Raw genomic sequence first — 224,743 nt, forward strand, 5'->3', positions numbered from 1 at the left:
GGCAGTGGGGGCGCCGGGGGCGCCACAACGTACGGAGCCTGTGGCCCCGTCTCGAACCGCTGCGCGGTTCGATCCACCCTCTCCACCCTCTCCCACCTCGCGAAGCTGCGCTTCGCGGGGGGAGAGGGGAAGACAGATCAATCCCAATCCGGCGCGAAGCCTGGATTTACCAGCCGCTGGGTCTTCGGCAGCGCCGCGATCGCCTTGCGGTCGTCGTCGTCCAGCGTCACCTTCAGCGCGTTGAGATTGGCCTGCTGGCTCTCCTTGCGCGACGCCTTGGGGATCGCCGCCACACCGTCCTGATCAAGCAACCACTTCAGCGCCACCTGCGCCGCTGACACGCCGTGCTTAGCGGCGATCTTTTCCATCACATCGTTGTCCGCAAGCCGGCCCTGACCGAGCGGGCAATAGGCCACCAGCGGGATCGACTTCGACCGCAGGTAAGTCAGCAGCTTCGTCTGGTCGAGCAGCGCATGATATTCGACCTGATTGCAGGCGACCGGGGCGCCGATCTCCTCCACCGCCTGCTTCATCAGCTTCACCGGAAAATTCGCGACGCCGAGCGCGCGGATGCGGCCCTCGTCCTTAAACCCCATCAGCGTCTTGAAGATCGCCGGCAGGTCCATGCCCTTCGACGGCCAGTGCACCAGATAGAGATCGATGACGTCCAGACCGAGCTTCTTCATGCTGGCGTCGAAAGCGCGCTTGATGGCATCCGGCGCGAGATTCTCATGCCAGACCTTGGTGGTGACATGGAGATCCCCACGCGCGATGCCGGAGGCCTTGATGCCGGCACCGACTTCGGCCTCGTTGCCATACATCTCGGCGGTATCGATGTGGCGATAGCCGAGCCCGATGGCGCTTTCCACGCCGGCGACGCAGCCGTCGCCCGTGAGCTTGAACGTGCCGAGGCCGAGCTTCGGCACTGAAATGCCCTGCGTGTTCAGATTGTCCATGTCACTTCCTCAAGCATGTCAATTCTTCAATATGGCGAAACCGTCCGAGACGACGGCGCCTGAAGTGTTTGATACGGTGCCAGCCTGCAACGATAAACTCAAATCACCGGGAGAGTTTCAGCACCATGGAAAAGGCATTGCGCGGATGGCTCGACTCCCACGGCCTGCTGGCCATCACTGCGGCCGTGCTCGGGGTCATCAGCCTGCTGGCCATGATCCTGGTGGTGGGCGGCTTCTGGCTGGCGCGCTAAGCGGCATAATCTCACGATGTCGCTGATGGGCTTCTGAATGTCGCGCATGGACTGGTGCCGATCCCCGAAATACGCGACACTCCGGGCCTGATCGCCACCGGATTCTCCATGCGCTATTCGCTGACGTCGCTGCTCAGGCAAACCCTTACCGGCCATAAAGGCTGGACGCCGCAATGGCGTGATGCTGCGCCGAAGCCCGAATACGACATTGTCATTGTTGGCGGCGGCGGCCATGGGCTGGCGACGGCCTATTATCTCACCAAGGAATACGGCCTCAAGAATATCGCCGTGCTGGAAAAGAGCTGGATCGGGTCAGGCAATATCGGCCGCAACACCACCATCATCCGTTCCAACTATCTGCTCTCCGAGAATATATCGCTCTATGAGCTGTCGCTGAAACTGTGGGAAGGCCTCGAGCAGGATTTCAACTACAACGCCATGGTCAGCCAGCGCGGCGTGCTGAACCTGTATCATTCCGACGGCCAGCGCGACGCCTATGCCCGCCGCGGCAACATGATGCGGCTGAACGGCGCCGACTCCGAATTGCTGGATCGCGAGGGTGTCCGCAAACTCTATCCGTTCCTGAATTTCGATGCGGCGCGCTTTCCGATCCAGGGCGGGCTACTGCAGAAACGCGGTGGCACCGTGCGCCATGATGCCGTCGCCTGGGGCTATGCCCGCGGCGCCAGCGACCGCGGCGTCGACGTGATCCAGAATTGCGAAGTGACGGGGATCGATATCGTCGATGGTCGCGCGGTGGGCGTGCAGACCTCACGCGGCGCGATCAAGGCAAAAAAGATCGGCCTCGCGGTCGCCGGCTCGTCGTCGCGCGTGGCCGCGATGGCCGGGATGCGGCTACCGATCGAGAGCCACGTGCTGCAGGCCTTCGTCTCCGAGGGACTGAAGCCCGTCATCCCCGGGGTCATCACCTTCGGTGCCGGACATTTCTATATCAGCCAGTCCGACAAGGGCGGCCTCGTGTTCGGCGGCGATATCGACGGTTACAACTCCTATGCCCAGCGCGGCAACCTGCCCGTGGTCGAGGACGTCTGCGAAGGCGGCATGGCGCTGATGCCGGCGATCGGCCGCGCGCGCGTGCTGCGCAACTGGGGCGGCCTCGTCGACATGTCGATGGACGGCTCGCCGATCATCGACCGCACCCATATCAATGGGCTCTATCTCAATGCCGGCTGGTGCTATGGCGGCTTCAAGGCGACGCCGGGCTCCGGCTTCGTCTTCGCGCATCTGTTGGCGAAGGACGAGCCGCATCCCGCTGCCAATCGCCTGCTGCTCGGTCGTTTTCGCAGCGGTCACGTCGTCGACGAAAAGGGCCAGGGCGCCCAACCGAACCTGCACTGAGGCCCCATGCGCATCCCCTGCCCCTATTGCGGATCCCGTGACGCCTCGGAGTTCTCCTATTCCGGCGACGCCACGCTGACACGGCCCGCGCCCGATAATGCCGATGCAATGTTCGACTATGTCTATCTGCGCGACAATCCCGCCGGCGTGCACAGGGAATATTGGTATCACGCCGCCGGCTGCCACGCCTGGCTCAAGGTCACGCGCAACGTCTCGACGCATGAGGTGATCGACGCCGTGCTCGCTCATGACGAGGCGACGTCATGAGCATCTCGCGTCGCCTCGCCTCCGGCGGATTGATCGACCAATCGAAGCCGATCAATTTCACCTTCGACGGCAAGACCTATGGCGGCTATGCGGGCGACACACTGGCCTCGGCGCTGCTCGCCAATGACACGATGCTGGTCGGCCGGTCGTTCAAATATCACCGGCCGCGCGGCATCTTCTCGGCCGGGCCGGAAGAGCCGAATGCGCTGGTGACGCTGCGCTCGGGCGCGCGCGCCGAACCGAACACCAAGGCCACCACGGTTGAGCTCTTCGACGGGCTGGAGGCATCGAGTCAGAACTGCTGGCCGTCGCCGAATTTCGATCTGCGCGCCGTGCATCAGCTCGCCGGCCCGCTGCTCAATGCCGGCTTCTACTACAAGACCTTCATGTGGCCAGCAGCGTTCTGGGAGACATTCTACGAGCCGGCGATCCGTGCCTCGGCGGGCCTCGGCGCACTCAGCGGTCTCGACGATCCCGACACTTATGAGAAGTCTCACGCTTTCTGCGATCTGCTGGTGATTGGCGCCGGCCCGGCGGGCCTTGCCGCAGCGCTCGCCGCGGGACGCGCCGGCGCGCGCGTGATCGTGGCAGAGGAAGACTTTGTGCTCGGCGGTCGGCTGCTCAGCGACACCGCGCTGATCGATGGTGTCTCGGCAGCCTCATGGGCGGCAATGGCCGAAGCCGAACTCAATACGCTCCCGAATGTCCGCATCCTCAAGCGCACCGCCGTGTTCGGTGCCTATGACGGCGAATATGGCGCCATCGAGCGTGTCAGCGATCACCTGCCGGTGCCACTTCCTCACATGCCGCGTCAGCGGCTGTGGAAGATCGTCGCCAAACAGTGTGTGCTCGCCGCTGGCGCACAGGAACGACCGCTGGTGTTTCCCGGCAACGACCGGCCCGGCATCATGCTGGCCTCGGCTTTGCGCACTTATGCCAATCGCTTTGGCGTGGTGTCGGGCCAGCGCATCGCCATCTTCACGACATCGGATGATGGCTGGCGCAGTGCGTTCGAACTGCAGAAGGCCGGCGCCGAGATCGCCGTGATGGTCGACGCTCGTGCGGAGGTTTCGCCTGAGGTGCGCGGACTCGCGGGCAATACACCTCAATTCCTCGGCGCGCATGTCTCGGACACATCGGGCTATCGCCGGCTGACCAGCATCACAATCACCGACAGCGCTGGCCAGACGCGCTCTGTGGCCGTCGATACGCTTGGCGTGTCCGGCGGCTGGTCACCGAGCATCGGCATCGCCACGCATCTGGGCGGCAGGGGCAACTGGTCGGAGGAGAAATCGGCATTTCTGTGCAGCGACACGCCACCGGGCATGCAGATCGCGGGCGCCGCAGCGGCGCAATGGACGCTGACGCAAGCATTGGAGAACGGCGCGCAGGCCGGCGCAAAAGCTGCTTCGCATGTCGGTCTCGGCCTGCAGACACAGAAGCCCATCACCGCCAGCGACGAGGCTTCCGGCAACAATCCGGTCTGGCTGTTCGCGGGATCGCGCCGCAAGGCCTTTGTCGATCTTCAGAACGATGTCACCGCGACAGACGTTGCCCTTGCCGCGCAGGAAGGCTTTCGCTCGGTCGAACAGCTCAAACGCTACACGACTTTGGGCATGGCGACCGATCAGGGCAAGACGTCCAACGTCAACGGCCTCGCGATCCTCGCCGGCGAAATCAAAAAGACCATCGCCGAGACCGGCGCGACGCGGGCACGCCCGCCGCATGTGCCGGTTGCCATCGGCGCCTTTGCGGGCCTGCACAGCGGCAAGCATTTCAAGCCGACGCGGCTGACGGCGAGCCACGCGGCCTCCGCTGCGGCGGGCGCCACCTTCGTTGAAGCCGGCCAATGGATGCGCGCGCAATGGTTCAACGCGCCCGGTGAGAGCGACTGGTTGCAGAGCGTCACCCGCGAGGTGAAGGCGGTGCGCTCCAGCGTCGGCATCTGCGATGTCTCGACGCTCGGCAAGATCGCGCTGTGCGGATCGGATGTCGGCACGTTCCTCGACCGCGTCTATATCAACACCTTCTCGACGCTGCCCATCGGCAAGGTGCGCTACGGCGTGATGCTGCGCGAGGACGGCTTCGTGATGGACGACGGCACCACCGCGCGGCTCTCCGCCGATCATTATGTAATGACGACCACCACCGTGAATGCCGGCAAGGTGATGCAGCATCTGGAATACTGCCATCAGGTGCTGTGGCCCGAATTCGACGTGCAGATGGTCTCGGTCACCGAGCAATGGGCGCAGTATGCCGTCGCCGGGCCTAAGTCGCGCGAGCTGCTGCAGGCCCTGCTTGGCGATGCCTTTGACATCTCCAACGAAGTCTTCCCCTATCTGGCTTGCGCCGAGTTTCGTGTCGGCAACATTCCGCTGCGGCTGTTCCGCGTCTCGTTTTCCGGCGAACTCGCCTATGAGATTGCCGTGCCAGCGGGCTATGGCGAAGCGCTGTTCAACGCGCTGATGCAGGCCGGCAAGCCGCTCGGCGTTACGCCCTATGGCACCGAAGCGCTCAGCGTGATGCGGATCGAAAAGGGCCATGTCGCCGGCTCCGAACTCAACGGCCAGACCGTGGCGCGTGATCTCGGACTTGAGCGTATGATGTCGGTGAAGAAGGACTATATCGGCCGCACCATGGCGGTGCGCGAGGCGCTGATCGATCCCGACCGCCCGACATTGGTGGGCCTGCAGCCGATCGATCGCAGCCAGCGTTTGCGTAATGGCACATTGCTGTTCGCGCGCGGCGTGACGCCTGCACCGGACAACAATGCCGGCTTCATCACCTCGACAGCCTTCAGCCCGGGCAATAATCACTGGATCGGGCTCGGCCTGCTGGCCCGCGGACCCGAGCGGCATGGCGAGATCATCCGCGCCTGGGACCCGGTACGCTCCGGCGACTATGAGCTCGAAGTCGTCGATCCCGTCTTCGTCGATGCAGAAGGAGCGCGGCTGCGTGCTTGATCTGGCTCACATCTCTGCCTTCGCTGAGTTGCGCTCCACGGGCGATGGCCGCGGCGTCATCGCACGCGAACGCCGCGGCATCGCCGTTGCCACCGTCATGGCGCGCGAAGGCCAGGGTGCCGCGCTCGCCGCTGCGGTGAGAGAACAGTTCGATATCAACCTGCCACTGGGACCGCATGGCTCCGGCAGCGATGCCACGTCATTTCTCGGCACCGGTCCCGGCCGCTGGCTGGTGACCCATGATGCGGGCACACCGCGTTTCGTCGATAGCCTTGCGCAGCAGCTCGACGGCCTCGCCTCCGTGGTCGATCAGTCCGACAGCGTTGGCCTGCTCCGGCTGTCAGGTCCGGCCCTGCTCGATGTGCTGGCCAAGGGCGTCGCCCTCGATCTCAGCGCCGCGGCGTTTCCAGCCGGCAGCGTTGCGGTGACGCCGATCGCACATATGGGCGTGACGCTGTGGAAGGTCGACGAGGCGCCGACTTTCCACATCGCGGTCGCGCGCAGCATGGCTGGCAGCTTCCTGCACTGGCTGGAGGCGTCGAGCGCGGTGACGGGGCTGGCGGTGGAGTAAGGGGCCTAACGCCATTCTCTCGGTCGTCATGCCCGGCCTTGTGCCGGGCATCCACGCCTTTCTTGACTCGTCCAAAGACGTGGATGGCCGGGACAAGCCCGGCCATGACGGAGTGTTAGTAACCTCTCCCGCGATCCACCGAATCCTTCGGCTGCACACCGGCCTGTACGGCTTCCGCCGTGGCGAGGATGGTGTCACCAATGGCGGTCATGGTGACCTCGCAGGCGTCATGCGGCGTCAGCACGATCTGCGGATGCGACCAGAACGGATGGTCCTTGGGCAGCGGTTCGGTGTGGAAGACATCGAGTGTCGCGCCGGAGAGCTGCCCACTGGCGAGCGCATCGAGGATATCCTGCTCAACCGAATGCTCGCCGCGGCCGACCTGGATGAGATAGCTACCACGCGGCAGCTTGGCGAACAGGCTTGCATTGAGAATGCCGCGGGTTTCCTCGGTCAGCGGTAGCAGGTTCACCAGCACCTCGGAGCCCGCGAGCATCGCGTCGAGTCCGTCGCTGCCGTGGAAGCCGGTCACACCCGGCGTCGTCGGCTTGGCCGAGCGGCTCCACACCCGGACGGGAAAGCCGAGCATCGCCAGATCGGACGCGACACGCGCACCGATGGCGCCGTAGCCGAGAATGCCGATCGCAACCTCGGACGGCCGGCGTCCGCCGCCGAGGCGCTTCCACACGCGATCACGCTGGTTCTGCAGATAGGTCCCGAACTGGCGCTGGTGATAGATCACGTTCCAGATCACGAAGCCGGACATCATCTGCGCCTGTGCCGGTTCGACCACGCGCACCACGTCGATGCCGTCGCGCAGGCTCGGACAGTTCAGGATGCTGTCGGCGCCGGCGCCGATGGAACACGCCGCCTTGAGGTTCGGATAGTGATCGAACGCATCCGCATGCGGATGCCAGCTCACCGCCATGTCAATTTTAGCGGGATCGGTGCCGTCGAGATGATCGACAAAACTCACCTTGCCGTCGAGCCGGGCGATTTCGTTGGTCAGGTATTTGCGCAGGTTGATGGTCCTGCTCAGGAAAACGCAAGTCACGGGAGACGTCGGCATAAGGTCAGGCGGCCTGGGATGGCGAACTCTGGCCGGGGACGGCGCCGAGCAATTCGCGGGTGTAGGGATGTTCCGGCGCCGCAAACAGTTGCGCCGTCGGCTTCAGCTCGACGATCACACCGCGCTGCATCACCGCGATGCGATCGCAGATCTGTGCGGCGACACGAAGGTCGTGGGTGATGAACAGCATCGAGAGACCAAGGCGGGCCTTGAGGTCTTCCAGCAGCTTCAGCACCTGCGCCTGCACGGAGACGTCGAGCGCGGAGACGGCTTCGTCGGCGACGATGATCTCGGGATCCATCGCAAGCGCGCGGGCGATGCCGAGACGCTGGCGCTGGCCGCCGGAGAACTCATGCGGATAACGATCGAGCGAGCCGGCATCGAGTCCGACCATCCCGAGCAGATCACGCGCACGCTGCATCGCGACTTTGGGATCGGTGCCGCGAGCGATCGGGCCATCGGTGATGATCTGGCCAACCCGGCGACGCGGATTGAGCGAGGCGAACGGGTCCTGAAAGATCATCTGGATGCGGTGGCGCTGCGCGCGCAGCGCCTTGCCTTCGAGGGCCGTGAGATCGATATCCCCGATGCGCACGGTGCCGCGGTCGGCCTCGATCAGACGCATCACCAGACGCGCCACTGACGATTTGCCCGAACCGGACTCGCCGACCAGGCCGACGGTCTCGCCCTGCATGATGGAGAACGTGACTTCGTTCGCCGCCTGCACGCGGCGATCCGGCTTGAACCAGCCGCCCGAGGTCACATAGGTCTTGTCGAGGCCGATGACCTCGACAGCCTTCGCATTTTCATCCAGCGACGCGCGCACCGGCGGATGCATCGACGGCACGGCAGCGAGAAGCGCCTTGGTGTAATCGTGCTGCGGATTCCTGAAGACGGCGTCGATGGAGCCTTCTTCCACGATCTTGCCATGGCGCAACACCACGACACGATCGGCGATATCGGCAACGACGCCGAAATCGTGGGTGATGAACATCACCGCCATGTTGCGGCTGCGCTGCAGATTGCGGATCAGCTTGAGGATCTGAGCCTGGGTAGTGACGTCGAGTGCCGTGGTCGGCTCGTCGGCGACGAGCACCGATGGTTCGAGCGCAAGTGCCATGGCGATCATCGCACGCTGGCGCTGACCACCGGAGAGCTGGTGCGGATAGGCGCGGATGATGCGCTCTGGATCGGGCAGACCGACTTCCTTGGCGAGGCTGAGGGCCTTGGCGCGGCGCTCCTTCGGCGTCAAAAGATTATGCGCCTCGAACATTTCCATCATCTGCTCGCCAATCCGCATCAGCGGATTGAGCGCGGTCATCGGCTCCTGGAACACCATGGCGATGCCGCGGCCGCGCACTTCGCGCCAGCCGCTTTCGTCCAGCTTCAAGAGATTCTGCCCCTCGAACAGAACTTCGCCGGTCTCGGTCTTCACCGTATCCGGCAACAGGCCCATCAGCGCGTGCGCGCACATGGATTTGCCGGAACCGGATTCGCCGACGACGCAGACGATCTCACCGGGAATGAGATCGATGGAGACGCCATCGACCGCATAAGGGCGTTCGGCGCTCTTCGGCAAAGCAATCTTCAGGTTCTTGATGGAAACGGCGGGGGTAGCGGTCATCAGCGGCTATCCTTCGCCAGGCGCGGATTGAGCGCATCGTTGAGGCCTTCGCCGATCAGGTTCATGCCGAGCACTGAAATCAGGATGGCGACGCCGGGGAAGACCGTGATCCACCAGGCTTGACGGATCACCGTCCGGCCCGCGCCGACCATGTAGCCCCAGGACATCAGGTTGGGATCGCCGAGGCCGAGGAACGACAGCGAGGATTCCAGCAGGATCGCATTGGCCACCATCAGCGACGCCAGCACGATCACCGGCGACAGCGCATTCGGCAAAATCTCGCGCGAGATGATCCAGGTATTGCTCTGGCCGGTCACGATGGCCGCCTGGACATATTCGCGCGTGCGCAGCGACAGCACCTCGCCGCGTACCAGACGCGCCACCGGCGGCCACGAGACGATGGCGATGGAACCAACGATGGAATAGATCGACGGCTGCAGGATCGCCACGAGCACAATGGCCAGCGGGAAGCTCGGAATGGTCTGGAAGAACTCGGTGAAGCGCATCAGGGCGTCGTCGACCTTGCCGCCGAAATAACCGGCGATGGCGCCGAGCGGCACGCCGATGGTCAGCGCCACCGTGGTCGAGACGAGACCGACGAGCAACGACACGCGTGCGCCGTAGATCAGGCCGGCGAACACGTCGCGGCCCAGCGCATCGGTGCCGAGGGTCACCATGGGATTGGTGAAGGGCGGCAGGAACGGCCGCTGCACCATGCGCCAGGGCGAGGTCGGGAAGATCATCTGCCCGAACAGCGCGACGAAAATCGCAAGCGTGATGATGACCAGACCGATAACGCCGCCGGGATTGCGCAGCATCAATTTCCAGAACTTCTTCATGATGCAAACTCGATGCGTGGATCGACCAGTCGATAAACGAGGTCGGTGACGAGGTTGAAGATCAGGACCATCGCCGAGCAGACCACGAAGACGCCGAGCAGAAGGTTATAATCGCGTTGCAAGAGCGCCTCATAGAGCAACCGGCCGATGCCGGGCCAAGCGAACACCGTCTCGGTGAGCACGGCGCCGCCGACGAGTGTGCCGGAGTGAACGCCGGCCAGCGTCACCACCGGCAGCAGCGCGTTGCGCAGCACGTGGCGGCGCTGAATGATGTTGTCGCGCAGGCCCTTGGCGCGCGCGGTCTTGACGAAATCCAGCCGCTTGACCTCGAGCATCGAGGCGCGCGTCATGCGCGTATAGGTCGCCATGAAGAACAGGCCGATGGTCATGGCCGGCATCACCAGATGCAGGGCCACGTCCTTGACATGCGCAAGCCCGGTGTAGTTCGCGCCGATAGTCTCGTAGCCGAAGCTCGGCAGCCAGCCGAGATAGACCGAGAACAGCAGGATCGACATCAGCGCGACCCAGAAGATCGGCGTGGCATAGAACAGCAGCGCCGAGACAGTGATGGCGGTGTCCGCCCATGTCCCCGCAAATCTTGCGGCCAGCGTACCGAATGTGACGCCCAGCAACAGCGAGATGCCGAACGCCGTCAGCGTCAGCAGCAGCGTCGCCGGCAGACGCTCGGCGATCAGCTTTGCGACCGGCATCTGCTGGCGGAACGAGAAGCCGAGGTCGAGGGTGACGACACCCTTCACGTAAATGAACAGCTGCTCCGGCAGTGGCTTGTCCAGTGAGAACTTTTCACGCAGCTGCTGGACGAATTGCGCATCGCTGGCGCCGGCCTCGCCGGCCATCACCGCTGCGGGATCGCCGGGCGCAAGACGGATCAGGAAGAAGTTCATCACGATGATCGCAATCAGGACGAACACGCCCTTCACGATCCTCTGGGCAACGAATGACAGCATCAGAGGTCCATCGCATTCAGGTCAGGGTACACAAAGAAAACCCGTGACGATCCCAGGGATCGTCACGGGCATCAGGCTGAAAGCTTACTTGTCGATCCAGGCGTCGCGGAAGCCGTCATTGACGCCGATACCGGTCGTGATCAGGTTCTTGATCTTGCAGTTCGTGATGGTCGGGAACTGCAGTTCAAGCTGCCAGGCAACAGGAACGTCCTCAACGAGGATCTTCTGGACCTTCTCGTAGATTTCCTTGCGCTTCGAATCCGGCGTGGCGACGGCGCCCTCTTCGAACAGCTTGTCGACCTCAGGATTGGAGTATCCCTCGAGGTTGTTGAAGAGCTGGCCCTTGGCGATTGCACTCGTCACATAGTTGCGGCCGACGCCGAGTGCCGGATCACCATACTGATACAGATAGGTGAACGAGATGTCGTAATCCCATTCGCTGTTCTTCTGGTTGGAGCCGGGAACGTCGGTGGCGATGGTCTCGATATTCATGCCGACGTCGACGAGGTTCTGCTTCACAGCTTCACCCCAACGCGACCAGGTTTCGCCATAGGGTAGCGGCATCAGGCGGACCTTCTCGCCCTTGTAACCGGCTTCCTTCAGCAGCGCCTTGGCCTTGGCCGGATCGTACGGGTACTTCTGCACGTTGTCGGTGTAGAACTTGATCGCCGACGAGGACGGGCCGGTAGCGACTTTTCCGAGACCGTTCCAGATCACGTCGCGCGCGAATTCGCGGTCCACCGCATACATGATCGCCTGACGCACCTTCTTGTTGGCGAGCACGGGGGTGCGGTTGTTGAGCCACATCCAGGCCATTGGCGAGAAGAACTCCCAGCCGTCGCCGGTGACGCAGGTATTCGGCAGCTTGCTGACGCGCGGCACGTCGAAATTCTCGATCGAACCGCCGGGCAGCACATCGACCTTGCCGGTCTCGTAGGCCACCGAACGCGCAGCGGCGTCCGGAATGATCTGCCAGTAAATGCCGTCGATATAGGGCTTGCCCTTGACGTGGTAGTTCGGGTTCTTCACCAGCTGGATGAACGAGCCCTTCTTCCATTCCTTGAACATGAACGGGCCGGTACCGATCGGCGTATTGTTCGCCGGATTGGTCTTGACGTCCGTGCCTTCATAGATGTGCTTCGGGATGATCGGCATCGAGCCGACTTCGAAGATGCCGATGAAGGGGCCAAAGGGCTGCTTCAACGTGAAGACGACGGTGTAATCATCCGGCGCTTCGACCTTGTCGAGCTGCACAAGGTTGTTGCGGGCGCGGGCATGGGTGACCTTCAGCGTCTCGATGGAGAACAGCACGTCGGCCGCGGTGAACGGCTTGCCGTCGTGCCAGGTCACGCCCTGCTTGAGCTTGAACGTGTAGGTCTTGGCATCCGGGCTGATGGTCCAGCTCTCGGCGAGACCCGGCTGCGGCTCCAGCGTCTTGCTGTAGCGCAGCAGGCCTTCATAGATGTTGCCCGAGACCATCTGCGTCGGGCCGTTCTGAACCAGTGCGAGCATCAGGCCCGGCGGTTCAGGCTGGATCACCGCATTGATGGTGCCGCCCATCTTCTGCTCCTGCGCGAGCGCCATTGTACTCACGGTGCTCAGTGCCAAAGCCAATACAAATTTCTTCAACATATCTTTCCCCTTAGTGCCGGCAGGCACGTAACCCAGATCAGTTGACGATGTGTAGCGGAAGTCGGATCAATTCTTGTAATCGGCGTCCGTGCGATCGAGCATGCGCTTGAACGCTTCCCACTCGCTGTCCGGCTTGCCGCCTTCGGTGCCATGCACCTTGTCGTAACCGCGGTCATACTGGCCGGCGGTGTGCGCGGCAATGGCATGGGACGGGCGAATGACTTCTGCGCCGGTTGAAAGAATCGCGAGCTGCGCGCGGCAGGAGCGCTCCATGTTGAACATCAGCTTGAAGGCCTCACCGACCGAGCGGCCGCAGGTGAGCAGGCCGTGATTGCGCAGGATGAGAACCATCTTGTCGCCGAGATCGGCGACAAGACGCTCGCGCTCGGACAGGTCTAGCGCGATGCCTTCGAAGTCATGATAGGCGATGCGGTCGGTGAACTGCATCGACCACTGGTTCAGCGGCTGCAGACCGTCCTTCAGGCACGACACAGCGACACCGGCAACGGTATGCGTGTGCAGCACGCACTGCGCGTCGTGGCGGGCGGCGTGAACGGCGCTGTGAATGGTGAAGCCGGCCGGATTGATACCGAGGCCGAGCGGATCGTCGACAACTTTACCGTCGACGTCGACGGTGACGAGGTTGCCGGCCGTCACTTCCTCGAAGCGCATGCCATAGGGATTGATCAGGAAGCGGTCCTGGGTGCCGGGGACGCGCACCGAAATATGCGTGTAAATGCTGTCATCGAGGCCGAGGCGATGGATCAGACGATAGGCCGCAGCAAGATCGATACGAACCTGCTTGGCGGCATCGAGGGTCGGCGTAAGGTTTGCATGCATATTCACAGGCGCGGTTCCCGGCTTTTTTTAAGGTGCGGGCAGGAAACACAATCGCATGGCAGCTCGCAAGATTAAACTGTCGACAATCGACGATTAATTCTTGTACAGGGGAAGAAACGGGTCCCCCGCATGCGTTTGATGTCTCCTCCAGTTGGTCTGACCGCCCTCGCCGACACCGATCTTGTCGGGCAGGTCGCACGCATCCTGACCCAGGCCATCATCAAGGGGCAGCTGCTGCCTGGCGCCAAAGTCGTCGAAGCCGGCATCGCCCGCGAACTCGGCGTCAGCCGCGCTCCTGTCCGTGAAGCTGCACGGCTGCTCGAGCAACAGGGCCTGCTGGTCTCGCATCCACGCCGTGGCTTCTTCGTCCGCAAGCTTGAAGCAACGGATATCGACGAGGTCTACGACCTGCGCATCTGCGTCGAATGTCATGCCGGCGTGCTCGCCTCCAAGAACATGACGCCTGCCAATCGCGACATGCTGCGCCGGCAGATCGACGTCATGCATGAAACGGCAGCGATCGACGATCACGCCCGGCAGATCGAGGAAGACTACAAATTTCACCGCATGATCTGCGAAATCGCCGGCAGCAAGCGCCTGCTGCGATTGTTCGACGATCTTGCTTCGGAACTGCGGATGACGATCGGCCTGATCGGCCGGCTCTATGACGATCCGCACCGTATTGCGCAGACCCATGAGGCACTGCTCGAAGTCCTCGAACAGGGGCATCCCGATATCATCACCGCGCGGATCGACTATCACATCGGCGCTGCCTGGCGCGAAGTCGGCAAGCTGGTCCGCGAACTTCCCTCCTCAACGAATGGAGCCGCCACGTGAAGGCAGTGTATTCCGACAAGCACAAGAGCCACGATCCGCAGTTCTTTCTGGTGCGCGGTCAGGTCCGTAAAACCACCGAGCAGCCGGAGCGCGCCGAGCGCCTGCTGAAGGGTCTCGCCGACGGAAAGCATACGATCGTCGCGCCGACCGAATTCGGCCAGGGCCCACGCGCCCGCGTGCACTCGCCGGAATATCTGCGCTTCCTCGAAGGCGCCTGGGAGGAATGGATCAAGCTGCCGGATTACGGCCCGGAGATGATCGCCAATATCCATCCGAACCGCGTGGCGGGCAGCTATCCGACCCACATCACTGGCAAGCTCGGCTGGCACACCGCGGATACCGCAGCGCCGATCGGCCCCGGCACTTGGCTTGGTGCCTGCGCCTCCACCGACGTCGCCGTCACCGCGGCGCAGATGGTGATGGACGGCGAAGATGCCGTCTACGCGCTGTGTCGCCCACCCGGCCACCACGCCTATCGCGACATGGCCGGCGGCTTCTGCTTCATGAACAATTCGGCCATCGCCGCCGAGCATCTGCGCACCAAGCACGAGCGCGTCGCGATCCTCGATGTCGACGTGCATCACGGCAACGGTACGCAGGGCATCTTCTATGCGCGTCCGGACGTGCTGACGGTGTCGATCCATGCCGATCCCATCGGCTATTACCCCTTCGTCTGGGGCTATGCCCATGAGAAGGGCGAAGGCAACGGCCTCGGCACTAATCTCAACATCCCGCTCGCGCTCGGCACCGGCGATGACGGTTTCATCGACGCGCTTGCTGTCGCCGAGAAGACCATCAAGTCGTTTGCGCCGACGGCTCTGGTTCTCGCTCTCGGCCTCGATGCATCCGAGCACGATCCGCTGGCGGCCCTGAAAGTCACCACCCCGGGCTTCAAGCGCATCGGCGAAGCCGTTGCGCGCATGGGCCTGCCCACGGTCCTCGTTCAGGAAGGCGGATATCTCTCCGACATCCTCGGCGCCAACCTGACCTCCACGCTCGCCGGTTTCGAAGCCGCGCGGTGATTGGACTTATCGAGTGAACACCAGCACGCCGCGCTTTCTTAACCTCTCCCCGCACTGCGCGGGGAGAGGTCGCCGCGTCTTCGCGGCGGGTGAGGGGCTTGGCACGGCGCTCATCGCACGCAATGCACTTGGGGATCGCAAGAGCCCCTCACCCCACCCCTCTCCCCGCAAGAGCGGGGCGAGGGAGCCTACAGCGCCCGGCGCAGCAGCCTGCTCCATCCACTGATCCACACCCAACAACATCCAAGAAAACTCGAAGGACAAACTCGCATGCCAACCAACGCAGAAATCTTCGCGCGCCGCGAAGCCGCTGTTCCCCGCGGCATCGGCCATTCCACTCCGATCTCGGCGCAGCGCGCGCTGAATGCGGAAGTCTGGGACGTCGAGGGCAAGCGCTATGTCGACTTCGCCGGCGGCATCGCCGTGCTCAACACCGGCCACTGCCATCCGACCATCATGGCCGCCGTGCGTGCGCAGATGGAGAACTTCACCCACACCTGCTTCCAGGTGCTGCTGTATGAATCCTACGTGACCCTCGCCGAGCGCCTGAACAAGCTGGCGCCGATCGACGGCGCCACCAAGACCGCATTCTTCACCACCGGCGCCGAAGCGACCGAGAACGCCATCAAGATGGCCCGCGCCGCCACCGGCCGCGCCGGCGTGATCGCCTTCACCGGCGGTTTCCATGGCCGCACCCACATGACCATGACCATGACCGGCAAGGTGTTCCCGTACAAGAAGGGCTTTGGCGGAGCCATGCCGGAAGTCTGGCACGTGCCGTTCCCGGCCGCGCCGCTCGACGTCACGGTTGAGGAATCGCTGAAGTATCTCAGCTTCCTGTTCAAGGCCGACATCGATCCGGCCCGCGTCGCGGCCATCATCATCGAACCCGTGCAGGGCGAAGGCGGCTTCCATCAGGCGCCGCCGGAACTGATGCGCGCACTGCGCAAGATCTGCGACGAGAATGGAATCGTCTTCATCGCCGACGAAGTGCAGACCGGTTACGGCCGCACCGGCAAGATGTTCGCGATGGAACATTACGACGTGAAGCCCGACCTCATCACCGTGGCGAAGAGCCTCGCCGGCGGCTTCCCGCTGTCGGGCGTGATCGGCAAGGCCAAGATCATGGACGCAGCCGATCCGGGCGGCCTCGGCGGCACCTACGCCGGCAACCCGCTGGCGATTGCCGCAGCGATGGCCGTGCTCGACGTATTCGAGAAGGAGAAACTGATCGACCGCGCCAACCATATCGGCGAGCGCATCACCACGCGCCTGAAGAAGATGCAGCAGCGAAACGACCTCGTGCCGATCGCCAGCATCCGCAATGTCGGCGCCATGATCGCCTTCGACATCGTCAAGGAGCGCGGCTCTGACACGCCGGACGCCGAAGTGACCAAGAAGGTGACGCAGAAGGCCACCGAGGAAGGCCTGATCCTGCTGTCCTGCGGCGTCAACTTCAACACCATCCGCGTGCTCGTTCCGCTGACCGCCCAGGACGAAATCCTCGACGAAGGTATGGACAAGCTCGAGCGCGCGCTGACCGCCTGAGCCCTCTCACAAGAAAAGGAAAAACAACATGGCTCTCGATCCCGCCCTCCGCGACAAGATCATCGCTGCCGTCGACAAGGGCTTCGATGCCCAGGTGAAGTTCACCCAGGACATGGTGCGCCACGTCTCCACGCGCGGCAACGAACACACGATGCAGGACTTCATGTTCCGCGCCATGAAAACGCGCGGCTACAAGATGGAGCGCTTCGAGATGGATCGCGCCGCGCTCGGCCATCATCCCGGCGCCGGCGCCTGGGACGACCTGCATTCGACCGCGCCAATCGTGGTCGGCACGCATTATCCGCGCGAGGAAAAAGGCCGCTCGCTGATCATGCAGGGCCATGTGGACGTGGTGCCGGAAGGCCCGCACGACATGTGGACCACACCGCCTTACGACCCGGTGATCCAGGGCGACTGGATGCAGGGCCGCGGCGCCGGCGACATGAAGGCCGGCTGCGCCTCCAATATCTTCGCGCTCGATGCACTCAAGAGCCTCGGCCTGCAGCCGGCGGCGACGGTCTATCTGCAGTCTGTGGTGGAAGAAGAATCCACCGGCGACGGCGCGCTGATGACACATCTGCGCGGCTACAAGGCCGACGCCGTTGTCGTGTCGGAGCCGTCGCATGAGACGATCACGCGCGCCAATATCGGCGTGGTCTGGTTCCAGGTCGAAGTCCGCGGCGTGCCGGTGCATGTGCAGCGCATGGGCACCGGTGCCAACGCCATCGACGGCGCCTATCGCATCATCGGCGAATTGCGCAAGCTGGAAGCCAAGTGGAATGCGACCAAGGACCAGCACGAGCACTTCAAGAACATCGAGAAGCCGGTCAACCTGAACATCGGCAAGATCGCCGGCGGCGACTGGGCGTCATCGGTCCCGGCCTGGTGCAAGGTGGACTTCCGCATCTCGTTGCTGCCCGGCAAGACAGCCGAAGCTGCGAAGAAGGAGATCACCGACTGCGTCGCCGCTTTCGCACATCAGGATCCGTTCCTGTCGAACATCCCGCCGACCGTGACTTTCAACGGCTTCCAGGCCGAGGGCTACGAACTCAAGCCGGGCTCGGATGCTGAAGCCACGCTAGCCGCGGCGCATGAAGCGGTGTTCGGCCAGAAGCCGAAGCCGGAAATCTCGCTCGCCTATCTCGACAGCCGCGTCTACGCGTTGTTCGACAATGTGCCGACGCTGAACTACGGCTGCATCTCGCGCGGCGTCCACGGCTTCGACGAAGGCGTCAACCTGCCCTCGCTGAAGAAGACGACGACGGCACTGGCGCTGTTCATCGCCGAATGGTGCGGCGTGGAAGAGATCAAGGCTTGATCATTCAGGCCTCAGCCTGAAGACCGAATGGGCGGCGGAGCAATCCGCCGCCTTTTCATTTCTGCCAGCTGCAGATGCCACCTGTGCGGCACGGCCAGACCTGCACCCGCGTGTCCGCCGCATTGGCGTTCAGCGGATTGCTGCGACGGGCAACCTTCTTCTGCGCAGCGGCGCGCTGTGCCACCGGCTTCGCAGACTGCGCGCGCACAAGACGCGGTGCTGCCTTCGCCGGATCAGCTTTCACATTCGCCTTCGCACCGGCCTTGGCCTGGATCTGCACCTGCTCGAATGACGCGGGCGGGCCCAGCAGTTTCGGCGACAGCACGGCCTTCTGCAGGTCGAGCAGCAAGAATTCGCCGGGCTTGTATGTGTCCGCTTGCGCGGCACCGACGCACGCCAGCAGACTGACGCCGGCCGCAATCATACTCAAACGCTTGCAACTCATTTACGCCTCCTGAGGCCGGTTCCCGGCTTCTGGACTAACAATGTCTCTAAGTTAAGCATGGATAACGTTGAATCCAGCCTCGAGTTTCCCCGGAAAGTGCCTGCGGCGCAGGCATTTCTGGCGGTAAGACTAACCGTCCATGGCGCACCCACCGATTGATCCAGCGCAATGCGACTCCGCGCTGCTGCGCAGACCCTTCGCTCAATCACTCTCAGCAGCGGAGACCGCCATGACATCCGTCCAGCCCTATCCCGTCGTCAGCAATCTCATCGAACGCATTGGCGACTGGTTGATCCAGCGTCGCCAGCTCAACGAACTCGGTGCGCTCGACAGCGGCGAGTTCAAACGCATGGCCCATGAGCTTGGCCTTGCGCCAAGCGATCTCGATACGATCGTTCGCAGAGGCGTGAACGGTGCGGAGGAATTGCCGCAGATGCTCCGTGCGCTCGGTTTTGACGAAGCCGCCATTGCCAAGATCCGGCCGCCTGACATGATGGAGATGCGCCACGCCTGCGCCAGTTGCGCACACAAACGGGCCTGCGGCGCCGACCTCGCAGCCAAGACGGCGGCGGCGAACTACGAGAACTATTGCGCCAATGCCAACGACATCACTCTGCTGGCCCGGGCTGCGGAGTAGATTATTCTCCACCTTTACTAAAAATGCTCGAAAAGCCGGCCAGGTAAGCCTAATCGGTTAGGTTAAGATTTGGTTTAAGTTGCGACAAACCCCGGCTGGGATAGCGTCGATCGCGTCGCGCAGTGGGGTGCGGAAGTCGCTTTCCAACCCCGAATTTCAATGCACGGCACGGGACCGCCGTTATTACCTGCGTCGGCGGTCCCACCCCTTGGCAGCCCGGCTGTACCCAACGCCACCCCCAACTCGGCCACTTGAGAATGCGCATGTTGCACCTGCTCGCAACTTGCAATGTGCCACCCGCGCCGCAGCATCGTTACATGTCATGCAAGCAGTGATCGCGTCGCAACAAGAAGCGCTTTGTGAATGCTCGCAATTTAATCCGCGACACAGTGTTGCTGTGCGCAATCTTCCTTGACTTGCTCTCGCCGCACTTGGCAGTCTGTGATCACACAAAAAAGCATCGGGCAACGACCCAGATGCCTCTAGGGAGAGACACCATGGACTCATTTCTGAGGCAGCTTGCGGCTGCGAGTATGATTGTTGCTGGCGCCCTTGCTTCCACTGCTCCAGCATCTGCCCAGCAAGCGCCGATCAAGATCGGCATTCCGACTTCGGTCCAGCTGCAGGTCGGCCGCGACACCCAGAACGCCGCCAAGCTGGCCATCGAAGAGATCAACGCCAAGGGCGGATTGCTCGGCCGCAAGCTCGAAATGGTTGTCGCCGACGAGACCGAGAATCCCGAACAGGGCATCGCTGCAATCAAGAAGCTTACCGCCGATGACAAGGTCAACGTGCTGATCGGCGGCTATACGTCAGGCGTCACACTGGCCCAGCTGCCGCATATTTCCAATGCCAAGACGATCTATATCGGCGTTGGCGCGGCCTCCCCGGCCATCACCGCAAAGGTGAAAACAGACTACGAGAATTACAAATATATTTTCCGCGCCTTCCCCATCAACGCGGCGCATCAGGCCCGCGCGCTGGTCGACTTCATCAACGGCAAGCTGAAAGGCGAGATGGGCCTGAAGAAGATCGCCATCGTCGGCGAGAACGCGAAATGGGTGCAGGATCTCGTTCCGATCCTGAAAAAGGGCGCGACCGACGGCGGCACCGACGTGACGTTGGCCGAATTCTTCGACACTTCGACCTCGGATTTCTCGCCGCTGTTCGCCAAGGTGAAGAATTCCGGCGCGCAGTATCTGATCGTCGTGCTCTCGCATGCCTCATCGGACATCTTCGTCAAGCAGTGGCATGACGCGCAGGTGCCGATCCCGATCGGCGGCATCGACGTCAAGAGCCAGGACGCCGACTTCTTCACCCGCGTCAGCGGCAAGGCAAATGCCGAAACCGTCGGCATGTTCGCCATTCGCGCGCCGCTTACGCCAAAGACCATTCCGTTCTGGGATGAATTCGTGAAGCGCTTCGGCACCGCGCCTGTCTATACCGGAATCGGTGCTTACGACTCGGTGTACGTCTATGCAGACGCCGTCAAGCGCGCCAACTCCATCGAGCCCGATGCGGTCATCAAGGAGTTGGAGAAAACCGACCATGTCGGCATCGCCGGCAAGCTGGTGTTCGACGAAGTACACGACGTGAAGACCGGCCCGGGCCTGCAGAACCTGCTGTTCGTGCAGTGGCAGAAGGACGGCGCTCGCGTCGTGGTCTGGCCGAAGGAAGCCGCAACCGGCCCGATGATCGCGCCGCCCTGGATGAGCAACTAAAGCGTCGGACCAAGCCGTGCCCTAACGGCCGTCATTGCGAGCCAGGGGAGGCCGTCCTTCGCGGCCTCCCCTGAGCGAAGCAATCCAGCAGCCACAAGCGAGAACTGGATTGCTTCGTCGCCAAGTGGCTCCTCGCAATGACGAGGAGCCTGTTGTCCGGTCTTCAACAGCGGGTTCTCATGCTTCAGATTCTGATCTACGGCGCGGTCTCCAGCGCCATCTATGCGATGCTGGCCGTTGGTTTCACCCTGATCTTCGGCGTCGCCCGCATCCTCAATCTCGCCCATGGCTCGTTCTACGCACTCGGCGCCTATGCGGCCTATGTCCTCACCTCGCTGCTCGGCGTTCCGCTCTTCATCGCAGCTCCGCTGGCGGTATTGATCGTCGCAGGCTTCGGCGTGGTGATGGAGCGTTTTCTGGTGCGTCCGTTGCGCTCGTCTCAGCTCGCCGTGCTGATGATCACCCTCGCCGTCTCGCTCGCGGTCGAACAGGCGCTGTTCATCACTTTCGGCTCCGAATATCGCAACGTGCCTTCCTTCGTGGCTGACAAGCTCTCGATCGGCGGCGTCGATATCTCCGGCCAGCGCCTGCTCGCCCTTGTCGCCGGTGTCCTCGTGCTGCTCGGCCTCTGGCTGTTCATTCAGCGCACGCGCCTCGGCGCGGCCATCCTCGCGGTATCGCAGGATCCGGAAGCAGCGCAATATATGGGCATCCCGACCAACCGCATTTTCTCCATCGTGATGGCGATCTCCGCCGGCACCGCGGCGCTCGCTGGGGTACTGGTGTCGCCCTTCCTCACGGTGCAGCCGACCATGGGTCTGCTGCCCATGGTGAAGGCCTTCGCCATCGTCATCGTCGGCGGGCTAGGCTCGATCCCAGGCAGCATCATCGCGTCGCTGATCCTCGGCTATTCCGAGACCATCGTTGCCTATCTGATTTCGACATCATGGACGGAGCTGGTGTCGCTGGTCGCGGTCGTCGTCACGCTGATGATACGCCCGTCAGGACTCCTCGGGCGACGGGCGGCATTCTGACATGAAACGCATTGCCCCCATCGACATCGCAGGCGGCATCCTCGTCGTCGCCTTTCTCGCGCTGCTCCCCATGTTCGCCGCCAGCAACTACCTAACCGGCGTGCTCACGGTCTGCGTGATCTACGGCATCTGGGCCTCGAGCTGGGACTTCATGTCCGGCCTCACCGGGCGCGAGAACTTCGGCCATTCGCTGTTCATCGGCGCCGGCGCCTATACCGCCGGCTTCCTGTCTTCGATCTGGTCGACAAATCCGTGGGTCAGTCTGCCGCTCGGCGTCGTGATCGCCATCGCCTTCAGCCTGCTGGTCGGCTTCCCGACATTGCGGTTGCGTGGGCCATATTTCGCGCTGGCGATGCTGTCCGCTTCGGCGATCCTGCAGCGGCTGTGTCTGATCTTCTGGGAATATACCGGCGGCGAGGAAGGCATCTACGGCCTCGATCCCCTCATGAAGAACCCGCTGCATTACTACTGGTTCGTGCTGGCGATTCTCGTAGCCGCAGTGATCACACTAACGTTGCTGGCGCGGTCGCATTGGGGACTCCTGCTGCGCGCGATCCGCGGCGACGAGGCGACCTGTCAGGCTGCCGGCATCAATGTCACGTTCTACAAGATCGTGTCGCTGATGATCTCGGCCGGCTTCGCCGGGCTCGGCGGCGCGCTCTATGCGCATTACCAGCTGCAGGTGTCGCCGCCACTGTTTTCGGTCGTGGTCTCGATCACGGTGATCATCATGGTCTATGTCGGCGGCATCGGCTCGATCTATGGTGCCGCCGTCGCCGCGATCCTCCTGACGTTGCTCACCGAGATGCTGCGCGGCTTCGGCGAATACCGGCTGTGGATCTATACGCTGACCCTAATGCTGATCCTGTTCTTCCTGCCCAATGGACTGATCGCGCCGCTCTGGCGCCGGCTGACGGAGCGCCTGCGATGACCGACCTGCTCGAAGTCAACGGCGTGACCAAGCGCTTCGGCGGCCTCACCGCCGTGAAGAACGCGAGTTTCACGCTGAAGAAAGGCGAGTTCACCGGCATTCTCGGCCCCAACGGCGCCGGCAAGACCACACTGTTCAACATCCTCACCGGCTTCATGCAGCCGACCACCGGCACCATTCACTTCAACGGCGAACTGGTGCGCGAACTCGCACCCTACAAGGTGGTCAATCGCGGCATGGCGCGCACCTTCCAGCTCACCCGGCCATTCGTCGGCATGAACCTGCTGGAGAATGTGCTGGTCGCCTGCATGTCGCCGCGCGCCAGCGAGGACAAGGACAAGGAGGCACGCGCGAGCTATCTGCTGGGACAGGTCGGCCTCGGCGGTCGCGACAAGGAGCCGGTGGAGACGCTGCCTTACGGCGACCTGCGGCGATTGGAGATCGCCCGCGCGCTGGCGACCCGGCCGGACCTGTTGCTGCTCGACGAGCCCTTCGCAGGGCTTGGCAGCAGCGAGATCGAACAACTGGCGCAACTGATCAGGCGTCTGCATCGCGAGGAGAACCTCACTATTTTGCTGATCGAACACAAGCTGCGCGAGTTCATGGCACTCGTATCGCGCGTGATCGCGATGAATTTCGGCGAGATCATCGCCGTCGGCCCACCGGAAGAAATCGTGAAGAACGAGAAGGTAATCGAGGCCTATATCGGCAAGACGGAGGAAGCCCATGCCTCTGCTTGAAGTCGCCGATCTCAAGGTCAGTTATGGCAAAGCACTGGCGATCGAATCCGTCTCGATCAAGGTCGAGAAGGGTGAACTCATTGGCGTGCTCGGCCCCAACGGCGCCGGCAAGACCACACTGCTGAAGGCCATCTCGCGCAGCATTGCCTCGCAGGGCACGTTGAATTTCAAGGATGCGTCGCTGCATCCGATCGAGCCATACAATGTCGTTGCCAAGGGCATCTGCCATTGCCCGGAAGGGCGCAAGCTGTTCTCGGAACTCTCTGTGCTGAAGAACCTGCAGCTTGGTGCTTACCTCCGCAAGAACAATGCCGATGTCGAGAAAGACCTGGAACGCGTCTTCACGCTATTCCCGGTGCTGCGCGAACGGCAATGGCAGCAGTCCAGCACATTGTCCGGCGGTGAACAGCAGATGGTGGCCATCGGCCGCGCGCTGATGGGCCGGCCCGAGCTATTGCTTTTAGATGAGCCGTCCGTCGGCATCGCGCCGCGGCTGAAGGGGCTGATCTTCGACTCGATCCAGCAGATCAGAAGAGACGGCACCGCGATCCTGATCGTCGAACAGGACGCGACATCGACGCTGCGGATTGCGGATCGGGTCTATGTGCTGGAACATGGGCGGACGATCCGCGAGGGGACGTCGGCGGAGATCGCCGGAGACAAGTATATCCAGCAGATTTATCTGGGGGTGTGACGTTCACGTGCTCGCTTCTTACCTCTCCCCGCTTGCGGGGAGAGGTCGGAGCCGAGCGCCAGCGAGGCTTCGGGTGAGGGGGAGCCAGCGAGTAAAACACCGCCCCCTCACCCGACTTCCACGCGCTACGCGCGTTACAGTCGACCTCTCCCCGCAAGCGGGGAGAGGTTAAGACAGCAACGCCTTACGCCTTGCGCGTATACAGATGAAACCCGCCATAGATGCCCGAACGATCCGCAGCCAGACCTTCGGCACTGCGCGCCTCTTCGCGCTGCCACGTCTCACGCAGCGATGCATGTTCCGGATCGTCCAGCGGTGACTCGGCACCGGCGGTGCGGAAGATCACTCGGATGCCGTCCTTGCCGGCGCGGTCGATCGCGTCCCACAGCGCACGGATTTCATCCGGCGCCATCCAGTCCTGCGAATCCAGCAGCACGACCGCGTCGATCTGGCGGGCTGGAAGGCTCTCCAGGAACACGCGCAGATTGGCATGCACCGGCGTGACCAGAGCGGCGCGGCTGGCGGTGTCCGCGTAACGGCTCTGCTGCAGATAGAGCGGCAAGCACTTGTCGCCGGGGCCGACATAGCTGCGGCTCAGTGCCTGCCAGGCAAAATAGTTGTTGGCGTTCGGATGCACGTCGATCAGGGCGAGCAGACGCTGATGCAGCACTTCGTTGAGCGGCTGGTTGCCGCCCAGCAGCGTGCGCTGCTGCGGCGGGATGCCGAGGCTGAACAACAGCGCCGGCGTCTTCGTCATCATACGAGCGAGCCGCGAATGAAACAGCCAGTGCAGCCGTTCCAGCGCGCGCTTGCGCGCCGGGGACTGCTTGTCCTCGTGCAACAACGCCTTGAGATCGATGCGGGCAAGTTTCGCCAGCGTATGCGCGAAGCCGATGAAGCGGCCCAGCGCGCCGTGGCGATAGAAGCCGTCACTGAAGTAACCGTAGCGCGGGCGTCCTTGGATATCGCGTTCGTCCCAATAGCCGCGCGCTTCGGCATCGAGCAGCGGGCGCAGCCGCTCGCGATACAGGCCGACATTGATATCCGAGGCGCCTTCGCCGAAGAATTTCCAGAAGTCCTGATAGTTCGGCAGTGCGCGCAGGCCGGCGAGCTTGAGCTTGAGTAGCGACAGATGCGCTTCATTCAGATCGACCGCATAGACATGTTCTGGCTTCGCCGACAGATAGGACAGCGCATTGCAGCCGCCGCTGGAGATGGTGACAATCGTCGAACCGGGCGCCAGTTTCAGCGCCGCCATGTCGGCTTCGGGATCTTCCCAGATCTGGGTATAGACCAGCCGGCGGAACCAGAAGGCAAACAGCCTGTCCCAGATCGTCGTTTCCTCGCGACCACGGCTATTGCGAACGGCGTCGGCGATCAGATGCGTATTCATCGGCTTCTTGGACCCTTCGAATCGACAATCTGAAATTTTTATCAAGCGCAGACTGCGGTTTTGCGACAGTCATTCTAAATTTCGGCCGATTCCCGCGACGAAACTACTGTCACACCGCTGTCGTGTTGCGGTGAAATGGATCGCTCATCCGGATGCGACGAGGTGCGCCATGACGATTGTCTCCGAATACGAAGACGGCGGTCAGCCCGCATGGTCGAACGAAGCCACCCATCGCATGAACCGGATGTATCGCTGGCAGCGCTTCATCTATGACGCGACGCGCCGGTACTATCTTCTCGGGCGCGATCAGCTCATCGCAGAACTCGCGCCTGCGCCGGGCGCGACGGTGCTGGAGATCGGCTGCGGTACCGGCCGCAATCTCGTTCAGGCTGCTCGGAAATATCCACAAACGGTATTCTACGGCATCGATATTTCGACCGAGATGCTGACCACGGCCATCGCATCCATTGCGCGCAACGAGCTCACGGATACCGTCCGTGTCGCCCATGGCGATGCGACGAATTTCGATCCGGCGCGCATCTTTGCTGTTCCGTCATTCGATCACGTCATGATTTCCTACAGCCTCTCGATGATCCCGGGCTGGCAGGATGTGCTCGATCACACCGTATCGCAGCTCAAGCCCGGCGGGAAACTACACATCGTCGATTTCGGCCATCAGGAGCGGTTGCCAAAGATCGCGAGCAAGCTGCTGCTGCACTGGCTGACGCTGTTCGACGTAACGCCGCGCCGCGAACTCCTCGATGTGCTGAAGGCGCTCGCGGAGCGTCACCACGCCAATCTCGATTTCAACCGACCGTTCCGCGGCTATGCGCAATCGGCGGTTCTGACGTTGCCTACGTAATTCAGGCGAGCTTGCGTCTGTTCACATTCCGATAGGCTTCGACGGCACCGAACAGCGCCAGCGACAGCACGAACGGGATCAGGTGATAGAACAGCCGGAACAGCAGCAGCACAGCCAGCAGCTGTTCGGTATGTTCGCCGCCAAGCCCGACAAGGATCGTGGCATCGAACACACCGATGCCCGCGGGTGCGTGGCTGGCGAATCCCAACAGCGTGGCGGCGATGAAGACGACGATCACCTGCGCGACGCCAACATCCATCGTCTCGGGGATCAGCACATACATCGCCAGCGCCGCCGCGCCGAGATCGACCAGACCGATGCCGATCTGGAAGAACACGTTGCGCCCGCTCGGCACCGGCACCGACCAGTTGCGGCCACCGAGCGTCCGAATGCCGTTCCATGTCCAGCCGACATAAGCGATGATACCCACGAGAATTGCCACTGCGATGAAGCGGTTGATCTCAGGTGAGAGCTGATCGATCCGGCTGATGGCACCCGGCTCATGCAAGGTGCTGAGCGCCAGCGCGGTGAGATTGCCGAGCCAGAAGGTGAGCCCGGTCAGGAAGCAGATGCGGGCGACGCCGGCTGGGCCGATGCCATGCGATGCATAAATCCGATAGCGTACCGCCGATGACACCAGCAGCACGGCGCCGGTTCCGTGCGAAATCGGATAGCTGGTGAAATTCGCCAGCGCTGCAATCCTGAAGGGAATGTCCCCCCGCCCGATCATCTGCAGGGCCAGCCAGTCATACAGTGTCAGGCTGCCATAGGAGATCGCCACCAGCACCAGCGAGAGCGCGAGGCTGCCTGGAGGTACCATGTGCATGACAGACAGCACGTGGGCGAAATCCACGCCCTTAAGCGCCTTGGACAGCGCCATAAACGCAATCGTAGCAATTGCTATGCTAAGGAGCGCGCCAAGCCACCTCCAGCTGAGGCGCGTACGCATCAGCTGCATGATATTTTTCAATGCGGGTGGCACATTGTTCTACTTTTCATTAGGTCTGAGCACGCCGTGATTCGCGCATGTGTTCGCGCGTTCTGTTGCACGTCCATGTGACAGCTGCGCAAAAGCAGCGTTTTGGCGCCGCCCAACAATCCGGTGATTTCCAGATTTCGCCCCCGCCATGTCGCATCAAGGTCATGCGGGTTCCGTAAGCCATGCACACTGAATGCACTGATTCATCCAAGCAGGACACCATGTCGACCGAGACCGAATATCAGCTCACCGAAAACCAGTGGGACACATTGCGGATGCTTCGCCCCGCGATCCTGCCACCGGCCAAGCTGAACCGTTACGTTCTCGATCAGCTGGTTGCGATGGGACTGGTTGCGCTATCGGACACTGATCCGGCGCTGACACCCACGGGCCGCGCCGTGGTTCTGCGCGGCTGTCCGCGACTATGGGATCTGGCGGCCTGAACCGAGGCTTGCGCCGTTAGGGCGCATCCGCCCGCTGAAGCAGAAATGCGAGCGCGTCCTCGCAGCGATCTTCGACTTTGAAGCTGAGAAACTCGTCGGCGCGCGTGCGGCCGAGATTGACCGCGGCAATCGGAATCCCCGCGCGCACCGCCGCTTGCACGAAGCGAAAGCCGGAATAGACCATCAAAGACGAACCGGCGATCAGCATGGCATCGGCGTTCTGCAGGTGGCCGAGCGCGGCATCGACGAATGCGCGCGGCACGCTCTCGCCGAAGAACACCACATCCGGCTTGAGGATGCCGCCGCAGATCTCGCAAGCCGGCACGACAAAGGATGCGAAGTCGACGCCCTCCAGATCGGCATCGCCATCGGGCGCAACGGCCGCATCGAGCTCCAGCCAGCCAGGGTTCCGGTGACCCATCTCGTGCTGGAATTCATCCCGCTGGATCCGGCGTTCACATCCCATGCAGCGCACGAGATCGAGCCGGCCGTGAAGGTCGATGACCTTCTTGCTGCCAGCGGCCTGATGTAACCGGTCGACATTCTGCGTGAGCAGAACCTCGCATTTGCCGATCTGTTCGAGCCGCGCCAGCGCATGATGCGCATCGTTCGGCCGCGCCCGGCCGAACCGACGCCAGCCAATGAGACTGCGTGCCCAGTAGCGCTGCCGCGTCAGTTCCTCGCCCATGAAGGCCTGAAAGGTCACAGGCTGCGTCCGCTTCCAGTTGCCGTCGGTGTCGCGATAATCGGGAATGCCCGAATTGGTGCTGCAGCCCGCACCGGTCAGGACAAACAGACGTTGATGGCGATCGACGAAGTCGCGGAGGACATTGGGTGGGGTCATAGGGGAACGTTTATCTCTCGGCAGCAAATCATGCCAAGCCACCACGGATGCGGCACCTGGCACTGCATATGTGGGGACGGAATTCGGCGAGTCCACCACGCGAGATCACGCCGCGGCGTCGAATATCGCTGGCGAGCGGATGAACCGGTTTGTTCATGAGTGGAGACAAGGTGCTTGCGACAGTCGGAATGACTCATTTTATCTGGCAGAAAACATTTCCCGAAGCGCCGCTGCGCTTAGGTAAATGAACCGCAACAGAAACGATCGAGATTTCTGGGTCGGCAGCTCGAGGCTACGCGCCTAGACCCGATAGTCCCGGGCGGCTGACACACGCGGCTCCTTGCCGAAACGAAATCAATGGATGCTCCGCTTGGCCCAACCATAGGCGACCATTGCATCGTGAAACGCATTCCTAGCGTCAACAGTGCTGGCCGAATCTTCGCTCGCCGCAGTTAGCCTGCTGACGACGTCAACCCATTGAGGGGACGCGCGGGTTTCAGCTTCGACATAGCGCCGAATCCATCTCAGCGCCGAAACGACCGACAGCAGCTTCCGATCACCAGTCGGAGTCTGGCCAGGCGCATCAGCTGTCAAAGTGATCGGCGCGAAGATGACCTGCACCGTTACCCCGTCGGTTAGCGGATGAAGTCCAAGCTAGTATGGCGCAAAATACAAGGTACCCGCAAAGTCACGAAATTCAATTTGGAAACAGGCGCCCGTAGGACCGCGCTGATGCCCATGAACCAATATGCTAACGAGAACCCAACCGGCTGTTCGTCATCGGACTGTTCAATGTTCCACCCATCCGCGCCTCGAACGGCAGGTTCAAGATCGCGACAAAAGTCAATGCCGGTTACTAGGTCCGACTCCATGCTTCGGCATGGTGGTTCCTGTCGGCCTTGCGCCATGAGCCAACCCTAGCGATGACCAAGCACGCGCGGCCTCAAACATGAATTTACTTGTCGAGCTTGAACACCATCTGTGTCGGGCGCACGAACCGCAATGCGATCAGAAGCAGCGTCATGACCATCACCATGTAGATCACGGCCATGGCATCGATGGAATAGACGGGGCGAACACCACCGGCAAACATATTGTAGAATAACGCGACGACGAGCGTCTGCGATCCACCGCCGCCGAGGAGAAATGCGAGCTCGAAATTCGATATCGTATTGACCAGCACAAGGACGCCGGCGGTCAGTATTCCCGGTACCATCAGGGGCAACAGAATCCGCCTGAAAATCTGAACCCGGCTTGCGCCAAGCATTGACCCGCTCCATTCCAGATTGACGCTGATCTGCTCGAAAAATGGCATCAACACGAAGACCGCCAACGGGACCATCGGCACCAGGACCGCCAGAATCACGCCGACGACGGATCCGCCGACCCCGTATCGGTAGAGAGTGGTTGCCAGCGGAATCCCGTAAGTCATTTGTGGGATTACCAGCGGCAGAAAATACAGCAGCAGAATGACCGATTTGAATCGGAAGTTTCGTCGCGCAAGAATGTAAGCGGCCGGAAATCCAATGGCCAATGCAAGGAAGACGACAACGACTACGATTAGCAGCGTGACACCTAACACCTGCCCCAGATCGAAATTCTTCCACGCATAAGCGAACCAGTCCGTCGTATAGGCCGGCGGCAGCAGGCCGCCGAACCACCGCTTGGCAAACGAGCTCACGACAACGTGCGACACGATCCCAAGCATGTTGAGGATGAAACCCACAATGAACAGATAGAGCGAGAGCTTCCACATTCTGCTTCGCATTGTGCGGCCCTATCTCTTTCCGACGCCCATGGTCGCTGCCGGCGACAACCGCCGACGGAACAGTATGATGACCAGCAGCGCTGCCAGCTGACACAGGCCCATAACCACCGCGATCGCGGAAGCAGCCGACATGTCATATTGTTCGAAGGCCTTCTGATAGGCCGCAATAGAGATCGTGCGCGTGGTACCCGCCGGCTGCCCGAGCATGATGGCGGACGGAAAGACCGCGAAGCTCATGACGAACACCAGTGCGAATGCGATGGCAAGACCGGGCGCGATGAGCGGCAGCATCACGCGTCGGAAGACAATCGAAGGTGTCGCACCAAGCATCCGCGCCGAGCGTTCAAGGCTGGGATCGATGCCGGATATGTATCCCAGCAGCATCAGGAAGCAGAACGGAAACTGCTGCATGAACAACGCCAGCATAACGCCAGCGTAGTTATGGGTCAGAATGAACGGTTCTTTGATAAGCCCTAATCCGAGAAGGACCTGATTGAACCAACCCTGCGAACCATAGAAACCCAAGATACCTTCCGACAGCAGGATCACGCCAAGCGAAATAGGCATGATCAAGATCGTCGTCACGGTCCGTTCCATGAAAATGCCCCGGCGCATGCCGTAAGCCAGCCAAAGAGCGAGCAGAAGGACAACGATCGTAGTGGGAATCGCCAGACTGAAGGTGATCCAGATCGTACCATACTGATAGGGATCGCTGAAGAAGGTGAGATAGTTCGCGAGGCTGAAGCCGTTGAGATTTTGCGGCTGAAGGCTGAGATAAACACCGTACAGAAACGGATAAACGAACATGCAAAGAACGTAGAGCAAGGACGGCAGCAAACAGAAGAATGCCAGCGCGTCGAATTCGCTCTTCTCATCGTTGGCTACGGCGCGCATTATTTTCTCGCCTATTCCGCAGGAAGCAAGACGACCTTGTCGATCGGAAACTGAAGGCCAATCGTGTCGGTGGTTCGTATCGCCTCGGCGGTGCGTAACCAGACTCGCGTGTTGTCATTGATGCGTATGGCGGCTTCCTGTTCCCGGCCGAGATACTCGACCACTTCGACACGACCACTAACATCTTCGGCACCGGAAACCACCTCGCCGCCCGCCCGGATATCGTCCGGGCGTATCGCCATGACCATATCGGTATCCACGCGCACGTCGTCCCCTGCCCGTGCCCGAATGCGGATTCCATCGCCGACGCCCTCGGCGATCCCGTCCGACACCGACGCGATCCTGACCTTGAAGAAATTCCGGAAACCCATGAAATCCGCCACGAAGACATTCTTGGGCCGGTCGTGGATTTCCTGCGGCGTGCCCGACTGCATCAGGACGCCATTGCGCAACACCACAATCCTGTCCGACAGCGACAGTGCTTCGGCCTGGTCGTGAGTCACGTAGATCGACGTCAGCCCCAGCGCGGCGTGAATCTGCTTGATCTCCGCCCGCATCTCGACCCTCAGCTTGGCGTCGAGGTTGGAAAGCGGCTCGTCGAACAGCATCAGGCGCGGATGCAGCACGAGGGCCCGCGCAATCGCAACGCGCTGCTGCTGACCGCCGGAGAGCTGGCCCGGATAGCGCTCCTCATAGCCGGTCAATTGCACCAGCTTGAGCATCGCATCGGTGCGCTTCTTGATCTCCTCCTTGGACAATGGCTTCAAGGTGAGCCCGAACGAGACGTTGTCGAAGACCGTCATGTGAGGAAACAGCGCGTAATTCTGGAACACCATTCCGAATGCGCGCTTCTCGGGCGGCAGATGATCGACCCGCGCTCCATTGAGCCTGATCTCGCCCTCGGTGGCCGCAATCAGGCCAGCGACAATCGACAAGGCCGTCGACTTTCCGCATCCACTCGGTCCGAGGAAGGTGACGAACTCGCCCTTTCGGATATCGAGTTCAAGGTTGTCCAGCACGGTCTTGTTGCCATAGCGCTTGGTGATTCCAAGCTTCAGCGAGTCCAACGTATCTCCCGGCCCGTTCATGTCGTCCCGTTTCTGAGTAAGAAGCAACAAAGCCACCGGCGGATCCGTACATGCGGACCCGCACGCTCATCGAATTGATTACTTCTTGACCTGGTTTGCGCCCACTTCCCGGTCCCAACGGTCCATCGCGTAGCTCAATTCCTTCACGCCGAGCGGCGGGGATACTTTCCACTTGGTGCCGACTTCGTCGTATTCGGGCCGCCAGAACTCCTTCACCAGTTCCTGGATCTCCTTGGGGGCCTTTTCCATCGTAGCTGCCGTGATAGTCGGCCCAATGAAGCCCGGCCAGGAAAGCACCTGCTGCTCCGGCCGACGCATGAACTTCATGAGATCGAGGATGACGTCGACCTGCTCTTTCGGCACGCCTGTGGGGATGCACCAGTAATGTCCGTCGACCACGAAGGTCGTGTTCTGAAGGATGGTGATTTTGGAGTCCGGCGGGATGACGCTCTGGGCACGGGGCTTCATGTCCCATTCCATGATGCCGGCAATTATCCAGCGTTGCCCCTGGGCGAATTCCTTCAATGTGATCGCGGTGCCCGTCGGATAGTACTCGACGTATTGCCCAAGCTCCTTCAAATAGGCCCAGGTCTTGTCCCACCCCTTGTCGGGATCAAGCGGCTTTGAGTCATTCAGGATGTGGGCCATGCCCAGTACGATCGACCGTCCCGGTCCGCTATTCGCCGGACGCGCATACATCAGCCGGCCCGGATTTGCCTTTGCCCAGGCCAGCAATTCTTCGGCGGTCTTCGGCGGATTGGGGACCTTGCTGGGATTGTAGACGAACACCGGTCCGCCGGCGTTGCCCACCGACGGCACCATGTAATCGCGGCCTTCGTCGTAGAGCGCCTTACCGGCAGGGGTCATCTCATCGCGCGGAAACTGCTTCTCAAAATCGGGAATCTTGATCAACTGGTTGTTGGCCGCGAGAAACGCACCACCGTCCTGTCCGGTCAGCACAAGGTTGATGTCCAGCCGTCCGGCATCCTGCTGAGCCTTGATCTTGGCCGGCAATTCCGGCGCCGGCGCGCGCTGAATCCTGATCTCCTTGATCTTGTCGGGATTGGCCTTCTTGTAGTTCTCGATGATGACCTGGGTAGATGCGAGATCGCCACCGGTATCGATGATCGAGAGAACGATCGGCTCGGCGGCCCTCAGGGGCTCGCCTGCGACAGCCGTCACGGCGAGGACGGCGCCGGCAAACGGGCGCAATAATGCATTCGGACAGATCCGCATTTCCGATTCCTCCCTGGCATATGCACCCGCGTCGCGCGCGGTTGTCATTTATTTGTAAACACAGCATCGACGAGTTGGGCGACATCTGTCAAGCATTGGGAGATCGCAATCGGCCGATCATGAGCGGGACTTGCTGATGTCGCGATGTCGCACCTTGCCCGTCTTGCTCGTTCGCATATCAGTCTGTGACGTCATATCCGACCCTAAGAGCCGACAAGTCGGCGCCTTGAGAAGGTCGGCCATCGGGAGAAACGCATGCCAATTGGAGTCGGCCTGATTGGGCTCGGAATGGCGGTGAAGCCGCATATTCTTTCGTTGCTTGAATTGCAGGCGCAGGGACGGATTACGATCGTCGGCGGATTTGCGCCGTCAGCGGACCGGCGGTCAGCGTTTTCACAGCAGTGGGGCGCTCCGATTTTCGATAGCCAAGAGGATTTGCTGTCGCGCTCCGATCTCGATCTTGTCCTGATACTGACGCCCCCCGGAACGCATCTGGCGACCGTGCAGGCTGCAGCCGCAGCAGGAAAGCACATTCTGGTGGAGAAGCCCGTCGAGATATCGGTTGCCAGGGGTGAGGAGCTCGCGGCCGTCACGGAGGCTGCTGACGTGCGGTGCGGCGTGTGCCTGCAACATCGCTTTCGTCCCGCAGCACTACGCCTGAAGGCGGTGCTGGATCAGGGAGATCTGGGCGATATCCTGTCGGCGAGCGCATCGATCCGCTGGTGGCGTGATGACGCCTATTTCCGTCAACCGGGCCGTGGCATGAAGGCGCGCGATGGCGGCGGCGTATTGCTCACACAGGCCATCCATACGCTCGATCTGCTTCTGCATTTCGTGGGGCCGCATAAGGACGTCGCCGGTTTTGCATCGACCTCTCCGCTCCGAACGATCGATACTGAAGACGTGACAGCGGCGGCCGTGCGCTTCCGGAGTGGCGCCATCGGCGTGCTCGATGCCACCAGCGTTGCGCGGCCCGGCTATCCAGAGCGTATCGAAATCGCCGGCACGCGCGGCTCGGCCTATCTCGAGACGTTCCAGTTGGCCATCCATCGCCACGAAGGCCCGCCAGAGACGGTCGGGACTGCGCAATCGGGCGGAGGTGGTGCCGATCCGATGGCATTCGATCACGAGCCGCATCGGAACGTGATCACCGAGATGCTGGATGCCATCGAACAACGACGCGAGCCATCCAATGGCGTGCGCTCCGCCCTTCACGTGCAGCGGCTGATCGAAGCCTGGCTATCAGACGCCGCCGCCCGCGCCTAAGCAGTTTGGCCAGCGCTGCAATCCCGGATTGTCAGCGGCAGCACGCCGACTTGTCAAAAAGATGTAATGTTGCCAAAGACTGGAGCATGTTCGGAGCAAGGACGGGGTGAACATGGGCTCAACGGTCAAACGGGACGACATTCCGGAGCGCCCGGCTGTGACGGGAAAGCTTAGCGACCGCGTCTACGACCATGTCCTCAGCCAGATCACGGTCGGAATCTATCCGGTCAATTCGCGGCTCCCTCCCGAGACACGCCTGGCAGATCAGCTTGGCGTTTCGCGCCCGGTTGTCCGTGAAGCACTGATGCGGCTGCGCGATGACGGCGTCGTCGCATCGCGGCAGGGCGCCGGTTCGTTCGTGATGCGACGTCCCGCGGCAGACGTTTACAACTACGCTCCCGTGGGAAGCATTGCCGATATCCAGCGCTGTTTCGTATTTCGGATCGGCATCGAAGGAGAAGCCGCTGCGCTTGCCGCGCGCGATCACGACCCGGAAGGTCTGCGCCGGATCCGCGACGCTATCGTGGCACTTGATCAAGTGATCGCAGATGCCGCGCTGGGCGTGGAGGAAGACATTGCGTTCCACCGTTCGGTCGCAGAGGCCACCGGCAATCGCTTCTTCGCCGCGACTCTCGCCGCGATCCAGTCTCAGGTGAGCGTGGGTATCACGCTCAATCGAAACCTCTCCTTGATCCAGCCTCGCGACCGACTTCTGCGTGGGCAAGAGGAGCACCGGGCCGTGTTCGATGCGATCGCCTCCAGAGACGAAGCCGGAGCTCGCGAAGCCATGCGGTCGCATATCGAGAATGCCCGCAAGCGCGTTTTTGAAGGCGGATAGCTGCGCGCAGCATGGCTCGCGCGCCCGGGGGTGGTTGTTCTCAGATGAAAATCGGGAGATTCTTGATCTGCGGCGGCGCCGCAAAATGACACTAAGTCATTGAAATCATGGTCGGAGTGGCAGGATTCGAACCTGCGACCCCTGCGTCCCGAACGCAGTGCATTAATCTCAAGGCATTGATCTTATTGACTTACCTTTCCAGTTCGGCACGTTTTGTTCACGGCCAAAACAGCCATTTCGTTGCCAATTCGTTGCCCGCTTTCAGACTGAGGGATCTCGATGATTGCATGGTTGATCCGGCAAGAAGGTCGATGGGGTAGCCCTACAGCCGCGGCGGCGATCATCTGCGCGGTGCTGGTCGGCCTGAGCCTAAGCGTTCTTCTACTGGGCCCCGCCGCGACCGTCGTTCTCGCTGCCGTCCTAGAAGGATGTGGCTGGTTGTGGTTGGATCCTCGCGAGCCCACCCCATTGAACCGCAGCGCGCAGCAACAGCTGGCGGAAAATCTTCAGCAAAACGCACCCAGGTCCAGCCCTACGATGAGTCCTCGAATAGCCATCGCTTGTCTGATCTTGATTGTACTGATGGCCGGCTTCTTCGTGGCTGATGAGTACACGTCATGCAGGCAAGAACATGGACCCAACTATAAGTGCTTTCCTGGCGGGCGACGGCTGGTCCGGTAGCTTCGGACTCATCCGCCCAGCGATACATCGACCATGTCGTTATGCATGATCGTCTGAGGCCCGCGGTTGTCCCACTTGATGACGACACCGCTCCATGTGTTCTCTGTCACGGTGCCGGCATCGCCTACGTCGTTCTTCCAATGGACCCGGTCGCCGATTTTCAGTTTTCTCGATTGGTCGCCGGTCATGGACACGGCCTTTCAATGAACGTCATTCCCGTTTCTTCTTAAACGGCACTACATGCCCTGGCCCCGGACGCTGGGGCAGCATGGCTGTTTAGGCTTCGGCGGATCGTCAGGAAAGAACCGCTTCCATCTGCAGGTCGAATAGCCGTGCAGATAGTCCCACCACCGCTCGGTGACGGTCGCCTCGCTCCAGAGCATCGGATCCGGCTCTGAGCCATCTTCCTCGCCGGTACGCGGGATCGGTATTGGGATCGCCGGACTGGTCCACATGGATGCCGCCTGCGGCGCTCAGGCGCGCATACTCGCAGTCGTCCGGCTCGGTGCACTCGTCGACGATGATGATCAGTTGAAGGATATTGTCAGCAGAGAAGATCCCGACGATATCGTGGGTCTCTATTATTCGAACGAGATAGGTTGGCATGCCATCTTACCTGCCCCGGCAAGGTCTCCCGAGTGCTATCAATAGCATACGAGACCGCGTGGGTCACCTCAGCGTAGATGGAATAGGATGGAATGATGGATGAGCTGAAGAAGGCAGACTACGCGCTTGCACTGAGCACTCTCACTCAAGCGATCGTTGACGAAAGACTGAAGCGCAAGAACGATCCGGCGCGGTGGAAAGCTGTCACGGCGGCCCAGATTTTCGAAGAAGAAATTAGGAGCCACGAAGAGCATTTAACCGATATCATCCTGCATCACGCCGTGGAAGGCGCCTGTCTGTTTGCAATTCGCCATCTCGGGAACATCCTAAATGATGCAGGTGGCACAGATCTCATGCGGGAGGTACTCGCTGCCGCGACACTTGCTGACAAAAACAGCCAGCGCGTCTCGATCATAAATGAGCACTGGAGCGACGTCGGCTCTTGGGCGTCGTAAAGGTGTTCTGCGCTCTAGAATAAGGAAAGAATGACATGAGGCTTATAGAAATCGCCAGCGCCATGGCCGCCGTGATCGCGGCCGGTCTCTGGCTATACTCGGCGAAGGTTGAGGTCTACGCGGAGAACCAATCATCGCCACGAGCTGACAACTTGGTGATCATGAAGGACGATCGCAAATACGATGTCACCGGCACGGCTCAAGAGCAGTCTCGATGGAGTGCCTATGCCGCGATCGCCGCCGCTGCGGCTGCTCTCTTGCAAGCTGCCGCGATCATACTCCCGCGTTCCTGAGAGCGAATGTTCCCGCATAGCGCCAATGATCGCCGGAGTTGAAGCAATGGAGCCGAATGATAAGGTTTGGCGATACCTGCCGTTTTCGCGATTTATATGGCTGGTCCAAAATCAAAAACTTTGGCTGTCGCGCACCGATCTTCTCGAGGACCCGTGGGAGCTCGCGGTGACAGGCCAGGAAATCTCGTACCTCGCTGTGCGACGACCGATTAGCGAACTGGGGGTTCAGGGCGAGACATTTCTTGAACGAACTAAGCGTGTCCTTGAAACATGGCGAACCACGACGTTTATCAATTGCTGGTGTGCTCGGCAGGAAGAGTCGCACGCTCTTTGGCGCGTGTTCTGCGGCAAAAATGAAGGCGTAGCAATACAGTCAACTTGGCAAAAGCTGCAAGATACTGCGCAGAACCTTCGCGTCGTGCCAGTCGATTATACAGGTTATGATCAAAAGATTAGACCCCCTCAACAAGAGCAGATCGCGATCCGAAAGCGCCGCATGTTCGATTATGAGCACGAAGTGCGGATCATCGCCCGATCCGAATCTCCAAACCCTACACTAGTGAAGGGCGAATTCGGGCTACAGCTACCATTTGATGCTGCGACCTTTATCGAAAGCATTGTCGTGCATCCAGAATCAGACGCCTCATTCTTCGAGGTCGTGGTGGGCATCGTAGATGCCCACATTCCTGCACTGAAAGACAGGATCGCGCGTTCTGCAATGGCCGAACTGCCGCCAGCGATTCAGGTGCCACAGCAGTGATGACGCCGCCCCGCCATCCGCTAAAATAACGGGATGCAAGCAGACGGTCGGCTAGCAGTCATTTGTCTCGTGTGTTTCGCTATTTTGATAGCGGGCATCATAGTGGAGAAATACTGGGATTGCTTTTAGTCGGTATTAAACGAATAGGCCGCTTGCAGGAAGCCGCCATAGCGCTCTGTGCGGGCCGGCAGGGTCTGACACGGACATGGCGTGCCGAAGAAATTGGTCTTGGCATCATCCGTGGCCCACATCGCCCAATAGCGCGCGCCTGCACCGACGGATAATGACGGCGTCACATAATATGAGAGGATCGTTTCCAGCTGCACGCCCCTGCCTTCGCCGCTCTCCGGCGAGCGGGTGTCATATGCGTTGCGCAACACATGGTCGTCGACGCCCGAGAAGCGGACATAGGGCAGATAGGCCGCATCGCCGGTGAGTTTCAGCCGATCGTTTAACATGACAACTCCGTTAAGGCCGACTCGCAACGAATGCCACGTATCGTCCTCCGTAATCGCCAACGTCGATCCCGGGATCGCTGGCACACATGGTGCCGCGACGGTCGCATTGGCGATCTGCGTGCAGCCATAAGCCGATTTGTTCTCGCGGTAATAATTATAGCCGATGAACGGCCCCACGTTGACTCCCGGGCCGCGGATAAATGCATAGCCGACATCGACTGTGGCATACGCGATGCTGCCCTGCACGGGGTCCGACACCGTGTTCGAATAGGGAACACCGTAGCCGGGCATCCAGTCCTCGTCGTTCATCTTGCCGCTCAGCAACTTACCGCCGCCGATGAAGCCTTTGAGGAAGAAATCTGCCAGGCCATCGACACGACCGAACACTTCGCCGGAGACTGCCGGACTCTCATATGTCAGTCGCGAGTTCAGGATGTTCTGCTGTGCAGGATCGGTGCCTGCGCCGAGATCTTTCTGAAAACGACCCGACGAATACCAGACGCGGCCGCCGATCTCGATGTCACCTCGCATGCTCGGATCTTCAACGCTTTGCGAGCCACGCAAATACATGTTCTGAGAATCGTCCCACCGCGCATCGGTATCGCCGCCGAGCTTCATGTTCAACCCGACTTTGACAGTCTGGATGTTCTGCGAGACGCTGCTGCTCCCTGGTGGCGTCGTCCCATAGAGCGCAACAGGCGGAAAGGGCTGGAAATAGCTGCCGGGCGTCGACATGCCGAAGCTGTTGAAACCGGCATAGTCGTATTCCATCTTCACCGACCAAGCTGGCGCCACCGCTCGTTCGATGCCGACGCCCGCGGTCCAGCCCCATTGGCTGTTCTTTGTGCCGGTCGAGAGGTCGATCGGGTTGGTATTGATATCAATCTGCTGATTGAGCCAGGCGACGCCACCCTTGGCATAGAGCAAGGTGCGTCCGGCCTCGCCAGTCGCCAAGCCAACGCGCCCTGTAACGGTGCCCAGCGCGTTCTGCCGCACCCGGCAATTGGCCGACAGGAAATAGCCAGATGACGCAAGGCACGTATTGGTGCCATTGGAACCGACTGCGCTAATATCGGCCTCGACGCCCAGCACCAGATTCCGGCTCGGCTGAAAATTAAAGCCTACCTGCGCGCCTCCCAAAGCCGTCGGCGTTCTGACATCGCCGCCATAAACGGCCGGGCCGTTGCTATCCGTGAATCTGGATTGTCCCAATCCGCCCCCGACATGGACGCCGAGATAAGGTCCGGCCCATGTCCAAACCGCGAGGGGATAAGGCTGACTGTATTCGGGCAGATCCGCAGCGACCGCCTGGCTTGCGCCAAGCAGCAGAGAAGCAACGATAACAGATACTCTGGTCATGTAACCACACTCGAACGCCGCACCAAGATTGGGCGCAGCTTCGGCGAGATTCGTTAAAATTTCCCCTTTACGTTTCGCTAACTGTGTTTTTTAGCAAGGCGTCAACCATGACGGAGCGACCACGCGCTTTTAAGCCCGCGCAGGACCAGACGGGGCCGGGCTGGCGCACTCACGAATAACAGTGGAGTATCTATGGTGCGTCAGGATCCTGCTTCTCGTTTCGAGTGCGGTCCAACCAGAGGAACAGGCTCGCTAGCGATCCGAAAGGCAGCACAATCCATCCGCCGCCCTTCTTAGGCAAACAGGAAGTCCCCCGCTGTCAGCGCGCCCGTAAAGTTCAGGAGCGCGACTTCATCGGCTCCTGCCGTGATAATAGTTGTCGTGTCATATTGTGCGATGACAAGGTCATCGAACGATTGAACGCCCGATACGTTGACGAATGAAATAATATCGTTCTGCTGTTGGCTGAAATCGTGAATGACATTGTAGGTACCGACGGTGGATTCGCCGTCGTCCCTGAATACGAACGTATCGGTCCCGCCCTGAGCGTTGCCGCGCAGTTCGCCGTCGCCCCACATATCATTGCGCACCTCAAAACCGGGCGCAGCGGTTCCTGCCCAGAGGACATCGTTTCCGCCCACGGCGCGACCGGACATTAGCTCAGCATCACCCCATAGAAAATTATCGACGCGACCGAACTGGCTGGCGTGGCCACCGACGAGAATATCGTCGCCTCCCTGTGCGGCGCCGGCCATAACCTGTGCGTCGCCATAAAGGCGGCTAACGCCATCGGTCCGGGCCGTTGTACCGCCGGTAAGACTGTCGTCACCGCCTTGCGCATTGGCGAGCATGATAAGCGCATCACCAACCGCGAAATTTTCACTCCCGAGCAAAAGCGCTGTGTCATCGCCGCCTTGTGCATGCCCGGATAGTACCGCGCCCGCGTCGCCGTAAAAGGAGACCTGGTGGCCTCCTTCAGTTGTGAAAGTATCGTCGCCGCCCTTGGCAAAGCCCGCGACGTCTCCACCGGCGTCGCCGTAGAAGATGTTATCTCTCACAGCTAAACCCGAACCAGTGAAACTGTCATTGCCCCCTTCGGAATAACCGTACATGCTGCCGCCGGCATCACCAAAGACAGTGTGTGTAGCGTCTCTGGCCCCAACGAGAACGTCATCGCCACCTCTAGCGTGCCCGGACATGTCACCCGCGGCGTCGCCGTAGAATAAGTTATTCGAGTCGCCTCTTGCGGTGAATGTGTCGTTTCCGCCCTGGGCGTAGTGCAGCATGTTACTTCCGGTATCGCCAAAAAAAATGTTGTTGGCCTGCCTAGAGCCTTGAAATGTGTCGTTGCCGCCGCTGCTGCGGTTGGACATGTCTCCGCCCGCATCACCATAGAAAGTGTGCATTGCTCCTTGAGCGGTCGTGGATAGAAAAATGTCGTTGCCACCTTGAGCCTGTCCAGACATCGTACCACCGGCATCGCCGAAGAACGTGTTGGTCTCTTGTCGGCCGCCAATCGCTTCGAAAGTATCGTTGCCGCCCTTACTGTGGTTTGACATATCCGCCCCAGCGTCACCGTATGCGGTGACCTCGGACATTGAGAGACCCTTGAAAGTGTCGTCGCCACCTTGAGCGGAGTTAAATAGGCTGCCGACGGCATCTCCATAAAACGTGTATGTAGACGCTCCGAGTGCGTGAAAAGAATCATTTCCGCCCCTGGAGAAGTTGAAGAAGCTGCCGCCGGCGTCGCCTATGAGGACTGTTGCCGTCGGGTCGCCCGCAAGGTCGTCGTCAGAACCAAATTGGCGGCCAACTAAGTCACCTGGAGTGATTTCAGTAGGTTTCTTAGGCATCAGGTTTCTCCGTCTCTGTGCTCCACTACAAGCCTAAGATGCAATTTGTAGTGACACACCTACTAATCCTAGGTAGTCCTTTCGTAGGATAGGCAATAGGCTGTGCTCCGCGCGCGCATCGGAAAGGCAGAGAAGGCTACGCAAGACGGGTCGGCACCATCGCTCAGCAAGACTGGGATCCGAACCCGGAGAGGTCGGGTATCTGGAAATGGTCTTGCGGCTTCTATCCGCTCCATCGCGATCAATGTTTCAGAGGCGTCGCACGGGACTTCGAAACGGCGCGCGCCGCCTTTGATGCTGCGTGGAACGTGTTCCTGCCGACGCGCACCGAAGCCGAGTTCGAGGCCTCGCGCCGCGACAAACAGTGGACTGCCAACAAATACGCGCTATGGGATGCCGGCTATACCGAGCAAATCCGGCGTGGCGAGATCCACTGCGCATGCGGCAAGACATTTAACCCGCGACTGCACGAACAGACCATGGCCCATATCAGCCACATCACTGGGCGAGCACCGGGCACGTAACGGACAGGAATACTGCATGTGCAATCTGTATTCGATGACGAAGAACCAGGACGCCATGCGACGCATCCGAACCCTACCCTGTCCAGTTTGCGGAGCCGCCTCTTATTGGATCAGATGCTCCCTCCCCGACAACGGCCTCGTTACACACTCCTACGAGTGTCCAAAGTGCAGCTTCATCCATGCCGCTGTCGAGCCGGATCCAGCAATCCAAGCGGGGGGCTGGTTGAAGGTCGAACTGCGACCGCCGGAGAATTAGCCATGATCAGGCGCCTCCTCGCGAAACCATGGGACACGGAAGACATCGCCAAGCTGAAAGAGCTAGTCGACAGCGGAGCATCTGCTCTACGTGCCGCGGCAGCGCTCGGCCGGCCCCTTACATCAGTGAAAAGGAAGGCGAACGATCTAGGTATTTCGCTGCCAAGCGTCCGCAAGGTAAGGGCGGACCTGCGAGCCAAGGGCGCTATCGAGGACCTTCGACATCGTAGTCTGCGGCAGACGCCGAGGCGCTTGACCGGAACTAATCCGTTACAGGACGTTTGAATCCACTGTTCAGGTGCGGAGTTGCGTTGTGTCCTGGTCAACCCGGTTTCCAGATCCTATTGCCCTCCCCGACGGCGGTAAACTTGCGACCCTGCAGGATGCTGGCGAATATATCATCCGCCTGCCAAAGCAAACGCACGATGCACGACCGTGGCAAAACGCGATGCACGTCTTGATCCAAGCCGCCGAGTACGACGGGCCGATCGAGTTCGCGCGGCTCGGTATGCTGCAAGCACTCTTCCCAAAAGGAACGCCTGTCTATCATTCGGTCGACAAGGATACACAATGGCGCAACCGTACCAAGCTCGCGAGGGATCGGTGATGCGCGACATCGACATCATCAACAAGGCGATGGAAGACGCTCGGGCGGTGCTGCACACTTACATCAGACCGGGTCCGCGGGGCCCGCTATTCGTTCTTCAGCGCATGCTTGAGATACTGGACCACGAAGACGTGGTCGCCGCGCAGGAGCGCTTGCAGAAGGGCTATGGGGAATTGCGGTTGGTGAAATAAAGATCGCCGGCTGTCACTCAAGAAGTCCGGCGATCGTGAACTAAAGTCTAAGTGAACGTTCCTGCGGCTGCTTATACCAATTTCGCGGAAGTCCTGCATTTGCAGGCCTACGCATTGAAATACCAAGTAGGTGGGCTTTGCACACCGTTGCCGCGAGCGTCCGTCCCAACTCTCGGGAAATGTCGTCCGGCGATTTGCTCCCGGCGAGAGCTTTTAACTTTTCAACATCATCATCTGTCCACGCCCGATATCCGTGCGGCATTTCCATCCTCCACGCCAACGCGACTTTCCCGGCAAGAAAATATTATGCACCGCAACACAGCGGTTCAATCATATTCTTCGTTTTGAGGTGGAGAGCGTATCGAACTGCGCAAAAAACCACTTTCGGGATAGTGGATCGGTTAGTCGCGCTGTGCCGAGTGCGTCGATGACTCTAACGAAGCCCCAACGAGAAGCGATCGCAACGGCTGCTCGACTGAGAGCGATATCTCGAAGGTGCAAAGAGTATGCGAGGTTCGTCGGGTATCGATCAGTGTCCGATCAGCTAAATGCACTGGCGCTAAAATACCAGGAAAAAGCTCGGAGGGTCGAGGAACGCGCCGGACTGAAAAATCGGGCAATTCCCAAAGTCCGAAATTGGTGATTATCTATACCCACCCGAGCAGGGCATTATTTTCAGCAAGTTGATAGTTGGGAAAGTCGGTAAGGCGGCGTTGCTTCGCGACTGACTAATCCTCCTGGCATTCCATAGCGAAGGATTTTCCATGAAAAACGTGCTTACTGTTTGCGCCTTTTTATCCGCCGTCTTTGTGCTTTCCGTAAACGCTCAGGCCGCGCCGAAACAGCAGCGGACATACGAGGCCTGCACTCAAATGGCGGACCAACGGGGCTTTATGGCTGCCGAAAAATACGGCGGCCGCAAGCGCTTTGTGAATCGTTGTATGCGGGGCGCGCAGCAATAATCTAAAACCAGAAAACCGCCGGCATCCGATTGGACACCAGCGGCTATAGATCGCTGATGCGCAATCGGCAAAGGGTCATCAGGCTGGTGAAATAGAAAAGCCCGGCCACCATCGCGGGCGCCGGGCAAGTTTCTAGAGAAAACAGGCCGATCACCCGGTCACTCTCTCGGGCTTCGCGACGGGCCGCAGCACGAACTATTAAACAGTGACGCGCGCCACCCGCCCATCCAAATGCGGTTTCCGCCAATGAACGACGACGCGTGTTTCCTTTGACGAAACGCACGCTCTGGTAGATTATCGCCAGAACGCTGGAAAGTGTGGGCTATCAGTTTGGGGGCGGCAATTTCTTCTCAGGTTAAGGCGCCGCTAGGCGCAATCGTAGTCGCTGCATGCGTCGCGCTAGCATCGACGGCAATGCTCTGGAATGAATTTCACGCGGTCAGCAGCGATGCGGGCGTACACTATGGACTTGTTCGAGATATAATGGACCGCGCGGAAGGGCAAACCGACTTGCCGGCCTTGCCGTTCATGTCCACCTATCCGCCATTTGCGCATTGGATTGCCGCTCACATCGGACGCGTCGCCGGCTCGGGACTTCTCGGCATGACCGCAGTGGCGTCGGCATCTGTCGCGTTGTTCTACTTAACCATGTTCGCCATGACGTCTCGCATCTCCTGGCGCGCTGCAATACTCGCGCTTGCGATCACCGCCGCATACGCAGTCCTACGCGGACCGGTTTTCGGACGCATGGTTGTGAATAACTACTTTATTGCGCAAGTTATGGGTTCAGCGCTGATACCCATCGCTCTTGCAGGCGCCGCATTCCTGCATTGCCGACAACGCTGGCTTGGCGCCGATATTCTGGTGATGGCATTTGTACAAATTGTGGTGTGCACCCACCTGTTGCCAGCCCTGCAGCTCTCGGCGATCTATTGCTGCATTCTACTGTTTGACTTCTGGAGCGGGCGTAACCGGCGCGCGTTCTCGCGGCTGCTCGCTTTCTCTTCGATAACCCTTGCTCTCACCCTCCGAAATCCCTTTATCGGGACCATGTATGAGGCGTCGCAATACGAGGCCGGCGCTCACATCAACTTATTCGGAAACCGATTCGCTCAGATCGTGCTCGTTTCGGCGGGAATTTTCCTTTCCATCAAGATGCTCTCCACGTCGCGAGAAAATCGATACTTCCTTACGATTGCGTGTGTAGGCTTGGGCACCAGTCTAGTTACCATCCTGCATATCGCTCTTCACACTGCCGGCTTGACCACCAACTACTCGATTGCAAAAACTATCTTCATGACAGTCAGCGCTGTCATCTTCCTTAGCGCCGCGTTGCTGTCGAAGAAGGGCACGCTTTCGCAGGAGCCCCGCCCCGCTCCTCACTTGAGTGGAGCCGCCCTCATTGCTTGCGGAGCAATGTCTCTTTTTGCAACCCGAGTAGATCTGTACCCGTCGATCGTCAGTCTGCGCCCAGTCGTGGCGTTCCAAAAAGATATCAGGGAGGTGCTTAAGAACTCGCCCGATCGACAGAAAACAACAGTGATAACCACCCTTTGGCCAAAGAACATTGCCTTTGCGATTGTCTACGGTGACCTACGTGTTCCACTCGGCCCGGCGACGAACGCCTTAACCGGCCAGAGCTTCCCTCCGGGTCAAATCAATACGGCTTTTGCGCCAGCGTCCGATCCAACAATCCAGACTCGTTGTGTCGATCACGCGCTGTCTCGCGGCCAAGCGATCGCGATGCACTACGATTGCCTGCTGAACACGAAGCCTCGCGACGGCGACCCTCAGGTCACTGAGCGAGCTGTGGAATGATCGCAGTCGTCCTAAGCTGGCCCGGCGATGGTTCCCGATCAAATAAGCGCGCAGACCGATGAGCACGACTTCCGAGAACAATCGAAATATTCAGCTTGATGGCCTCCGGGGTATCGCAGCCCTCAATGTCGCTATCTTCCATACGATACTAGGCATTGATGACTCGCTGACCACGCGGGTCGTCTATGGCAGGCTCTCCGACCTGAACGGCGCATCCGACTGGTTTGCAAAAGCTGTCCTCAAGGTGTTCAGCGGCGAGACTGCTGTCTTCATATTCTTCGTTTTAAGCGGCACGGTTCTTTTCCAAAGTCTGATGCGCGATCGGTCGCCACTACTCGGCACGACAGGAAAGTTCATCACCAGGCGCGCATTCCGGATCTACCCAGCACTGATTGTGTGCCTACTTTTTAATATCGGCGTTTACTCTTTCGTCGGTCGGCCTGTCAGCTTTTACAGCTTCCTGATCAACGCATCGCTATACGATTTCCCAATCAATGGCGTGACGTGGACCCTGAATGTCGAGATCGTAGGCGTCGCGTTTGTGTTGTTGGCTTTTTTCGGATGGCGGCAGTTGGGACTATGGGGGATGTTCGCAGCGGCGACCTTGATCTGGCTGTTCTTTCGATATTCTGGGGCCCCAATCGCCACCACGTTCAAGTACTTTTGGATCTACTTTGTGCTCGGCATGCTAATTCCGACGAAGATTGGCGAGACGGTCGCTCGGTATGCGCCTGTCTGGACGACCATACCAATCCTGCTGCTCGCCATTTTCTTTAAATCCACCGTTCAACAGATTGCTATTGGCCTTCTTGTCCTGATGATTTTCTACAACAAGGCTGGCCTGCTAGGCGCATGGCTGTCTGCTCCAGTAGCTCAGTTTCTCGGGCGGATAAGTTACAGCTTCTATCTCTATAATTTTGTGATCTTCGTCTACCTCTGCGACTACGCGAAACGTTTCAATTGGGTCGCTGAAAATCCGATTTTGGGCGGTCTTTTCGTTTCGATCTTCACTGTCGCAGCAACGATTCCCCTCGCCTATCTGTCGATGAAGTTCATCGAGATTCCGGGCGTTGCAGTGGGGCGTATCTTAACATCGAGCAAAAGATTGACCGCGATGAGAGCGACTTAATCCGATCTTAGCCTACGGGCCTCGCGCTACCCATTATCGAACAAGCTGATCATGCCGCACGGTGACCGCCTCGGGATACAGCCGGGCAAGTTTACAGAGAAAATAGGACCGGTCACCCGGTCGCCCTCTCGGGCCTCGTGGGCTCCTGGACGGTGACGCGCGGGATACCGCCCATGCCGATTGCGTTGGCTGCTGCTCGAGACAGATCGATGCAGCGCCCCTTGACGAACGGCCCGCGATCCGTAATCCGCACCCTCACCGATCGACCGTTTGCCTTATTCGTCACAGTGACGTGGCTGCCGAAGCGCCTCGTGCGGTGCGCAGCTGTCAGGGCGTATGTGTTGAACCGTTCGCCGGAAGCCGTCCTGCGGCCGTGATAGCCGTCCCCCACACCGTACTGACTGGCGATGCAGGCTTCCTCCTTGGTCATGGTGACGTTGATCGAGCGGACCCCTGCGAAAATATCCTGAGCAGCTGCAGGCATTGTGGATAGCGCGCACAGCAAGGCTGCCGCAAAGAGGCGGATCATTGAGTTTCCTTTGGTTGTGATGCTAGAGGTCGATGGCCGGCGTGACCCCAGAAGCCACGCCAGGGCTTGGCCCGGCGCTCATGGATTCGGTTGAGCGTCGGGCCGTTTCATTTGCCAGGCTTGCTGGAACGAGAATCGTTATTGTCTCTTTTCCCGCCGGTCAGCATCTTTTGCAGAGGCTGTTGGCCTGGCTCGGCGGTCTCCCTGTCCCCAACTCAACGCCGCCGAGCCTCCCCGTTATACGTCGGGTCGTCGCACTAGGTTGCCGGGTCATCCGTCATTTCGGGTACCGAACCGTGCGGCACGGGGCCGCTTGATGTCAGATGTACACACCGGCGGCCCCATTATTCGCCGCCATGCGGATGCTGGCTGGAACGTCGTCGACCAGATTAGATTATTTGAAGAGCCGGATAGCCCGATCCTCCAAGGTCCAAGAACATCCGGTCAGGCCCGACGGCATTTCCCCCGATGACGTCGGGCCGAGTTATTGCGAGCTACCCCGCTGCTCGATTGATATCAAGTGCAGGTTCAGGACAGGGCGTCGCCCAGTTTCTCTCTACCCCGTCCGGATCTAAGCGCCTCAGAGATAAATGCATCTCGTGCGCCTTGATCATGACCGCTGCTCGCGTCCGCCCGATTGCTTTAGCGATGTCTTCGGGCGGCAGCGTTCCAGCCAACACGCCGAGCGTGGCTGTTTCATCGTCGGTCCAGCGGCGGTGGATCATCGCCATCTTTACCTCTTGGTGTTGGCCCCAACCGCTCTAGTCATGCAAGTGCCAGACCAATGACACGACGTCGGATGTACGGACGCGCAATGGTACTCGCTTCCTCGTAGCGGCCGATGTCATCCCCGCCTCTTTCCGACTGCTGGCGAAGGAAAAACCGCTCTGGAGGGAATGATCGTGATGTTTGGCGACTATAGAGTGAATGAGACTGACAATTCAGTATCCTTGCACATTATCGGTGGCAGCTTCCCCGCGTGGGACAATACGAATAAGAAGCGTTTCATCGCGATCAGTAACGATGACCTCACATATAAGAATCCTACGCCGGCAACCGGTGGCGGTACTGCTGTGGTGACTCTGAAACGTGCGCCAAGCGCAACTGAATGATCTCTTCTGACCCTCGCAATACCCTCTTGATGAATGGATGCACATCCATTTCGTTACGGCATGCGCGTGCTTTCAACGACGATGGCGGCCATGACAGCTGTGGCACTCATTGCGACCGCCGTTTCTTGCTGTCAGTGGCCTGGCTCTAGGCCTCACAAGAGCATTAAGGGCAAGCCCAGCACCAGCAGGAAAATGACGAGGACGCCAAGTCCTAAATTATCGTCGCCCTTTACTTCTCTTGAGGCCGTCGGTTCGACCGTCGACATTTCTCAGCCTGAAAATAAGCCAGCCACTTATCGACGAGCCATCCAATGCCCGTCTGCTGGCGCCTGAGATATATTTGATTTCCACCCATCACCATCGGCCCCTCTACGAGGCCGCTTGAAGCGCGCGCGCTTCGAGAGCTTCCATGTATTGAGCAATGGCTCTGTTTGAGAGCAGCAGGCGGCTCCTTATCCCCTGCCTGATCATGGTTTCAACCGAGCGGAGCAGAATGTGCGAGCAGAACTCTGCGTCCTCGATCTCGCCTGCCCGTTCCAGATAATCCCAGGCAATTTGAATCGCCTCTTCCATGAGGACAGCGAGGTGAACCAGTTGGCCAGGATTGTTTCTCATGCCTATTCAAACGGCACGAATTGGATTCGTTCCGCGCAAACGGGGAACACACGATTAAACCGGAGGTTACGAACATATAGATGAAAGGACAGACTATGAGCGTCGAGAAAACAAACCCGGCAAGCGAAGACGACCGCGATAAGCAGGACTGGGGTAACCAATCACAGAGCAACGAGCCCTGGAAGCAGAACGCTCAGAACACCACCGACCCGAGCCTGCCGGATACACCAAAGCCGGACTTAGAGAAGTGGAAAGACACCAACACCCACTGACCAACAAATAGCCCGCCGCACCGGAGGACTCCAATGCGACGGGCTTTTTCGAAGCCGCGTTGGGGCGCGGCCTCACTGATTGAATGTGAAGTTACCTGAAACGTTCCGGGGTCCGACCAGCGACCTTCCATACCGCTAGTGCCGTTCGGAGAGCCGATCGTAGTTTTCTTTCACGATTGTTCTGAGGTCAGCGCAGACGGCTGATTGGGATGACCCGGCCGCAAGATCAAGGAACGCCCGACCGAAGGCTTTCGTCTTTTCACGGACCATTAGATCAGCTTCATCCCATGCGGCCGTCCCCCCAAGCATAAAAACTTGCATACGTAGTGCGACGACCCGGCTCGCTTCGAAGCCGAGAAGGGAAGCTTCGGTCATTGCGACGAGAGTAGATGCAAACATGATGGCTCCAATGGCGATAGCTCCGCTCTAAACGGACGGGACCGCATTGGAACACCGGCTATCGAGCATCGTTCCCCGGCAGGTGCGTAAGCTGCCCCGCGGCTGCAACGTCGCGCGCCGCATTCAGCGCTGTAACGGCGATTTCTCGAAGCCGATCCCGCGGAAAGTTCAGCCGAAGCATGGCTTGGAAGCCGAGTTCGTAGTTTCCGAGAATTTCCTGCTCGAGCACAAGCGCGACGGCTTCTATCTGCGCCTGGGAGGGTGGCGGATCTGGAACGATATCGGCTGACAACTTTCTGATGGAGCCGCCCGCCGCGAGGACGGCCTCGGACATCAAGACACCTATTTGGACGTTCAGCGCGCCTAGTTTCAGCAAGCCGTCGACAATTTCGCGAGCGGGATCGTAACTCATCTGCCTACCAACGGCGCCGCCGTGCAATCGCTGCCCCGAAAAGGAAAGCAACCAAGAGGGCGCCCAATGGCGCGTCCCGTGTGACCTTTGCCAGAATGTCCAACGGTCTGCCGGGCTTGCGGCCCTCGTCGATCGCTGAGCTGACCCGGTCGGCGGCGTCTTTGACGCCATCGATGACGACATCTTTCAAATCCTCGGCCGGCTCGGCAGCCGGTAGTGGCGTTTCGTGTGTCATTTTGTGATCTCCTCGCTGCAGCAGCACAAGCTCGCGATCGGGCATATCGTTCCAACCAAGTCGGCACGACACTCGGTTAGTGGGACAAGGTGTGAAGCCCTGGGAGTGACGCCGGCCAAATGGCGGCATGGGAACGTTATGATCTGCAAGCCGTTCGTTCATCCATGGCGGCAAGGTGCGGCCACAAGGATGTGTCATGCCAGCCGATCGAGAAACAGCCGTCGCCCCTCACGAAACTCCACAGACCGATCACACGCCTGTCCCAGCCAAAATGCTGACAATCGGTCTAGTCGTTTGGCTGCTCGGGGGTGGGCTAGCGGTGCTAGGCGCCTACGCCTTTCTACTTCGAGGTTGATCAAGCCTTCCCTGGACCGAGAGCTGGAGCCGTGCCCGTGTGATTCCTCGTTGTCCTGCTGCCCCCGTGACGCCCTCCTCGCCATCGGCCAAAATGTCCGGCATGAAAGCTGACAGTCGGCCAGCAGTATTTTGTCTCGTGTGTTTCGCTATTTTGATAGCGGGCGTCATGGTCGAGAAGTTCTGGGATTGTCGTCTCACGAAAGGCCTGACGGAATCGGAGTGCTTGTTCACGCCTGCTCCGTATACCGTGCCCTAGAGACCGCTCGCTGAGGCGGCCTTACTTTCCGCGCTCGATGTCACGGGCCTGTTGTTCCAGTTCGTCAGTAAGTTCAAGAATACGTCTGGCCGTTTCGGGATCAGTGGTCATACGCGCCATAGCTCGATACTTATCGACCTTGTCACGAAGCTCCCTGACTGTGCGCCTTGTATGCATCTCATCCTCCGCGCCCATAGCGTGACGCGCGAAGAAGAAATTGGTTCTTTAGAACACCTCCAAATCCGCCTCTGCCGAAGTGGGCCAATGGGGATCGACACAGACCCGTACCCGCCGTTTAGGGGGCGCGAGATTCAACCTCCACGGACTCGACTTTTGTTCTTGATATGTTCTAATTGCAGACATGAGTGACAGACCCGCAAGCTGGCGCATGCCGACGCCCAAACAGATGGAAAAGTTGGCTTCCAAGCTAGACCGGCAACCCGAACCTGCCAGCCCCATGCCCGGCCCTGCGGACGACCTGCCGGAAGCATATTGGGACTCGATCGTCCGGGATCCTCGCGATCAGATCTGCACCGGCGTTCCCATCCAGCAACGGCGCCTATCGGAAATTCCGCGCCATGTTCTGCGTGTCGCCTGCCGACGGTGCGACCGCATCGTGGAAATTCAGACCGTGGATGCTGTGCGTCTCTACGGAGCCCATGCCATCTGGAAAGACGTCGGCAAGAAGTTGCTCGACAACGGCTGCCAAGAACGCACAGGACGCCTTGAGGAAGACGGGTGCTGGCCGTCATTTGAGACGACATAGTATTTTTGATTCTTCTTTTTGACCGTCGCGCCTGGATGCTTTTTGACCGTCGCGCCTGGATGCCCATATGGCTCCGAAATATCATCCCACGCCCCTCTCCGGCGGCGACCGGAAAGCTCTGAGCAAAGAGCTCCGGAAAGCGCGCGGGATGACTGCCATCCTTGCCACGCAGTCCGACGAGATGAGGTCGAAGGGCGACGCCCTGATCAGGCAGGCTGATCGGCTTCTCTGCGAAAGCTGGAACGAGCGCATGTGGGCGGACGGTGAGCCGATAGATCCTTCCCCAACGATTGATCAGGCCATCAACGGCGGCTTCCCCTGGCTGGAGATTGAATGCTCGCGGTGCAAGACGCCAAACAACATCGACCTCGCTGCGCTACGCTGTCCGCCAACCACCTTCGTGCATGATCTCGCCAGCAAGCTAAGATGCGAGAAATGCAGAAAGGCCGGGAAGCGGCCGTCCGCGACGCTGCAACAGTTAGGCGAGCGACCGCGGCAATTGCGAACGGACACTTGATAATGTGCAATCTCTATTCGATGACGAAGAACCAGGACGCCATCCGCCGGCTATTCAATTTCGACGTCGACAGCACCGGCAACCTCCAGTCGATGCCAGGTATTTTCCCAGATTATCCGGCTCCGATCGTGCGTAACGGCCCCCAGGCCACGGAACTGACGCTAGCCCGTTGGGGGATGCCGTCCTCACAGTTCGCTCAGATGCAGGCGACGAAGAAGCGGGCAGCGAAGCTTGAAGAAAAGGGCAAGCAGTTTGACTTCAAGGAGCTCCTGAGGATGGAGCCCGACAGCGGCACGACCAACATTCGCAACCTCGACAGCAAGCATTGGAAGCGCTGGTTAGGCGTCGAGTCGCGTTGCTTGGTGCCGTTCACGTCCTTCAGCGAGTTCAACAAAACTGAGGGCGGTGACATCTGGTTTGCGTTCGACGAGATTAGACCTCTGGCATTCTTTGCGGGAATCTGGACGAACTGGACATCGGTTCGGAAGGTCAAGGAAGGTGAGACAACCAACGATATCTTCGCCTTCCTGACCACCGAACCTAACGCCGAAGTCGGCGCAATCCACCCGAAAGCCATGCCGGTTATCCTGACGACGCCCGAAGACCTGCACACCTGGATGACGGCGCCAGCCGACGAAGCGATGAAGCTTCAGCGCCCCTTCCCGGACGGCGCGCTCAAGATCGTCGCCCGCGGCACCAAGAAAGACGAAGCTACTACTCCATGACGAAGTACGTTGACGACAAACGCCCCTACGCCGAGCCTGAGGCCGCAGCAGCCAAACTGCTTGAGATCGCGAAGACCCTCCGTATCGACGAAGGCCGGATGTCGATCGGCGAATGGAACGGCACCTTTCTACGCGGCGGAGGAAACGTCGTCGAATATACCGCTGGCCGCGACAAGCTGGTCGCCGACGGGATCATCCAGATCCACGAATGCGGCGGGTTCATTATGTGGAAGAGCACCGACCATAGGACACTCTCTGAAGCATGAAAAAGCCTCTGAGCCCTCGCAGTGCGAAGAAAGTCGACGTCGTCATTGGCCGACGCATCCGCGAAGCTCGCATCGCAAAGAAGATGAGCCAAGCTGACCTCGGCCAAGCAGTGGGCGTGTCCTTTCAGCAGATCCAAAAATACGAGAAGGCCGCGAACCGGATCAGCGCCAGCACACTCTTTGCGATCTGTCAGTTCCTCGATTATCCGATCGAGAAGATTTTTGAACCAGCGAAAGCCAAACAGCCCCGCGAGCCCTAGATGCGTCCTTTAACAAAGTCTCTGCAGCGCTTTTCAGGAACAAGCACGGCTTCTAGAGGTTGGCCGGGCATGCCCAGATATTTTTTCCATCTCGCCGGACAAATCCCCGCTAACGATCTTCTGGGCCACGAATGCGCCAGTGACGACGAGGCTAAGGATCACGGCAGCTTCATCGCCCATAGGATCGGGACAGAGAAGCCCACTATGATACGCAAAGAGAACTTTATCCGGGTGGTGAACAAGGAAGGCGATGAGATCGCCAAGGTCCCCCTCGCCTCAACAATGGTCTGAAACATAAATCCGATTAAGGCCTTTGGCTTACTCTGGCAGTGGCTTCGGATCTTCGTCGCCAGGAGCATCGCTTTCGAGCTCGCTTTTGGCTTGGTGCCAAAAACCATCGGCCTTCCCTTCCGGGCGGCCCTCTCTTTCCCAAAGTTTATGAGCGTACTCTCGGATCTGTTCTTCTGAATATTTGGGCATTGCAACCTCACCTTTACCTAGGTCTTGAAAAACACGAAATATACGACGGCAAAGGCGACCACCACCAAGCCGAGGCTCCAAACTAAAACGTTGCGAACGGACGGCCCCGGCTCGGCGCCGCGGGCTTTGCGCGCCGACTTCACTTCGGCGCCACTTTCATCTTTTCCCAAATCATATCCTTTCACGAAGTTTAGTTTGTCGCGCCACCTAGCGCCGTCTTGTTTCCAGCTTCGTTGCTTGGCGCGCTGACATGGACTTCGTGTCCCTGTCGGATGGCAAGGGATGCTGCGGCAACGGCAGCCTCAAATGCAGATTCCTTGGTCAGGAATTTTCCTTCAACATTCCCATCGTGAAGGACGCCCCAACTATCGCCAGACTCGATAATGGCATAAGTTGCAAGTCCCATCGTGATCTCCCTATTGTTTATTGGTGGCGAGCTACGCCAAGTGCTCGGGCGCTTTGGAAGAAGCCGCAGCGAGGCGGCCCTTACGTTGAGGCGCCAGAGCAAGCAAACGCCTCTAGGACGGCACATTTAGAAAGCCTCGCTGCGATTGTTGTTCCGCCTTTGAGCGATCTTCCAAGGGAACAAGAAACGGTCAATCGACTTCAGCTTGCTCGGGGCATGAAACGAGCGAGGAAAACGTGAAGAAGATATTGATAGCAGCTACAGCGGCAACACTAATGATTGCTCCAGCCGCCTTTGCACAGAGCGGTGCAAATCCGAGCGCGCCTCAGGTCAATTCCGCAGGCAACGGCGTTACACAGCCCGGCACTACCAGCACAGGCACGGCGGTCGATCGCCCGACATCGAGCACTCCACACGCGGCGCCACACGCTGGAGGATCGCAGACGGGCAACAATGCGAGCTCCCTGAGTGGATCGAACGCCGCGACGGGCACGACAGGGTCTAATAGCTCTGCCGAAGGTCGAACCTCCGGTGGTGGTGGCGGCGCGGGCGGTGGTGCCGGCGGCGGCGCGGGCGGTGGAAACTAACGCCAACATGGCCCCGGGAAACCGGGGCCTTTTGTTACTCCAGAGGCCGATCGTCCTCGGTCGAGTGATCCGAGCATCTCGCTGGCGCGTAATATCTTCAGCATCGACTCGGAAGGAAAATTAACTTGAAAACATACGGCATCGCCTATGTCGCGACGGGTCTAGTATTTCTCGCAATCGACGCGATCTGGCTAACGTTTGCGGCGCAGCGTCTCTATCGGCCGCTGATGGGCCAGATGCTGCTTGATAGCTTCCGGCCGGTACCGGCAGTGCTCTTCTATCTGATTTACGTTGCCGGCATCGTGGTGTTCGCCGTTGCCCCGGCGATTGCTAGCCAGCGTTTGACAACTGCCACGTTCTTCGGTGCTTTCCTCGGATTTGTTGCGTATGCGACCTACGATCTGACCAACCAGGCGACGTTGCGGAACTGGCCGGTCGCGGTAACGATCGCAGATCTATGCTGGGGAACGTTTCTGACGGCGTCTGCCGCAACCATCGGCTTTCTGATCACGCGCGCGTTCACAGCTTCATCCTGACGAGCTCAAGGACGTGGCTAACATTTCCGATGCGACAAGTCCGACGAAGCAGGCCGAGGAAATCACGCTCATCAAAGGTCTTCTTTGTTGCCGGCGGCGCCAGCGCCGCTCTGCGGGCCGGGCCAGAATGCGTTGACGCGGTGCTGGTATTCTCGGAAGGCCTTGCCGCGCGASCGCARCATGTGCCCTTCGAGAGGYGGAATGCCRGAGGCGTGGACGAGGAGCCAATACATCAGCAATGGCCCGGCGAAAGCCAGCCACCCCTGCGGATAGGCGCCTGTGAGATCGACCGCGATCACGGCATAAGCCAGCCATCCCAACCATTCAAAAAAATAGTTTGGGTGGCGTGACCTACCCCAAAGCCCGACGTCGCAAACTTTTCCCTGGTTTCCGGGGTCTAGGCGAAAGGTGGAMAGCTGGCGATCYGCGATCGTTTCYCCGACAACGGCCGYAATCAGGATGRCAATTCCGAGCCAGTCTAGGACCCTCAGGCCAGRAGTYGGATTTTGCGCCGCGATCATKATAGAGAGGACGAGTACCAGCGCAGCCAATGCCTGGATTTGCAGGAACCAGAACAGGTGCGATCTGAAGGCRCTTCCCCACTGCTCGCGCAAGTGCCGGTAGCGAGGATCATCRCCGCCCCGCGCGGTGCGCGCCACGATGTGGATGCCGAGACGCAGTGCCCACAAGACCGCCAGCACTGCCACGAGTATCTGACGCGATGAAATTTCCCCCCCGGCGAAAGGRAGAAGAGCGGCSGCAGCGCCGAACACGCCRGTGGCAAACGACCATATCGCGTCGATCCATCCKGACTGGCCRGTTCGAAGCGCSACCAACCATGCTCCCGCCATGGTCAGTGAAAGGAAAATCGCAAGCGCAACGACTGCGATRACCARTGTCATGCGATCCTGTCCCGTKCCGTCCAAWCTGGCACAATTTTCGCGACGGCTTTCTCGCAAGGCCAATTACACGACYTCATGAAACATCTTCATAGGCCGACCGAGGCTAGCCAAAGGAATCTGATGGCTGTGCCGCCGCCATCGTTCAAAATCCCACGATCGGACGTAGGAGACGCCCCAGAAATCCATGARGGCGCGTATCTCCTTCCAAAGCAGCGAGACAGACGCAATCCGACTTCTCGCCGACAAGGGGCCGGTGATTRACTTCATCATCGGCTTCGTCGAGATCGCCGGGAAAATATTGACTGCGCTCGTCCGACAGAGATCCAGATAGAATCTGCATAAACTCCATGCCGGTGTGTCCATGGGCAGGCAGATGAAGCCCCGCTTTACCCTTAATCATCATGACTTTGGCATCTGGACTTCCGGCAATTTGSACCTTGCTCCATCTGAAGCCGGGGCCAAGCCATCGCCAGGGACCAATTTCGCAGTGGCGCATCGCATGAGGGAGCTCGATGCCCAGGTCCGGCTGCTTCCTCGGCCCGGGTTCTTTCACCAACGTGGATGGAATGCCTTCCAGCCGCTCCATGGTCCGTCCGAACAAATCCGTAGCAAGCGGAGCCAAGCGCATCTCGTCGAGGATCGTGCCGCCCACAGCCTCGAACCGGGTTAAGCGCTCGCGGCAAACGGCACATCCTTCGAGGTGAACGCGGATGACTAGTGCCGGGCCGGCGCCCAACGCTCCGGCCGCAAGACGCAGAAGCGTTTCGTCGCTGGGGTGATGGTTGATCGTCATATATCGCGGTCCAATAGSGTTCGCAGCCGGTTCAATGCGAGCCGGACGCGGGATTTTACGGTGCCGAGCGGGATGCCCAGCTCACGAGCGATCTCCGCATGCGGCGCTTCGGAGAAGAAAGAGAGTTTCACGATGGTTGCCTGTTCATTTGATARGGTCGCCAGCGCTTTCCGGACCTCTTCTTCCCGCTCTGCCATGATCACGATATCTTCGCCCGACGGTGGCGTGTCCGGTTCGTCACTCAGATCCRAGAGATGATCGGCCGTSCGGGAGCGCGAGCGGCGCAGCCTGTCGATCCTCTGGTTACGAGCAATCGTAAACACCCATGTCGACGCGCCCGCCCGGCTGGGATCGAAATAGGACGCCTTTCTCCATACCGCGATCATGACTTCCTGTGTCACCTCCTCGGCAACCGACTCCGCGAGACCGGYCCGAATAAGGAAGCCTTTCACACGCGGCGCGAAATAGGCGAAGAGCTGCGCGAACGCCTTGCGATCCCGCGCCCGTGCAACGGCATCTATCAGGCGGATCAACTCTACAGGAGAGGGCAGCACCTCTTTTTTAATGCCCTCGCTCAAAACAATGAGCCTCGCCGCCGGACCGACGTCCCGCGTGCGCCTGATGTCGAGATGTAATCTTGCAGCATCCATTTGCCCTTCATACGCGCCCTCCCCCCAATTGGATCACGCCTCAAGTGATCCAATGCGCGCTGGGTTCCGTAAATATTGGCAGCTTGGCCCGTGGAGGAAAGTCTTTTGACGAGAAAGATTGCTGGGAGTGATAGAATGAACAGCYTTAACRCCGCGGCACATAGCGGAAGCCTCGACATAGCCGTTGTTGGGAGTGGTATTTCCGGCCTGTCCGCAGCGTGGTTGCTTTCAAAACGACATCGGGTTGTTCTATACGAAGCCGATACCCGCCTGGGTGGGCAYAGCCACACGGTCGATGTSGCGGGTGCCGCGATCGATACCGGCTTTATTGTCTTCAACGAATCCACCTATCCAAACCTGACATCACTCTTTGAGCATATCGGCGTCGCSACGAAGCGATCCGACATGTCATTTGCCGTCTCGCTCGACGATGGCAGGCTCGAATACTCCGGAACCGGCCTTCTGGGCCTGTTCGCGCAGGGTCGAAACGCCATCAGCCCACGATTCTGGCGGATGCTGCGCGACCTCGTGCGCTTCTATCGYGAGGCGCCACGCAATGTGGCGGCCTTGGGCCTGATTACGCTTGATGAGTATCTCGACGCCGCCGGYTACGGAGARGGATTYCGCAACGATCATCTCTACCCGATGGCGGCCGCCATTTGGTCCACGCCTGCTGCAAAGATCGGCGCCTATCCAGCGGCATCATTTATTAAGTTTTGCGACACCCACGGCCTCCTGAAACTGTCTAGCCGCCCCATCTGGCGCACCGTTTGCGACGGCAGCCGCTCATATGTGCGAGTGCTTACTGACGCCATAGCCGAAGTGGTGTCTGACTATCCGATCAGTACGATCGTTCGCACCACGAACGGTTCCGAGGTCGTCGGATATGACGGTGATCGTCGCCGTTTCGATCAGGTGGTGATTGCCACTCACGCGGATCAAGCGCTCCAAGTGCTTGCTGATCCGAGCAGCGAGGAGCGGCGATTGCTCGGCGCGTTCAACTATATCAACAACGATGCAGTCCTTCATTCGGACCCTCGCTTGATGCCGCGCCGCCGCCGGGTCTGGTCGAGCTGGAACTACATGGCGAGGGACGACGATGACGGTCGCAAGCTCGCCGTGACGTATTGGATGAACCGTCTTCAGGAAATCAAAAGCGAGCGACCCCTCTTCGTCACGCTCAATCCCCACCGGGAGATCGCACCCAACGCTATTCTCAGGAAAATGCGCTACAGCCATCCACGTTTCGATGCGCAGGCGATGCAAGCGCAGAGAGAGCTTTGGTCGTTGCAGGGCAAGCGCAATACATGGTTTTGCGGGGCTTACTTCGGCGCCGGCTTCCACGAGGATGGATTACAAGCCGGGCTTGCCGTCGCTGAAGCCCTCGGGGATCTGCGGCGCCCCTGGACAGTCGCTGACGAATCCGGCCGCATCCATGTTCATGAGACAGTGCTCGCCACGCCTGAAACGGAGGCTGCCTGATGTCGAGCTTTCGTTCGGCCCTCTACTCCGGCTCAGTGATGCATCACCGATTGCGGCCAAGAGAGCATCGGCTGCGCTACAGCATTTTCTACATGCTTCTCGATCTYGATGAAGTCGATATGCTGGCAGGCAGGCTGCACCTCTTCTCGCACAACCGCTTCAACCTCTTCAGCTTCCATGATCGGGATCACGGCGAGGGAGAGACCACGTCGCCGCGGGCCAGGATCGAGCGGCATTTGCAAGAGGCYGGCATCGAAGCCGGCGGCCCGCTCCGGCTTCTCACCATGCCGCGCATCCTGGGATACGCCTTCAATCCGCTGAGCATCTATTTCTGCTACAGGCGAGACAACTCGATTTCGGCGATCTTATACGAGGTCAGCAATACGTTCGGTGAGCGTCACAATTATCTCATTCCCGTTGCCCGCGACACGAAAGTGCCAATCCGCCAGAAAAGCCAGAAGTCCTTCTACGTTTCCCCCTTCATGAGCACCGACATGGTCTATTCGTTTTCTGTCGTCCCTCCGGGAAAGAATTTGACGGTTTCGGTCATCGGTCACGATGCACAAGGGCCGCTGCTCATCGCCAAGCTCGCTGCAACCCGCCAGAATCTGACCGACGCAGCTCTAGCGCACGCCTTCTGCGTTTACCCCCTGCTGACCTTGAAGGTGATCGCAGGCATCCACTGGGAAGCACTGCTGATTTGGCTCAAGGGCATTCGCCGGCATCACCACCCTTCTCCCCCCGATCGACCGATAACACTCGGCCGCGATCTCGAAGCGGCCCCCCATTTGACGAAGGACACGACAAATGTCCTCCGATAGCCAAATCTGGGAGAGCGTTACCTCATCCGCCGAAAGGAAGATGGCGTGAGTTGGCCATGCTACGCTGGGGATGCCGTCGTCGAGCGATGCCTTCTCCAAGAAGGCAAAGAAGCGCACCGACAAGCCGGACGCCTAGGGCAAGCAGTACGCCACCGGGGAATAACTCCGGAAAAAGCCGGACAATGCACTACCAACATTCTGCGACCTGAAAGCAAGCACTGGACGCGATGGCTGGCGCATGCCCGTTGGCGAGTGGAACGGCACACTCCTGAAGGCCGGGAGTGTCGGAGAGTACACGGCCGACCGCGACAAGACGTCTCCGACGGCATCATCGAAATGTACGAGCGCGGCGCCACGTTAATGTGGAAGTCGTCTGAGGCCGGGGAACTGGCGAGAACGCAAGGACTTAACGGTGCATGACTAACAGTTCGGTCGCGTCCTTACTCTGCTCACTTGCGATTTGTTATAGCGTCGCGTTTATCGGCGCTCGGGTTACGACGCCTGAGATTCCGACTTGGTACGCGAGTTTGGCGAAACCATCGTGGACACCACCGCGCATCGCGTTTCCCATCGTCTGGCCCATCCTGTATTTCCTCATGGCGCTGTCCGTGTGGATGTTCTGGGAGGCGCCTCCTTCGCCCGCTCGAACCGCAGCTCTTGGCGCATTCGGCATCCAGCTCGCCCTGAACGCGATATGGTCGCCGATCTTCTTCGGTCGCCACGATCTGCGGTCTGGCATGATTGTTATTTCGCTGTTGTTCGCGGCAATAGGAGTGACCGTCATCATAGGCTTGGGCGTCGACAGCACCGCCGCCTTACTGCTTTTGCCCTATCTCGCTTGGATACTTTTTGCGGCTGCACTCAATGCTCGCATTCTTACAATGAATTAGCGACAACGTGGCATGAGACCGCATTGACGAAAGAGGCCGCCCATTGAGGCCTTACTTTCCCCGCTCGATATCGCGGGCCTGTTGTTCCAATTCGTCAGTAAGCTCGATAATACGTCTGGCCGTTTCAGGATCGGTCGTCATCCGGGCCATGGCCCGATACTTATCTACCTTCTCTCGAAGCTCCCTGACTGTACGTCGTGTATGCATTCCACCCTCCGCCGATATCGTTACGCGGGACGGAGAAATTGGTTCTCTAGAACCTCCGAAATAAGGGCGCAGCCAGAATAGGCCACTGCGGCCAAAAACAGGCCAGCACCAAAACTGGGTTCAAACGAATAGGGGAACGAATTGGCCTGATGTCCCTTCGCACTGCAAATGCCTAACCCGTTTCAGTTGTCGAATGGTTTTTTCATTCTTGTTGCTGCATGTCGGCCAGTTCATCCACCAAAACACGAACATTCTCGCTGTAGTCCACCGGCACCACTACGAGGTGAAGGCCACCGGCGGCGAAGGCCTTCTCCAGTGTCGGTGCCAGGCCGCCCGCCTCGGTCACGCGATGACCCTGAGCACCGTAGGACTGCGCGTAGACGACGAAATCCGGATTGCCGAAAGTCATCCCCGCGTCGGCGAAACCGTCGACGGCCTGCTTCCACCTGATCATCCCGTAGGCGTGATCCTCGATGACAAGCACGACCAGATCGAGCTTCAGACGCTGCGCGGTCTCCAGTTCCTGCGAATTCATCATGAAACCGCCGTCGCCGGCGACAACGAGCACACGGCGCTTCGGATTCAGCAGCGCCGCCATCATGCCCGACGGAAGCCCCGCTCCCATCGTCGCAAGCGCATTGTCAAGCAACAGCGTGTTGGCGACGTCCGTGCGGTAGTTGCGCGCGAACCATATCTTGTACATCCCGTTGTCCAACGCGACGATGCCGTCTGGTGGCATGACCTTGCGGACGTCGTGGACGATCCGCTGCGGGGTCAGCGGAAAGCGGTCTTCGTTGGCACGGTCGCCGATGTGGCGCAGGATGTCCGCGCGCACGCCGTCCCACTGCGTGGTCTGCTTGAGCTTCCCTTCGGTCTCGGTCGCCAACATGTCGAGACCTTTCGCGATGTCGCCGATAAGTTCAGCTTGCGGGTAGTAGACCTCCTCGACCGTTGCTGGCGTGAAGCCGATGTGAAGCACCTGATGGCGGCCACGCCCCATGATGAATGGCGGCTTTTCGATGGTGTCGTGGCCGATGGTGATGATCAGGTCGGCGCAGTCGATCGCGCGATGGACGTAGTCGCGTTCGCTCAGCGCCGCCGTGCCGACATAGTAGTCGGACGCCCCGCCGACGGCCCCCTTCCCCATCTGCGTGTTGAAGAATGGGATCTTCACCCGGCGGACGAATTCGGAGAGCGCGGGCGCGAGCCTGGGCCTGCTGGCACCGGCACCGAACATGAGCAACGGGCATTTTGCCGAGAGGATGAGCTCGGCGGCCTTCCGGACGGCGTCCATCGAGGGCGCCGGGAGATCGATCGGGTGGACCGGGACGACCGAAACGCCGGACACCTTCTCCGCCGCGACATCTTCCGGAAGCTCCAGGTGCACGGGTCCGGGACGCTCCTCCATCGCAATCCGGAAAGCGTTCCGGACGACGGTCGCGATGGAAGACGCACTTACGATCTGCTGCGACAGTTTCGTGAGCGGCTTCATGCTCGCGACGACATCCACGATCTGGAAGTGCGCCTGTCGGCTGGCGTGGATCGCCTTTTGGCCAGTGATCAGGACCATCGGCATGCCTCCCAGGAGTCCATAAGCAGCCCCTGTAGAGAGATTCAGGGCTCCGGGCCCCAAAGTGCTGAGGGCGACACCTGGCCTGCCTGTGAGGCGCCCGTGGGTCGCAGCCATGAAGGCGGCGGGCTGCTCGTGACGCGTGACGACCAGCTCGATGGAAGACTTGCGCAAGCTCTCGACGACGTCGAGGTTCTCCTCGCCGGGGACGCCAAAGATGCGGTCGACGCCCTCGTTTTCGAGAGCCGCCACTAGCAGATCGGAGCCTTTCATTTCCCGGTCCTCACTGTTCATCGTCAAGCTCCTCCATTTGCGCAGTACCGTATTGGACAAACAGGTCCATTTAATGAAACGTTTGGTGGACTAGGCGTCTGAAGCGCGCCTTACCCTTGCCAGGATATGCGCCTCCTCGATAGCACCTGCCAGGAACCGAGAGAGGACGATGGTTGCTGACCCGCGTTCGAGACGCCATATCCTCGGCCGTTGACGATCCGATCTGCCTGCCCTGTAAGATCGTAGTCCAAGGCCTGAAGAAGGATGCACCAGATGCGCATAATGTGGATCGCCGTACTTGCCATCATGCTGCCCGCTGCCGCGCTGGCGCAAGACATCACGCAGCGCCCCGTCCGAACCGAACGCATCTCAGGCACTCCAGTGGGCGTCGGCCTCTATGAGGTCGCTCCGGACGGCACCGTTCTGATCGACTGGCGCGCCGTCGAGGCGGCGGCCGATGGAGAGGCCGATCGCGCATCCACTCCGGTCGCGAAGGCGATGCTGGCGATCAGAGATGGCAAATGGAAACCGATGGCCCGGTGACGAATGACGTCGCGCCGGAAATCCGACAGCGTAAGATCATCCATATCGACATGGATGCCTTCTACGCGTCAGTCGAACAGCGGGATAATCCACAGCTTTGCGGCAAACCTGTCGCCGTCGGCGGCTCTCGGGAGCGCGGGGTCGTGGCAGCAGCGAGTTACGAAGCCCGCAAATTCGGCGTCCGCTCGGCGATGCCGTCCATTATAGCCAAACGTCAGTGTCCAGATCTAATCTTCGTGAAACCGCGCTTCGAGGTCTACAAGGCCATTAGCCAGCAGATCCGAGAGATCTTCGCCGAGCACACGCCGATCATCGAACCGCTGTCGCTGGACGAGGCTTATCTGGATGTTACCGAGAACCTTCAGAGCATCCCACTGGCGCGCGACATCGCTCTGGCGATCCGCACTAAAATCAAAGCCGAGACAGGGCTCAATGCCTCCGCCGGCATCTCTTACAACAAGTTCCTGGCCAAACTCGCCTCCGACCATCGCAAGCCAAACGGTCAGTACGTCATCTCTCCGGAGATGGGCCCGGCCTTCGTGGAGACCCTACCCGTCGGCAAGTTCCACGGCATCGGACCGGCGACTGCGGCTAAATTCAACGCATTGGGTATCCAGACTGGCCTCGACATCCGGAACCAGTCGCTGACATTCCTGGAGGCGCACTTCGGCAAAGCCGGGACCTATTACTACTGGATATCACGCGGCATCGACGAGCGTCCTGTCCGCGCCAACCGCATGCGGAAATCTATCGGCGCCGAGAACACTTTCTTCGACGACCTCACCGAGTTCGACCCCATGATTGCCGCGCTGCAGCCCCTCGTCGACAAAGTGTGGCAACACTGTGCGAACACAGGGAACCGCGGGCGAACCGTCACGCTGAAGGTGAAGTTCACTGACTTCGAGATCATGTCACGAAGCCAATCAATGCCGACAGCCGTATCAAACCGCGAAGAGCTCGAACGGGTCGCGGCATCGCTTCTCGAACGCTCGATGCCACTGCCGAAAGCCGTGCGGCTTCTCGGTGTTTCGCTATCGACACTTCAGACGAAGGGGGACGACGCGCAATCCCAGTTCCAATTACCAATCTGGCAGCGCTAAGCCGATTCAGTCCGTCGATCAGTGATCGCCTTGCGCAGCGTGCGCGACAAAAGCTCAACCGAATACGGCTTCTGGATGAGTTCAAAGCCTGTATGGGCGTTTTCAGCTAGAACGTGGCTGTAGCCACTTGTCAGAACGACCGGCAATCCAGGATATTGGTCGCGGATAATCGTGGCCATCTCCACCCCGTTCATGCCGGGCATGATGACGTCCGAAAACACGAGGTCGAATGCGAATTCATCCTTGGCTAGAACGTGCAGTGCCGCGGAAGCTGACGTCACCCAGTCGGTTGCGTATCCGAGATCCTGCAGAAGCTCTGTCGAGAATCCCCCGACATCCGTATTATCCTCGACAACAAGAACGCGGTGCCCCCGCCCGCTTGTCGCTGCGCTTGCTAATGGCGGCGCGCTGCTTTCGACTTCGGCGCCAGTTTCGGCCCGCGGCAGATAAATTGTGAACGTCGCGCCCGCTCCAAGCGTGCTGCTGACGCCGATCTCGCCGCCCGTCTGTTTGGCGAACCCGAAGGCCTGACTCAAGCCGAGGCCCGTTCCTTTTCCCACGTCCTTGGTCGTGAAAAATGGTTCGAAGATCGCATCCAGGTACTCGCTAGCTATGCCGACGCCAGAGTCAGTTACGGAAACCGCGATGAAGTCGCCCTCCCTCAAAGGATGAGAACGCATCCCCGGGATCGAACCCACTGCCGCGACACCAATGACGAGGCGCCCTTCGCCGTTCATGGCGTCGCGTGCATTAACAGCGAGATTGACCAACGCGGTTTCGAACTGCGTTATATCGGCCATGGCGAACTGGTCGGCAGTCTGAACTTCCAGATCAATCTGAATTCGGCCGCCGACCAGTGGTCGGATCAGATTCGCCACGCTCGCGACCTGCGTACAAACATTGAAGACGCGCGGAGCAAGCGGCTGTCGGCGAGCGAATGCAAGCAACTGTCCGGTCAGCTTGGCCGCACGGTCAACTGTATCGGAAATCGCGTCGATATACCGCCCTCGTCTCTCCTCGGGAAGATCGCGCCGACGAAGAAAATCTGTGGCTGACCTGATAATCGTCAGGAGATTATTGAAGTCGTGCGCCACGCCTCCGGTGAGTTGTCCGACCGCCTCCATCTTCTGAGCCTGGCGCAGAGCGTCCTCGTTCCGGCGACGCTCGGTCACATCGACGGCCTCTGCCAAGACGGCTGTAATCCTACCTCCACTTCCAAATACTGGGCGCATGGCGAGGTCGAGATGCCGCCCCGCGCCGGATAGGTTCAATTGAACTTCGGCGCGCCACGCATCGCCGCTCAGTGCGGTTTTGAACGCGCTGAGAACTCGTTCCGGCATACGGGGCGTCGCAGCAAACCAGGGCGTATCCCAGAACGGCATCCCGAGCACTGTCTTCGCTTCGACCGCGATGGCGGCAAGTGCGACCGCATTGGCGAAAACGAGCGTACCATCGAGCGCGAGCAATCCCTGATACTGGTTGGTCGTCTCCAAAATGGCTCGTAAATGAGCCTCGTGGGTACGAAGTTGCGCGGTTCGCTCTTCAACCCGCCGTTCAAGCACCTCATTCAACCCACGCAGTTCGATCTCTGCTTCTTTTGCAATCGTGATGTCGTGGGCAACCCCAATAAAGCCGATATGCTTACCCGCCGGGTCCCATCGGGGTTGCGATTCGGATCTGACCCAACGCCACACGCCATCCGCACGTCGATATCTGCTTTCCAGCACGAACGGCTTTAGGGATGCCTCACCTGCAATGCTCTCGCGCACGACGCGCGCCACATCGTCCGGGTGAAGGATGGTCCTCCAATCGAAAGCCAACGCTTCTTCATATTCAAGGCCAAGAAATTCCATGTAGGCTTTGTTTGCGAAGGACCGCGTCCGATCAAGACGTGTCACCCACATCGGGACTGGCGCACTGTCGGCGATCAATCGGAACCGCTCTTCACTCTCGCGTAGCGCCTCTCTGGCGATCGCACGTTCCGTGATATCGATATGAGCGCCGATCATCCGCAGCGGTCGGCCTTCTGGATCACGCTCGATACGCGCCTCTGCTACGATCCAGCGAATTTCCCCGTCGCTGGGCCGAATGATGCGATACTCCGAAGAATAACGTTCCGCATCGCTTTTCAGAAGGTCCAGAAATTGCCGCTCAGCGCGCTCCCGGTCGTCCGGATGAAGCCTGGCGACCCAGTCTTCATGTGTCTCGTTTGCAGCTTCAGGGGGTAACCCGTGTATGGCGAGATATTCAGGTGATCGTCGGTTCTGAAATCCATCGCGCAGGTCGACGATCACACCGCCGACTTTCGCGATCCGTTGGACCTCCGCGAGTTCGCTTTCCCGATCGCGCAGGGCCTGTTCGGACGCTGTCAGTTCTTTCGCCACGGCTTCCTCGCCATCATGCGGCGGTCGGCCGCTCTCACACTGTTTAGCAAGGCGCAGGGGGAAAGTCCGCTAAAACAGCGTGCCCTCGGAGATCGCAACTCAATAACATGACGCAGAGTTCCAACTTCTCGCGGTTTGGCATTTATGCTAAACATTATCTTATGAAGAAAACGACAGTAGCAAAGCAAAAATCAAAAGGCCGACCTGCGACCGGCCAAACGCCAATGCTCGGCTTTCGCGCCGCAGACGAACTACGCGGCAGGATTGTTCATTGGGCCGAGTTTCAGCCGGACGCTCCGAAACTCTCAGAAGCTGTGCGCCGCCTTGTCGAACTGGGCCTTACCGTTAAACCGTCTCGCAGAAAGAACGTCGCTCATAGAGCCCGTGCCAGTGAGATGGCCGCCGGCGCAATCGACAAGCTGACGGACAAGGGCGCCAGTGCGGACGATCAGGCCAGTCGGAAGCGGCGCCTGCTCAAAGGGCCCGAGGAATTCCGCGACGTCCGGGTCGATCGGAAAGCAAAAAAGTAAGGCGTAGCGCTACTTCAGCACTATCCACGCTGGAGCATGGTCGCTTGGATCCAGCTTGCCGCGCACCTTTCGGTCGACACCGGCCTGCGCAAGCCGCGGGCTCAGCGCAGGACTGAGAAGCAGATGGTCAATGCGAAGGCCAGCGTCACGCTCGTAGCGGTTCCGCCAATACGACCAGAACGTATACATCGGCTCATCCGGATGCTGTTCGCGCAGTGCATCGATCCACCCCTTCTTGAGGAGCTTGCCGAACGCCGCCCTACTTTCCGGCTGCACGAGCGCATCCTTGTCCCACGACTTGGTCGGGTAGATGTCGAAGGGCGTTGGCACGATGTTGAAGTCGCCGGCGATAACGGCAGGAGCACCGGACTTGAGCAGCTTGCCGGCGTGGGCGTTCAGACGCTTCAGCCAGGTGAGCTTGTAATCGAACTTCGGTCCCGGCTGCGGATTGCCGTTGGGTGCGTAGACGCAGCCAACGAGAACGCCGTCGACGGCAGCCTCGATGTATCGGCTTTGCTCGTCGCTCTCGTCACCAGGCAACCGCCTGCGCGTTACCACGATCTTGGATTCCCTAGCGAGGATTGCGACGCCATTCCAAGTCTTCTGCCCAACCCACTCGGCAAAATAGCCCGCCTTACGCAACGCACTTTCCGGGAATTCGGAATTGGCGGCCTTCAACTCCTGAAGACAGGCCACATCCGGCTTGGACGATTTCAACCACGCCAGCAGATTGGGCAGTCGCTTGTTAATGTTGTTCACGTTGAAGGTCGCAATCTTCACGCGCTCTCTCGATCCGAGGCTTACGGACATTTAGCTCAGTCATGCAGCGGCCCGGGCTCCAAAGCCGTGGAGCTCCATCGGCGTATGCCACCCGTGGGTCTGTACGAGACGAACTCAGGACGGTCGTGGAGCATTCAAAATCTTGTCAATCGTGATGGGAAAATCACGCACCCGCGCACCAGTTGCGTGAAAGATCGCATTAGCGACGGCAGACGCGGTTCCCACGATGCCGATCTCGCCCAGGCCCTTGACGCCAAGAGGGCTGACCTTGTCGTCCTTTTCATCGACGAAGATTACTTCAATATCCTCGATGTCGGCATGGGCCGGAACGTGATATTCGCCGAGATTGGCATTCATAATCTTGCCAAGGCGATGATCCGTCATGGCTTCCTCGTGAAGCGCCATGCCGATTCCCATCACCACACCGCCCAGGATCTGGCTGCGGGCCGTCTTGGGATTGAGGATCTTGCCCGCCGCCGCCGCGCACACGACGCGCGTCACGCGAACGACCCCCAGATCTTCATCCACGCGCACTTCCGCGAACACGGCGGAATTCGTGTAGCTGATATATTTCAGCATCTGCCGCAGGTTCGGGCTGACTTTGCCCTGCTCGGTGATTTCCGTGAGCTCGGCGGCGTGCATGACTTCGAAAACGGAAAGCCCGCGCGCCGGATCATCCTTCCGGAAGATGCGTCGATCCCGAACCTCGACGTCTTCGAAACTTGCATCCGCAAGAGGCGAATTGGCCATCTTCCTGGCTTGCTTGAACAGAGAATGCTTGACCGCCTCACATGCGGCCTGAACTGCCGAGCCGTTCGACGCTGCGGTCCACGAACCTCCTTCGACCGGCGACATCGGCAGAGTCGAATCGCCGATCCTGGCCTGAACGTCTTCGAGTGGTAATCCGAAAGCTTCGGCGCCGATCTGCGTCAGGATTGTCCAGGTCCCAGTGCCAATATCGGACGCCGCCGTTGCCACCTCCAGCGTCCCGTCCACCTTGAGAGTCGCAGTGGCCTGGGCCTTTTGCAGGAAGGCGTCCCACATTCCCGTTGAGACGCCCCATCCAATCAGCTCGCGACCCTCCTTCATGGCACGCGGCTTGGGGCTTCGCTTCTCCCATCCAAATGCCGCAGCGCCCTCGCTGTAGCATTCCAGAAGCGCCTTGGATGTGAACTGCTTGTTGGTGTTTTCGTCCTTCGAGGCGAAATTGATCCGCCGAATTTCGAGCGGACCGATACCGAGTTCGTATGAAAGTTCATCGAGCGCGCATTCGAGCGCTGTCACGCCGATGGCTGCGCCGGGTGCGCGCATGTCACACGGCGTGGCCGTATCGAGCTTGGCAAGCTGATAGGTCAGCTTGACGTTGTCGCAGTGATACATCATGCCCGACCAATTGACGACAGCCTCCTGATAATCCTCGTAATGGGAGGTCGAGGCAACGGCATCATGCATGATCGACTGCAGCCGCCCATCGCGATCGGCGGCGAGCGAGACGGTGTGGTAACTGTCCGGCCTGTAGCCGATATGAAACATCTGAGCACGCGTCAGCGACACCCGCACCGAGCGTTCGAGTTCGAGACTGGCCATGACGGCGAAGAACAATTGGTGCTGCGGCCGCAAGCCGGCGCCGAATGCCCCGCCCACATATTGATTGACTAGGCGGACATCCTTGCTGCGCAGGCCGAACACTGAGGTGACATAGCCCTGCGCATTCTGGGAGCCCTGCGTCTTGTCATAGATCGTCAGCTTGCCGTCGCCCTCGAACACGCAGGTGGTGGCGAACATCTCCATCGGATTGTGGTGCTCGGCATTGATCCGGTAATCGCGGCTGATCTTGACGGGCGCATTTTGAAACGCCTGCTCGGCATCGCCGCGCGGGTCCGGTGGCGGCGGAATACCGCTACGCTTCTTCGGAGGCACATAGGCCTCTGCCCGCTTCGCCTCAAGCTCGGTACAATGCGCATCGACATCATAGGCAATGCGAACCAGGGAGGCCGCATCGCGCGCGGCCTCGAACGTTTCGGCGACAATCAACGCGACCGGCTGACCGTCAAACAGGATACGGTCCGAATTCAGCGGCCGGAACGGATGGCCAGGAGGCGCGACTTCGTCCCGCCAGCTACGATCAAGCCATGCCGCCTTGCTGCGATTTTCGTGCGTGAAGATTTCGACGACGCCTGGAAACTGCCTTGCTGCATCCAAGTCCATCGCCGCGATCCGTCCAGCGGCGGTCGTACTACCAACGATGTAGCCATAGAGCAGATCGTCAGCAGGATACTCCGCCGCGTAGTGCGCTTGGCCGGTCACCTTCAGTTTACCGTCGACCCGGTTGGTCGGACGTCCAATATGCGTGATTTCACCAACTGACATGCGATGGTCCCGTTAACTTTCTAGTGGATCGATTTGTCGGCCTGATCCTGCGGTGTGCCCGCAGCCGCCTGCTCCAGCGCACGAACGATAGCGCGGCGAGCAAGCTCGATCTTGAAGTCATTGTCGCCCTGCCCCTTCGCATCACGAAGAATGAAATCAGCGACCTGCTTAAAGCTCTGGGTCCCGACTCGCTCGCCTTTCAGCGATCTTTCTGCGTCAAAATCCCGCCACGGCTTATGCGCGACCCCGCCGAGCGCGATCCGGACGTCCTGGATGATGCCCTCCTCCACACGCAGCGCGGCGGCGACGGAGATCAGCGCGAAGGCATAGGAGAGCCGGTCCCGGATCTTGAGATAGGTGTGATGGGCACCGAAGTCGGGCTTGGGGATAATGATCGATGTAATGAGCTCGCCGACCTTCAGCGTGTTGTCGCGTTCGGGCTCTCCGCCGGGGAGGCGGTGGAAACCAGACATCGGAATCGATCGCTTGCCGTCCGGCCCCTCGACTTCGACGGATGAATCGAGTGCAGCCATCGCGACGCACATGTCCGATGGATGGACTGCAATGCAGCTATCGCTGGCGCCGAGAATGGCGTGAATGCGATTGACGCCGCCAATGGCGGAGCAGCCACTTCCGGGCTGTCGCTTGTTGCAGGCTGTCGACGGATCATAAAAATAATAACAGCGGGTTCGCTGCATCAGGTTTCCCCCGGCTGTAGCTGCGTTTCGCAATTGCGGCGATGCGCCGGCAAGAATGGCGCTTGACAGTATCGGCCACTTTTCCCGAACGTCTCGATGCCACGCCAGATCGGTATTGGTGACCAGCGCGCCGATGCGCAGCGCTCCACTGGGAGTGATTTCGATCGATTTGAGCGGAAGCCGGTTGATGTCGACCAGCCGCGACGGCTGCGCCACATCATATTTCATGAGGTCGACGAGATTGGTGCCACCCGCCAGCGCGCGCGCTGCAGGTTCATTCAGCGCCGCGATGGCATCGGCCACTGTGGCCGGGCGGATATATTCGAACCGGTTCATTCGGCGGCCTCCTTCGCCGCGATGCGCGGCATCAGCACGTCCTCGACCGCGTCGGCGATATTGGTATAGGCGCCGCAGCGGCACAGATTGCCGCTCATATGCTCGCGTATCTCGGCCCGACTACGGGTGTGGCCTTCCGCCAGCAGACCCGCCGCTGAGCAAATTTGGCCAGGCGTACAGTAGCCGCATTGAAACGCGTCGCGCTCGATGAAGGCAACCTGCAGCGGATGCAGTTCGCCATTCTCGGCCAGCCCTTCGATAGTGGTGATCTCGGCGCCGTCGCGCGACACCGCGAGTGCCAGGCACGAATTGACGCGTCTGCCATCGACGAGCACGGTACAGGCGCCGCATTGTCCCTGATCGCATCCCTTCTTAGTCCCGGTGAGCGAGAGGCGCTCGCGCAACAGGTCCAGCAGCGTCACCCACGGCTCTACTTTGAGTTCGTGCAACGTTCCGTTGATCGTCAGGAAAATTGGGATCTGTGGGTGATGTGGGATCTGGTTCACGGGGCGCCTCGCTATGCGTTCGCCATCAGAACCATTCTAATCGTAGGATGTTCCGTTTTCTTCCGCCCTCAGGATCGGCTTGCCCGCACCGATCGGCGAGGCCAACCTTCCCGCTTCTGGCGTCTCACGCGCGCCGTCGGAAGGCCGCCAGGATGATGTCGGGGAACCGCCTCGGGCAAATGGGTGAAGGAGAAGCGAGTGTTGTTCCACTGTTGCGCGATTTCTCGCCAGGAACAACAAGCGAGCAAGTTAATTCATCCAGCTCGGGGCATGACAACGAACGAGGACAATATGAAGAAGACGTTGATAGCAGTTGCGGCAGCGGCACTGATGACTGCTCCTGCCGCATTCGCACAGAGCGGTGCAAATCCGAGCGCGCCTCAGGTCAATTCCGCAGGCAATGGCGTTACACAGCCCGGCACTACCAGTACGGGGACGGCAGTCGATCGCCCGACCTCGAGCACTCCACACGCGGCGCCGCACGCTGCAGGATCGCAGACTGGCAACAATGCCAGCTCCCTTAGTGGATCGAATGCAGCGACTGGAACTACCGGGTCTAACAGCTCTGCCGAAGGTCGCACTTCGGGCGGTGGTGGTGGTGGCGCAGGTGGTGGTGCCGGCGGCAACTAGCCCGTGATGCCAACCAGAGGAGACCCCGATGATCGGGGTCTCCTCTTGGTCGCCCGCGCCGGTGGCGCGCGCGCCAAACACTTCGCCCGCCAGCCCTAGCCCTGACCGCCTTCAAGCCTGCGACCATCTTTCAAGAATCTCGGCACAATCTGCCAGTTCGATCTGTAGGTCGAAACGCCGGGCGTACAAGCCAAGTAAGGCATCGTGAGTTTCGTCAGCTGAGCTGCACATCGCATCTTGCGCAACGACGATGCGATAGCCCAGATCAACAGCACTCAAGATGGTTGAGAGAACGCAGACGTCAGTCTCCGCGCCGCTCACAATCAAGGTATTGACGTTACCGTCTTGCAGAATATCGTGAAGCCTTCCGTTCGAGAACGCAGAATACGCAGACTTGTCGAAGACAATCGCCGGTGGGACATGTCGCTGCAAAGGCGGCATAAGCTCGAGGAGGTGCGGGTCCAGACGTTCGCGCGTGACCAACCGCCATTTTCGGAAGTAGCTCTGCCACATCCCATTTGCATGCTCGGGCGACGCCGGGGGAATAAAGCGCGTAAAGACAGTCCGTGCCGGGTCACGTTGGACGAGGCTTTCCACCGCCGGCATGACACGTTCGAGCCAAGGTGTCGGCCAAGGCCCTTCGGGACCGAACAGCCTCTGCATGTCCAGACACAAGTGCACTGCCCGACTGGTGTCTATTCTTGATCGGAGCTCGCCCATCTCAGGTCCACGTCCTGCGAAGTCTCTTGTAAGTCCACCAGCAAGAACCTGCGGTCGCCGCCCATACCAGAGATGCCAGCGCCAAGCTGCTCCAGGGAGCCGCGGCATTTACGAGGAAGACTGTGAGAGCGAACGCAACGAGGCCCATGCTTCCCAGAGCCGCTCCAGCGGCCTCGAGCGCAGCGGCGTCTTCACCACGTCTCTTGCCCTGCAGGCCAATTTCCCTTTTGCGGCGCCTTTCGTGCGCCTCGACCAGCGTGGCACTGGCGCAGAGCATGGCTGGAAATGCCAGGAACAGACCTCCGACGCCCGGACCCCAACGTGTGCCGATCAGGCCAGTTATTGCAGTCGATGCTCCGCCCAGCAGGAACCGGACGATGTATTCGTACCAGCGACCATCGCTCAACGACGAGAATGAGGCTCGAACAAGCATTCAGCCCACCATCCCATAGAGGCCAAACGCGACTACCAGCCACAGGGGAAACCCGAGCAGGGTAACAGATAGAACTGACAACCCCGTGCGTTTGAGTAAACGGCACGTCACGAAGCTGAGCACGAGAAGAGCGGTCGCGCCGGCCATCATCGAAGCAGCCAGCGTAGAGACGTAGTCCGGTCCGTGCCTGGAGATTGCGAGCGCGAGCGAAACCAGGGCCACCGATGGCGCGGCGCCGAACAGTCCCGCGAAGGACTTAAGCCGTAACACGTCTCCGAGCAGCGCGAATATCGAGACGACTGCCCCTCCAACGAAAAATCGGACGGCGTAATCCGTCATGGCGTCGTCGTCCCATTGCCGTAGCCGGTCCAGCGTCTCAATAGCCGATCAATCAGATATCCGCTGGCGAAGCCCGCGACCACATCGCTCGTCCAGTGCGCGAGAACATAGATCCTCGTCAGCGAGATACCGACCGCAGCCGTCCAGGTCAGCTCGCGATACGGCCGATCGAATGAGGATGCTGCGCTCGCGAGAGCCCCCATATGCATCGCGTGCCCCGAGGGGAACGCATCATTCGGGCGGCCTGAGATCGGTACTCCGTGTAGATGGCCAAGAATGGTGAGCCTATCCGGTCGACGTTGATTGAAAACATGCTTCAGTGCATGCGGCACAACGGCCGTGGCCACCGATGCCGCCAGAAAATGCGTACCGACAGTTCGCTTCCGGGGGGAGCCGCTACGCGACAGGAGCCAGAAGGCCGCTGAAGCAACAACGAGAACATGCTCGTCCGCGCCCCACGTCAGAGCTTCGGCCACTTGTTCGCTTGCGGCATGTGCGTGCCGAACGGCGGTTGCTGCGACCTCGCGATCAAGGAGAGTGGGTGGTACCATTATTGGCCGCATGGCATCTCCGTATGACACCTAGATAACAGGCACTCTAAACCCTGATCATGCAGCCAGGTTCCGCTCCCTATGCAGAGTCCTCCCCGCGAATGTCTCGTATTTTACAGCCGAGCACGGTTGCTGTCAGCGCACAGCCGATACTGTTCGCCAGAACGATGATCCAGTCGCCCTTGAGTAGACCGTAGCCGATCCACAGACCCAGGCCTGATGTCAGCACCACAAGCATCTTGAGCGACAGATCTTTGGTTGAGCTCCGGGGCAATGCTTTCCGGACCTGTGGAATGTACGACAGCGAAGTCAGGACAGCGGCGAACCCTCCCACCCACGGCAAAATGCTGGACACCGATGAGACCCCACTGCTTTGCCGCGAAACGCTCGATCCGATTAGATGAAAGGTTTGCCGCCTGTAACGGCGATCGTGGCCCCGGAAACGTAGCTTGAGAGTGGATCTGCGAGCATCACGTAGGCGGTTGCAAGCTCTGCGGGCTGTCCGGGACGTTGCATCGGCGTCTGCTTGCCGAAATTTCTAACGGCTTCGTCTGGCATAGTGGATGGAATGAGCGGCGTCCAAATCGGTCCCGGTGCCACCGCGTTTGCGCGGATGCCCTTATCGGCCAACATCTGCGCCAAGCCGCCGGTGAAATTCTGAATGGCCCCCTTCGTCGTTGCATAGGCCAGCAAGGTGGGGTTCGGCATATCCGAATTGACCGACGCGGTATTGATGATCGCACTTCCGGGCTTCATGTGAGGCACGGCGGCCCTTGTCAGGTAGAACATTGCATAGATATTTGTCCTAAACGTCAAATCCCACTCGTCATCGGAAATGTCGCCGATGTCCTTGAAGGTCGCTTGATGCGCGGCGTTGTTAACGAGGATGTCGATCCCGCCCAATTCCCTTACCGCCTTATCGATAATCACGTCGCAATGGCGCCGATGCTGGATGTCACCTGGGACCATTATGGCCTTGCGGCCTTCGCGCTCGATTAAAGCTTTAGCTTCGAGGGCATCCGCGGTCTCATCGAGATAAGAAATCAAGACGTCGGCACCTTCGCGTGCGTAGGCCAACGCGACAGCGCGGCCGATCCCGCTGTCGCCACCGGTAATTACCGCTCTCATGCCCTGCAATCGACCACCCCCCTTGTAGCTGCTCTCGCCATGATCGGGACGAGGCTGCATGGCCTCCGTTCGGCCGGGCATCGGTTGTTTCTGGGAAGCAAACGGAGGCGCGGGATAAGAATGGGGCATGAACCAGCTCCTAGATAAGTGCCAATCGAAAACGCTTGATTGGATGCAGCGTTCCGCCGGTGGCGACATCGCCCGCCCAATGACGAAGGGGCGCTTGGGCAGCGCTTTTTCCTACTCTGGCATCGGTTTCGGGTCTTCGTCGCCAGGCGCATCGCTTTCGAGCTCGCTTTTGGCCTGGTGCCAGAAGTCATCGGCCTTACCTTCCGGGCGACCTTCCCTTTCCCAAAGTTTGTGAGCGTACTCTCGGATCTGTTCTTCAGAGTATCGGGGCATCGGCCTCTCCTCAAAAACGGATAATTGCGGCGGCGAATCGCTTTGGTACAGTCATGCAGGCGAGCGCATCGATCGCTATAATTGCTTGTGCGCTTAAGACGCCACTATGCGACCAGTTCCCCGTCCAAGAATATTCCGTTAGGACTGTCGCTCCCGAATGAACCTTTCTCTCGTCCGCGCAGCAAAGCGCTGTCACGAAAAAAGGGGACTCGCATGGCTTTTCGCGAATCCATCAGCCGGCTTTTTGGCCGCACCCTCACACCGGAAGCTGCCGAGCGTACCAACAGTTAATGCCTCGATGGACGAGTTCATCCGGCTACTGCATACCAACGGCTATGACAGCAAAAGCTCCGCCACGTTTGGAGCGATGGCAGGGCCATCGGAACGGCCACCATGCGAACAGGACGCTCAACCTCAAAAGAGGAAGGAATGTAAGTCGTTTCTAAGTAACAGGCGGCAACCTGATCGGCGTCTCCAAGCGGGTACGTCGCCACCAGCTGACGGTCGGCTAGGTTTTGAAAAACAGGAAATATACAACGGCAAAGGCGGCCACAACTAAGCCAAGGCTCCAAATTAAAACGTTGCGAACCGACGGCCCTGGCTCGGCGCCGCGTGCTTTGCGCGCTGACTTTACTTCGGCGCCATCATCATCTCGTCCCAATTCATATCCTTTCACGCAGCTTGAGCCCCCGTCAATTTGTTGGACCGCCAAGCGCTGTCTTGTTTCCGGCTTCGCTGCTCGGGGCGCTGACATGGACTTCGTGTCCCTGGCGGATCGCAAGAGACGCTGCAGCCACGGCTGCTTCGAAAGCAGACTCTTTGGTCAGGAATTTCCCTTCCACGTCTCCATCGTGCAGAACGCCCCAGCCATCGTTAGATTCGATGACGGCATAAGTTGCTAAACCCATAGTGTCCTCCGGAATAACTGTCGGTCACAGCCACTGCTAGATTCATGTTTCCCAAAAGCGTCACGCTCGACGATCTCAAAAGGCAACCGGCCTAATCATTGCCGCCGTGCCAGTGCCCGGCCAATGAGAAATGCTGCCAACAACATACCGAGCGGAGCTTCACGCGTAAGCTTGCTTAGTATGTCGAGCGGCTTGCCGGGCTTTTTGCCTTCCTCGATTGCTTCTCCTATTGTTGATGCGACGGCTTTGACACCATCCGCCACGGTGGCCTTCAGATCAGACCATTGGTCACTTACACATGGCGTCTCTTGATCGGTCATGGCGCGTCCTCATCGGGTCGTTGCACAAGCACTCACTATGAGTATTGTTCCGGGCAAGACGGTTCTTCCCGGTCCAAGATCATTCCCGTTGCGCTTTGAAAACCTGGTCGGGCGGTTCGCGCGAGCCGGCGTCACGCAGAATAAGCGCTCTGCCGGGTAGCAACGGCAGGGCTACAGCGCCGAGAATGTTGGGCCTAGGGAGCATCGCCTTACTTCTTCACGACTGGCGGGGACGCTTTAAGAAGATCGCAACCGACGCGTGGCATTTAAAAACCAAGTCAGCGATTATCGACGGCGAATCGTCCCGTTGGGGACGGCACAACAGATTTGTCCGTGCAGCAAAAGGCACTGCGAGCGGGCCGCCCTTCAGACCAACTAGCTGAACTGAGCGCCGTTCTCAGACCCAAGCCTGATCCTCATCGACAGAGCCCGCGCCCGCACAAGGTCGCGGCTTAGGCGATCCTCCGGCCGGCCGCCTTGCCCTCTTCTAGAAATTTGAATTTATCGCCGTAACGAGCGGCTAATCTGAGAAGGCAGAGACAATCCTTAAAGCAAACTTTGGTTCCAAATCTGACGGTAAAAGTGTTCTTGTGCCGCGTATGTGGGGGAGCCTACTCTGACCTGCGACTCCCGTGCCGCTAAACGATGGCAGTTATCGCCTCTACCAGAGGGATTGGTTCGCGGAAAGTGAATGATGCCAAAAACAAAAAACGACCGCAATCTTTTAGAAAGCGAACGCGCCTTCCGACTTCTCGTTCAAGGCGTCACAGATTATGCGATTTATCTGCTCGACCCCAACGGCATCGTATCAAACTGGAATGCAGGCGCCGAGACGATCAAAGGGTATGGCGCCGACGAAATCGTGGGCCAGCACTTCTCGGTGTTCTATCCGCCGGAGGATCGCGAAGCCGGACTTCCCGCCACCGCATTGGAGGCCGCACGCCGGAATAAGCGCTTCGAAGCGGAAGGCTGGCGGATGCGGAAAGACGGTACGCGGTTTTTCGCGTCCGTGGTTATCGACGCCATCTATGAAAACGATGTCCTTGTCGGCTTTGCCAAGATCACGCGGGACATCACCGAACGGATGCAAGCCCGCTCCGCATTGAGCGAAAGCGAAAATCTTTTTCGCCTGTTGGTGAGCAATGTCACGGACTATGCGTTATACATGCTTGATCCGGAAGGTCATGTCACCAGCTGGAACCTCGGCGGTCAGCGGATCAAAGGCTATCTTCCTGACGAGATTATCGGTCAGCACTTTTCGCGCTTTTATACCCCCGGCGACCGGGACGCTGGAAAACCAGCGCGTGCTCTCAGCATTGCACGTGAAAAGGGCCGTTACGAAGAAGAAGGCTTACGCGTCCGCAAAGACGGCACGTTCTTTTGGGCGAGTGTGGTCATTGATCCCGTCCGCAATGACGCAGGCGAGCTGATCGGGTTTGCCAAGATCACGCGCGACATCACAGAGCGACGTCAAGCAACGCAGCAACTTGAACGTATGCAAAAGCAGCTGGCGGAAGCGCAGAAAATGGATGCGCTCGGTCAGCTGACCGGCGGAGTGGCTCATGACTTCAACAACCTCCTTATGGCAATCACGGGTAACGTTCGGCTGATCAAACGGCATGCCATTGTCCCCCGCGTGATCGAGGCAGCAGGAACGATTGAGACAAGCGTTCGTCGCGGCGCGGCACTTACTCGTCAGTTGCTGACGTTTGCGCGGCGTCAGCAAGTCGCTCCGACGCTGCTCAATCTTGAAGAGACCGTGCAAGCTGTACGCGAGGTCTTGGCTACCGTTCTGGGTAGCGCGATCAAGCTCGAAATCTCCGTACCGGCCGGAGTTTGGCCAATCTTCGCGGATCCAACCGAACTCGAAACTGCACTCATCAATCTCAGCATCAACTCTCGTGACGCCATGCCCGACGGGGGCACCTTGACGATTACGGCAGCAAATTACCGGGTCAGGGATGGAGAGGATAAAGGCGAGTACGTGCAGATCAAGGTGGCTGATACCGGCGCAGGTATTCCCGAGGACGTCATTGCGAAGGTGTTCGATCCGTTTTTCACGACCAAACCCGTCGGCAAAGGAACAGGATTGGGACTCTCACAGGTGCATGGCTTTGCCAACCAGGCCGGCGGTCGTGTCGAAATCCAAAGCAAGCTCGGCGCTGGTACGGAAATCACCATTCGGCTTCCGCGTGGCGAAGGCCATGCAGGTGCGCACGAAGCAGAGGTTCTGGCCAAAGGCGCCGGCAATGTCCTTCTTGTTGAAGACAATCCGGATGTTGCCACCGCCAGCGCCGTATTTCTGGAAGAGTTGGGATATCGCGTGAAATGCGTACCGGACGCGGAGTCCGCATTGCGCGAGATCGAGCACGACGGCATCGACCTCGTTTTCAGCGATGTCGTGATGCCTGGAAAAATGGATGGTCTCGGCCTGGCCCGCCATCTTAGGCAGAATTACCCGAACATCCCCGTCGTTCTCGCAACGGGCTACAGTGAGGCAGCGCGGAAACTGGGCTCTGAATTTTTGCTGTTGCGAAAACCTTACGAGCTTCATGAGCTGAGTAGTGCCTTACAGACAGCCCTTCACCAAAGATCGAAGGGCGCTCTATTAAATTGAACCACAAACAATGCACCGGATCTTACGCCCACCTGTCTTGACTAGCGTCAGCCTCATCGGCTCATGACACTTTGCCTGCCATGGCGAGAGCCGATGGAGCAAGGCGAAGGTCCCTCATGGGTTCGCGATGCGACGATGCCTTCGATTGCGTGGCCGTAATTTTATCTAAATGCAGAGTGTTGAGAACGCAGTTTATATTGGAACGCATCTGCGAAATGAACGTAGTAAGGGCGCCATGTCCCTTCTGTCAGACTCCACGTTGCAGATCGTCTTGCTTGCCGCCTTGTTCGTTGTCCTTGAGGGCCGCGGTGCCGTTTCGCGCCAGCTTTGGAACGTGCTTTTGAAGATCAAACTGTTTTCGCGTTCATCAGCGTGGACGTGTTTGCCATGGTCACAAGGGACGGAACCACAATCCCCGGGATAGACGCCGAGCAGGTGGCCAAGCTTGAAATTGCACGTCGGATTTTGGAGCAGGCACGGGCTATCCTAGCAAAGGCGGCGAAGGACTAGGCCTCGCTCCCTCCTTCACGGCCTGCCCGGTTGCGCTCATCTTGCGGCCGGCGGTCGGCAACGGGACGCCAGCGGGCCCAGCGGATCGCCTTAATGGGGCGGGACTTCGGATCTTGGTGACGTTGACGCTGTCGGCCTGATTGCCGCCGCGGCAGTAGTAATAATTCGCATGGCAGGCGGCTCTGCTCGGTGGATGCACCAATGTCAGCGGTACATCTTGGGAACAACGCTAACAATTTTCACTTGGTCATACAGTGACGTCGCCGGACGCTTGAACTCGCTTTCGCAGTCTCAACGATCAAGGTCGCCTAGCTCTCCGCGCCTTGAGCCTTGGCTATCTAACGACCTTTTCCGGCGTGCTTGCGCCTGGGCGATGCCTCGCTTGGATCTCTTTGGAGGCAGCGTCTTTGCCCACGATTCACCAGCAAAGGCCGTTAAGCGGCCGCGGAGCGTTTCATGAAGACTGCACTAGGAAGTGATCCGAGACTTAACGGCGATGGTCTCGTCGATCGTTTCAAAGATCAGTTGCTGATCGTTATGTTGAAGCGGCTTGGCGGCGGTCCATTACGGATTCCAATCGAGGAAATGGACCGGACTGGAACGGACCTAGCGTCGTTTCGCCTTGTCGGCGACGACTTCGTCGTGAGTTTATTCAAACCGCATTAGGATGGCCGCGGCCCGCTGGCGCCTACGGCCCTTCGCATGTGCGGTTGGTCCTTCGAACGATCGACTAGATAATGCTTAAAAAGAAAGGCCGCATCGCCCATGACGACGTGGCCTTTGTCCTATCTGCTTATTTTAGGACAGTGCCCTACCGGTTTCCGAAATACGCCTGAGCCTGCTTCAGAGCCTCGGACGGGTCGTCGAACTTGTCGCCGGCGAAACTCTTCATGGGGCTCCAGTGCGGTCCGTGAGCGGTGATATGGAACCACCCATCCTCCCCACGTCGGACGCGTCCGACGATCTCCWGACGCTCGGCCCAGACGAGCAGCCACGTCTGGGAGTTCTCGTTGTGTGGCTGCAGCTCGATGGTCGCCATATAGTTCGTCCAGAAGGAGTGCCCGAGGACAACGCCAAGATTGGGAGTCGTTCCAGCAGATCGGAACTATCGGTGCGCTGCGGACTTCATCGCATGCTCGCCAACTGTCGTGAGGACACCGCAATTCTCGCCCCTTCCGAACGTCATAAGCTGCTGGAGAATGCGCAGGCCTTCGCCGCGAAGCTCTCAAGCCGCGCCTTTGATACGGACAGAACTGCTCACATCGCACCGGACGTCTGGACGGACTTCCGCTTCAGCGGATTGGCCATGAGCCCACTGCCTCATGAGCTCGGCGGCAGCAGTCTCTGGGACCCGCGGTTCGGCGCCGAACTCTGCACCATCCTGCGTCTACTCGGCGCAGCGGACCTCTCGCTTGCCCGTATATTTGAGGGCCACGTCAACGCGGTGGGGCTGGTCTGCCGTTACGGAACACAAGCGCAGATCGAAGGTCTCGCGGGAAGCGTGCGTGATGGTGCGCTGTCCGCAGTATGGGGCGCCGACGACGCGCAGGGCCTGAGGATCACCCCGGAGCGGGATGGCAACGTCCTCAAAGGCCGCAAGATCCTGGCGTCGGGCGCCGGGTTCGTGACGCGTCCCCTGGTTACCGCATCAGCACCGGAGGGGCAGCAGATGTGCCTGCTCGACCTCGAGATCGGATATGCGCACGACACGTCCAGCTGGCAGGCGCAAGGCATGCGCGCGACGGCGACCGGGACGGTCGACTTCACCGGGCGACGCATCACGGATCGTGAGCGGATCGGCGCTCCCGGCGACTTCATGCGACAGCCGCACTTCTCGGGCGGCGCATGGCGCTTCTGCGCCGTCCATACCGGCGCAACGGAACGGCTAGTCGACCTGTTCCGAGAGCACCTTAATTCCTCAGCAAGGGGCGAAGACGCGTATCAGCTCGAGCGCCTTGCGACTTGTGTCGCCGACGCGACGACGGCGCGCTTTTGGGTGGAGGACGCCGCGCGCCGTCTGGCGGTCGAAGATGATCCAGAAAGCATCGTGGCTTTCGCCAACCTCACCCGGATGGTTGTCGAACGATCCGCCCTGACTGTCATGGAGACCGTCCAGAGGGGCATCGGGCTTCGGGCGTTTGTGCGTCCTCACGACGTTGAGCGCATCTGCCGCGACCTGGCGACGTATCTGCGGCAACCGGTGCCGGACCGCGCCATGAGCGATGGGGCTCAGGTCTTTCTGAGTTCGTCGCGGTCGGCAGGAGACTTTTAGTGAAGGTTTCGGAATATCTCGAAGTGACGAAGGCGCTTCCTATCATCTCGCGCGAGGCGCTGACGGAGGGTGCGCCCTTCTTAATTCTCTCGCCGCACCCGGACGACGAGACGTTAGGTCTTGGCGGTCTGATCGCTCAGGCCTGCCAAGCAGGCCAGAAGGTTCACGTCGTGGTTTTGACCGATGGTGCGGGTTCGCACCCCCGGTCGGTCCAGTACCCGACGGAACGGCTGGTCGATCTCCGGAAGGCGGAAGTCAGGGCGGCAGGCGAAATTCTGGGCCTCCATCCGGCGTTCGTACGCCATCTCGACCTCCCCGACACGCAAGCCCCTCTGGAGGGACCCCAGTTCGACGCGGCGGTCCGCGCCGTGTCCGACCTTCTTCAGGAGACGGGCGCAAAGGCCTTGTTTGTGACGTGGGATCGGGATCCGCATTGCGATCATCAGGCGGCCGCTGCCATCGCCAAGGCGGCCGGAGTCGCCAACCCAGCTGTCAGGCTCTGGGCCTACCCCATCTGGGGGTGGCACCTCGATCAGGACGACGATGTCCCAGGCTTCCCGCGGGGCCACCGGCTGGATATCGCTGGAGAACGTGCTCTCAAGCACCGTGCTATCACGGCCCACGCTTCGCAGATGTCCACGCTTATCGAAGACGATCCAACGGGCTTCCGGTTCACCGAAGAGACGTTGGCGCCGTTCCTTGGCGAGCACGAGTACGTTTACGAGGTCTCCCGATGAGGAGGCACATAGAGAGTTTGCCCGCTTCATACTTCGAGGAACGGTACCGGCAGGATATCGACCCCTGGGGATTCCGAACCAGCGCCTACGAGGGGGAGAAATATGACCGCACTCTGTCGGCTCTTACGCGCGCCCATTACGATCGTATCCTCGAAGTTGGCTGCTCGATCGGGGTCCTGACGGTAAGGCTCGCGCAGCGAGGCGGAGAACTGCTGGCGGTCGACGCGTCCCGCACGGCGCTGGAAGCTGCGCGAAAGGACGCGCCGCCGAACGTCGCCTTCGAGGAATGTGTGCTGCCGACCGAATTCCCGGACGGCGCCTTCGACCTCATCGTGCTATCTGAAGTGTTGTACTACTTCAGCCGGGCCGATCTCCATTCGGTGGCCGAAAACTGCTGCAGGGTCCTCGCTCCCGACGGAGAGATCGTCCTCTGCCACTGGCTGGGCGAGACTGACTATCCGCTGAGGGGAACGGAGGCCAGCGACGCTTTCGCCGACGCCGTCGTCAAGCGAGTTCCGGCTCGCCGGATCCTTCGCGATGAAGTCTACCGCCTGGAGCGGCTGTCCGCGTGATTGCGGCGGCCCTCAGGCTTGCGACGGTCATTCTGGCGATCGCGATCTGCCGAGGCAGCTCCGAGGGGCGTAGCGTCCGGTGAACCGTGAGAACAGGACTTCTGCCCGATACGGCTTCCCATGCCTCACGAAGCGTCGCCTCCTCGGCACGGAGGTGACGAACGAAGTCGGAGGGAATGCACAACCGGGCGGACATCGGCCCGTCTTCGAGCGCACTCTGCCACGCCCGGCGGAAAAGCGATCGGTACATGGCGCGACGGGCGATCTGCAAGGCGGGCTCAAGATCGTCGTCGCAAGGAGCATTCAAATCGGCGAGCCGGCGTTGCATGGTGTCGGCCGCTCCGCCATGCGCCCGCCCCAAGATCCGACAGGACGTCTGGACGACGACGTCGAGCGAGTGACGAACCTTGAATCCCGCCTCGTCCAACGCAGCCGTAAGGGCGGCGTCTTCGCCGAGAGCGCGTGCAGGAAGTCCTCCGATGGCCCGATAGGCCACCACGGTTACGGCCAGGCTCGCGCCCGAAGAGACACGATGGTTCGGCCAGGGATCATGGGCTCGCGGATCACAGCGCGCGATGATTTCCGCGGCAAGGCTGAGGTAAGTATCTTCGAGCCTACCGCGGGAAAGGAAATCCCGTCCAAGCGAAACGATCTCGAGCGGTTCTGCATCGATGTAGCCTGCCACGCACTCCACACCGTTCGCCAACTCATGGAGGTTAGACGAAAACCACGCGGGGCCGACGCAGCTATCGGCATCCGTGCTCATAATTACACCGCCCGGGCCGAGCGCATCGAGGCGGTCGGCCGCAAGGTCCATTGCACGCTTCCGCGCCCAGCCGGCGTTGGCCATCTCCGACGGCAATTCCTCCTCTATGACCACCACCCTCTGCGGGACCGAGTCGGCGAAACGTCTGGCGACTCCCGAGGTACCGTCAGTGCAATTGTTGGCGAACACCAGGATCTCGAACGCGTCCGCGGCAAGGGGCGCGCCGAAACGGTCGCGCTGGACGGCCAGCGCAGCGATACACCGCTCGATCCGGTCGGCTTCGTTGCATGCCGGAATGGTGACGATCGCGAAAGGCTCGATGTTCGTATTCATAAGGCGGAGCGTCCTGGCGTAGGTGCGCCTGCTAATCGCCAGGTTCGATGCATGTTCCCTCAGCTGGGGCCGCAGCGGCTACTCTATCAAGAGACTGGCGCGAAGGCCTGTCCATGTTCCAGGTCGTATCGCTCTCCAGGTTTTAGAGCGAAGCTTCTTCATCTGCCTTCGCTGATGTCGGCGTACTTGCTGATGGCCGCAGGCTTGGTCCCGCGATCCGGGCGCAGGCACCCTCACGCCGGATGCGCATCCGTATCACTGTCGATGTCACTGCGCCGGAGCAGATAATCTAGACCGCCGACGCGGTACCAGCGATAGGCATATGCTTCCAGCATCAGGTGGTGCTTGCCCTGGGCATCGGCGCGGTTATGGTCTTCCGTCAGAAGATTGATCAGGTGGTCGCCCTGCTTGCCATCGAGGCCGAGTGCAAATGACACTTCGCGTGGCTGTTCGTCGAGATTATGCACGAACAGCACGGAGTTGTTGCGCCAGTCGTAGCGGATCGCCAGCACGGCAGGGTTGCGCGTGGCGATGATGGTGAAGTCGCCCCAGCCAATTTCGGGGACCTCCTTGCGCATCCGGATCATGCGCTCGGTCCAGTTCAGCATCGAATTGGGATCGCGGCGCTGCTTGGCGACATTGACGTGATTGTAGCCGTAGGGGCCCTTGTCGATCACAGGATTCTTTGACTTCTCGCTCTTGGTGAAGCCGGCACGGGGTTCGTTCGACCATTGCATCGGCGTCCGCGCGCAGTTGCGTTCAGGCAGCGTGAGATCATCACCCATGGCGATCTCGTCGCCATAGCGCAGCACCGGCGTACCCGGCAACGTGTACATCAGACTGTAAGCAAGCTCGAGCCTGCGTCGGTCGCCGCCGAGCATTGGCGCCAGCCGACGTCGGATGCCGCGATCGTAAAGCTGCATGTCCTTGTCCGGGCCGAATTTCGCGAACACCGTCTGGCGTTGCTCCTCGGTCAGCCGGCCGAGATCGAGCTCGTCATGATTGCGCAGGAACAGGCCCCATTGCGCCGTCGCCGGGCGTGGCTTGGTCACCTTCATCGCCGCAGCCAGTGGGCGCACGTCGCCCGAGGCCAGCGCATAGAACAGGTTCTGGTTGACGTGAAAGTTGAACATCATCTGCATGCGGTCGCCGTCGCTGCCGAAATATTCCATGTCGGTTTCCGGCAGCACATTGGCTTCGGCGAGAATGATGGCGTCGCCCTTGCGCCATTGCAGGAATTCGCGGAAGGCGCGCAGCATGTCGTATTGTTCGGTGGGCTTGTTGACCTTCGGTCCCTTGGTGGCGATCACGAAGGGCACCGCATCCATGCGGAAGCCGGAGACGCCAAGCTGCAGCCAGAACCCCATGATCTTCAGGATCTCGGCCTGCACATAGGGATTGGATGTGTTGAGGTCCGGCTGGAAGTCATAGAACCGGTGGAAGAACCAGGACTTCGAGGTCGTGTCATGCGTCCAGGTCGATTTCTGCACGCCGGGAAACACCATACCCTTGTTGGCATTGGGCGGCTTCTTGTCCGACCACACATACCAGTCGCGATAGCGCGAATCCCTGGCGCTGCGCGCGTCCTTGAACCAGGCGTGCTGGTCCGAGGTGTGATTGACCACAAGGTCGATGATGACGCGGATGCCGCGCTGGTGGCAGCCATGGGTGAATTCGACGAAGTCGCCTAGCGTGCCGTAGCGCGGATCGACGCCGTAGTAGTCGGAGATGTCGTAGCCGTCGTCCTTGCCGGGCGAGGGCTGGAAGGGCATCAGCCAGATCGCGGTGATGCCGAGGCCGTGAATGTAGTCGAGCCGCCGCGTCAGGCCCTTGAAGTCGCCGCAACCGTCGCCATCAGCATCCATGAAACTGCCTACGGAGAGGCAGTAGAAGACGGCGTTCTTGTACCAGAGGTCGTCGATCATGTGGCCCTTTGGTCCGTGGTTGTGTCGCGACCGGGTCGCGTCGATCAGCCGGGACTCACTCGGAATCGTTGGAGCTTGCCGACGGCGCACACGTCCAAAATCGCAACGCCATTTTCAGTCCTGAACCATGAGAGCTCGACGCGAAGAAAAGATCCATCGACTACACGAGCCGCAATTACTTTGGCCGTGCGGATGAAGTCGATTAAACTGCTGGTGCTATCAATGGTTCCCGTCAACACAGCGATCCTTATAAACAGCATGTGCGAATAAAGCGGAGTTGTCGTTTGGTGTCAGTGTCGACTATGACAGAATGCTAGGCAACTGGACGGCGCGGAAGTCGACGAGTTTCAGCCCAGCGGCATCCGGGACGTCGCGGCGCGCCGGCAAAGATTGCCGACCGGGCAAAAAAAGCTGGGATGCACGCCGTGCAGCATGGCACCGGCCGTTACCCACAACAGTCCGATCGTGTCGAGGATTCCAATTCGGGAACAAGCGGCAATTTATAATGCCCTTTGCTGACGCTTATTTTATTTCTGGGTTGAGTGAACGAACTCAATGAAACGTCACGAGGATTCCCTATGAAGTGGGTGCCACTGACGCGCAACTTCTGATCAGACGTTTGAAAGGCTATTAAAACGCAGGCTCAACCAATCAAGCGTCGCGAACATCCAATGTGAACTTGTAGAAGGGACCCGACGAATAAACGGTATGTTTCTCGCATCTGATCTGCTCATCCGACCGGAGGAGGAAAGGTTTTTATTACCGATCCATTTTGAGCAATTCCGGCAGCCGCCGCGCGAAAATGCGGGCGGTTTTTTATGCGCGAGCCCGCGACGATTTCGAACAAGCTAACGGGGACGCAGAACGCGGCGCCCATCAGCACGTGACGCCCTCCCCGCCATCGGATAAAATGGGGATATGCAGGACCATATTTTCGATCTTCTAATGTTGGGCATCTTACTCTTCGGCATAGCGCTGATCCTTCAGACACACCAGGAGCCAAATGACGGCTCGTTCTGATGCGCGAGGGCGACACCCGCCGGCCATCGTCTAAAGAGGTAGGAGCCGCGTTTTGATTTGGCGCGATCCGCAGACGTCGCATCGAGTCATAATGAAAGAGGCCGCCAACTGAGGCGGCCGCTCAAATACTACCTACTGCCCAATAAAGCAGTAGGAGGACCAAAACCACGAATGCAGTAATCAGCCCGGCTATGCCTAACGCGAGAAGGACTCGGTAGAGTCTGTCTTCCATTGTGTTGCAATGCCAATTCGCGCCTATTGTTCCGCTTGCCCATCCCGACGCTCATCGAAATCGTCGCCGCCCGGACGGCGGCACGCCACAAAGGCGCTGTGATGCCCGCCCGAACTCTCCCGCCATCGCTCTCCCGCCCTGCTCGAGACATGGACATCCGGTACGGCGACGTAGACGTCGGCACCATCGCTCAGCAAGACTGGAATGCGAACCCGGAAAGGTCTGGCATCTGAAAATGGACCTGCGGCTTCTATGGGACTACATCGAGCCTAGGCGTCGCCACCCGCAGTCGGTTCTCCAGTGCATGCCTGAAATACCTGACCGTGACGATGCAAATCGCCGCCCTGGAGAGTTTGCAGAAGGGCTATGGCCAGTTGAGGATCGTAAACGAAGCCCCGGTCGTTGAGCGAACGGCTTCGATCACGACGTGAAAAGCTTCGACTTAACAGTGGGTCCGTCCCCGAGACATTTACCCGGCCACGTCTTGCCGCCAGACAACGAGCGCGCGCTTATTTCGCGGATTTTCCAGCGGAGGCATACATGACGATGATTGAGCATTACCGGCCGGTTGCTGATGACCGCATTGAATTTCACAATGCGAACGTTGCCAACAGCCGGCTAAGTTACGCGGGAGACCCGTCCTTTATTTTGGCTTTGAAATGATGCAAGACGAACAGACGGACGGCCGAGGTTAAGTTCACCTGAGGCCCGTTGCGGTCGACCAGTCTGACAAGGGCTGCTGGGCTCGTCCCTCGTTCACTGGCAATTTCCTTTAAAGCGCTCCAAAACTCAGGCTCAAGGCTGACGCTCGACTTCGATCCGTCGGCTTTAACGAGTCCCTGCTTTCTCCTTTTCGGCTGAGGCACGCTATTTCACCGTTTTGGTTTGCTGATCGACAGGTGCCTTACCTTCGTTTCTGATGACCGAGACCGCGCCTCCAATGAGACCCAGCAACAAGATGAAGCCGAGCGCGTAGCCGTAAATCGGTCGGATGGATCGTCGCGGACTCTTCAACATAGAGGCTACTTTCAAGGGTCCCCCGGTGTTCGAGGCGCCGCGGCGAGGCAACCAGAAAATTGAACGCCTTACGAAGACACACTCATGCGAGGCATTCTGAGAAATGCGAGAACCAGAAATTGTTCCCATCTAAAAGTGAAGTCGTTCGGGAACAGGTTTTGTTAGTTTGCATTTCTCGGTTGGGGCGTCACGAGAGGAAACGACATGCGAAAACTTCTTATTGCAAGTGCAGCACTGACACTTATTGCAGCGCCGGCGCTCGCCCAGACGACGCCGAGCTCGCCCACTGCACCAACAACGTCGGACCGGACGACCGGCGCAGTTGGCTCGGAACGCGGCAACAACGCCAGCTCTCTCAGCGGTTCGAACGCAGCTGCAGGAAAAGCCGGCGGCGCCAACTCAATGAACAACGTTGACCAAGGCCGCACTAGCGGCGGCGGCGCGGGCGGTGGTGCAGGCGGCGCAGGTGGTGGCGCAGGCGGCGGTGCCGGGGGTGGCGCGGGCGGCGGGAACTAATTGTCCAGTTGGACGGATGTACTCTACTGGACAGCTGGGGCCCCGGAGCAAGTGCCGGAGCCCTTCGCCTGAGCACGCCTATTGGCCATGCTTCAATAACACTTGCCGACATGCTTTCGAAATGCGCGGCCTATTCTGCTGAAGGCAGGAAAGCACCATCATATCCCCGCCCTGAATCGCTTGTGCGCAATAGCGCTTCACGCTGGCACGGCACGCAGCCTGCTCCTCCAGCGTTCCGCTGCTTTGCGCAAGGGCTGTGCCGGAGAATACGATTGCCGCAGCTATTAACAGGATCGAACGTGTCATCAGTAACTCCTATTTGCCCTTGATAACAGCTCTTCGCCTTGCTCTGTTCCTCCACGGCTCACCAATTGGAAACATCATCTGGCTGGCCACTTGGTCGGATCGCACCGCACCATCGAGCGCGATGGGATTGGAACACCATTCGCACGTGCGAGTTGGACGGGCCCCCTGCTCGTGAAGAACATGAAACGTATTGCATCGATGAGCGTCTTCGCTCTCTACTTTCTAAGGAGCCCGCCTGGCAGAAAAGCGGCTGGACTGGCTACGATCCTGCGAGCAAACCTTCGCTGCGGACGAGATGCGCAGAGAGCGCCAGCTGTATGGTTCTCTCTGATTGAGAAAAGGCCCGCTTCGGCGGGCTTTTTTTGTTAGCGTATACTTCGTCAGCAATCTGCCTCGCCTGTCGATCGGCCAGCCCGGAACGAATTATTCCGCCGGCTCTTAAAATCCCGGTCCGTGCGTGTGTCAGCGATGAATGCGGAGCCGAGAATGTTCCTGATGGGCCTTGGCGCGCTGCTAGTCCTAGGCGGCGTCTTGTACATGGCACGCGCCGCTATTTTGGCGGGGATCGCTTAGCGGCCCAGATTCCTCCCGGCCAGTTCGCGACACTCTGGAGCCACCGCGGCGGGGCATGAGATTCTTGGGGCTCGGAACCAACTGGCCGGGCATTCTCCTAATGGTAATTGGTGCGGTTCTGTTGGTGTCGGGGGCCAGTTTCTAGACCGCAAATGTTCGCTCGGCTTGGCTCGATGCAAACCTTTTCCGATGGATGAACCCGTCTATCACTAGGGCAAGAAGGAGCCGGCGTGGCGCGACCAAGCTGGCGAGGGACCAATGAGTGAGCGAGATGAGATCGATCATCTGATACGTTCTGTGACCGCGGCGAGAAATCTTTTGAAAGACTACATCGGGCCGGGCTCGCGAAGTGCCGTTGATCTAGTCGATCGGCTGATCGACGTGCTCGACGATCGGGACTTCGTTGCCACGCTGGATCGGCTCAATCGGCGCAAAGTGATCCGATTGATCGAATGACGAAAAAGCCGCCCGGGCATGACACCGGCCGGCATCCTGATGGGGCTGCCGGCTCCCCGTCCGGTGCCGCCGCATTCTTGGATAGGCTGATCGAGCTTGGTTAGCGCATCGTTAATGCGCTCGCTGCTAAGAGGACGGCGATCACCAAACACCACTAACATACTGGTATACCGTCCACGGTGGGTTTCAGGCCACTTCCCTGAATAAACCATTCAGGACGCATTCATTAGACTACTTCTAAATCGCTTGTTAGACGCATGCGTTTGGCAAGTAGGTGAGAAAATGTCCTTTGACCCGATGGCCGCGGTAGTTGATTGGCTAGATGCCTATCGCTCAGGCGACCTTGAAAGTATTCTCGGCCTTTATGCCGAAGCGGCTACGATCGAATGTGGTTGCGGCGGCGCCACGACGATAAATGGTCGCGAGGCTTTACGTGCATATTGGGAGCAGCGCCTAAGAGATTCTCCGGCCGCGGACTTGGACAATCTCGAACCGGCCCGTGATGGCGTTGCCATTACTTACGTTTGCCACGGCTCAAATATCCGGGCTGACTTTGAATTTGATGCTGCTGGCCAGATCACCTTCCAAAAATGCGGCCCGCCAAATTAGGGCCACTTGACCGCGCAAACGCGCTGAGGGTCATCAGGCTAGTCGAATAAAAAGCCCGGTCACCGGCGCCGAGCAAGAGCGGCTGCAGGCTAATCGCGGGTACCTACCCGACTTCATCATCTGGCGGTTTTTTTTCGCTGCGCCAATCGGTGTTTGCCGTGTCGTCGTAGCCGCTTCTATTACTGTAGAACATCAAGGCCATCAGGCCGCATCCAATAACGAGTGAGAAAACCGTCCCGAGCGCCAAGGCGATCCAACCATGGATCGACATCTCAGCGTCCTCAGCTGACGTCCATGCCATCATCGACCAGACAATTGCGAAGAGCAGCATGGCGAACAGAACGATTAAAACGATGGCCTGACCAAAGTTAATCGTCCGGGATGGATTTTGCTCGCGCATTGCAACCTCCCTGTCGGCACCGTGCCTATCCGGCTATTAGACACTCCATCGCGACGGATTACAAAAAGCCCGGCCTCCGTTCGACAGCCGGGCAAGTTCCGGAGGCAAACACGACCGGGTCACCCGCTCGTGGGGCTACCCGGACGGTGACGCGCGCGATACCACCCACGCCGATTGCATTGGCTGCTGCTCGAGACAGATCGATGCAACGACCCTTGATAAACGGGCCGCGAGCCGTGATCCGAACTTTTACCGACCGATCATTGGCGTTATCATCGTGACGTGGCTGCCGAAGCGCGTGGTGCGGTGTGCGGCCGCCAGGGCGTAAGTCGAACCGTTCGCCCGAGGCCGTCCCGCGGCCGTGATAGCCATCTCCTACGCCGTATGGCTAGCGATGCAGTTTCCTCCTTGGTCATGGTGAGGTTGAGGGATACGACGCCTTCGAGGAAGTTCTGAGCAGCAGCAGGCCTGACGGAGAGCACGCACAGCCAGGCTGCCGCTAAAAGGCGGGTCATTGAGTTTCCATTTGTGTTGATGCTAGATTTTCCCGGCCGGAGCGATCCCAGGAAGCACACGCGACGGTCGGCCCGCCGCTCAAGGATTCGGCTGAGCGTCGGGCCATTTCATTGGCTGCTATTTGATGGAACGAAATCTATTATTGCCGCTTTTTCCTGCGGTCGGCAGTTGTGTGGTGCTGTCGGCCGGGCTCGGCGGCTTCCCCACCCCCAAAACCCAACGCCGCCGAGCCTCCTATGATTGTACTCAGCTGATGTGCCCTGCGCCGCCGGGGACAGGCGATGGCGAAATCCGCTCCGCAAGCCGTGAGAAGCAGCTAACGAATTTCGCCGGTAAGGTTGAGTAGTTAGGTTAAGGAGCGGCTTGTGTTGTGCACATGAACGAAGGGCTTAGCGTCAAAAGTGTCGCGTGACGTTGCCGGACTTGTCGTTCGTACCGGCAACATTTCAATTGCGTGGCACGGGGTCGCTCAATTGCAATATGAGCGGCCCCACTAAGCTAGGCGGATGTTGACCGGAACGTTGTCGATCAGATCTGATTATTTGAGGAGCCGATGGTCGTTCTTCCAAGGTCATACACTCCGGTTTCCGTCGGCCCAGGAAGGATTCCAAGAAGTTTGTTCTTTCCGGCAGCTGGCAGATGATCCCTTAAGCTGTCGCCGGGCTCGGCGGCTCACCATGTCCCTCAACCTCAGGCGGCCGGGCCTTCCATTATATTATTGGGGGCTTGATGAAGCGCCGCCGGAACGAAACCATTTGATCTAATTTTCACGAGCCGGCAGCTTTTGCAGAAGCTGTTGGCCGAGCTGAGCGGCATTCCGCACCGAGTTCAGTGAGGCGGCCGGCGGCGAAATCCCTCCGCCGCCGGGCCGATCCTTCCCGAGGAACGAATTAGTTTGTGCTGACTTTTCACGGAGCCGGAAGCTTTCCTCGGCCCCTCGTCGAACGGCATTCCCATCTCATCTGGGCGATAGGATTCCGGATACTGCGGTACAAAAGCGTCGCCGCTCTCCATTTCGGTTGGGACGCTATGATCCCGAGGAGCGCCGAGACGCATTCGGTTCGGTTGAGCCAACCCGAGCGTTGCGTGAGCTTGGCCTCGACGTTGAATGAGGGCCCATCCAACGAGCGTTGCGGCCAGAATGAGCGCAGACTTGGCCTGAGGACTTAGCCGGGGATCTCCCAGTTGGCGAAGGCCAAGTCGGCGTCAAACCTTCGGCGACGCGCGAAGGTAGGACCGGTAAAACTCCACGCTAGCCCGCTGAGCGCTTGACATCCCTTGGCGGGCCATTGGCCGCTCAGGATCGATATGCCGCGATAGCCCGATTGGACAACAGAAGGCGGTTCGTGATGCCCTCTCGCATCAGTCTGGCTACGTGAAATGTGAGGAACTGGCTAGCCTCACGAACATCTTCCAAGTCTCCCGAGCGCCGCAGAAAATCGAAAGCGATATCGACGGACTCATCAAGAAGCGCAGCGAGCGAGACAGTAGTCAGGGTCGCCTCCCGTTATGAAATTGCGAGCTCTTTACGCACGGTCGCGGCAGAGTTGCCAACTTTTTCGACAACGCTTTGCAACTCCTCCTTCGTAACCTTGAGGTGCTTGGTCCAGTATCGAACTCTTGCTGCGACCTTGCGGAGTTTTTTTTAAGATCGTCCATAACAGCCTCGATTCGCGTGTTAAACGGCGGACAGCGGCATCAAGTTCCCGCCAAGACCGCTACAGACACATCTGGCGCCAGTCGCGCAGGTTAGCGCTCTGTAAAACGTTACGATCACATAAAGGAGCCGCGCCAACCCAAAGGCCCGCGCGGCGAGTTCGTCTATGCAAGAGTTTGCGTGCATGCAAGGACGTGGGATCAAGAGCTCTAATTGAGCGTTGTTCCAAGCGACTGGTGGTGGGAAAGGTATGCAATTGCGACCCCGCTGCGGACCGGCTGAAGGTCGTCTAATTCCGAAGCCGGGTAGTCGTTGAGACGCCGTTCCCGGTAGGCCCGCAATGCGTCCCGCCTACAAATAATTTTGGTCCCGCTAAAACACCATACGGTTCCCGTCACGTTGCGAGCGTCGCGGGTGCGCCGCGAGCATGTGTCTGCCTTGACGTACTCCCCAATTACAATGGTTGCTTGATTGCCGGAGCAGTCCGGCGAATTTTGCGAGAATACAAGGAGGGAGCCGGTTAGCAGACTTGAACTCGCAGGGACGGCGTTGAGCAGAACGATGCCGCAGCTCGCATTAAGATCAGCAGGCGCCGTGCAATTGCACCAGGCCCTCGCTCTCCGGCTCTGCCACGCGGCCATCAGTGCCTACGCGACCGAGAAGAGACCCCTTGTCATTAGAATTTGCCACTTATTCCCGACTTCTATCGGAACTACCGTGTGTCTTCCTCGTTCACGATGACTACAAAAAATGGAGGAATTGATCATGAAGGCGCGTTTCTTATTTAGCACGGCGGTCGGCTTGGTGTTCGCCACCGCAGCAATTGCTCAGTCGCCAAGCGCGACAGCAACCTCCCCTCGCACACAACAAACGCAGTCCCCGAGCACCTCTTCGCCTACGACTCAGAAGGCGCCCGATACGACCAACGATCGGTCCACGTCCACCTCACCAAGCACATCCACCAGCTCTTCGCAGGCGCAGACGACTGCTCCATCGTCGGCGGCCGGGTCTTCGACATCGCAGCCCCCGCAGGCGCAGACCACCACGCCGCCCGCAACGGCCGGCGGCCAGATGCAGGCTCCGACCAGCGGCGGTACTAACGCTGCAGCGCAGCCAACGACAACGAGTAATACGGCGCAGTCTCCTTCTAACAACGCGGCGCAAGCTCCCTCGACGAACAACAATGCGCAGTCGCAATCGACCAGCGTCAATGCTTCCGTCAATATCAATGACCAGCAGCGCACGCGTGTTACCCAGTCGATTTCTCGGCTCAACGTGCAGCCTCTTAACAACGTTAATTTTTCCCTGACCGTGGGCACCTCTGTTCCCCGCGACACCCGTCTGCAGACGCTTCCCTCTGAGGTCGTCGAAGTCGTACCGCAATATCGAGGCTACAGCTTCTTTGTGGTGCGCGACGAAATCGTCATCGTCGAACCTTCGACCTTGCAAATCGTAACTGTGCTGCCGCGCTCCGGTGGATCAACGGCCGCCGCGCCTGCACCGGCCCGCTCCAAGGTCTCGTTTACCGACAAGGACCGGGACGTTGTGCGCAAGCACGTCAAGACGAGGACAACCGAGCGCCAAACGACCGGCAGTACGGCCAAGACGGTTATCCGCCGCGGCGAGCGTCTACCGGAAACGGTCGAGATTGAAGAATTTCCCGACGTCGTTTACCGAGAAGCTCCTTCACTGCGCGACTACCGCTACATCCACCGCGAAAATCGCACCTATCTGGTCGACCCCGGAGAGCGCGTGGTGATCGACGAAATTGACTGACACGACTTCACAAAGTGAATCGAGGCGGCCAATGGGCCGCCTCTTTTTCGCAATGTCATTACAAAGGCCGAAACCTCGGGTGCGATGGCTGTCATATGGGGGCTCGTGCACTTTTCGGTATTATATTTTGGCAGGTCTTACTCAGATTGACTTCGTGGCGTGTGCCTTATCGGGCAATGCAGCCAATTGCTGAAGCGCGAGCCGACTGTTCAGCGCCGCAAAAGTCTCGCGCGTACTGAAGAAACTGACGGCCTCGTCAAAATCCTCAGCTTCTACAATTTTTGCTTGCGCGATGGCGAGGTCGGAATCGATCTGGCCACGGCTGCGTGGCTCATCAACCAGCGATCTCAAATGGGCCGCGCACAGATCCATGTCCTTACGCAGTTCGTGCAGCGAGCTTGCGCCGTAGATCGGTGCCGCCAAGGCCAACTCTTTTGCGCGAAACAGTACTTTCGGCGGTAGATTCTGTTCGGGAGTTCCGAATAAGCCGGCGTGCTGGCCTGGCTGCAGAGCGCGCGACGACACGATGGCCAGCGGCATCGACAGCCACAGACCTACGATTACCGGCGTCATCCACAGGAATAGCGGTAGCGACACCGCATAAGCGCTAATCGCCATCAGTACACCGAACACGGTCGGTACCGCGTACTTTCTGACCACTTCGCGGATCGGGACGACGCCGTCGTCGCGGCGCTGGACCTGCCAGCCGGCATCCCGACCAAGCAGAATCTCGCCTACCGCCGACGATTGGAAGATCATCATCACTGGCGCGATCAGGCCGGACAGCAAAGTCTCGACGATGATGCCGGACAAAGCAAGAAAGCCGCCGCCGAACCGCGCTCGATTTTCGGCCTGGGTGAGCAGCAAAACGTAGGCAAGCAGTTTTGGTACGATCAGAAGACCCATCGTGCCGGCGAAGACCCAGGCCGCGCGAACCGGATCTTGGGCTGGCCACTGCGGAAACAGCGAAAATCCCTTTGCGAAATATTCCGGACGCACGAACTGGGCCTGCAGCGAGATGAGAATCCCGAGCACCAGAAACATGAGCCACAGCGGCGCAGTTAAATAAGAACCGATGCCGGTCAGGAGATGCAACCGCGAGACCCAATGAAGCCGCGGCGCTGCCAGCACAGCCAGGTGCTGCAGATTGCCCTGACACCATCGGCGGTCGCGCGCTGCAAAATCGAGGAGCGACGGCGGACATTCCTCGAAACTGCCGCCCAGTTTCGGTGCCATGTGGATCGCCCATCCGGCGCGCCGCATGAAAGCTGCTTCAATGAAGTCATGGCTGAGAATATGGCCGCCGAACGGCTTGCGCCCGGGAAGTTTGGGCAGGCTGGCATGTTCTGCAAAGGCGCGCACGCGGATGATGGCGTTGTGTCCCCAGTAATTGCCTTCCGAGCCGTGCCACCAAGCGATTCCGGAGGCGATTACCGGGCCGTAAAGCCTGCCAGCGAATTGCTGCATCCGTGCGAATAGCGACCGCGCATTGACAACGATAGGCAGCGTCTGGATCAGACCGACGCCGGGATGCTGCTCCATGCCGGCGACCAGGCGCACGATCGTGTCACCAGTCATGAGGCTGTCGGCGTCCAGGATGATCATGTGATCATACCCAGCGCCGAACCGCTTGACCCAATCCTCAATATTTCCCGATTTGCGCGCGGTGTTGCGCATCCTATGGCGATAAAAGATGCGATCGCTGGCAGTCTCGCGGCGCAGTTTCAAAATGGCTTTTTCCTCTGCCACCCAGATTGCGGGGTCAGTGCTGTCACTCAGCACGTACCAGTCGAACTGCGCGGCGTAACCGGTCTCCGATATAGATTCCCACATCGCCCGCAACCGCGCCGTGATCTGATGGGGATCTTCGTTATAGGTCGGTAACAGCATCGCGTTGCGGCTTGAGATCATCGCAAGTGGCGTAAGCGGTTCTATGGCGAGCGGATCCCGTGCGCGCATCAACAGTAGGACGAAGCCGGCCAGCGCCGACATGAACGAGAACGCGACCCAGGCGAACAGCAGCACGAAGAGCGCCAGTACCATGCCTTCGAGGATGGTCACGCCGCCGACCTTCAGCACCTCGAACATCTCGTAGCCGCCGGCCGCGGTCAGGGCCACGGTGCCGAGGAGGATGTAAGCGCGCCGCAGAACAGTCGGCATGGGCCTGAACTGCGCGCGTCGTTGGGAGGAAGCTGGCCCTGCGAGCCCATCCGATATCATCGTCAGCGGCATCTCTGGCGGTAGAAACCTCTCGCCCGCGCCGGCCGGCAACGTAGCCGCAGGCACGGTAACCAACGGCATTTGGTTCTTCACATTCATGGTGTCCATCGATAGACCCAAACTTCGGAGATCGCCTGATCGTCCTGCATCAAAGAAGCGCGCAATTCGACCGGCGCCTTACTCTTGACCGGCATCTCGAAACTCAGGCGCCAGCCGCCGTTTTGCGGATTCCGCTGTGTTACGATATTGCGGATTTCAGCCTTTTCGGCCGTGACAACACCTTTGATCTTGGTGGGATCGATGGATTTGAGCTTATCGCCAATCAGATCGAGCACAAATAGCTTGGTATCGTCCCCGCGCGCACCGATGCCGCTGCGTGAAAAGATCGCCAGCGCCGACGGCTTCGGTTGATCGGGCCCCCAATGCAGGCGGTAGGTAAACGCGAGTTCGCCCTTTGCTGGAAGCGGGTTTTTCGGACGCCAAAAGGTACCGATATTGTCGTGAATCTCTTCCTTGGTCGGAATTTCCAGCAGTTGCACCGATCCCTCGCCCCAGTCGCCAATCGGCTCCACCCAGAGACTGGGGCGCCGTTCGAAACTTGATTCGAGATCCTGGTAGTCGGAGAAGTCCTTCTGCCGTTGCATCAGTCCAAAGCCGCGCGGATTTCGGTCTCCGAAAGAGCTGATCTGCAGATCGCGCGGGTTATGCAGGGGTCGCCAGAGCTGCTCGCCTCGCCCGTTGAAAATTGCCAGACCGTCGGAATCGTGCACGGCAGGGCGGAAATCGTCCACTTCCTTGCGGTCGTTCGGACCGAAGAAGAACATGCTCGTGATCGCCGCGAGGCCAGTGTTTTTTATTTCCACCCGCGGATAAATGACCATTTCTACATCGAAAATGGTCGTATCGCCTGGCCGGATGGTGAACCGATAGGCGGCCGCGGCACTTTCACTGTCGAGCAACGCATGCACTACGATCGAGTTGGCGTTGGACGCCGGCTTCTCGATCCAGAAGGACTTGAACTGTGGGAATTCCTCGCCGGCCGCCTCGCCGGTGTTGATGGACAGGCCCCGCGCGGACAAGCCGTATACTTGGCCTTTGGCCACCGCGCGGAAATAGCTGGCGCCGAGAAAAACGCAGACCTCGTCATAGTAATCGGGCTTGTTGATCGGGGCATGCAGCCGGAAGCCGCCGAAGCCTAAGTCGGCGCCGGCCGGCGGGGGCGGCGTAGCGCCAAAGGAGAAATGCTCAGGTTGATAAGGGACTTGGGTCGCCTGGCCATTGGCCACTTCATAAATATCGACGCGATTGGTGTAGAACGAGCCACGATGAAAGAACTGCACCTCGAAGGGCAGCTTCTCGCCGCGCCACAAAGCCTTCTCCGGATTAAAGCGCAGCGCGCGGTATCGGTCGTAGTCCAGATCCTTGAGGGAGTCTGGCAGCTTGTTGTCTGGCGCCTTGAACGCCTTGGCGGCGGCTTCCCGCGCCATTTGCCGCACCACGGCGGCGTCGAACGGCACAGGCCCGGGAGCTGCGCGGGCGCTGCGCGGGATAATCGTCATCAATGGCAAAGCGGCCGAAGCGCCGAGAAGTTGTCTGCGGTTCAAGGTGTCTCCAAACGCCAGAGTGATATGCAATAACACGCGCTGCACCATCGAGTTCCGCGAGCTGGAACATTCAGCGCTCTGCGCTTGCCTTGATTGCCGGTGTTTCCCGACTCTACCTCATTAAACGCTGGCGTTTCCCAACCCGCGGTTGGCCGGTGTCAAATGCCAGTCGACGGCGCGCGAACTGACCATAGAACGAGTAAAAATAGCGCTGTCCGGTTATCGATAGACGTTGAATCACTCGGTTCACGCCGTGCGACGCCGCTACGTCACCATTCAATGCGGCAGCCAAAGATGCCCCCTGCCGGATGACTCACGAAAACCCTCAAGATCAGCTTTCAACGACGGACGCAGCGCTTCGAACGATGCTGCATTGATCCGCATTAGTGCTGCCAATTTATCCCGCCGGTTGTTCATAATTCCCCGTCGCGTAGCCCGGTTTCTCGCATCGGCCGCCTGACACGCCACACCACTCCGCCCTGACTGCTGAGCTTGACCTCCGGTGAAAAAAATGGCCCGCCGAAGCGGGCCCGTTGTTATCGGGAACGACCGTACAATTCTCGCTCCTTGCGCACCTGCCCCGCATCGTAGGGCGGGCTTGCCGGGTCATACCCGCTCCAGCCCGACTTCTCCCAGGCCACACGGCGATCATTGAGATTGACTGACGATGGGCTCATCAGCGCCTCCAGGCGCGCGCGATCGGCCTCGTTGACCTTTGCCGAGACCAACGTGCCGCCGCGGCGAACGCCTTCCGCGTAAAGCGGTGCATCTTCCTTGGATACGCCAGCCTCGGTCAGAGCACCAACAATGCCGCCGGTTGCTGCTCCGGCGGCAGCGCCGACTGCCGTGGCGGCAAGCCATCCTGCCGCGACAACTGGTCCAAGGCCAGGAATTGCAAGCAGCCCTAGTCCGGCTAAAAGGCCCGCAGCGCCGCCGATCCCTGCACCGATTCCGGCACCGGTGCTGGCTGCTTCGGCGCGATCATCGACGCCATCACCGTCGCGGTCCTTCTTGCCGTCGAACCAGCCCTCGGAGTTGTTGGCCACGATACTGATGTCCCCATGAGGAACGCCGGCGGCCTCAAGGCTTCCGACAGCTTTCTGCGCTTCCGTATACGAGTCGTACAAACGTGAAATGGTCACGGTCATGAGATTACCTTCCGGTTACTTTGCTGCGTTGACGTTGCCCTGGAAATCGACGCTGATCGCACTGGTCGAGCCACCCTTGGTCGCTTTGCCGCGCCATACGCCGTTGTCGTCTTTTTTCAGTTCGGTGACGTTCGTGTAGCCAGCCTTTTCGACGGCACTCTTGGCCTGCCCCTCGGTGAAGGAGTTGCGTCCGGCGACCGGCGCATTGGAGTTCTTCTGCTCGCTGTTGACGGCATTGTTGCCCGGACGATCCTTTGCCGCCGGGCTCTGGGCATGGGCTACTCCCGAGATCAGGAGAGCGGCGACACAGATAGTCGAAACGCGTTTCATAGGTCCCTCATAGGTTGGTGTTTGGGATCCTCTAACAGGCTGTTAGCTGACGCGTTCCATTGATTGCCGAAAAAAGGCCTGGACCTACGATAGCGGCGCGACATCCCTTGCGTATGCCATTCTTTCCCGTAACGGCGGATCATATGGCCGGCTTGCGTGCCTTTTCTTGACTCACCGCCAAACCATGATCGGGAACTTTCGGCAATTGCGCGGATTGATTGACGCGTTTGCGTCTCGCAAATTTTGCAATTGGAGGATACGCCATGAAAACACTTTATCTCGCCGGCGCGCTAGCTGCTTTCGCTTGTACCTCGGCCTTCGCTCAAACGACGACGGTTTCCAGCGACTACTACGTGGTGCGCGATGCCACCACCAAGAAGTGCACAATCGTAGATAAGAAGCCAACGACCACGACAACGACGATTGTCGACAACGGAACGTTCAAGACCAGAACGGAAGCCGAAACCGGCATGAAGACCATGAAGGTCTGCACAGAGAACTGACGCGCGTCAGCACCCGTCACTTCGATCGGTGACGGGTGCTTGTGCCGACCGGTCACGGTATCGCGGTTCCGATTAGCGAGAGTCGACGCGACTAATCGCAAGGATGCGCAATCGCATGTCCAGCGCTCTACGACGTCTCGCGCTTGCAGCACGTGTCGGCGCGGCTCGAGCCTTAGCGAATGCCAGTGCCAGCCGCCCTCGCGCGTAGCGGGACACGCATGAATCGATCACTCAATGGGTCCCGTTGCCGAAGTGCTAATCGAGTGAGCATCACGCCTCTGTTGCAATTTCAGGAGCACATCGATCGATTAAGGGAACCTCCGTCCGCGTGACACATCCCTCGCAGCGAGCGCCAACGCTAAGCGTCGTTCTAAGTTAAGCCTGCGATCTTCTATTGGCGGCTTGAAAATATTATCGCGAGCGACCACGCCTCGATGCTCGTCGGCTTGGATTGCATCGATGTTGCAATCTTCGAACGTGCAGTACGTGAAAGCGACGCTGGTGGTCCCCTCATCGAGCAGTATCTGGCATTTGACGAACTCACAGCAGTCGTATCTCAGGAAAACGGGACGCCCGCGGAAATCCAGTACCCTTCCCTGAAATCTCGTTTGGTAGATGACGTGTTCGTCCGCACCATTGTCTGTGTTCATTTCGCGCCTAGGATTTCTGTTTATAGTTCGGTCATGCATTAGTCGGCTATCGATCCCACTATTTTCTAACGTCAGAAAATCTGACCTTCCACCAGCTCATAGCGGTCAATCCCGGCATGGAGCGTCAGCCGCCTCGGCGATGTCGACAAACAATTCCTCCGACGCCAGATGCGCGTCCAAATCCCCGCGCTCTATATGCAGCTGTCTTCCTCCTCGGCAGCAATCGAGATACCAGGATTTCCCGCTCGTCTATTTTCGCCAGGGCTCATAATAGTCAGCACCACGCTTTCTGAATCACATCCAATAGTTATGATAGGTCATATAAGTCAATGTACTAACGGGTACAAACGTGGCGCGCGGTCCTCGATCACTCGGTTAGAAACCGTTTCCCCGCCTTTCACACGGTCGATGGAAAATGTCGGGATAAAGCGGCAATTCGACGGAACGACCTTAAGCGTTGGCAGTTTTCACTCCGCCAACACACCAGGAGGACGATCATGAAATTCATTTCCACGGCTGCCATTGCAATCGCTTCGCTGGCCTACTTCTCGCCTGCCCTCGCTCAGAATGGAGCGGCGGGCGGAGCCGTCGGCGGCGCAATCGTCGGTGGCGCCGTCGGCGGCCCTGTCGGTGCCGCCGTTGGCGCTGCCGCCGGCGCCACGGCAGGCGGCATTTCCGAGGCCAACCGTCCCCGCTTCCACAGCTACGTCACCGAGCGTCGTCACCCGTCATACCGGTATGACCGCGAGCTACGCGTCGGTGCCGTATTGCCCGACAGCGGCGTTACCTATTATGAAGTTCCGCGAGAGTACGGTTCCACTGCCTATCGCTACACGGTGGTCAACGATCGGACCGTACTGGTCGACCCGGGCACCCATCGTATTGTCGAAGTGATCGACTAAGCGCGCTTTTCGAGGCGGGCCGAAAGGGCCGCCTCGACCAGTTCGATGCGTCTTTGTGGGAGGATCATCTTGCCCATATTTCAATATTTCGTGTGGGTCGGCGCCGTACTGCTGGGAGTTCTATTTGCCATCGGCGAAAGCGACAGCTCCCCGACAAAAAGCTCCTCCGCAAAGGGCTGGAGGCCCACCGATTCACTGCGCAGCATGGCGCATCATCGTCAGCCGGAAGACCCGCCACGTGCCCAGGACGCGGCGTTTCGCATCGTCAAATAATAGATCGGAGGCCCCAAGCCCTGTCTATTCAACGTGCCGTTCCTAGAGACTTAAGCAGGTCGTTGCTTTGTTCAGGAGTTGCTAGAGGTGGATGACTTCCAGCTAATGACGATCATAGCCGAGGCTATTAGCACTTGTGCTATCGAGAACCGCAACGGAGAAAAATTGCCGATAACGAGCGAGCAAGCGACCTGCGTTGCAAAGGTAGTGATCACGGCTCTCTCGCTGGCCGGTTTTGAGATCACGCCGATGGCAAAGACGGCCGGTCCAACCTAATCCGGCGCTGCCAGCGGTAGGCTGCACCGGATTGTTGTCCATCCGTCGGCACGGATGTAGTCAAACTTTCCTTCTAAGGCGCGGAGGCGCTCCTGCATCCCCGTCAGGCCCCGGCCGAATTTCGGCTCCAGGGGCGCTCTCGCACCATTATCGGCAACCTCGACCAGAATAGCTTCGTTCGTCACCTCGGTCTTCACGCTCATCTTAGACGCACCGGCATGTTTCAGGACGTTGGTGATGCCTTCCTGCAGCAAACGGTATACGGTCTGAGCGACCACACTGTCCGCCGTGACGATCCGGGGATCGATCTCGAATGTCACGGCCATTTCAGGCACCTGCGTGTGTACGTCACGCAAAAGCTTTTGAATGCTAGCATCGAGACCCAGCTCTTCGATGAGCATTGGTCGCAGCCGCTCAAGAATGCGGCGGTTGGCGATTTGCAAAGCCTCCACCGCCTGCAGCACACGCTCCTCTCCCATGGACCGGTTGGTGCCGCTGCCGCAGTCGTCGATCATAGCAGTAACGTTAGCCCGGATAGCAAACAGAAGCGGACCAAGTTCATCGTGCAACTCACGCGAGATGTCACGTCGCTCCTCATCTTGGATGGAGATCATCCTTCGTAATAGACTTCGGTTCTCTGAACTGAGGCGACCGAGAGTCAAAGCAAGCTCGTTCACGGACAAGCAGCTTTCCCGAATTTCAGGGGGGCCGGAACAATCGACTTTCTTCGAGAAGTCACCAGTGCGGAGCCGTGCCAGCCCCTCAGCGAGATCGCGTAAGGGCTGCAGCGCTGCGCCAATCGTCACAAACGACAAGAGGCCGGCAAGCAATGCCATGCCGACGAGTGACCCGAGAAGCGAGAGAAAGCCGATCCATTTCTCGTAGATCTGCGCAGAGAGATCTGGTTCGAAAATAAGATCGCCGACCCGGCGACCTTGGACCAGGACGGGAATATGCTGCGCAAGGTCAGGCACGAACAGCGCTTTCACGAACCATTCCGGGACCTTGCCGGACGTCTTGCCCTGCTCCGGTGCATGCACCTCGCCATCACGGCGAAACCGGATCGCGTCCGCAGGTGTCAAACCGAGCTGATCGACGAACGCCGCAAGGATTGCGTCGGGTCTTGTGGAGGCCGCGAGAGCGGCGTTCAAACCCGCCGCGACGGTGATCGCCGACCGCGCCGATGGCTCGTTTTCCTCCAAAATTTGATCCGAAGAGAAAATCCATAGCAAAGCGAGGCCGGCAATCAGGGCGCTCAGAAACATGCCGCCCAGCAGCACGCAAATGCGTGCACGCAGCGACAAAGTCGTCCACATTGGAATCATTAAATTGGTCAACCCGGCACCATTCCTCTGGTCAAAGCGTTGAAATCCAATATGCATAGCATAATTGCGAGATTGTCCCGCCGATGGCACAGCCTGTGAAGCTCCTGATTGTCGATGACCACCCCGTCGTGGTGTCGGGCTGCCGTTCGCTGTTTGCGTCGGACCCTACAATATCCATCGATGAGGCGGTCGATGAGAAATCGGGGCACCGCGCCTATCTATCTAAACGGCCCGACGTGACGATCATCGACATCAATCTGCCGGATCTTTCCGGCTTCGAGTTGATGCGTCGTATCCGCAAGGATGATCCCGACGCGCGTATTATCATGTTCAGCATGAATGACGATCCAGCCTTTGTAGTCCGAGCCATCGAGCTCGGTGCCCAAGGCTATGTCTCTAAGGGCGACGATCCGCGCCTGCTCATCAAGGCAGTACGCAAAGTGGCCGCGGGTGAGAACTTCATTTCTCCGCATCTCGCAAAGACAGTAACGTTCTCAGGCGCTGCTATCCGGGCAAATCCGGCCACCAGCATGTCGGCCCGGGAACTGGAAATTCTTCGGCTCCTCGGCCGGGGCGACAAGATCGTTGAGGTCGCCGACGCGCTCGGCATCTCCTACAAGACGGTAGCAAATACTACGTCCCTACTGAAGCAGAAGCTGGGCGCACGGAACCACTCCGATCTTATCCGTATCGCCGTCGAGATGGGCTTAAATTAGAGTTCTTCATGATCAAGTCTTGGCCACTTCTTTCGGCACAGCTCCCATCAGCCGCAGGCTTAAAGCCTAAGGACGTGATCGACGAGTGGCTAGCGTTCCTATGACATTGGGAGAAAGTGCCGCCACAGTCTTAGGGAGGGGCGACGCCTGTCGCCGGGTCCGCGCGAAATTCACTGCGGAAACGCTGCTGCATTGCGTGCGTGGGCCAGGCGCGGAACGAGTGGCGGACGCTTAATCGCGTCCGCCGGACTTATCACCAATGATGACGATGACCGCGGCCGCGGCTCCAGCCGTAATGATGCCCGCGCCCGCGGGACCAGCCGTAATGATGTCCGCGTCCACCACGATGCATGTGGCCATGACCATGACCGTGGCCGCCCTTTATCTCGATCGCATCGCCCGAAGCTGTCATCGGCGCTAGCGGCATAGCGGCCACGGCCGCTCCACTTCCCGCCGTCAGCAAAAGGGCCGCGACCCCGGCGATCATCATCCGTTTCATATTGCTCTCCTTTGACCGCACCATGCGGCCGTTGACACAAGTTCCCGGGTTGCGATGGGTTCCTGAGCTCGGCGTTACGAAGACAACTACTGGCATTAGTGCGTCTTTTGGAATATGGCGCCACCCGTATTGCTTCTTTTACCCGAAATTGTCATCCAAGAACGGAACCAAGAAACTGCTTTCGCGGTTGTTGCGCAAGACCGAATGAGCGGTCTCGACAGTGGAGGTCATAAAATGAATAGGAGATTGATGGGATCGGCTGCGGCCATTGCCTTGATTGCCACGACTGCTTTCGCTCTGGCGCAGGGCGGCGGCGCGAGCGGATCAAAGGGCGGCGATGCACCTGCCGCATCAGCACCGCGGGCCGGCGAGGCTCCTTCGAGCAACATGCCGGCTGCAAAGGGGACGGCAAGTGACACCAAGTCGATGACCGATTCCAGGTCTGCACCTGATGCCAAGGCCGCCTCCGACCAGAAGGCCGCGCCTGCCAAACCAGCAACGACCGCCCAGGATAAGCCTGCCGTCGCTCCGTCGGATAAAGCCGGGACCTCTGCGCAAGAGCGCACCGACACCAAGGGCGCGAAGTCCGCGACGGACACCAAGTCGACAACTGATACCAAGGCTGCCACTGACGCGAAGACCGGCGACGGCAAGGCCGCCTCCGCGTCTACGACGGGCAATGCCGCGACGTCTGCAACCGTTGCCCTTCCTGTTGAAAAGCGCACGCAGATCACTAGTGCGATCCGGCAAGAAAAGGTCGAGGAAGTTCGCAATGTGAACTTCAACATCTCAGTAGGCGTGACGGTACCGTCTACAGTGCGCGTGCACCCGCTCCCAACGCGAGTGATCGAAATCTATCCAGAATGGCGCGGATACGACTTCATTCTGGTCAATGGTCGTTACGTTATCCTTCGACCGCAGACGCATGAGATCGTCTACATCATCGAAGGTTAGGCCCGGCGCCGCCTTTTGGCGCTAGACACTCGTTCCTCGTTCACTCTACTGCCCCGGGTCCACATCCGCGGGCAGTTTTTTTTGGCCTTATGCGGATCAATGCAGCTACAGCGGAACGATTGCCACTTTATCCCGTTGGCGTCTCGCTTGAACAAGGGAGCTTGAAGATGAAGTTATCAACTTACGCATTTGCCGCTGCCGTCGTGGCGACCATAATTACCCCGACCTTTGCGAGTGCGCAGGACGTGCGCGTTCGCATCGGCGAGGCTCACGGAATGTCCCGCGACTATGACCGCGGCTACCGCGGCCCTCGCGCGGAATATCGCCGCGATCATGGATGGCACCGCGGCTGGCGCAATCGCGACCGGGTGGTAGTGATTAAGCAGCGCCGTCATCGTTGGGATTGATCCAAGGAAGTGGCCCGCATGGGCCACCTCCTCCCTTTCTGACAAGGTTATCCGCATGACTTTTCTAAAGACATTCGATCGACGTGCAGCTGGCTTAATCATCTTCGCTGGTTTCATCACGTTAGCATTTGCGACCCAGGGCTCCGCGGTGCCTAATGCCCCCGCAGGAGCTTCTGACGCGCTAATCACATCAGGCAGAGCGCCTATGGACCAAGACGCCGCACGGGTTTCGCAAACTGCTGCCGATAGCGTGTGCGAAAAGCAAAACTGGCCATACTACTCCGAAGAATGCCTGCGCGGCGAAGGCGGCGGATCCGCTCCGCGTCAAGTCCACCTACAACCGGCTGCTGTCGAGCCGGCGAAGCCGACACCTATCCTCGCCTCTACAAACACCGCCGAGCGCAAGCCAACTGAGTTCCGCCAAGTCACAGAAACGCCCCGCCGGCGTAAGATGCGCCAGACGCCGCACTATGCAAGCCGGCGCATTTCAAGGCCACAAGTGATGCAACCTGAGGATTCCGAGCAACTACCCTTGACCTGGTGAGCTTGCTACAGCGTTTGCGCGTAATGATTGTTGGGCTATTGAGCGTCACGTCATCCATGGGTGCCAAGAAATGTGGCGCCTGGCGTGACCAAGCGCTGGACCAATAAATTACCATCGCAAAACGCGGGTCTGCCTTGAATTTGCACGGCATGTTGTGGAAGGTCGCACCAGCAAATGGATTCAATAGTGTCAAACAACGAACGTCGAAGCGGATTTTCCCGTTTTTTTGGAGACCTTGCTAACAAGACTTCTCAACTCGCGGGTCGAGCCACGACGTTCATCGTCGCAGCCGCCGTCGTGATCATCTGGGCCGTGACCGGTCCTCTGTTCGGTTACTCGGACACGTGGCAGCTTGTCATCAACACTGGGACGACGATTGTGACGTTCTTGATGGTCTTTCTCATCCAGAACTCTCAGAACCGAGACAGCGCCGCCATTCAGGTGAAGCTAGACGAACTCATCCGAACGAGTGCCGCTCATAACTCATTCGTCGGCATCGAGCATCTGACCGACGAGGAATTAGAGGATATCCGGACCAAGTGCGAGGCACGCGCTGCTGCCGAGAAGGTCGGTGAAAGGACTGTGCAACGCATGGGCGAGAAAGCTCGCGAAGCCGCGGACGCCGCCGGGTCCTGATGGACGGATGATGCGGGTTCCGTCCTGGCTTCGCAACCCCCTCATCGTAACTTTCGTCGTCGCCATGTCCATGCGCCGGCTCAGGACTAGACGACGCTCGGCATCCTGCCGACCCGTTCACGGGCCGGGGTGTCAAGTTCGCCGCAACCTACAACAAAGCAAGTTGGTCAATCCGCATCGGCTAGCCTCCGAACACGAACCGCAGGACTGTCACGATGGTCGCGGAAATGAGGAACGAAATCGCGAGCAGTGTCCAATTCGGCCTTGTGCTTCCTTGAGCCCATCCAGCGAGCATTTTCATGCCCGTCAACATTCGTCTTGGGGAAGCCGGCGCAGGTGCGCTATGCCGAAGCTGGCGAGTTCTTCGCTATCGCTTTCTCGCGTTTCACCCCTCCTGTGCAGATAGCGCTCCAGCAGGCAGCGGCGGCTGTCCTGTGTATCGACGTCGGGATGCGCCGCCCTGTACACCGTCCATGCTGTCTCTGCCGCCCTTCTCACCGCCACTTCGTCAACCATTCTCGCTCCGGCGATTGCTTACAGTCGGTGCCAACTCAGCACGACGGCGAAAGTTGCCAGTTCTTCCCGAAACGTCGGCCATAGCGGAGAAGCGCGCGGTGTGTCGCCGTAAATTGACGTTCAATAGATCAGTACATTTTTGTCCCGGAGCCCGGACTGGGCATCCATTTGAAAGATGGTAGCTCATCGTTTTGCTCCTCGACGGCCCGGAAGCGTGCCGTGGCGCTGGAGGCTAAGGACCGCCGCGAACGATCAATCAAGGAGCCAGCAGGCCTATTCGCCGTTTGGACGCGAGGTCGTTTTTACCGCCCCAAGGCCATCCCGACGGGCGCCTTCGACCACAATCATCTTTTTCCCGGTTGGGGAATACGTTGGAGGCCGAGAAGACACAAGCGAGCGATGAGGATGCGCCGCAGCCCCTGGCGGCAGGTAGAGCCACCGTCACTTAAGGCCGCGAGCCTCAACGCGTCGGGAACAATAAGCAATATTCGAGAGTTTGAAAACGCAGGGCAAAAACAGTCGATTCATGCAGCAGACGGCCGAGCGATGCTTTTTGAATACAGCGGTGAGGACTGCAGGCTCTGACGGTAACAAAACGAGGAGAAGAACGATGAATGGTTTGATTTATCTGGTGGGATTAATCGTCGTCATCTTGGCCGTGTTGTCATTCTTCGGGTTGCGCTGAGATGGTTGAATCGATTGAACCTGGCGCAGCTTCCGTTGAAGTCCCCTCAAGGTATTTGAGCTGGACGCCCGTAATCCTCGGTGCCCTCATAGCGACCGCGCTTTCGTCAATTCTGCTGGCCTTTGGCGTAACGATCGGACTTGGCGTTTCATCGACGGCTCCAACTTGGCGGGACGCCTCCGCTGCGCTTTGGATATTGTCGGGACTTTATCTCATTCTCCAAGCCGCGCTGAGTTTCGGAGTGGGAGGCTATATTGCAGGGCGGACAAATGTCGGTCTGGCTGCTTTGGATACCGCCGAAATTGAACAGCGCGATGGTCTACATGGACTCGCTGCGTGGGCGCTTGCCGTTGTTCTTGGCGTAGCGCTTGCGGCCTTCATTGGAAGCGCGACACTAACGCGGCCGAACAGTAACTCATCGTCAGCACGCACCAGCGCTGCGGAGCCTTTGCTAAGCTACGAGATCGACCGCCTGTTCAGGCCCTTGCGTCGCGCCGCAAACGTAGACCTTCTGCAGGAACGTGCGGAGGCGGGAAGAATTCTCTTGACCTCGTCGAGCCACTCGGGAATGAGCAGCGAGGATCGATCTTATCTTGCTCAACTCGTTGCCGCGAACACCGGTCTCGCCGGCGCAGAGGCGGAAAAACGGGTCGATGCCGCGATTGCAACCTCTCAAGCGTCGATAGCCAAATCTCGACGGAGTTCAGTGATCCTGGCCTTCTCCGTAGCGGCGGCCATATTGCTGGGCGCGGTGATCGCGGTGGCCGCCGGCAGCGTCGGCGGCAGCCACCGCGACGGTGCAGCGATGCCGCATTGGATGGGTGCTCGCGGATCTGGAGCTGCCTATCGACGTGAGGTCGCGTGAGGTAGGTGGAACGTAGTAGATCGAATTGAATGCGCCGATCTTCTCGCTAACCTTGGCTGCCGCAAGTCTTGTACTGAACAGCGGCTAAGGCGGACGACGGGGGCTTTAGATTTCGCTTGGATTTATTAGGCCAAGCCGTTCGATGGCGCGTATGACGCCTGTGGGCGAAACCTGAAGCAAGCCGTCTACGCGAGCCACATGCGGGCTGGAGGTCACTCACAGCAGGCACTCAACCTCACAATGGCCGTGCGGCAAGACCGGCCGTTTCGCCGGGCGGGTGTTGTAAGACGACGAGTTGCCTTTCGTTGCCGCGTGGATTCGCCACTGCTGAGGGGCGCAATCTGGTGAACCCTCTAATCGAGTAATTCTTGCTTGGACGCGGCTCAACTCATTATTTCGTTGCCTGCGCGCGAGCTTCGCGGCGCTGAAGGTGAACTACATCAATGCCGGGATTGGCTTGAGAAGTTAATTAATTCCAGCGCAGCCTTGACTTAAAGCTGATTTCTGCCGTGTGGGCCCCTCCCGCGGGCCACGATCTTTGGACCATTACTGATGTTGTGACGGCAAAGGCACCTCCTCGGTTTGTTAGTAGCTAGCGTAGTTCATATGGAAATCTTTCATTTTGCGGAGCTCTTCAAGAAGGATCACAAAGTTACTGCGGCACTGGCCGGAAGATCCACTCGCGCCACACGGTCAGTAGTGCTGCCATAATGACAGGCCCTAGGAATAAGCCGAACAGGCCAAACGCAGCAATACCTCCGAAGATACCAACAAATGCTAGAAGAAAGGGAAGTCGCGCCGAACCACCGACCAGAGTGGGCCATACGAAGTGATCGCCAGCAAGCATAACGATCGCACCCCATAGAAACACCCCAGCGGCCGCAAACCCACTGCCTTCGCCGGAGACCAAAACTAATGCCGCCGCGGTGAAAGCCAACCAGGCTCCGAACGGTAACATCGCGAATGCTATGGTTATTATAGTAAACATCACGGGGGACGGTACACCGGCGACCAAGAATCCGACACCAATAAGCAATCCTTCGCCCACAGCGACGAGAATTGTACCGTTGACCGTGCCGCGCGTCGCTTCGACCATTTTCTCGACGAGTCCCTCTCCTGGATCGCCGATAAGGCGGTCGCACGTCTCGAGGAAACGGCTCGTGACAGCGCGACCATTACGGAGGAGGAAATACAAGGTCAGAAGCGAGAACAGCAACAGAAAAAGACGATGAAGCAGCTGTGAGCCGAATGTTTTAAACAACTCCGACGCATTATCCGCGTTAGCAGTTTGAAGCCATGCCGCTGCAGCTTTTGGATCCGAAAGGTTGGCGCGCCACCAAGTTTGCAGAGTTTCCGCAACGAGCGGTAGACGCGCGACCCAATCCGGCACCTCAACACCGCTCTCGCGGGCTTGCTTTAGCCACCTCACAAGAACGTCGCCTTGCTGCGCGATTTGATAGATGGCAAGTGACAGTGGGGTGAACAGCACCAAAGCCACGATTGCGGTGAAGATGAACGCTGCCAGACTTGAATGATCTGACGAAAAGCGCCCCGCAAACTTAAGGTACAGCGGCCACAGGGCAACTGCGAGAATGGTGGCCCATATCAGGGCCGGCAGAAAAGCTGAGGCGGTCCATGTCCCGAGGCCGAAAAGGACCAGGGCAAGCACGACCCGGGAGTTCCTACGCGCGTCAGCTCCTAAAGGTAGCGGCTTTCGCTCTGCTTTGTGTGACGCTTGTTCGATGTGCAACATCCGTCGCTTGCGCAACGCTTCCGTTCCGGCCTTTTCTACCATCCGTCACGCCCCCGTTTATCGGGGAAGAACAAAAAAGACTGTCGTTCAGTTCCAATCGGGAAAATGTTGCAATGCCATGAACGAGCACCGGATTCGATTCTGAGGGCGACGTTCGAATCGCTCCGAGGCCAACATGAATTGCCCAACAAAATTCAGCTACTTCGCTCGGTATCGGCTTCGTTCTTTTGCAGATTTACGTGCTGCATCTCGTATTTGCTAAACCCCTTCGATTTCGGGCTTTCCCTTTTAGTCACGATGAGTGCACGCAACACGGTATTAGCGAATCGCTCTATGCGCGGTAACGTCGTCGATGCGGCAAAATGCTGTGACGACACCTCCTGAAAACCAATCCATCCTGAGGTTCGCCGAACGGCCCGATGCCCCCCCCAGGGCTAGGGTTCGAGCGCGTGGCGGGGCCGTCTTCGTGGTTGTCGACGGTCCCGCTGTTCGTGCGCGGCCGCTATCGTCTCGTCAGCAAAATAGAACTGAACCTCTGCGACAGCTCGCCGCACCTATGAAGGCCAGCAACACAGGAGGCCATCATGCCAGTCGCACTGAAGCAGCCGACGCCCTCGATCGTCACAGCACCCACAACGTCGCCTTGGATGCATCTTGTCTGGTTCGGGGCGGCCGGACTGTTCGTATCGATCCTTGCAATGACCTACGGCTTGGATCTCAGCCCGGGTTTCTTCTGAGCAAAGGAGAACCGCCGGGGGACTGGGAAACCGGCGGATCGATATTTCAGTCAGTTCGCCGCAATCAGCCGACGCGCAGGTTTTCTGCCGACGTCTTTCCGCGGTTTTCCTGCTCTTCATAGCTGACCTTGGCACCCTCGTTGAGCGTGCTCAGCCCCGCCCGTTCCACGGCCGAAATATGCACAAACACGTCCTTGCCACCTGTGTCCGGCTGAATGAAGCCGAAGCCCTTGGTCGCGTTAAACCACTTTACGGTACCAGTCGCCACATCGCTCTCCCTGCTGCTATCGGCACAACGTCGCATGAAGCCACCGAGAGTCAAGAAGAGCACGCACGAGAGACTAGGACGGCGAGTTATCGAATGTGGCAACGCCTGCCTCAATGACCTCGATTTCATTCTCGACAGCATCCAGCGGCACGCGAAAATCGAAACCGGTCCGGCTTCGCAGGTCCTTAGCGATGCGCATCCAGCAGACCGACCAGCGCCGCCCGATCACCAACCTGGATGTATGCGCTGACAATAAGCTCGATTGCTGATGCCACTGCCGCCTCCAAAGAAAACCCGCCGGGTCGCTCCGGCGGCTCTGTCGTTTCTACCAGCTAGCGGTAGGCATTACAGTGCCGCTTGAGATGAAGCTATCGGAGGAACCTTAAAGAAGGATCCTGACCGCAGTGCGGTGATGATGCGGTCGATGGTTTGGACCGCGCGTTTCGCGACACAGGCCGGCTGTGGTATTCGCCATCCGCTACCATGCAGTTGTCCTGATCGACGCCTTCTTGCATCGGCAAGAATTGCTGGAGTGACGCCCGGCCCAAGCAACGGAAGCCGAGAGGCTTCCGCGCTCCTGACCAAAAGGTGGTGAGTTCACGATGCCTACTATCGTCGGAGCACTTGTTTTCTGGAACACGGCATTGCTCATAGGGCTTAATGCCGCTCGGAGAGCCGATCGTAATTTTCTTTCACTATCGCTCTGAGGTCAGAGTAGACGTCTGATCGGGATGACCCAGCCGCAAGATCAAGGAACGCCTGACTGAAGGCTTTCGTCTTTTCACGGACCATCAGATCAGCCTCATTCCATGCGGCCGTCCCGCCCAGCATAAAAACTTGCATACGCAATGCGACGACCCGGCTTGCTTCGAAGCCGAGAAGGGAAGCTTCGGTCATTGCGACGAGAGTAGATGCAAACATGTCGGCTCCCAGCTTATGAGCTCCCGTTCAAACGGGACGGGACTACGTTGGAACATCTCCTATTCAACATCGTTCCCTGCAGTTGCACCGGTGGTCGTGCGGCCGGCGCCGCGCGCCTCAGCGCTGTGACGGCGATTTCTCGAAGTCGATCCCGGGGAAAGTTCAGCCGAAGCATAGCCTGGAAGCCGAGTTCGTAGTTGCCAAGGATCTCCCGCTCGAGCGCTAGCGCAATCGCTTCAATCTGAGCGGGGGAAGGCGGCGGATCTGGAACGTCATCGGCTGGCAACGTTTTGGTGGAACCACCCGCAGCGAGGAGCGCCTCTGCCATCAAGACACCTATCTGGACGCTCAGCGCGCCTAGTTTCAACAAACCGTCGACAATATTGCGAGCAGGATCGTAACTCATCTGTCTACCAATGGCGCCGCCGCGCCATTGCTGCTCCGAAAAGAAAAGCAACTAAGAGGGCCCCCAATGGCGCGTCCCGTGTGACCTTTGCCAGAATGTCTAACGGTCTGCCGGGCTTGCGACCCTCGTCGATCGCTGTGCTGACCCGGTCGGCGGCGTCTTTGACGCCGTCGATGACGACATCTTTCAAATCTTCGGCCGGCTCTGCAGGTGGTAGCGTTTTGTCAGTCATTCGTGATCTCCTCGCTGCAGCAGCACAAGCTTGCGATCCGGCATATCGTTCCAAACAGTCTCGGAACTGTTCTCCAACATTCGCTTTGAACCGGCTCAACAGGGAGCTCGATCATGTCATCCACAGCCGTCGCGATATTAATCTCGGCAATTGTCGCAATTTCAGCGCCTGCTTTCGCCCAAGGTGGTGGAGGTGGCGGCGGGGGAGGATCTAGCGGCGGCTCGGCGGGTGGCAGCGCGTCTTCAGCTGGCGGCGCAGGATCGTCTGGCGCTGGTGCCGGCGGAGCTACGGGCGCTGCCAACTCCGGCAACATCGGGACCGGCAACATCAACAGCGTCACCGCGGCGCCATCGTCCTCAACCAGCTCGCAAACCTACGGACAGTCGCCGGCTGGCGCGGCTGCGCGCCCAGCAAGGTCGCGACCTCCGCAACGAAGGCCGTGTCGAAGATGGCAAGGCTCCGAAGACGACACCGCCCGGCTCCGGTCATCCGGAAAAGTAATGTCGGCAATTATCGAGAAAGCCCGCCCTCTCCGGGGCGGGCTTTTTGCTGCCTATCCGCATCGGCGCCAGTTGCCGAGCGGTATTTGGCAATAAAACGCTCCACAACAGAAACTCGGATCGCTGACGTCAGGTTGGAGTGGACTCGGTCGCGATCTATCCGCCTAGTCAGTGTTAACCGAGAGATACCTTCTTCGCTCGCAATCTCTGTCAACGCGTCCCAAAAGGCATCCTCGAGGCTAACGCTCGTTGACGTCCCGTTAGTTCGGGTGAAAGTTTGCTTTCGTGGCTTTATAGGTTTCCCCAGGTTAGCCATAGCGATTGATCCCCTTAGTGCGCGCAAAGCGGAGCTACGCCCTTCAGCTCCAACATCTCTCCATCGATCGCACTTCACTCCGGCTTTCTGGCTGCCTATCGCCGACCTCAATTGCCATGAGACGGGAGGACGGCGACACGCCCGAGTAATGCAACCAGCTCCGCCTGCCGCCTTGTTTGAGTTTTGACGAACAGAGAGGCCAGGTGTGAGCGGATTGTCGTCCGGCTCAGACGCCGGGAGTGAGAAATATCAAGCAAATTATGACCACGCGCCAATTCGACTGCAAGCTGGCTTTCCGCGGCTGTAAGGCCGAACAAGCGCCGCAGCGCCTCAGGCGTCGGCTCTGGATGAGCGTCAAGATCGAGCAGAATGATGGTGCTGGTTTCATCGGTCCAAACATTGATCATCTGGCTTACAAGCCTGGTGACGCCTTCCCTGAAGGAAGTCGCGAGCCATGATGTCGAGCCAACGGGAATTTGCGCTCCCGCGCGATTCATGAGTTGCTTGACGGCGCGATAGAGTGTTTCCCCGCTCGCGGCGCCACATTCGCGTTCCAATATCGCACGACCGATTGCGCTCACGTCAAGCAAACCGCCTCGTTTGAGTAGAACTTGCCCGCAGCCAATTCGCGCCAGGACCGCGTGTAGTACGTCACGTTGTCCAGCTAGGTCAGGCTTCTTGTCTGGATCAGCATCCGACCTGACGAGGGATGCGCGATTGGAAATGTTGAAGATTGATTCCCTGCATGGATGAAGGGATGCAATCGCGGCAGGCAATGCGGCACTCTGGGTCAAGTTCAACATTGCGGCTTTCCCTTTGCCTTTACGCCGTTTGAATGACAAGGCTTGATCGAGCCAAGAGCATTCCGACGTCAACGAGCCGTGTAAATGCTCCGCACGGAGTAATCCGACTGCACACCTCCCCGAGGCCTCGCAATCTAGTGCTCCGACTGACACAGAAAAATAGGAAGAGCGATGCAGAACCTTGCTCCCTTCTGCGCTAGCCGTCCGGCTAGAAGGCTCATGAACACTCGTACCCCATTGTGGCTACCCCCTGTGCCACGGGCGGTGCGACGTTTTCGCAAAGCGAACTAAATCTCAATAGAAGTATTGTACGCGGTTATTGGATGATGGGATGTGTTATGCGTATGCTCATTTTCGGTATCGCATTGTTGTTTGACGCGGACGCGTCGGCTCAGTCCATCCTTGCCCGTGAGCCCCACACCCTGCCCCCCTTCGCTGTCGTCTATGTCCGGACCAACAGCTGTAGTTACGGCAAGGTGCTGAGGGTCGTCGGCTCCCTCAAAGGCCTCCAGCGCAAACGTACTTGCGTTTCTGTGAGCTCCGCTCATGCAGAATTCTAATGCCCACCTCAAGGATCGCGCCAATCGCTGTGCTGGTTGCCAGGATCATCGCCGTCGCGGCTGCTGGCATTTTACTAGTACGATTATGAGCATTACGCTTCTGCCGCGAACCGAGCGAGTATTTAAGCGCATACGCCGGGAACGGGTTAGATTGCCGCGCGTACCAATGCGTTGCTGTCGCGACGAGAAACCGGCAAAACCGCCGCGTCCATCATCCCCGTTTTGGCCGGTTGTCACCCGGCGTATGCGTCAGACAATTCAGCCAAAGTAGAATAGTTTCTTGCTTTAAGATCAAAGAGCCACGACTTGCCGCGATCGAGGAGCTAGACCCAAGGAGTGCCGTAGTAATCATTGAGCGAGCGAGCCCGGTTGGTGTCCGACCAGTCCCAGTCGCTGTCATTGGCGTATTTCGGCGCGCCCTCGAGCTGAGCCTTCGTCACGTTGGTAACGTAACCCTCAAGATTGGTGTCGTACTTCAGCGTCTGCCAAGGGAGCGGATAATGCTCATCGCCCATCCCAAGGAAGCCGCCGAAGCTCAGCACGGCATAGGCAACTTTGCCGCTGACTTTGTCGATCATCACGCTTTCAATCGAGCCGACCTTTTCGCTGTCGGGACCATAGACGGCGGTGCCTTCAACCTTCTCGCTGCTGATCAGATTGCTCGTTTCGTTTGCCATAATGGCTCTCCCTCGTTTGAGTCTCGATAAAAACGGGAGAATCTGTCATTCGTTCCGGAGTGGCTCCAGTGTGATTTAGCGAAGCCCAGAGAGCCACGGTTATAGACCGACAAAGCCAGCCGCTCTGGGTATGCTGTAGCTCAAACCTGTTGGTGCCGCGCCGTAGCCCTTCAACCGCCGCTATCCCCGCAACTGCCATGCCGACGAAGGTCCGCTCTCCCTCATTGACGCGGTGTAGAATCCGCTTGGCGATGACGCATCGGTTTTCGTGACTGTCAAGGCAACGAGGTAAGGTCTCGCACGCTTTGGCATGCCAGTGGAGCAAGTGATCGCGAAGGTGCTGCAGCCCGGCTACTCGCTGATTTCCAAGCTCGAGGCCGACGATGGCCGATGGGAAGTTGAAGGCATCAAGAACGGCAAGAGGACGAACTTTCACGCCGCCCCGAAGAGTGACGTAATCATTGCCAGAAGCTGGCCGACTAATCTCCGCTGCTGTTCTTCGCTTTCCCTTTCTTTTTAGGTTTCAGCGCCTCAGCTTGAGCTCGGAATGCTTCGGCTAGATTGTGCATGCGTTCAGCGTGCTCGGTGTCTTCCAAGCGCAGAGCTACAGCCTCGGCTTTCTTAGCCTGCTTCCTGAGCGACTTCGTTGGTTTCATTCCACATTATATCGCGGCGCGCCCTTTAAGGAACGATGTTCCCTGACGTTGCTTGTTGGAGCAGCCGGACACCATCTCTCCAAGGTCGATAATCCGGTTAGGCCCGACGACATTGCCCCCGATGACGTCGGGCCGAATTATTGCGAGGTACCCCCGCTGCTCGATTGATCTCAAGCGCAATTCACTTTTCAGACTGACCATTTCTGATAATTTGTCACCGCTATGCCACAGACCCGAACGCCGATCTGTCCGAAATGCGGATCTGTCACTGCTTGGCTGCGGTCTACTCCGGCGGACAAGGGAATGGTCATCCATGCCTACGAATGTCCAAAGTGCAGCTTCATCCATGCCGCTGTTGGGCCAGATCCAGTGATCCAGGCCGAGGGCTGGTTGAACGGCGAGCTGCGACCGCTGGAGAAATAACAGTGACCAGGCGCCTGCTTGCGAAACAATGGGATACGGAAGACGTCGCCAAGCTGAAAGAGCTAGTCGACAGCGGAGCGTCTGCTCTACGTGCCGCAGCAGCGCTCGGCCGGCCCATTACGTCAGTCAAAAGGAAGGCGTGCGATCTGGGGATTTCGCTGCCAAGCGTCCGCAAGGTAAGGGCGGACCTGCGAGCCAAAGGCGCTATCGAAGACCTTCGACACCGATAGTCTGTGGGAGAAGCCTGAGCGCTTGACCGGAACTAATCCGCAACAGGACGTTTGAATCTGCCGTTCAGTTGCGGATTTGAGTTATGCCATGGTCGACGCGTTTTCCAGACCCCATTGCCCTCCCCGCTCGCGGTAAACTGGCCACCCTGCAGGATGCCGGCGAATACATCACCCGCCTGCCGAAGCAGACGCACGACGCCCCACCGTGGCAGAACGCAATGCACGTCTTGATACAGGCCGCCGAGTACGACGGGCCGATCGAGTTCGCACGCCTCGGCATGTTGCAAGCACTCTTTCCAGGAGGCACGCCGGTTTACCACTCCGTCGACAAGGATCTGAAGTGGCGCAACCGCTACAAGCTCATGAGGGATCAATGATGCGCGACATCGACACCATCAACGATGCCATGGATGACGCTAGGGCCGTCTTACACAGCTACATGTGGCCGGGACCGCGGAGCCCGCAACTCGTCTTACAACGCATGCTCGAAATACTTGACCACGAAGACGTGGGCGCTGCACAGGAGCGGCTGCGCAAGGGCTACGGGCGCCTTCGGCTCGTGGAATAAAAATGGCCAGCTGTCCCTCAGGATAAGTCCGGCCATAGTAAACTAAAGTCTAGGTGAACGTTCCTGCGGCTGCTTATACCAATTTCGTGGAAGTCCTGCATTTGCAGGCCTACGCATTGAAATACCAAGCAGGTGAGCTTTGCACACAGTTGCCGCTCGCGTCGGTCCCAACTCTCTGGAAATGTCGTCAGGAGATCGGCTGCCAGCCGGATCTGGTAACTTTGCAATATCATCATCGGTCCACACCCGATATTCGTGCGGCATTTCCATCCTCCATATCGACGCTACCTTCCCGGCAAAAAACGATTATGCGCCGCAACATGGCGGTTCAATCATGTTTTCGGTCTTGCTTGCTGAGGGCCAGACTCACGTCTGCCGAAGGTGGAGAGCGTATCGAATTGCGCAAAAGAACACTTTCGAGATTGTGGATCGATTAGTAGCGCTGCGCCGAGTGCGTCGATGGCTCTGACGACGCCCCAACGAGAAGCGATCGCAACGGCTGCACGACTGAGAGCGATATCTCGAAGGTGCGAAGAGTTTGCGAAATTCGGCGGGTATCGATCAGTGTCCGACCGGCTAAATGCTCTGGCGGTGAAATACCAGGAACGAGCGCGGAGAGTTGAGGAGCGCGCCGGAGTGTACTTAAATGGGGGCACGCCTGACGACAGGCCGTCGTTCAGTTTGCGGAGAAGGCGCCGCCGTTGTCCTGAATGACTGCCGACTGACCTTCTGCGACTGGCCACCGTCTGTCCAACAACTCTCGCACCTCTTGCCGGACCACTTCCGTACCCGAGTAGTAACCAAGGCAGAGGCCCGCATATCCGCCGATCAGAAAACAAGCGAAGCAAGCCATTAATGTTATCCACATCGCAGGGCCTCCATGCTTCATGGACCTTAGCTCTTCGCCGCATGTACACGAGCTTCGACGTCGAAACGGTATTCTCCCCGCCCGCAACCGGCGACGTCAATGATAACCGGATTTCTGTCTCAAGTCGCTTAGTTTCTCGCCGGCTGAGAATCGCTCCGTAAACAAGACCGGGTCATCCGGGTCGCCCTCTCGGGCCTCGTGGGCTACTGAACGGTTACGCGCGCGATCCCGCCCATGCCGATTGCGTTGGCTGCTGCTCGAGACGGGTCGATGCAGCCCCTCGATGAACGGGCCGGTCCGTGATGCGGACCCGCACCGATCTGCCGTTGTTCTTGTTCGTGACCGTGACGTGGCTACCGAAGCGCCGGCTCTTGTGCGCGGCCATCAGGGCGTAGGCGTTGAACCGTTCGCCCGAAGCCGTCCTACGGCCGTGGTAGCCATCCCCAACGCCGTACTGGCTGGCGACGCACGTTTCTTCCTTGGTCAACTTGACGCTAATCGAGACAACGCCTTCGAGAAAATTCTGGGCAAACGCCGGTGAATTGAAAAATGCGCACGGCAAAACGCACGCGGAGAACAGGCGGATCATTGAGTTTCCTTGGGTTGCGATGCTAGAGGTCGATGGTCGGCGTGACCCTAGAAGCCACGCTTAGGCCAGGCCCGGCGCTCATGGATTCGGTTGAGCGTCGGGCCATTTCGCTGCCGGGCTTGGTTGGAACTAAATCTGTTTTTGCCAATTTTTTCCGCGGTCGGCAGTTCTGTGTGTCTGCCTTCCGGGCTCGGCGGCTTACCCTTGCACCCAACTCGACCGCCGCCGGGCCTCTCTAAATTTCCATCACCGGGCTCGGGATCATTCCGCACCGAGTTCAGTGAGGCGGCCCGGCGGTCGATCCCATCCGCCGCGGGCCGATCTTCCCCGAGGAACGAATTAGGTTTGCGTTGATTTTTTACGAAGCCGGCAGCTTTCCTCAGCGGCTGTTGGTTAGGCTCGGCGCCTGAGTCCAAACGGGCGCTGGGCCGCCTCTTTAAGCGTGCGCGCTCGGACGAATTCGGCTCTCCAAAAACCTGTCAAGGCGAACGTGATGCCAGTCCCAATAGCGGCGCACGATCTCGGGGCCTTCTCCTCGATGATGAAGGATTTGTTCTTCGAGGACGGCGCTTCCTTTGTGGCGGTGATGGCGCACAAGGCCTGATGTTAGATTTGCGCTCCGGTTCGACCCCGCGTTTGCCTTTTCCACGAAGAGACCCGACCGGGGCCCTAAACATCTGGACTTACAGCGCGCCGATTCCCTAAGCTATCTTATCCCAACTGGTTTGGAATCCGATGAAACAACATCCTTCGAGGATGGGGCTAGGCATTGCGTTAGGGGTGTGCCTTGGAGCTGTCCTCGGTATTGCCATCAGGAACGTGACCGCTGGCATCATTATCGGCATCGCCGTAGGGGCCGTGATTGCTGGTTACGCAGATCATCGATCCCGGTAGCAAGCGCACGCCCGGCTGCTCCTCATCTCTCCAAGGAACATGGCGCGCTGGTTGTCGTTTTCTCCTTATGTCCGACGAAGACGAGCCCGTCACCGAGATCGCCGCTCCGCCCGTTTTGGTCCCCGAAACCAATCGATTGTGGCGGTTAACGCCTGCATTGAATCTGCTTGAGAAGAGCAGACAGATTGCCATCGTCCCCGCCGAGACCGAGGGGGTGGCTCGCGCCATTGCGACGAGAGCAGATCCCATGGGACGGGATTGGCGTGATCGCGTCTCGTTCGCAGCGGATAGCATCGAGACGACCGAGCGGCACGTCATCGGCGACGTAATATTTCGATCTATCCCGCAGCAGCCTCCTCCAAAGCCGAAACGAACCAAGAAGGCCTAACCATGCCCAAGAGAAAGACTGAGCATGAACTCGAGATGTGGGCCGCAGATCTACTGATGGAAGCGCACGCGATCGCTCCATGCCCCACCACGGCTATATGCGTTTGCGACACAGCCATCACGCTGTGGACTACGCTCTGTCACTGGCAGAAGACCGAACATTCTCGGGCAAAAAGGAACGGATCGCGGCGGTCGAGAGCGTGCTCGATGGGCTGAGTGATGAGTGTCCCTCATGCTGACACCCAGCTTGCCAGATCTCATCGACTTTCCAAATGTCGTACTGCGCTCGGGTAAGCTCAAAGCATGACAAAGAAACCAGTCAAAGCCTGACAAAGAAACCAGCGGCTTCCCTGCATGACAAACCACTCAACGTGCCCACCGAGGATGACCTCGAAGCGCTGCTGGCCCTCGACGTGGGCGTGATGTCGATACACGATTCCCAGCTCCTTGGTACTCTGACGTTAGTCACCCGAGATGGGCACTACGATTTTCTGATCAACAAACAGATTGCCAACGAACTGATCCAAGAAGCACGAGCTCTTCTCCGAGGCGATAGCCCGTCTCTGGTCGAACGTAACGATTAGTCAGATTGCCATTGGTCAGTAGAGCTTGTTGCCCACATTCCGAAGAAACGGACTTCGAGTGCATCCAGGTGCGGATCGCCGACACTCGCAACAACAGGACATGATCGATGCAGCGCGAAAATCGAGGACGATAGACAGAAGAACGAGAGTACGGGTTAGAAAAATGCTGCGCAACGACATCACTAGCATCGCCCATTGAATGCGAAACCCGCCTCGCTCCGGGTGCAGCGGGCGGACAGCTTCAATACCGAAGTCTGGATACCGGCGGTGTCCGCCTCGATCCGTGCCCATGATCAGGCCTGTCACGCCGGCATGCTGCCATCAAGGCTTGCTTGATCAGCTGGATGCTCAGCGTCGCTCTTCCTGCGTATGGAACCAGACGGTAGCGGGTGCCGCACGCTTTAATTTGCTCCCGCCTGCAGCTCACAACTTCGGCGCGATCGTCCCCGTGTGTGCCTTTTGAGAGACGGTAGTGGGGCGTATTAGTTCATACGATCTCGCTACAGATTAAAAAGGGAGCGACACATGAAAAAGTACTTACTCGCAACGGCCGCGCTACTTTTCGCTGCAACGTCGGCCTCGGCTGCCGACATGGCTGCGCGTCCCTACACCAAGGCGCCCGCAATGGCGCCCGCGATAATCTACAATTGGACCGGCTTCTATATCGGCGGTCACGTCGGCGGCGCTTTCCGCGGCAATTCGAACAACGTTCTCGGCGGCGGTGACGACGGTCGCTTCATGGGCGGCGGTCAGATCGGTTGGGACACGCAGTTCGCGCCTAACTGGGTGTTTGGTCTGGAAGCGAACTACAGCTTCATCGACACCAGCAGCAGCTTTGCAAACCGCGGTCTCGGTTCGGTTACCGGCCGTCTCGGTTACACATGGGGCCCGTCCCTTCTTTACGTAAAGGGCGGTTACGCCTGGGCCGACTCGCGCTTCACCAACGGCTTCACCGGCGATGGTGGCCGGGATGGCTACACAGTTGGCGGCGGTCTCGAATATCTGTTCAGCCAGAATTGGTCGGGCAAGGTGGAATATCAGTACTACGATTTCGGGACGACCAGTTTCGTCACTCCGACGTTTGCTATCGGCGGCTTCCGAAACGACGAGCACACGATCAAAGCGGGCCTGAACTACCGCTTCAATCTGGGCAACTTCGGCACCGGCACCTTCTAAACACTGACGTCAGTGAGAGGCCGGCAATGAATGCCGGCCTTTTCTATTTGCCAGACGATTGGCGAGACAATCAGAACAATTACGGCCGCCGCGGACATCTCCGGGGCGGGCGCATTTCTTCACTCAAGGTGAGAGTTGTCAGTCAATATACCCTGAGCCAGCGCACATCGTTGATCGCCCTATCCAGACCTGCCCTGGTTCTGACACCTCATCTCGGAGTCGCCGAGCGCATCGAGCACGATGATTGCACGTTTGATGACCACCTTAAGGGCGGCGTGAAACATGGCGACAGAGTGATCATTCATTGCTGAACCTTCGCGACCGGGAACGATCCGCCACAGCGGCTGTTTTCTGGAAAACTCGCCGGAGCCAATCGATGAAAGTGATACTTTCTAAAAAGGAGCTGGAGCGCGAAGCCCTCGCGGAGATGAGAAAACGCCCAGGTTGCGAGACGCTGAAGGCAGTCGACGTCCAATACAGTGACCTTCGAGCCGATACGAATTGGACTCTGTATGCCTTCACAGAAGGTCGAATTGATCCAGGTGCTTTGCATAGTGCGCTGGAAATGACCGTAAACAAACTGCGCCATCAATATGAATTGCGCGCCCCGGAGTGATCCCTTACAGGAAGTCAGACTCCCACCTCGTCCTGAAGTCTGACCTCCATGCTTAAAAAGAAAGCGACCGCCAACGAGCTGATCTGGCTCTTTCACGAGAAGCTTGCAGGCTCCAACTTTCCCAATGCCGGGATTGCGATTATTCCAATCGGTAACGGCAATTGGTCCGCGCTGACGAATGCCACCGAACGCCGGCACTATCCCGATCTGGCAAAGACTGTGGTGCGAATAGAGAAGCAGCTCCGCGCTCGCTACCTCCTGAAAGAAGTTTGATCTGCCTTCACGGGCGGGAACTAAGCCGGCGATTGCCTGTTCTATGGTCCCATCGACCAAGGCTGCATCTTGAACAAGACCAACCAGTTTGACCTTCCTACGCTGCCACATGCCCAACCCGCCGAGCGCTCTCGAATGAGCGACGACCAAAGCCTCATCAAGGCCCGTTACTGCAGATCGATCCTGAAGGTCGCCGCGATCAGCACCGAGCAGGAAGCCCGCATTCTGCTGAACGGCCTGGCCACCGAGCAGGTTACCACTAACACCTCTCCCGCGATGGCCGAGGCTGAACGAGCAGCTTTGACTGCGATCCGCGATCTGGCTGGATATCAGCACGGCCGAAGCGTCCCCCAAAGCTCCAGCGAGTGGATGCGTGCCGCGCGAGCAATCCAGTTGTGGCTGAACGTTCACGATCAATAGGCATCGTGCGCGCGGAATGCGGAGAAATGGACGCATTTGATAGCAAACAGCAAAAGACATCTCGTGAGCTGTAGCTTCTGTATCGGAACGGCCTATTTTCGAAGCCCGTCTCAAAAACTTCATTAAAGGCACGCACCGCTAAGGCATCCGGCACCAGACCTTTGCCCTACGGTACGCAGTACGCAGGTGCCCCGTACCAGTGCTGCGTACCTCGCCGTCCATGAAATAGCTCAAGTGGCGGATGTCGTTGAGGTTTCCGCCTACTCGTTTTGTGATACGCAGTATGGCATTTTCCCCAGACAGGAAAAAATCTGCGCGTGAGGAGAGCGCCGGTCCTTAGCGATTGCGCCTAAAATGCTTTCAGACTTCCCCCTACGATTAGACAAAGCTGGTTTAGCTCCCCGAAAAACCGGCGGCCGGTCTTGAGGCAGCGCTCATTTCCGGCGCAGCATTTTCGCGATTCAGGCGCTCGCGCATTTCCTTTCCGGCCTTGAAGAACGGAAGGCACTTTTGGTGCACGGTAACATGTTTTCCAGTACGTGGGTTGCGGCCTGCACGAGCGGGGCGATGCCTTGCCGAGAATGCGCCGAAACCGCGAAGCTCAGCCCGATCACCGCGTGCCAGCGCAGCGACGATCTCATCGAGAATCGCGTTCACGATGTTCTCAAGGTCCCGCTGGTAGAGGCGCGGGTTATGTTTAGCGATGCGTTGAACAAGTTCGGATTTGACCATCGTGACGTCGGAAATTTGGCGGGAGGCCGCATTTCCTCGATCTGGCTTGCACTGTCAAGATGCAATAAATTGGGGCATCGTCGAAAAAGCTGACGCGGCGAGACCTGTTGATCTGCACTCACCAATCTTGGAGCGGAACCAAATCATCCACTTCTGTTTACATAAACCAAGTGCGATATCCCAATCGATTTCCTGTCTGTTCCCGATGTTGAGGCCTCCGTGCACCTTCGATCTGGCCGATGGGCATTAGCCGAGGAGCATCAATTGATCGCGTTGATCGAGGGAATACGTCGGCAGCCAGAGCTCCTGTATCTGTTGTTTTCGTTCAGCTTAAGGCGCCGCAGCTTTGGTTTTAGAGGCCGTCAAGCAACGCCCTGACCTTTTCTGCAAGATCGTTGATTGTATAAGGCTTTGAGATGAGATGCGTACCCGCATCCAGAACGCCATTATGGACTATGGCGTTTCGCGTATAGCCCGTGGTGAACAAAATCTTGGCGTCGGGCAACAGCGGTTGGAGGACTTTTGCGAGCTCACTGCCTGTCATTTCGGGCATCACAACGTCCGTGAAAACCAAATCGGGCCGTGAGCCGTTCTCAATGAGGTGAATGGCTTCTCGCGCGCTTGCAGCTTCTATGACCGAATAGCCAAGTTCTCGAAGCGTCTCGACAGAGATCGCTCGCACGCGTTCTTCGTCCTCAACCACCAGGACCAGCTCTTGATGCTGCCCCACGTCTGCGCGCACCGCGCCAGTCGAAGCATCGGTCGTAACCTCGCCGTAGAAACGCGGCAGGTAGATTTTTACGGTGGTGCCAACATCAGGTTCCGAATAAATCTTCACATGACCGCCCGACTGACGCACGAAGCCGTATACTTGACTAAGGCCAAGGCCCGTGCCTTTTCCGACTTCTTTGGTCGTGTAGAACGGATCAAAAACTTTGCTCAGCACATCGCTGTTGATACCGGTACCGCTGTCGGTCACTGCGATGAGAACGAACTGTCCCGGTTCAATTGAGTATTGTCGGGCATACGCCGCATCCACAGACGCGTTCATCGTTTCGATCGTGAGTTTTCCTCCTTGAGGCATCGCGTCCCGCGCATTGACCGCGAGGTTGAGTAAAGCGCTCTCAAGTTGAGCCGGATCGGCTTGGACGTTCCACACCCCCGCTGCGAGCACTGTCTCGATTGCAATGGTCTCGCCCAGCGACCGATCGAGAAGCTCGCTCATACCCGCGATCATACGATTCACTACGATGACTTCTGGAGCTAAGGGCTGCAGGCGGGAGAAAGCCAACAAGCGCTGGGTTAAGGTAGCGGCCCGGTTAGCGCCGTCCAAGGCTCCGTCAATGAAGCGGGTGATGTCAATGTCACCCTTTGCCAGCTTCCGGCGGGCTAGATTCAAGCCTCCGATGATCACGGCGAGCATGTTGTTAAAGTCGTGAGCTATCCCGCCAGTCAATTGGCCAACCGCCTCCATCTTTTGGGCCTGTCGCAGCTGCTCCTCCGCCTTCGAACGTTCGCCAATCTCCGTGGCCACACGTTGCTCGAGATCGATATTGAGCGCCTGCAGCTCCGCCTCGGCCCGTTTCCGCTCGGCGAGCTCCCTTTCGACAGCCGCAAACAGCCTCGCATTGTCGATGGCCGTCGCCGCGTGTCCCGCAATTCCCAAGAGAGCAGCCTCATGCTCTTCTTGGAACTTGCCGGTTTCCTGATGGCCGAAGAACAGCCCTCCCAAAACGTCACCGGTGCGTGAGATGACCGGTACCGCAAGGTACGAGCGCACCGGAAGGTGGCCTTCGGGCATTCCTTTGCGGGGAGCGCTCTTGCCGTATCGCGGGTCGGCGAGGATGTTTTCTGATCGTACAACCGCCGTGCCAAGAAACGTCGGCTCAAACACTGCTGTATTCCGCGGCATCGGAAAATTCGCGAATGCAGACCGGGGCGCGCCGGAGAGCGCGTAGAGCATGTAGCTCTCGCCCTCGGGCGAGAGAACATTGTAGAAGAACGCGCCAAATTCCGCACCGCAGAGCTCCAGGCCGGCATCCGTAACGGTCTGGACGATGGTCTCGAGATTGCGTTCCCTGGCGACGGTTGCCCCCGTGTCATTCAAGATCCTGAGATGTCGTTCGGATTTCTTGCGCGCCGTGATATCGATGACAGTGCCAACAAAGCGCACTGCGTTGTGATTGACGAATATTGCGTCACCCGTTGCGGCGAGCCATCGTTCGATCCGGTCCTCGATTCCAATCGTCCGATACTCGATGCGATATGCAGCCGAGGAGGAGGGGTCCAAGGCGTTGGTCACCGCGCGATGAACGCGTTCGCGATCGTCAGGATGCAGCCCCGCAAGAAACGATTTTTCATATGAAATCTCGGCTTCGGATGAAAGGCCAAACAGAGCTTTGCATCTCGCGTCCCAGCGAAGGACGTTATTTACCGGGTCAAAGTCCCACGTTCCGATACCGGCTGCGTTGTTAGCTAGGCTGAGGCGTTCTGCGGCTTCTCGCGCGGCTTCTTCTGAACGGACTCGCTCGATATGAGCCCACGACCTTTCGGTAACCTCCGCAAGCAGGGCCAGCTCGCCAGCCGCCCAGCGATGGGCGGCCTGATGATGTATTGCCATCAATGCCGTTAAGCGGTCCTCTTTCACGAAGGGCATGCAAATAGTGGATCCGATCCCAATATCTTGGAAGGTTCGGGCTTCTTCCGGCTCCAATTCTTCAAGATTGTCATTGATGATCAGCGGTCGGCCGTTACCCAGCTCCTGAACAGCTTTTCTGCCGAAGTCAGCAAGGCTGTAGTGACCTAAGATGTGTTTCGCGCCAGGTGCTGCCCAGTCGCCGCGAATAGTAAAGCCATCCTGATCTTCATCCATGTCGGCATAGGCGCAGTTAGACACGTTGAGGTGCTGGCCTAGCATCCGGGTCGTGACTGATAGAATCTCGTCGGCCCTCCGGCACTTCGCAGTTTCTTTGCCGAGGTCATCCAGAAAGACAAGACGGGCTTCATTCGCCCGAATAGTTGCCTCTGCCCTACGCCGTTCTACCGCAGTCCGGGTCCGGTCAGCGACCTCCCGCATGAGGTCAAGTTCGGCGTCTGACCATTCTCGTGCTTCGGCATTGTTGAGATAGAGCAATGCCACCACGCCGTTTGGCTCAAGGATGGGCATGTTCACCAAGGCGCGTGCCGAAATAAGCTCAAGGGCCTTCGCCTGATCTCCTACCCGACCATCTTTTTCGGCGTCGGCGAACACCACGGTTACGCCGCGCTTCAAGTCCTCAATGTAGCTGCCGTAATCCCGGAATTGCAGAACACCAGCAAGGCTTTTTATGCCCGGCGCATTCCAGTCCCGGCTTATCGTAATGGTTTCAGCGGAAAGGTCGATCGTGCCGTAACCCGCGCGGCTGACACCGAGAGCCCGCCCCAAGGTCTCCGCGGCGGAGTACGCAAGATCGTCAGGGTCTGATATCTGGCGGATATGATCGCCCAATGTGGATAGCACATCACTGCGCAGCCCCGAAGCCATCATCGCCGTCATGCCAAGGCCTCAGCTGGCGGCAGCTGTACAAGGTCGCGACGACTCGAAGCATTTCGAACGGGACTGAGAAAAAGGCTCACGTGACCCCATAAATTCAATAAAATTCGGAATTTGGTCAATTCGTTGCCGGCCGTCAGGTTCCAATTATCCGTTTGGCCAGGTTAGCTGACCGCCGCGATTGCCAAATATTCAGCTGATAGGGTTTGCGACTGTCAGTGAGTTGAGGAGTCCGTTCATCCCAGACAAGGAATGCGTTCATACCGCTTGGGCATTCGGATGGCATTGCCGTCGAAGAAGGAAAGCCAGTGGTGAAACGCCCCCGTCGGCGCTTTAGGAGCCCACCGCATCTGGCGGGATCAGTCGTCTCGACCGCAATCGGCTAATCGCCCCTTACTAGGCGTCATGGATCGACGTAAGCTTAGTGGTCGCCTCCTTCACTCCTTTCTGTTTGAGACGGCGATCAGCGATGTAGAGCGGTCGACTGGGCGGTCAAGAATTCGCCCGCGCGGAAGCCAAAAAAAATTGCCCCACCCCCTTGAAACTTTCCGCCAGTTTTTTTTTATTTTAGGTGCGCTGGACGCCAGAGGTTGGGTCCAGCGTGAGGCGGACGCCGGGGGTGTCCGGCGCCCGCTCATACCCATCTTGCTCATTGGAGGATTTGGCTATGAAGACTTACGACTTTGCTCCGCTTTGGCGCTCAAGCATTGGCTTCGACCGCCTGTTTGACCTCGTGGATGCCGCTCAGCGCGCCAACGAGGACAGTTTCCCCCCATACAATATCGAACGTGTCGGAGATGACCGATACCTCATCTCGCTTGCTCTGGCGGGTTTTTCGCCGGACGAGATCAGCTTGACGGCAGAGCAGAACGTTCTGACGGTCGAGGGCCGCAAAGGCGAACAGAAGCGTGACTTCCTGTTCCAGGGCATTTCTGGTCGCGCGTTCAAGCGGCAATTCAACCTCGCCGACCATGTCCAGGTAACCAGCGCGACTTTCGAGAACGGCCTGCTGCAGATCAACCTGATCCGCGAGATTCCCGAGGCCATGAAGCCGCGAAAGATCGCCATCAACGCAGGTCCGCGCTCAAACGTCGAGCAACTTGAAGCCAAGGCGGCCTGACGCCTATTCGATCACTTCGTGCAATCGTTCCGCGATGGCTTCGGCCGTCGCGGATTTGCGCGACATTTGGCATGGCGCGTTGATCGCTCGCGAAATCGACAGGAGGCAGGGATGACCCAGTTCGCACTTCCAGCCTTGGCCGCTGGAGAAGGCCTTACAAACTATCTCACCGCGATCAAGCAGTTTCCTCTCCTCAAACCTGAAGAGGAGCTCGCCTACGCCAGGCGCTTACGCGAACACGGCGACAGGAACGCTGCCTATCATCTTGTGACCAGCCATCTCCGGCTGGTCGCCAAATTGGCGATGCGCTATCGCGGCTATGGGCTGCCCATCGCTGATGTCATTTCGGAAGGCAACATCGGCCTGATGCAAGCCGTGAAGCGATTTGATCCGTCTAAAGGTTTCAAGCTTGCGACCTACGCCACCTGGTGGATCAAGGCAACGATCCAAGATTACATCCTGCGGTCGTGGTCGATCGTCCAGATTAGCGCCAAGTCCACCCAAAAGCGGCTGTTCTTTAACCTGCGTCGCTTGAAGAGCAAGATCGCAGCGCTCGAAGAAGGCGATATGCAGCCCGACCACGTAGCAACGATAGCGCGCCGCTTGAATGTGCCTGAACGCGAGGTCATTGAGATGAACCGGCGGTTCCTCGGAGACATGTCGCTCAATGCGGCTTCACGAGTGGACGAAGAAGAAGGCGCTGAGTGGCAGGAGCGCTTGGCCGACCCAACGTCGAATTTTGAAGACGACGTCGCGGAACGCAGCGAACTTAACTGGAGGCGGCAGATCCTCGGGCAAGCGCTCGCCCATCTGAAACCGAGAGAGCAGCGTATCATCGAAGCACGATGGCTGTCGGATACCCCTCTTACACTTGACGACCTGGCCGCAGAACTGGGCGTGTCACGCGAGCGTGTGCGGCAGGTGGAAGTCAGGGCACTCGAAAAGGCCCGGGCGTATGCAGCTTTGCTGGCCGGAGACATGGGCGCGAAGTAATTCGATCCGAGCGGGCTCGACGGGGGCGACATTAGCTTTCCAAGCGCTCCACCCATTGGGAGATGGTGAGCGCAATTTCCGCCACTACGTCCTGGTCGGTCCGTCCGCTGCGGGCCGGGATATGAAAGCCGTGATCGGCGCCATCGATCAGGTGAGACGTTGCCCTCGATCTCAATCCCTTGCAAACTTGGCGAAACAGCACGGGCTCCGCCAACTTATCACGCGTTCCCTGGATGAAGAGCATGGGGATCCGAATGCCTGCAAGGTGTTCGGCCCTTGTGATCGAAGGTTTACCGGTCGGATGCAGGGGGAAACCGACAAAGGCCAGCCCGCGTACATCTTCGATCGGATCTTCTGCTTGCGCCTGCGAGGTCATGCGCCCGCCGAATGACTTGCCACCCGCGATAATAGGCACGCGGCGGCATCGACGGCGGGCGTCCGCCACGGCCAATCGTATGGCCGCATGCGCAACAGCCGGAGTGTCGGGGCGTTTGCTGCCCTTCTCCATGAACGGGAACTGGAAGCGCAAGGTCGCGATGCCATGGCCATAAAGCTTTGCAGCGACATCTTCCATGAACGGGTGCGTCATGCCTGCGCCTGCACCGTGGGCGAAGACGAAACAGGCTTGCGCGTTCCGCGGCTTCATCAGGAGGGCTGAAAGCGCGAGCGCGTCCTTGCTCTTCAGCGTCAGGGGCGTTACGCGCGGCAGCCGGGTGTTCATTTCGCTGCCGACCGCTCGCCGAATCGCTCCTCCTCCAAGCCGAAGACCGAGCGACCGCCGAGCGCGGAGGATGCCTGTAATTCGCCATCCACGAAATCCTCGAAGGACGGACCGCTTGCCGTTTGTTCGAGGCGGCGAGCCTGGTCGTCGAGCCGTTTCAGAGTCTGCATCTCCTCGTCTCGGCCGAGCTTGGCGTTCTGGACGGCTGTCTTCAGCACGCGGATGGTCTCGTCGTAGACCTTGATCGGCACCGGGTACGGGTGACGATCCTTGCCTCCATGGGCGAGTGAAAACCGCGCCGGGTCGCGGAAGCGGTACGGCGCGCCATGGACGACCTCGGCCACCATCGCAAGCGAGCGGACCGTCCGTGCGCCGACGCCCGGCGTGAGCAGTAGCTCGGGAAAGTCGAGCGGCACGCGCTCGGCAGCCGCGGCGAGCGTGCCATGAAGGCGCCGGGTGAACACATCGCTCGAGCGGACATCGTGATGCGCCGGCATGACGAGATGCGGCAGGAGGGGCTGGGCAGGCGCGCTGCCAGTCAGCGCCGCGAACTCGTCGACGATGCCGTCGGGTCCCAAAGCCATCAGCAGGTCCAGTTGCGCTGTTCGGGAAGGCGCGGCGCGCCCATCCGTCAGATTGAAGACGTTTCCTTGAAACGGACCATCGATGGCGCTGTGCGGTTCGTCGACGAAACTCGTCAGGTTCTCGGAATGCCAATGATAGCGACGGGCCTGTTTCTTGTCGCCGTTCATGCCCTGCTGGACCACCGTCCATTTGCCCTCGTCGGTGACGAAGAAGCCGTGCAGGTAGAGATCGAAGCCATCCTGGACCGCTGCGCTATCGACCTTGGCGACGAGACGGCTCGCGCGCGTCAGGGCGGCCCCGTCGAATCCGATGCGGTCGCCGAGCGCGTGAAGTTCGTCAGGAGTTTTCCGCGAATGCTGGCCCCGACCTCCGCAGACGTGGATGCCGAGTTCGTCCTGCAGCGGACCCAGGCCGCGCTTGAGAGCACCGATGACGCTGGTCGTGATCCCCGACGAATGCCAGTCCATTCCCATCACGGCACCGAAGGATTGGAACCAGAACGGATGGGACAGCCGCCGCAAAAATTCGTCGCGACCGTAATGGTGGACGATCGCCTGGGTGACGATGGCACCGAGCGCTGACATGCGCGAGGCCAGCCATGGCGGAACCCGTCCACCATGCAAAGGAAGATCGGCGCTGCCGGTCCGTTTCGCCATTCGTCCTCGATATCCGATTCTTTGCCATTAGGGGCTACGCTCGACCATCGTCCGGAAGGTGATGGAGTAGCGTTTGGCTTCGACGGCCGGAATGCTGTGCTCCCATACCGACCGCGCCTCGCCGGACATCATGTAGATCGAACGGGACTTCGCTTCGAGGGTGAAACGCTCGAACTTGGTCGAAGCGGGCCTGCGAAATCGGAACTTGCATATCGCGCCCAGCGACAGGCCGAAGATCCGGTCGAAGTGCGGCTTGTCACTGTGCCAACCGATCCCGACGCCGACGTCGTATTCGGTGCAGAGGACTTGCTGTATTCGCGTACTGGGTCCACCGAAAGTCTCGACGCGATGTGAGACATCGGAGAGCCATTGAGGAATTGGCTCGGCTTCAACGAGGTGGCGTGCCGTATAGTCGTAGCTGAACCCGAAGGAGGCTACGCGACGCTTGCCCTCATACTGGCCGAACTGAAACGGCTGGAGGGGCAAGTCGGCCACTTGGGCTATAAGGTCGAGCGCTTCCGCTGCCGAAACGAAGTCTTCGGCATACCGGAGTCCATCGGGACCTGGCGTGTTTTCCGCAAACAAACTGAATTGGTCGGACAGTGGATTCTACCAAGGCTGTGGATCTACGACCTACTTATGGAGCCGCAGCGCAAAGTCAAAGGTCAGGGGGATCCCGCACATCATAACCAACCAAATAAGAACGGGGCGTACGCGATCGCGAGGAGAATAAGCGCCAGTGGAAAAGCCGTTGCAATGAAGATTGTATCCATGTTGCGAGGCTGCATGGTTACGAAACCGAACAATCGGAGTTCCGTTCCAATTCCCGCCTCAGTCGCCGCCCTTCTTGGCCCGACGTAGCGCGGCGCCCAGCTTCTCCCGTTGCTGCTCCCAGCGCCGTCGTTCGGCCTCCGTGCGATTGTCGATTTCGTCGCGTTCCGCCTGTATCGCGGCATCTCTCGCGTCGTGCTCCTGTTCAGCGGCATCAAAGGCTACTTGTGCGCTTGCAACCTGCGCTGCTTTCCCTTCTCGCTCCTTGATCCTGGCTCGCTCTTCCTTGCGCTGGTCGGCTTCGCGTTTCCGCTGCTGTTTGTCGAAGATGGCCGCGGCTCTACGTGCTTCCGCGTTGTCGACTTTGGTCGCTTTGGCCTGAGGAGCCACCCGCTTCCGCGGAATTGACACTTTCTTGCCGGCCGCAAGGCCTTTCGGAAGTTCGCTCGTCTCCTTGAACGCGCCATTGGTGCCGACTGCTCTCCGCAAAACGATGCCGGGATGCGCGATTGTTGCCGAGACGATTGCAGGGTCGTCGGTCTCCTCGGCGAAGCCCTGGTGAAACAGGTTGCTGTCGGCGCCCCAGATCTCGAGCGCGGCCTTCATGGACGGCGCGGCAACGGCCAGGTCGAAAAAGCCGATCGATGTCTGGTAGGTCTTGAGCTTCCGGGCCATCACTCGCAGGCCGGACAGGTGTCCGCTAGGCCATCGAGTACTTTCTCGATGGCTTTCACCCGTTGCTCCTTGTTCTTACCGGAGAACTTTCGATGTTCGGCGATCGATCTTGCATAATCCACGGCATGGTGGCTGTGACGAAGGCGCAGATAGCCGTGATCCGGACAGGGCGCGATGGCGTGGGCCTCAAGGAGGATATCCGTCGCCCACATGGATAGAGTCTCGGCGTCGTTCGTGTTCTTCGACATAGTCACGTCTCTCTAGGGCATTTCGTCCCGAGAATGGGATTTGGCATTGACCGGAAATCAGACGTGCCGTTTCGGTGTTTTGACATTCGAGAATGTTGTCATCGTCGGGCACGGCTTGAAAACAGCTAAGCTATTCTTGAGTTCCTTCTCGGTCGGAAAGGCATTCACCATGCCTTGGGTCAGAGCTTCCGTCGGCGATACCGGCGGTCGCCGGACTTTCGAAGGCGTGTTCTAAAGCCTCGGGTCGATGGAACCAGACAGCGAGTTGAGCGATTGCAAGTAGCTATCCACCGCGGCCAAAGGGCGTAGGTCGTTGCTACAAAATGGGCTCTATAGCATTGCGTTCAATGCCGGTCTCGGTGGGTCCGGAGGTGCCGGCGTCGTCGTGCTCTGTGACGGCGTTTTGCTTGGGGGCGATTCTTCTCTGCTGTACAAAGGCGCTTACTCGCAACGAGACGGGAAGTTCGAAGCGACTGTGCGGACATCGCGTCACGCCAACGAAATCCCGTCCCTGTTCGGGCTGGACGAGGCGACGCTGAGCTTCGCCGGGACCATCATTCGTGGAGACGCACGCGGCTTCGGCGCTTCCCCTCAGGTGCCAGACATCAGGTTGGAGGTCCATCTCAAGTTCAGGGCGCCCATCTGAGGGATTGTTTAGGTCTGGTTTTGGCTGCACGCCAACAGGAAATCCAGAGCCGACATAGCATCTAGATATCGCAATTTCACACGGCCGTTCAACCCAACGGCCTCGTTAACTAATGTCTGATCCGGCACCCGCTTGAAGCCCATTGCCCAGTTCGGAAACAGTCGATCACCATATGCAAGGCCGCGCTGGAGCAAGCTGATATCTCGATGCCGCGGATCGACGCTGATGCGGCTGTAAACTTCGATTACATTATCCGGCTCTCCCTCAAGCACCTGAAGAAAGTCGCCGTCCGAATGGACAAGCATGCCTGTTATATGCGCCGCATCATTCCGGGCCCTTGCCTTTTGCAGTAGCTCGGAAAGATCCCCGGATGAAAATGGCTCATTTGCAGTGCTAAGATACAAAATTCGAAACACGAAAGACCTCCATACCCGTCAACGCCGGGTTCCAAAGAGAGTTCAATCGTGCCGTAGACGATCACGCCTCCCCTGACCGGCCGCGCCCCTGAGCTCGCCGGAACAGGTGTCATCAAGTTTGACGGTTGGCCCGCCGACTTGTCCATGACCACGGCGGCTTCAATGCCGCTCATCACCCCATTTTACGGTACGATCCCGGTGACGTTGCGATAAGCCATGTCTGGCGCCGGCTTCTTCAGAAAGACGGGAGTAAGTTGATCGGGTCTCTAACCGATTGAGGCTTCCAGAAATCTGGCCGTGCGGCTTTCGGCGTTGCGCGCAACATGTTGCGGTTCGCCAGCGGTCACGACGGATCCGCCCTCATTGCCTGCGCCGGGGCCCATATCGATTACCCAATCACTTTCGGCGACCACTGCCATATCGTGTTCGACGACGACCACCGTGTTACCGGCATCCACCAGGCCTTGAAGCTGCAGCATTAGCTTTTCGATGTCTGAGGGATGCAATCCAGTCGTCGGCTCATCCAGTACATATAGTGCCGCCCCCCGCTGAGCTCGTTGCAATTCGGTAGCGAGCTTGATCCGTTGGGCTTCGCCGCCACTGAGTTCCGTTGCGGACTGACCGAGTTTGATATAACCGAGGCCGACCTCTCGAATGACACCGAGCGAACGTGCGAGTAGCGCATCTTTCTCGAAAAACGCGAGCGCATCGTCCACCGTCATGCCCAACACGTCGGCAATGGATTTGTCCCGGATCTTGATTTCCAACGTCTTCGCGTTGTAGCGCGACCCATGACAGGTCGGACATGGCGCGTAGACTGACGGGAGGAAAAGCAATTCGACGGTGACGAAGCCTTCCCCCTGACAGGTTTCGCAACGTCCTTTGGCGACATTGAAAGAAAAGCGGCCGGCATCATAGTGCCGTGTCTTGGCCTGCTTCGTGGCCGCGAACAGCTTTCTGACGTGATCGAAAAGCCCTGTATAGGTGGCGAGATTCGACCGCGGGGTGCGCCCGATCGGCTTTTGATCGACGACAACGAGACGTTTTACGTGCTCCATGCCCCCGACGATGTTGCCGCCAAGCGTTTGAATGGCGGTTTCCAGAAGGTCTCCTTCGTCCGGAGCGCCCCGGTCCTCTTCGCCGCTCTTGTGCCCCAATATTTCCCCAACCTTCTCGACCAGAAATTGAGTGATCAAGCTGGACTTGCCCGACCCCGAGATGCCGGTCACCGCGGTAAACACACCGACAGGAATGTCGACGTCGAGGTCGTTGAGATTGTTGCGGGTGACACCGCGAAGTTGTAGCTGACCTCGCGGGAGACGGCGCGTGCGGTCGATGGCCGTCGCGTTTCCGAACAGATGGCGCCTTGTTTGAGACGCCTCGACGCCGGCAAGTCCTTTAGGGATACCGCTGTAAAGCACCTCGCCCCCGTGAACGCCCGCGGCGGGGCCGACATCGACTATCCAGTCCGCGTGGCGGACGACATCCAATTCATGTTCGACGACGAAAAGCGAATTGCCTGCTGCCTTGAGCCGGTCCAGCGCTCGCAGGAGAGCTTCGGTGTCGGCTGGATGAAGCCCAGCGGAGGGCTCATCCAGAACATACACCACGCCAAACAGGTTCGACCTGACTTGGGTCGCCAGCCGGAGCCGCTGCAATTCGCCGGGGGACAGTGTCGGCGTGCTGCGCTCGAGGGCGAGATATCCCAGGCCGAGATCGAGCAGAACCGCCAATCTCCCGTTCAGATCTTCCAGGATGCGCTGGACCACGAGAGCTTTTTCCGGATGGTCTTTGGGCGTATGAGCTTTGCCTTCGAGATACGGCACGATCAACTCGCGAACGCCCCTTAAAGGAAGCTCAGACAGTTCCGCAATATCCAAGCCTGCGAATTTGACCGAGAGGGCTTCGGGCTTAAGCCGTTTTCCCCGACATACCGGGCAACGGCCGCTCAGCATGAATTGCGAAACCCGCCTCTTCATCATCGCGCTCTGCGTTGTTGCGAACGTCTGCAAGACGTATTTGCGCGCGCCGGTGAAGGTGCCGTGATAACTCGGCTCTTCCTTGCGTTTGAGGGCTCGCCTCACCTCAGCTGGCGTGTAGCCAGCATATACCGGGACGGTGGGCTGTTCCTCGGTAAAGAGTATCCAGTCGCGGGTCTTCTTCGGCAGTTTGCGCCAGGGCGTGTCTACGTCATGACCGAGAGTTACCAGGATGTCCCTCAGATTTTGTCCCTGCCAGGCGCTCGGCCAAGCCGCCACGGCTCGCTCCCGTATGGTGAGCTTGTCATCGGGGACCATCGAGGCCTCGGTAATATCGTGGATCCGACCGATTCCGTGACAATGAGGACAAGCTCCTTCGGGAGTGTTGGGCGAAAATGACTCGGCATAGAGCAGTGGTTGTCCACGCGGGTAGTCGCCGGCGCGCGAATACAGCATGCGCAGCAGGTTCGACAACGTCGTCACGCTGCCGACCGACGAGCGTGTCGTCGGAGATCCGCGTTGCTGCTGTAAAGCCACGGCTGGTGGCAGACCTTCGATTTCGTCCACCTCAGGAATGGACATCTGATTGAACAATCTTCTCGCGTAAGGGGACACCGACTCAAGATAACGCCGCTGCGCCTCGGCATAGAGCGTGCCGAAGGCCAGCGAGGACTTGCCCGATCCCGACACCCCTGTAAAAACGACAAGTGCATTGCGGGGAATGTCGACGTCGATATTCTTCAGATTGTGCTCGCGAGCTCCGCGAACCCGCACGAAGCCCTCATCGACGGCCGAGTCGGCACCGTACGAACCACCTCTTCCTGCGTGCATCTTGCCCTTCCGCGCAAATTGGCGTGTGATATCAACCGCAGATGAAACTTTGGCGGACCAGTTCCGTTCCCCACACGGAGCTTCCGGCCGGTAGCATTGTTTGGCGCCATTCCGCTTTAACCGACTGAGGCTTCTTCTTCGCCCCTTTCGAAAACATCGCCTTTGACGCCAGCTAATTCGCACCTGCGAAAAGCGAGGCCGGTAGTGGATAATAGGAGGAAGAATTCGCAGAGGTTAAGGCCTTCGATCGACGCCTTAGTCGTCAGCGTGGCTCCGTATGTCGATACATCCCTCATGACGCATGAGCGGCGCCACGAACCATCGATCGCCGTCATTTGGACGTAGACACCGCGCTCGAAACGAACGCTGCCGAAACTGGTAGCGGTCTTAGGAGCACTGGAGGCTCTATCTCCTCAGGATATTGAGCACCACTAACCCAAATACGGACGGGGAAAAAACATAAACGTCAGACCCGGCGGAGCTTCTCCATTTAAAAATTAGGCGACGCGAGCCACCAGACGGATTTGGCCGGAGCGGCCTATCGCGTGGTGAAATAGAAGTCCTCGCTCCCCGACAGCGAGCCCTATGAACGGCGGCTTTGCGCCAGAAGCGGACGGTTGCGGAGCGGCCAACAAACATTGTTCAGCTGACGGAGTTGGCGCGCGTTTGGCCAACGGCACGGAACACACGTTGGCTTGTGGAAGTTAGGATCCAATCACACCTTTGAGTCCGGTATAAAGAGACCCAGCCACGCCGGCACCTGCGCCGAGCAGTGGTCCCGCGGTCTGCGCAAACTCCTGAATCAATCTTGCACGACGTCTCATCTGCTCTCCGCCAACGTGCTCTCCGAGCAGGCGGGCAGCCTTAAAGGCAATGGCATTGGGTTTGCCACCCTGCGCCAATGTGTTCGGCAAAATTCGAAAAATAACCATCCCGAGGACATTGCCGGACAGGAATGCCAAACTGATGCTGGCTACATATTCTCCGACCTCACGCCACTCGACGACCGATGCCGGGACAATCGGCACGCTGTCGTTGATTCCGGTAACAACCAACATGCACCCTACACTCAGGATGGCCGTGATCAACCCCACCAGCCAAGCGCCGAGTGGCCCAAGCTTATTGAAGGGCATCGAAGCAATTCCGAACAACAACGGGATCACGATCGATGCAAGACGCAGATATAGCGGTGCAACATTGAGGACGATGGTGATTACAATGTGGGCGGCTACAAGTAACACGGCTGGCAGCAGTACATAGACCGCAAAGTGAATTACGTAGTAGCGGAGCGGACTGGTCAGCCGCGCCAGCGCAACCTCGGCCCGATCCAGCGCGTGCGTTAGATTGTCGATTTCACTGACAAGGTCCTGGACCTCGAGCAGGATCGGACGGACGAAACGCAGGTCACGCGAGCAGTTCTTGCACGCGATGGCTTCATCCCTGATTGTCTCTGTGCAGAACGGGCATTCCATAAGACGCCTCAGCCCTTCCGCTTCGCACGGATGGACGCGATCTCGGTTCTGATCCGGGAAAGTTTAGCCACTGCTGCATCACGCTTGGCAATCAGGTCCTTGCGTTCCCTCGCCAGTGCTTCGGGAACGGCGATGTCTCTGGAACACCAGCCACAGACCAGTACGAGATCGCTGTTCTCTCGAAGACAGTACGGACAAATGATTGCCATCGCGTCAGCGCGCGACCTTGAGGACGAAACTCGTGCTGCCGGGGCGCCCATCAGAATCCTTGAGATCCACGCGCAGCATGTGCTCGCCGGGAGGTAGAGACGCATCCGGCATATCGATGCCAGCCGGTTGAACGAACACCTTCAACCGTTCCGTCAAGTCCACATTCGGCGTACGAAGATAAATGACCTTTACGGAGGTAACATCGATCGTCGCTCCACCAAATGACAGGAACTTGAGCTGAAAGTGAGTCGGCGATTGGATGTTATCGCTGCCGGAAAGGAGCTCGATCTTCGGGCCACGCGTGACACCGCGCCGATCGACGACTACTGCACCTTTCGGCGGCGGCAAGGAGGCCTCCTCTTGTGTGATTAATACCCCCGCGGCCCGCGACGGCACGGATTGACACAGCACGATCAGGCAGGCGAACGTAAAGCAAATTCCTATACGACGTCGCATCATCCCCCCCAACGCGATCTATAAACTTATCTGGTGCCCCCATCCCCTATAATGGAGTAGGGCGCCCAGAATAACGGATGTGCGTAAGCGAACTCTGTCTTTCCATCGGCATTCAGATAGCCGGGTCCGTCAGCCAAAGCCATCATGGCCTGACGCTGAGCTTCGCCGCGTGCCAGCTTTGGATCGTCGGCCTGCCGCTTAAACAGATCTGTCATCAACTCTCGCGCGGACTGTGAATGCACCGACCAGTTGGTGACCAGAAGAGCGCGGGTGCCCGCGTAAAAGAACGCCCGGCCAAGGCCCGAGGCGGCTTCTGCGCCGGCGCCGGCGCCCGCACCGGTGTTGCAGGCCGAAAGAATGACCCAGTCCGCGTCGAGTTTGAGACCAAGTATCTCCTCCATCGTCAATAGGCCGTCGCCCTCTTCACCGGTCACAGTCGGCGAGGACAATGCAAGCGCCGGCTGGGTCAGCCCATTCAATTCGCCAGGCACGAGGCCATGCGTTGCAAACGCGATAATCTTGAAGCCGGACAGATTTATCGACTTAACGGCTTTCTCCGTCGCTCCCTTGCCTAGATTCAAGACTTTCGACGGGTCAGCCCGCAGCGCCAAGGCGATCGAGCGCAATTCGTCGGCCGTATCCGGAAGCCGCGGCAACAAGCCAAGCTCCGCGCTATCCACGCCGTCAAGCTTCGGACTGTTGCGCCGCTTCAGCGGCACACCGCGCATGGTATTGGCGTCGGCGGCATCGGCGATTCGTATTTTTGCATCGATCTGCTCGGCCTCGGCCTGCTGCTCGGTGTTGAAATACGGATCTCCGAACGCGATTATCTCGCTACGGTCGGACTTGCCGGGCGGTAGCTGCCGCAAAGTGCGCAATGCGGCTGCGGACGGAACCATGGCGACCGCATGGGTGCGCGCCAGCCAGGGCACATCCCTGTAGCTCGCAAACAGAACCTCCTCATTCTTCTTGATCACCGACGGCTGCGTCGGCAGTAGTGAGAGTGGCAGCAGACCCAGCGCGCCGTTGGTGACGACGATCAGTTTCCTGGCCGGCTTCCAGCCGGCTTCTACGGGCTTAAGGAGCGACGAATACAGGTCATATCCCAATGCCACATCGAAAGCGGGAATATCGGAAATCATAGCCGCCTGCGGCTCGAGCGCTTCGCGCAACTGAGCTACCTTGGTCTGGACATCCGCTGCATTGGACCCGATTGAAGCAAAGGCAACCGCACCGGTCTTCGGAACCGCCCAGACGAAACTCGCGTCCTGACCAAAGTAAAATGATAGCATCGCCTCGTCGGGCGCCAGCGTATCGCGAATCTCGTCCACGGATGGCGCTCTTGGCGCGACCAGATCTGCATAAGCCGGAAAAAGCCGATTGATCTCTTGTCGCGCCTTGGTCCGCGCGCTGCGCAGATTGGCGATCGACACATTCAGCGTCTGCACGCCCTTCTCATCTCGCTCAGCCGATGACAAGGACAACACATTGTTCAGCGTACCGATTTGCGCATTGATCTGTTTCGACAGATCCTGCTCCTTGCGCACCAGCTCGGCCAGCGCGGGATCCTTGACTGAACTACGCGCGCTCGAAGCCGCCAAGGCCTGCTGCACCGAGCTGCCACGGACGGCGTCCGCCAAGCTGAATGTTTCGACACCGATATCTGCGGACCGGCTCTTCTGCCTGGCCAACATTCTGAAATAGGCTTCTATGATCGCCTGGAAGCGTTGATTCTTGGCCGCAACGACGGTTGTGTCGTCACCGTCTGCATTCTCTCGCGACGATGCGACTAGGATTGGTATTGCGGTCTTGAATTCGCGGATAGCTTCCTCATCGCGTCCTGCTCGCATCAAGCCGATAGCAAGGGTTCCGCGCGCCGACGCCGTATCAAAATGGCTCTCGCCTACGCGTGCGATCTGCTTCTTGACCAACTGGTCAGCCGCGGAAATGCCCGCCTCGATCTGGCCCGAAGCATAGAGCGATGCGATACGCGAGCCGTTCAGTTCGAATACCTGACGCCGCATCGGCTCCCAATTGGCGATTGCCCTGTCGATCTGGGCATAAACCGCGACGGCGTCACGGCTCTTGCGCTGCAAGTTAAGGACGCCGCCAAGCTGTGAAAGCATCTGTACGGTTTGTGGCGCTTCATCCGGAACGCCCGTCGTCTTGCCGATATCGAGTGCAACGCGCAGCAGCTTTTCGGCGTCGGAATGGCGCCCCTGTTCGACCAGGATGCCCGCAAGACCTGCAATGAAACGCGGCGTCGCGTAATGATATTTGCCTTGGTCCTTCAACCGGGACAACAGCGCGCGACGTGCATCGGATTCGGCCTCCGCAAGACGGCCCTGCCGGGCCTTCGTCCGTGCAAGACTGAGCGTGATAAAATCGATGGATTGAAGCAATGCCGACTCCGTCGGCGGATTCTCGCCACTCAGAAGGCCCTTCATGCCTGCGCGCTTGCGGGCTTCCGCAATGCGAAGCGAAGCCTCAGCCTCCTTAAACTGTCCACGTGCCTCGAAAATGGCAGCATTCCCGAGCTCGATCTCCGCCTCCCAATTCTGGCCGTAACGCGCATACGCTGCGCGCATGGAAGGATGGCCACTCGTTCGCGCCTCCTCGATCGCCGGGCGGCTGCGGCGCATGTAGCCTTCTGCCTGAACGATATCGCCCATCTGGATCAGCGAATTGGCAATCGAGCGATTGGCTGTATGTACGAACCCCTTCGCACCCGGCGTGTTCGCGGTGTCGCGCAGTAGCCGCTGATATGTTTCGAGCGCCTTCTTCGGATCGCCCGCACTGCCGTACTGGACAGCCACTAGTTGAACCAGGCGCGCCATCAGTCCCGGCGGAGCAGCACCGCGGCCCGCCTCAATCCCTTTTTCAAGATCGGAGATGGAATCCGTTAGCCGACCGAGCTGGCTTCTTGCGCCCGCACGGTCGAGATAGAACTGCGCAAGCGAGACGCGCGAAGCTCCGCCGGGAGGCTTCACGTCTGCGTCGGCCCTTAGTTGCTCGATCTTTTTCTCGTCCGGCTTCTCGGTATCGAGGATCGCCGTGATATCGGAGATCGAGCGCGGCGGTGCGACAAAGCCGACCGGCAATGCCGTTTCCGGTGCGATCTTCGGCGTGACATCGGCGGGGACGGCGACGGCGACATTGGCACGCCCGTTTGCCGCGTTCAGTCTCGACATCACACAAGAGCGTACTGCGGGAGTGGCCTTCGTCCGGCATGCTTCCAGGCTGCCGCCGCCACCGCGCATGCAGGACATCACAATTGGCTTTCCAACCGACATCCGGCACTGCTCGATCGCAGCATCCTGCGTGAGCGCAAATGCCGCCTGCGACAACACCGCGAGCGCTGCGCTGATGAAGAGCGTCGCCGATGCGCATAAAGCCACATGCCAAAATATCAATCGCTTGGAAATGACCGCTTGCATGATCACGGCTCCAAAATAACTTATCAAAATATGACGTGATCCTAGCCGCAAACCAATTTGATCGACAAGCGCGTTGAGACAGGTTCCGCATGGAACCAGGTTCATTGTAGTAAAGCTCGGAGACGAGATGGCGACCATTTGCCGAGTGTCTTACGTTGCACTAGTGTTGATCGCAGGTACCGCCGGGCTGTTGACGAGCTCTTTGGCGGAAGATTTTGTCACGCCGTTACGTATGCTTCCTTCTGACATCGCCAGCCGCGCCACGTCATTCGCGAAGGATCTCACCTATCCGCAGCCGGTCAAGGCGGGAGATGAACTGACTTCGTCCCAAGCTGCGTTTCTGAAGCCTGACGGCGATGGCCCGTTTCCTGCGCTGGTGATGGTCCATCAGTGCGCAGGCGTGAACCAAGCGATCGTCCTCTGGGCGCGCGAAGCTGTCAGCCTTGGCTATGTCGTTCTCCTGATCGACAGTCTGACGCCTCGGCAGGTTAGCACGTTGTGCTTCGGGCCGCGAAACGGCGTCAATCTATTCCGCGGAGCAAAGGACGCATTTCAAGCGGCGGACCATCTCCGTCAATATCCGTTCGTGGACCCGACTCGGCTATCATTCGTCGGGTTCTCTTGGGGAGCGATGGTTGGCCTTATCGTCTCCAGCGCAAGGTACGCGGAAGCGATGGGCGGTCGCCCGTTCGCATCCGTTGCAAGTTTCTATCCCGGGTGCTTCCGCGTTTCGCGGCCAAATACGCCGAGCTTTGACATCGTCAGCGATGACATGAAGCAGCCGACACTAGTTCTCATGGGCGCCACCGACAATGAAACCCCCGCCAGCGAATGCGTTGAAAAACTACATGAAGCCAAGTCGGCTGGCTCAGCCGTAGAATGGCATGTCTACCCTGACACTGGCCACTGCTGGGACTGCCGGCAACTCGACGGTCGTAGCAAGACGGATTTACGCGGGAACCTAGTTTCTTATAAGTTTAGACAGGACGTCACGACAGACTCATCCAAGCGGTTATTTCAATTCCTAGCCGCTCCGCACCGGGGCAAATGACTGTGGTGACAGACTCTCTCCACAGGAATAGACCCCCGCTCCTCCGACACTGAAGGACTTGCATCTGCGAGGCGCCCTGACTGCAACCGTTCAGGATTGGCGAGAGGCGGTAGTTCGAACGATTTCCTTTCAATACAATCGGATCTTAAGGACCCTACCCGCTCTGGCGGGGCAGTTCCGGTACGGTAAATTACAGCGGTATCTGGTTAACCCCATTAGCGGCGATCGCCACGGAGGTTGATGGTGAACGCAGTAACGACCGTCGCCATCTTTTTTGTTGCCTGCCAGGTAGTCCAAGCTAACCAGACGAATTTTACGCTACCCAACAGGGGGCTTCTGTAGCAATCTAAGTTATACTTTTTGGAATTTTGATAGTGACCGTCATACGCCTTTTGATCGCGGCTGGGCTCTACTGCACGTTGGTTACAGCGGCGGCGGCAGAAAAACGAGTCGCGTTGATCGTGGGAAACTCCGCCTACAGTCATGTCGGAAGACTTGCGAATCCGGCGAATGACGCGGCCGCCATCGAAACAGTGTTGAGAAAAGCCGGTTTCGATACGGTCGATTCGCGTCGTGATCTTTCCATAAGTGACACGAGAAAAGTACTGCGGGACTTCACGGCAAAGACGCGTGATGCAGACGTAGCCGTTATCTATTACGCGGGACACGGTATTGAAGTCGACGGCATCAATTACATTATTCCGATCGACGCGACTCTTGAGCAGGACACGGATATCTACGATGAAGCGGTCTCGCTCGACCGTATCCTTGTCGCTGTTGAGCCCGCCAAAAAGCTGCGGCTGGTAATCCTTGATGCTTGTCGCGACAACCCGTTCGCCAAGACCATGAAGCGTACGTTGGGTTCTCGCGCGATTGGCCGAGGCTTGGCAAAGGTTGAGCCTACCACGCCCAATACCATGATTGCGTTCGCCGCCAAAGCAGGTTCGACCGCTTCAGACGGCACGAGCCGCAATAGCCCGTTCGCCACCGCACTCGTGGATCACCTGCCTAAACCCGGACTGGACCTGCGTAAGGCTTTCGGCTTCATTCGCGACGATGTGATGAAAGCTACCGACAACAAGCAAGAGCCCTATGTTTACGGGTCCCTCGGCGGCAACGACGTGTCGCTAGTGCCGTCGGGTGCGGTTCTATCACCGACTGTAGTTGCCCCCCCATCTTCATTGCCAGGCTCCACCAATGCCGATGCCCGGCGTGACTACGACGCCGCAGTGACGATCGGTACCCAAGCGGTTTGGGAGGCGTTTATTGTCGATTATCCGAGAGGCCTATACACGGAGCTCGCCAAGGCGCAGCGCGCAAAGTTATTGGCCGAGGAAGCTCGCAGCGCCGCGGCCGAGCGATCACGTATCGCCGACGAAGAGAAAGCCCGGCTCGCTGCCGACGGTGCGCGTGCTGCGGAACAAGCGAAAGCAGCGAAAGCAGCGAAGGCAGCCGACGAGGTTCGGATCGCTGCAGAAAAGAAAAAAGCAGCGGAAGACGCCAAGCTAGCCGAAGCAGAGCGTGCCAAGACCGCCGCCGTAGCGAAGGCTGCAGAAGAGGCGCGCGTTGCAGCGGAAAAGAAAAAAGCGGCGGAAGACGCCAAGCTGGCCGAAGCAGAGCGCGCCAAGATCGCCGCGGTAGCGAAGGCTGCGGGAGAAGCACGCGTTGCGGCGGAGAAGAAAAACGCTACCGATGGCCCAAATCTACCGGAGAGGAAGCGCGAGGCTGACGGACGCCAGGCGATCTCGCCGAATTTGGATACGGACAGACCTACTGGGCCGGTGGCCAGCGTTGCATCCGATTCGAAGTTCGAAACTTCATCACGATCTGCCGAAAATGCAATTGATATACCTCGTCAAGTACAAGCAGAGCTGCGTAGAGTTGGTTGCAACACCGGAGCCGTTACCAGCGAGTGGAACGGCGCCGCCCAGCGCGCACTCGGTCTCTTTAACAAGCACGCCGGCACCACCCTAGATGTGAAACTTGCAAGTCTTGATGCGCTCGATCTAGTCAAAAGTAAAACCGGCCGCATCTGTCCGTTGGTCTGCGAAAGCGGCTACAAGGCCGATGGCGATCGCTGCACGAAAGTAACATGCCGCGCCGGCTATGAGGTTGGAGACAACAACGCTTGCGAAAAAATCGAAGTCAAGAAGCCGCCGACTAAGCGCGCCCCTTCAACGACCCAGGTAGCGGCGCCCGCAGCGCCGTCCGCGCAAATCATTTGTGGTAATGGTGGCTGCCGCCCAATCGGCAAGGGATGCAAACTAGTGCAGACGCGCAATGGATACGCCGGAAACTTCGAAGTCTGTAACTGAGCACAAATCCGAAATTCCTGTACGCGCCGCGCCGGCGCTGGAGATGTGTCAATCGCTTCGCCGCAGGAGGTGTTCACAATTCACACACGAACGCGAGCATGAACGTCTGTTTTGCGCCATTAGCGATCATTCGGCTTAGATATGCCAAACCGATTAGCGCGGTTTGCGCGTCGGCTTGGCGGCCCTCATAGGCGCTCCAAGGCTGTCGCGAAGATGGGGCTCAAGAAGCGGGAGCATCGCCTTGACCTTGCTGGATGAATTTTTTCGATCTGCGTGCGCAAGGTAGACGGGCTGCGGGGCCGTCGACCACTCCGGGAGTACATGGACCAATCGGCCTGCTGAAACATCATCGCACACGACGGTTGCGGGAATAAGGGCAACGCCTTCGGCGACCGAAGCGAGATGTTTGATTGCGCTGAGAGAGTTGGAGGAGATGCGGGCCTGAATTTCTATCTTGGCCTTTTGGCCGCCCGCGGAGATCAAGTCCCAAATGGCAGTGCTGGTCGCGTCCTTTTCGGTTGAAACCGACAAGCAGTTGTGATCGGTCAAATCCCGCGGACGGCTGATCTTTGGCGATCTGCTTATGTAGTCTGGGCTCGCAACCAAGATGAAGCCGGTGGTCCCGAGGCCTACAGTCGACAGGCTTGATGGCTTTGCCTGTCCCACTCGGATCGCGATATCAAAACCCTCGCCTATTAGGTCGACCACTCTCTCGGTTAGCAGGAATTGCATTCTGACCTGCGGGAATTTTCGACGATATTCCGTCACAGCAGCGGAGATGGACGACAGATCAAATTCGACCGGAGCTGTTATTCTCAGAATGCCGGTTGGCTGGTTTTGAGATGACGATGCTTCTTCCCCCGCCTCCGTCAGTGCGGTCACGGCGAGTTTGGCTTTCTGCAGAAATTTTGAGCCCGCATCCGTTAGGTGAAGTTTCCTGGTCGTGCGCACAAGCAGGCGCACGCCGAGAGACTTCTCGAGATCCGAAATCCTGTCGCTGACAGACGAGTTAGGCAGGCGCAACGCCCGGGCTGCTTTTGTGAAGCTCCCCAGCTGTGCGACTCGAACAAAAATGAATGCACCGTTTAAGTCCATTAATTATCCGCCTGTGCGAAAAGTCTAATCGAAATATCCGCCCTAATCAAACAGTTCGATGCGGCCCATCTGTTGTCGGCAAGCAGTGAACAACTCATGGCTTCAATGGAGTTAGAAACAATGCAAAACGAACAAAGCCGGACGGACCAGGACCGCATCAAGCATGTCATTGAAAACTATATTGAGGCGATGGGTCGCTCACAGGCCGATGTGTTGGCGTCTCTATTCACGGACGACGGGATTCTGATGGCCGTCGACGCGCCGACGATCCAGGGCGCAGAACAGATCAACGCCTTCTTCGTTCATGGCTTCGGAGCGCTAAAGATCGCCGCGAAAATAAACTTCGACGAAATAACCGTGAGCGGCGAATATGCATTTGCTTTGACGCACTCAGAAGTACAGATCACAGTGAAGCAAGCAAACGCTGTCAGCAACGAGAAGAATCGCGAGCTGTTTGTCCTTAAGAATGGCAATGGCGCGTGGAAAATTGCGCGGTACATGTTCAACAAGTTACCTGCGTAAAATAAGCCGCGTCCGGCCGGCGGCGGACGTCATCACCGCTCAACTCGTCAAGGGCATCCTTGATACCAAGGACGGCGCGGACGGGATGGCGATCGCGATAGCTGCAGTGCAGGAGCACCAGCCAATCCTCTAGATCGAATTTTCCGGCCGGTAGTGCATCACGCGCAGTTCATCGCCGCCAAGGTCGGGCAGCTTCGGATCCGATCCCTCACAACGGCTCCAGTCTAGGAGGCGACCCGCCCAATCTCACAACCGCGCCGGACCGAACCGATGCGCGGGCCAGATTTACCAGACAAAGGACAACTCATGTCGTTCAAAGATCGGGACAGCTCAATAAAGCAGACGTTCGTCGAGACCAACGGCGTCACGCTCAACGTGGCCGAGCAAGGCGAAGGCCCGGCCGTGCTGTTCGTACACGGTTTCCCAGGCGGCTGGCGCGATTGGCGCCGGCAGATGGCGGCGGTTGCGGCTGCCGGCTACCGCGCGATCGCGCTCGACACGCGCGGCTATGGCGACACTTCCAAGCCCGAAGATCCCGCGCTCTACACGATCCTCTACCATGTCGGGGATCTGGTCGGCATCCTCGCCAATCTCAAAATCGAGCGCGCTACACTGGTCGGTCATGATTTCGGCGCGAGCGTCGCCTGGAACGCGGCGATGATGCGGCCGGATCTCTTCGACGCGGTCTTCGGTGTCGCCGTGCCGCCAGCCCTGCCAAGCGCCGGGCCGTTCTTGCTCGATATGCTAAAGGCGGCCGGCAAGGAGGACGTGTTCTACATGTTCCAGCACATCAAGCCCGAGGCTGACGAGCGATGGGCCGACGCCGCCTCGACCTATCCGGGCGCGCTCTACTGGATGTCAGGCCTGCCCGAGGCATCCGAAGGCTGGACGCCGATGGATCCGAGCAAAAACATGCAGCGGCCGTCTCCGATCGGCATTCCGCCTTTCGCCGACAAGGACGACGCGGAAATCACGCTCGCCGGCTTCCAGCGCGACGGCTTTCACGGTCCGCTCAACATCTACCGCGGCATGCAGCCCTATTTCGACCAGGCGAAGGCGTTTGTGGGCAAGAAGATCGAGCAGCCAGCGTTCTTCGCGTTCGGCACGTCGGACGGCATGATCAAGATGCGGGCGCTGAAGAAGGAAGACGTGACCGCGCTTGCGCCGAACCTCAAGGGCTTCTTGCCCCTCGAGGGCGTTGGCCATTGGCCGCAACTCGAGGCCTCCGAGATCGTGAACGAGGCGCTGGTCGGCTTTTTGAACGATATCCACTGATTGCCAGCAAGAGGACTTCCCGGGTTTGGCGCATCAGCCCGCCAAATTCGGAATCCATTCCGCCCCACCCGACCGACCCTTCCAAGCAGAGCAACCATACCAATATCGGTCCAGACCGCTTGCAACCAGAGGGAGAACACGTGAAACGCAAATTGACATCCCATGCGCTTGACCAATTGTTCCGGTCGGCGCGCACCTACCGCAGTTGGACCAGCGATGCTCTCAGCGAGGACAAGACGCGCGAGGTCTACGACCTCATGAAATGGGGTCCGACTTCGGCGAATTCCTGCCCGGCTCGGTTTGTCTGGGTTCGCAGCCCACAAAGTAAGGCCAAGCTCGCCGAACTCGCGTGGGATGGAAATCGGGAGAAGATCCTAGCGGCACCACTAACCGCCATCATCGGTCACGATTTGGACTTTGCGAAGCAACTATCCAAACTCCTGCCGCACGCCCCAGAGCGCATACATGAGCATTTCGCCTCCGCGGCTGTGGCCGAGGAAAATGCGGCGCGCAACGGGGCGTTGCAGGGAGCGTATCTGATGATGGCTGCTCGCGCGTTGGGCCTCGACTGCGGGCCAATGTCGGGGTTCGACAACGTAGCCGTCGACGAAGCCTTCTTTCACGGCACACGCGTCAAATCGAATTTCATCTGCAGCATAGGTGTCGGCGATCCCGCGTCGCTGCATCCGCGCGATCCGCGTCTTTCCTTCGAGGATGCCGGACGATTCGCTTAGGCTTCTAGCTAGATAGATACTCGGGTTCTTTTTCCACGGTCGCTTCGAAAACGCACGTTGTCCGCTTTGCGCCATAAGCGGTCATGGAAATCTTGCATTCGTTCCGTGCGAGACGCGCGCCGCCGACGCTCTGGCCAACAGATTGCGCGTCTCTCTACTATCTCTTATCAGGCAATATTATAGCGCGGAGCTGGCTTGCCGGTTTGAGTCGCGGCGAAAAGTGCCGAGCGTGCCTCGTCGTACCTATCCCAGAGAGTCGCGTCGGCGACCGACGGCCAAGTAACCTTCTCGCCGTTGTCTAGGCCCGACAATGCCGCATCAACCATGTTCTCAGTCGTCATCACCGCTTCCTGGTTGAGTGCCGAGAGAGGAATTCCGGAGTTGTCCCATATCTCAGTTGCGGTTGTAGCCGGGTTGACCAACTGAACCCTGACACCGGTGTTGGCGAGCTCTTCTTGAAGGCCGCGCGTAAAATTTATAACAAAGCCCTTCGTGCCGCTGTAAACAGCGCTGACCGGCAGCGCGTGAATCCCGAGCACCGAAGCAATGTTGATGATCAAGCCGTCATTCGCCTTCACGAAGGCCGGCAGAACGGCATGGGTGAGGCGCGTCAAAGACGTCATGTTGAGCGCAATCTGCGCGAGCGAGTCTTGAAGGAGAGACTGTGCAAGCGGTTTCAGCCGAGCCAAACCAGCATTGTTTACCAGGACTCGGACTGTCGGATTGGTTGATAGAACGCGCTCAACCTTGGCGATGTCATTATCCTTTTCGAGGTCAGCCTGAAGCGCTTCGACGTTTACGCCGTGAGCTTTCCGGATCTGGTCGGCTACATCCTCAAGGCGATCAACGCGCCGCGCGACAAGCACAAGGTCGTAGCCGCGCTTGGCAAAACGATCGGCGTAGACGGCGCCGATACCCGAGGACGCTCCTGTGATAACAGCGGTTTTTCGCGCAGACATGGCTTTTCTCCATAAACTTTGGCACCCAATTGTTGGGCACTCAAGTATTTAGGTGATGGCTAGGCCTTTTCAATGCTATGGGGCCCAACTATCTTAAGGGCGTGAAAAACCAGAAAAATCCTGAGATTCCGTCGGCTTATGAGTTGGACGAGCTTCCCTGCACGCATACAGCGCTTCGTCAGGCTGCCCGGCGGCTCGGTCATCTCTATGACGAGGCTGTGGCGCCAACCGGCCTGAAGGCTACGCAAGTTGGCCTACTTTTCCAGGCGGATCGTCTCGGTGGGGTGGATGGCCCTACTCTGAATACGCTTGCCGAACGTCTCGCACTCAGCATCTCATCATTGACCTATGCGCTGCGTCCGTTAGTGCGCGACGGCTTGATGAAGCTTGAGCAGGACGCGCACGACAAACGAACGAAACACGCATCGCTAACAGCGCTGGGCAGAAAGCGTTTGGCCGAAGGGATCAAGTTGTGGAACACTGCAAATCGTCGCACTGAGTTGGTACTCGGACACGATTCGGCCACTCAACTTCGGGCGCTTGCAGACGGCGTCTCATCCAGAAAATTTCTTGACGCCTATAGGGCCGGTCGGCCCGCCGGTTCGAAGCAATGAAAGCGTGACGCTTAGCTTCGGCAAGAATCGGTCAGCGCAAAAAAGCTTTATGTCCGCTTTGCGCCAGAAGCGGTCATTCGGGGATCTGCAATAGCAATTAGCCTTAGATCATCGCTCCTCTTCCAACACCCTCCTGAGCGGACTTACATAGCTCCAGATCAGTCCGCTGGCGGCATAGACGAGGGTTGTCCGGCCGCCGAGCCCCATCTCAATCATTCTCGTCACGACGGTCGTGCCGAAGCCGCGATGCGCGGGCGCCTTCACCTCAGGGCCGCCGCGCTCCTCCCACCGGATATGAAAGCCTTGATCCGTCTTTTCATAGTCGGCTGCCCATGTGATCTCGATCGCGCCATGATCCGTCGAAAGCGCGCCATATTTGACCGCGTTGGTCGACAGTTCATGGACGGCCATCCCGATCGACTGTGCAGCGGAAGGCGAAAGTTGCAATGACGGTCCTTCGACGGCGATCCGGCTTTGAACGAGGTCGCCAAAATGCGCAAGCTGACCGCGAACGAGCTCCAGCACTCCGATGCTCCGCCATTGATTCTCGACGAGCAGATCCTGATTGACGGCCAGCGCCTGCACTCTGTTCGAAAAATTTCGAACGAAATCCGGGCCACTCGAATAGGCCGTCTGCTGCGCAACGGCCAATACGACGCTCAGAAGATTCTTCGAGCGATGATTGACTTCGTTCATCAGAAGGCGATTCAGACGTTCCGCCTGCATAATCGCTTCCGTCCGCTCGGCGACGCGTTGTTCCAGCGTGTCGTTCAATTCGCTCAATTGCGCCTGGATGAGACGCCGTTCAGCGACTTCGGCAGACAACGCACGGTTCGCGCTCTCCAGCTGGCGCTGTTTGAGATGCAATTCAACAAGGACGCTCACTTTTGAACGCAAGATCGAGGGATTGATGGGCTTGAGCAGGTAGTCGACGGCGCCGTTGTCATAGCCTTCAATGACGTGCTCGTCTTCATTGTAGAACGCGGTGAGGAAGATGATGGGGATCTCGGCGGTCTTCTTGCGCTCCTTGATCATCTGGGCGAGTTCAAAACCGGTGACGCCAGGCATCTGCACATCAAGGATCAGCACCGCAAACTCTTCCCGCAGCAACGCCAGAAGCGCATCCTGGGCGGATCCTCCCTTGACCAGACGATATCTCGGATCGGTTAGGACGGTTTCGAGGACGGTCAGATTTTTGGGCTCGTCATCGACGATCAGGATATTGACGACGTCGAGGGCGGCAGCCACCGGCCGTGGCGCACCCACTTGGCTCACGGATTGACGATCGCCAGAAAGCTCCGGAACGCTCATCCTTTTGCTCCGACAGAGGTTCCGCAGATCAAGACTCGTTCACCTGCAAGGCCGACCGCACTCATCGGTAAAGCCACACGCGCATGAGGGACAGAAGCTGGTCGGTGTTGACAGGTTTGGAGATGTAATCGCTCGCACCGGCCTCGAGACATTTCTCCCGGTCGCCCTTCATCGCCTTGGCGGTGAGCGCCAAAATAGGCAGGGTTCGAAACTCTGGAAGGCTCCGTATATGCCGGATCGTCTCGTATCCGTCCATCTCCGGCATCATGATGTCCATCAGAACCAGGCTAATATCCGGCGTGGTGCGAATGAGCTCGATGGCGTCCCGGCCTTTGGTGGTGCTGAGCACGTCGACGTCATGATTTTCCAGCAGCGACGTGAGCGCGAAAATGTTGCGCGCATCGTCGTCGACAACCAACACCTTGCGGCCACGGAGAATCTCCATCGAACCGTGCAGCCGTTCGAGCATGGCCTGCTTCTCTTTGGGCAGATCGGTGATCACGCGATGGAGAAACAGCGCCGTTTCATCCAGTAGCCGCTCGGGCGACTGCACGTCCTTCAGCACGATGCTCTTGGCCATAGCCCGTAGCTGCGCCTGTTCCTTCGCGCTCAGATCCTTGCCGGTGAAAACCACCACGGGCACCTTCGACAGAGCCGCATCTGCGTGCAGCTTCTCCAGGAGTTCGAAACCCGTCATGTCCGGCAGCCGCAGATCGAGCACCACGCAGTCAAACGGATGATCCTGCATCGCGCGCAGTGCATCCACACCGGTCGCGGCCGTCACCAGTTCGATGTCCTTGTCGTTCAGAAGCTCCACGATCGACTTCCGCTCGATGTCGTCATCCTCGACGACCAGTAACCGCTTGGTGCGCGGCGCTGTGAATTTCTTCAGCCGGTCGAAGGCCATTTCAAGGCCGTCTGTGGTCGGCTCCTTGACCAGATAGGCGAAGGCGCCATGTGACAGCCCGTGCTGGCGCTCCTCATCGAGCGTGATGATCTGCACCGGAATATGGCGCGTGACCGGATCGAGTTTCAGCTGATTGAGCACCGTCCAGCCCAGCATATCCGGCAGGAAGATATCGAGCGAGATCGCCATCGGCCTGTAGCGACGGGCAAGCGCCAGCGCGACGCTGCCCCGGTTGCCGATGACGCCCTTGAAACCCTTGTCGCGCGCAAGGCCCAGCAGGATGCGCGCGTAGTGAACGTCGTCCTCGACAATCAGGAGAACGGGATCTCCCTCCTGCACGATGTCGCGATCATCCTCGACATATTCTTCCCGCGCGATCGGCAGTATCTTGAGTTCGCGCGTCAAGGACTGGGCAGACACAGTCGTCTCAGTCAGTTCGGTCTGCGGAATATCGCGCTTGATGAATTTGACAGGTAGATAGAGCGTAAAAGTGCTGCCCTGATCGAACACGCTTGCGAGCTTGATTTCGCCGCCGAGCAGCGCCGCCAATTCGCGGCTGATGGCGAGTCCCAGACCCGTGCCACCATAGCGACGCGACGTCCCCGCATCCGCCTGCTGGAACGCCTCGAAGATCAGCCGCTGCTTGTCGGGCGAAATGCCGATGCCGGTGTCCTCGACCGCAAAAGCGACGACCTGATCCGCCTTGCTGAGAACCGGATGATCGGGAGTCCAGCCCTGCTCCGCAAGCAAAACGCTCATCTGGACGTGACCATGCGCGGTGAACTTGACGGCATTCGACAGCAGGTTCTTGAGGATCTGCTGCAGCCGCTTGTCGTCGCTCTCCATGAAGCGCGGCAAGTTGGACGCAAATTCCACGGCAAACGGCAGGCTCTTGGCCTCCGCGACGTGGCGGAAGTTGCGCTCGACATTTTCGCGCAGTCGGCCGAAAGGAATCTCCTCGACCTCCACCGTCACGGTGCCAGACTCGATCTTCGACAGATCGAGAATATCGTTGATGAGGTTGAGGAGATCGGAGCCGGACGAGTTGATGTTGCGGGAGAACTCGATCTGCCGATCGGACAGATTGCCCGGCACATTCTCGGCCAGTTGCTGACTGAGAATGAGGATCGAATTGAGCGGCGTCCGCAGCTCGTGGGACATATTAGCGAGGAATTCGGACTTGTATTTCGAGGTCAGCGCGAGTTCGATCGCCTTTTCCTCGAGCGCGTGGCGCGCCTGCTCGACTTCCGTATTCTTGCGCTCCACTTCGGCATTCTGATCGGCAAGCAGCTTCGCCTTGGTGCCGAGTTCTTCATTGGTCTGCTGCAGTTCCGCCTGCCGCGACTGCAGTTCGGCCGTGAGCTGTTGCGATTGCGTCAGCAGTCCTTCGGTGCGCATCGTGGCTTCGATGGTGTTGAAGACGGCGCCGAGATTGAGCGTCAGCTGTTCCAGGAAGGCGAGATTGACGGCGCTGAAAGGCTGCAGCTTCGCCAATTCGATCACGGCCCTCGTCTGCCCCTCAAAGAGAACGGGGAGAACCACAATGCTCACCCGCGTCGCCTTGCCCAGACTGGACGAGATCCCAATGAATTCGGGCGCCACATCGCTGAGCACGATGCTCTTCTTCTCGACGGCACATTGGCCTGCAAGACCCTCGCCCAAAGCGATGGTTTCCGGCAGCCCGTCGCCGCGATGCGCGTAGCTGGAAAGAAGCGTCAGCCTAGTGTCTTCATCGGCGCTGTCCAAATGGTAGATCGTACCCTGATAGGCCTGGATCAGCGGCCCCAATTCGCTCAGAAGAATCTTGCCCACCGTGCTCAGTTCGCGCTGGCCCTGTAGGATGTTCCCGAATTTCGCGAGATTGGTCTTGAGCCAGTCCTGCTCCCGGTTGCTCTCGGTGGTGTCGCGCAGGTTCGAGATCATCGTGTTGAGATTGTCTTTCAACTCCGAGACTTCGCCGCGCGCATCGACCTGAATCGTTCGCGTCAAATCGCCCTTGGTCACAGCCGTCGCGACCTCGGCGATCGCGCGCACTTGTGTCGTCAGATTCGCCGCCAGCAGATTCACGTTGCTGGTGAGGTCTTTCCATGTGCCGGCGGCGCCGGGGACGTTGGCTTGACCGCCGAGCCGCCCGTCGACGCCGACTTCGCGCGCCACGTTTGTCACCTGATCGGCGAAGGTCGCGAGCGTATCCGTCATGTTATTGATAGTCTCGCCCAGCGCCGCCACTTCGCCCTTCGCCTGAACGTTCAGGCGCTGGGTGAGATTGCCGTTCGCCACGGCGGTCACGACCTTCACAATGCCACGGACCTGATCTGTCAGGTTCGACGCCATGAAGTTGACGTTGTCGGTGAGATCCTTCCACGTGCCGGCGACACCGGGCACCGCCGCCTGACCGCCCAGTCGACCCTCGGTCCCGACTTCGCGCGCCACGCGCGTTACTTCGCCGGCGAAGGAGTTGAGCTGATCGACCATGGTATTGATGGTGTTCTTCAGCTCCAGGATTTCGCCCTGCACGTCCACGGTGATCTTACGGTTCAGGTCGCCGCGGGCCACCGCCGTGGTCACTTCCGCGATGTTGCGCACCTGGGTGGTCAGGTTGTTCGCCAACCCGTTGACCGTATCCGTCAGGTCCTTCCAGGTGCCGGCGACGCCGGGCACCGCGGCCTGTCCGCCGAGCCGCCCCTCGGTCCCGACCTCGCGCGCCACGCGCGTCACTTCCGACGCAAAGGAACGTAGCTGCTCGACCATCGTGTTGATAGTCTCCTTGAGCTGAAGAATTTCGCCACGCACGTCGACGGTGATCTTTTTCGACAGGTCACCGCTGGCCACCGCGATGGTAACCTCGGCGATGTTGCGGACCTGGTCGGTCAAGTTCGAGGCCATGTAGTTGACGTTGTCGGTGAGATCCTTCCAGGTGCCGGCGACGCCCGGCACCGCCGCCTGACCGCCGAGCTTGCCTTCGGTGCCCACCTCGCGCGCGACGCGCGTCACTTCTGAGGCAAAGGCCGAGAGCTGATCGACCATGGTGTTCATGGTTTCCTTCAGCTCGAGGATTTCACCCTTCACGTCCACGGTGATCTTGCGGCTGAGATCGCCGCGCGCGATTGCCGTCGCGACGTCGGCGATGTTACGCACCTGACCGGTCAGGTTGTTGGCCATCGAGTTAACGTTGTCGGTGAGATCCTTCCAGGTGCCAGCGACGCCAGGCACATGGGCCTGGCCGCCGAGCTTGCCGTCGGTGCCGACCTCGCGCGCCACGCGGCTGACTTCCGCTGCGAAGGAGCGCAACTGATCGACCATGGTATTGATGGTCTGCTTCACCTCGAGGATCTCGCCGCGCACGTCGGCCGTGATCTTCTTGGACAGATCGCCATTGGCGACCGCGATGGTGACTTCCGCGATGTTACGCACCTGACCGGTCAGGTTATTGGCCATCGAGTTGACGTTGTCGGTAAGATCCTTCCAGGTTCCGGCGACGCCGGGCACCTGAGCCTGGCCGCCGAGCTTGCCTTCGGTGCCGACTTCGCGCGCCACGCGCGTCACTTCGGAGGCGAAACCGTTGAGCTGATCCACCATCGTGTTGATGGTGTCCTTCACCTCGAGGATCTCGCCACGCACATCGGCCGTAATCTTCTTGGACAGGTCGCCGCGCGCCACCGCGGTCGTGACCTCGGCGATGTTGCGGACCTGCCCCGTCAGGTTCGAGGCCATGAAGTTCACGTTGTCGGTGAGATCCTTCCACGTGCCGGCGACGCCGGGCACAGCGGCCTGACCACCGAGCTTACCTTCGGTGCCGACTTCGCGCGCCACGCGCGTCACTTCCGCCGCGAAGCCGTTGAGCTGATCCACCATGGTATTCATGGTGTTCTTTAACGCGAGGATTTCGCCCTTCACGTCGACCGTGATCTTGCGCGAGAGGTCGCCATTGGCCACCGCCGTGGCGACGTCTGCAATGTTGCGGACCTGACCGGTCAGGTTTGACGCCATCGAGTTGACGTTGTCGGTGAGATCCTTCCAGGTGCCGGCGACGCCGGGCACCGCGGCCTGACCGCCAAGCTTGCCTTCCGTGCCGACCTCGCGAGCCACGCGCGTCACCTCGGATGCGAAACCGTTGAGCTGGTCCACCATCGTGTTGATGGTATTCTTCACCTCGAGGATTTCGCCGCGGACGTCCGCGGTGATTTTCTTGGACAGATCGCCGCGCGCCACCGCTGTCGTCACCTCGGCGATGTTGCGGACCTGCCCCGTGAGGTTCGACGCCATGAAGTTCACGTTATCGGTGAGATCCTTCCAGGTGCCGGCGACGCCGGGCACCGCGGCCTGACCACCGAGCTTGCCTTCGGTGCCAACTTCGCGCGCCACGCGGGTCACCTCGGCCGCAAAGCCGTTGAGCTGGTCGACCATCGTATTGATGGTGTTCTTCAGTTCCAGGATTTCCCCCTTGGCATCGACGGTAATCTTGCGCGAGAGGTCGCCGCGCGCCACCGCCGTCGTCACGGTCGCGATGTTGCGCACCTGCTCCGTGAGGTTGGTCGCCATCGCGTTGACGGAGTCGGTCAGGTCCTTCCACGTGCCGGCCACGCCGGGAACGACAGCCTGACCGCCCAGGCTTCCGTCGGTACCGACGTCGCGCGCCATGCGCGTCACTTCGGAGGCGAAGGAGCGGAGCTGGTCAACCATCGTGTTGATGGCCTCCTTGAGCTGCAGGATCTCGCCGCGGACGTCGACCGTGATCTTCTTCGACAGATCGCCATTGGCGACGGCGATGGTCACGTCGGCGATGTTGCGGACCTGCGCCGTCAGATTGCCGGCCATCTGGTTTACCGACTCGGTCAGTTCCCGCCAGACACCGGAGACGCCCCTCACCTGGGCTTGGCCGCCAAGCTTGCCTTCGGTGCCGACTTCACGCGCGACGCGGGTGACTTCGGACGTAAAGACCGAGAGCTGCTCGATCATCGTATTGACCAGTTTGGCCGACCTCAGAAATTCACCTTTGAGAGGCCTGCCGTCGACTTCCAGTTCCATGGATTGTCCGAGGTCGCCCTTGGCCACCGCGCCAATCGTGCGCGCCACCTCGGTCGTCGGGCGCACCAGATCGTCGAGCAGCGTGTTGATCGAGTCGACCTTTTCGGCCCAGCCTCCCGTAGCGCCAGGCAGTGTCATGCGTTGCTTGAGCCTGCCCTCCTTGCCTACCGTGTCGCTCAGACGCGCAACTTCCCGGGAAATCCGCGCTTCATATGCGACACTATGATTAAAAGCCTCGGCGATCCGACCATCCATGCCGGGCCAGTTCGAGGGCAGGCGAACCGAAAAGTCGCCGTCTCGAAAGGCCAGAATGGCATTGAGAAGCTGTCCCGACCGGAGCGCCACGGCGTCCTCGACAGACACCGTCGCTTTCCCGTTTTTCTTAACGTTTGCGGACTTCTTGCGATCGCGGAAAGTCGTCGTTTCGCTCATCGGTCTCGGCTCGCCTGATTAAGGGCCACACGATTTTCTGGTGCCCTGATATGTGGTGATAGCAGGCTTCCATTTTTGCCGCGAGCCGCATCCCAACACCCATCACCGGGCTGGACGAACCCGGCTTTGCGACTCCGGAATGCGCGAATCGTATTCTAAATCGCAGGCTAACGCCCGCGCCAATACGCAATGACGGAGCCCTCGGGCTACCTACGATAAATAGGTTTTCGATCTTATTCTTGGCTTTCTTGAGAAGATACAGCAGCCAACGCGCCTGCAGGTCAACGTTTGACCAACATCTTCTTCAGGAGCCGATCGATCGCGAGGATATAGTCATCATGGCGACGTTTAGATAACGGGCGACGGAGCCCATGCTCGCTGCAACCGAGATTGACGTCGATATTAAGTCAACGTTTGGGTATCAATGCGTTGAGCGCATCCAACGCGGCAGCAGCGCTTGGCTCTACACAGCGCAGCTTGTCGACGGGCTGCGTCATCGGGGGAAATGCCCGTCGGGCCTAACCGGATTATCGACCTTGAAAAGATGCTGTCCGGCTGCTCAAAAATCATCACTATCTTTGAGAATAAGCTCACACGAAGTGTAAAGTGTGAGCCCTTAGTCCGAGAGGTTCATCGATCCCTCACTGGCGTATAACGGTGGCGCCACTTCGTGTCTTTGTCGACCGAGTGGTAAACCGGAGTGCCTTTGGGAAAGAGTGCTTGCAGCATGCCGAGGCGCGCGAACTCAATCGGCCCGCCATACTCAGCGGCCTGGATCAAGACGTGCATCGCGTTCTGCCACGGGGGAGTGTCGTGCGTTTGCTTTGGCAGCCGGGTGATATACTCGCCGGCGTCCTGCAGGGTGGCCAGCTTACCGCCGGCAGGCAGGACGATCGGATTCGGAAATCGAGTCGACCAGGACACAACGCAACTCCGCAACTGATGGCAGATTCAAGCGCGTCAGATAAGATTCGTTCCTGGGAGGCTCAGACCTTTCGATAGGCGGATCCAGCCGCCGGATGTCTTGTGTGAATCAAGAATTTATAACCACTCCGGTTGTGTTATCCTCCACTGGGGAACGGGGAGTATGCACATTGTTACATCGAACAATTCAATACGACGTGCAGGAGGTCCAGCCGGGGGCTTTGGCGCTGGAACATCTATCCGGGTAGATACGGGGGCCGGTCAAGTTTCGCTTGCGTGAACTGGCTGTTGAAGCGTGCCGGGGCGAGATCAACGATGGCATCGAACGGACCCGGCGACGGTCAGCTAGTCGCTAGCCTAGGTTTTTATTCTATAACGTAAGTATGCGATTCCGATTTTCTTGAAGCGCAGCGCGCCTCAAGGCGGGGTGCCGGCTTGAGACGCCCTTACCTCCCCACAAAAAGTTACCTGCAGATACGGTCTATAAGCTGGGTGTAGATGTCGAATGCCTCATCAATTCGCTCGACGTAGCAGAACTCATCGGTTTGGTGGCATTGCGCCGCTTCGCCGGGACCGATGACGACGGTTGGCACATTGTTAAACCCCGGCACCAAGGCAGAGGCATCGGTGAAGTAAGGAGCGCCGGCCGGCACAGGGGGAGCGCCCAGTCGAGCGGCCAGGATGTCCATCAATGGTTCAATCGCAGGCTCGTCGGGTGCAGTCGCGAACCCTTTGAAATCGGTGACCAGCTGTATCGATGCTTCAGCTCCCAATCGCTCTTGGATGTCTGCAATGAGCACCTGATGGTCATGTCCGGGCACTGTGCGAAAATCGACTGTAACGCCTGCCGAATCGGGAACGGAGTTGATGTTTTGACCGCCGAAGATCGTGGTGACCGAGGCGGTCGTCCTCCCTAGCAACGGGTGTTCGTTCTCAGGAAACTTCAGAGCTTCGATAAGTCCGACCCAGCTCGCAACCTTATACACAGCGTTTTCGCCCAGCTCAGGCATCGAAGAATGCGCTGTCTTTCCTGTGGCCGTGATTCTCAGCCTGACCGAGCCTTTATGCGCGATGATAGGAAGATTCGACGTCGGCTCCGCAACGATCAATAGCTCTGCGTCCCCAAGGGCACCCTCGCGTGCAAGGTGGAACGCTCCTTGGCACCCCGTCTCCTCACCTGCGGTGATGACCAGCGTGATGCCGCGTTTCAAGCGGCCTTTCTTGGTCGCTTCGACCGCAGCAACAACGAAGGCTGCGACGCCAGCTTTCATATCGCTGGCGCCGCGCCCGATGAGCTTGCCCTCACGGATCTCCGCCGCGAACGGCGGTGCCGACCACGACTTTTCTCCAAGCGGCACCACATCAATGTGGCCTGTGAAGACAAGTGGCTTTAGTGCCTCCGTGCCAGACAACCTGGCGACGATTGACGGCCGTCCCGGCGCGAACTCGTAAGCTGTAACGGCAAGGCCGGTATCCCGCAGCAAATCGGCAATATAACCTGCGCAATCCTTTTCTCTGCCGGGCGGGTTGAGGGAATCAAATCGCACCAAGGCTTGTGCAAGTTCAACGCTGTTCATTCGATCCTCACTCAGCTTTACTAAAGGGCTATCTCGGTCGGTCATCGTGCGTCGCGGCTGAAAAGCTTCGCGCCAATCTCAGCACTGACCTTCTTGATGAGGTCAAGGTGACGTGGCTTCGCACCTTCGACCAGCTGCGCAGTCAATGTCGTGATGCTGATGCTTCCGGCTAGATGTCCCTGGCGATCGAAGACAGGCACGCCCAATGCCGCCAGGCCTACAACGAAATCATCAACGGCCAGCTCCCAGCCTTGCTTTTGAATTCGCACGGCCTCGGCATTCAGGGTTTTGATGTTGGTCTGGCTTTTCGGCGTGCGTTTCGCAAGCTCAAGCGAAAGAGCGACGGATCGCTCTTCCGGTGAGATAAAGCCCAACAACGCGCGGGGCCCAGCTCCGCAATTAAGCGGCGCCCTTGATCCGACAGTGAACCAGGCGGCATCGACATTTGGAATGGAGGCTCGCACGCGCTCGACACAGATGGCGCTGCCCTCATGATGAACCCAAAGATAGGCAGTGGTACCAGTTGTCTCGCTGAGCTCGCTCAGCAAGGGCGCTGCAATCTCGCGCAGCTCCCTCCCCTTTTCCACGGAGGATGCGAGCTCAAGCACGCCAACACCGAGCGAATACAGACCGCTCGAGGGATCGTGATCAATCAGCCCGCTGCATTGAAGCGTATGAAGTAGTCGTCGCGCAGTCCCTTTGTCCAGATCGGCCGCTGCCGACAGTTCTGTCAAGGTTTGACGAGGTCGTGCGATATGGAAGGCCTTGAGGAGCGCGATGCCCCGGTCCAGTGCTCTTACGATGGGAACGCCTGGCTTGTCTGCGATCGTTGCCGACAGCCGTCCGGCAAGTGGGTTTTGTATCATGCTGTGACACTCTACATCATGTGTTGACACAAACAAGGGCCGTGGACCAAAATGTGCTGTCTCTCACCGGATGGCAGCCATGGTTCTCGACGATACGCTTCGCAAAAAACTGATTGCTTCGGTCGAAGACGGATTTGCCGAGCAGATCGCCTACACGCAGGATCTCATCAGGCTGCAATCCGTGCGCGGCGACGAATTCGTTATTCAGGACCGCGTTTTCAATGAGTTGCGTAATCGCGGATACGCGATGGAGCGCTTCGACATGGACCGTGAGGCCATCGGGCGGCATCCCGGCGGCTCCCCGTTCTCAGACGATCATTCACGCGCCCCGATCGTTGTTGGAACACATCGCCCGCGCGACGAAGCCGGTCGGTCCCTCATCTTGCAGGCCCACGTTGATGTCGTCCCGCCGGGACCAGAGAGCTTGTGGACCCATCCACCTTTCGACCCGGTGATTGAGGGCGACTGGCTCTATGGCCGAGGTGGCGCAGACATGAAGGCGGGCCACGCGGCGAACCTTTACGCTCTCGATGCGCTGCGCAGGATCGGGCTGCAGCCGGCTGCGACCGTCTATATTCAATCCGTCGTCGAGGAAGAATCGACTGGTAACGGCGCTTTGATGACGCATCTTCGCGGCTACAAAGCCGACGCCGTTCTCATTCCAGAGCCAGAAGACGAGAAGCTAGTACGAGCGAACGTAGGTGTTGTTTGGTTTCAGGTGGAGGTGCGGGGTCTACCCGTCCACGTCCGCGAGATGGGCACGGGTGCCAATGCGATCGACGCGGCTTACCGCATCATTGGGGAGCTCCGCAAACTGGAAACGGAATGGAACGCTCGGAAAGCGGGGCGTCCAAACTTTGAGAACGAAGAACATCCTATTAATTTGAACGTCGGCAAAATTGAGGGCGGCGACTGGGAGTCGTCCGTTCCCGCATGGTGTCGAATCGGCTGCCGCGTTTCGATCTATCCTGGCGTCAGTGCCAAGGAGGCAGCTGCTGAGATTGAGCAGCGAATTGCAAAATTCGCGCGGGAAGACTCGTTCCTTTCAAACATTCCCCCATTAGTCACTTTCCACGGCTTCCACACAGAAGGATACGAACTGCCGCCAGGCTCCGAGGCAGAAAAGGTGCTCGCGGATGCTCATTTAGGGGCGACTGGCAAGAAGCTCGAAAGCTTCATGACTGCCGGTTATCTCGATACCAGGGTTTATGCGCTCTACGACAAGATTCCCGCGCTATGCTACGGCCCCTACTCCCAAAACATTCATGGCTTTGATGAGCGCGTCAGTATTGCGTCTCTCAAGCGCATCACTACTGCGATGACACTTTTCATCGCCGAATGGTGTGGCGTTGAGCTTGCCACACCTGAGTGAGTAACAGGCAGCCCAGTTGAAAGACAACGTTCGCCTAACTTTCTTAGAGGCATTTTCATATAAAGGTTATGCGAATCTGACTTGCGCGGCCATGCCTTCTCGAAGGGGGCGCCTCCCTTAAGACAGCCCCCTTTATTTTGTGAACTCTCAGAGCCGCCCATCCGCGAGCAGCTCGCGGGTGCGCTTTAGTGTCGATAACAGGGCGGCTTTGTAGCCCTTATCCTCGCTGTCGAACTGCGCCTGCTCGGCTTGTTCCTCAGGGCCATGAGGCTTCTTCCCGCGTAAGCCGGTGTAACAGTAGAAGCGGAGCTGGAGCGCTCCGGCCTCATCCACGAACAACTCATTGATGATTACACCTTCGCGCGGACCGGTAGCCTGGAAAAAGGTTACCTTGCTTCCTTTCTCAAGCACGATGATCTCCCGCAGGTCTGCGCCGGCAATCGTGGCCTCCCGCACTAGGTGGGTTTCGCTTTCCTCGACGACGTCGCAGCGGGTGCACAAGCCCGGCGGCAGGAACAGGCGCGCATCGCGAGCCTTGAGCTCCAGGCCCTTCCAGGCCTGCTCGCGGGTGAGCTTGGTTTCACCGTCCGGATTTACCGGAACGGTAGCGGTCGAATAGATCATGATAGTTCTCCTTGGATTGGTAGACGACGTCGCGGGGGTTAAGCCGTGATCTGCGCGATGTGGTCGCGATACGAGCGGAGCGGACGGCCCAGCAGCTTGGTCAGCCGCTCGACGTCGCCAGTGTCCGGGACCATGCCTTCGGTCAGGAACCGTTCGGCCATCAAGCGCATGTCGAACGCCATCCAGCTCGGCATGAACTGGCGCAGGTTCTGCTCGAACGCGGCGGTGTCGTTGCCAGGGAAGGTGATCGTGCGGCCAAGGACATCCGACCACATCGCCGCTGCGTCTGCGCCGGTGAGCGTGTCGGGTCCGACCACGTTGATGTAATCGATCGGCAGAGGCGTGGACGATTGCTCACGGCGGATCAGTTCGATCGCGGCGACCTCAGCGACGTCACGTGCGTCGATCATGGCGAGGCCCTTGTCGCCGATCGGCATCGGGTAGATGCCGTAGCCGGTGACCAAGTCCTTGATCGTGATCTCGTTGTCCATGTAGTAGGCCGGACGCAGGATGGTGGCGCCGAGCTTCATCTGTTCGATCATCCGCTCGACACCGAACTTGCCTGCGAAGTGCGGGACGTTCACGTAGCGGTCGCTGTGGATGACCGACAGGTAGACGATCCGCTTGATCCCGGCCTCGCGAGCGACATTCAGCGCGATCAGCGCCTGGGTATATTCGTCGGCCACGACGCCATTCAGCAGGAACAGCGTGGTTGCGCCCTTCATGGCCGCGCGTAGAGAATCGACGTCGAGCAGGTCGCCTTGGACGACCTCCACACCGCCCGGAAATTTAGCCTTCGAGGGATCGCGGACGAGGGCGCGTACCGAGGCGCCGCGCTTTGCGAGCTGTTCGACGACATTGCGGCCGATGTTGCCGGTAGCGCCAGTTACGAGGATGGTCATGGGATATTCTCCTATTGGTTGATCACCCCCTGAATATGAGTGGTTCACATATGGTCCGATAGGCAGTATATTTGGACAGACAGTCTCATAGATGGAACAGATGGATCTACTCGCCCTCGCCGATTTCAACCTGGTCGCCCGCCATGGCGGGTTTGGCCGCGCGGCACGTGCGACGGGGCACCCAAAAGCAACCCTGTCGCGGCGGGTGGCAGAATTGGAAAGCATCCTCGGCCTGCGCCTGTTTGAGCGCGGCGGGCGGGAGTTGAAGCTTACTCAGGAGGGGCGATCACTTTACGAGCGGACAGGGACCCTGCTTACCGAGCTCGACGAGACGGTAGCCGCGATCGCTTCGGGCGGCGACAAGCCGCGCGGCAAATTGCGGATCAGCGCTCCCCTGCTGTTTTCACAGATTGCCATGGGCAGGCTGGCCGCTGGGTTTGCGCTCAAATATCCGCAGGTGCGGCTGGAGATCACGACCGAAGACCGGCCCGTCGACATGGTGGAAGAAGGTTACGACCTGGTCATCCGCATCGATCCAGATCCGGATGAAAGCCTCGTCGGACGAGCCTTTCTGCGCGATCGGCTGGTAGTCGTTGCGAGTTCAAGTTTGGCTCGACCTGCCGACTTGCCTGTCCCAGCTGTCGTGCGTGGAGCAGGCGGCCAGATCACATCCTGGGATGTAATAACACCAACAGGAAAATCGCGCATCACGGTCGATCCAGTCCTCTCTCTTTCATCGATTGTCATGGTGCGCGACGCGGTCCGCGCGGGCGTTGGCGCAGCACGCCTTCCGATATCACTCGTAAGTCATGATCTGACTGCTGGGACGTTAGTGCAGTGGGGCGACGTAGGCGGACCGGACATCGCTCTGTGGGCTCTTTATCCCTCTCGGCGGCTGCTGAGCGCTCGTGTTTCTGCCTTTCTGGACTACTTGAAAGAAGCTTTCCCGATGGGAACGCCGGACGAACTGGCCGCCTTCATGAAATAATGGAACGTCCTTTTGCGCGCTAATCGCTAGCCGCTTGGGAAGTTTACAACGATGCGGGGCATATATACGAAGCCCCACTCGCAGGCCTGCTTTGTTGCACGGCCGCGGCTTTTAGAGCGAGTTCAGCGGGTAGAAGCGATGCAAGATCGCAAAAATTTTTGGTTCCCCTCTTGACCGAGGATTGTAGAAATCTACATCGATTATCGCCTTCAAACGAAAGGAGTTAGGAGGCCCACATGACGACATCTGCCATGTCGATGAATGGAATCTACGCAAATTCCTTCCTCGCCAGCACCTTCACGCATCCGCGGGAAGTTCTCGCGAATCCCTTCTTAGACACTCTGCAAAAGCGATGCGTTCTTGCGGCTTGGGCATCAGATGCTTTTACGGTGGAGGGGAAGCCATGGTTACGCCAGATCCCCGGCTCCAATGGGACGGTCAGGATCGGCGATATTCTCGTAGCGCTCAGCTCACTTGATGAGGACGACAGTCCCCCACCGAAGATGTCGCGAACACCGTTGCCGAGAGCGCCGATACGTATCCGTGCCGTGGGTCAGACTGCACGAGAGGACAGACGCCGCCGATTAGCGGACCATCCATAAGGCCAACAGTTCACTAAATGCAAAAGCCGCCCGAGCGATCGCTCTGGCGGCTGCAAATTCCATCAGTGCTTCCCTAGCCGGAGACAGAGGCGGCCCTTCACGACGAAGTGCCCGCCATCTGGCGTCACGGGATTTTGCAGTGTCACCGTCGCGACCGACGATCGGTGGCGTCTTCAGGCCACCGCCTTCTTATTGACGCCCTTACGAAGCGCGATGGTATTCAGTTTGGTGTTGGCCGCCTTTTCTTCGTTAAGGTTGGTGGTCAGCAGCCGCACAACGTCGTCGTGACCCAATTCCTCTGCCCAGGCGATAAGCGTGCCGTAGCGAGCAATCTCGTAGTGCTCGACCGCTTGAGAGTTCGCGACGATGGCGGCGTCCAGGACCGCCTTATTGTCGATCTCGCCCGCCGTCTCCTTGGCTTCTTTGATGATACCGTCGATGGCTGGGCAATCCGTAGCGCTTGGCTCCTTGCCAAGCTTCTTGAAGACCTGTTCTAGACGACCTACCTGCTTCACGGTCTCTTCAAGATGCGACTTAAGGCCAGCGGCAAGATCCTGATTGGTCGCCTGCTCGATCATTTGTGGCAGCGCCTTGGTGATCTGGTTTTCAGCGTAATAGATGTCCTGCAAGCCGTGAAGAAACATGTCTTCCATGGTCTTAATGTCTTTAGTGAACAGACCCATCGAATCCTCCTGTTATCGATACCTGCCGTATCCGGCGGCGGATTGCGAACGCGGATTTCAACGGAGAGTTCCCCGTCGATCGGGCTCATCCTTCGCAATTCTTGGAACTCGCCAGAAAAAGGTGCCTGGTCCAAGTGGCCGGTCGAGGATCTCAAGAGCTACGCAGCAAGTATCGTCTTCTCGATATCCGCTATCGAGTGACCAGTCAGGTCCTTCGCGATTTCGCCGACCAGAGCCTCATCGAGCTTTTTGTGGTAATGTTTGCGCATCTCACCAAGTGTCTTCGGCGCGGCGATGATCACGATGTTGCTGAACTTATTTGTTAGCACCTGAGCATTCAGCATTTCGATGATGCCGGATGCAAAACCGTCTTCTTCCGCCCGACTCTGATCGGGGTTGGCGGAGCTGCTATTCTGTCCACCACTGCCGCTGACCGGCTCGACATCCTCGCCGGGAGCAGCGACCAAGCTCATTTCGGTTTCGGTGCCGACATTGCGGAAAAGGTTCAACTTTTCACCGTCGGCAACCGCAACGATGGTATCCGTTGGGAGGATCATTCTATTTCCTGACATGTTGAGTTTGGCGCCGTTGTCCAAGTTGGCCGCGAGCCATAGAGCAATACTTCCACCTTCGCGAAGTTCCCGCCTTGACTAAACGCTCAATAACCGTCGTGAACGCGCCGGAGTCACCGCACTTAAAGAATTGGCCCGCTTCACGGGCCAATTCGGTGTTAGCTGTCGTATAAGCTGCGCTCTTTCCGTAGTTCGTCGCTCCAAAAGGCTTACTGGCCGGATCGTAACCAGTCCTACCCGTCTTCTACCGTGAATTGACCGAAGATCGGTTCAAGATGCTGTCGAGGCGGGTGCGATCCGCGTCAGCTACCTTGCCTGAGACGAGCGTCCCGCCGCGCCGAACGCCTTCTGCATAAAGTGGCGCATCTTCCTTCGACACGCCGGCTTCGGTCAGAGCACCGACGACGCCGCCGGTCGCGGCGCGACGCTGCCGATAATCGCGATATGCCTTACAGGCTTGTCACGTAGCGAGCCGCTCTTTATCCAATTTTATTGTTACGACTACTCCTTCTTCCTGCCACTGACGGTCGATCGAGCCGCCGAGCTGGGCTGTCATGCTTCGTGCAACGAGTTTGCTTCCAAAGCCGCCAGCCCCAACTGGAGCGGAGACAGGAGGTCCGCCACGCTCCGTCCAGACGATGACGACTTCCCGGTCGGGGCTTGAACATGCGACGTCAAGCGTTCCCGTGGGGGAAGACAACGCACCGTACTTCAGTGAATTGGTAGCAAGTTCATGCACGACCATGGCAAGTGTCGTCGCGGACGCTTCTCCGACGCCCATACGTGGTACTGACACGCGAATTCGCCCGCTGAATGCACCGAGGTCGTCATAAGGCGCCAACAGCACGGTTAACAAGTCGCCGAGTAATGCTGCTTTGCCTTCATGCCCTGGGATCGGGCGGATAAGATCGTGGGCTCGCCCAAGAGCAGATAACCGCTGCGTCAACTCTTTCGCCATCTCGACGCTCGTTGTCGTCGACCGGGACGTGATGGCCGTAAGGCCCGATGCAATTGCCAGCAGGTTTTTAACTCGGTGGCTCATTTCTCCGGCGAGTAGTTCATGCCCCTCTTCGGCCTGCTTACGTCCGGTGACGTCGATAAAAATTCCGGACATTACGCGATCTCGGATGCCGGCGTCGTCGCCCTTCCCCCGAGCAGAGATCCATCTGATTTCTTCCTCTATGATGACACGGAAATCGATTTCATAGGGTCCAACAATCCCCCGTGTGGCGGCAAAAGCCGCCCTGACGCGGTCTCGGTCCGCAGGGTGTATATGAGCTGAAAGATCTTCGAAAGTTACGCTGTCGCTCCTTGGGACGCCCCAAAGGTCAAATGCTGCGTCATCCATTGTGAGTTCATCGGAGTCAACATTCCAAGTCCACAAGGTCACGCCTGCTGCGGCGATTGCTTCAAGAAGCTGCTCGAAATCCATCGCGTGCGCTTTTCCAGGAGCTTTAGGCACGGGGTTCCCCTCTGGGTGGTTGCCCATTTAAGCTAACAGTTCTTCGCCCTGCAGGGGAAACATTCACCGCTCGCAAATCGGCGACTACGCGTGCAACTTCGTCGTTATCGCCTTGTTGTTCTGCATGTTAAAGTTCTTTCTAATATTAATGATGGCGGGTATAGCGGGTTTGATTGCATTAGCAGCGCTTATCGTCCTCCTGTGACGGTGCTGATATGGGACGTAGTCCTAAACCGATCTTTCAGATCCCGCCGTCAGGTTGCCCTTACTTGTCGACGGCAGAGGCTGGGGTGCTGACCTCACCAATCGCATCGACGACGGATTGAGTTGCCGTCTGGTGCACCATGTGCCCGGTCTCCGGGATCGGGTGAAACCTGCTTTGCGCGACATCGTCATGTAAACGTCCAGACTGTGAGATTGGATCGATCAGACGATCATTTTGGCCTGCGATAATGGTTACAGGCATTGACAGCTCTTTATAATGAGCCTGAGAGCGGGTAGCATTGAGCACGAGCAAACCAGATTCTTCGGCCGCGGCGTGGATTTGAGAAGGGCGAACTGCCATCTCTTTCGGAAACCGCCTAAATTTGGCTGGCACTGCAGCCGGGCCGAACAGCTTGGCGACGAGTGCTGGCCACATTAACCGACTGACTATCGGCGATACGGTCACACTCATCAGATTACCGATGACAGGTGCAGCAGGCGCAGACATCGCGGCAAAATCCGGACGAAAGCTCGGGTAATAATACCCGGACACGAGCACAAGCGCATGTACCGAGGCAGGATGGCGTAATCCCATTGCGACCGCGACTGAGGCTCCCCACGAATGGCCAACAATAATTGCGTTCTGAATGCCGAGGCGTTCGAGAGCGATTTTAATCAGATCGGCCTGCTCGTTCGGACCCCACTTCACCGCGTTTCGAGGCCTGTTGGTGTGACCAAAGCCTGGTCGATCAAATACTACGACCCGATGATCGCGGGCGACCGCGTTGATCAATCCACTCGACTCAAAGTCCTGGATCATGCTCCCATTGCCGTGCAGCAGCACGACAGCTGGTCCGACGCCGCGCTCGATATAGTGCAGATCGACGCCCTCAACGTTGATGAATCTGCCAGTTGGTGGGTTGTCGCGCTCCGCCTTCTTTGCGAGGAAGCGATTGATAATAGCGGAAGCCACCAGGCCCGCTGTGCCGACGAGTGCCGCCGTCAAATAGGGATTGGTTGACTCTCCACGCGGTCGATTAACTCGTTGTCTTTGTGCCAGAAACATCATTTTCATTCTACAAATCGGAGGACCCACACGATAAGCGAATGCCGGCCTTTTCGTTCGCTTCTTGATCGACCTAATGCAAATAGGGTCGCGTTCCGTTGGACGCCCTGAAAGGCAGCCAGCTAGCAAACAGCAGCTCAATTGAATTTAATCGATTGGAACCGACATCGAAGCAGTTCGTTGTCCATCATCACCGCACGTCTGTGGCATATATCGGTGACGAGACCGCCTGTAGCGCTCCCGCCTTCTTAAGCACGGAGCGTCGCGTCTCATGAAAGATTTTCTGGCGTCGATCGAAAAGCTGCGGATAGATGCTGCAGAGGCGGGTCTGGTGCGGGATCTCGCGACAGATCCTACCAAACGCGCAATGTATGCTCGGCTGCATGATCAACTGATGCGCCTGGCTGATGAAGTGCAAAACGCATCCTTGCGATCTCCCGTGGCGCCGATGCAGCTGCAGCAGGTCGAACCAGAAAACTCAAAGACTCAAAGCCAGGCTTAGTTGCAGCGCCTGAAACAGAACTATTTGTACCTTCCGGCGTATTGATGCCGCGGAGGGAAATGCAATGCATACGAGGCGTACTGTCAGGGAACTGCGTGAAAAGGTCGAAAAGTATCGTGCTATGGCGCGGTTGGTTTCCGACCCGGAGGTCCAGCGCAACATTCTCCAGCTGACGGACGAATTGGAACAGCAGGCCCGCGACATTGAGCGCGGCAAGTAAGAACGCTGTGACCCGAAGAACGAAGGGTTAGAGGAGGATGAAATGAAGCTTGCACACACCTTCCGTGACAACGCCGCGAATTGCTCCCAGCTAGCCGATGTAGCGACCAGCCGCCCGGCGATCGCACGCTACAGACGAATGGAAAAAGCGTGGTTGGATTTGGCCGCCGAACAAGACTGGCTCGATGGCGAGACAGATCGGCCCCCTGCGCGCCACGTCGCATAGGATGTCACGGCTTTCGCTGCATCCGTCAGTGAATGAACTGCCTGCGGGCGTTGTCTGGAGTTTTAATGAGTATTGTTCAGCGCCACCTGGCCGAGCACGAAGAACGACTCGTTCTAATCGAGGAGATTTGCATCGATACCGGTGCTCTCGTTCTGGACACCGCCACAACGAGGTCGCCCACAAGACTGCCTACGTGACGCTATTCCAAGCATGGGCAAAAGGAACGATCAAAGGCACTGCGGAACAGGTGTTTGTCGCTACAAAATCTATTCTTGAGGACTGAGCGTAGGCGGCATTCATGTGAAATCGGGCGGGAGATTTTCCGCACTCACGTCCGGTCGGCGGGCTTGTGCCAGAGTTTATCTCGCATTGGGCCGCCTGTCTGATGGAGTGTGGCGGACCGAATGCCTGCTTCGTGAATTCAGTTCACGGGAAAATTGTAGCGACTGTCTATTTCGAAGCCCCGTGATAGGCGAGATGCCTAGGATTCACCCATTCATCAAAACTTCAGAGCTTTTGGAAGAGGGCATCGTTGCGCGTGCGCCACGTCGGATCGGACAACCCGTTGTAGTCAGGATCAGGCATAAGCGGCACGGCTTTCATGGCCTCCTTAGTGATTGAAAGATAAAGCTGCCGCGGTCCTGCGAAATCATCAGTGACCGAACCGGGACGACGATACTGTCCTTTCCGGTCGTAAAAAATCCGCCGGAAGCCACGACCGCATAATCGCGACCGCCTTTTGTGCCGAATACAATGTTCCTCACTTCGCCGACATTCTTGTCGTCGGAACTGCGGAGCCAATCATTTCGTCAGTCCTTAACGCCGGCGCAAGTTCGTCTATCCGCAGAAGGGGCTTCGCATCTTTTTTATTGCGAATACCAGTTGCAGCTCCGCGCTTCACCTTCGGCTCACTCGCGGCATTCTGCTTGTCCGCTTCCTCCTCGTCGTTGTTCGGCCTCGGCAAGCTTTACCGGCGTAGCGGCCCCCACGCGCACGCGCAGAAGTATTTCATCAGCGCGGCCGCACTGTACCAAGCGATGGACATGCCGTTCTGGCTTCGGGAGATCGAGGCCGCGATGCTGAGCGATATTCGTCGCAGCGGCTCTTAACGCCTCAGCTCTTCGGCAGCCGACACCTGCGAACCCTCTTCATCCAGGCTGCCAAGGTCCTTTTGATGCGACCACAGAACTGGGGGAAGTTCAGCTTCGGAGAGTGCCTGACCGATGCTGCGCCGAGGATACATCGCAACAAGCTCGCCCGCATTGCCTGGAGCGCGTTTCGTCGCCCGCTCGACCTGCGATAGGTATTCGCCGCATAACGCCACCACGCCACCGTGCAGACCATGATCGCTAGTACGATGCCGGGCGCCGATTCGCGGCATCAGTCTACCGACTCGGACACCATTCGTCCTAGGGTGGTGGAAATACACGAAGATGCAGCCTTCGGCCGGAAGTATGGGGCGGCCTCTAGGGCACGATAACGTCGTCAACAGCAGGCGGCGACTCACTTTGGCAAACGAACTTGCACTCCACTACCTAGCTGGCCTGCGCTGATGCCTTTTGTTGCGCCGTCAAAATGGAAGTTTATGCCCGCCGCCTCCAGCGTGTTTTTGAGCTTAGCTAGAGTTTCGTCGTAGGCTATAGAGCGTCCTTGTTCATATCGAGCGATCGAGTGCTTTGAGATCCCTGATTTGAGCGCTAGTTCGTCCTGGCTCCACCCGAGCCAAGCTCTGGCGGCTCGCAATTGGGATGGCACGATGTCAGGGACGTTAACCATAACTTGCTCTTTTTGAGACTCGCGCCAGTTTCGGTGATAGCATTAAGACAAGATTAACCATCGCGGCTGAGGCAAATTCCTCGCGGCCGGATTGTTCCAAAAGCAGAACGCTAGGCTTGTTCTTATCACTAAATCCTTGATGAGGATTTAAGTCTGCTGAGCTTAAACGAGAGTTAGTTTTCCACCCAAGGACTCGTTCACTGACAGCGAGTCCTACGCCGCCAAGCGGCGCATCAGTAAATCCATGACTGCAACATTATGGGAGTGTCTCATGCTCGCATCGGGGAATCGCGCGCCATCGTCATTGGCCCCAGATATCGCACCGTTCTCTCCGCTCGTTTGGTGGCGTACACGCAGGCCCAGCGCTCTTCTATGCAGAGGCATTGGCGGGATCCGCGAAGTTTTGCTGGGGACCGAAATTCACGAAGAACCAGATTGGTCTCGCGCAATTCTTGGCGATGCCGCCGTCGCAATTCGCGTCGCGGTCGAACAAATGAAAGCGCGCCCGATCACGGCTGTTGAGGTCGACCTCGCCTTATCGGCTGTCCTGGCTTGCGCACTTGAGGGTGAACCGGCATCAGCGATTCTGATCTCCTCTGCGTTACGGCGTCGCTCGAAATATGACCCATCTTGTAGACTTCTCAGCGACCTGTGGCTGGTCGCGAAATTCTGACTTCATTGATTAAGTCATCGCTCGGGCGGCCACACGCCGCTCAGCCAGCGACGATTGAAGACTGCGGCCAACGTAAACCGCGGAGCAGCCGAGATGTCTGTAATGGCCCCATACGGTAGTCTGAATTCTCTTCAGGACACTTTGACAGGTTTGGTGTGCAATATTCGCGATCTTCGGACAGGGGAAATACTGAGCCAATGGATTCGAGGGCCGCTCCGATCGTCGAAATGGTCGTACGGCTTCATACCCGTGGGCTGCATCGCTGGCTCGGTTCGCGGACACCCAATCCTTGGTAACGTGCTCACGTTCATGCGCCTCAGCTCATTCTCATCGATCCGGAGAACGGTTGGGCACGTACATGGTCCCAGTACTATCGGCTCAGGGCACTCTAGGGGGCGGGTGACCGATTCCGAGAACTTGTGACCGCCGTTTAGTGAGTGGTCGGTGCCTGCGCCGTCAGGCGCGGGCGTGAGAATGCCTCTGCTGTAATCGATCATCCGCGTCATGGCTTGCCGACGCTACGATCGGGACGCCGACAGTTTCGTTGACGTCGACGTTGTCTCGTTCGAAATCAAGGAACGTTCATGAGACTGTGGATCATCAGTGATCTCCATATGGAGCAGACCCGCGGCTGGGATCTGCCCGCGGGCTCGGCTCGTCCGGATTTCGATGTCCTTGTCGTCGCCGGTGATCTGATCACCCGTATGGAGCGTGGCGTAGAGTGGTTGCTGAACCGCGTGGCCGATGAGCCAATTATCTACGTTGCTGGCAATCATGAATTCTGGGGCTGCGATATCGATCGTACCGTCGAAAAGGCATGCTTGGCGGCGGCCGGAACGAATCTTCACATCCTTCAGAATAGCGCCGTCGTGATCGACAAAGTGCTATTCGTCGGCGCAACCCTCTGGACTAATTTCGAACTGTTCGGAAACCGCGATCTCGCCATGAGGTACGCGGCCGAGGGAATGAACGATTACCATCGGATCCGTAAGTGCCAGTATATAGAGCGTCTACGTCCAGCGGACACGCTCGCCCGTCACTTTGAGTCCCGCGACTTCATCGCGCGAGTCACGCGCGAGGCCCGTGCGGACCGGACGGTCGTCGTCACGCACCACGGATGCGTACGAGAAGCTATGAAGGCGGGCACGGAGACCGACATACTTTCGGCGGCCTATACCAGCGACTGCTCTGACCTCCTGGAAAACGTGGATCTCTGGGTCTATGGACACACACACGAAAGTCGCGACTTCAAAGTCGGGCGGACGCGCATCGTCAGCAATTCAAAGGGCTATGGCCCTTGGCCGCCAAAGCAGCGCGGCTGGGACAACATGCGATTCGATCCGAACTACGTGATCGAAATCTGAGGGAGGCTGGGGTGACTGCCGGCGACCGCTCATCAAAGAATCTATCATCGGTACCTCTACCGGTAGCGCTCCTGTGGCAACGCGGCTGGCCGCCCGCCGCGGAGCTTTTCTGGTCGCGCATTAAAGAAATCGGCGACGTGCCACGGGACGAAGTCGCTACGGATTTCTGGTCTGGGGAGAAGGAGCGTTGCAAAGAGGCATGCAAAACTCTCGCCGACCTGTTGCTCGCCGAAGGCCACGGCAAGGAAGCACTCAGTGCACTGATGCTGGCGGCAGATCCGACTGAGCCACAGACCCTCGAGATCGTGCTGCCACAGCTTGCCTTTGCCATCGAACATTTATGGGAATGGCCGACGGCAAGGGTTACCAAGCACCAAGTTCTGCAGCGTCTCGGCGTCTGGTGTCGAGTCGCTCAGGGTGATTTTGCAGACAATGGCAGCAGTATCTTCCGGATTGTCCGGCTCGAGATGTTGAACCAGGACGACCCTTTGGAGGGTCTACCGCCGACGCGCGTACAGAACGAAAATGGTCAGGAAGGCGAGCCGAAGGAACCGGGCATCGTCGTCATGCCGAAGGGCAAAGCAACAAAACTCAACGACTACCAGTCTGAATTCAAGGACCTGGTGGACGCCAAGCTACCGCTGCGGTTTGCCAGAGACATCGGCGCCGTGCGCGCAAAACTAATGGCGGAATACCCTCATGCCATTGGCGCGATCGACCTGTTGCTGCGCGACCTGCGTGAAGGTGAGCCGGTGCGGCTTTCGCCGATTTTGCTGACGGGTCCCGCAGGCGTAGGCAAGACACGGTTGGTGCGCAGACTTTTCCGCGACCTGCTTCGCATAGGTGTGTATCGCTATGACGGCGGAGGTGCGAGCGATAACATGTTTGGTGGCAGCCCGAAGGCTTGGGGTAACACGGTTCCTTCCGCGCCCGCGCGAGCTGTCAACCAGACACGGATATCGAACCCCGTCGTTTTTATCGACGAGATCGACAAGGCGGGCACATCGTCGCGCAATGGCCGTTTGTGGAATGCCCTGCTGCCATTTCTGGAGCGAGAAACGGCGCGCGCCTACCGCGACGTCTCACTCGATGCTGAGTTGGACCTATCCTGGATTTCGCACATCGCGACTGCGAACAGCATTGAAGAATTACCGGCGCCGCTGAAGGACCGCTATCGCATCGTCAGGGTGGAGACGCCGCGGCTCGCAGACCTGCCGGCGTTGGCGGCTAACGTGCTCCGGGAGTTCGCGGTCGAGAACGGGGAGGAGGGATTCGCGTGGCCACTCGCGACCGACGAGATCGAGGTAATCGGGCGAGCCTGGGAGAAGGCCGGATTCAGTATTCGTAAGCTGCAAAGGATTGTGGCGGGCACCGTTGCGGCGCGAAATGCTACCGCAGCGAGACACTAGGTACCTCTCAAGTTGCGTAGCATGACCGGGATTTCGAACATGTCGATCAAAGAAGAGGATGAGATAGTCCAATTAAAACGCGGCTTCGATTCCTATATGAAGGGAGAGCAGCCCTCTCTGCTCGAACTGGAGCGCGCGCCGATGCTTGAGAGCTGGCGCGCAATCTTCGTGCACGTTGCCCGCAAGGAGGATCCTCACGCTATGGTCCTGGTTCTGGTGGGAAGCGTTGCCGGCCATCCCCGGCACCCCGACGGGACCAGGATCCATACTTCACAATTGATCTGGCTCGACCGTAACCGGCAGTGGGCACGCTCCTGGAATCGCGTCTATCGGCTTGGCGCGCGGCAACGATGAAGCCGATACCGGTGAGAAAAGAGTGACGATGAACCTATCGAAGCTTTGATCAAGCGTCGCAAATTCTGCCGGCCGTCGAAGCAAGGTCTCTTTCGGACGACCAAGCTCAGACCAGTGATCATTAACCGCGAAGGAGAGCCCATTGCTTATCATCACGATCGACCTTATCCCCGGCGGATACGAATCCTTCCGCCGCACCATCGGCTCGATGCGGATCGCCAACGTCAGCAACCTGGCAGACGTGTCCGACTACGTGGTGGATATCATAGAAGGTGCAAATCCGCTCGTCGGGACCAGGGCCCGTAACGCTCGGTGCACCGTCGAGCGCCATGATCGCCGCCAGACCATCTGGGCCCTCTTGGCTAAGGCTGCTGATGAAGCGACGAGGGCGAAGTTTGAGGATCTCGGAAGCCCAGAAAAGGAATAGTTCGGGAGTTATCCCCGCAATTCAACTTTTTTTCTTCGCAAAGAGTCACGCCTCGAAACACCAATATCGCACCAATCGGTCCCCACAAAATTGCAGCGCCGCTGAACTCCAACTTTTCATTTAAGCCCCGTCCGAGGCCGCGGAATATGGTGAATCGCCGCCCTCACACTCCTTCCAATTTCGCGATCTTGATGAAGTTTTCTGCCGTGAATTCCACCGGCCGCCGAAATTTCCGCTTTTGGCGCGGTTGTGCGATTTTCACACTCAAGTTTCAGCGGGGTGTCCCGGGGGAATGACTACAGATGCTGCTGACCGCCTGAAGAAGGGCGGAAAGCGGAACAGGTGGGGCGGGCCGTTGCGAGCGGCCCGCCCGACCCTTCACCGGTCGAAAGCAACGACAGATGCTGCCTGCAAAGGCATCTGGAGCTTTGCTCATCACCCCGCGCCACGCAAGCGGGTTTTTGCGCCCATCTCGGCGTTCGACCTCCCATTCAAACATGCCCGACGCCGGCACCCTTGCCGGCGAACGGCGAAGCTTTGGCCGATCGGCCGGGGGGGACATGGCGAGCAAGAGAAAGATGCCGGGCAAAAAAGATCCAGGTGATTCACCGTTCACGCCGGGACCCCCCGTTGAACGGCGGAGCCCTTGCCGGGCGCGGCCGAAGACAATGAGCAAGAAGAGACCCAAGCTCGAGTCCGTCCGGATCGTGCGCGCCCGCGGCGGCGGCCCGATCCGCACGGTCATCCAAGCGGTGCGGAAGATACCAACCGGTGACTTCCCGTCGCTCAAGGCGGGACGCCCGCTGCCCTGGGAGGGCATCGCCGAGCGCCACTTCGTGTGGGTCTGCGAGGTCGACTGGAACGTGCGCTCGTTCATGACGCAGCCGATGCGCATGGAATTCCACATGAGCGACGGGAGCGTGCTCATCTACTTCCCGGACGTTGAGCGCTTGCTCAGCAGTACAGCGATCGAGATCGTCGAAATCAAGAAGAAGGAAGACGAAGCGCGGCGCGATCCGGATTACTCGTTCAAGCTGTGGCTGGCTCGGCAGATTTGCGCAATCCGCGGCTGGAAGTTCCGCATCCTCTCCGCAGAAAAGTATCTCGCCGAAGGCCATCGCCTGGCGAACGCGCAGCTGATCCGCATGGACCGGTTCACCGCGGTCTCGGCTGAGGACTACATCCGCCTCGGCGAAGCCTTCCGACGCACCAACGACATGACGTGGGGCAAGGCCGTCGCCGCGCTCAGCCGCACCGACGACGAGTGGAGCCCGGACGGACTCGCGCGCCTGCGCGCCCTGATCGTCCGCCGCCATGTCCGCGTCAACATCGATCGCCGCATCACCCAGCAGACGCCGGTCGCCCTGACCGAGAGCGCCGCCATTCAGGTCGGCAAGTAAGGAGCCCACAAATGCAGCACTACGTTTCCCAATCGCACCAGTCGCCTTCTTCCCAACACTCGATGTCCAATCTTGGCACCGGAGCTCATTACGCGCCGGCGAATGCTCCGCAGTACAAAGCCATCGCGGAGCGGCTGTTCCAGTTCATTTCGGACACCGCGATACGGCAGTCGTAGGGCCGCGAATGTCCTCGCTCGATATCAAGAAAGGCGAACTGTTCCAGCACTTCGAGAAGGGGCTATGCCGCTTCGATCGCTGGAAGGCGTTCAACGTGCTGGTCTTCCATACGGTAGACGGCGGCGGCGAGGTCAAGCTGCCGGAGCACACATTTTGCGAACTACACGCGTTGCGCAAGATCCGTCTCGTCGAACAGGACAAGGACGGCAATCCGATCGAGACCCGCGAATTCGGCCCCGACGAGTGCTGGACGGATTCCGACAATCCCGAGAAGGCCAAGCTCACGTCGGAGGGGCGCAAGGCGCTGGCCCGGCAGTTCTACACCAAAAAGTGGGACGAAGAGGGCAACGGCTCTCTCGGTGACGTTGGATTGCAAGAGCTCATCAGCCGCTGGCGCCCCGTCGCGGCCCGACTCGGCTACGAGACGAACGAGATCGCGGAGAGCGAGACGAAGCCCTTTCGCGTCGAGGTCGCCCGCCTTCGCCACTTCGTCAATAACTGCGGACGGCCCGGCGCGCGGCCGCTCGAGGCCTTCAGGGATAACCGCGGCAAGAATTCGCCCCGCCGCCTCGCCGACGAAATCGAGGCCGAGATTCCAAAGGCGATCGACCACTACTACGGTGCCCGCGGACGCGACTACAACGACGCCTACGGCGCTCTCCACGATGTGATTAAGGCGCTCAACAAGAAGCGTCCCAAAGAACAGCAGCTCAAATACCCTCGACCGGAAGTGCTCCGGCGCCGCATCGACAAGGCGGCCACCTTCGATAACCTAGCCCGCAAGACCAGTCGCAGCGAAGCCTGGCGGAAGTTGCACGGCCATCGCGAGCACATTTCAGCGACGCGGCCGCTCGAGCTCGCCATCATCGACACGACACCGCTCGACGTTCACGTGCTCGACAGCAGGCTGTTGCTGCCGCTCGGGCGGCCCTATCTGAGTGCCTGCATCGACGTCTATAGCAGGATGCTGCTGGGGTGGTTCATCACGTTCGAGCCGCCGAGCTTATATTCTGTGCTGGCGACGATGAAGCGCGTCAACCGGCACAAGGGATACGTCCAGAAGCTCTATCCACAGATCAACAGGCCGTGGGACGGATGGGGCTGCCCAACCGAGATCCTGCTCGATCGCGACTGGGCCCATCAGTCGCCCTCGTTCCAGCACTCGATGTCCAATCTCGGCACGGAAGTTCATTATGCGCCAGCGGATACGCCCCAGTACAAGGCCATTTGCGAACGGCTGTTCCGGACCATCAACCAGGGCTTGATCCACAAGCTTGCGGGTGCGGTGCGTTACAACGTTTACGTTATGCGTCAGGTCGGCCTCAACCCGACGAAGGACGCGCTGATCACTCTCGAGGACCTCAACGAGCTACTGCACGAATTCAACGACGTCTACAGCTACCGCCCGCACGACGGAATTGGCGCCGTTCCGGCGCTCGCCTGGAAAGAGGGACTCGCGGTCCAGCGCCGCCGCTGGATCAAGGACGTCGGCGCGCTGGACCACGTCCTCGGATGCGTCGACACCGCGACCATCTCCGGCAACGGCATCAAGTTCAAGAACATGCGCTGGCACGACGAGAGCGTAACTTCGCTGCTCCTGAACGATCTCGTCCGCCTCGAGAAGAAGCGCTCGCAGGATCCGCGGACCTTCGGCCAGTCGCGTGCGCGCGTAATCGTGAAGTGGAATCCTGCCGACACTGGCTCGATTTCCGTCTGGAATCGCGGTGGCGAGCCCAAACCCTATTGGATAACGATGCCGAACGCCGACCCCCAATTCCTGAAGGGGCTGACTTTCTGGCATCACGACCGGATCCGTGAGTTCGCCGAGGCGAAGGGTCTCGCATTCTCCACCCAAGAGGAGCGCTGGGACGCTTTCAACCGGCTGCGCCGCAACTGGGAGACGCTCGCCGGCCAGATGCCGATGCGCAAGAGCCGCCAGGCTCGCCGTGGCTTGGCATTCGAACTCGGACAGTTCGACGACACCATGGCGAACGAACCCATCGACATCACTCTGGACGACATCAGAGACGTCGAGGCCGAAGCATCGACCGCCGGACTCAACAAGGCCGAGCCCGAGAGCGTCCCCGACCAACTCGCGGCCGAACTGCTCGACCGCGACAATACTCCCAACAAGGGCCGCACGCCAAGCAAAGTCGCGATCGCCAAAGGTCAGAAGACGAAGAAGCACAAGAAAGCCGAGCGCGAGCAGGTCAAGCACGAAGCCTACGTCAAGGAGATGCGCGGCGACCCGACCGGCGATCCGAGAGCGCGCGGCACCCCCGTCCGCGACGACGAGGACCGTGACGGGGGATGGGGCGAGACCACCGAGGCTCCGACCACCGCCCCCACCGATCTCCCCGAAGACGAAACGGCAGACGACGAAGGTTGGTAACAAGAGAAAGGACTAGAAGATATGCGTAACTTCATCCGGAATATCATCGACCGACTGCGCGGCTTCATCCGCGCCGACGCACACGACACGACCGAGCCCACGGTCAACGACTCCACGCGCCCGATCCCCGACGAGGCCGACTTCGACGTCGATCTCAGCCTCTCCCGCATCGTCGTGCTCACACCGTCCGGCATCCGCTTCAAGGGGCTCCGCTACAATAGCCCAGCAGTCGCCGAGATGCTGCTGAGGATGAAGTCTAGCGACCGCGTAAAGGTGAGGATCAAGGATCCATCCGACGCCTCCAGCATCTTCGTGTGGGACAGCAGCGCCCGACCGACTCCGCGCTGGATCACCGTCGACATCGCTGACGTTCCAACGAAGCTGTCGTTCGCGCGGCACGCGCGGCTGCGCGATTTCGTAAGAAAGCGGGAACTCGCATTCAGCACGGAAGCCGAGCGGTCCGAAGCACTGGAACAGCTGAAACAGCACTGGAAGAAGCTCGCTGAGCAGCTGCCCATCGGCGAGAGCCGTCAACAGCTGCGCGCCATCGACCTTTCGAACCCAACGGAGGACGAAGCCGACATCGCGGACATTTTGAAGCGCCCGCGGCGGAAACCTAGCAAGCCCGCAATCTACAAGGCCAAACGCACGAGGCACACGAGACGATCGAGGTCACCGCAGCGCCCGCCTGACGACCTTCCGACACCGAAAGCAAGTAACGCGAAGGAGCATGTGAAATGAAGAACACCATTCAGGATGCGATCGAACGCATGCGCCTGTTCGACGCGATTTTGATCGAACACCCCCGCCTCGGCAAGATTCGGGACAAGATGCTCTGGCTGCTTGAAGACACGGGCGGCGTCGTCGCGGTCAACGAGGCCCGCCGCAAGGCGGCTAGAGGAAGGCCGTTCAAGAACAAGGAGCTGTGGGTTCTCCCGATCGTCGGCCCCAGCGGGGCGATGAAGAGCACGTCAATCGGCAAGGTGATCGACGAGATAAACGCGGACGAAAGGTTCCCCGCCGCCGACATCCCCGTGCTCTTCGTGACGATGCGCGGGGTCAAGAACGTGCGCGCCTTCCTCAGCGTCGTCCTCGAACACTACGGCGACGCCGCCAAGGAGGTCATGCCCGGGTCCGGCCCGGTCGATGTCCAGGTCGTCGCGCGCGGCGTCTACAACATCGCGAGAGCGAAGCGCACGCTCTTGCTCGTCATCGACGAGGCCCATGAAATGCTCCGCTACGACGGCGGCAAGACCGGCAAGAGCATGGCGATGTTGCTCAAGACCATGGTTAACGAAGGCATCTTCAGCGTGGTCCTGATCGGCACCGACGAGATGCTAGGCCTCTTCCGCTCGAAGGAGCTCAAGAGCCGCACGGTCGCGGACGAAGACGCGACATTGCTGCCGTTCGACATCAAGAAGCTGGGCGACCGTCGCTACTTCTTCCGCTTCCTCCAGCGCATCGAGGACGAAATGGTGAAGATCGGCGTCGTCGACGAGCCGCTCGGCTGGGTCGCCAGCCTGGAGGACCGCGCCAAGATCTACGACATGTGCAATGGCGTTCCCGGCACCGCCTGCCGCGTGCTCCGCATGGCGCTCGAACGCACGCTGCGCAGCGGCCGCACGTCGATCGAGTGGCCGGATTTCGAGGCCGCGTTCCGCGCCTTCAACGCCACCGAGGAACGCCCCTTGTTCGATCCGTTCGCGAACGGCCCGAAGAAGGAGACGCTGGGCCGCCTCAAAGCCGAGGCCGAGGCCAAGAAGAAGTCCGGCGGCAAGAGCATGGAGCCCGCATGACGCTCGCGACCCCACCCCGGAAATTCATCGCGACGGTCGGTGCGCCCTACATCGACGAGAGCCTGCGCGGCTACTTAGGCCGCGCGCTGTCGGTCACAGCCATCCGAAACGTCGCCACGATGCTGAAGATCGCGGACGCCACCAAGCCCAACGCGGTGTCACTCGCGACGACGCTGACCGACGAAGGCGAGATCAAGCGCATCGCCGCGCTGATAGGATGTACGTCCGAAGACATCGTCTCGCGCACCTACCTGACGGGCGAATTCGCGCATTCTGGCTCGGAGAGCATCGATTTCTGCGGCACCCAGATCCGCCTTCACTTTCGCGAAACCAAATTCCGGAGGGTGTCGCCTCGCGCGCTGGAAATCGATCCCTATCATCGCGCTATCTGGGAGCTTCGTCCGATCGCATTCGATCGGCAGACGAAGGAGAAACTTTTGTCGGCGTGCCCAGCCTGCGATCGCAAACTCGGCTGGTTACGCGCTGATGTTCCGAACCTCTGCGATAAATGCGACGCCGATCTACGCGATTTCCAGCAACCCGTATCGCCCGTCGAAGACGAGGAGGCTTACGACTTTGTCGTCGACCTGATCGATCCCGATCCAGCCAAGAAGGAAGCAGCCCGCGCGCTGCTGCCGGAGGAGTGGCGCGACTTCTCCAACGGCGATCTATTCGAAGCGATCGTTGCGCTGGCGAGCGGCCTCACGGCGGATCCGACCAAAAAAGGCGCAGCGCAGGGACGTAGCAAGCGCAGCGAGCAGTTCGAACAGCTGACGCCGGCACTGCTCGCGCTGGCCGGACGCGCTATCATCGGTGGCGTAGCCGGATTCGCGGATCTCTGCGACCGATATCGCGCCGACATGGACAAGCGCCCCATCTATTACGGACGCCGAAAGGAGATCGGCCCGCTCGCCTACATCACCTATGACAAGCACATCGAACCCAGCATTCGGGATCTGCTCCGAGGCTTGGTCGACGGCAACATGGAGTCGACGAGCGAGAGGTACGCGCTTCGCCTAGGCAAGGACGCGGCCAGCTCGACGATGACGATCCAGACTCTGTCTGAGACGTTCGGCGTCCGCAGATCGATCCTCCAGCGCCTCGCCGAGAGCGGTCTCGTTCCGGTCATCCGGGCGGACGATGCCCGGTCGCCTGTCCGCATGAGTATACGGGACGTACGGCCATTGCTTGCTCAGATAAAGAACGCCGTTGGCGAAAACGAGGCGGCCGGAATCCTCGGACTTCCCCTCTCTGTGCTGTCGAGCCTCGCCGACCACGGCCTGATCCGGCGCCTGGAAGGCCGAGTTCAAGGTCTCGTTCCGGGCTACAGCGGCTATCTTCACTCGTCGGTCAACCAACTTATGGCCGAGATCTGGTCGGCGGCCCGGCCCAGTTTCGGAAGGTGCTGTTCGATTATGGTGGCCGCCCGCTCGCTCGGCGCGGGCGAGACCCCTTGGGCCGCCGTCATCAGCGCAATCATCGCCGGCGACGTCGTCATCCACGACACCGGCGCGCAGCGCCGGAATATCCGCTTCAGCCTGGCCGTCTCGGACATCGATTCATTCGTGGCCGGCGTCAACAAGCACCTGCAGAACGCGCCCCTCGGCTTGAAGCTTCCTCGCTGGATTGCCCAATCGACCGCTGCCGAACTTCTCCAGGTCAATGTGGCCTTCTTCTCCCGCTTAGCAAACATTCGGCCTGACCTGCTTCCTCAGCGAGGACCCGGCTATGCGCCCTACCTCGCGAACGATGTGCAGGCGCTCCACGCCAAGTACATCTTCGTGCCCGAAATCGCCCGCCGCGCCGATATGCACCCCCGGCGCGTTGTTTCCTGGTTGCGCTCCGAGCACGTGGCCCCTTCCCTTTCGCTACAAGAAAATCGTGATTTCGGCTACCCGCGCAGTGTCGTCGATCCTCTCCTGATTGAGCTCATCGACAAGACCAAACGAATGAAGGCCTCCCTGGCCGAAGCCGGCGATGGCGTCCGCGTCAAGCTGATTGCGGCCGTGGCGGCAGGCGCTGGCCCTAAGGCAACTGCGGAAGCAATGGACATCCCCTATCGCGAGGCAAAACGCTGGATCGAGGCTTGGCGCAAGGCCGGTGCAGTCGCGCCACGCAAGTTCGGCCATCGATCGAAGCTAGACGACCAGAAAGATTTCTTGCGGACCCTGGTCGCGCAGCGTCCCGACATCAAGCTCAGCGAAATCCGCCAGGCGCTGGAACCGCGAGGAGTCAAGACCAGCGACACGGCGATCTGGAACGCGCTCGAGCGCTTCGACATCAAACTCGGCGGCCGGCGGCGGCCGACCGGCCGCGGATAGCCGAGACCTTCGAAGAGAAAGGACGACGAGATGAAGTTCAACACGCACTCTCCTACCTCCGCTGCGCTGTATGCGACGAGTCACAATGAGGCTTGGGCGATCGACTTCGCCATGCTCGATTTCGCCGCCAAGCCGCTCGTCATGCTGGTCGTCGATGTCCGCACGCGCCGTCCGCTGAGCGCGACGGTGAGCCACATGGCCATGGAAGATATCATCATCAGGCTGGAGCGTCTGGTCCGGCGTTCGGGCCGTCCGGAACGGATTTGGATGGACTACAGCAGCGCCTACAACACCATCGAGGGCCACTTCCACCCGTCGCTACAGGCCTGGGCTCAGAAGCATCGCATTTCGCTCACCCATGACCGCATGCTCCTGACGAGGCGCATCTCGGAGCGGCCGCTCCGCGACCTCAGCGCCTCCCTACGTGAGAAGAGCTTCACGACGCTGATGGAGCTTGGCCACGACATCGAACGCTGGCGCCAGTCCTACCACAGGGTCGCCCGCACCATGCCCAACGTCAACCAGTAAGAGGAGTACACGAATGATCATCATGATGTCCGAGGAGAGGGTGAAGGGTATGGCAAAGCGCCTACGCAAAGTGCTGCGCGGATGCGGTGTCGAGCTCAAGCACTTCGCGTGCCTCGAACTTGCTGTCCGCCTGTGCGGTTTCGAGGACTGGCAGAATTACCGTCGTCGGGATGTCGACGCACCGCTCAGCCTCCTCGACGACGACCTCTGGGAAGAAGAGTTCGCCGCCCGCGACGAATTTCAGATGAGTGTGCTGGAGGAAGCCGGGTTGGGGGCGGTTGCGCGTGAACTCCTCGACCGCGCGAACCCGACGGGCTCCTGGGCCAGGCAAACAAGCGGGCCAACTTTCCGAGACAACTCCGACGAGCGGGGTCATTCGCTCAGCTTCGCAGATAACCTAGCCCAGTAACTGATTGCCTGACTATCAAGACCGATAGGAGCGGTTTCCAATGGTTGACGACAACACTGCGTCAATTATCCCCCTGCGCGAAGCCCGCCGGCCCAAAACGCCGGCCGAACGACAACGCGCTTATCGGCACCGCAAGCGGCAGCAGCGTCAGACTGCGCAGGCTGCCGTCCTACCCGAAGTCATGGCGGAAGTCCTGCCCAACGACCAGCAAGTCACTTGCCCCGTGACGTCACAAGCCAACGTAACGCCCATTACTCCTCCCGCCGCGTTACCAGTTGCGACCAACGCCACTCGAGTCATTTCCACCGGCGCGCGACTAGTCACGGCGAATGTCATGCCCGTCACTCCTGCTACCGAGTTACCGGTCGCGGCTAACGTCACGCCCATCACTTCTGCCGCCGCGTTACCCGTCACGGCCAACGTAACGCGCGTCACGCCCGACATCACACAAGTCACGGAGTCACGCTGGCACGCAACGAACCGTTGCTCGACCAGCTCGTACGGCTTGACCGCGGCTGCCTTCGCTCTCGCTGGCGTTGGTCTTATCATGAATGGTTGGTTTGCTCGGTCGCTGGGTTCGACCGATCTAGCCGGATGGCTGTTTCTCGCTATTGGCGTCGCCGCTGACCTGGTAGCTCTTACCATCCCTTCAGCTGCCGCCCAGCTTTGGCGCACGCGCCGGCGGATCAGAGCTGCGGCGGCTTGGTTGGTATGCTTCATAAATCTTGTATTCGTCGCCACCGCCGGAATCGGGTTCGCTTCCCTTAACATCGCCGACGTGACGCTTGCTCGGGCGTCACGCGTCACTCCTGCAGTGACGAGAGCGCAGGACGCGTTACGCGACGCTATGACCGCACGTGACCGGGAATGTGCTGGCGGAGTCGGTCGGTACTGTCGCGAGCGCGAGCAGGCCGTAACGGACCTCCGCCGCGCGCTCGACGCAACGTTGAATTCGGTCGCACACACCGCCGATCCGCAAACCGATGCCGCCATTAGGATTGTGGCTTGGCTCAGTTGCGGAACCCTCAAGCCAACGGCCGACGATTTCGCCATGCTGCGCTTGGTGCTATTGGCACTCTTACCGCAGGTCGGCGGAATTTTGCTAATGATCGGTCGGGCGCGCTAAGGGGGGACAAACTACCTCAAGACGTGCGATGGCCCGCTACGCTCTAGCCCAAGTCGAAGCCCAAACCCGACGTGCGCACGGTGCGTGAATAGCCTAGAACGACCAGAAGTCCGGCATATCCAACTGCCTAGCCCTAAATGCCGCCCCGTCACCGATTGCGGTGGGCTCTCGACCATATCGGCGAACGGACGCACTTCCATAGACCCTAATCAGTATGGAGAGGACGAACCCGCTGGCGTTCACAAGAACCAGCGTATGCGTCTCTCTCCGGAAAAAACTAGCGCGAATAACAGCGGTTTCTCAGTGTCTTGCGAAATCGAGTCGTTCTCAAAGCGAAAAACGGGGGTATCGAGTCGCTCTTAAAGTCAAAATCGAGTCGTTTTCAAAATGCGGGATCGTGGAATATCAACGAGATAGCCGAGTCGTTCTCAAAGTGGCCCCACAGAGCCAGTCTGTGAGGGTCTGCTTTTTGCAGCCAAGCCATTCGGTACGCGTTCTGTCCTCTGAAGCGTTGCTGATTGCCCGCATGAGCCGGGCCTCGAGCCCGGTGAGACAATCGTCGTCGACGGCGGACACTTTGGCGATCTTAATTCGGGGGGATTTTCGTCAGTAGGGAAGAGGGTTGGGTCGACGTGCAAAGACTTTGCGCCCGCAATCTCGCGGCCGGTCGAGATGAACCGGACCGTAATCGCATCTCAGAGTGGGCCAGCGCATCCAGAACGATGATCGCGCGCTGGATCACGGCCTTCAGGGCGACGTGCAGTTGCTGCGTGTCATGCCGGCACCCATTGCGTATTGCCGGCTCTGTGGCACGATGAAGCGAATTTCAGCAGTCGGTTTGTGTGCAAATGATCTTTGAACCAATTCGATTGATGCCTGAGGCGCCCGGGCAAACCCCGGCGAAGAACCGCACGATCTTTTCTCTCCTGGCGGCGGTTAGATGGGTCCAGCGTTACGTTGACAGCGAAGCCAAGACAACGCCGCGGTGGACGAAGCTGATCGCTGTTCTTGATGAGGCGACTGTCGGGAAAATTGAGCCGCCCGAGGTTCGAACCGCGCTCCATGTCGCTTTGATGGCTGAAGGATGGGCGATGCCAGACGAGCTTGAGCAACCAGATATATTCACGTCTGGCCGAGCGGATTCCCCGTAGATCAGCCGATATCGCAGATCCACCGGTGGCGGCGCCACCTTCAAGTGGACGCCGTTATCTGTCATAGTGCAGGCTTTACTGCTCGGAGAACGCTCATGTTGTTCCCTGTCGGTAGTCGATGGCTCGCAGCGATTCTTGCGCTGACATTTTGCACCAGCGCGAGCGCCGGCGATGTGCTCTTCGAAAATGTTCGAATCTTTGACGGGAGAAGCGCCACTCTTTCCGCTCCGTCGAATGTGCTGATCAAGGGCAACCTCATCGAGCGTATTTCCACGGCACCGATAGCAGTCGCAGACGCTCAGCGTGTTGCAGGAAACGGGCATACGCTGATGCCTGGCCTGATCGACAATCATTGGCATGCGATGTTGATACGGGTGACGCCGGCACAGGCTTTCGGTGACGTCGGCTACAACAATCTGCTGGCCGGCAGCGAAGCGACTGACACTCTGATGCGCGGCTTCACAACCGTTCGCGATGTTGGCGGGCCGGTGTTCGGCCTCAAGCGTGCCATCGACGAGGGCATCGTCAAGGGCCCACGCATCTATCCGTCCGGAGCCATGATCACTATCACGAGCGGGCATGGGGATTTCCGGCAGCTGACTGACCTGCCACGCACGATCGGCGGCATGCTCACCCGCATGGAGCAGGTCGGTGGCGCTATAGTTGCGGACAGCCCTGACGAGGTGCGCGTGCGCGCGCGCGAACAACTCATGCAGGGCGCCTCCCAGGTCAAGTTGACGGCGGGCGGCGGCGTGTCGTCACCTTTCAGTCCGGTCGACGTGACCACTTTCACCGAGGCCGAACTACGCGCCGCCGTTGAAGCGGCCGAGAACTGGGGCACATATGTCGCCGCGCACGCCTTCACTCCGGCTGCGATCCAGAGAGCCGTTGCCGCTGGCGTGAAGTGCATCGAACACGGCATGCTGATGGATGAGGCGACCGCCAGGCTACTCGCCGAGAAGGACATCTGGTTGAGCTTGCAGCCCCTCCCCGAGGGCTTGAGGCTTGGCTTTCCGGAGGGTTCCGTCCAGCGAGCCAAGGCGGATGAGGTCTGGCCCGGCATAGCCAGGTCCTACGAGTTTGCAAGGAAGTACAAGATCAAGACGGCGTGGGGAACCGACGTGCTGTTCTCGCGCGCGCTTGCGCAGCAACAGGGGGCAATTCTGGCCTCGCTCACGCGCTGGTACACCCCCGCCGAAGCGCTGGTCATGGCGACATCTACAAACGCCGAACTGCTGGCGCTGTCCGGCAAGCGCAATCCCTATCCCGGCAGGCTCGGCGTCGTGGAACAGGGTGCGCTCGCGGACTTATTGCTTGTCGACGGCAATCCGCTGGACAACATCAACCTGATTGCCGATCCCGCGAATAACTTCAAAATCATCATGAAAGACGGCGTCATCTACAAGAACACTTTGAGCAAGTGAGCCTATGCGCGACCTCCTCTTTCTTGTCGTCATAATGATCGGCCTCGCATCGCCTCTCCATGCTGCGGACGATGTAGCGGCGGCGCAGAAGATCATCAGCTCCCAAGCCGATGCGCTGGCGCGCGACGATGCTGTGACTGCCTATGGGTTCGCGGCCCCCGGCATCCAGAGCATTTTCACCGATCCCGACAGCTTCATGGACATGGTGCGCAACGCCTATGCGCCCATCTATCGCCATCGCAGCTTCGAATTCACCGAGAACAATACGTCCGGTGGCACCATCGAGCAGAAAGTCCATATCGTCGATGCCGATGGCGTGCCGTGGGATGCGCTCTACACGCTGGAGCCGCAGCCGGATGGCAGCCTGAAGATCAGCGGCTGCATGTTGCTGAAAGTCGGCCAGGCTGTGTGACACCTCACAGCGGCATTCACATTCGCACCTCACATCATCTATAATAGGTCCTGCACGTCTCTCGTCCTACGGTTGCTTCCCGGGTGAATTTGTTGCGGTACCTGTCCCTCAGCACACTGTCTCCCATTGTCCTGGGCAGCCTGTTGGCGTGCGGGGTGTCGACCATCGCGATGACTGACACGCGTCGCCTATCCCTGATGCCCGATCCGCGCGGCGAGTTCATCCGGCTCTGCGCGCCCTTCATGGTGTCGCGCTATGCGCATCCCGAAGCGATCTGCGACTGCGTCCGCACCGCGCTGATCAGCGAGATCGGCGATCGCGATATTCTCGACGCGATCCTGTACGGGGTCACCGAGCGCGGCGTCCCCACGCTGAACGAGAACTGGCTGCCGCCGGACAAACGAAGCTTGATCCCGAGGACCATGACGGCGATTGCCGAGCCGACGCTGGACTGCATGTTCGGTAGCGGCCCGGCCAAACGCGCGCTCGAAAACGTACCGATCGATGGATTTCCGGCGATGCCGCCGGTGCAGGATCTGACGCCTTAGGCGACCGATGCGCCCGAGGAGAAAATCAACCTGCGGCGCGCCCGCAGCATCAGCGCCGTGATGATGGTGACGTTGAGCGCATTCCAGGCGAGGCCGTTCATGAACGCTGCCGCGTAGGAGCCCGTGGCGTCGAAGATGACGCCCGACATCCAGCCGCCAAGTGACATGCCTCCTACCGTGCCCAATATGACAATGCCGACACGCGTAGCCGCCTGCGATGCCGGCATCGCCTCGCGGATGATGATGGCATAGGCCGGCACCAGACCGCCCTGGAACAGACCGAACATCGCCGAGATGATGTAGAGCGAAGCCAGACTGTCGAAGAACAGATAGAACAGCAGAGCGAATCCCTGGAGCAACGAGCCGATCAGCAGTGTGCTGATGCCGCCGATGCGATCGGCAAGGAAGCCCGAACCAACCCGGCTGATGATGCCGCAGGCGAGCATCAGCGACAGCATCTCGGCGCCGCGCGTCACGCCGTAGCCGAGATCTCCGCAATAAGCGACGATATGCACCTGCGGCATCGCCATGGCGACACAGCAACCAATGCCGGCCACAAAGAGAAGCGTCGTCAGCGTGTTGTTGCTGAGCTGGAGATCGACTTTGGGCGGCGGCGCATTGACGTGACTACGTCGTGTGACCGTGCCCATCTGCGCGCGCAGAACCACAAGCATCAGGAGCATCAGGACGGTTGTGACGACCCCGACACCGATATGCGTCGAGCGCCAGCCAAAAGTCAGAATGCCCCAGCTGACAATCGGCGGCCAGAGCGTGCCGCCGATATAGCTGCCAGTTGCAGCGACAGTCACCGCGATGCCGCGCCGGCGCTCGAACCAGTGCGACGCCTCCGCCATCAGCGGTCCGAAGGTTGCCGACGACCCTGCCCCGATCACCACGTGAATAAGATTGAACTGCCAGAGCGCCGTGGACCGCGACGCGAGAAGATAACCGGCGCCCATCAGCACCGTCGCAAGCGCAATCGTGGCCACGATGCCGAACCGGTCCGTGAGCCTGCCGGCGACCACGCCGCCGAGGCCGAAGCCGACCATGGTCAGGGTAAAGGCCAGCGACGCCGCGCCGCGGCTGGCGGCGAAATCGGCCTGCACGGCCGGGAGCGCCACCACCACCGACCACATGCCCACTGACCCCAGTGAGCCGATGATCAAGGCAAGCGACAGCCGGATCCAGGCCTGACGGGAGTCAGGCAGGAACGGCGTCGAATCTGAAGTGGGGGTCGCGATGGTCACGGCGGCAACATCCTCGGCGTGTGCCCACGGGTCAAGCGATATGCCGAAGGATTAGGCATGCAGAAACAGTGCAACAGACCGTTTCGGCCAAAACTGGCTCCGGGCTTGTGGCAAAGCCGCGCAGTAACGCCTCGTTAACCCTTTGCTAACCATACACACGGCAAAAATTGCCGAGTGGAGTCGCGTCTCGTCAGCTGACCGGGGGAATGCCCGTGGATGCCAGTGCGGTGCCTCACTTGCGGATCGGCGGCCCTTCGGCCGCCGCGCAGACGTTCGGCAGTCGCGAGCGACATTCGCGCGGGGAAGCGACATCGATGACGGATTTGATCGCGGGTCAGGGTCTGGGCGCACCCAAGAGCGGCGGTTTCGACTTCGCCAGCATCAAGACGAACGTCTTGCGCGGCGATATCGGCCTCGCATTCGGCGTTCTGATCATCCTTGTCGTGCTGATCATGCCGCTGCCAGCCATCGTGATGGATCTGTTCCTCGCGATCTCCATCACCATGTCGGTGCTGATCCTGATGACGGCGCTGTTCACCCAGACGCCGCTGGAATTCTCGTCGTTCCCGACCGTGTTGCTGATCTCGACCATGTTGCGGCTGTCGCTGAACCTGGCCTCGACCCGCCTGATCCTGTCGCATGGCCACGAAGGTACCGCCGCGGCCGGCCACGTCATCGAGGCGTTCGGCAATTTCGTGATGGGTGGCAACTTCGTCATCGGCATCGTCGTGTTCGCGATCCTGGTGATCGTGAACTTCATCGTCATCACCAAGGGTTCGGGCCGTATCGCCGAAGTCGCGGCACGCTTCCAGCTGGACTCGATGCCCGGCAAGCAGATGGCGATCGACGCCGATCTGTCGGCTGGCCTGATCGACGAGGCCACCGCCAAGGCGCGCCGCAAGGACCTTGAAGACGAAAGCGGCTTCTTCGGCGCCATGGACGGTGCTTCCAAGTTCGTCCGCGGCGATGCCATTGCCGGCCTGCTCATTACCGCCATCAACGTTATCGGCGGGATCATCATCGGCGTCGCGCAGCAGGGCCTGTCGTTCTCGGAAGCCGGCCGCACTTATACGCTGCTGACCGTCGGCGACGGCCTGGTCACCCAGGTTCCGGCGCTGATTGTCTCGACCGCCGCAGGCCTGCTCGTCTCGAAAGCGGGCATTACCGGCGCCGCCGACAAGACGCTGATCAAGCAATTCTCCGGCTATCCGCAGGCGCTGGGCATGTCGGCCGGCGTCATGCTGACACTGGCGCTGCTGCCGGGCATTCCGATGCTGCCGTTCCTCGCACTCGGCGGCGGCGCAGCCTATCTCGCCGTCACCGCCAACAAGCGCAACAAGGTTGCGCGTGCCGAAGTCGCGCATCAGGCTGCAGCGCCCGCCGCCGCCGCAGCAGCACAAGCTGCCGCCGCGGACGAGCCGATCTCCGCATCGCTGAAGATCGACGATCTCAAGATCGAGCTGGGCTACGCGCTGCTGCCACTGGTCAATGGCCCGGACGGCACCGATCGCCTGACCGAGCAGATCAAGGCGCTGCGCAAGTCGCTCGCTGTCGAAATGGGTTTCGTGATGCCGTCGGTCAGAATCCTGGACAACGTGCAGCTCGAAGCCAACACCTACATCATCAAGATCAAGGAAGTGGACGCCGGCACCGGCCGCATCTGGCCGAACCAGTTCATGGTAATGGATCCCGGTGGTAATCAGGTCAACGTCCCGGGCATTCACACCACCGAGCCGACCTTCGGCCTGCCCGCGACCTGGGTCGATGCCGGCCTGAAGGAAGAAGCCTCGCTCAAGGGCTACACCGTGGTCGACGCCGCCACGGTCTTATCGACGCATCTGACAGAGCTGCTGAAGGGCAATATGTCGGACCTCTTGTCCTACGGCGAAGTGCAGAAGCTGCTGAAGGACCTGCCGAAAGAACAAGGCGAACTGGTCAAGGATATCGTCCCGTCGCTCATCACCGTGTCGGGCATCCAGCGCGTGCTGCAATTGCTGCTCACCGAACGTATTTCGGTGCGCGATCTCTCGACCATCCTCGAAGGCATTGCCGACGCCCTCGCCTTCTCGCGCAACCCATCGACCATCGTCGAGCATGTACGTGCGCGCCTCGCGCGACAGATCTGCGCGCAGAACACGTCCTACAACGGCTACCTGCCGCTCATCGCACTGTCGGCGCAGTGGGAGCAGGCCTTCGCGGAATCGATCATCGGCACCGGCGAAGAACGCAGCCTCGCGATGCAGCCATCGAAGCTGTCGGAGTTCATGACCACCGTGCGCGATCGTTTCGAACAGGCCGCGCGCGAAGGCGAAGCGCCGGTGCTGGTCACCTCGGCCTCGATCCGGCCGTTCGTGCGCTCGCTGGTGGAACGGTTCCGCGCACAAACCACCGTGCTGTCCCAGGCGGAAATCCACCCCCGTGCGCGCCTGAAGACCGTCGGAAGCGTCTGATTGGCGGCAAGAGGCTAGCAACCTTGCCCGAAACCGATGTAAATTCGTCACAGACAAGAGATTTGCCAGAATGTCGCATCCCGAGGCCATTTCGGGGCGACGGCACGAATCACTCTCAACGCTCTGATAATAAATAATAATTTATGAATTTCAGGGCCAAGCCGGGTGCTTCAATCGCGCCGGATCACGTCTTATCACTGCCTTGTGATCGACTATTTGGAACGGAACGACCCAACACCACGTTTCCTATGCGTGATGAGTTGAACCTGCCGACGCGGACACGACACAAACGGTCGTAGGCAGAGTAAGACGGCAGGGAGCGTTTCCAATGAACCACTCGATTTACAGCGCGGATCGCATGACCCACCTGAAGGTGGTGATCGTTGCTCTGGTCGCCGGTATCTTCGTGGCAGGCTTCGGACTCTCGGCCCGCATGAATGCTGACGAAGGCTACAGCCAGACCGCCAGCGCTCGTGTGATCAAAGCAGGCCAGCCGGTTGCTGTCACCACTTCGAACGCCAGCATGGTCCGCTAAGGAATTCAGGAATTCGCGTGGCGATGTCCCCCAAGGTCGTCAGGTGAATACATAGAAGCTCCACTTCCCCCCGAGTGGACTTCTGAATGGAAAACGCCCGCTCCCCACGGGCGTTTTTCTTTTGTGGGGTGCTTTCTTGCTTCTCCCTCCCTCAAAGCAGCGCAGCTGCGCAGTGGGAGGGATACTCTGCGCGCCAGTGCGCCATCACAGATTCAAATTTCAAACAGCCACGCTCTCGCAGTCTCGCGGCGCTTGCGCGTCCGAGGTGTGAGCAGTCCCCCTCAAACGATGAGGGGTGGCAACGCGCCGTGAGGCGCAAAGGGTGGTTTTTTATCGCGGTCCGCTCCACCGGAACGCCGGCAAGCTGCAACCGCGCAACGCCTCACGGCGCGCCACCGCGGCGATTTCTGTCCCCGGGACCGTTCTTCCGGGCAAAGGCGCAGAGCTCCGCACTCCGCTGATCCCGACGGTTTCCCGCCGTTCACCAATGCCACGTCCAGCCAGCATGAGTGGCAGACCCCCGTAGTGGGGCCGGACGGTGACCCAAGGCCTCCCGAGTGCGCGGGGTACGTCACCCCACGCCCGCAGGCGCCGCATCCCAGTCCCACTTCAAGACGCCTCTAGAAGCGACCCTCGCGAACGGGATGAGCGGAGGATAATCCTGTTGGGGATATTGTCAAGAACAATAGGAAAAAATGTTTAAAGCCTTCCTCTTCCCATTGTCATTCCGGGGCGCGGCCGGCACTTTGCCGGACGCGAACCCGGAATGACAGTGGGAGCAACACACATCGAGATTCCGCGGAGTGACTGAGGTTCGCATTACAGCGGCTTTGCCGCTTTCATGCACCCCGGAATGACGAACATAGGACCAATGCCGGATGACAAGGGAGCCAAACGATCACCGTGCCGGCGGCACCGTTTCGATCAGCTTGCCGGTGAACACGATCGGGCCGGTGGCTGCACCGGTCGGCGAACCGCCTTCCGGCTCGACGGTCACGGCATAGGTGGCCTGATTGACGACATCGGGATCATAGGCAGCGAGTGCAGCGCGCGATGTGAAGTCGTTGCTGCCGATCACGCCGAGCGAACGCGGACGCTGCAGCTTGTCGGACACAATCCAGAGCTCGTAGCTTTTACCGGCCTGCGGCTCGGCGCCAACCTTGCGCACTGTAAAGTTTTTGGTCGCCGCATCGACAGTGAGGATGAATGCGGGTGACGCGGCGTCGGTCTGCAGCAAGGCGACGTATTGCGACTGAGCTGCTGCGGGCGGCGCGACCGGCGCTGGCGCCTGCACCACCTGTTGCGCGGCCTTCGGGCGTAAACCTGCCGGCAGCAATTCGGGGCGATAGGCCTGCACGGCAATCAGCGCAACAAGCATGGCGGCAATCGCGGTCATGCCGGTGGCGACACCGCGCCAGCGTTTTGCCTGGACCGAGAAATCAATCACGTTCGAACGATCGAGCGTCGAACGATCGATCGCAGGCTGCTCAGCGACGACCGCCGCTGCGGCGACCGGCTGCGGCGCTTCCGGATGCACGATCGTTTCTTGCGTACCGGCCAGACCGATCGCAACGCGGATTTTCTCCCAGACTTCGGGACGCGGCTCGACAAGGCCGACCATCTGATTCAAAACGCCGAGCTTGCGCTCCCACGCCTCGACCACAGCGGCAAAATCCTTGTCGACAGACATCATGGTCTCGACCTGCACGCGCTCTTCGGCACTGAGCGTGCCAAGCGCATATTCCGCGGCAAGCGCGATATGGTCTTCGCTATAGGCCATCATGTCAGTCCCAGACACTCCCGGATGTCCATCATACTGCGGCGCAGCCACGTCTTCACTGTATTGACCGGCGCTTCGAACTTCGTCGCGAGTTGTTCGCGGCTCCAACCATTGTAGTAAGCAAGCAGCACCAGTTTCTGCCGGTCCGGCTCAAGCCGGCCCACGCACTCCAACAAGCGCTTCAATTCTTCGGTCATTTCCTGTCGCGCGAGCGGGTCAGGTGTATCGGCTGCCACTTCCATTGCAGCCGGCTCTTCCTCGATAGACGTTTCGCTTCTCTTGCGAACGACATCGATAGCCCGGTTACGAGCGATCGACGCCATCCACGTGATCGGCGAGGCAACACCGGGATTGAATTGCCCGGCGCTGTTCCAGATCTTGACATAGGCCTCCTGGATGACTTCCTCGGCGAGATCCTGTCTGCGCAAGATACGGATCACGACGCCAAAGAGTTTCGCGCGCGTCGCTGCATAGAGTCGCTCGAAGGCGGCTTCATCCCCTTTGGCAACTGCGGCAAGAAGCCAGACCAGTTCAGCCGGCGTCAGCATTACGTCTCCCCAACCTCAATATACCTTTCGCCTTACGGAGGTGCCGCCCGGCGGTATCACCTGTCGTAACATAGATTATAGCAAGCGGGCCATGTCGCTGTTTATGCTGTGGATAGACCATAAACAGCAAACCCGGACCTCGCGGCCCGGGCTTGATGACTTCAATCTTTGAGGCTCGTTGGCTCGCCGCTTCTGCGGATCAGGCCACTGCGCCGATGCGGGCACGCATCAGGCCAATGCTGTCGAGGTCGGCCTGTTCGCGTGCGTTCTCTTCGTCGCGTGCACGGGCCTGGTCGCGCTCGTCGAGCAGTTCGACCTTCTTGAGTTCTTCAAAAGCTTCACTCAGCAATGCCTTCGCGTCTTCGAGCTGCACGCGCAGCTCATCGGCCGAACGTGTCAGGTTCTCGCGACGTTGAATCGCAGCCTTCGCGTAGGTGGGATAGGCAAAGTGAGTGGGATCCTGAATACCGGCGCGATCCTGTTCGGTCTGGATCTCGCGCTCGAGATCGACCGACATGCGCTGGAAATCCGCGATCATGCCTTCGATCTGATTGACCCGGCGGCGCTTCTCATCGACCTGGAACTTCTTCAGGCGGATCAGGGTGTCACGTGACTTCATCGACTCATACTCCCCAGAAGTCCCAGTCTCAACGCGGGACACAACCGGACAACCGCAAGGGGCTGACCGGCCGAAATTCTTCTCTGAGGGTCATGATGGCCTGACAAAGTTAGCGTTCCGTTTCCAAACCACCAACGATTTGTTGCAGTTGCTGATAGCCTTGGGCCAGTCCGCAGACTTCGTCCTTCCGTTGCCGCAGGAATGCCTCAAGCGGCTCATGGAGCCGGATCGCCTCGTCCACTTCCGGACTGGAACCGGCGCGATAGGCGCCCAGCCTGATCAGTTCCTCCATATCCGAATAGGTCGCCATGATCTGCCGGGCTCGCGTGATCGTCGGCAAATAGGCTGGATCGCAGGACCGCGGCATGGTTCGCGACACCGACTTCAGGATATTGATAGCAGGATAGCGACCGCGCTCGGCGATACCGCGTTGCATCACGATATGGCCATCGAGAATGCCGCGCACGGCGTCCGCAACGGGTTCGTTGTGATCGTCGCCGTCGACCAGCACCGTGAAGATACCGGTGATCGAGCCTTCATCGGTGCCCGGCCCTGCCCGCTCCAGCAGTTTCGGCAGTTCGGTGAACACCGTCGGCGTATAGCCTTTAGCGGTCGGCGGCTCGCCGACGGACAGACCGATCTCACGCTGCGCCATGGCGAAACGCGTGACCGAGTCCATCATGCACATGACGTCCTTGCCCTCATCGCGGAAGAACTCCGAGATCGACAGCGTCAGATAGGCCGCTTGGCGCCGCATCAGTGCAGGCTCGTCCGAAGTCGCCACGACTACGACGGCGCGTGCGAGACCTTCTTCGCCCAAGTCCTCCTGCAAGAACTCCTGCACTTCACGGCCACGTTCGCCGATCAGGCCGATGACCGACACGTCGGCATCGACATTGCGCGCCAGCATGGACAGCAGCACCGACTTGCCGACGCCGGAGCCCGCAAAGATGCCCATGCGTTGGCCGCGGCAGCAGGTCAGGAAGGTATTGAGCGAGCGCACCCCGAGATCGAGCGGCGCGCCGACGCGTTTGCGAGAATGCGCCGGCGGCGGAGACGCGCGATATGGCATCGGTGCCGGCCCCTGCAGCAACGGCCCCTTGCCGTCGATCGGCTCGCCCATCGCATTCACGACGCGGCCGAGCCAGGCGATAGAGGGCCGCACCTGGCTGGCGGCATTGGCGATCACCGCCCGGCAGCCGCGACGTACGCCTTCCAGTCCGGCAAAGGGCATCACCACGGCGTTGTCGCCACTGAAACCAATCACCTCGGCAGGGATGGAACGGCTGGTGCCGGTCTCGATGGTAATGCGGGCACCGACCGACATCGCGTGGATCGGCCCGGCCACCTCAACCATTAACCCGCGAACACCGACCACCCGGCCGTAAATATTGACGCCATCGAGGTCAGTAATCTGTTCCGCAAGGGCTTTCATTGCAAAACCCTTAAGTTTCGCTTCATTGCCGGCTCGGCCTTAACCCCGTGTTTACCCGCATCGTTAATCATTACGTCACTGTCTTGGATGACTGAGAGCATTCGCGCCATCAGAATGAAGGGGCGAGTCGATGGAGTCGGTTAGGTCCGGCTCTTAATGTGGAGCTTGAGCGGGTACGGGTACAAAAAGAGTCTTTGCTGCAACATCTTATGGCGATTCGACAAAAATTGCACGATTAGAGCTTGCGCTGAAGAATCAGGTTTTGTTAACCATATCCAGTCAGGATCCGAATCAGTTGTTCGTAGGCGTTTTTTGGTGCCGCAAGTATGGCGGCCGACCTGACGCCCGGAGCGGCGACTAAAGGGGACTGGCATGCGCGTTTTGCTAATTGAAGATGATAGCGCCGTTGCGCAGTCGATTGAGCTGATGCTCAAATCCGAGAGTTTCAACGTCTATACGACGGATCTCGGAGAAGAGGGCGTCGATCTCGGCAAGCTCTACGACTACGATATTATCCTGCTCGATCTCAATCTGCCGGACATGTCCGGTTACGATGTGCTCAAGCAGCTGCGGGTGTCCAAGATCAAGACCCCGATCCTCATTCTCTCGGGCCTCGCCGGCATCGAGGACAAGGTCAAGGGTCTCGGCGTCGGCGCCGACGACTACATGACCAAGCCCTTCCACAAGGACGAGCTGGTTGCCCGCATTCATGCGATCGTGCGCCGCTCCAAGGGCCACGCCCAGTCGGTCATCCAGACCGGCGACCTGGTGGTCAATCTCGATACCAAGACGGTGGAAGTCGGCGGTCAGCGCGTCCATCTGACGGGCAAGGAATACCAGATGCTGGAGCTGCTCTCGCTCCGCAAGGGCACCACCCTCACCAAGGAAATGTTCCTCAACCACCTCTATGGCGGTATGGACGAGCCCGAACTGAAGATCATCGACGTTTTCATCTGCAAGCTGCGCAAGAAGCTGGCGAATGCTTCCGAAGGCCGCAACTTCATCGAAACCGTCTGGGGCCGTGGCTATGTGCTCCGCGAGCCGCATGAAGAAGAGATCCGCATCCCGGCTTGAGTTTCAAGCCAGCTTAAGCGTCACTCCCCGAAAGTTCTCACGAAACCCCGCCGAAAGGCGGGGTTTTTGTTTGCGTGGATGAACCCACCCTTTGCTTACAGCGACGAATGCCATAGGCGAATACCAAGCGATCATGTTTGGCGCACATTTCGGGGGCGGAATGGTTCTGCAATCTCTGGTCGGGCTGCCGGCCTTTCTGGTCTATTTCTGCACCGGCATTGTCGCCGTGATGCTGTATCTCTTCGTCTATCTGCGCGTAACCGCACATGACGAGTTCGCACTGATCCGCAAGGATTGCGCGCCAGCTGCGATCGCGCTCGGGCTCAGCCTGCTCGGCTTCGTGCTGCCGGTGGCTAGCGCGATCGTCCACTCCGCCAATGTCATCGACTGCCTGATCTGGGCGATCATCGCGCTGATCGTGCAGATCGCCGTCTATTTCATTCTCCGCATTCCGGTGCCGCAATTGTCGGATCGCATAGCCAATGGCGAGATGGCCCCGGCCCTCTGGCTCGGCCTCGCCTCCCTTGCCGCCGGCGTGCTCAACGCGGCCTCCATGGTGTATTCGCCATGACAAGCGAGCCCGCGAAGAACTTCGGCAAGCGCCAACCCGTACAGCCGATGCATGAGGAAGCCCCGTCGCGCAAACGCTCCAACCACGTGGCGCTCTTGCTCATGGGCACCATGGCCCTGGGCGGCGGCGCCTATGCGCTGATGCCGAGCGAACATTGCGACCCGAACCGCGCGGCCATCGCCGGCCAGCAGCAGGAGTGTCAGCAGCGCAGTTCGTCGTCATCCTCCGGCGGCCATGGCTATTCAGGGGGCAGCAGCAGTTCCTCCGGACGCAGCAACTTCGCCAGCACCGGATCGTCATCCAGCGGCGGATATGACAGCTCGTCATCCAGCAGCAGCCACGTCACCCATGGTGGCTTCGGCTCCTTCGCCTCGCATTTCTCCGGCGGCGGCTAGTTTTTCATGCAACGCATCGCATGTTCCGAGCGTGACGATTGGCAGGCCACAGCGGCCGCGACGGGCTTCGTATTTCATACCGAGGCCGGCGACCGCTATTGGGACGAGCGCGCCTACTACGCCTTCACGCTGGATGAGATCGAGCGTCAGATCGAAGCCCCGACCGCCGAACTCAACGCGATGTGCCGCGAGCTGGTGAGCCGTGCGGTCAAGGATGAGCGCTATCTGCGGCTGCTGAAGATTCCGCAGGCCTACTGGACCTTCATCGCCGCAAGCTGGCAACGGAGCGATCCCAGCCTCTACGGCCGCTTCGATTTCCAGTTCGACGGCAAGGGTCCGGCAAAGCTGCTCGAATACAATGCGGACACGCCAACCTCATTGTTCGAGGCCGCGGTGTTTCAATGGACCTGGCTCGAACAGGCGATCGAGCGCCAGATCATCCCGAAGCGGGCCGATCAATACAACTCGCTGCATGAGCGGCTCATCGAGGCCTGGCGCAAGATCGGCGCCGACAAAGCCATTCATCTCGCAGCCGCCATGGACAATGCCGAGGACCGCGGCACAGTACAGTATCTCGCCGATGTCGCGCAGCAAGGCGGGCTCACACCCGCGCTGATCGACATCAAGGACATCGGTTATGCCGACAGCGGGCACTTCGTCGATCTCGAGGACCAGCCGATCGACCTGATGTTCAAGCTTTATCCGTGGGAGTGGATGTTCCGCGAGGCGTTCGGCGGCCGTCTGAAAGGCGCATCGACGCGCTGGATCGAGCCACCGTGGAAAGCCATTCTGTCCAACAAGGGCATCCTGCCGCTGCTATGGGCAATGTTTCCGAACCACCCGAACCTGCTGCCGGCCTATTTCGACGATGATGCTGCAGCCGCTGAGCTTGGCACATCCTATGTGCGCAAGCCGCTCTATTCGCGCGAAGGCGCCAATGTCACGCTGGTGAGCGACGGCAGCGCCATCGATGCGCAGCCCGGTCCCTATGGCGAAGAAGGCTTCATCCGGCAGATGCTGATGCCGCTGCCGAACTTTGCGGATCAGTATCCGGCGCTGGGCAGCTGGCTGGTCGATGAGGTGCCATGCGGGCTCTCGATCCGCGAGGATGAGAATCCGATCACCGGCAACATGTCACGCTTTATTCCGCACGCGATCCTGTGACGGCGCTCAGCGCGCCGGCGAAGCAGCGGCCTTGATACCCACAGGTGTCATGCTCGGCACGATCGACGGTGCAGCACGCAAAACGTTCGGGCGGTACAGACCACGCTTGTCGGCATGCGGCTTGAACGCGTCGGTCAGACCGACAACGGTCTCTGCGGCGCCCAGTGCCAGGAAGCCATCGGGCTCCGTGCACTTGGCAAGGCGGCCAAAGATCTGCGTCTTCATGTCCTGATCGAAATAGATCAGCACGTTGCGGCAGAAGATGATGTCGAACTTGCCCATGCTGGAGAAGTCCTGCAGCAGATTGAGCGGCTTGTACTGGATCATCGACCGGATCTCCGGATTGATCTGCCACATCTCGCCGGTCTGCTTGAAGTATTTGACCAGCAGCTGGATCGGCAATCCGCGCTGGACTTCGAACTGGGTGTAGATGCCCGACTTCGACTTCTCGAGCACCTGCTGCGAGATGTCGGTCCCGATGATCTCGATCCGCCATCCGGCGAGCTGGGCGCTCATTTCCTTGATGGTCATCGCGATCGAATACGGCTCCTGACCGGTGGACGCAGCCGCACACCAGATCCGCAGGCTCTTGCGGGCGGCACGGGCCTGGATCATCTCCGGCAGCACGACGTCGCGCAGATGGTCGAATGGAAGCTTGTCGCGGAAGAAGAAGGTCTCGTTGGTGGTCATCGCCTCGACCACGTCGGACGCAACCGTGGACGAGCCGTTCTTGATCTTCTGGACCAGCTCTTCAATGCCCGACAGGTTGGCCTTGCGCGCGAGCGGCATCAGCCGGCTTTCGACCAGATACTGCTTGTCAGCAGACAGATCGAGACCCGAGCGCTCCTTCAGGAACTTGCGCAGGAAATCATAGTCTGCCGGTGTCATGACCGATCTCCCGAAAAAAGACGAACCACTTTCGAACCGATTTGATTGAGCGGCAGGATAGCCGAGCAGATGCCCGCATTGGCGGCAGCGCCGGGCATACCCCACACCACGCTCGATGCTTCGTCCTGCGCGATGACATTGCCGCCAGCCGCGACGATATCCTTGCCGCCGCGCATGCCGTCCGAACCCATGCCTGTCAACACGACGGCGAGAATGGCGCCGTGCCAGACGTCGATGGCAGACGTGAACAGCGGATCGACAGCAGGCTTGCAGAAGTTCACCGGCGGACCGTCATCGAGCGCGATGGCGATGTTGGCACCCTGCTTGACGGCGCGCATATGCTTGCCGCCTGGCGCAAGGTAGATCTGACCGGCCTTGACGATTTCGCCATCGACACCTTCGCGAGCCGGACGCTTGCTGGCGCGCGCAAGATGTTCGGCAAGAATGGTCGTAAAGGTCGGCGGCATATGCTGCGTGATCAGAACGGGCACCTTGTCGATCACGGCGCCGATTTCGGCAACCAGCGTCATCAGGGCCTGCGGACCACCAGTGGACGAACCGATCAGCAGCGCGCGTGGCATCGTGGCGCTGAAAGGACGCTTCACGAGCTGCGCCTGCGCGGCGACTGATGTCACGGACTTGAAAGACGGTGCAGCCTCACGTGCCGCGGGAGCTGGCACGATCGACGGCGTCGTCGCCGACTTCAGGCGGCGAACCTTCGCGCCAAGATGACGGATCTTCTGCAACAGGTCGTGCTTGAAGATGTCGGCTGCGGAAATCTCCCGGGTGCTCTCCGGTTTCGGAATGTAGTCGGCGGCGCCGAGCGACATCGCCTTGAAGCTGATCTCCGCGTTGCGGCGGGTCAGCGTCGACGCCATGATGATAATGAGATTCCGCTTCTTCGCCAGCAGCTGCGGCAGCGCCGAAATGCCATCGAGCTCCGGCATTTCAATATCGAGAATCGCAACGTCGGGATTGATGCGCTCGATCTGGTTGACGGCATCGAGACCAGTGCGAAGCGACGCCGCGACGGCCATGTCAGGCTCGGCCTCGATCCAGCGCGAGATCAGGCCGCGAATGACGACGGAGTCGTCCACCACCATGACTCGCAGTGGCTCATACCGCGAATCGACAACAGGAGGACTTATCACATCAACACTCATGAACTCACCGGACGCAACACAACGCGACAAATGCACTGACAAAACAAATGCACAAACAAAAAGGCGGGCGCCGGAAGTGGAATACGCAATTCCGGCGTAGAACTTAGATCAGGCCGACTTCCTGAAACTTCGCCGACACGATTTCCTTGTCGAACGGTTTCATGATGTATTCGTTCGCGCCGGCATGCAGCGCGCGCGCGATGTGGGCCACATCGTTTTCGGTCGTGCAGAACACGACCTTTGGAACGTCACCGCCAGGCATGCGGCGCAGGTTACGGAGGAACTCGTAGCCATCCATCACCGGCATGTTCCAATCAAGCAGAACAGCGTCCGGCAGGTTCTGCTTGCAGATTTCGAGCGCTTTCTCGCCGTCTTCAGCTTCGGTAATCTCGAAATCGAGACCTTCGAGAATCCGACGGGCGACCTTACGGATGACACTGGAGTCATCGACAACCAGACATGTCTTCATGTGAGCCTCATTTTCACCGCGGACAAAATTGTCCAAGTGCTGGTCTTAGGCGGCCAGCTTGTCAGGCGAGATTTCAAGGATGCGATCAACGTCGAGTACGACCATCAGTTGCCCATCGAGACGATGGACGCCATCGGCCATCTTGGCCATGCGCGGATCCAGATTGACCGGATTCACCTCACGGCTCTCATCGGCGAGCTTCAGGACTTCACCGATCGAATCGATCAGCAAGCCGTAGGATTCACCGCGGAGATCGACGCCCACAGCCATCGGCGGCTTGCCGTCATCGTTCTTCGGCAGGCCAAGGCGCGAACGCATGTCGATCGCGGTCACAATTCGACCGCGCAGATTGAGCACGCCGGCGACGTCGCTGGAGGACAGCGGCACGCGGGTCAGACGCTCGGGCATGAACACGTCCTGCACGCGCGAGATCGGCATGCCGAACAGCTGTCCACCGATCATGGTGGTCACGTATTCGGTGATCGCGCCGTCAGCGCTCGGAGCCTTGGTGGTGGTGGTGGTCGTAGTGGTGGCGGTCATTGCGATTTCCCTCACGCAGCCTGGCGAACTTCAGTGGTCTGTTCTTTGAGCGCCGCAATCAGGCCGGGGCGATCGAACTTGGCGACGTAATCATGGAAACCTGCGAGGCGACCGCGCTCGATGGCAGCCGGCGAGATCATCGCCGAGAGAGCAATGATCGGCGTGTGGCTGAGTTTCTGATCCGCACGGATGGTCTCGGCGAATTCGAAGCCGTTCATATCCGGCATTTCGATGTCGGTGAGGATTACGTCGACCTCCTGACCCGAGCGCAGGAATGACAAACCTTCCTGGGCGTTGGTGGCGACGCGTACCTTGTAGCCGGCAGCCTTGAGCACGGGGGAGAGCATGTTGCGGAAGAACGCGGAGTCGTCGACCAGCAGCACCGATTGGGCGGTTGCCGAGACACGCATCTCCTTACGCGAGAACCAATCGGCGAAAGCCATCGGCAGGAAGTGACCGACGTCGATCACTTCGGTCGCGAGACCCTTGATGACAGCGGAGCCGAGGATTCCCTCGCGACCGCTGGCCACTTCGATATGCAGGCGCTCTTCGACGATATCGACGATTTCGTCGACGACGAGACCCATCGAGCGACCGTCGTCTGCGAAAACGAGGATTGGCTGGGTACCCGACGTACGGACGGTCACGCCTTCCATCTGCACCAGCGGCATCAGTTGATCGCGGTACTGGACCATGTAGCGGCCGTTCGACAGCTCGACCTTGTCAACGCCCACTTCTTCGAGGCGCGTGACGAGACCGAGCGGCACCGCCTTTGGCTGTGCGGAGCCGGCGCGGAACACCAGCAGCGACGTCAGCTGTTCCGCATTCATCGCGCGCATTGCGGCGTTCTCGTCGGCGATCTCGTGAGCGTTGGATGCCAGAGCACCAAGCTCCTGCGCGATGCCGTTCGGATCGACAATCATGATCACCGCGCCATCGCCCAGGATGGTGTTGCCGGAGAACATGCCGATGTGACGGAGCTTGGTGGACATCGGCTTGACGACGATTTCTTCGGTGTGGAAGACGCCATCGACGACGATGCCGAAGGTCTGGTTGCCCACCTGGGTCACGACGATGAAGCCGTTCTCCGGATCGGCCGATGAGCCGTCATCGATCTGCAGCAGCTTCTTCAGATGCATCAGCGGCAGCAGCTTGTTGCGCAGACGGAGCACCGGGGTGTCCTTGATGCGCTCGATGCGATGTTCGGAATTGGCGCGTGCACGCACCAGTTCGACGACCGCCAGCTGCGGGATCGCAAAGCGATCACCACCAGCTTCGACGATCAGCGCCGACACGATGGCCAGCGTGAGCGGGATCTTGATGGTGACGCTGGAGCCTTCGCCGGCGACCGACTTGATGTCGATGGTGCCGCCGATCTGATCGATATTGGTGCGCACCACGTCCATGCCGACGCCGCGGCCGGAGACGCTGGTGACGGCAGCCGCAGTGGAGAAGCCCGGTGCGAAGATGAACTTGTGGATCTGGGCTTCCGACATCTTCTCGATATCGGCTTCGGTGGCCAGACCGTTCGAGATCGCCTTCGCCTTGATCCGCTCGGTGTTGAGGCCGCGGCCGTTGTCGGCGATGCAGATCAGGATGTGGCCGCCCTCGTGATAGGCGGACAGACGGATGGTGCCCTGCTCCGGCTTGCCTTCGGCAGCGCGCTCAGCCGGCGTTTCGAGGCCGTGATCCGCCGAGTTGCGCACCATGTGGGTGAGCGGATCCTTGATAAGGTCGAGCACCTGGCGATCGAGTTCGGTATCGGCGCCGTGCATCTCGAGTTCGATCTGCTTGCCTAGTTCGCCGGCCAGATCGCGCACGATACGCGGCAACTTCTGCCAGGCATTGCCGATCGGCTGCATGCGGGTCTTCATGACGCCGTCCTGCAGTTCGGCCGTCACGGTGGACAGGCGCTGCAGCGGCACCTTGAATTCGGTGTCTTCATGACGACGGCTGATTTCCAGCAGCTGGTTGCGGGTCAGCACCAGCTCCGAGACCATGGTCATCAGATGTTCGAGCGTGTCGACGTTCACGCGGATTGACTGGTTCGCGACCTTGTCAGCTTCTGGCTGGTCGACCTCGACTGCGGTCTTCTTGGCGGCAGGCTTCGGAGCAGCAGCCTTCGGCGCGGCGGGCTTTTCAGCAACCGGAGCCGGCGGCGCGACAGGCGCAGGCGCAGCAGCTGCTACGGGCGGTGCCACTTCGATGGCGGTTTCCTGGAAGGCCCGCTCAAGCTCTTCGAGCGAGACTTCGCCGGGACGCAGCTCACGCTCCAGGGTCGGAACGACCAACGGGGCCGACTCGGCCACGACAGGCGCTTCCGGTGCGATCGGAGGAGCAGATTCCGTCATCGATTCCATGCCTTTTTCGACCATGTGATGCAGTTCGCCAATCAGATCTTCGTCGACGCCTTCCGGCTCCACTTCCGTGGCTTCGAGCTGACTGAGAATTTCCTTGATGCGATCGATCGTGGTCAGGATGAGCGTAACCGCCTCTCCGGTAACCGGCATTCCATCGCGGAATTTGCCCATCAATGTCTCGGCGGCGTGGGCCAGGGCTTCGAGACGGGGCAGTCCGAGAAATCCGCACGTGCCTTTGATGGTGTGAACCAGGCGAAAAATATTATCGAGAATTTTCGCGTTATTCGGGTCCTGTTCGAAGCGGACCAGCTGATTGTCAACCGTATCCAGGCTCTCGTTGGTTTCCGTCAAAAACTCGCGGAGAAGATCATCCATGAAAATAGGCCTTCACACTCCAGGCTCGCGACTTTCGCTACGCCTTTCGAAGTCTGGCTACTTTCCCCGCAAAGCGTTTAATATTAGTTGAGCATTCCCAAAAACAATGAATGCGACATTTAGCTATATGCTCGCACACGTACGAGCCCGCCAAACGGCGGACTCGTAAAGAGTTCATTAAGAGTTGAATGAGTTTGCGATCAGATCGCGGTGACGACGATGGCGTCGCCTTCGGGCACCAAGGTCACCTTGAGGCCGCAAGCCTGCGCCAGCAGCCGCGTGTAGTAAGGCTGCACGGCATGGGCATCGATGCTGCCAACTTGTTCCGAGGCCAGCATATCGACGATGGCCTGCGGCAGGCGCGCGTTGAGGCCTGCGGCCGTGATCTTGAAACCCTGCGGCTCACCTTCGCCGATGCCATCGATCTTGAGCACGCCGCCGCGCGGAATCGTCTGCTGCGCGATTACCAGCATGTTGAGCAGCAGCTTGACCTTGTTCTTCGGCAGCAGAAGCCGCGGCAGATTCCATTCGATCTTGGTCTTGGCGTCTTCAAGATGACCGCGCGACATGGTCTGCGCGTCGCCGAGATCGATCTGCGCGCCCGCCGAGCCGGCGGCTCCGAAGGCGAGCCGGCAGAACTGCAAGCGGGCCGATGCGGTCTTGGCGCTCTTCCGGATCAGATCGAGCGCGAATTCCTTGTCTTCCGGCTTGGGATTGTCATCGAGCACTTCCAACCCGTTGACGATGGCGCCCACGGGGCTGATCAGGTCGTGGCAGACCCGCGAGCAGAGCAATGCCGCGAGTTCAAGGGCATCGGGGGCCGGACCTGGCGTGGGAGTGTCGGACATGAAATGCGCTCCTGGGGCCACACAGAATGAACGGCGAATCAAGCATTTGCTTTACGGTTAGATACACCGCAGATGGTGGCGCGACCACAACAAGGCTGGCACAGTCCACCGGTGCAACAGGCGCGTGTAGAAATGAACGGGGATGACATGCAGGGGATGAAGGCTAGTCGATGACGGATGATTCGCGACCTCGCATGGATGCCGCGCGGGCTGCCGTCCTGATGGAGCCGCTGACCGAGCTCGCCGCGCAGGCCGGCGCCGCCATCCTCAAGGTCAACCGCACTGTCATGACCGTGGATGGCAAGGCCGACGGCTCGCCCGTGACCGAAGCCGATCTCGCGGCCGACCATGTCATCGGCGAAGGACTGGCCCGGCTGTTTCCGGGAATCCCGTCGCTGTCCGAAGAGCGCCTGCACCTGGCGACACCGCCTTATGCCGGCACCCTGTTCCTGATCGACCCGCTCGACGGCACCAAGGAATTCGTCGCCGGCCGCCAGGAGTTCACTGTCAACATCGCCCTGATCGTCGATGGCGCACCATTGCTCGGCATCGTCGGCGCCCCCGCCCTCGGGCTGATCTGGCGCGGGCTGGTCGGGCGCGGCGCAGAACGTGTCGAACTCGCACCAGACCTGTCCATCCGCAAGGTCACATCGATCCGGACCCGCGCAGCGCCCGCTGCGGGCGCAGCGTGGACCGCTGCGGTCAGCCGTTCCCATGGCGACCAGCGAACCGAGGCTTTCATCGCCAGCCGCCCCGGCGCTGTCAGACAGGAGTTCGGCTCGGCGCTGAAATTCTGCCGCGTGGCCGAGGGCCAGGCCGACATCTATCCGCGGCTGGCGCCAACCTGCGAATGGGATGTGGCTGCGGGCCATGCCGTGGTGGTGGCTGCAGGCGGCAAGGTGACCGACACCTTTGGCAAGGCGGTTCGCTTCGGCGGCAACCGGGAAGACTTCATCGTGCCGGAATTCATCGCCTGGGGTGACCCCACCGCGAGCGCGCGCGGCTGAACCCGCATTATTTCGCCAGGATATCCTGCACGCCCGGCCAGCGCTTGCGCGCGCCGGGCAGATATTTGGCCGGTGCCGCAGCAAAGGCATCGCGGGTTTCCTCCCGGCCGAACAGGTAAAGGCGTTCGCCCGTAATGAGCCACAAACGCGGATTGCCGGCGAAGGCGACCCCGCGGGCGACATCGACGGGATCATAGCCACCGAATTGCGGACCGTAGATGTCCGGATGAGCGGCGAAAGAGGCGCGGTTGCCCTCATTGCGGAAGCGCCAGACGGTGCCCTCTTCCGACATTTCGAAGTCCGGCTGACCCAGCGTCGGGCGGCCTTCGGTGAAATAGGCCACCGGATCGAAACCGCTGATTGCGAGACCCGTATATCGGTCAGTGACCACGCGCTCGCTGGTCGCAGCCTGCGCGCCCGTCGGGACCAGAGCGGCCGCCAGCAGCAGAATCAAGGCAATTCCACGGCTCCAGCCTGACAATTCCCGCCGTTGTGCCGTCATAGTTGATACCGATAGTATAGGGAGTCGGGGACAATGACTGCAGAGTTAAACCGTGCTTCTCAGCATCCGGTTAAAGCCGCGGTCGCAAATTTGAAATACCAGGGGTTCTTTTCATGACCTTCGCATCACGCCTGGCAGCGGTCGCGCTAGCCACGTTCACGCTCGCCTTCTCGCCGGCTTCTGCGCAGCAACCACCGCGCGGCCAGGCCGCACCGGACACCTATCGGTCCGAAGAACTCATGACGGCCGGACACCGGTTTTTCGGCAATGTCTCGCGCGGCCTCGCTTCGGTGATCGAAAAGGCCGTCAGCCAGTGGGGCCTGCCGAACGGCTATATTCTCGGTGAGGAAGGCAGCGGCGCGATTGTGGCAGGCCTGCGTTACGGCGAAGGGACGCTCTATACGAAGAATGCCGGCGATCTGCGCGTCTACTGGCAGGGCCCTTCGGTCGGCTTCGACTGGGGCGGCGACGGCGCCCGCACCATGACGCTGGTCTATAACCTGCCCGCCACCCAGGCGATCTATCAGCGCTTCGCCGGTATCGACGGTTCCGCCTACATCATCGGCGGCTTCGGCATGACGGCACTGACGGCCAACAACGTCGTGCTGGTGCCGATCCGTTCGGGTCTCGGCCTGCGGCTCGGCGCCAATATCGGCTATCTCAAATATACCCCCAGCGCGACCTGGAACCCGTTCTAACCTCTTCGATCGGAAAGGCGTGCGATCAAGCGCTTCTGAACGGCTGAATAAAGGTTAACGAGGCGTTACGCTGTCTTTGCCGGCGGTGCCATGGCATGCTAACCGCTGCATTTTGAGAGCGTGGGAGCATTCGTCATGGTTGAACCGATCATGTATCTGGCGATCGGTTTTCTGATCTCGATGCTCTGCGGCCTGATGATCATGCCGCTGGTGCATAACCGCGCCGTCCGCCTCACCACCCGCCGGCTCGAAGCCGCGACGCCGCTGTCGATGGCGGAAATCCAGGCCGACAAGGACCAGCTGCGCGCGGAATTCGCGATGGCGGCACGCCGGCTGGAAATGAGCGTCGACCAGCTCAAGAACAAGACCACCAGCCAGCTCGCCGAACTCGGCAAGAAGTCCGACGCCATCAACCGCATGAAGCTTGAACTCGGCGAAAAGAACGCCACGATCTTCGCGCTGGAAGCCCGTGAAGCCGCCGTGAAGGAAAAGCTCGGCCTCACCGAGGCCGACTTCACCAGCAAGACGGAAGCGTTGCGCGCCGCCGAAAAGGCCCTGAGCGACAAGCAGAGCGAACTCGCCAAGCTGAACCACGACCTCTCGGATCGCTCCATGGTGGCCGACACCCGCCAGGTCGAGCTCATCGCCGTGCGTGCGCAGGTCGAGGAATTGAAGGGCCGTGTCGGCGATGCCGAAAAGGAATTCGCCAATACGCAGCACCGGCTGGAGCTGCAGCGCGGCGAGTCCGACACCGCAACGCGTGAACTCACTGAGGCGCGCGCGCGCGTCGAGAATCTCAGCCAGCGCGTGACTGATCTCGATCAGCAGCTCACTATTCAGGTCCGCGAAGCCGAACAGCTCGGCGCCCGCGTCACCGATCTCGAGAGCCAACTCTCGACCCAGACCAAGATCCTCGCCGAGCGCGATTTCGAGAACAGCCAGTTGCGCCAAGCTAATGAAGCCGCCGAACAGATCGCGCGCGACCTGCGCGTCGAGCTCGCCGCCATGAACGGCGCCAAGGGATCGCCCGTCATCGAGAAGCTGCGCGCCGAGAAGGCCGCGGTGGAGACCGAGCTCGCCGCCGCCCGCGAGGAGCGCGCCAAGCTGCAGCGCGACCTCAACGGCGTCCATCAGCAGGCCGAGAGCGCATGGGCCACCGAGCGGATGGAAAACGCGCTGCTGCGCGAGCGCATCAACGACATCGCCGCCGAAGTGGCCAAAATGGCGATGACACTGGAAGGGCCGAATTCGCCCATCGAGGCAATTCTGGCCGCTGAACCGGCCCCAACAGCTCAGCCGCGCCCCGCCAATGACGCAGGTTTCGCCCCCAACAGCACCCTCGCCGACCGGATCCGGGCGCTGCAGTCCCACGCCTCCCGCGCCCCGCAGCCGGGCTAAATCGCGGGCCTAGAACCCGGATTGGCCGTCCGGCCGGACGGGGAGACTTATTGTGCTGACTTGCGGCAGGGTTTGCTTGACACCCCCGCCCCCTATTCCCTAAATCGCGCCATTGACGTCAGTCCCCGCCGGGCCATTACCGCCCGGCCTTTTGGTCTGTACGGCATCCCGGGCGCATAGCTCAGCGGGAGAGCGTTCCCTTCACACGGGAGAGGTCCAAGGTTCGATCCCTTGTGCGCCCACCATTATTCCAGCATATTCAAGTACTTAGCGGCCTTATTCCCTCGAAGTGTGCCCCGGAAAAGCTGGGGCACAGCAGGGGCACACTCGTTTCGGCGCTTGATCATCGTCATGGATTGGCCGGCGCAGCTCTCTAGCCGCCAAGTTAGACTTTCGTGAAATCGGGCTTTCGCTTCTCTGCAAAGGCAGAGAAGACCTCGCGAGCTTCCGCGCTCTGAAGCCGCTCTTTGAAAAGAGCGCTCTCTTCAGCGATCCTTTCAACCATTTCCTGCTGCTCTCGCATCAAAAGCTTTGTATGGCGAAGTGCGCCCGTCGGACGCTGCGTCAAAGTCAGGGCGGCGGTGGCCGCCCTCGCACGAACGTCGCCGATAGGGACAACGGCATTGGCAAGTCCGCATTGAAGTGCGGTTGCTGCATCCATCGGCTCTCCCAACGCGAACATGGCATACGCCCTCACGTGCCCGATCCGCGAAGGGAGTAACCAACTCGAGGCGGCTTCGGGCACAAGCGCCAGATTGACGAAAGGCGTGATCAGGCGCGCATTCTCCGCCAAGTAGACCAGATCGCAATGCAGGAGCATCGTGGTTCCGACACCAACGGCGTTTCCCTGGACGGCCGCGACGAGCGGCTTGGTCGCCTTTGCTAAATTGCCGATAAAGCGAAACGCGGGACTGTCAGTGGTTTCGTTTGCCGTGGACTGGGCGGCAAAGTCCGCCAAGTCGTTGCCGGAGGTGAAGCTGTCGCCGTCGCCCTGAAACAGAACGACCTTGACGGCGGGATCCCTTTCGGATCGTTCGAGGCCTTCCGACATCGCGTCGTACATCGCGCCAGTCAGCGCGTTCTTCTTTTCGGGACGCGAGATCGTGAGCGTCATCACGCCATCGACGACATCCGTCTTCAAATGATCCGTCATGCCATCGTCCTCAGCTTGCGGCGCGCAGGGGTTCGCGGGCAGAGGCGTCGAGAAAACCGGTCAAGCGCTGGCGGATGATGCTTTCGGCGTCCGCCATGATGCGATCGATCAGTTCCTTGACGGTCGGGATGTCGTTGATGAGGCCCGCAACCATGCCGCAGCTCCAGGCGCCGGCGTCCATGTCACCGTCGACCATGACTTTCGGATACACGCCCGCCACTTCATTGATGATGTCGCCGATGACCAATGAGTCACCCTTAGCTCGTTCGGTTGCGAGCAGCCGCTCGACTCCGGCGTTATTGAGAACGCGCTCGGTATTCCTGAGCGAGCGCATCACCAGACGGGTGTCGAGTTCTGACGCCTTCACAATCGCATCCTTGACGTTCTGATGAACGGGCGCCTCTTTGGTCGCCACGAACCGGGTGCCCATGTTCATGCCCGCAGCGCCCATCGCGAGCACCGCAACCAGACTACGCGCGTCGGCCATCCCTCCCGATGCAACGAACGGGATCTTCAGCTCTTCGGCAGCGCGCGGCAGCAGAATCATGTTTGGCATGTCGTCTTCGCCGGGATGGCCGCCGCATTCGAAGCCGTCGACGCTGACGGCATCGCAACCGATCTTCTCCGCCTTCAACGAATGGCGAACGGAAGTGCACTTGTGGATGACCTTGATCCCCGCCTCTTTCAGGGCTGGCATATATTGCTCAGGGCTTCGACCTGCGGTCTCCACCGCCTTGATGCCGCCTTCCTTAATGGCGGCGATGTATTCTGGATAGGGCGGCGCGTCGAACGTCGGAAGAAATGTCAGGTTCACGCCGAACGGTTTGTCGGTCATGTCGTGACAGCGCGCGATTTCCTTCGCGAGGTTCTCGGGCGTTCTCTGCGTCAATCCGGTGATGATGCCCAGGCCACCGGCATTCGAGACGGCCGCGGCGAGTTCGGCAAAGCCTACATAGTGCATGCCGCCCTGAATGATGGGATGTTCGATCCCGAACAGGTCTGTGATCGCGGTTCTCATGATCGTCTCCGAATCTCGCTGTTTAGGTTTCTTATTATCAGTGAACGATTTCGAGCAAACCCGCTGCGCCCATCCCGCCACCGACGCACATCGTGACCACCGCGTACTTCGCCTTGCGACGACGCCCCTCGATCAATGCATGCCCCGTCAGTCGCGCGCCGGTCATGCCATAGGGGTGACCGACCGCGATGGAGCCGCCGTTGACGTTGAGCTTCTCGGGATCAATGCCGAGCTTGTCGCGGCAGTAGATGACCTGGACCGCGAATGCCTCGTTCAATTCCCAAAGGTCGATGTCGTCGATCGTGAGACCATGACGTTTGAGGAGACGCGGAACGGCGAAGATCGGCCCTATGCCCATCTCGTCGGGCTCGCAACCCGCCGAGACGAATCCACGGAAGATTCCGAGCGGCTTTAGGCCCTTTTTGGCGGCGAGCTTGTCGCTCATGACCACGGTGGCGCTGGCACCGTCCGATAGCTGGCTCGCGTTGCCGCCGGTGATCGTGTAACCGGGGCCCTTCGCGGGCTTGACCTTGGCCAACCCCTCGGCGGTGGTGTCGGGACGCGGGCCCTCGTCCGCCAAGAGCGTGATCTCGTTGTAGGAGATGGCGCCGGTCTCCTTGTTAGTCACGGCCATCGTCGTCTTGATCGGCGCCAGTTCGTCATTGAAGCGGCCGGCCTGCTGCGCGGCCGCGGTGCGGCGCTGACTTTCGAGACTGTATTCGTCCTGCGCGTCCCGAGAGATGTCGTAGCGTTTTGCGACGTTTTCGGCCGTATCCAGCATGGCGATGTAAGCGTCGCCTTTGATCGCCAGAAGCTCCGGATCGACCGCGTGCCACTGGTTCATGTGCTCGTTCTGGACCAAGCTGATGGATTCACCGCCTCCGCCGACCGCGACCTCCACGCCATCGAAGATCACCGACCGAGCGGCAAGCGCGATCGCCTGAAGCCCCGACGCGCACTGTCTGTCGATGGTGGTGCCGGCGACCGTGACGGGAAGACCGGCGCGAAGCAGAGCCTTACGCGCGATGTTCGACCCCGTCGTACCCTGCTGCATGGCGCATCCCATCACGACGTCCTCGACTTCTCCGCCAACGATGTTCGCACGTGCGAGCGCAGCCGAAATGGCGTGTCCCATCATGGTCGCACCTTCGGTATTGTTGAGCGCGCCCTTATAGGCCTTTCCGATCGGGGTGCGGGCGGTCGATACGATTACGGCTTCGGTCATTTATTATTTCCTTGGCTGGATGGGACGGGCGTGACCGCGCGTCATGCGGCGCGGGCGAATCGCATCAGATGGAAAGCGGGGTCGCCGAACTGGATGTCGATGGCGCCGATACGCTTGAAATAGTGACCGACCTTGAGCTCGTCGCTCATGCCCATGCCACCGTGCAGTTGGATCGCCTGTTCGCCGATGAAGCGCGCAGCATATCCGACCTTTGTCTTCGCGCCGGAGGCTAGCTTCGTGACATGGGCGTCGTTGGACGCCAGCGTCAGGGTTAGATGCTGCATCAACGAGACGGCTTCCTGCAGCGCGATAAACATGTCGACCATTCTGTGCTGCAGCACCTGAAACGATCCGAGGGTCACGCCGAATTGCTTGCGGGTCTTGCTGTAGTCTAGCGTCGCCGCATTCAGCTCGGTCATTGCGCCTATAGCCTCGGCACACAGTCCGCCGATGCCGCGGTCGCGACAGCTCTCGAGCGCGACGACTCCCTGGCCTTCGCGTCCGAGCAGGTTGACCGCCGGGATGCGAACATCCTTCAGCGTGACCTCGGCGGCGCGCCTGCCGTCGACCGTCCGGTAGCTTTGCATGTGTAGACCGGCCGCCCGGCTGTCGACGATGAACAGGGACACGCCGTCACGATCGCCATCTCGGCCGGACGTTCTCGCGGAGACGATCAGCCGGTCGGCCCACGGAGCACCGATCACGGCGGCTTTCGTTCCCGACAGGACGTAGTCATCACCACTTCGGTCCGCAGACACCGATACCTTGTTGAGGTTGTACCGAGATCCCGGTTCGGCCCAGGCCAACGCCCACGTCGCCTCGCCCGCTGCGATCTCGGCGAGCAATTCCCCGCGTTGGTCGTCGGTCCCCAATGCCTCGATTAGCCCTCCCGCCAGCACGACCGTCTCGAAATATGGCTCGACGACGAGGCTGCGGCCGAACTCCTGCATGACGATCATGGTCGTCAGCGGGCCGTTCCCGAGGCCGCCATATTCCTCCGCGAACGGTGCCGCCAGAAGACCGAGGTCGGCGAACTTTGCCCACACTGCGCGACTCCAACCATCTTCGCCCGCGACGATCTTCGCTCGGTCATCGAAGCCGTATTCATCCTTCAGGAACCGTTGCACGCTGTTGCGGAGCAATTCCTGGTCTTCGGTCAGTTCGATGTCCATGGACGCCTCTCCTGGTGCGGGTCAAAGACCGAGCACGGCTTTCGCGATGATGTTGCGTTGAATCTCGTTGGATCCGCCGTAGATGCTGAGCTTGCGCGAGTTGAGGTATTTTTCCGCCGACGTATGCCCATAGTCAGGCCCGGGCATGAAACGGTTCCCGCTGACGGGATGCTCTCGAAGAGCAACGCCGTAATTGCCCATCGCGCGGTGCGTGAGGTCGGTAATGCGCTGGAAGATCTCGGTGCCTCTGATCTTGAAGAGCGATGCGGCCGGGCCGGGATCGATACCGCGCGACATCTGCGCGACAACCCTCAATTCCGTCGCTTCGAGGGCCAGCACATCCAATTCGACACGGGCGATCTCACGGATGAACTCCGCGAAACTCGGATCGTCCTCGGGAATTTCCGCCCTGACGATGTCCTTGAGCCGCCGCAGGTACCGCGTCGAACGACCGATACCCGCCATGCTGGTGCGTTCGTTGCCGAGGAGGAATTTTGCGTAGGTCCAGCCCTTGTTCTCCTCGCCGATCAGATTCTCGATCGGCACCCGCACGTCCTCAAGGAAGACATCGTTGACCTCATGTGAGCCGTCGATCGTGATGATCGGCCGAACCGTCACACCCGGCGTTTTCATGTCGATCAGCAGGAACGAGATTCCTGCCTGGGGCTTCCCGGACGGATCGGTGCGGACGAGGCAGAAGATCCAGTCCGCGTGCTGCGCGAGAGTGGTCCATGTCTTGTGCCCGTTGACGACATAATGATCGCCATCACGAACCGCCTTGGTCCTGACCGAGGCTAGATCCGACCCCGAACCCGGCTCCGAGTAGCCTTGGCACCACCAGTCCTCGCCCGACAATATGCGTGGCAGGAACCTCGCCTTCTGCGCCTCCTTCCCGAACGTGTAGATGACCGGGCCGACCATCGTCACGCTGAAGGCGAGCGGAGGAAGCGTCCCCGCACGCGAGGTCTCCTGGTCCCAGATGAAGCGCTGGGTGAGAGACCAACCGGGTCCGCCATACTCCTTCGGCCAGAGCGGCGCGATCCAACCCTTCTTATGTAGGATCTTGTGCCAGAGAAGCGATTGCTCCTTGGTCAGGTCGGTCTCCGGGTTGGCGACGCGCATTTCCTTGGGGTAATGCTCCGCGATAAAGGAGCGAACCTCATCGCGGAAGGCTGCATCTTCGGCAGAGAGATTCAGCTCCATGGCAAGCTACCACTTCTCGCCAAATGGCCGGATCTCGTGCTCGAACGTCCATGCGTCACGCGGCTGCTGGTAAAGTGCCCAGTAAGCCTCGGCGACAGCAGCCGGCCGCATCAAACGGTTCGGATCGAGGTTTTCCATCGCCTTCGGCCCTTCGCGGCTGGTGATCAGCTGCCGCACCCATTCCGTATCCACGCTCGAGTCGATGATCAGGTGCGCGACGTGAATGTTCTTTGGGCCGAGCTCCCTGGCCATCGATTGCGCAACGGCTCGGAGACCGAACTTGGCGCTGGCAAAAGCGGCGAAACCGTTGCCGCCCCGCAGGCTTGCCGTCGCGCCCGTGAAGAAGATGTTGCCCTTTCCGCGCGCCAGCATCGCCCGCGCCGCCTCGCGGCCGGCCAGGAAGCCGGAGTAACACGCCATCTCCCAGACCTTGCGGAACACACGTTCGGTCGTCTCCACGATCGGAAAGTTGACGTTAGCACCGATGTTGAAAACACAGATCTCCAACGGCGCATGGGCGTCGGCGTCGGCGATGAATTTCACCATCTCCTCTTCCTTGCGCGCATCGAGAGCACGCCCAAATACGGTGCCCCCCGCGGCCTCGATCTCCTTGATCAGCGGCTCGAGCTTCTCGCCCTGGCGGCGCCCCACGAAGACCGTGAAACCTTCCGCAGCGAATTTCTTGGCGATCTCGCCGCCGATGAAGTCACCTGCGCCAACGACGGCTACTGTTGCATTGCGTTTTTTCAACTGAGTTCTCCCGGATGCGAGTACGCGGCGGCGAACGCCACCGCAATCTGCTTAGCTGCGCAGCGATTCCGCCAGCTTGTGCTTCAGAATCTTGCCCGTGGATGTGGCCGGCAGCGCCGGCAGCACGATGATCTCCGACGGGCGCTTGTAGGATGTGAGCTGAGGGCTGACATGCGCCATCAGATCGGAGGCCGTTGTCTCGGTCCCCTGAAGAAGCTGCACAAAGGCGACGACCTCTTCGTTACCGTCCACCGGGCGCCCCACGACCGCACACTGCACGACCGAGGCATGCGTACTCAACACCGCTTCGATCTCGGCGGGGTAGACGTTGAAGCCCGAGCGGATGATCATTTCCTTGGTGCGGCCGACAATGAAGAGACAATCCCCCTCGAAGCGGGCCAGATCGCCGGTGT

General features: G+C 59.4%; 226 protein-coding genes, 1 tRNA gene and 6 pseudogenes (1 of these 233 cut by a window edge). 115 read left to right on the forward strand and 118 right to left on the reverse strand.

The annotated features are described in order from the left end of the window. Positions 1–137 precede the first annotated feature (137 nt). The gene (locus AC1DUY_RS15230; protein ID WP_478115312.1) at positions 138–956 is read right to left on the reverse strand and encodes an aldo/keto reductase; all 819 of its coding nucleotides are present in this window, start codon (positions 954–956) and stop codon (positions 138–140) included. A 125-nt stretch (positions 957–1,081) separates the two neighbouring features. On the opposite strand from AC1DUY_RS15230, the gene AC1DUY_RS15235 reads away from it, so the two are divergent. The 5 genes from AC1DUY_RS15235 to AC1DUY_RS15255 all read left to right on the forward strand — a co-directional run bounded on the left by AC1DUY_RS15235 (position 1,082) and on the right by AC1DUY_RS15255 (position 6,367). Beyond that, positions 1,082–1,207, forward strand: coding sequence for a hypothetical protein (locus AC1DUY_RS15235; RefSeq protein ID WP_256461202.1), 126 nt, complete (start codon positions 1,082–1,084; stop codon positions 1,205–1,207). A 108-nt stretch (positions 1,208–1,315) separates the two neighbouring features. Further along, on the forward strand, positions 1,316–2,566 hold the full coding sequence (locus AC1DUY_RS15240; protein ID WP_478115867.1) for a sarcosine oxidase subunit beta family protein: 1,251 nt from the start codon (positions 1,316–1,318) through the stop codon (positions 2,564–2,566). A 6-nt stretch (positions 2,567–2,572) separates the two neighbouring features. Then, complete coding sequence (locus AC1DUY_RS15245) at positions 2,573–2,833, forward strand: sarcosine oxidase subunit delta (protein ID WP_093759480.1); 261 nt, start codon at positions 2,573–2,575, stop codon at positions 2,831–2,833. Continuing rightward, on the forward strand, positions 2,830–5,796 hold the full coding sequence (locus AC1DUY_RS15250; RefSeq protein ID WP_478115315.1) for a sarcosine oxidase subunit alpha family protein: 2,967 nt from the start codon (positions 2,830–2,832) through the stop codon (positions 5,794–5,796). Before AC1DUY_RS15245 ends, AC1DUY_RS15250 begins: the two co-directional genes overlap by 4 nt. Next, the gene (locus tag AC1DUY_RS15255) at positions 5,789–6,367 is read left to right on the forward strand and encodes a sarcosine oxidase subunit gamma (RefSeq protein WP_478115317.1); all 579 of its coding nucleotides are present in this window, start codon (positions 5,789–5,791) and stop codon (positions 6,365–6,367) included. The genes AC1DUY_RS15250 and AC1DUY_RS15255 overlap by 8 nt, the downstream gene beginning before the upstream one ends. 115 nt (positions 6,368–6,482) lie before the next feature. On the opposite strand, the gene AC1DUY_RS15260 is transcribed toward AC1DUY_RS15255, so the two are convergent. From AC1DUY_RS15260 to AC1DUY_RS15285, 6 genes are all read right to left on the reverse strand, one after another. Next, positions 6,483–7,421, reverse strand: coding sequence for a 2-hydroxyacid dehydrogenase (locus AC1DUY_RS15260; RefSeq protein ID WP_478115319.1), 939 nt, complete (start codon positions 7,419–7,421; stop codon positions 6,483–6,485). A gap of 19 nt (positions 7,422–7,440) precedes the next feature. After that, a complete protein-coding gene (locus tag AC1DUY_RS15265) occupies positions 7,441–9,060 on the reverse strand; it encodes an ABC transporter ATP-binding protein (protein ID WP_441228648.1) in 1,620 nt (539 codons plus the stop codon). Continuing rightward, complete coding sequence (locus AC1DUY_RS15270) at positions 9,060–9,899, reverse strand: ABC transporter permease (RefSeq protein WP_093759485.1); 840 nt, start codon at positions 9,897–9,899, stop codon at positions 9,060–9,062. Before AC1DUY_RS15270 ends, AC1DUY_RS15265 begins: the two co-directional genes overlap by 1 nt. Beyond that, positions 9,896–10,867: an ABC transporter permease gene (locus tag AC1DUY_RS15275; protein ID WP_478115322.1), complete on the reverse strand. Its 972-nt coding sequence runs from the start codon at positions 10,865–10,867 to the stop codon at positions 9,896–9,898. The genes AC1DUY_RS15270 and AC1DUY_RS15275 overlap by 4 nt, the downstream gene beginning before the upstream one ends. An 84-nt stretch (positions 10,868–10,951) precedes the next feature. Beyond that, complete coding sequence (locus tag AC1DUY_RS15280; protein ID WP_478115324.1) at positions 10,952–12,499, reverse strand: ABC transporter substrate-binding protein; 1,548 nt, start codon at positions 12,497–12,499, stop codon at positions 10,952–10,954. Positions 12,500–12,565: 66 nt separating this feature from the next. Further along, positions 12,566–13,339 carry a class II aldolase/adducin family protein gene (locus tag AC1DUY_RS15285; protein ID WP_093759488.1) on the reverse strand — a complete coding sequence of 258 codons (774 nt, stop codon included), beginning with the start codon at positions 13,337–13,339 and terminating at the stop codon, positions 12,566–12,568. A gap of 138 nt (positions 13,340–13,477) precedes the next feature. On the opposite strand from AC1DUY_RS15285, the gene AC1DUY_RS15290 reads away from it, so the two are divergent. From AC1DUY_RS15290 to AC1DUY_RS15305, 4 genes are all read left to right on the forward strand, one after another. After that, positions 13,478–14,176: a GntR family transcriptional regulator gene (locus AC1DUY_RS15290; RefSeq protein ID WP_231078048.1), complete on the forward strand. Its 699-nt coding sequence runs from the start codon at positions 13,478–13,480 to the stop codon at positions 14,174–14,176. Beyond that, positions 14,173–15,198, forward strand: a complete 1,026-nt coding sequence (locus AC1DUY_RS15295; RefSeq protein WP_478115326.1) for a histone deacetylase family protein — start codon at positions 14,173–14,175, stop codon at positions 15,196–15,198. The genes AC1DUY_RS15290 and AC1DUY_RS15295 overlap by 4 nt, the downstream gene beginning before the upstream one ends. Positions 15,199–15,468: 270 nt before the next feature. Further along, the gene (gene gabT / locus AC1DUY_RS15300; protein WP_478115328.1) at positions 15,469–16,746 is read left to right on the forward strand and encodes a 4-aminobutyrate--2-oxoglutarate transaminase; all 1,278 of its coding nucleotides are present in this window, start codon (positions 15,469–15,471) and stop codon (positions 16,744–16,746) included. 28 nt (positions 16,747–16,774) lie between these two features. After that, positions 16,775–18,064 carry an ArgE/DapE family deacylase gene (locus tag AC1DUY_RS15305; protein WP_175368797.1) on the forward strand — a complete coding sequence of 430 codons (1,290 nt, stop codon included), beginning with the start codon at positions 16,775–16,777 and terminating at the stop codon, positions 18,062–18,064. Between the two features lie 55 nt (positions 18,065–18,119). Here AC1DUY_RS15305 and AC1DUY_RS15310 read toward each other — a convergent pair whose 3' ends face one another. Continuing rightward, positions 18,120–18,509 (reverse strand): hypothetical protein, encoded by a 390-nt coding sequence (locus AC1DUY_RS15310; protein ID WP_478115331.1) that lies wholly within the window; start codon positions 18,507–18,509, stop codon positions 18,120–18,122. Positions 18,510–18,738: 229 nt separating this feature from the next. On the opposite strand from AC1DUY_RS15310, the gene AC1DUY_RS15315 reads away from it, so the two are divergent. The 6 genes from AC1DUY_RS15315 (at position 18,739) to AC1DUY_RS15340 (ending at position 24,266) form a co-directional block, all read left to right on the forward strand. After that, the gene (locus AC1DUY_RS15315) at positions 18,739–19,146 is read left to right on the forward strand and encodes a hypothetical protein (RefSeq protein WP_089262161.1); all 408 of its coding nucleotides are present in this window, start codon (positions 18,739–18,741) and stop codon (positions 19,144–19,146) included. A 497-nt stretch (positions 19,147–19,643) separates the two neighbouring features. Continuing rightward, positions 19,644–20,867, forward strand: a complete 1,224-nt coding sequence (locus AC1DUY_RS15320) for an ABC transporter substrate-binding protein (protein ID WP_478115333.1) — start codon at positions 19,644–19,646, stop codon at positions 20,865–20,867. A gap of 179 nt (positions 20,868–21,046) precedes the next feature. Next, positions 21,047–21,901, forward strand: coding sequence for a branched-chain amino acid ABC transporter permease (locus AC1DUY_RS15325; RefSeq protein WP_068733337.1), 855 nt, complete (start codon positions 21,047–21,049; stop codon positions 21,899–21,901). A 1-nt stretch (position 21,902) separates the two neighbouring features. Continuing rightward, a complete protein-coding gene (locus AC1DUY_RS15330) occupies positions 21,903–22,832 on the forward strand; it encodes a branched-chain amino acid ABC transporter permease (protein ID WP_315840661.1) in 930 nt (309 codons plus the stop codon). Then, positions 22,829–23,572: an ABC transporter ATP-binding protein gene (locus tag AC1DUY_RS15335; protein ID WP_120288460.1), complete on the forward strand. Its 744-nt coding sequence runs from the start codon at positions 22,829–22,831 to the stop codon at positions 23,570–23,572. The genes AC1DUY_RS15330 and AC1DUY_RS15335 overlap by 4 nt, the downstream gene beginning before the upstream one ends. Then, positions 23,559–24,266, forward strand: coding sequence for an ABC transporter ATP-binding protein (locus AC1DUY_RS15340; protein ID WP_439057195.1), 708 nt, complete (start codon positions 23,559–23,561; stop codon positions 24,264–24,266). Before AC1DUY_RS15335 ends, AC1DUY_RS15340 begins: the two co-directional genes overlap by 14 nt. A 184-nt stretch (positions 24,267–24,450) precedes the next feature. Here the strand turns inward: AC1DUY_RS15340 and AC1DUY_RS15345 are convergent, their stop codons facing one another. Continuing rightward, positions 24,451–25,659, reverse strand: a complete 1,209-nt coding sequence (locus AC1DUY_RS15345; RefSeq protein WP_478115337.1) for a BtaA family protein — start codon at positions 25,657–25,659, stop codon at positions 24,451–24,453. A gap of 169 nt (positions 25,660–25,828) precedes the next feature. Here AC1DUY_RS15345 and AC1DUY_RS15350 point away from each other — a divergent pair, with 169 nt between their 5' ends. After that, positions 25,829–26,521: a class I SAM-dependent methyltransferase gene (locus AC1DUY_RS15350; RefSeq protein ID WP_478115339.1), complete on the forward strand. Its 693-nt coding sequence runs from the start codon at positions 25,829–25,831 to the stop codon at positions 26,519–26,521. 1 nt (position 26,522) lies between these two features. Here AC1DUY_RS15350 and AC1DUY_RS15355 read toward each other — a convergent pair whose 3' ends face one another. Then, complete coding sequence (locus tag AC1DUY_RS15355; protein ID WP_478115341.1) at positions 26,523–27,401, reverse strand: lysylphosphatidylglycerol synthase transmembrane domain-containing protein; 879 nt, start codon at positions 27,399–27,401, stop codon at positions 26,523–26,525. A 320-nt stretch (positions 27,402–27,721) separates the two neighbouring features. Here AC1DUY_RS15355 and AC1DUY_RS15360 point away from each other — a divergent pair, with 320 nt between their 5' ends. Further along, a complete protein-coding gene (locus AC1DUY_RS15360) occupies positions 27,722–27,943 on the forward strand; it encodes a hypothetical protein (RefSeq protein ID WP_092139391.1) in 222 nt (73 codons plus the stop codon). A gap of 16 nt (positions 27,944–27,959) precedes the next feature. Here the strand turns inward: AC1DUY_RS15360 and AC1DUY_RS15365 are convergent, their stop codons facing one another. From AC1DUY_RS15365 to AC1DUY_RS15385, 5 genes are all read right to left on the reverse strand, one after another. After that, positions 27,960–28,787: an NAD-dependent protein deacetylase gene (locus AC1DUY_RS15365; RefSeq protein ID WP_478115343.1), complete on the reverse strand. Its 828-nt coding sequence runs from the start codon at positions 28,785–28,787 to the stop codon at positions 27,960–27,962. A 955-nt stretch (positions 28,788–29,742) separates the two neighbouring features. Then, positions 29,743–30,543: an ABC transporter permease gene (locus AC1DUY_RS15370; protein WP_478115345.1), complete on the reverse strand. Its 801-nt coding sequence runs from the start codon at positions 30,541–30,543 to the stop codon at positions 29,743–29,745. Positions 30,544–30,564: 21 nt separating this feature from the next. Then, complete coding sequence (locus AC1DUY_RS15375; protein WP_478115347.1) at positions 30,565–31,449, reverse strand: ABC transporter permease; 885 nt, start codon at positions 31,447–31,449, stop codon at positions 30,565–30,567. Between the two features lie 11 nt (positions 31,450–31,460). After that, positions 31,461–32,516 carry an ABC transporter ATP-binding protein gene (locus AC1DUY_RS15380; RefSeq protein WP_478115349.1) on the reverse strand — a complete coding sequence of 352 codons (1,056 nt, stop codon included), beginning with the start codon at positions 32,514–32,516 and terminating at the stop codon, positions 31,461–31,463. Between the two features lie 99 nt (positions 32,517–32,615). Further along, positions 32,616–33,773: an ABC transporter substrate-binding protein gene (locus AC1DUY_RS15385; protein ID WP_441279454.1), complete on the reverse strand. Its 1,158-nt coding sequence runs from the start codon at positions 33,771–33,773 to the stop codon at positions 32,616–32,618. A 255-nt stretch (positions 33,774–34,028) separates the two neighbouring features. On the opposite strand from AC1DUY_RS15385, the gene AC1DUY_RS15390 reads away from it, so the two are divergent. Both AC1DUY_RS15390 and AC1DUY_RS15395 read left to right on the forward strand, forming a co-directional pair. Continuing rightward, complete coding sequence (locus tag AC1DUY_RS15390; RefSeq protein WP_478115352.1) at positions 34,029–35,039, forward strand: Gfo/Idh/MocA family protein; 1,011 nt, start codon at positions 34,029–34,031, stop codon at positions 35,037–35,039. Between the two features lie 112 nt (positions 35,040–35,151). Beyond that, positions 35,152–35,877 (forward strand): FadR/GntR family transcriptional regulator, encoded by a 726-nt coding sequence (locus AC1DUY_RS15395; RefSeq protein WP_478115354.1) that lies wholly within the window; start codon positions 35,152–35,154, stop codon positions 35,875–35,877. 689 nt (positions 35,878–36,566) lie between these two features. Here the strand turns inward: AC1DUY_RS15395 and AC1DUY_RS15400 are convergent. Next, positions 36,567–36,746, reverse strand: a complete 180-nt coding sequence (locus AC1DUY_RS15400) for a hypothetical protein (RefSeq protein ID WP_478115356.1) — start codon at positions 36,744–36,746, stop codon at positions 36,567–36,569. A gap of 106 nt (positions 36,747–36,852) precedes the next feature. After that, positions 36,853–37,164, reverse strand: coding sequence for a hypothetical protein (locus tag AC1DUY_RS15405; RefSeq protein WP_478115358.1), 312 nt, complete (start codon positions 37,162–37,164; stop codon positions 36,853–36,855). A gap of 95 nt (positions 37,165–37,259) precedes the next feature. Between AC1DUY_RS15405 and AC1DUY_RS15410 the strand changes: the two genes are divergently transcribed. From AC1DUY_RS15410 to AC1DUY_RS15420, 3 genes are read left to right on the forward strand one after another with little or no spacing between them, the layout of a single operon-like run. Then, entirely contained in the window at positions 37,260–37,619 is a 360-nt protein-coding gene (locus AC1DUY_RS15410; RefSeq protein WP_478115360.1) for a hypothetical protein, read from the forward strand. 35 nt (positions 37,620–37,654) lie between these two features. After that, on the forward strand, positions 37,655–37,912 hold the full coding sequence (locus tag AC1DUY_RS15415) for a hypothetical protein (RefSeq protein ID WP_478115362.1): 258 nt from the start codon (positions 37,655–37,657) through the stop codon (positions 37,910–37,912). A 25-nt stretch (positions 37,913–37,937) separates the two neighbouring features. Then, the gene (locus AC1DUY_RS15420; protein WP_478115364.1) at positions 37,938–38,672 is read left to right on the forward strand and encodes a hypothetical protein; all 735 of its coding nucleotides are present in this window, start codon (positions 37,938–37,940) and stop codon (positions 38,670–38,672) included. Positions 38,673–38,797: 125 nt separating this feature from the next. Here the strand turns inward: AC1DUY_RS15420 and AC1DUY_RS15425 are convergent, their stop codons facing one another. Both AC1DUY_RS15425 and AC1DUY_RS15430 read right to left on the reverse strand, forming a co-directional pair. Continuing rightward, positions 38,798–40,489: an outer membrane beta-barrel protein gene (locus AC1DUY_RS15425; protein WP_478115366.1), complete on the reverse strand. Its 1,692-nt coding sequence runs from the start codon at positions 40,487–40,489 to the stop codon at positions 38,798–38,800. Positions 40,490–40,782: 293 nt separating this feature from the next. Further along, the gene (locus AC1DUY_RS15430) at positions 40,783–42,342 is read right to left on the reverse strand and encodes a calcium-binding protein (protein ID WP_478115368.1); all 1,560 of its coding nucleotides are present in this window, start codon (positions 42,340–42,342) and stop codon (positions 40,783–40,785) included. Between the two features lie 308 nt (positions 42,343–42,650). On the opposite strand from AC1DUY_RS15430, the gene AC1DUY_RS15435 reads away from it, so the two are divergent. The 6 genes from AC1DUY_RS15435 (at position 42,651) to AC1DUY_RS15460 (ending at position 47,828) form a co-directional block, all read left to right on the forward strand. Further along, a complete protein-coding gene (locus AC1DUY_RS15435; RefSeq protein WP_478115370.1) occupies positions 42,651–42,866 on the forward strand; it encodes a hypothetical protein in 216 nt (71 codons plus the stop codon). Between the two features lie 568 nt (positions 42,867–43,434). Then, complete coding sequence (locus AC1DUY_RS15440) at positions 43,435–43,728, forward strand: hypothetical protein (RefSeq protein WP_478115372.1); 294 nt, start codon at positions 43,435–43,437, stop codon at positions 43,726–43,728. Next, on the forward strand, positions 43,728–43,919 hold the full coding sequence (locus AC1DUY_RS15445; protein ID WP_478115374.1) for a hypothetical protein: 192 nt from the start codon (positions 43,728–43,730) through the stop codon (positions 43,917–43,919). Before AC1DUY_RS15440 ends, AC1DUY_RS15445 begins: the two co-directional genes overlap by 1 nt. Before the next feature lie 764 nt (positions 43,920–44,683). Then, entirely contained in the window at positions 44,684–44,881 is a 198-nt protein-coding gene (locus AC1DUY_RS15450; RefSeq protein WP_478115376.1) for a hypothetical protein, read from the forward strand. A 483-nt stretch (positions 44,882–45,364) separates the two neighbouring features. Further along, positions 45,365–46,699: a hypothetical protein gene (locus tag AC1DUY_RS15455; RefSeq protein WP_478115378.1), complete on the forward strand. Its 1,335-nt coding sequence runs from the start codon at positions 45,365–45,367 to the stop codon at positions 46,697–46,699. A 58-nt stretch (positions 46,700–46,757) separates the two neighbouring features. Then, on the forward strand, positions 46,758–47,828 hold the full coding sequence (locus tag AC1DUY_RS15460) for an acyltransferase family protein (protein ID WP_478115380.1): 1,071 nt from the start codon (positions 46,758–46,760) through the stop codon (positions 47,826–47,828). Positions 47,829–47,940: 112 nt separating this feature from the next. Here AC1DUY_RS15460 and AC1DUY_RS15465 read toward each other — a convergent pair whose 3' ends face one another. Beyond that, entirely contained in the window at positions 47,941–48,258 is a 318-nt protein-coding gene (locus AC1DUY_RS15465; protein ID WP_478115870.1) for a septal ring lytic transglycosylase RlpA family protein, read from the reverse strand. A 593-nt stretch (positions 48,259–48,851) separates the two neighbouring features. After that, positions 48,852–49,088, reverse strand: coding sequence for a hypothetical protein (locus AC1DUY_RS15470; protein ID WP_478115382.1), 237 nt, complete (start codon positions 49,086–49,088; stop codon positions 48,852–48,854). A gap of 165 nt (positions 49,089–49,253) precedes the next feature. On the opposite strand from AC1DUY_RS15470, the gene AC1DUY_RS15475 reads away from it, so the two are divergent. After that, complete coding sequence (locus tag AC1DUY_RS15475) at positions 49,254–49,469, forward strand: lipocalin-like domain-containing protein (protein WP_478115384.1); 216 nt, start codon at positions 49,254–49,256, stop codon at positions 49,467–49,469. Positions 49,470–49,838: 369 nt separating this feature from the next. Here AC1DUY_RS15475 and AC1DUY_RS15480 read toward each other — a convergent pair whose 3' ends face one another. Next, positions 49,839–50,084 (reverse strand): hypothetical protein, encoded by a 246-nt coding sequence (locus tag AC1DUY_RS15480; protein WP_478115386.1) that lies wholly within the window; start codon positions 50,082–50,084, stop codon positions 49,839–49,841. Positions 50,085–50,179: 95 nt separating this feature from the next. On the opposite strand from AC1DUY_RS15480, the gene AC1DUY_RS15485 reads away from it, so the two are divergent. Next, the gene (locus AC1DUY_RS15485) at positions 50,180–50,356 is read left to right on the forward strand and encodes a hypothetical protein (protein ID WP_170849799.1); all 177 of its coding nucleotides are present in this window, start codon (positions 50,180–50,182) and stop codon (positions 50,354–50,356) included. Positions 50,357–50,491: 135 nt separating this feature from the next. Here AC1DUY_RS15485 and AC1DUY_RS15490 read toward each other — a convergent pair whose 3' ends face one another. The 3 genes from AC1DUY_RS15490 to AC1DUY_RS15500 are packed head-to-tail and all read right to left on the reverse strand — an operon-like array spanning position 50,492 to position 51,402. After that, positions 50,492–50,755: a hypothetical protein gene (locus AC1DUY_RS15490; RefSeq protein WP_093760786.1), complete on the reverse strand. Its 264-nt coding sequence runs from the start codon at positions 50,753–50,755 to the stop codon at positions 50,492–50,494. Between the two features lie 58 nt (positions 50,756–50,813). Continuing rightward, positions 50,814–51,167, reverse strand: coding sequence for a hypothetical protein (locus AC1DUY_RS15495; RefSeq protein WP_093760788.1), 354 nt, complete (start codon positions 51,165–51,167; stop codon positions 50,814–50,816). 4 nt (positions 51,168–51,171) lie between these two features. Then, on the reverse strand, positions 51,172–51,402 hold the full coding sequence (locus AC1DUY_RS15500) for a hypothetical protein (protein ID WP_093760790.1): 231 nt from the start codon (positions 51,400–51,402) through the stop codon (positions 51,172–51,174). A 1,001-nt stretch (positions 51,403–52,403) separates the two neighbouring features. Between AC1DUY_RS15500 and AC1DUY_RS15505 the strand changes: the two genes are divergently transcribed. The 6 genes from AC1DUY_RS15505 (at position 52,404) to AC1DUY_RS15530 (ending at position 54,840) form a co-directional block, all read left to right on the forward strand. Next, positions 52,404–52,781, forward strand: coding sequence for a hypothetical protein (locus AC1DUY_RS15505; RefSeq protein ID WP_478115389.1), 378 nt, complete (start codon positions 52,404–52,406; stop codon positions 52,779–52,781). A 67-nt stretch (positions 52,782–52,848) separates the two neighbouring features. Continuing rightward, a complete protein-coding gene (locus AC1DUY_RS15510) occupies positions 52,849–53,298 on the forward strand; it encodes a hypothetical protein (RefSeq protein ID WP_093760794.1) in 450 nt (149 codons plus the stop codon). Positions 53,299–53,300: 2 nt separating this feature from the next. Continuing rightward, positions 53,301–54,023 (forward strand): SOS response-associated peptidase, encoded by a 723-nt coding sequence (locus tag AC1DUY_RS15515; protein ID WP_478115392.1) that lies wholly within the window; start codon positions 53,301–53,303, stop codon positions 54,021–54,023. Continuing rightward, positions 54,020–54,289, forward strand: coding sequence for a hypothetical protein (locus AC1DUY_RS15520; protein ID WP_478115394.1), 270 nt, complete (start codon positions 54,020–54,022; stop codon positions 54,287–54,289). Before AC1DUY_RS15515 ends, AC1DUY_RS15520 begins: the two co-directional genes overlap by 4 nt. Continuing rightward, positions 54,286–54,549, forward strand: coding sequence for a helix-turn-helix domain-containing protein (locus tag AC1DUY_RS15525; RefSeq protein WP_478115396.1), 264 nt, complete (start codon positions 54,286–54,288; stop codon positions 54,547–54,549). Before AC1DUY_RS15520 ends, AC1DUY_RS15525 begins: the two co-directional genes overlap by 4 nt. 69 nt (positions 54,550–54,618) lie before the next feature. Beyond that, a complete protein-coding gene (locus AC1DUY_RS15530; RefSeq protein WP_478115398.1) occupies positions 54,619–54,840 on the forward strand; it encodes a DUF6894 family protein in 222 nt (73 codons plus the stop codon). Between the two features lie 27 nt (positions 54,841–54,867). On the opposite strand, the gene AC1DUY_RS15535 is transcribed toward AC1DUY_RS15530, so the two are convergent. The 3 genes from AC1DUY_RS15535 to AC1DUY_RS15545 are packed head-to-tail and all read right to left on the reverse strand — an operon-like array spanning position 54,868 to position 55,435. Next, positions 54,868–55,029, reverse strand: a complete 162-nt coding sequence (locus AC1DUY_RS15535) for a DUF2934 domain-containing protein (protein WP_478115400.1) — start codon at positions 55,027–55,029, stop codon at positions 54,868–54,870. A gap of 17 nt (positions 55,030–55,046) precedes the next feature. Next, positions 55,047–55,199: a hypothetical protein gene (locus AC1DUY_RS15540; protein WP_478115401.1), complete on the reverse strand. Its 153-nt coding sequence runs from the start codon at positions 55,197–55,199 to the stop codon at positions 55,047–55,049. Between the two features lie 20 nt (positions 55,200–55,219). Then, positions 55,220–55,435: a hypothetical protein gene (locus tag AC1DUY_RS15545; protein ID WP_478115403.1), complete on the reverse strand. Its 216-nt coding sequence runs from the start codon at positions 55,433–55,435 to the stop codon at positions 55,220–55,222. 712 nt (positions 55,436–56,147) lie between these two features. Here AC1DUY_RS15545 and AC1DUY_RS15550 point away from each other — a divergent pair. Next, a complete protein-coding gene (locus AC1DUY_RS15550; protein ID WP_439064736.1) occupies positions 56,148–56,558 on the forward strand; it encodes a DUF2177 family protein in 411 nt (136 codons plus the stop codon). 71 nt (positions 56,559–56,629) lie between these two features. Here the strand turns inward: AC1DUY_RS15550 and AC1DUY_RS15555 are convergent, their stop codons facing one another. The 3 genes from AC1DUY_RS15555 to AC1DUY_RS15565 all read right to left on the reverse strand — a co-directional run bounded on the left by AC1DUY_RS15555 (position 56,630) and on the right by AC1DUY_RS15565 (position 58,903). Further along, positions 56,630–57,460, reverse strand: coding sequence for a DUF1295 domain-containing protein (locus tag AC1DUY_RS15555; protein ID WP_478115407.1), 831 nt, complete (start codon positions 57,458–57,460; stop codon positions 56,630–56,632). 142 nt (positions 57,461–57,602) lie between these two features. After that, positions 57,603–58,253 carry a ChrR family anti-sigma-E factor gene (locus tag AC1DUY_RS15560; protein ID WP_478115409.1) on the reverse strand — a complete coding sequence of 217 codons (651 nt, stop codon included), beginning with the start codon at positions 58,251–58,253 and terminating at the stop codon, positions 57,603–57,605. Beyond that, complete coding sequence (locus AC1DUY_RS15565; protein WP_478115411.1) at positions 58,250–58,903, reverse strand: sigma-70 family RNA polymerase sigma factor; 654 nt, start codon at positions 58,901–58,903, stop codon at positions 58,250–58,252. Before AC1DUY_RS15565 ends, AC1DUY_RS15560 begins: the two co-directional genes overlap by 4 nt. Positions 58,904–59,038: 135 nt before the next feature. Here AC1DUY_RS15565 and AC1DUY_RS15570 point away from each other — a divergent pair, with 135 nt between their 5' ends. From AC1DUY_RS15570 to AC1DUY_RS15580, 3 genes are all read left to right on the forward strand, one after another. Further along, on the forward strand, positions 59,039–60,385 hold the full coding sequence (locus tag AC1DUY_RS15570; RefSeq protein WP_478115413.1) for an NAD(P)/FAD-dependent oxidoreductase: 1,347 nt from the start codon (positions 59,039–59,041) through the stop codon (positions 60,383–60,385). Next, positions 60,385–61,206 (forward strand): DUF1365 domain-containing protein, encoded by an 822-nt coding sequence (locus AC1DUY_RS15575; protein ID WP_478115415.1) that lies wholly within the window; start codon positions 60,385–60,387, stop codon positions 61,204–61,206. The genes AC1DUY_RS15570 and AC1DUY_RS15575 overlap by 1 nt, the downstream gene beginning before the upstream one ends. A gap of 416 nt (positions 61,207–61,622) precedes the next feature. Next, positions 61,623–62,096, forward strand: coding sequence for a TspO/MBR family protein (locus tag AC1DUY_RS15580; RefSeq protein ID WP_478115417.1), 474 nt, complete (start codon positions 61,623–61,625; stop codon positions 62,094–62,096). 409 nt (positions 62,097–62,505) lie between these two features. Here AC1DUY_RS15580 and AC1DUY_RS15585 read toward each other — a convergent pair whose 3' ends face one another. Next, a complete protein-coding gene (locus AC1DUY_RS15585) occupies positions 62,506–64,167 on the reverse strand; it encodes an acetolactate synthase large subunit (RefSeq protein WP_478115419.1) in 1,662 nt (553 codons plus the stop codon). 252 nt (positions 64,168–64,419) lie between these two features. Here AC1DUY_RS15585 and AC1DUY_RS15590 point away from each other — a divergent pair, with 252 nt between their 5' ends. Beyond that, positions 64,420–64,689 (forward strand): hypothetical protein, encoded by a 270-nt coding sequence (locus AC1DUY_RS15590; RefSeq protein ID WP_478115421.1) that lies wholly within the window; start codon positions 64,420–64,422, stop codon positions 64,687–64,689. Beyond that, a complete protein-coding gene (gene dinB / locus AC1DUY_RS15595; RefSeq protein WP_478115423.1) occupies positions 64,668–65,789 on the forward strand; it encodes a DNA polymerase IV in 1,122 nt (373 codons plus the stop codon). The genes AC1DUY_RS15590 and dinB overlap by 22 nt, the downstream gene beginning before the upstream one ends. On the opposite strand, the gene AC1DUY_RS15600 is transcribed toward dinB, so the two are convergent. Continuing rightward, positions 65,786–68,173, reverse strand: a complete 2,388-nt coding sequence (locus AC1DUY_RS15600) for a PAS domain S-box protein (RefSeq protein WP_478115425.1) — start codon at positions 68,171–68,173, stop codon at positions 65,786–65,788. The two genes, dinB and AC1DUY_RS15600, sit on opposite strands and share 4 nt — an antisense overlap. Positions 68,174–68,280: 107 nt before the next feature. Between AC1DUY_RS15600 and AC1DUY_RS15605 the strand changes: the two genes are divergently transcribed. Beyond that, positions 68,281–68,703: a hypothetical protein gene (locus AC1DUY_RS15605; RefSeq protein ID WP_478115427.1), complete on the forward strand. Its 423-nt coding sequence runs from the start codon at positions 68,281–68,283 to the stop codon at positions 68,701–68,703. Positions 68,704–68,712: 9 nt separating this feature from the next. Here the strand turns inward: AC1DUY_RS15605 and xth are convergent, their stop codons facing one another. The 4 genes from xth to AC1DUY_RS15625 all read right to left on the reverse strand — a co-directional run bounded on the left by xth (position 68,713) and on the right by AC1DUY_RS15625 (position 73,393). Continuing rightward, positions 68,713–69,483, reverse strand: a complete 771-nt coding sequence (gene xth / locus AC1DUY_RS15610) for an exodeoxyribonuclease III (RefSeq protein WP_120286781.1) — start codon at positions 69,481–69,483, stop codon at positions 68,713–68,715. 114 nt (positions 69,484–69,597) lie between these two features. Next, complete coding sequence (locus AC1DUY_RS15615) at positions 69,598–71,853, reverse strand: xanthine dehydrogenase family protein molybdopterin-binding subunit (RefSeq protein WP_478115429.1); 2,256 nt, start codon at positions 71,851–71,853, stop codon at positions 69,598–69,600. Positions 71,854–71,873: 20 nt separating this feature from the next. Beyond that, on the reverse strand, positions 71,874–72,887 hold the full coding sequence (locus AC1DUY_RS15620; protein ID WP_478115431.1) for an FAD binding domain-containing protein: 1,014 nt from the start codon (positions 72,885–72,887) through the stop codon (positions 71,874–71,876). After that, positions 72,884–73,393: a (2Fe-2S)-binding protein gene (locus tag AC1DUY_RS15625; protein ID WP_478115433.1), complete on the reverse strand. Its 510-nt coding sequence runs from the start codon at positions 73,391–73,393 to the stop codon at positions 72,884–72,886. The genes AC1DUY_RS15620 and AC1DUY_RS15625 overlap by 4 nt, the downstream gene beginning before the upstream one ends. 291 nt (positions 73,394–73,684) lie before the next feature. On the opposite strand from AC1DUY_RS15625, the gene AC1DUY_RS15630 reads away from it, so the two are divergent. Further along, the gene (locus AC1DUY_RS15630) at positions 73,685–74,023 is read left to right on the forward strand and encodes a hypothetical protein (RefSeq protein WP_478115435.1); all 339 of its coding nucleotides are present in this window, start codon (positions 73,685–73,687) and stop codon (positions 74,021–74,023) included. Between the two features lie 111 nt (positions 74,024–74,134). On the opposite strand, the gene AC1DUY_RS15635 is transcribed toward AC1DUY_RS15630, so the two are convergent. From AC1DUY_RS15635 to AC1DUY_RS15670, 8 genes are all read right to left on the reverse strand, one after another. Further along, positions 74,135–74,743: a cysteine hydrolase family protein gene (locus tag AC1DUY_RS15635; protein ID WP_068738705.1), complete on the reverse strand. Its 609-nt coding sequence runs from the start codon at positions 74,741–74,743 to the stop codon at positions 74,135–74,137. A gap of 433 nt (positions 74,744–75,176) precedes the next feature. Further along, the gene (locus tag AC1DUY_RS15640) at positions 75,177–75,515 is read right to left on the reverse strand and encodes a DUF3147 family protein (protein ID WP_478115437.1); all 339 of its coding nucleotides are present in this window, start codon (positions 75,513–75,515) and stop codon (positions 75,177–75,179) included. Continuing rightward, entirely contained in the window at positions 75,512–76,078 is a 567-nt protein-coding gene (locus tag AC1DUY_RS15645; RefSeq protein ID WP_478115439.1) for a phosphatase PAP2 family protein, read from the reverse strand. Before AC1DUY_RS15645 ends, AC1DUY_RS15640 begins: the two co-directional genes overlap by 4 nt. A 67-nt stretch (positions 76,079–76,145) precedes the next feature. Continuing rightward, a complete protein-coding gene (locus AC1DUY_RS15650) occupies positions 76,146–76,421 on the reverse strand; it encodes a SemiSWEET family sugar transporter (protein WP_068738714.1) in 276 nt (91 codons plus the stop codon). Positions 76,422–76,462: 41 nt separating this feature from the next. Then, a complete protein-coding gene (locus AC1DUY_RS15655; RefSeq protein ID WP_478115442.1) occupies positions 76,463–77,323 on the reverse strand; it encodes an SDR family oxidoreductase in 861 nt (286 codons plus the stop codon). Between the two features lie 111 nt (positions 77,324–77,434). Further along, positions 77,435–77,596, reverse strand: coding sequence for a DUF2934 domain-containing protein (locus AC1DUY_RS15660; protein ID WP_081422126.1), 162 nt, complete (start codon positions 77,594–77,596; stop codon positions 77,435–77,437). A 692-nt stretch (positions 77,597–78,288) separates the two neighbouring features. Continuing rightward, a complete protein-coding gene (locus AC1DUY_RS15665; protein WP_081422127.1) occupies positions 78,289–78,504 on the reverse strand; it encodes a hypothetical protein in 216 nt (71 codons plus the stop codon). 95 nt (positions 78,505–78,599) lie between these two features. Next, on the reverse strand, positions 78,600–78,824 hold the full coding sequence (locus tag AC1DUY_RS15670; protein WP_081422128.1) for a hypothetical protein: 225 nt from the start codon (positions 78,822–78,824) through the stop codon (positions 78,600–78,602). 694 nt (positions 78,825–79,518) lie between these two features. On the opposite strand from AC1DUY_RS15670, the gene AC1DUY_RS15675 reads away from it, so the two are divergent. Together AC1DUY_RS15675 and AC1DUY_RS15680 are read left to right on the forward strand one after the other, a co-directional pair. Continuing rightward, positions 79,519–81,441: a hybrid sensor histidine kinase/response regulator gene (locus AC1DUY_RS15675; protein WP_478115872.1), complete on the forward strand. Its 1,923-nt coding sequence runs from the start codon at positions 79,519–79,521 to the stop codon at positions 81,439–81,441. Between the two features lie 966 nt (positions 81,442–82,407). After that, entirely contained in the window at positions 82,408–82,617 is a 210-nt protein-coding gene (locus tag AC1DUY_RS15680) for a hypothetical protein (protein ID WP_120286791.1), read from the forward strand. A 145-nt stretch (positions 82,618–82,762) separates the two neighbouring features. Here the strand turns inward: AC1DUY_RS15680 and AC1DUY_RS15685 are convergent, their stop codons facing one another. Further along, the gene (locus AC1DUY_RS15685) at positions 82,763–82,990 is read right to left on the reverse strand and encodes a hypothetical protein (RefSeq protein ID WP_478115445.1); all 228 of its coding nucleotides are present in this window, start codon (positions 82,988–82,990) and stop codon (positions 82,763–82,765) included. Between the two features lie 93 nt (positions 82,991–83,083). Here AC1DUY_RS15685 and AC1DUY_RS15690 point away from each other — a divergent pair, with 93 nt between their 5' ends. Genes AC1DUY_RS15690 through AC1DUY_RS15700 form a run of 3 tightly spaced genes read left to right on the forward strand, consistent with a single transcriptional unit; the run spans position 83,084 to position 85,532 of the window. Further along, positions 83,084–84,223 carry an acyl-CoA dehydrogenase family protein gene (locus AC1DUY_RS15690; protein ID WP_478115447.1) on the forward strand — a complete coding sequence of 380 codons (1,140 nt, stop codon included), beginning with the start codon at positions 83,084–83,086 and terminating at the stop codon, positions 84,221–84,223. Further along, complete coding sequence (locus tag AC1DUY_RS15695; protein WP_478115449.1) at positions 84,223–84,960, forward strand: PIG-L deacetylase family protein; 738 nt, start codon at positions 84,223–84,225, stop codon at positions 84,958–84,960. The genes AC1DUY_RS15690 and AC1DUY_RS15695 overlap by 1 nt, the downstream gene beginning before the upstream one ends. Before the next feature lie 17 nt (positions 84,961–84,977). Further along, positions 84,978–85,532 (forward strand): class I SAM-dependent methyltransferase, encoded by a 555-nt coding sequence (locus tag AC1DUY_RS15700; protein WP_478115451.1) that lies wholly within the window; start codon positions 84,978–84,980, stop codon positions 85,530–85,532. On the opposite strand, the gene AC1DUY_RS15705 is transcribed toward AC1DUY_RS15700, so the two are convergent. Beyond that, positions 85,465–86,631, reverse strand: coding sequence for a glycosyltransferase family 2 protein (locus tag AC1DUY_RS15705; protein WP_478115453.1), 1,167 nt, complete (start codon positions 86,629–86,631; stop codon positions 85,465–85,467). The genes AC1DUY_RS15700 and AC1DUY_RS15705 overlap by 68 nt on opposite strands. A gap of 233 nt (positions 86,632–86,864) precedes the next feature. Beyond that, positions 86,865–88,556: an alpha-amylase family protein gene (locus AC1DUY_RS15710; protein ID WP_068738729.1), complete on the reverse strand. Its 1,692-nt coding sequence runs from the start codon at positions 88,554–88,556 to the stop codon at positions 86,865–86,867. 1,792 nt (positions 88,557–90,348) lie between these two features. Between AC1DUY_RS15710 and AC1DUY_RS15715 the strand changes: the two genes are divergently transcribed. After that, the gene (locus tag AC1DUY_RS15715; protein ID WP_439060590.1) at positions 90,349–90,471 is read left to right on the forward strand and encodes a hypothetical protein; all 123 of its coding nucleotides are present in this window, start codon (positions 90,349–90,351) and stop codon (positions 90,469–90,471) included. Here the strand turns inward: AC1DUY_RS15715 and AC1DUY_RS15720 are convergent. Further along, positions 90,432–90,674, reverse strand: a complete 243-nt coding sequence (locus tag AC1DUY_RS15720; protein WP_081422132.1) for a ribbon-helix-helix domain-containing protein — start codon at positions 90,672–90,674, stop codon at positions 90,432–90,434. The two genes, AC1DUY_RS15715 and AC1DUY_RS15720, sit on opposite strands and share 40 nt — an antisense overlap. A 355-nt stretch (positions 90,675–91,029) precedes the next feature. Between AC1DUY_RS15720 and AC1DUY_RS15725 the strand changes: the two genes are divergently transcribed. Further along, entirely contained in the window at positions 91,030–91,341 is a 312-nt protein-coding gene (locus tag AC1DUY_RS15725) for a hypothetical protein (RefSeq protein ID WP_192855954.1), read from the forward strand. Between the two features lie 78 nt (positions 91,342–91,419). Here the strand turns inward: AC1DUY_RS15725 and AC1DUY_RS15730 are convergent, their stop codons facing one another. Then, positions 91,420–91,647 (reverse strand): hypothetical protein, encoded by a 228-nt coding sequence (locus AC1DUY_RS15730; RefSeq protein WP_081422133.1) that lies wholly within the window; start codon positions 91,645–91,647, stop codon positions 91,420–91,422. Positions 91,648–92,478: 831 nt separating this feature from the next. Here AC1DUY_RS15730 and AC1DUY_RS15735 point away from each other — a divergent pair. Both AC1DUY_RS15735 and AC1DUY_RS15740 read left to right on the forward strand, forming a co-directional pair. Beyond that, positions 92,479–92,676, forward strand: coding sequence for a hypothetical protein (locus AC1DUY_RS15735; RefSeq protein ID WP_147421557.1), 198 nt, complete (start codon positions 92,479–92,481; stop codon positions 92,674–92,676). 282 nt (positions 92,677–92,958) lie between these two features. Continuing rightward, the gene (locus AC1DUY_RS15740) at positions 92,959–93,285 is read left to right on the forward strand and encodes a nuclear transport factor 2 family protein (RefSeq protein ID WP_081422157.1); all 327 of its coding nucleotides are present in this window, start codon (positions 92,959–92,961) and stop codon (positions 93,283–93,285) included. Between the two features lie 103 nt (positions 93,286–93,388). Here the strand turns inward: AC1DUY_RS15740 and AC1DUY_RS15745 are convergent, their stop codons facing one another. The 3 genes and pseudogenes from AC1DUY_RS15745 to AC1DUY_RS15755 all read right to left on the reverse strand — a co-directional run. After that, the gene (locus AC1DUY_RS15745) at positions 93,389–93,685 is read right to left on the reverse strand and encodes a hypothetical protein (protein WP_120286796.1); all 297 of its coding nucleotides are present in this window, start codon (positions 93,683–93,685) and stop codon (positions 93,389–93,391) included. A gap of 58 nt (positions 93,686–93,743) precedes the next feature. Further along, positions 93,744–94,040: pseudogene (locus AC1DUY_RS15750) on the reverse strand (RlpA-like double-psi beta-barrel domain-containing protein); the annotation flags it as partial. 1,668 nt (positions 94,041–95,708) lie between these two features. Beyond that, positions 95,709–95,810: pseudogene (locus AC1DUY_RS15755) on the reverse strand (DUF3606 domain-containing protein); the annotation flags it as partial. A gap of 813 nt (positions 95,811–96,623) precedes the next feature. Between AC1DUY_RS15755 and AC1DUY_RS15760 the strand changes: the two are divergent. Beyond that, positions 96,624–97,634 (forward strand): DUF1236 domain-containing protein, encoded by a 1,011-nt coding sequence (locus AC1DUY_RS15760; protein ID WP_478115457.1) that lies wholly within the window; start codon positions 96,624–96,626, stop codon positions 97,632–97,634. Positions 97,635–97,775: 141 nt separating this feature from the next. Here AC1DUY_RS15760 and mdoH read toward each other — a convergent pair whose 3' ends face one another. From mdoH to AC1DUY_RS15780, 4 genes are all read right to left on the reverse strand, one after another. Then, entirely contained in the window at positions 97,776–99,935 is a 2,160-nt protein-coding gene (gene mdoH, locus AC1DUY_RS15765) for a glucans biosynthesis glucosyltransferase MdoH (protein WP_478115874.1), read from the reverse strand. Between the two features lie 14 nt (positions 99,936–99,949). Further along, complete coding sequence (locus AC1DUY_RS15770) at positions 99,950–101,413, reverse strand: glucan biosynthesis protein G (protein ID WP_309943909.1); 1,464 nt, start codon at positions 101,411–101,413, stop codon at positions 99,950–99,952. A 581-nt stretch (positions 101,414–101,994) separates the two neighbouring features. After that, a complete protein-coding gene (locus AC1DUY_RS15775; protein WP_478115459.1) occupies positions 101,995–102,606 on the reverse strand; it encodes a hypothetical protein in 612 nt (203 codons plus the stop codon). A 15-nt stretch (positions 102,607–102,621) separates the two neighbouring features. Continuing rightward, positions 102,622–102,936 (reverse strand): hypothetical protein, encoded by a 315-nt coding sequence (locus AC1DUY_RS15780; RefSeq protein ID WP_478115461.1) that lies wholly within the window; start codon positions 102,934–102,936, stop codon positions 102,622–102,624. A 263-nt stretch (positions 102,937–103,199) separates the two neighbouring features. On the opposite strand from AC1DUY_RS15780, the gene AC1DUY_RS15785 reads away from it, so the two are divergent. The 3 genes from AC1DUY_RS15785 (at position 103,200) to AC1DUY_RS15795 (ending at position 105,540) form a co-directional block, all read left to right on the forward strand. After that, on the forward strand, positions 103,200–103,439 hold the full coding sequence (locus AC1DUY_RS15785) for a hypothetical protein (protein WP_184511638.1): 240 nt from the start codon (positions 103,200–103,202) through the stop codon (positions 103,437–103,439). A gap of 1,147 nt (positions 103,440–104,586) precedes the next feature. Further along, complete coding sequence (locus AC1DUY_RS15790; RefSeq protein ID WP_068738747.1) at positions 104,587–104,991, forward strand: DUF1236 domain-containing protein; 405 nt, start codon at positions 104,587–104,589, stop codon at positions 104,989–104,991. 360 nt (positions 104,992–105,351) lie between these two features. Continuing rightward, complete coding sequence (locus AC1DUY_RS15795; protein WP_139069975.1) at positions 105,352–105,540, forward strand: hypothetical protein; 189 nt, start codon at positions 105,352–105,354, stop codon at positions 105,538–105,540. On the opposite strand, the gene AC1DUY_RS15800 is transcribed toward AC1DUY_RS15795, so the two are convergent. Continuing rightward, positions 105,537–106,877, reverse strand: a complete 1,341-nt coding sequence (locus AC1DUY_RS15800) for an ATP-binding protein (RefSeq protein ID WP_478115464.1) — start codon at positions 106,875–106,877, stop codon at positions 105,537–105,539. The two genes, AC1DUY_RS15795 and AC1DUY_RS15800, sit on opposite strands and share 4 nt — an antisense overlap. A 71-nt stretch (positions 106,878–106,948) precedes the next feature. Here AC1DUY_RS15800 and AC1DUY_RS15805 point away from each other — a divergent pair, with 71 nt between their 5' ends. Then, complete coding sequence (locus AC1DUY_RS15805) at positions 106,949–107,581, forward strand: response regulator transcription factor (protein WP_081422136.1); 633 nt, start codon at positions 106,949–106,951, stop codon at positions 107,579–107,581. A 231-nt stretch (positions 107,582–107,812) separates the two neighbouring features. Here AC1DUY_RS15805 and AC1DUY_RS15810 read toward each other — a convergent pair whose 3' ends face one another. Next, positions 107,813–107,941 (reverse strand): hypothetical protein, encoded by a 129-nt coding sequence (locus AC1DUY_RS15810; RefSeq protein ID WP_286144418.1) that lies wholly within the window; start codon positions 107,939–107,941, stop codon positions 107,813–107,815. A 343-nt stretch (positions 107,942–108,284) separates the two neighbouring features. Here AC1DUY_RS15810 and AC1DUY_RS15815 point away from each other — a divergent pair, with 343 nt between their 5' ends. From AC1DUY_RS15815 to AC1DUY_RS15825, 3 genes are all read left to right on the forward strand, one after another. Next, a complete protein-coding gene (locus AC1DUY_RS15815; protein WP_478115467.1) occupies positions 108,285–109,034 on the forward strand; it encodes a DUF1236 domain-containing protein in 750 nt (249 codons plus the stop codon). Between the two features lie 167 nt (positions 109,035–109,201). Further along, positions 109,202–109,441, forward strand: coding sequence for a hypothetical protein (locus tag AC1DUY_RS15820; protein WP_478115469.1), 240 nt, complete (start codon positions 109,202–109,204; stop codon positions 109,439–109,441). 718 nt (positions 109,442–110,159) lie between these two features. Then, positions 110,160–110,621: a low affinity iron permease family protein gene (locus AC1DUY_RS15825; protein WP_068738758.1), complete on the forward strand. Its 462-nt coding sequence runs from the start codon at positions 110,160–110,162 to the stop codon at positions 110,619–110,621. Positions 110,622–110,927: 306 nt separating this feature from the next. On the opposite strand, the gene AC1DUY_RS15830 is transcribed toward AC1DUY_RS15825, so the two are convergent. Continuing rightward, entirely contained in the window at positions 110,928–111,137 is a 210-nt protein-coding gene (locus AC1DUY_RS15830) for a hypothetical protein (RefSeq protein ID WP_478115471.1), read from the reverse strand. Positions 111,138–111,823: 686 nt separating this feature from the next. Between AC1DUY_RS15830 and AC1DUY_RS15835 the strand changes: the two genes are divergently transcribed. After that, complete coding sequence (locus tag AC1DUY_RS15835; RefSeq protein WP_120286805.1) at positions 111,824–112,687, forward strand: hypothetical protein; 864 nt, start codon at positions 111,824–111,826, stop codon at positions 112,685–112,687. Positions 112,688–113,339: 652 nt separating this feature from the next. On the opposite strand, the gene AC1DUY_RS15840 is transcribed toward AC1DUY_RS15835, so the two are convergent. Beyond that, positions 113,340–114,356: an AI-2E family transporter gene (locus AC1DUY_RS15840; RefSeq protein ID WP_478115474.1), complete on the reverse strand. Its 1,017-nt coding sequence runs from the start codon at positions 114,354–114,356 to the stop codon at positions 113,340–113,342. A gap of 668 nt (positions 114,357–115,024) precedes the next feature. Between AC1DUY_RS15840 and AC1DUY_RS15845 the strand changes: the two genes are divergently transcribed. Beyond that, positions 115,025–115,177: a hypothetical protein gene (locus AC1DUY_RS15845; protein WP_158596709.1), complete on the forward strand. Its 153-nt coding sequence runs from the start codon at positions 115,025–115,027 to the stop codon at positions 115,175–115,177. A gap of 64 nt (positions 115,178–115,241) precedes the next feature. On the opposite strand, the gene AC1DUY_RS15850 is transcribed toward AC1DUY_RS15845, so the two are convergent. The 3 genes from AC1DUY_RS15850 to AC1DUY_RS15860 all read right to left on the reverse strand — a co-directional run bounded on the left by AC1DUY_RS15850 (position 115,242) and on the right by AC1DUY_RS15860 (position 117,004). Continuing rightward, a complete protein-coding gene (locus AC1DUY_RS15850) occupies positions 115,242–115,445 on the reverse strand; it encodes a cold-shock protein (protein ID WP_068738889.1) in 204 nt (67 codons plus the stop codon). 657 nt (positions 115,446–116,102) lie between these two features. Next, a complete protein-coding gene (locus AC1DUY_RS15855; protein WP_184511649.1) occupies positions 116,103–116,366 on the reverse strand; it encodes a hypothetical protein in 264 nt (87 codons plus the stop codon). 410 nt (positions 116,367–116,776) lie between these two features. Beyond that, positions 116,777–117,004: a hypothetical protein gene (locus AC1DUY_RS15860; RefSeq protein ID WP_068738890.1), complete on the reverse strand. Its 228-nt coding sequence runs from the start codon at positions 117,002–117,004 to the stop codon at positions 116,777–116,779. A gap of 228 nt (positions 117,005–117,232) precedes the next feature. Here AC1DUY_RS15860 and AC1DUY_RS15865 point away from each other — a divergent pair, with 228 nt between their 5' ends. Then, positions 117,233–117,505 (forward strand): hypothetical protein, encoded by a 273-nt coding sequence (locus AC1DUY_RS15865; protein WP_478115477.1) that lies wholly within the window; start codon positions 117,233–117,235, stop codon positions 117,503–117,505. A gap of 9 nt (positions 117,506–117,514) precedes the next feature. Here AC1DUY_RS15865 and AC1DUY_RS15870 read toward each other — a convergent pair whose 3' ends face one another. The 3 genes from AC1DUY_RS15870 to AC1DUY_RS15880 all read right to left on the reverse strand — a co-directional run bounded on the left by AC1DUY_RS15870 (position 117,515) and on the right by AC1DUY_RS15880 (position 119,860). After that, on the reverse strand, positions 117,515–117,820 hold the full coding sequence (locus AC1DUY_RS15870; RefSeq protein ID WP_439059630.1) for a ribbon-helix-helix domain-containing protein: 306 nt from the start codon (positions 117,818–117,820) through the stop codon (positions 117,515–117,517). Between the two features lie 107 nt (positions 117,821–117,927). After that, positions 117,928–118,623 carry a helix-turn-helix transcriptional regulator gene (locus tag AC1DUY_RS15875; RefSeq protein ID WP_478115479.1) on the reverse strand — a complete coding sequence of 232 codons (696 nt, stop codon included), beginning with the start codon at positions 118,621–118,623 and terminating at the stop codon, positions 117,928–117,930. A gap of 883 nt (positions 118,624–119,506) precedes the next feature. Further along, on the reverse strand, positions 119,507–119,860 hold the full coding sequence (locus AC1DUY_RS15880) for a PRC-barrel domain-containing protein (RefSeq protein WP_120286810.1): 354 nt from the start codon (positions 119,858–119,860) through the stop codon (positions 119,507–119,509). Between the two features lie 310 nt (positions 119,861–120,170). Between AC1DUY_RS15880 and AC1DUY_RS15885 the strand changes: the two genes are divergently transcribed. Then, positions 120,171–120,380 carry a PepSY domain-containing protein gene (locus tag AC1DUY_RS15885; RefSeq protein ID WP_478115482.1) on the forward strand — a complete coding sequence of 70 codons (210 nt, stop codon included), beginning with the start codon at positions 120,171–120,173 and terminating at the stop codon, positions 120,378–120,380. Here the strand turns inward: AC1DUY_RS15885 and AC1DUY_RS15890 are convergent. Continuing rightward, on the reverse strand, positions 120,340–120,516 hold the full coding sequence (locus tag AC1DUY_RS15890; RefSeq protein ID WP_478115484.1) for a hypothetical protein: 177 nt from the start codon (positions 120,514–120,516) through the stop codon (positions 120,340–120,342). The genes AC1DUY_RS15885 and AC1DUY_RS15890 overlap by 41 nt on opposite strands. Positions 120,517–121,252: 736 nt before the next feature. On the opposite strand from AC1DUY_RS15890, the gene AC1DUY_RS15895 reads away from it, so the two are divergent. Further along, entirely contained in the window at positions 121,253–121,546 is a 294-nt protein-coding gene (locus AC1DUY_RS15895) for a hypothetical protein (RefSeq protein ID WP_478115486.1), read from the forward strand. Next, the gene (locus AC1DUY_RS15900; RefSeq protein WP_478115488.1) at positions 121,543–121,737 is read left to right on the forward strand and encodes a hypothetical protein; all 195 of its coding nucleotides are present in this window, start codon (positions 121,543–121,545) and stop codon (positions 121,735–121,737) included. The genes AC1DUY_RS15895 and AC1DUY_RS15900 overlap by 4 nt, the downstream gene beginning before the upstream one ends. 1,082 nt (positions 121,738–122,819) lie before the next feature. Here AC1DUY_RS15900 and AC1DUY_RS15905 read toward each other — a convergent pair. Further along, positions 122,820–123,194, reverse strand: a complete 375-nt coding sequence (locus AC1DUY_RS15905) for a septal ring lytic transglycosylase RlpA family protein (RefSeq protein ID WP_478115490.1) — start codon at positions 123,192–123,194, stop codon at positions 122,820–122,822. A gap of 756 nt (positions 123,195–123,950) precedes the next feature. Between AC1DUY_RS15905 and AC1DUY_RS15910 the strand changes: the two genes are divergently transcribed. The 8 genes from AC1DUY_RS15910 to AC1DUY_RS15945 all read left to right on the forward strand — a co-directional run bounded on the left by AC1DUY_RS15910 (position 123,951) and on the right by AC1DUY_RS15945 (position 127,544). Further along, positions 123,951–124,088 (forward strand): glycine zipper domain-containing protein, encoded by a 138-nt coding sequence (locus tag AC1DUY_RS15910; protein WP_478115877.1) that lies wholly within the window; start codon positions 123,951–123,953, stop codon positions 124,086–124,088. Then, positions 124,057–124,476 carry a hypothetical protein gene (locus AC1DUY_RS15915; RefSeq protein WP_478115890.1) on the forward strand — a complete coding sequence of 140 codons (420 nt, stop codon included), beginning with the start codon at positions 124,057–124,059 and terminating at the stop codon, positions 124,474–124,476. The genes AC1DUY_RS15910 and AC1DUY_RS15915 overlap by 32 nt, the downstream gene beginning before the upstream one ends. A 271-nt stretch (positions 124,477–124,747) precedes the next feature. Further along, positions 124,748–125,059, forward strand: a complete 312-nt coding sequence (locus AC1DUY_RS15920) for a hypothetical protein (protein WP_478115492.1) — start codon at positions 124,748–124,750, stop codon at positions 125,057–125,059. A gap of 525 nt (positions 125,060–125,584) precedes the next feature. Beyond that, complete coding sequence (locus AC1DUY_RS15925; protein WP_068738774.1) at positions 125,585–126,235, forward strand: outer membrane protein; 651 nt, start codon at positions 125,585–125,587, stop codon at positions 126,233–126,235. Positions 126,236–126,261: 26 nt separating this feature from the next. Beyond that, positions 126,262–126,546, forward strand: coding sequence for a hypothetical protein (locus AC1DUY_RS15930; protein WP_139069978.1), 285 nt, complete (start codon positions 126,262–126,264; stop codon positions 126,544–126,546). Positions 126,547–126,611: 65 nt separating this feature from the next. After that, complete coding sequence (locus tag AC1DUY_RS15935) at positions 126,612–126,851, forward strand: hypothetical protein (RefSeq protein WP_139069979.1); 240 nt, start codon at positions 126,612–126,614, stop codon at positions 126,849–126,851. Between the two features lie 48 nt (positions 126,852–126,899). Continuing rightward, positions 126,900–127,124, forward strand: coding sequence for a hypothetical protein (locus AC1DUY_RS15940; RefSeq protein ID WP_068738776.1), 225 nt, complete (start codon positions 126,900–126,902; stop codon positions 127,122–127,124). A 69-nt stretch (positions 127,125–127,193) separates the two neighbouring features. Then, entirely contained in the window at positions 127,194–127,544 is a 351-nt protein-coding gene (locus AC1DUY_RS15945) for a hypothetical protein (protein ID WP_478115495.1), read from the forward strand. 393 nt (positions 127,545–127,937) lie between these two features. On the opposite strand, the gene AC1DUY_RS15950 is transcribed toward AC1DUY_RS15945, so the two are convergent. Both AC1DUY_RS15950 and AC1DUY_RS15955 read right to left on the reverse strand, forming a co-directional pair. Continuing rightward, a complete protein-coding gene (locus tag AC1DUY_RS15950; RefSeq protein WP_478115497.1) occupies positions 127,938–128,276 on the reverse strand; it encodes an integration host factor subunit beta in 339 nt (112 codons plus the stop codon). Positions 128,277–128,628: 352 nt separating this feature from the next. After that, on the reverse strand, positions 128,629–131,811 hold the full coding sequence (locus tag AC1DUY_RS15955; RefSeq protein ID WP_478115499.1) for a GAF domain-containing protein: 3,183 nt from the start codon (positions 131,809–131,811) through the stop codon (positions 128,629–128,631). Positions 131,812–132,475: 664 nt separating this feature from the next. Between AC1DUY_RS15955 and AC1DUY_RS15960 the strand changes: the two genes are divergently transcribed. Further along, positions 132,476–132,928, forward strand: coding sequence for an Hsp20 family protein (locus AC1DUY_RS15960; protein WP_231081045.1), 453 nt, complete (start codon positions 132,476–132,478; stop codon positions 132,926–132,928). A gap of 111 nt (positions 132,929–133,039) precedes the next feature. Continuing rightward, a complete protein-coding gene (gene rpoH, locus AC1DUY_RS15965) occupies positions 133,040–133,921 on the forward strand; it encodes an RNA polymerase sigma factor RpoH (protein ID WP_439059641.1) in 882 nt (293 codons plus the stop codon). A gap of 31 nt (positions 133,922–133,952) precedes the next feature. Here rpoH and AC1DUY_RS15970 read toward each other — a convergent pair whose 3' ends face one another. From AC1DUY_RS15970 to AC1DUY_RS16020, 11 genes and pseudogenes are all read right to left on the reverse strand, one after another. Next, the gene (locus AC1DUY_RS15970; RefSeq protein ID WP_478115501.1) at positions 133,953–134,642 is read right to left on the reverse strand and encodes an alpha/beta hydrolase family protein; all 690 of its coding nucleotides are present in this window, start codon (positions 134,640–134,642) and stop codon (positions 133,953–133,955) included. Beyond that, positions 134,639–135,883 carry a DUF763 domain-containing protein gene (locus AC1DUY_RS15975; protein WP_478115503.1) on the reverse strand — a complete coding sequence of 415 codons (1,245 nt, stop codon included), beginning with the start codon at positions 135,881–135,883 and terminating at the stop codon, positions 134,639–134,641. The genes AC1DUY_RS15970 and AC1DUY_RS15975 overlap by 4 nt, the downstream gene beginning before the upstream one ends. Positions 135,884–135,910: 27 nt before the next feature. After that, entirely contained in the window at positions 135,911–136,468 is a 558-nt protein-coding gene (locus AC1DUY_RS15980; protein WP_478115505.1) for an alpha-ketoglutarate-dependent dioxygenase AlkB, read from the reverse strand. A 246-nt stretch (positions 136,469–136,714) separates the two neighbouring features. Continuing rightward, a complete protein-coding gene (locus AC1DUY_RS15985) occupies positions 136,715–137,329 on the reverse strand; it encodes a cell envelope biogenesis protein TolA (protein ID WP_478115507.1) in 615 nt (204 codons plus the stop codon). Then, positions 137,329–137,577, reverse strand: coding sequence for a hypothetical protein (locus AC1DUY_RS15990; RefSeq protein WP_149532895.1), 249 nt, complete (start codon positions 137,575–137,577; stop codon positions 137,329–137,331). The genes AC1DUY_RS15985 and AC1DUY_RS15990 overlap by 1 nt, the downstream gene beginning before the upstream one ends. Before the next feature lie 654 nt (positions 137,578–138,231). Continuing rightward, entirely contained in the window at positions 138,232–138,639 is a 408-nt protein-coding gene (locus AC1DUY_RS15995; protein ID WP_120286829.1) for a BLUF domain-containing protein, read from the reverse strand. Positions 138,640–138,905: 266 nt separating this feature from the next. Further along, on the reverse strand, positions 138,906–141,449 hold the full coding sequence (gene uvrA, locus AC1DUY_RS16000; protein ID WP_478115510.1) for an excinuclease ABC subunit UvrA: 2,544 nt from the start codon (positions 141,447–141,449) through the stop codon (positions 138,906–138,908). Between the two features lie 155 nt (positions 141,450–141,604). Next, positions 141,605–141,784: pseudogene (locus tag AC1DUY_RS16005) on the reverse strand (PilZ domain-containing protein); the annotation flags it as partial. A 369-nt stretch (positions 141,785–142,153) separates the two neighbouring features. Then, positions 142,154–142,921 (reverse strand): hypothetical protein, encoded by a 768-nt coding sequence (locus AC1DUY_RS16010; protein ID WP_120286831.1) that lies wholly within the window; start codon positions 142,919–142,921, stop codon positions 142,154–142,156. Between the two features lie 213 nt (positions 142,922–143,134). Next, positions 143,135–143,479, reverse strand: coding sequence for a hypothetical protein (locus AC1DUY_RS16015; protein WP_315843502.1), 345 nt, complete (start codon positions 143,477–143,479; stop codon positions 143,135–143,137). Between the two features lie 134 nt (positions 143,480–143,613). Further along, positions 143,614–146,778, reverse strand: a complete 3,165-nt coding sequence (locus AC1DUY_RS16020) for a CHAT domain-containing protein (RefSeq protein WP_441280696.1) — start codon at positions 146,776–146,778, stop codon at positions 143,614–143,616. Between the two features lie 67 nt (positions 146,779–146,845). Here AC1DUY_RS16020 and AC1DUY_RS16025 point away from each other — a divergent pair, with 67 nt between their 5' ends. The 3 genes from AC1DUY_RS16025 (at position 146,846) to AC1DUY_RS16035 (ending at position 150,390) form a co-directional block, all read left to right on the forward strand. After that, positions 146,846–147,043, forward strand: a complete 198-nt coding sequence (locus AC1DUY_RS16025) for a hypothetical protein (RefSeq protein ID WP_478115513.1) — start codon at positions 146,846–146,848, stop codon at positions 147,041–147,043. A gap of 108 nt (positions 147,044–147,151) precedes the next feature. Beyond that, positions 147,152–148,075 carry a dienelactone hydrolase family protein gene (locus AC1DUY_RS16030; RefSeq protein ID WP_478115515.1) on the forward strand — a complete coding sequence of 308 codons (924 nt, stop codon included), beginning with the start codon at positions 147,152–147,154 and terminating at the stop codon, positions 148,073–148,075. Between the two features lie 383 nt (positions 148,076–148,458). Continuing rightward, the gene (locus tag AC1DUY_RS16035; RefSeq protein WP_315844221.1) at positions 148,459–150,390 is read left to right on the forward strand and encodes a caspase family protein; all 1,932 of its coding nucleotides are present in this window, start codon (positions 148,459–148,461) and stop codon (positions 150,388–150,390) included. Between the two features lie 153 nt (positions 150,391–150,543). Here the strand turns inward: AC1DUY_RS16035 and AC1DUY_RS16040 are convergent, their stop codons facing one another. Further along, entirely contained in the window at positions 150,544–151,485 is a 942-nt protein-coding gene (locus AC1DUY_RS16040; RefSeq protein WP_478115517.1) for a LysR family transcriptional regulator, read from the reverse strand. A 120-nt stretch (positions 151,486–151,605) separates the two neighbouring features. Here AC1DUY_RS16040 and AC1DUY_RS16045 point away from each other — a divergent pair, with 120 nt between their 5' ends. The 3 genes from AC1DUY_RS16045 to AC1DUY_RS16055 all read left to right on the forward strand — a co-directional run bounded on the left by AC1DUY_RS16045 (position 151,606) and on the right by AC1DUY_RS16055 (position 154,016). Then, positions 151,606–152,007, forward strand: a complete 402-nt coding sequence (locus tag AC1DUY_RS16045; RefSeq protein ID WP_478115519.1) for a YybH family protein — start codon at positions 151,606–151,608, stop codon at positions 152,005–152,007. A gap of 306 nt (positions 152,008–152,313) precedes the next feature. After that, the gene (locus AC1DUY_RS16050) at positions 152,314–153,282 is read left to right on the forward strand and encodes an alpha/beta fold hydrolase (RefSeq protein WP_478115520.1); all 969 of its coding nucleotides are present in this window, start codon (positions 152,314–152,316) and stop codon (positions 153,280–153,282) included. 140 nt (positions 153,283–153,422) lie between these two features. Then, positions 153,423–154,016 (forward strand): malonic semialdehyde reductase, encoded by a 594-nt coding sequence (locus tag AC1DUY_RS16055; protein WP_478115522.1) that lies wholly within the window; start codon positions 153,423–153,425, stop codon positions 154,014–154,016. A 167-nt stretch (positions 154,017–154,183) separates the two neighbouring features. On the opposite strand, the gene AC1DUY_RS16060 is transcribed toward AC1DUY_RS16055, so the two are convergent. Continuing rightward, a complete protein-coding gene (locus AC1DUY_RS16060; RefSeq protein ID WP_478115525.1) occupies positions 154,184–154,975 on the reverse strand; it encodes an SDR family NAD(P)-dependent oxidoreductase in 792 nt (263 codons plus the stop codon). Between the two features lie 77 nt (positions 154,976–155,052). Here AC1DUY_RS16060 and AC1DUY_RS16065 point away from each other — a divergent pair, with 77 nt between their 5' ends. Then, positions 155,053–155,589 carry a MarR family winged helix-turn-helix transcriptional regulator gene (locus AC1DUY_RS16065; protein ID WP_478115527.1) on the forward strand — a complete coding sequence of 179 codons (537 nt, stop codon included), beginning with the start codon at positions 155,053–155,055 and terminating at the stop codon, positions 155,587–155,589. 108 nt (positions 155,590–155,697) lie between these two features. Here AC1DUY_RS16065 and AC1DUY_RS16070 read toward each other — a convergent pair whose 3' ends face one another. The 5 genes from AC1DUY_RS16070 to AC1DUY_RS16090 form a co-directional block, all read right to left on the reverse strand. Beyond that, on the reverse strand, positions 155,698–156,900 hold the full coding sequence (locus AC1DUY_RS16070; RefSeq protein ID WP_478115529.1) for a response regulator: 1,203 nt from the start codon (positions 156,898–156,900) through the stop codon (positions 155,698–155,700). A gap of 61 nt (positions 156,901–156,961) precedes the next feature. Then, on the reverse strand, positions 156,962–162,973 hold the full coding sequence (locus AC1DUY_RS16075; RefSeq protein ID WP_478115880.1) for a HAMP domain-containing protein: 6,012 nt from the start codon (positions 162,971–162,973) through the stop codon (positions 156,962–156,964). Positions 162,974–163,897: 924 nt separating this feature from the next. Beyond that, positions 163,898–164,191 (reverse strand): hypothetical protein, encoded by a 294-nt coding sequence (locus tag AC1DUY_RS16080; protein ID WP_184511672.1) that lies wholly within the window; start codon positions 164,189–164,191, stop codon positions 163,898–163,900. Between the two features lie 464 nt (positions 164,192–164,655). Then, the gene (locus AC1DUY_RS16085; RefSeq protein ID WP_478115531.1) at positions 164,656–165,768 is read right to left on the reverse strand and encodes a M20 family metallopeptidase; all 1,113 of its coding nucleotides are present in this window, start codon (positions 165,766–165,768) and stop codon (positions 164,656–164,658) included. A gap of 41 nt (positions 165,769–165,809) precedes the next feature. Continuing rightward, positions 165,810–166,634 carry an IclR family transcriptional regulator gene (locus tag AC1DUY_RS16090; RefSeq protein ID WP_184511674.1) on the reverse strand — a complete coding sequence of 275 codons (825 nt, stop codon included), beginning with the start codon at positions 166,632–166,634 and terminating at the stop codon, positions 165,810–165,812. Positions 166,635–166,713: 79 nt separating this feature from the next. Between AC1DUY_RS16090 and AC1DUY_RS16095 the strand changes: the two genes are divergently transcribed. Further along, entirely contained in the window at positions 166,714–168,006 is a 1,293-nt protein-coding gene (locus AC1DUY_RS16095; protein WP_184511675.1) for an ArgE/DapE family deacylase, read from the forward strand. 147 nt (positions 168,007–168,153) lie between these two features. Here the strand turns inward: AC1DUY_RS16095 and AC1DUY_RS16100 are convergent, their stop codons facing one another. After that, positions 168,154–168,630 (reverse strand): SRPBCC family protein, encoded by a 477-nt coding sequence (locus AC1DUY_RS16100; RefSeq protein WP_184511676.1) that lies wholly within the window; start codon positions 168,628–168,630, stop codon positions 168,154–168,156. 38 nt (positions 168,631–168,668) lie between these two features. Next, positions 168,669–169,532 (reverse strand): SDR family oxidoreductase, encoded by an 864-nt coding sequence (locus AC1DUY_RS16105; RefSeq protein ID WP_478115535.1) that lies wholly within the window; start codon positions 169,530–169,532, stop codon positions 168,669–168,671. Between the two features lie 100 nt (positions 169,533–169,632). Here AC1DUY_RS16105 and AC1DUY_RS16110 point away from each other — a divergent pair, with 100 nt between their 5' ends. Further along, the gene (locus AC1DUY_RS16110; RefSeq protein WP_478115537.1) at positions 169,633–170,520 is read left to right on the forward strand and encodes a LysR family transcriptional regulator; all 888 of its coding nucleotides are present in this window, start codon (positions 169,633–169,635) and stop codon (positions 170,518–170,520) included. A 775-nt stretch (positions 170,521–171,295) separates the two neighbouring features. On the opposite strand, the gene AC1DUY_RS16115 is transcribed toward AC1DUY_RS16110, so the two are convergent. From AC1DUY_RS16115 to AC1DUY_RS16135, 5 genes and pseudogenes are all read right to left on the reverse strand, one after another. Beyond that, entirely contained in the window at positions 171,296–171,805 is a 510-nt protein-coding gene (locus AC1DUY_RS16115) for a YciE/YciF ferroxidase family protein (protein ID WP_315843506.1), read from the reverse strand. A gap of 158 nt (positions 171,806–171,963) precedes the next feature. After that, positions 171,964–172,362, reverse strand: a complete 399-nt coding sequence (locus tag AC1DUY_RS16120; RefSeq protein ID WP_184511679.1) for a host attachment family protein — start codon at positions 172,360–172,362, stop codon at positions 171,964–171,966. Between the two features lie 173 nt (positions 172,363–172,535). Continuing rightward, positions 172,536–172,798, reverse strand: a pseudogene (locus AC1DUY_RS16125) (hypothetical protein); the annotation flags it as partial. 39 nt (positions 172,799–172,837) lie between these two features. Next, positions 172,838–173,809, reverse strand: coding sequence for a sensor histidine kinase (locus tag AC1DUY_RS16130; RefSeq protein WP_478115539.1), 972 nt, complete (start codon positions 173,807–173,809; stop codon positions 172,838–172,840). A gap of 295 nt (positions 173,810–174,104) precedes the next feature. Continuing rightward, positions 174,105–175,118: an alpha/beta fold hydrolase gene (locus AC1DUY_RS16135; protein WP_478115541.1), complete on the reverse strand. Its 1,014-nt coding sequence runs from the start codon at positions 175,116–175,118 to the stop codon at positions 174,105–174,107. 262 nt (positions 175,119–175,380) lie between these two features. Between AC1DUY_RS16135 and AC1DUY_RS16140 the strand changes: the two genes are divergently transcribed. Both AC1DUY_RS16140 and AC1DUY_RS16145 read left to right on the forward strand, forming a co-directional pair. Continuing rightward, positions 175,381–175,611 (forward strand): hypothetical protein, encoded by a 231-nt coding sequence (locus AC1DUY_RS16140; protein ID WP_478115543.1) that lies wholly within the window; start codon positions 175,381–175,383, stop codon positions 175,609–175,611. 64 nt (positions 175,612–175,675) lie between these two features. Further along, a complete protein-coding gene (locus AC1DUY_RS16145; RefSeq protein WP_184511684.1) occupies positions 175,676–175,831 on the forward strand; it encodes a hypothetical protein in 156 nt (51 codons plus the stop codon). Positions 175,832–176,563: 732 nt separating this feature from the next. On the opposite strand, the pseudogene AC1DUY_RS16150 reads toward AC1DUY_RS16145, so the two are convergent. Continuing rightward, positions 176,564–177,008: pseudogene (locus AC1DUY_RS16150) on the reverse strand (PRC-barrel domain-containing protein); the annotation flags it as partial. Here AC1DUY_RS16150 and AC1DUY_RS16155 point away from each other — a divergent pair. After that, on the forward strand, positions 176,983–177,165 hold the full coding sequence (locus AC1DUY_RS16155) for a hypothetical protein (RefSeq protein WP_478115892.1): 183 nt from the start codon (positions 176,983–176,985) through the stop codon (positions 177,163–177,165). The pseudogene AC1DUY_RS16150 and the gene AC1DUY_RS16155 overlap by 26 nt on opposite strands. Here AC1DUY_RS16155 and AC1DUY_RS16160 read toward each other — a convergent pair. Together AC1DUY_RS16160 and AC1DUY_RS16165 are read right to left on the reverse strand one after the other, a co-directional pair. Continuing rightward, positions 177,162–177,437 (reverse strand): hypothetical protein, encoded by a 276-nt coding sequence (locus AC1DUY_RS16160; protein ID WP_478115545.1) that lies wholly within the window; start codon positions 177,435–177,437, stop codon positions 177,162–177,164. The two genes, AC1DUY_RS16155 and AC1DUY_RS16160, sit on opposite strands and share 4 nt — an antisense overlap. 122 nt (positions 177,438–177,559) lie before the next feature. Further along, complete coding sequence (locus tag AC1DUY_RS16165) at positions 177,560–177,832, reverse strand: helix-turn-helix domain-containing protein (protein ID WP_478115547.1); 273 nt, start codon at positions 177,830–177,832, stop codon at positions 177,560–177,562. Between the two features lie 984 nt (positions 177,833–178,816). Between AC1DUY_RS16165 and AC1DUY_RS16170 the strand changes: the two are divergent. The 16 genes and pseudogenes from AC1DUY_RS16170 to AC1DUY_RS16245 form a co-directional block, all read left to right on the forward strand. Next, positions 178,817–178,897, forward strand: a pseudogene (locus AC1DUY_RS16170) (DUF6634 family protein); the annotation flags it as partial. A gap of 192 nt (positions 178,898–179,089) precedes the next feature. Further along, on the forward strand, positions 179,090–179,869 hold the full coding sequence (locus AC1DUY_RS16175) for a metallophosphoesterase (RefSeq protein WP_478115549.1): 780 nt from the start codon (positions 179,090–179,092) through the stop codon (positions 179,867–179,869). A gap of 11 nt (positions 179,870–179,880) precedes the next feature. Next, the gene (locus AC1DUY_RS16180) at positions 179,881–181,278 is read left to right on the forward strand and encodes an AAA family ATPase (RefSeq protein WP_478115551.1); all 1,398 of its coding nucleotides are present in this window, start codon (positions 179,881–179,883) and stop codon (positions 181,276–181,278) included. A gap of 39 nt (positions 181,279–181,317) precedes the next feature. Further along, positions 181,318–181,632 carry a DUF6634 family protein gene (locus tag AC1DUY_RS16185; protein ID WP_478115553.1) on the forward strand — a complete coding sequence of 105 codons (315 nt, stop codon included), beginning with the start codon at positions 181,318–181,320 and terminating at the stop codon, positions 181,630–181,632. Between the two features lie 142 nt (positions 181,633–181,774). Continuing rightward, positions 181,775–182,059, forward strand: a complete 285-nt coding sequence (locus tag AC1DUY_RS16190; protein WP_478115555.1) for a hypothetical protein — start codon at positions 181,775–181,777, stop codon at positions 182,057–182,059. 560 nt (positions 182,060–182,619) lie between these two features. Further along, complete coding sequence (locus AC1DUY_RS16195; RefSeq protein WP_478115557.1) at positions 182,620–183,459, forward strand: Tn7 transposase TnsA N-terminal domain-containing protein; 840 nt, start codon at positions 182,620–182,622, stop codon at positions 183,457–183,459. 184 nt (positions 183,460–183,643) lie between these two features. Next, positions 183,644–186,028, forward strand: coding sequence for a hypothetical protein (locus tag AC1DUY_RS16200; protein WP_478115559.1), 2,385 nt, complete (start codon positions 183,644–183,646; stop codon positions 186,026–186,028). A 21-nt stretch (positions 186,029–186,049) separates the two neighbouring features. Continuing rightward, the gene (locus AC1DUY_RS16205; RefSeq protein ID WP_478115561.1) at positions 186,050–186,769 is read left to right on the forward strand and encodes a Mu transposase C-terminal domain-containing protein; all 720 of its coding nucleotides are present in this window, start codon (positions 186,050–186,052) and stop codon (positions 186,767–186,769) included. Beyond that, the gene (locus AC1DUY_RS16210) at positions 186,766–187,824 is read left to right on the forward strand and encodes an ATP-binding protein (RefSeq protein ID WP_478115563.1); all 1,059 of its coding nucleotides are present in this window, start codon (positions 186,766–186,768) and stop codon (positions 187,822–187,824) included. Before AC1DUY_RS16205 ends, AC1DUY_RS16210 begins: the two co-directional genes overlap by 4 nt. Continuing rightward, positions 187,821–190,145, forward strand: coding sequence for a hypothetical protein (locus AC1DUY_RS16215; protein WP_478115565.1), 2,325 nt, complete (start codon positions 187,821–187,823; stop codon positions 190,143–190,145). The genes AC1DUY_RS16210 and AC1DUY_RS16215 overlap by 4 nt, the downstream gene beginning before the upstream one ends. 30 nt (positions 190,146–190,175) lie before the next feature. After that, positions 190,176–190,673: a hypothetical protein gene (locus tag AC1DUY_RS16220; protein ID WP_478115567.1), complete on the forward strand. Its 498-nt coding sequence runs from the start codon at positions 190,176–190,178 to the stop codon at positions 190,671–190,673. Between the two features lie 13 nt (positions 190,674–190,686). Next, a complete protein-coding gene (locus AC1DUY_RS16225) occupies positions 190,687–191,082 on the forward strand; it encodes a glyoxalase superfamily protein (RefSeq protein ID WP_478115569.1) in 396 nt (131 codons plus the stop codon). A gap of 40 nt (positions 191,083–191,122) precedes the next feature. Next, positions 191,123–192,208: a hypothetical protein gene (locus AC1DUY_RS16230; RefSeq protein WP_478115571.1), complete on the forward strand. Its 1,086-nt coding sequence runs from the start codon at positions 191,123–191,125 to the stop codon at positions 192,206–192,208. Positions 192,209–193,454: 1,246 nt separating this feature from the next. Then, complete coding sequence (locus AC1DUY_RS16235; protein WP_478115573.1) at positions 193,455–194,783, forward strand: metal-dependent hydrolase family protein; 1,329 nt, start codon at positions 193,455–193,457, stop codon at positions 194,781–194,783. Between the two features lie 4 nt (positions 194,784–194,787). After that, the gene (locus tag AC1DUY_RS16240) at positions 194,788–195,195 is read left to right on the forward strand and encodes a DUF4864 domain-containing protein (protein ID WP_478115575.1); all 408 of its coding nucleotides are present in this window, start codon (positions 194,788–194,790) and stop codon (positions 195,193–195,195) included. 170 nt (positions 195,196–195,365) lie between these two features. After that, positions 195,366–195,743 carry a hypothetical protein gene (locus AC1DUY_RS16245; protein WP_139285952.1) on the forward strand — a complete coding sequence of 126 codons (378 nt, stop codon included), beginning with the start codon at positions 195,366–195,368 and terminating at the stop codon, positions 195,741–195,743. On the opposite strand, the gene AC1DUY_RS16250 is transcribed toward AC1DUY_RS16245, so the two are convergent. Next, positions 195,740–196,990 carry an MFS transporter gene (locus tag AC1DUY_RS16250; RefSeq protein WP_478115577.1) on the reverse strand — a complete coding sequence of 417 codons (1,251 nt, stop codon included), beginning with the start codon at positions 196,988–196,990 and terminating at the stop codon, positions 195,740–195,742. The two genes, AC1DUY_RS16245 and AC1DUY_RS16250, sit on opposite strands and share 4 nt — an antisense overlap. A 212-nt stretch (positions 196,991–197,202) precedes the next feature. On the opposite strand from AC1DUY_RS16250, the gene flhA reads away from it, so the two are divergent. Beyond that, on the forward strand, positions 197,203–199,440 hold the full coding sequence (flhA, locus tag AC1DUY_RS16255; RefSeq protein WP_478115579.1) for a flagellar biosynthesis protein FlhA: 2,238 nt from the start codon (positions 197,203–197,205) through the stop codon (positions 199,438–199,440). A 328-nt stretch (positions 199,441–199,768) separates the two neighbouring features. After that, positions 199,769–199,975, forward strand: coding sequence for a hypothetical protein (locus AC1DUY_RS16260; protein ID WP_478115581.1), 207 nt, complete (start codon positions 199,769–199,771; stop codon positions 199,973–199,975). An 898-nt stretch (positions 199,976–200,873) separates the two neighbouring features. Here AC1DUY_RS16260 and AC1DUY_RS16265 read toward each other — a convergent pair. The 4 genes from AC1DUY_RS16265 to fliI all read right to left on the reverse strand — a co-directional run bounded on the left by AC1DUY_RS16265 (position 200,874) and on the right by fliI (position 204,357). Beyond that, the gene (locus tag AC1DUY_RS16265) at positions 200,874–201,755 is read right to left on the reverse strand and encodes an anti-sigma factor (RefSeq protein ID WP_093761193.1); all 882 of its coding nucleotides are present in this window, start codon (positions 201,753–201,755) and stop codon (positions 200,874–200,876) included. Continuing rightward, positions 201,755–202,303: a sigma-70 family RNA polymerase sigma factor gene (locus AC1DUY_RS16270; protein ID WP_089267514.1), complete on the reverse strand. Its 549-nt coding sequence runs from the start codon at positions 202,301–202,303 to the stop codon at positions 201,755–201,757. Before AC1DUY_RS16270 ends, AC1DUY_RS16265 begins: the two co-directional genes overlap by 1 nt. 199 nt (positions 202,304–202,502) lie before the next feature. Then, on the reverse strand, positions 202,503–202,922 hold the full coding sequence (fliJ, locus tag AC1DUY_RS16275) for a flagellar export protein FliJ (RefSeq protein ID WP_068737112.1): 420 nt from the start codon (positions 202,920–202,922) through the stop codon (positions 202,503–202,505). A 109-nt stretch (positions 202,923–203,031) separates the two neighbouring features. Further along, positions 203,032–204,357 carry a flagellar protein export ATPase FliI gene (gene fliI, locus AC1DUY_RS16280; protein WP_089267515.1) on the reverse strand — a complete coding sequence of 442 codons (1,326 nt, stop codon included), beginning with the start codon at positions 204,355–204,357 and terminating at the stop codon, positions 203,032–203,034. A gap of 372 nt (positions 204,358–204,729) precedes the next feature. Here fliI and ctrA point away from each other — a divergent pair, with 372 nt between their 5' ends. The 4 genes from ctrA to AC1DUY_RS16300 all read left to right on the forward strand — a co-directional run bounded on the left by ctrA (position 204,730) and on the right by AC1DUY_RS16300 (position 207,561). Beyond that, a complete protein-coding gene (ctrA, locus tag AC1DUY_RS16285) occupies positions 204,730–205,431 on the forward strand; it encodes a response regulator transcription factor CtrA (RefSeq protein WP_068737116.1) in 702 nt (233 codons plus the stop codon). 160 nt (positions 205,432–205,591) lie between these two features. Continuing rightward, positions 205,592–206,002 (forward strand): DUF350 domain-containing protein, encoded by a 411-nt coding sequence (locus AC1DUY_RS16290; protein ID WP_089267516.1) that lies wholly within the window; start codon positions 205,592–205,594, stop codon positions 206,000–206,002. After that, positions 205,999–206,397 (forward strand): hypothetical protein, encoded by a 399-nt coding sequence (locus AC1DUY_RS16295; RefSeq protein ID WP_320447348.1) that lies wholly within the window; start codon positions 205,999–206,001, stop codon positions 206,395–206,397. The genes AC1DUY_RS16290 and AC1DUY_RS16295 overlap by 4 nt, the downstream gene beginning before the upstream one ends. A gap of 6 nt (positions 206,398–206,403) precedes the next feature. After that, the gene (locus tag AC1DUY_RS16300; RefSeq protein ID WP_478115586.1) at positions 206,404–207,561 is read left to right on the forward strand and encodes a glutathionylspermidine synthase family protein; all 1,158 of its coding nucleotides are present in this window, start codon (positions 206,404–206,406) and stop codon (positions 207,559–207,561) included. Positions 207,562–207,567: 6 nt separating this feature from the next. Here AC1DUY_RS16300 and AC1DUY_RS16305 read toward each other — a convergent pair whose 3' ends face one another. From AC1DUY_RS16305 to chpT, 6 genes are all read right to left on the reverse strand, one after another. Next, positions 207,568–208,449: a CheR family methyltransferase gene (locus tag AC1DUY_RS16305; protein WP_478115588.1), complete on the reverse strand. Its 882-nt coding sequence runs from the start codon at positions 208,447–208,449 to the stop codon at positions 207,568–207,570. Beyond that, the gene (locus AC1DUY_RS16310; RefSeq protein ID WP_093760980.1) at positions 208,446–209,612 is read right to left on the reverse strand and encodes a protein-glutamate methylesterase/protein-glutamine glutaminase; all 1,167 of its coding nucleotides are present in this window, start codon (positions 209,610–209,612) and stop codon (positions 208,446–208,448) included. The genes AC1DUY_RS16305 and AC1DUY_RS16310 overlap by 4 nt, the downstream gene beginning before the upstream one ends. Positions 209,613–209,715: 103 nt before the next feature. Then, entirely contained in the window at positions 209,716–210,081 is a 366-nt protein-coding gene (locus AC1DUY_RS16315) for a response regulator (protein WP_068737128.1), read from the reverse strand. A 45-nt stretch (positions 210,082–210,126) separates the two neighbouring features. Next, positions 210,127–210,621 carry a chemotaxis protein CheW gene (locus AC1DUY_RS16320; RefSeq protein WP_478115591.1) on the reverse strand — a complete coding sequence of 165 codons (495 nt, stop codon included), beginning with the start codon at positions 210,619–210,621 and terminating at the stop codon, positions 210,127–210,129. 11 nt (positions 210,622–210,632) lie between these two features. Further along, positions 210,633–213,356, reverse strand: coding sequence for a hybrid sensor histidine kinase/response regulator (locus tag AC1DUY_RS16325; RefSeq protein ID WP_439057603.1), 2,724 nt, complete (start codon positions 213,354–213,356; stop codon positions 210,633–210,635). Between the two features lie 200 nt (positions 213,357–213,556). Next, entirely contained in the window at positions 213,557–214,204 is a 648-nt protein-coding gene (chpT, locus tag AC1DUY_RS16330) for a histidine phosphotransferase ChpT (RefSeq protein ID WP_068737134.1), read from the reverse strand. 170 nt (positions 214,205–214,374) lie between these two features. Between chpT and cysQ the strand changes: the two genes are divergently transcribed. Next, entirely contained in the window at positions 214,375–215,211 is an 837-nt protein-coding gene (cysQ, locus tag AC1DUY_RS16335) for a 3'(2'),5'-bisphosphate nucleotidase CysQ (RefSeq protein ID WP_120288929.1), read from the forward strand. 7 nt (positions 215,212–215,218) lie between these two features. On the opposite strand, the gene AC1DUY_RS16340 is transcribed toward cysQ, so the two are convergent. Next, the gene (locus AC1DUY_RS16340; RefSeq protein WP_199712043.1) at positions 215,219–215,713 is read right to left on the reverse strand and encodes a YHS domain-containing (seleno)protein; all 495 of its coding nucleotides are present in this window, start codon (positions 215,711–215,713) and stop codon (positions 215,219–215,221) included. A 113-nt stretch (positions 215,714–215,826) separates the two neighbouring features. Here AC1DUY_RS16340 and AC1DUY_RS16345 point away from each other — a divergent pair, with 113 nt between their 5' ends. From AC1DUY_RS16345 to AC1DUY_RS16355, 3 genes are all read left to right on the forward strand, one after another. Then, complete coding sequence (locus AC1DUY_RS16345; RefSeq protein WP_089267524.1) at positions 215,827–216,411, forward strand: DUF1134 domain-containing protein; 585 nt, start codon at positions 215,827–215,829, stop codon at positions 216,409–216,411. A 135-nt stretch (positions 216,412–216,546) separates the two neighbouring features. Further along, complete coding sequence (locus tag AC1DUY_RS16350) at positions 216,547–217,809, forward strand: coiled-coil domain-containing protein (RefSeq protein ID WP_231077695.1); 1,263 nt, start codon at positions 216,547–216,549, stop codon at positions 217,807–217,809. Positions 217,810–217,979: 170 nt separating this feature from the next. After that, positions 217,980–218,054: transfer RNA gene (locus AC1DUY_RS16355), tRNA-Val, on the forward strand. A 140-nt stretch (positions 218,055–218,194) separates the two neighbouring features. Here the strand turns inward: AC1DUY_RS16355 and AC1DUY_RS16360 are convergent. The 7 genes in view from AC1DUY_RS16360 to AC1DUY_RS16390 are tightly spaced (at most 51 nt apart) and all read right to left on the reverse strand, a layout consistent with a single transcriptional unit that may run on beyond the window. After that, a complete protein-coding gene (locus AC1DUY_RS16360) occupies positions 218,195–218,962 on the reverse strand; it encodes an enoyl-CoA hydratase (protein WP_478115596.1) in 768 nt (255 codons plus the stop codon). A 10-nt stretch (positions 218,963–218,972) separates the two neighbouring features. After that, on the reverse strand, positions 218,973–219,980 hold the full coding sequence (locus AC1DUY_RS16365) for an NAD(P)H-dependent flavin oxidoreductase (protein WP_231081176.1): 1,008 nt from the start codon (positions 219,978–219,980) through the stop codon (positions 218,973–218,975). A 37-nt stretch (positions 219,981–220,017) separates the two neighbouring features. Further along, the gene (locus tag AC1DUY_RS16370; RefSeq protein ID WP_175365715.1) at positions 220,018–221,205 is read right to left on the reverse strand and encodes an acetyl-CoA C-acyltransferase; all 1,188 of its coding nucleotides are present in this window, start codon (positions 221,203–221,205) and stop codon (positions 220,018–220,020) included. Between the two features lie 41 nt (positions 221,206–221,246). Continuing rightward, the gene (locus AC1DUY_RS16375; RefSeq protein WP_116660943.1) at positions 221,247–222,377 is read right to left on the reverse strand and encodes an acyl-CoA dehydrogenase family protein; all 1,131 of its coding nucleotides are present in this window, start codon (positions 222,375–222,377) and stop codon (positions 221,247–221,249) included. A gap of 21 nt (positions 222,378–222,398) precedes the next feature. Next, entirely contained in the window at positions 222,399–223,580 is a 1,182-nt protein-coding gene (locus tag AC1DUY_RS16380) for an acyl-CoA dehydrogenase family protein (protein WP_120288904.1), read from the reverse strand. A gap of 6 nt (positions 223,581–223,586) precedes the next feature. Further along, positions 223,587–224,330 carry an SDR family NAD(P)-dependent oxidoreductase gene (locus AC1DUY_RS16385; protein WP_089267531.1) on the reverse strand — a complete coding sequence of 248 codons (744 nt, stop codon included), beginning with the start codon at positions 224,328–224,330 and terminating at the stop codon, positions 223,587–223,589. Positions 224,331–224,381: 51 nt separating this feature from the next. Further along, a protein-coding gene (locus tag AC1DUY_RS16390; RefSeq protein WP_441231904.1) for a class I adenylate-forming enzyme family protein crosses the window boundary here: on the reverse strand, positions 224,382–224,743 show its 3' end. Its footprint extends 1,192 nt past the window's final position; 362 of the gene's 1,554 nt are visible here — the last part of the coding sequence; its start codon lies off the right edge, out of view; it ends in the stop codon at positions 224,382–224,384.

Source organism: Tardiphaga sp. P4_G1 (assembly GCF_056401215.1).

What these genes read in the sequence shown, in the direction of transcription:
- AC1DUY_RS15230 (WP_478115312.1), bottom strand. Translation starts at nt 956, where the DNA reads ATGGACAATCTGAACACGCAGGGCATTTCAGTGCCGAAGCTCGGCCTC.
- AC1DUY_RS15235 (WP_256461202.1), top strand. Translation starts at nt 1,082, where the DNA reads ATGGAAAAGGCATTGCGCGGATGGCTCGACTCCCACGGCCTGCTGGCC.
- AC1DUY_RS15240 (WP_478115867.1), top strand. Translation starts at nt 1,316, where the DNA reads ATGCGCTATTCGCTGACGTCGCTGCTCAGGCAAACCCTTACCGGCCAT.
- AC1DUY_RS15245 (WP_093759480.1), top strand. Translation starts at nt 2,573, where the DNA reads ATGCGCATCCCCTGCCCCTATTGCGGATCCCGTGACGCCTCGGAGTTC.
- AC1DUY_RS15250 (WP_478115315.1), top strand. Translation starts at nt 2,830, where the DNA reads ATGAGCATCTCGCGTCGCCTCGCCTCCGGCGGATTGATCGACCAATCG.
- AC1DUY_RS15265 (WP_441228648.1), bottom strand. Translation starts at nt 9,060, where the DNA reads ATGACCGCTACCCCCGCCGTTTCCATCAAGAACCTGAAGATTGCTTTG.
- AC1DUY_RS15270 (WP_093759485.1), bottom strand. Translation starts at nt 9,899, where the DNA reads ATGAAGAAGTTCTGGAAATTGATGCTGCGCAATCCCGGCGGCGTTATC.
- AC1DUY_RS15275 (WP_478115322.1), bottom strand. Translation starts at nt 10,867, where the DNA reads ATGCTGTCATTCGTTGCCCAGAGGATCGTGAAGGGCGTGTTCGTCCTG.
- AC1DUY_RS15280 (WP_478115324.1), bottom strand. Translation starts at nt 12,499, where the DNA reads ATGTTGAAGAAATTTGTATTGGCTTTGGCACTGAGCACCGTGAGTACA.
- AC1DUY_RS15285 (WP_093759488.1), bottom strand. Translation starts at nt 13,339, where the DNA reads ATGCATGCAAACCTTACGCCGACCCTCGATGCCGCCAAGCAGGTTCGT.
- AC1DUY_RS15290 (WP_231078048.1), top strand. Translation starts at nt 13,478, where the DNA reads ATGTCTCCTCCAGTTGGTCTGACCGCCCTCGCCGACACCGATCTTGTC.
- gabT (WP_478115328.1), top strand. Translation starts at nt 15,469, where the DNA reads ATGCCAACCAACGCAGAAATCTTCGCGCGCCGCGAAGCCGCTGTTCCC.
- AC1DUY_RS15305 (WP_175368797.1), top strand. Translation starts at nt 16,775, where the DNA reads ATGGCTCTCGATCCCGCCCTCCGCGACAAGATCATCGCTGCCGTCGAC.
- AC1DUY_RS15310 (WP_478115331.1), bottom strand. Translation starts at nt 18,509, where the DNA reads ATGAGTTGCAAGCGTTTGAGTATGATTGCGGCCGGCGTCAGTCTGCTG.
- AC1DUY_RS15315 (WP_089262161.1), top strand. Translation starts at nt 18,739, where the DNA reads ATGACATCCGTCCAGCCCTATCCCGTCGTCAGCAATCTCATCGAACGC.
- AC1DUY_RS15320 (WP_478115333.1), top strand. Translation starts at nt 19,644, where the DNA reads ATGGACTCATTTCTGAGGCAGCTTGCGGCTGCGAGTATGATTGTTGCT.
- AC1DUY_RS15325 (WP_068733337.1), top strand. Translation starts at nt 21,047, where the DNA reads ATGCTTCAGATTCTGATCTACGGCGCGGTCTCCAGCGCCATCTATGCG.
- AC1DUY_RS15330 (WP_315840661.1), top strand. Translation starts at nt 21,903, where the DNA reads ATGAAACGCATTGCCCCCATCGACATCGCAGGCGGCATCCTCGTCGTC.
- AC1DUY_RS15335 (WP_120288460.1), top strand. Translation starts at nt 22,829, where the DNA reads ATGACCGACCTGCTCGAAGTCAACGGCGTGACCAAGCGCTTCGGCGGC.
- AC1DUY_RS15340 (WP_439057195.1), top strand. Translation starts at nt 23,559, where the DNA reads ATGCCTCTGCTTGAAGTCGCCGATCTCAAGGTCAGTTATGGCAAAGCA.
- AC1DUY_RS15345 (WP_478115337.1), bottom strand. Translation starts at nt 25,659, where the DNA reads ATGAATACGCATCTGATCGCCGACGCCGTTCGCAATAGCCGTGGTCGC.
- AC1DUY_RS15350 (WP_478115339.1), top strand. Translation starts at nt 25,829, where the DNA reads ATGACGATTGTCTCCGAATACGAAGACGGCGGTCAGCCCGCATGGTCG.
- AC1DUY_RS15355 (WP_478115341.1), bottom strand. Translation starts at nt 27,401, where the DNA reads ATGGCGCTGTCCAAGGCGCTTAAGGGCGTGGATTTCGCCCACGTGCTG.
- AC1DUY_RS15360 (WP_092139391.1), top strand. Translation starts at nt 27,722, where the DNA reads ATGTCGACCGAGACCGAATATCAGCTCACCGAAAACCAGTGGGACACA.
- AC1DUY_RS15365 (WP_478115343.1), bottom strand. Translation starts at nt 28,787, where the DNA reads ATGACCCCACCCAATGTCCTCCGCGACTTCGTCGATCGCCATCAACGT.
- AC1DUY_RS15370 (WP_478115345.1), bottom strand. Translation starts at nt 30,543, where the DNA reads ATGTGGAAGCTCTCGCTCTATCTGTTCATTGTGGGTTTCATCCTCAAC.
- AC1DUY_RS15375 (WP_478115347.1), bottom strand. Translation starts at nt 31,449, where the DNA reads ATGCGCGCCGTAGCCAACGATGAGAAGAGCGAATTCGACGCGCTGGCA.
- AC1DUY_RS15385 (WP_441279454.1), bottom strand. Translation starts at nt 33,773, where the DNA reads ATGCGGATCTGTCCGAATGCATTATTGCGCCCGTTTGCCGGCGCCGTC.
- AC1DUY_RS15390 (WP_478115352.1), top strand. Translation starts at nt 34,029, where the DNA reads ATGCCAATTGGAGTCGGCCTGATTGGGCTCGGAATGGCGGTGAAGCCG.
- AC1DUY_RS15395 (WP_478115354.1), top strand. Translation starts at nt 35,152, where the DNA reads ATGGGCTCAACGGTCAAACGGGACGACATTCCGGAGCGCCCGGCTGTG.
- AC1DUY_RS15400 (WP_478115356.1), bottom strand. Translation starts at nt 36,746, where the DNA reads ATGACCGGCGACCAATCGAGAAAACTGAAAATCGGCGACCGGGTCCAT.
- AC1DUY_RS15405 (WP_478115358.1), bottom strand. Translation starts at nt 37,164, where the DNA reads ATGCCAACCTATCTCGTTCGAATAATAGAGACCCACGATATCGTCGGG.
- AC1DUY_RS15410 (WP_478115360.1), top strand. Translation starts at nt 37,260, where the DNA reads ATGGATGAGCTGAAGAAGGCAGACTACGCGCTTGCACTGAGCACTCTC.
- AC1DUY_RS15415 (WP_478115362.1), top strand. Translation starts at nt 37,655, where the DNA reads ATGAGGCTTATAGAAATCGCCAGCGCCATGGCCGCCGTGATCGCGGCC.
- AC1DUY_RS15420 (WP_478115364.1), top strand. Translation starts at nt 37,938, where the DNA reads ATGATCGCCGGAGTTGAAGCAATGGAGCCGAATGATAAGGTTTGGCGA.
- AC1DUY_RS15425 (WP_478115366.1), bottom strand. Translation starts at nt 40,489, where the DNA reads ATGACCAGAGTATCTGTTATCGTTGCTTCTCTGCTGCTTGGCGCAAGC.
- AC1DUY_RS15430 (WP_478115368.1), bottom strand. Translation starts at nt 42,342, where the DNA reads ATGCCTAAGAAACCTACTGAAATCACTCCAGGTGACTTAGTTGGCCGC.
- AC1DUY_RS15445 (WP_478115374.1), top strand. Translation starts at nt 43,728, where the DNA reads ATGCGCGACATCGACATCATCAACAAGGCGATGGAAGACGCTCGGGCG.
- AC1DUY_RS15450 (WP_478115376.1), top strand. Translation starts at nt 44,684, where the DNA reads ATGAAAAACGTGCTTACTGTTTGCGCCTTTTTATCCGCCGTCTTTGTG.
- AC1DUY_RS15455 (WP_478115378.1), top strand. Translation starts at nt 45,365, where the DNA reads ATGGACCGCGCGGAAGGGCAAACCGACTTGCCGGCCTTGCCGTTCATG.
- AC1DUY_RS15460 (WP_478115380.1), top strand. Translation starts at nt 46,758, where the DNA reads ATGAGCACGACTTCCGAGAACAATCGAAATATTCAGCTTGATGGCCTC.
- AC1DUY_RS15465 (WP_478115870.1), bottom strand. Translation starts at nt 48,258, where the DNA reads ATGACCAAGGAGGAAGCCTGCATCGCCAGTCAGTACGGTGTGGGGGAC.
- AC1DUY_RS15470 (WP_478115382.1), bottom strand. Translation starts at nt 49,088, where the DNA reads ATGGCGATGATCCACCGCCGCTGGACCGACGATGAAACAGCCACGCTC.
- AC1DUY_RS15475 (WP_478115384.1), top strand. Translation starts at nt 49,254, where the DNA reads ATGATCGTGATGTTTGGCGACTATAGAGTGAATGAGACTGACAATTCA.
- AC1DUY_RS15480 (WP_478115386.1), bottom strand. Translation starts at nt 50,084, where the DNA reads ATGAGAAACAATCCTGGCCAACTGGTTCACCTCGCTGTCCTCATGGAA.
- AC1DUY_RS15485 (WP_170849799.1), top strand. Translation starts at nt 50,180, where the DNA reads ATGAGCGTCGAGAAAACAAACCCGGCAAGCGAAGACGACCGCGATAAG.
- AC1DUY_RS15490 (WP_093760786.1), bottom strand. Translation starts at nt 50,755, where the DNA reads ATGTTTGCATCTACTCTCGTCGCAATGACCGAAGCTTCCCTTCTCGGC.
- AC1DUY_RS15495 (WP_093760788.1), bottom strand. Translation starts at nt 51,167, where the DNA reads ATGAGTTACGATCCCGCTCGCGAAATTGTCGACGGCTTGCTGAAACTA.
- AC1DUY_RS15500 (WP_093760790.1), bottom strand. Translation starts at nt 51,402, where the DNA reads ATGACACACGAAACGCCACTACCGGCTGCCGAGCCGGCCGAGGATTTG.
- AC1DUY_RS15505 (WP_478115389.1), top strand. Translation starts at nt 52,404, where the DNA reads ATGCCGACGCCCAAACAGATGGAAAAGTTGGCTTCCAAGCTAGACCGG.
- AC1DUY_RS15510 (WP_093760794.1), top strand. Translation starts at nt 52,849, where the DNA reads ATGGCTCCGAAATATCATCCCACGCCCCTCTCCGGCGGCGACCGGAAA.
- AC1DUY_RS15515 (WP_478115392.1), top strand. Translation starts at nt 53,301, where the DNA reads ATGTGCAATCTCTATTCGATGACGAAGAACCAGGACGCCATCCGCCGG.
- AC1DUY_RS15520 (WP_478115394.1), top strand. Translation starts at nt 54,020, where the DNA reads ATGACGAAGTACGTTGACGACAAACGCCCCTACGCCGAGCCTGAGGCC.
- AC1DUY_RS15525 (WP_478115396.1), top strand. Translation starts at nt 54,286, where the DNA reads ATGAAAAAGCCTCTGAGCCCTCGCAGTGCGAAGAAAGTCGACGTCGTC.
- AC1DUY_RS15530 (WP_478115398.1), top strand. Translation starts at nt 54,619, where the DNA reads ATGCCCAGATATTTTTTCCATCTCGCCGGACAAATCCCCGCTAACGAT.
- AC1DUY_RS15535 (WP_478115400.1), bottom strand. Translation starts at nt 55,029, where the DNA reads ATGCCCAAATATTCAGAAGAACAGATCCGAGAGTACGCTCATAAACTT.
- AC1DUY_RS15545 (WP_478115403.1), bottom strand. Translation starts at nt 55,435, where the DNA reads ATGGGACTTGCAACTTATGCCATTATCGAGTCTGGCGATAGTTGGGGC.
- AC1DUY_RS15580 (WP_478115417.1), top strand. Translation starts at nt 61,623, where the DNA reads ATGACTAACAGTTCGGTCGCGTCCTTACTCTGCTCACTTGCGATTTGT.
- AC1DUY_RS15585 (WP_478115419.1), bottom strand. Translation starts at nt 64,167, where the DNA reads ATGAACAGTGAGGACCGGGAAATGAAAGGCTCCGATCTGCTAGTGGCG.
- AC1DUY_RS15590 (WP_478115421.1), top strand. Translation starts at nt 64,420, where the DNA reads ATGCGCATAATGTGGATCGCCGTACTTGCCATCATGCTGCCCGCTGCC.
- dinB (WP_478115423.1), top strand. Translation starts at nt 64,668, where the DNA reads ATGGAAACCGATGGCCCGGTGACGAATGACGTCGCGCCGGAAATCCGA.
- AC1DUY_RS15605 (WP_478115427.1), top strand. Translation starts at nt 68,281, where the DNA reads ATGACGCAGAGTTCCAACTTCTCGCGGTTTGGCATTTATGCTAAACAT.
- AC1DUY_RS15615 (WP_478115429.1), bottom strand. Translation starts at nt 71,853, where the DNA reads ATGTCAGTTGGTGAAATCACGCATATTGGACGTCCGACCAACCGGGTC.
- AC1DUY_RS15620 (WP_478115431.1), bottom strand. Translation starts at nt 72,887, where the DNA reads ATGAACCGGTTCGAATATATCCGCCCGGCCACAGTGGCCGATGCCATC.
- AC1DUY_RS15630 (WP_478115435.1), top strand. Translation starts at nt 73,685, where the DNA reads ATGAAGAAGACGTTGATAGCAGTTGCGGCAGCGGCACTGATGACTGCT.
- AC1DUY_RS15635 (WP_068738705.1), bottom strand. Translation starts at nt 74,743, where the DNA reads ATGGGCGAGCTCCGATCAAGAATAGACACCAGTCGGGCAGTGCACTTG.
- AC1DUY_RS15640 (WP_478115437.1), bottom strand. Translation starts at nt 75,515, where the DNA reads ATGACGGATTACGCCGTCCGATTTTTCGTTGGAGGGGCAGTCGTCTCG.
- AC1DUY_RS15645 (WP_478115439.1), bottom strand. Translation starts at nt 76,078, where the DNA reads ATGCGGCCAATAATGGTACCACCCACTCTCCTTGATCGCGAGGTCGCA.
- AC1DUY_RS15655 (WP_478115442.1), bottom strand. Translation starts at nt 77,323, where the DNA reads ATGCCCCATTCTTATCCCGCGCCTCCGTTTGCTTCCCAGAAACAACCG.
- AC1DUY_RS15660 (WP_081422126.1), bottom strand. Translation starts at nt 77,596, where the DNA reads ATGCCCCGATACTCTGAAGAACAGATCCGAGAGTACGCTCACAAACTT.
- AC1DUY_RS15665 (WP_081422127.1), bottom strand. Translation starts at nt 78,504, where the DNA reads ATGGGTTTAGCAACTTATGCCGTCATCGAATCTAACGATGGCTGGGGC.
- AC1DUY_RS15670 (WP_081422128.1), bottom strand. Translation starts at nt 78,824, where the DNA reads ATGACCGATCAAGAGACGCCATGTGTAAGTGACCAATGGTCTGATCTG.
- AC1DUY_RS15675 (WP_478115872.1), top strand. Translation starts at nt 79,519, where the DNA reads ATGCCAAAAACAAAAAACGACCGCAATCTTTTAGAAAGCGAACGCGCC.
- AC1DUY_RS15680 (WP_120286791.1), top strand. Translation starts at nt 82,408, where the DNA reads ATGAAGACTGCACTAGGAAGTGATCCGAGACTTAACGGCGATGGTCTC.
- AC1DUY_RS15690 (WP_478115447.1), top strand. Translation starts at nt 83,084, where the DNA reads ATGCTCGCCAACTGTCGTGAGGACACCGCAATTCTCGCCCCTTCCGAA.
- AC1DUY_RS15705 (WP_478115453.1), bottom strand. Translation starts at nt 86,631, where the DNA reads ATGAATACGAACATCGAGCCTTTCGCGATCGTCACCATTCCGGCATGC.
- AC1DUY_RS15710 (WP_068738729.1), bottom strand. Translation starts at nt 88,556, where the DNA reads ATGATCGACGACCTCTGGTACAAGAACGCCGTCTTCTACTGCCTCTCC.
- AC1DUY_RS15715 (WP_439060590.1), top strand. Translation starts at nt 90,349, where the DNA reads ATGACGATGATTGAGCATTACCGGCCGGTTGCTGATGACCGCATTGAA.
- AC1DUY_RS15725 (WP_192855954.1), top strand. Translation starts at nt 91,030, where the DNA reads ATGCGAAAACTTCTTATTGCAAGTGCAGCACTGACACTTATTGCAGCG.
- AC1DUY_RS15730 (WP_081422133.1), bottom strand. Translation starts at nt 91,647, where the DNA reads ATGACACGTTCGATCCTGTTAATAGCTGCGGCAATCGTATTCTCCGGC.
- AC1DUY_RS15735 (WP_147421557.1), top strand. Translation starts at nt 92,479, where the DNA reads ATGAGTGAGCGAGATGAGATCGATCATCTGATACGTTCTGTGACCGCG.
- AC1DUY_RS15740 (WP_081422157.1), top strand. Translation starts at nt 92,959, where the DNA reads ATGTCCTTTGACCCGATGGCCGCGGTAGTTGATTGGCTAGATGCCTAT.
- AC1DUY_RS15745 (WP_120286796.1), bottom strand. Translation starts at nt 93,685, where the DNA reads ATGCGCGAGCAAAATCCATCCCGGACGATTAACTTTGGTCAGGCCATC.
- AC1DUY_RS15760 (WP_478115457.1), top strand. Translation starts at nt 96,624, where the DNA reads ATGAAGGCGCGTTTCTTATTTAGCACGGCGGTCGGCTTGGTGTTCGCC.
- mdoH (WP_478115874.1), bottom strand. Translation starts at nt 99,935, where the DNA reads ATGCCGTTGGTTACCGTGCCTGCGGCTACGTTGCCGGCCGGCGCGGGC.
- AC1DUY_RS15770 (WP_309943909.1), bottom strand. Translation starts at nt 101,413, where the DNA reads ATGACGATTATCCCGCGCAGCGCCCGCGCAGCTCCCGGGCCTGTGCCG.
- AC1DUY_RS15775 (WP_478115459.1), bottom strand. Translation starts at nt 102,606, where the DNA reads ATGACCGTGACCATTTCACGTTTGTACGACTCGTATACGGAAGCGCAG.
- AC1DUY_RS15780 (WP_478115461.1), bottom strand. Translation starts at nt 102,936, where the DNA reads ATGAAACGCGTTTCGACTATCTGTGTCGCCGCTCTCCTGATCTCGGGA.
- AC1DUY_RS15785 (WP_184511638.1), top strand. Translation starts at nt 103,200, where the DNA reads ATGAAAACACTTTATCTCGCCGGCGCGCTAGCTGCTTTCGCTTGTACC.
- AC1DUY_RS15790 (WP_068738747.1), top strand. Translation starts at nt 104,587, where the DNA reads ATGAAATTCATTTCCACGGCTGCCATTGCAATCGCTTCGCTGGCCTAC.
- AC1DUY_RS15805 (WP_081422136.1), top strand. Translation starts at nt 106,949, where the DNA reads ATGGCACAGCCTGTGAAGCTCCTGATTGTCGATGACCACCCCGTCGTG.
- AC1DUY_RS15810 (WP_286144418.1), bottom strand. Translation starts at nt 107,941, where the DNA reads ATGGCCACATGCATCGTGGTGGACGCGGACATCATTACGGCTGGTCCC.
- AC1DUY_RS15815 (WP_478115467.1), top strand. Translation starts at nt 108,285, where the DNA reads ATGAGCGGTCTCGACAGTGGAGGTCATAAAATGAATAGGAGATTGATG.
- AC1DUY_RS15820 (WP_478115469.1), top strand. Translation starts at nt 109,202, where the DNA reads ATGAAGTTATCAACTTACGCATTTGCCGCTGCCGTCGTGGCGACCATA.
- AC1DUY_RS15825 (WP_068738758.1), top strand. Translation starts at nt 110,160, where the DNA reads ATGGATTCAATAGTGTCAAACAACGAACGTCGAAGCGGATTTTCCCGT.
- AC1DUY_RS15830 (WP_478115471.1), bottom strand. Translation starts at nt 111,137, where the DNA reads ATGGTTGACGAAGTGGCGGTGAGAAGGGCGGCAGAGACAGCATGGACG.
- AC1DUY_RS15835 (WP_120286805.1), top strand. Translation starts at nt 111,824, where the DNA reads ATGGTTGAATCGATTGAACCTGGCGCAGCTTCCGTTGAAGTCCCCTCA.
- AC1DUY_RS15845 (WP_158596709.1), top strand. Translation starts at nt 115,025, where the DNA reads ATGCCAGTCGCACTGAAGCAGCCGACGCCCTCGATCGTCACAGCACCC.
- AC1DUY_RS15855 (WP_184511649.1), bottom strand. Translation starts at nt 116,366, where the DNA reads ATGTTTGCATCTACTCTCGTCGCAATGACCGAAGCTTCCCTTCTCGGC.
- AC1DUY_RS15860 (WP_068738890.1), bottom strand. Translation starts at nt 117,004, where the DNA reads ATGACTGACAAAACGCTACCACCTGCAGAGCCGGCCGAAGATTTGAAA.
- AC1DUY_RS15870 (WP_439059630.1), bottom strand. Translation starts at nt 117,820, where the DNA reads ATGGCTAACCTGGGGAAACCTATAAAGCCACGAAAGCAAACTTTCACC.
- AC1DUY_RS15875 (WP_478115479.1), bottom strand. Translation starts at nt 118,623, where the DNA reads ATGTTGAACTTGACCCAGAGTGCCGCATTGCCTGCCGCGATTGCATCC.
- AC1DUY_RS15880 (WP_120286810.1), bottom strand. Translation starts at nt 119,860, where the DNA reads ATGGCAAACGAAACGAGCAATCTGATCAGCAGCGAGAAGGTTGAAGGC.
- AC1DUY_RS15885 (WP_478115482.1), top strand. Translation starts at nt 120,171, where the DNA reads ATGCCAGTGGAGCAAGTGATCGCGAAGGTGCTGCAGCCCGGCTACTCG.
- AC1DUY_RS15890 (WP_478115484.1), bottom strand. Translation starts at nt 120,516, where the DNA reads ATGAAACCAACGAAGTCGCTCAGGAAGCAGGCTAAGAAAGCCGAGGCT.
- AC1DUY_RS15895 (WP_478115486.1), top strand. Translation starts at nt 121,253, where the DNA reads ATGCCATGGTCGACGCGTTTTCCAGACCCCATTGCCCTCCCCGCTCGC.
- AC1DUY_RS15900 (WP_478115488.1), top strand. Translation starts at nt 121,543, where the DNA reads ATGATGCGCGACATCGACACCATCAACGATGCCATGGATGACGCTAGG.
- AC1DUY_RS15905 (WP_478115490.1), bottom strand. Translation starts at nt 123,194, where the DNA reads ATGATCCGCCTGTTCTCCGCGTGCGTTTTGCCGTGCGCATTTTTCAAT.
- AC1DUY_RS15910 (WP_478115877.1), top strand. Translation starts at nt 123,951, where the DNA reads ATGGGGCTAGGCATTGCGTTAGGGGTGTGCCTTGGAGCTGTCCTCGGT.
- AC1DUY_RS15920 (WP_478115492.1), top strand. Translation starts at nt 124,748, where the DNA reads ATGTCGTACTGCGCTCGGGTAAGCTCAAAGCATGACAAAGAAACCAGT.
- AC1DUY_RS15925 (WP_068738774.1), top strand. Translation starts at nt 125,585, where the DNA reads ATGAAAAAGTACTTACTCGCAACGGCCGCGCTACTTTTCGCTGCAACG.
- AC1DUY_RS15930 (WP_139069978.1), top strand. Translation starts at nt 126,262, where the DNA reads ATGAATGCCGGCCTTTTCTATTTGCCAGACGATTGGCGAGACAATCAG.
- AC1DUY_RS15935 (WP_139069979.1), top strand. Translation starts at nt 126,612, where the DNA reads ATGAAAGTGATACTTTCTAAAAAGGAGCTGGAGCGCGAAGCCCTCGCG.
- AC1DUY_RS15940 (WP_068738776.1), top strand. Translation starts at nt 126,900, where the DNA reads ATGCTTAAAAAGAAAGCGACCGCCAACGAGCTGATCTGGCTCTTTCAC.
- AC1DUY_RS15950 (WP_478115497.1), bottom strand. Translation starts at nt 128,276, where the DNA reads ATGGTCAAATCCGAACTTGTTCAACGCATCGCTAAACATAACCCGCGC.
- AC1DUY_RS15955 (WP_478115499.1), bottom strand. Translation starts at nt 131,811, where the DNA reads ATGACGGCGATGATGGCTTCGGGGCTGCGCAGTGATGTGCTATCCACA.
- AC1DUY_RS15960 (WP_231081045.1), top strand. Translation starts at nt 132,476, where the DNA reads ATGAAGACTTACGACTTTGCTCCGCTTTGGCGCTCAAGCATTGGCTTC.
- rpoH (WP_439059641.1), top strand. Translation starts at nt 133,040, where the DNA reads ATGACCCAGTTCGCACTTCCAGCCTTGGCCGCTGGAGAAGGCCTTACA.
- AC1DUY_RS15970 (WP_478115501.1), bottom strand. Translation starts at nt 134,642, where the DNA reads ATGAACACCCGGCTGCCGCGCGTAACGCCCCTGACGCTGAAGAGCAAG.
- AC1DUY_RS15975 (WP_478115503.1), bottom strand. Translation starts at nt 135,883, where the DNA reads ATGGCGAAACGGACCGGCAGCGCCGATCTTCCTTTGCATGGTGGACGG.
- AC1DUY_RS15985 (WP_478115507.1), bottom strand. Translation starts at nt 137,329, where the DNA reads ATGGCCCGGAAGCTCAAGACCTACCAGACATCGATCGGCTTTTTCGAC.
- AC1DUY_RS15990 (WP_149532895.1), bottom strand. Translation starts at nt 137,577, where the DNA reads ATGTCGAAGAACACGAACGACGCCGAGACTCTATCCATGTGGGCGACG.
- uvrA (WP_478115510.1), bottom strand. Translation starts at nt 141,449, where the DNA reads ATGCACGCAGGAAGAGGTGGTTCGTACGGTGCCGACTCGGCCGTCGAT.
- AC1DUY_RS16010 (WP_120286831.1), bottom strand. Translation starts at nt 142,921, where the DNA reads ATGGAATGCCCGTTCTGCACAGAGACAATCAGGGATGAAGCCATCGCG.
- AC1DUY_RS16020 (WP_441280696.1), bottom strand. Translation starts at nt 146,778, where the DNA reads ATGTCGAGACTGAACGCGGCAAACGGGCGTGCCAATGTCGCCGTCGCC.
- AC1DUY_RS16025 (WP_478115513.1), top strand. Translation starts at nt 146,846, where the DNA reads ATGCAGGACATCACAATTGGCTTTCCAACCGACATCCGGCACTGCTCG.
- AC1DUY_RS16030 (WP_478115515.1), top strand. Translation starts at nt 147,152, where the DNA reads ATGGCGACCATTTGCCGAGTGTCTTACGTTGCACTAGTGTTGATCGCA.
- AC1DUY_RS16040 (WP_478115517.1), bottom strand. Translation starts at nt 151,485, where the DNA reads ATGGACTTAAACGGTGCATTCATTTTTGTTCGAGTCGCACAGCTGGGG.
- AC1DUY_RS16045 (WP_478115519.1), top strand. Translation starts at nt 151,606, where the DNA reads ATGCAAAACGAACAAAGCCGGACGGACCAGGACCGCATCAAGCATGTC.
- AC1DUY_RS16050 (WP_478115520.1), top strand. Translation starts at nt 152,314, where the DNA reads ATGTCGTTCAAAGATCGGGACAGCTCAATAAAGCAGACGTTCGTCGAG.
- AC1DUY_RS16060 (WP_478115525.1), bottom strand. Translation starts at nt 154,975, where the DNA reads ATGTCTGCGCGAAAAACCGCTGTTATCACAGGAGCGTCCTCGGGTATC.
- AC1DUY_RS16065 (WP_478115527.1), top strand. Translation starts at nt 155,053, where the DNA reads ATGGGGCCCAACTATCTTAAGGGCGTGAAAAACCAGAAAAATCCTGAG.
- AC1DUY_RS16070 (WP_478115529.1), bottom strand. Translation starts at nt 156,900, where the DNA reads ATGAGCGTTCCGGAGCTTTCTGGCGATCGTCAATCCGTGAGCCAAGTG.
- AC1DUY_RS16075 (WP_478115880.1), bottom strand. Translation starts at nt 162,973, where the DNA reads ATGACACTGCCTGGCGCTACGGGAGGCTGGGCCGAAAAGGTCGACTCG.
- AC1DUY_RS16085 (WP_478115531.1), bottom strand. Translation starts at nt 165,768, where the DNA reads ATGAACAGCGTTGAACTTGCACAAGCCTTGGTGCGATTTGATTCCCTC.
- AC1DUY_RS16090 (WP_184511674.1), bottom strand. Translation starts at nt 166,634, where the DNA reads ATGATACAAAACCCACTTGCCGGACGGCTGTCGGCAACGATCGCAGAC.
- AC1DUY_RS16095 (WP_184511675.1), top strand. Translation starts at nt 166,714, where the DNA reads ATGGTTCTCGACGATACGCTTCGCAAAAAACTGATTGCTTCGGTCGAA.
- AC1DUY_RS16100 (WP_184511676.1), bottom strand. Translation starts at nt 168,630, where the DNA reads ATGATCTATTCGACCGCTACCGTTCCGGTAAATCCGGACGGTGAAACC.
- AC1DUY_RS16105 (WP_478115535.1), bottom strand. Translation starts at nt 169,532, where the DNA reads ATGACCATCCTCGTAACTGGCGCTACCGGCAACATCGGCCGCAATGTC.
- AC1DUY_RS16110 (WP_478115537.1), top strand. Translation starts at nt 169,633, where the DNA reads ATGGATCTACTCGCCCTCGCCGATTTCAACCTGGTCGCCCGCCATGGC.
- AC1DUY_RS16115 (WP_315843506.1), bottom strand. Translation starts at nt 171,805, where the DNA reads ATGGGTCTGTTCACTAAAGACATTAAGACCATGGAAGACATGTTTCTT.
- AC1DUY_RS16120 (WP_184511679.1), bottom strand. Translation starts at nt 172,362, where the DNA reads ATGATCCTCCCAACGGATACCATCGTTGCGGTTGCCGACGGTGAAAAG.
- AC1DUY_RS16130 (WP_478115539.1), bottom strand. Translation starts at nt 173,809, where the DNA reads ATGGATTTCGAGCAGCTTCTTGAAGCAATCGCCGCAGCAGGCGTGACC.
- AC1DUY_RS16135 (WP_478115541.1), bottom strand. Translation starts at nt 175,118, where the DNA reads ATGAAAATGATGTTTCTGGCACAAAGACAACGAGTTAATCGACCGCGT.
- AC1DUY_RS16140 (WP_478115543.1), top strand. Translation starts at nt 175,381, where the DNA reads ATGAAAGATTTTCTGGCGTCGATCGAAAAGCTGCGGATAGATGCTGCA.
- AC1DUY_RS16145 (WP_184511684.1), top strand. Translation starts at nt 175,676, where the DNA reads ATGCATACGAGGCGTACTGTCAGGGAACTGCGTGAAAAGGTCGAAAAG.
- AC1DUY_RS16160 (WP_478115545.1), bottom strand. Translation starts at nt 177,437, where the DNA reads ATGCCGCGAATCGGCGCCCGGCATCGTACTAGCGATCATGGTCTGCAC.
- AC1DUY_RS16165 (WP_478115547.1), bottom strand. Translation starts at nt 177,832, where the DNA reads ATGGTTAACGTCCCTGACATCGTGCCATCCCAATTGCGAGCCGCCAGA.
- AC1DUY_RS16175 (WP_478115549.1), top strand. Translation starts at nt 179,090, where the DNA reads ATGAGACTGTGGATCATCAGTGATCTCCATATGGAGCAGACCCGCGGC.
- AC1DUY_RS16185 (WP_478115553.1), top strand. Translation starts at nt 181,318, where the DNA reads ATGTCGATCAAAGAAGAGGATGAGATAGTCCAATTAAAACGCGGCTTC.
- AC1DUY_RS16195 (WP_478115557.1), top strand. Translation starts at nt 182,620, where the DNA reads ATGGCGAGCAAGAGAAAGATGCCGGGCAAAAAAGATCCAGGTGATTCA.
- AC1DUY_RS16200 (WP_478115559.1), top strand. Translation starts at nt 183,644, where the DNA reads ATGTCCTCGCTCGATATCAAGAAAGGCGAACTGTTCCAGCACTTCGAG.
- AC1DUY_RS16205 (WP_478115561.1), top strand. Translation starts at nt 186,050, where the DNA reads ATGCGTAACTTCATCCGGAATATCATCGACCGACTGCGCGGCTTCATC.
- AC1DUY_RS16210 (WP_478115563.1), top strand. Translation starts at nt 186,766, where the DNA reads ATGAAGAACACCATTCAGGATGCGATCGAACGCATGCGCCTGTTCGAC.
- AC1DUY_RS16215 (WP_478115565.1), top strand. Translation starts at nt 187,821, where the DNA reads ATGACGCTCGCGACCCCACCCCGGAAATTCATCGCGACGGTCGGTGCG.
- AC1DUY_RS16220 (WP_478115567.1), top strand. Translation starts at nt 190,176, where the DNA reads ATGAAGTTCAACACGCACTCTCCTACCTCCGCTGCGCTGTATGCGACG.
- AC1DUY_RS16225 (WP_478115569.1), top strand. Translation starts at nt 190,687, where the DNA reads ATGATCATCATGATGTCCGAGGAGAGGGTGAAGGGTATGGCAAAGCGC.
- AC1DUY_RS16230 (WP_478115571.1), top strand. Translation starts at nt 191,123, where the DNA reads ATGGTTGACGACAACACTGCGTCAATTATCCCCCTGCGCGAAGCCCGC.
- AC1DUY_RS16235 (WP_478115573.1), top strand. Translation starts at nt 193,455, where the DNA reads ATGTTGTTCCCTGTCGGTAGTCGATGGCTCGCAGCGATTCTTGCGCTG.
- AC1DUY_RS16240 (WP_478115575.1), top strand. Translation starts at nt 194,788, where the DNA reads ATGCGCGACCTCCTCTTTCTTGTCGTCATAATGATCGGCCTCGCATCG.
- AC1DUY_RS16245 (WP_139285952.1), top strand. Translation starts at nt 195,366, where the DNA reads ATGACTGACACGCGTCGCCTATCCCTGATGCCCGATCCGCGCGGCGAG.
- AC1DUY_RS16260 (WP_478115581.1), top strand. Translation starts at nt 199,769, where the DNA reads ATGAACCACTCGATTTACAGCGCGGATCGCATGACCCACCTGAAGGTG.
- AC1DUY_RS16265 (WP_093761193.1), bottom strand. Translation starts at nt 201,755, where the DNA reads ATGGCCTATAGCGAAGACCATATCGCGCTTGCCGCGGAATATGCGCTT.
- AC1DUY_RS16270 (WP_089267514.1), bottom strand. Translation starts at nt 202,303, where the DNA reads ATGCTGACGCCGGCTGAACTGGTCTGGCTTCTTGCCGCAGTTGCCAAA.
- fliJ (WP_068737112.1), bottom strand. Translation starts at nt 202,922, where the DNA reads ATGAAGTCACGTGACACCCTGATCCGCCTGAAGAAGTTCCAGGTCGAT.
- fliI (WP_089267515.1), bottom strand. Translation starts at nt 204,357, where the DNA reads ATGAAAGCCCTTGCGGAACAGATTACTGACCTCGATGGCGTCAATATT.
- ctrA (WP_068737116.1), top strand. Translation starts at nt 204,730, where the DNA reads ATGCGCGTTTTGCTAATTGAAGATGATAGCGCCGTTGCGCAGTCGATT.
- AC1DUY_RS16290 (WP_089267516.1), top strand. Translation starts at nt 205,592, where the DNA reads ATGGTTCTGCAATCTCTGGTCGGGCTGCCGGCCTTTCTGGTCTATTTC.
- AC1DUY_RS16295 (WP_320447348.1), top strand. Translation starts at nt 205,999, where the DNA reads ATGACAAGCGAGCCCGCGAAGAACTTCGGCAAGCGCCAACCCGTACAG.
- AC1DUY_RS16300 (WP_478115586.1), top strand. Translation starts at nt 206,404, where the DNA reads ATGCAACGCATCGCATGTTCCGAGCGTGACGATTGGCAGGCCACAGCG.
- AC1DUY_RS16305 (WP_478115588.1), bottom strand. Translation starts at nt 208,449, where the DNA reads ATGACACCGGCAGACTATGATTTCCTGCGCAAGTTCCTGAAGGAGCGC.
- AC1DUY_RS16310 (WP_093760980.1), bottom strand. Translation starts at nt 209,612, where the DNA reads ATGAGTGTTGATGTGATAAGTCCTCCTGTTGTCGATTCGCGGTATGAG.
- AC1DUY_RS16315 (WP_068737128.1), bottom strand. Translation starts at nt 210,081, where the DNA reads ATGAAGACATGTCTGGTTGTCGATGACTCCAGTGTCATCCGTAAGGTC.
- AC1DUY_RS16320 (WP_478115591.1), bottom strand. Translation starts at nt 210,621, where the DNA reads ATGACCGCCACCACTACGACCACCACCACCACCAAGGCTCCGAGCGCT.
- AC1DUY_RS16325 (WP_439057603.1), bottom strand. Translation starts at nt 213,356, where the DNA reads ATGGATGATCTTCTCCGCGAGTTTTTGACGGAAACCAACGAGAGCCTG.
- chpT (WP_068737134.1), bottom strand. Translation starts at nt 214,204, where the DNA reads ATGTCCGACACTCCCACGCCAGGTCCGGCCCCCGATGCCCTTGAACTC.
- cysQ (WP_120288929.1), top strand. Translation starts at nt 214,375, where the DNA reads ATGACGGATGATTCGCGACCTCGCATGGATGCCGCGCGGGCTGCCGTC.
- AC1DUY_RS16340 (WP_199712043.1), bottom strand. Translation starts at nt 215,713, where the DNA reads ATGACGGCACAACGGCGGGAATTGTCAGGCTGGAGCCGTGGAATTGCC.
- AC1DUY_RS16345 (WP_089267524.1), top strand. Translation starts at nt 215,827, where the DNA reads ATGACCTTCGCATCACGCCTGGCAGCGGTCGCGCTAGCCACGTTCACG.
- AC1DUY_RS16350 (WP_231077695.1), top strand. Translation starts at nt 216,547, where the DNA reads ATGGTTGAACCGATCATGTATCTGGCGATCGGTTTTCTGATCTCGATG.
- AC1DUY_RS16360 (WP_478115596.1), bottom strand. Translation starts at nt 218,962, where the DNA reads ATGACGGATCATTTGAAGACGGATGTCGTCGATGGCGTGATGACGCTC.
- AC1DUY_RS16365 (WP_231081176.1), bottom strand. Translation starts at nt 219,980, where the DNA reads ATGAGAACCGCGATCACAGACCTGTTCGGGATCGAACATCCCATCATT.
- AC1DUY_RS16370 (WP_175365715.1), bottom strand. Translation starts at nt 221,205, where the DNA reads ATGACCGAAGCCGTAATCGTATCGACCGCCCGCACCCCGATCGGAAAG.
- AC1DUY_RS16375 (WP_116660943.1), bottom strand. Translation starts at nt 222,377, where the DNA reads ATGGACATCGAACTGACCGAAGACCAGGAATTGCTCCGCAACAGCGTG.
- AC1DUY_RS16380 (WP_120288904.1), bottom strand. Translation starts at nt 223,580, where the DNA reads ATGGAGCTGAATCTCTCTGCCGAAGATGCAGCCTTCCGCGATGAGGTT.